The sequence below is a fragment of the Zeaxanthinibacter enoshimensis genome, from assembly GCF_004362865.1.
Classification (GTDB): domain Bacteria; phylum Bacteroidota; class Bacteroidia; order Flavobacteriales; family Flavobacteriaceae; genus Zeaxanthinibacter; species Zeaxanthinibacter enoshimensis.
In genome coordinates this window covers 461,372-692,057 of sequence record NZ_SNYI01000001.1, presented here as the reverse complement: position 1 = coordinate 692,057, position 230,686 = coordinate 461,372, and the positions used below count along the sequence as shown (strand labels likewise).

The window sequence follows — 230,686 nt, the reverse complement described above, 5'->3', positions numbered from 1 at the left end:
AGGCGTTTAGCCCTGCTGTATTTCCCGGTTCCTTTCAGCGAATGAGCATATTTGAAAATATTATCTGTACTCATTTCCTTTTTGTACTTATCGTACAACATATCATACCAATAATAGGCTCGCACCATGTTGGTATTGAAATAATGAGCATCCCCGACCCTTTCGATGGTCTTAAAGGAATAGTTCTCGCTGTCCTCCAGGGCCAGTTCATAAAGTTCGGCCGCTTCTGCGTACCACATTTTATCAAAATACTGGTCGGCTTTCTGAAGAAGTTTAGAGGTACTGTTATCATCATAGGCTGAAGGACTGCTGGCCTTCATAAATGATTCCTTTACGGTGGCCGGTGTATTCAGTTCCCGATCTTTTACCTCGGCTATTTTCTTTGTAAGGGCGGTATTAGGGGCCTGTACTTCTCTTAATTCGCGCTGCAGGGCCATCTGTTCGGTTTCCACGGCCTGCTGTACCATTGCTTCCCGGTCTGGCTGGGGGTTTGCCATCTGCAGGATCCAGGTGGTAGAACCGTACCGGTTGTCCAGGTTGGAATTGCAGGCTTCTATGGCATCCTGCCACCTGGCATAGTGCTGCAGGTAAACATAGTGCATTTTATTAGCAGGGTTGTAGACAAAATCTGCCTTGAATCCTCTTTTGCTGAGGTTCCGAACCGATTTCCGGGCATTTGCTTTTTCGCCAAATACTCCGGCTACTATATAATATCCATTAACATATTCGGGGAGATGATCAAATTTCCTTGTAAGGATCTTATGCTTTTTTGCTTCTCGCAGGAAGGCCTCGCTGTCCTCCTTTTGATCCGTATTGCTGGTATTCTTTTCTGCCGACTGAAAAGACACAGGAGCAATTCCTCCGGTTGCCGCCATGGTATCTGCCGGGGGGGTCTGTGCAAAGGCGGTATGCACCAGCAGGAACGCGGTGAAAACCAGGACAAATGTTATGTTTATCTTCATTGCTGTATAATCGGGGAAATTGCTATTGACATTCGGTTTGTTCTGTGCCCGGGCATAGTTGTAAAAAACATGTACCCGTATCTTAGGTAACGCTGAAATTAGGGATAACCCCATCCCTGGATTATTTTTTGTTGTGAAACAAGGCTTTTTTGTCGTGTATGCCGTATTAATGTAGTTCATCGATGAAATACCCCACCTTGTCTGGGGCAAATTTCAGGTATCCTAGGAATGAAAGCGCAGATGCAAATCCATGTTTAGAAGAACCTGGGAGATTTTAAAATAGTTCCCTTGGATACCAATTGGTATCTCAGAAAAACTTCATGGGAACCCGAATTATAATAATTGAGTTCATTGGTATTATAATCATAGGCATAACCAAAAATGAAGCCCGGGGCGATCTCCATACCCAGTACCCCGCTCAGGGATTCGTCAAATCGATAATTTGCACCAAGGGAAAAGGTGTCGAATAACAAAAAATTTGCGGAAACATCCTTGGATAGTGGGTTACCGCGGACATATTTCAGATAGAAGGAAGGCTTGAATTTAATGTCGGATCCCAGTTCAAATACATGACCTCCGATAAGGTAGTACTGTATGCGCTCTGTTTCTTCTGCTTCTTCGAATTCCTCGTAGCGGACATTGGGAAGCAGGTTTGGAATAGAAAAACCCAGGTAAGATTTATCAGAATAAAAGTACCCTCCCGCCCCAAGGTTGGGCAAAAGTTTGCTGTTGATATTCGTATTAAAAACCGCTTCCGGATCCCTGAAATTTCCCTTGGACCAATCGATGGAGAGGAGCCGGACACCGGCTTTGATACCAAGGCCCAGCCGGGCATTGGTCGAATTCAGCAACAGGGTGTGTGCATAATTCGCATCCATATAGGTTTCCTGTGAAGGCCCCAGCTCATCCTGTATGACGGAAAGACCCAACCCGTCAAATGTTCCCACTGGGGTTTCCACACTAAAAGTCATAGTCCTGGGCGCTCCCTCTATCCCAGACCACTGGCTGCGGTATAATGCCATTAAGGTGAGATCCCCCCGGGACCCCGTATACCCGGCATTGACGGTCATAGGGTTAAATTGATACTGGGTAAACTGCGGGTTTTGCTGGGCATAACCACAGTAAATACCAAGTAGTATAAAAAATGCTTTTATAAGAGCGAGCGGTAATTTCATTCTTTACTTTATCGGTGTTTTCATCATCAGCGACTGATATAAAGCCAGCCAGTCAGGTCCGGTGTATGGCCATCACCGAGACTGAGGATGTAATAATAGGTGCCTGTATTCAGTTCCTTATCCGGGTTTTGGGTTGAACTGGATTTGCTGATGCCTCTCCAGCTGTTGTCATAACCGGGCTGATCATAGACTTTGGATCCCCATCGGTCAAAGACCTGCAAACGGCTATTGGGATACTGTTCAATGCACTCGATGTACAGGACGTCATTGAGGCCGTCTCCATTCGGGGAAAATTCATTGTAAACTACCAGGCAATTTTCTTTAAGGTTGATTATCGCTGTATCCATGTCCTGCCCTCCTGCATCAATCAGCTGGTCGGCATAAATAATCCGGGCGATATTCTCGTAATTACCACCTGCTGTAATTTTAACCTGCATGCTAAGTGTAGCACTTTGACCGGCCTCCAGTACGGGAATTGTCCAGGTGTTATTCTTGAAGGTACCGACGCTGGTACTGACGTTTTCCAGTTCATAGCCGGAAGGCAATTCATCCTGCACCAGGATGTTCGTTGCTTTTTGGTTACCGTGATTAGTAAGTGTAATAATGAATGTGACCAAATCCCCTAGCTGTACCTCCGTGCCGGTAACTTCCTTTGTGAGCAGCAGTTCCGCAGTAGGTACGGTAAGTTCTACCCCATCTTCATCATCCTGGTCCTGGTCCCCGTCATCATTCCCCGGCTGCGAATCCGGGTCTGCCTGGTCCGTGGCTGCTATTTCCGCAATATTCCGGTATTCCCCGATTGCCCCGGTTGCAGGCAGTATTCTGACCTCGTAATTAATGCTGTATATGCCTACAGGTATTTCCGGGATGTGCCACTGGATAAGGTTGTCGTCTATTTCTGCCCCGGGAGCAGAGACCATTTCAAACCCGGGAGGTAACTGGTCTATAAGTAATACGTTGGTGGCAGTATCCGGCCCGTTGTTTTTTATATTCAATGTAAACATGACCGTATCCCCAACATTAGGGTTGGTGTGATTTACCAGTTTTTCCAACTCCAGGTCGGCCAGGGAGGTCACCGATTCTATTCCTGAACTGTCCGACTGGTCTGCCGGAGTAGAATCTGCCTGGTCTATAGCAATAATACTCGCGGTATTGACATAAGGACCGGAAGCGTTGACTGCAGCCTTTATTTCAAGGGTTGCCAATTCGCCTACGGTTAGTTGCGGTATATCCCAACGCGAGGTTCCGGGCACATAACTCCCCGCAGAGGCACTTGCTGACAGCAGGTCATACCCGGCCGGCAATTCTTCTGAAACACCTATACCAGTGGCCGTATATGGCCCATCGTTAAGAATTGTTATGGTAAAGACCACTATCTCACCAACCGCTGCCTCGTTCCTGTCGATCTCCTTGGTGAGTACAAGGTTGGCTGTCGGTGTCGGGATGGTATATTGGGCCTCATCGTCTTCGCTTTGATCGCCGTCGTCATTTTTGGGCTGGGAGTCCGGATCCTGCTGGTCCAAAGCAATGATCTGGGCCATATTACGGTATTCTCCCGGGATGCCTCTGGGCGGATTTACACGGACTTTATATTGCAGCGAGACCTCCCCGACGGCTAGTTCCGCTAATAACCATTCTATTTTATTTCCAGAGATTACTCCTTGCTGTTCTGCAGAAAGAATAGTAAAACCGATTGGTACATTATCTAGAATACGGACGTTGGTGGCTAGATCAGGCCCATGGTTAGTTACGGTAAGCGTGAAAGTAATTTCATCTCCCACATTCGGATCTGGATTATCTGCACTCTTCTGTAATTCCAGGTCAGCAGTGGCCTGCACCTCGATGGTGATACTATCTGTATTTGTACACCCTTCGGTGTCGGTGCCTGTAACCGTAAAGGTTGTAGTTGCGAATAATTGTACCGCTTCTCCATCAACTACCCCCTGGTCCCAGGAATAGCTTTCGGCACCACTACCTGTCAGCGTCACATAATCCCCTGAACTGATAAGCATGGAAGACGCTCCCGCCCGGACATCTGGTCCGGGTAAAAGGCTGAGCCTGGCGGGATCTGAATCCACTTCACAGACATATGAATCTCCTGTGATCAGCGCCCGGTATTCCTTGCCGTCAAGGCTAAAAGGGGCCTGGTGTATTTTCAGGGTGTCAGTTTTTGTGCCGCTATACCTGGAATCATCAGCCAGATCGATCCAGTTATTTCCTTCGCGAATTTGCCACTGGGAAGTTTGTGCACTCACAGCTTCTACTGTGAAGATCACGTCTTCTCCCTTACAGCTCAATTGGTCTTCCGGGTGGGTTACTATGGCCGGGGAGGTTGCTTCTGTAAAATCATAAATACCATTGGCGTCATTGTCGGCAGGCAAGTGGTACGCGGCAAACCTTACGGTACCGTCACTTTTAACCAAGGGAGGGGAACCGGTTCCGTAGAAGGGATTATCTCCCCCGTCTGCATTTGGGTTGGAGTAGGCTTCATCAGCATCACTACAACCATCCGCATCACTGTCCGTTGAAAGATAATCTTTCAGGTTGGCAGAATCCGCATCTCCCATGCTGTAATTCAGAACCCCGGAATCTGCCGTGGTTTCAACAGCATCTGCTAATCCATTGCCGCCAAAGGGTCCGCTCAATATTCCACGGTTGTGCTCCCTCTTATGACCGGCTTCCACAGCATCATATATGCCGTCGTTATCACTATCCAGGTCCAGGTGGTTGGGCACCCCGTCATAGTCTGCATCCATGATATACCGGACAGGATTGATGTAATTGGTAACACAGAGGAATTCTATGTGGTGCAACCTGCGGAGCGACTTGGCCCCGGGAACTCTTGCCATGGCCCCCACCCTTACGGTCATCTCCGATTTGGAAGTATAATGAACACCAAAGTTGGCTTGCGGGTTGGCATTACTCGCCCCGTTATAGGTAACCGTACCGGAGGTTCCCACAACCCATTTCCCATCGCTGTACATACTAAGCTCAGTTGGATCAGAAAGAACGTAGTGTGAGGGTTTATCTGCCCAGGTTTGTTCGGCGTATTGGGCCGTCCCGTCGATATCGTTAAAATTCATGAAAAAGTTATCGATCACGACCGAGTTAAAACTATTGCTTTGTACAAATCGGATCTTGTATTCTATCAATCCCTGGTCGCCTGTGTCAGTAAAGCTGAAGGCCGATTCCGGCCGGAAAGCATGGGCGTCCGTATCATTAAAATCGATGGCAATGATAGTAGCATTATAAATATCAGAAACGGTTATCAGTGCATCGATCCCTGGGCTCACTTCGGAAATCCGGTACACCGCACCCTTCTGTTTGTCAGTACCTGATATCAGTACTGCCTCATTGCTGAAATCGAGCGGCACTTCTCCTCCGCAGGCAGGCTGGTTCCTGTCCATGATAACACTTTGCTCTTCGCTATCAGGGATCCCGTCATTATCATCATCCAGGTCGTCCTTGTCAAAGATCCCGTCGGCATCTGAATCCAGGAAGGGCGGGGGAATGGGATCTATAACGTCCAGCCTTACTACCGCTGTATCGCATAGCCCGGAAGCGTCGCAGATCTGGTATTCAAAGCTGTCAGGTCCTTTATAACCCGAGTCAGGTGTATACGTAATCTCGCCGGTACCGGCAACGGAAAGTGTTCCGTTGGCAGGCTGTGCCAGGCCCGAAGTGGTGACGGAGTTCTGCAGCAGATCGCCATCCAGGTCCAGGTCATTCTCCCATACCTCGAAGACCTGTGGCTCCTCCATTTGTACCAGGTAAGTGTCGTCTTGTGCACAGGGTTCAGCACGGATATTTACGGTATAAGGGGGGTAGGGCTGACTGGTACACACCCCTGGCTGGCTTATGACCAGGCTGTAATTCCCCGGGCTGTTCACCTCTACTTCGCTGAGTCCTATACCCAGCAGCAGTCGCTCCCCGCCGGGAAAACTCACCCCGGGACTCAGGGATTCCCACTGGTAGACAGCATCAGTCTGCTCAACGGCTGCCCGGAGAAACAGGCTTTCCTCGGAAACACAACTTTTAAAGTTTCCGGGAGAGAGAATAGTATTATCGATCGGGGGAGGTACATCGGCTTCCCCCAAGGCATAAGGTCCTGCAAAATCGCGGAGACCGGAACGCATATTGCTGCTGATCCGGCTCTTATACAATACACTGCTGTATTCTGTACTACAAACGCTGGCATCGGGAAAGTTCATGGCAGGATCTAATCCGAGCCTGCTGAGGTTCACACCGAATTCGGTCAGTATTTCGGGGTCATAGGCGTATGCCGGGTTCGATTTGGAATCGAATACCCCCCAGGGCGGCGATTCTGTAAAATCATTATTGATCGATAAGAAACCTGCTGTATTTACATTGATCAGGGCATACCCAAATTGGGATCCCGGGGAAGCGCTGATGAAATCGATATAACCGAAACCTCTGTTAGACAGGTAGTCGGTCAGGGAGACCCAGATCCACACTTCCATATCGACTACTGTTGAGGCAGTAAACTTTAAACCAATGGTCATATCCCCTGTCTGGGTGATCTGGCCCCCGGGGTCAAATTTCCAGGAGGTATGCCCGTCATCCGGACCCGAGGTACGGAATTTATCGCCTTTTAATTCAATCTCACTGACATAGAATTCCACATCTATGTAGTGGGTGCCCCCATTGGCAATGGTGCTGACTGCACCTGCGATCCACAGTGAATCATTTGCAGTTGTGCCATCTCGCCTGATGTGGATATAGGTATCCTGCAGGTCGGTTTTTGCAGGAAGGCCATTACTGTCCACTTCCCAGTTTTCAGGGTTGTGTCCCGTGCTGTCATCAAATATACTGTCATCATCCCAGCCCCCGGAAGCAACCTGGTCGTGGCCATAACGAGCCTCGAGGAAGATCCTTCCCTGCTGTACACTGCCCTTGGCAAAACGCATGGGAGCTTCAAAATCTTTGTTTTTCCCTTTGCTGATATTGGACTGGAAGGAGAATAGCTGGTCCAGGCTGATCACTCCCAGCCCGGATTCTCCCGGGAACCAGTCGTCTTTCCCGATACTTTGAGTACCGGATAGGATTTCAGCGTCCACCTCGAACCCGGCAGCTTCATCTTCCTGGGCGGTCAGTGAGTTTGTTGCAAGGGTAAGCAGGAAAGCGAGAATAAAACCTAATAATAAGTTTATTTTTATATGGGGGAACAATGTATGATGCCTTTGTTAGTTCGAATTTGTTTAATGAATCCTGATTTAAGTGCAAGCAATCTTAAACAAAACAAAAGGCAACTCGGAATAATTGTTGTGAATTGACAGCGAACTGATGTGAAGAAGCATTTTTTATCGATGACCGGGGATCAGCTTTCTGCTTTAAGTTCCGGCAGGTGGTAATTAAGGAGGCAGATAGGGTGTTTAACCTCTTGAAACGGGGCATACTGATCAGGGGGCAAAAAAAAACATCCCGATCAGGGATGTTCTTAAAACTTTATTAGAATCGTGGACTAAGATTCCTTCTTTTCCTCCACTTTCTCGTCTTCCTTGGAAGCGTCTTTAAATTCTTTAATACCGCTGCCCAGACCCCTCATCAGTTCAGGGATCTTTTTACCGCCAAACAATAAAAGAACCAGCACTACGATGACTGCAATCTGCCAGGGCCCGATAGCCAGAAATGGAATAAGTGATACCATGTAATTATCTTTAAATGGATTACAAAGGTACTAAAAAACCATTTACCTACACGTTAATTATAGGAGGAGGTTTTTGCAATTGTTTCAAATAAATTATCTGATGAGACTTGCGCGATTGAGGCAGTACGCTCTTAAATTTCATAAATTTAAGTAGCAGAGCGCACGATATTCAGAGTGAACCTTATATTTGTGCTTCATGGCCAAAAAAGGAAAGAAACGGAAGGAGATCAGGAGAAAGCTGCTGCATAAGTATCGCCTGGTCATCCTGAACGAAAGCACCTTCGAGGAGAAGATCTCCTTTAAACTGAGTCGTCTCAATGTGTTTGTGACAGGCTCCCTGGCCATTATTGGGTTAATTGCTTTGACTACCTTGCTCATCGCTTTTACCCCGTTAAGAGAATACATCCCGGGCTATTCTTCCACCCGGCTGAAACGGCAGGCAACCGAACTTACCTACAAGACCGACTCCCTGGTTACCGCCCTTAATTATACCAACAGGTATCTGGAAAGGATTCGGATGGTGTTACGAGGGGAAGTGGCCAGCAGTGAGGTACGCCCAGACTCCATTTACGAGTCGTTCAAAATAGATCCAAGCACGGTAGATCTCCGCCCGATACCCCAGGACTCGGTGCTCAGGGCCGAAGTTGCATTGGAGGATAAGTACAATGTATTCCAGCGCGAAGAAACCAGTGAAGGAATAACCTTTTTCTCGCCGGTCAGCGGTACGGTTTCGGATCCCTATAATGCCAAGATCAAACATTACGGCATTGATGTGGTGGCTGCCAAGGATACCCCGGTAAAAGCAGTAGCCAATGGTACGGTTATCTTTGCAGAATGGACGGCAGATACCGGGTATGTGGTCATCCTGGAACACAAAGATGGATACCTTTCGGTATATAAGCATAATGGCTCCCTTTACAAAACCCAGGGCGACATCGTCCGGGTAGGGGAAGTCATCGCTTCTGTTGGCAATACCGGCGCCCTTACCACAGGAGAGCATTTGCACTTTGAATTATGGCATGAGGGTACTGCCGTGAACCCTGCCAATTATATCGAATTTTAAAACCACTTTATGTCCCTCAAATCTGTTGCTGCCCGAATTTTTGCCTGGCATGTGGCCCGTAAGACCGCGAAATGGGTCAGGGAACCCCATCGCACCCAGGGTAAGGTTTTCCGGGATCTTATCAGCACTGCAGCAGCTACGCAATTCGGAAGGGACCACAAATTTTCGGAAATAAAAAATCATGTTGATTTCGTGGCCAGGGTTCCTATCCGGGATTACGAAGATCTGAAGCCTTACGTGGAGCGTTCGGTCGCTGGGGAGCCCGATATCCTCTGGCCGGGGAAGCCATTATATTTTGCCAAAACCTCCGGTACCACGTCCGGGGCAAAATACATCCCCATAACCGCTCCTTCCATCAAATACCAGGTAGAAGCATCGCGCGATGCCATCCTTCATTACATCCACGAGACTGGGAATTCGGCTTTCGTGGACCGCAAGATGATCTTTTTACAAGGCAGCCCTGAACTGGCCGAAAAGAATGGGATCAAACTGGGACGCCTGTCAGGAATTTCCGCTCATTACGTTCCCGATTATTTGCAGAAGAACAGGCTTCCAAGCTGGGAGACCAACTGTATCGAAGATTGGGAGACCAAAGTAAATGCCATTGTAGAGGAGACACAGAACGAAGATATGGCTGTGATAGCCGGGATACCTTCCTGGGTACAGATGTATTTTGAGAGACTGCAGCAAAAGACCGGGAAAAAGGTGGGAGAGCTTTTTAAAAATTTCCAGCTTTTTATTTACGGGGGAGTGAATTACGAACCGTACCGGGCGAAGTTTGAAGACCTGATAGGTCGCCGTGTGGATAGCATAGAATTATTTCCTGCCAGTGAAGGATTTTTTGCCTACCAGGATTCACAGCAGGAGAAAGGATTATTGTTATTACTGAATTCCGGGATTTTTTACGAGTTTGTCAGGGCAGATGAATTTTTTGATGAGAACCCCGGCAGACTCTTACTGAAAGATGTGGAATTGGGGGTTAATTACGTGATGATCATATCCACCAACGCAGGCCTCTGGGCCTACAACCTGGGAGATACCGTTCAGTTTATTTCTTTAGCTCCGTACAGGGTAGTGGTCTCCGGCCGGATCGCGCATTTTATATCGGCCTTTGGAGAACACGTGATCGCGAAGGAAGTGGAGCAAGCCATGCAGGATGCTGTGGCCGCCACCGACGCCCAGGTGAACGAATTTACGGTGGCCCCGCAGATCACCCCCGAAACTGGGGAACTTCCCTATCACGAGTGGCTGATCGAATTCTCCAGGGGACCGTCAGATATGGAAAAGTTCCAGGAAGTGCTCGACCAGTCCTTGCAGCGGCAGAACAGTTATTATTTTGACCTGATAGAAGGCAAGGTGCTGCAGCAGCTCAGGATAAGCAGTATCCGTGAGGGCGGGTTCCGGGATTATATGAAATCCATTGGGAAACTCGGGGGTCAGAACAAGGTACAACGCCTGTATAACGATCGTTCTGCTGCAGATGATATCCTGAGGTTCCGGGCCGAAGCTTGATCCTTATTGGCAGGCACTTAATCCCCTGAAAGCTGCCTCTTATCCCCCATATATTTATTAAAAACTGTACTTTAGCGGCATCTTACCGATTGTACTCTATGGAAAAAGTTAAAGATACTACCCGGGCACAGGAATCCACCAATGCCATCGAGCGGCTGTATATAACCATGCGACACCTTTTTAACAGGGGTTTTTACAAGCCTATGGGGGTGTCAGGAGAAACCCTTAAAAATGCGCTGTTGCAACTGCGACCGGAAATATATGGTTCCGTAGCAGAGGAAAAGGCTGAATTTAACGGGCTCATCTATGTATTAGAGCGACTGCCGGCGGGGATAGAGCAGTGCCGGTTTATTAACCTCACCTCGGACGAAGGGTATTCCGACACCCATTTTGAACCGATCGTCCCCCCGAAACGGAGGAGGAACTGTTACCGGATCGATGATGAGCAGATGAATATCGAGATCACCAGGGGGCGCTCGGATATCTATGATATCCTGACCCACCTGACCTTCCTGTTCATAGAATCCCAGAAGATCAGCCGCAGGGTATTGATCGAGGATACGGACAAGACCATCCGCGACTGGCAGAAACTGGAGGAACTGGTACAAAAGGATGAACTGAGCCAGGCTGAACGTGAACGTGCCCTGGTACATACTGCCAGTATCCTGGGAAGGCCTTTCACGGAAACCATGGCTATGCATAAGAAACTTGCCACGGAAGAAAGTCCTGAGAGATTCCTCGAGATCATTTACTGGCTGGGGAAACACGCCATAGAAGAAGAGATAGGCGGGGAAAAGAGGGCTATTACCTTCAGCACCCTGTTACGGGAGAGACTGGGTCACCATATCCACGGGGAGCGATGGGCGAACACCATAAAAAGGACACTGCATGAACAGGGACTGATAAAGAGACCTATCCACATCATCAGTGCGAATATGCATTCGGTGATGAATTCCATTTTTGCCAAGAAAGTACTGGAAAAGGAATTTCCCGATAAAAACAGCCTGGAGATCTTCGAGGCCCTGAGTACCGATGTCAACCAGGAGCTGAGGCAGAAGGTGACCAACGTGGCCAAAAAGAACGGCATGACCTTTATCAATGACGAATCGGGAACCAATATCGATGTACAGATCTTCGATCTTGCGAAGATGGACAGGGATCACTGCAGTTACAAACTTTCCGATGACCTGCCCGAGGAGCAGATCCCGGTGATCTTTGTCATGGATTACGCTTTTGGCGAGCAGGCATACGAGACCATTGATGAATTGCTGAAGCCGTACAAGGTAAAGCACGAAGCACCTGTTTTTATGAACATAGCTTCGATCTCCATCATGGGAAAAGCCGGTATCCTGGAAGGAGGAAAAGGTGACCTGATGATCCCGTCGGCTCATATTTTTGAAGGTACGGCAGACAATTACCCCTTTGAGAACCAGTTATCCGCCGAGGATTTCAGGGGCCACGGACTCAAAGTGCTGGAGGGGACCATGGTTACGGTGCTGGGAACCTCGTTGCAGAACAAGGATATCCTGAAATTCTTCCACAATTCCACCTGGGGTGTAATCGGCCTGGAGATGGAAGGGGTCCATTACCAGAAGGCCATACAGTCGGCATCGAAAATTCGAAAGAGCATACGAGATGACGTAAAAGTACGTTACGCTTATTACGCCTCGGATAATCCTCTGGAAACAGGAAGTACTTTGGCTTCCGGCGGCCTTGGCACCACCGGGGTAAAACCCACATATTTGATCACGGACAAGATTTTAGAACAGATATTTAATTCGCACTGATGGAAGAGCACAAATCAACCAACCGACCACAAAACTCAGATGAGATAGATCTGGGGCAGGTATTCCAATTGATTAATAAGGGAATAAACAGTGTTTTTCGTTCGATTTTGCGATTGTTCGTGTATTTTAAAAACAACATACTGATATTCAGCGGACTAATCCTGGTGGGATTGTTAATTGGTTATGGGTTAAACCAGATCGTTAGTAAGAAATTAAAGACGGAAGTTATTGTAAAACCCTATATAGAGAGTAAAAGCTATCTGTATGACGTAGTGAACGAGATCCAGGCGAATTTGATAGCCGACGATGCCTCTTTCTTTAAGCCGATGGGCATTGAAATTGCGGATCTTGCAGATTTTGAAGTCACTATAGAGCCTATGGCAGAACCAGAGGTCAGTGAAAATCTGGAATCTGAGATCATGTACCTGGAAGTACTTGAGAAATTCCAGAACACGGATTTTGTGAGTGATGTGTTAATTTCTGAAATTTATAATAAGAGCAGTCTGAATCATAAGATCACTTTCCTATATAAAGACAGGGCGAGTGGCCATGAAGCGGCAAAGAAGCTTATGTCATATATCAACTCTAACAGCTATTTTAAAGAGGTGGTAGAAATTGGCCGGGAGAATGCTAAAGAACGAATAGAAAACAATAAAACGCTGGTAAAGCAAATAGATAAGTTAATAGAATCTTATTCAGAGAGGATGACCAGCACTGACAGAAATGTGAATACCGGGCGATTCGTAGTAAGCGATGACCAGCCATTCGATGTTACGAGCCTGCTGAATCTGAAAAATGGCCTATTAAAGGATATTGAGAAAAAGCGACTCGAATTACAACAACAAAAAGACCCGATAAACATTCTTCATTTTGGAATGCCGCAGCAGGTACAAAAGGCATTTTTCGGCAAGAATATTGTACTTATACCCATGATCTTGGTATTGGGGTATCTTCTTTTTTCAATCCTTATCTATCTGAATAATAAAGCTGAGAAGATGTTGTAATTTGATATAACAAGGACTACACTAATGGTGCAATAGCTATAGATATGAATATTTTGATTACCGGAGGAGCAGGCTTTATAGGGTCTCACGTGGTTAGAAGGTTTGTAGATCAATATCCAGATTATCATATATTCAATATCGATGCACTGACATACGCAGGGAATCCGGATAATATTGCAGATCTGGAGGGACGAGCCAACTATACTTTTATCCATGGGGATATTAGGGACAAACAATTACTTTCTAGTTTATTCTCTGTACACAATTTTGATGGTGTAATACACCTGGCCGCAGAATCCCACGTTGATCGATCCATATCGGATCCTATGGCATTCCTGGATACAAATCTTATGGGGACTGTTAACCTGCTGGAAGCTGCCCGACATAGTTGGCCAACCCAGGCAAAGGACAAGTTATTCTATCACATCAGCACCGATGAGGTATACGGTTCCCTAGGTGAGGAGGGATACTTTAAAGAAACTACTCCCTACTCCCCCAATTCACCTTATGCAGCCTCCAAGGCCGGGTCAGATCATTTTGTAAGGGCCTATGGCGCTACTTATGGTTTGCCTTATGTCATCAGTAATTGTTCTAATAATTACGGACCAAATCAGTACCCCGAAAAGCTAATCCCGCTTATATTAAATCGCATAATGGAGGAAAAATCACTTCCGATATATGGGGATGGAAGCAACAAACGGGATTGGTTATATGTAGAGGATCATGCATTAGCTATAGACTTGGTATATCATAAGGGACAACCTGGTCAATCCTATAATATCGGGAGTAATTGCGAATGGAAGAACCTGGACCTGGTTAAACTGTTATGCCGGCTAATGGATGAGAAATTTGGAAGGGAAGAAGGCAGCTCCGCAAATTTGATAACTTTTGTTGAGGACAGACCGGGGCACGACCATAGATATGCTATAGATGCTACAAAAATCAGGTCAGAACTGGGTTGGAAGCCTTTGTATACCTTCGAGGAAGGTCTTAAAAAAACCATAGATTGGTACGTAGAAAATACTACCTGGGTTCGTCGTATCCTGACTGGTGAATACAGGGAGAAACCCGGGAAAGATTGAAAACAGGATATATTTAAAACCGGAGTATGAAAGGAATTATTTTAGCCGGGGGTACAGGTTCACGACTTTTCCCGATCACCTTAGCCGTGAGCAAACAGCTAATGCCGGTATACGACAAACCGATGATCTATTACCCGTTAGCAACCTTACTTTCTGCCGGTATCCGGGAAATATTATTAATAACCACGCCGGAGGATAGGGTGGTTTTCGAGAAATTACTGGGCGACGGATCACAACTGGGGTGCACATTTGAATACGCGGTGCAACAGGAGCCCAGAGGACTCGCTGATGCATTTATTATTGGGGAGGCCTTTATTGGCCAGGACAAAGTGGCCTTGATATTGGGGGATAATATATTTTATGGATCCGGATTGGCAGAATTGCTTAAATCTAATATTGATCCTGACGGTGGAATCATCTATGGGTACCACGTACAGGATCCTGAAAGGTACGGGGTGGTCGAATTCAACGAACAAGGGAAAGCGATCAGCATAGAAGAAAAACCAAGGAAACCGAAATCCAATTATGCCGTTCCCGGGATATATTTCTATGATAACGAGGTAGTAAAAATTGCTAAGGGCATACAACCCAGTAAGCGGGGTGAACTGGAGATTACGGATGTTAACCGGGCTTACCTTAAGAAGGGTAAACTTAAAGTGAGTATTTTGGATAGAGGGACGGCCTGGCTGGATACGGGCACTTTTAACTCCTTAATGCAGGCAGGGCAATTTGTCGAAGTAATCGAGGAACGTCAAGGCCTCAAGATAGGCGCTATAGAAGAGATCGCTTATATAAACGGATTTATAGATAAGAAACAACTTCACAAACTTGCTGCACCTTTATTGAAAAGCGGGTATGGGGAATATTTAATGAATCTTAAATAAGTATACTACGTGCAAATAGAAGAAATACCACTGAAAGGTTGTTACCTGATTACTCCTGAGATTCATAAGGACCATAGAGGACTTTTCTTTGAGGCATTTAACCAACGAGAATTAGAAGAAAAGCTGGGAATACCCCTGGAATTTGTACAGGATAATCATTCTGTTTCAGCCAAAGGCGTGCTGCGGGGACTTCATTACCAGGCCTCTCCTTATGGGCAATCAAAACTGGTCCGTGTAGCAAAAGGAGAAGTGCTGGATGTGATGGTAGATCTTCGCCCGGATAGTCTCACCTTTGGGAAACATTTTAAGATCAGACTGTCCGGTATCAATGGTAAGATGATCTACATGCCAAAAGGGATCGCCCACGGTTTTATAGCACTACAAGACGATACTCATTTTCTTTATAAATGTGGCGAATATTATAATAAAGGCGCAGAACGAGGTGTCATATTTAGTGATCCGTCATTGAACATCGACTGGGAGTATCCCCGGGAAGAAATACTGTTATCAGAAAAAGACCTCGAATTACCAACCCTGAAAGAATTAGGGAAATGAAACAAGTGCTTGTTACCGGAGCAGGAGGGCAATTGGCAAGATGTCTCCAAAAAATGCCTCAGGATTCGGAAGTCCGATTTACTTTTGTGAATAAGGCTACCATGGATATTACCGATCCAATTTCCATTCGAAGAATTTTGGACAATACGGAGTTTGATTATTGTATTAACTGTGCCGCGTATACTGACGTGGAAACCGCTGAAAAATCACCTAAGAAAGCCTTTGAAGTTAATGCAGAAGGAGTCAGGAACCTTGCAGGTTCATGTGAATCCAGGGCGATTACCTTAATTCACATATCAACAGACTACGTCTTTGACGGTGAAAAGGAAGGGCCATACCTGGCTACGGATATCCCAAATCCAATCAACGAATACGGCAAGTCTAAACTGCTTGGGGAAGAATATATTAAAAGACTAATGACCCGGTATTTTATCATTCGGACTTCCTGGCTTTATTCCGAGTTTGGATCTAATTTTTATACCAAGATCAGGGATAAAGCAGAAAAAGGAGAAACACTCTATATAACGGATGAGCAGATCGGGTGTCCAACTGACGCAAACAATCTCGCGCAGTATTTGCGTAAAATAATAAGTGGGGGTTCAGAGGATTACGGGATATATCATTTTACCGACGGAGTTCCGATGTCTTGGTATCAATGGGCAATAAATATTGTGAATGACATGGCCTTAGACGCCTCTTCACTGGTTGTAAGGCATAGTAATTATCGTACTTTTGCCGCCAGACCACGAAATAGTGTATTAAAAACCCAGGATCAAGGATGAAAGAAAAATCATATTTCGCACACGAAACCGCCGTCATAGATGCAGGTGCTATTATTGGGGAGGGTACCAAGATTTGGCATTTCTCACATATTATGAAAGATTGTGTTATAGGGGAGAAATGCAATATTGGTCAGAATGTGGTGGTCTCTCCTCGGGTGGTTCTGGGAAAAAATGTTAAGGTGCAGAACAACGTTTCCATATACACCGGAGTAATATGCGAGGATGATGTCTTCCTTGGGCCCTCAATGGTGTTTACAAACGTCATTAACCCGCGTAGCGCGGTAATCCGCAGGGATGAATATAAAGAGACTGTAGTCAGTAAAGGCGCATCTATTGGTGCGAATGCCACCATTGTATGTGGCAACCCCATAGGTTCGTATTCCCTGATAGGAGCGGGTGCGGTCATTACAAAATCAGTTCCCCCTTATGCCTTGGTAGTGGGAAATCCTGGAAGACAGATTGGGTGGGTAAGTGAATATGGTCATCGACTGGATTTTAATGCAGAAGGATCTGCTGTATGCCCGGAAAGCGGCCAATTATATCGATTAGAAAATAATCAGGTTAAACGCGTTAGTTAATATATATGAAGATAGATTTTGCAAAATTACCGGAGGCGTATAGTGAACATGAGAATGAGATCAAGGAGGCCGCCCTGGAAGTTATGTCTTCAGCCAGGTATATTCTTGGTAAAGAGACCGTTGATTTTGAAAATAACCTCGCTGGATTCGTAGGATGTAAGTATGCTCTGGGATGTTCCTCGGGGACTGACGCCTTGTTATTGGCAATGATGGCTCTTGGAATCAAGGCGGGGGATGAAATTATAACCAGTCCGTTTACTTTTATAGCGACAGCAGAAACAATAGCCTGTCTTGGAGCTATACCCGTTTTTGTAGACATTGAGGAGGGAACTTATAACATAGACCCCGGCAATATTGAGACTGCAATTACGGAGCGAACCAAGGCGATAATGCCGGTTTCCCTATATGGGCAGCCTTCCGGAATGGATGAGATCAACGCTATTGCAGCAAAGCATGGTCTTGCTGTCATTGAGGATGGAGCCCAGAGCTTTGGAGCATTATATAAAGGCAAACGCAGTGGAAATTTAAGTACTGTGGGATGTACCAGTTTTTTCCCTGCGAAACCACTGGGATGTTTCGGTGATGGCGGGGCTGTCTTTACAGATGATGAAGTGTTGTATGAGAAGATGAAGGCGATGAGGGTTCACGGGCAGGTCGCACGGTATACTCATAAGTACATCGGAATGGGAGGGCGATTAGATAATTTACAGGCAGCAATTTTGGACGTTAAGCTTAAGTACTATGAGAATGATATTCAAAGACGTCAACAGGTAGCATCCGCTTACAATGAGAATTTAAAGAACAGCGACCTTATACTCCCGGTGGTTGCAGATGATCGCAGCTCGGTTTGGGCGCAGTACACGGTCAGGATCAAGAAGAGGGAAATGGTACAGGAAATACTAAGTCAGGCCGGAATTCCAACCGCAGTACATTACCCAATTCCTCTGCATTTGCAGGAATGTTTTGAATATCTTGGATATAGTGCTGGTGATTTCCCGATTACGGAGGCTTTTTCGAAAGAGGTGATGAGCTTGCCTATGAATCCGTACCTTGACCAGAATGAAATAAAATACATAACCGACCAATTAATTAAAATCACCAAGGAATGAAGCACTTCGCATTGATAGGAGCGGCAGGATATATTGCTCCAAGACATATGAAAGCAATTAAGGATACCGGGAATAATTTACTTGCCGCTTATGATAAGGGAGATAGTGTAGGAGTAATAGATTCATATTTTCCGAAAGCAGATTTCTTCGTCGAATTTGAGCGCTTTGACCGGCACATAGAAAAATTAAAGTACGAGAAGGAAACTTACCTTGATTTCGTAAGTATCTGTTCCCCAAATTATCTTCACGATGCCCATATTAGATTTGCCCTCCGAAGTGGAGCTGATGCCATTTGTGAAAAACCCTTGGTCCTTAACCCGTGGAATGTTGATAAGCTAAAACACGTAGAGGAAAAGACAGGAAAAAAGATTTATAATATCCTGCAATTGCGAGTGCATCCCAGTATTATTGCACTCAGGGAAAAGGTGCAACAGGCACCTAAGGACACGAAATTTGACGTTGATCTTACCTACCTTACATCCAGAGGCCACTGGTATTTTACCTCTTGGAAAGGTGATATGAGCAAATCAGGAGGCATTGCAACCAATATCGGGGTTCATTTCTATGATATGCTGTCCTGGATTTTTGGGGATGTACAGGAAAATATTGTTCACGTTCACGAGGAAGATCGTGCAGCTGGGTATTTGGAATTTGAAAACGCAAGGGTCCGCTGGTTTCTCAGTATTAATGCTGATTATCTACCTGGGGAGATAAAGGAGAAAGGACAGACAACTTTCAGATCTATCACCATAAACGGAGAGGAGCTTGAGTTCAGTGGTGGGTTTACGGACCTGCATACCATGGTTTACCGGGATATCCTGGAAGGAAAAGGATATGGGCTGGAAGCAGCCCGAACCGCTATCGAGATAGTGCATGATATCAGACAGGCAGAACCGGTGGGAAAAAAAGGATCTTACCATCCTTTCATCTAATACAGTGATATCACTAAATTAACTGCAAGCGACCACACAATTGGCTAAAATTTGGGACCGTTTAATAAAATCCGAATTTACGAGGAATGTCTCCTCCCAAATGTTGGGAACGGGTATCGCTCAGATTTTACCCTTCCTAGCCACTCCCCTTCTCACCCGGCTCTATACTGAGGAGGATTTTGCGAATTATACCTCATTTTTCGCATTGGCCACTATTTTTGCTGTAGGTGTTGGAGGGAAATACCATATGGCCATTGTTTTGCCTAAGTCTGAAGCCCGGGCTTTAAGACTATTCACCTTAAGCATCTACCTCACAGTTGCTTATACATTTCTATTGGGCATAGGTTTTTTTATCCTATCTCAATTTTCTGTTCCAGACCTTGGCCCACTGGTATATTTTGTTCCGCTTTATGTCCTGTTCTTTGGCATATGGAATTCTTTCACCCTTCTTTCTATTCGGAAAAAAACTTTCAGATATAATGCATACTCCAAAATAATGCAGTCTGTGGGTTATATCCTGACGGCAGTTGTGCTTGGGTTAGCGAAGATATCTCTTTATGGTCTAGTACTTGCAAAGATCCTTGGAACCATGGGTTCATGGGGATACCTCTTTGGTAAATCGGGAATCCGGACTTCTCTAATTCCTATTAAAAAGCTGAAACAAGTAGCGCAGGAATATATTGATTATCCCAAATACGGTATAGCCCCGGCTCTGCTCAACACAATTTCCACACAAGCCATCATCTTGGTCCTGACGGCGTATTACACTGTAGATGATCTTGGTTATTATGGACTTACATATATGGTGCTGAGTGCTCCGCTAGGGCTTATAGGAACATCTTACAGGGATGTCTTTTATCAGAAGATCGCAGACCTTGTTAACCAACGAAGGTTCTCGGAAGGAATTGTATTCTTTAAGAAATCGGCATGGGTTCTCTTTGCAATGGGAATTAGTATTGCCATTATATTATATTTTTTTGGACCAGGGCTATTTAGCCTGGTATTTGGCAGTAAATGGGTTAGGTCTGGTGAATTTGCAAGTATACTAGCCATGAGTTTTGTATTTAAAATTGTGGCTAGTCCGCTGTCTTCCATTTTTAATGCAGCTAATGAATTAAAGACGGCATCTGTCTGGCAGGTAGGATATTTTGTAACTACCTTTTTAACTCTCGGCATAAGCGTTTATGTATTAGATTTAAATGTTATCACTCTATTATACGTATACGTTGCGCATGAGGTCATATTATATACATTGTATTTTTTATTACAATTCAGGACACTTTCAAAGTTTAAACAATCTCGTAGTTAAACAGATATGAAGGGAATGGATTGGGTTATAAAAAATAAGTTCAATAAGCAACACCTGTACTTTTACGGAGCACTAGGTTATCTGTTTTTAATCCCTTTTGAGCAAAAGCTTGCTACCCTTGCGATGATTGTATGGGCCATTCTTGCACTCCTAAGTTTACGAAAAAGAAGGGTAAACTCTAATTGGAGGATGTTCATGTTGCCAGCCCTTTATTTGATTTATACAGCAGGCTTGTTTTTGGCATACCGGGGTGAACTTAAATATTTAGAACATAGACTTTCATTTTTATTATTTCCCGCGCTTTTTATTCTTTTCCAGTATACGCCACAAGAGCGAAAAAAGATGATGAAAGCATTTTTGTGGGGACTAGTAGGTGCAGGGTTTTATTGTCTGTTTTTTGCTATTTACCGATCAATGGAATTTGAGATGGGAAGTATTCATTTCCAGCCAGCAGTCTTGGATGGCAAAAAGTTCATGGAGTCGATCATGTATGGAGGCAATTATTTTTTTGGTAATCACTTTTCGATATTCCACCAAACGGTATATTTTGCGATGTACTTTTCGGTAGGACTTTGTATTGTCTTGTTTAAAGGAAAGATTTTATCTCTTTGGGAAAGGTGGTTTTTACTCATATTTTACCTTTTCATCCTATTCCTGATTTCAAATAAGGCATCCTTCATTGTACTTACTATATTATTTTTTTATTGGCTTCATACCCTTCAAATGAAATTCCGATATAAGTTGATAGCCTTAGGTTGCATATTAACCGGAATAATCGCCCTGACCATTTTAAACCCGAGAGTGTCAGAAAGCTTGAATAAAATATCAGAAATGCAGTTTTCGATTGATAAAAGTGCCAGGTATGGTTATTCAACTAGGTTACTCACTTGGGATGCATCGATAGAATTGATAAAGGCAAGGCCTATAGCCGGATATGGAGTCGGGAATGCACAGGATGCTTTAAATAATGTTTATGCAAAGATGGATTATCAATATCCTTTACGTGAAAAGTTGAATGCTCATAACCAATTTTTACAGATCTGGATTGAAAACGGTGTAGTGGGTATTTTGCTGTTAATACTAATATTCGTTCTCCTTATCCAGAGAGCATACCGATTTGCCAGCCCTGATAAAAGTTTTCTCATCGCAATAGTTTTCATTTTGTTAATCAATGCTCTTTTTGAGAGTATATTAAACAGGTTTTCGGGAATCTCTTTTTTTGCCTTCCTGACTTCTTTTATCTTTTCACTGACTAAAGTACGGAGCAATTGAAGATTAGACCCTCATTAACATTATATTTTGTGATTTACTTTTTCTTGTTAATGGGATTGTACCACTACAAGATCAAATACTACTTTTATTGGGAAAACATTGCTGAACTGAAAAATGGAATATTTGATTTTTCTATTGGACGCTTCTTGGCGTCATGCATTCTTTTCTCATTTAATCTTTGGATACTTAAAAGGATTAACACCAGAAAATTAGGGTTTATCATACTCTCCCTATTTTTCATTCTAGTGACTATACCATCACTAATTGCCTTTGTATCAGAAGGTATGTACCCTCTGCAACTATTGGTATTTCACCAATTGTTCTTTCTTATCCTCTGGGCCTTACTCAAATTGAAATTCAATCTTTCCTTTATTCCAGTATTAAATAAAAGGCAAGGCCTCCTTATTCTTCTGTTAATAACCGTAGTAGGGACATTGCCCTATTTAATCGTTTATGGCCCCCATATTAATCTGAAAAATCTACTTCTTCTTGATGTATACAAGACCAGAAGCGATATGGCAGGACTTTCCAATTTTTATTTCGGTTATACGTATTCCCTGTTTACCAAGATTATCATTCCGCTAATCATTGTATTTTCACTTGAATTGAAGAATAAGTTGCTTGTCCTAGTTGGAATCTTTTATCTCGTACTTTTTTATTTATTCGGAGCGCACAAAACGGTATATCTTGGCCTTATAGCAGTCTTGATATTCTACAAATGGACGTATTTAAAGTCAGTCAGCAGGATTCTTCTGTACTCCTCCATTTTTATTATTCTTTGTTTAATTTTTTCAGCAGTAGGTTATGATTATCCTTGGATTCTAACTTTCAGAAGGGTGCATTTCCTCCCAACCTTACTGGATATTGCATATTTAGATTTCTTTAGGGATAATTACATGTATTGGTCAGAATCTGTTTTGGGGGCCTTCGTGAATTACCCTTATATTATTCGACATGAATATTTGATTGGGGAGGCTTACTTTAACCGACCGGATATGGCGGCTAATAATGGGTTAATTTCAGATGGGTATATGAATATGGGCACGGTGGGTGTGTGGTTAAACATATGCATTGTCGCTATTTATTTCATGATTTTGAACAACCTAAAAATACCGTCTAAGTATTTTGGATTGTTCTTACTGGTAATCTTTTCTTTTATAAGTTCCTCTATCTTTACAGTCTTATTAACCCATGGAGCCCTTGCATTATTAATAATTTCAATATTTCTACTTCGTGAAGAAAAAAATTAAAGTTTGTCACTTGACATCTGTACATCATAGGTATGATACTAGGATACTTTATAAAGAGTGTATTAGTCTAAAAAATCATGGTCTGGACGTACATCTTATTGTAGCTGACGAAAAAGAAGATGAAGTTTTTGAGGGGATCAGCATTCATAGCGTAGGGAAAACCGAAGGTAAAATATCCCGATTTATAAAGGCTACAAAGCGAGTATTCAATAAAGCACTCGACTTAGATGCAGATATTTACCATTTTCATGACCCCGAGCTATTACCTTATGGTAAAAAACTGAAGAAAAAGGGAAAGGTTGTAATCTATGACACTCATGAAGATCTGCCAAGGCAGTTAATGAGTAAAGAATATGTCCCGATATTGGCCAGACGACCATTGGCCTTAGGCATGGAATGGTATGAGGATAATATTGTGAAAAACTTTGACGCTGTTATCACGGCTACACCACATATCAGTAAAAGATTCTCCAGACTCAATGATACAGTGGTCGATATTAATAATTTTCCGCTACTCTCAGATCTCGATTTACAAGTGACGAAATGGGAAACAAAACGAAATGAAATATGTTATATTGGGAGTATAACGGAAATACGAGGATTAAGTCAGATTATCTTAGCAACTAGCCTCCTTCCCAATATAGTCCTTAATCTTGCTGGAAGCGTTGCTCCTAAGTCGTACCTACAAACTTTAAGCTCTTTAGATGGATGGACTAAGACTAATTATATGGGTCAAATTAATCGCAATGAGGTTAAAAGCGTAATGAAGCAATCCAAAGTGGGTCTGGTGACCTTCCTTCCATATGGGAATCACATTCACTCTCAACCTAATAAATTATTTGAATACATGGCCCAAGGAATACCCTTAGTGGCCTCAAATTTTGATCTTTGGAAAGAAATTGTGGAAAGATATGACTGCGGAATTTGCGTTAATCCGAGAGATCCTGAAGCTATTGCTGGGGCCATTAAGTTTTTATTGGAACATGACGAGCTCTCTGAAAAAAAAGGTCAAAATGGGCGAAATGCCATATTGGAAAAATTTAATTGGGATTCTGAGCAGAAGAAGTTAACCGGTCTTTATGATATGCTCTTAAAACATTGATGATAACTAATCATAAATTATATCGGAATAAGATGAGTAAAAAGATTGTTACGGTTATTGGTGCAAGACCTCAGTTTGTAAAGGCTGCTGTGGTAAGCAGAGCAATAAATCTGCATAATAAGTCCTTAACGAAAAGAGATAATTGGATTGAAGAAAAAATCATTCATACAGGTCAACATTTCGACAATAACATGAGTGAAATATTCTTCAAACAAATGGAAATTCCTAAGCCTGATTTCAATTTAGAAATTAACAGCATGTCTCATGGTGCAATGACCGGCAATATGCTGATGGAAATTGAAAAGGTCTTGCTGCTGGAAAAACCTGATTGGGTACTAGTTTACGGGGACACTAATTCTACTATCGCAGGTGCACTAGCGGCTAAGAAACTACATATTAAAGTAGCACATGTAGAAGCTGGCTTGAGATCGTTTAATATGCAAATGCCCGAGGAAGTTAATAGGATTTTAACAGATAGGATTAGTGACCTTTTGTTCTGCCCTACGGAAAGTGCTGTTCAGAATCTTATGGATGAAGGTTATGCGTCACTTTCACCTAAGATTGTTCAATGCGGAGATGTAATGAATGATGCAGCAATATATTATAAAAATTTGGCTGTGAAACCCCACGGCATTGACCTGGATGCCAATTTGGTATTATCGACGATCCACCGACAAGAGAATACGGATAACCCGAAAAAATTAAAAAATATTTTTGATGGCTTAGCAGAAATCAGCAAGATAAATCAGGTTGTTCTACCTCTACATCCTCGGACCTCAAAAATGTTAAAAGAGTATGGTATTACCCCAAGTAAGAATATAAGAATAATAGAACCAGTGGGATATTTCGAAATGATATGGCTATTGATGAATTCTATTTGTGTAATTACTGATAGTGGCGGACTTCAGAAGGAGGCTTTCTTTTTTGATAAGCCTTGTATTACGGTGCGAGAAGAAACGGAATGGACAGAACTTATAGAGCATGGGGTTAATTTTCTGGTGGGCTCAAATAAAGATTTAATGATAAAAACCTTTAACCAAATTCTTAATGGACACATCGATTTTAATTTAAATCTATACGGTGATGGCCATACCGGGAAACAGATTGTACAAGAACTTATTTCCTTTGAATAAAAACTGACATAGCGTGCTGAAGATGAGAATGAATTTACTTGTTCTCTAAATTCGAAAGCACAGGTATTTTTTAATTTAAAAAAGTGGGATGCCTAAACATATAATATTAGACTTAGATAATAGCATATATTCTTATGATGCACCTCACCAGGCTTCCATGGAGGCAGTATTCTCAGAATTCCAGTCTCTTTTCGGGATCAATAGGGAAATTTTAAAGAAGTCTTTTGCTCATGCCCGGATGCAAACACAATTAGAGTTACCGGCCAGAGCAGCTTCTCATAACAGACTTCTGTATTTCCAGAAGATGATAGAGGCCTTAGGGCTGAATAGTTTAAAATACGGATTGCATTTTTATAATACCTATTGGGAAACTTTTTTAGATCGGATGGAGCTTGATAAAGATGTTAAACCGATGCTGGAGAGTTTTCATGAAAAGGGTATGCGAATATGCCTGCTTACGGACTTAACTGCACATATTCAATTTCGAAAAGTAGAGAAGTTCCATTTAACAGAATTGATATATAGAATGGTAAGTAGTGAAGAAGTTGGTGTGGAAAAACCCCACCCTTACATGTTCACAAAGGCACTTCAGAAATTAGAATGTACTGCTGGCGAAGCTATCATGATTGGTGATAGCTGGGAAAAGGATATTGTAGGAGCACAGGCTATGGGAATAAGGAGTATATGGATAAACAGGAAAAATGAGATTAAAGATCTCCCTGATTCTGTTCAGGAAGTCGCTCACTTTAACGAAATAATATTATGAATCGGGAAACAGCAGTGAACAAATTGGTTACTATGTCGGCAGGGGTCGGGGAGCGATTTGACCTTGTACAGGCAGGGGGAGGGAATACTTCTGTAAAATTTGGTGAGTCTATGCTTATCAAGGCCTCGGGATACCTGCTTTCTGAGCTACATGCAAATAAGGGTTTCACGGAAGTTAATACTCAAGACGTTTTATCGATCATGGAAAACCAGGAGGTTCTGAATTCAGGAGATAAGAGAAGTAAAGACCAGAGCGCTTCAGAACTCCTGAAGAAGACTATAGTGAAGGGTAAGGACAGGCCCTCGATTGAAACTTACCTCCATGCTTTATTATACACCTATACCTGTCATGTCCACGCCATCGCAGTGAATGTATTTACGAGTCATAAATTGTGGGAGACAATTACCCCTGAACTTTATCCTAATGCACTTCTTGTCCCCTATGAAACCCCGGGGATTGAGCTGGCTTTATTACTAAAGAAAAAGCTGGAAGAATATAAAGAAAGTTATGGTCAGATCCCTAAGGTTATTTTTCTTCAGAATCATGGCTTAATTGTAAGCTCTGATACATATGAAGAAATTGCAGGCATTACAAATGAAATCGTTACCAGGGCAGAGCAATTATCGGGTTTAGATCTATCCCGGTACCACATGGTTAACCGGATTTCTGAACTCTACCGCAACGCCTTTAAGACTCATCAAATAGCATATTTATCCGAGGATGCAATTATCCAGGACATTATAACCGGTAAATCAGAGACCCCCGGGGTGCGCCCGTTTTCCCCGGATGGATTTGTATTTTGTGGATACAAGGTGTTGGAGTTAGAAAATCTGGACGAGAAAGATCTTATACGATACAAGAAGGAGTATCAAGGGCCGCCAACTCTGATTCGATTTAATGGTCATCTTTTTATTATGGCAGCAGATCTGAAAAAAGCTAAAATGATAGAAGATGTATTGAAAAACAATCTACTTATAGCAAACCATTTAAAGAATGACCTTTTTTACCTCCCCGAGGAGGAAATTAATTTTTTAGGAAATTGGGAAGCTGAGAAATACAGGCAGAATCTTCCCTGAATTCCAAGAAAAAATTCCTAGTCCACTAAAAATATAATCACTTGTATCAAAAACGTCATTCGATTCCTCGTGAGATAAATATTTATTTAAGCTTCCTGTGTTTTATAGGCTTCCTGTCTTTTTTTCAAAATCCCACCGCCTATACATGGGCTGAACAGGATATGATGCCCTTTCTTATGAAAATCTTCAACGAGAACCTTTTGGTTGAAGATTTCTTCACTCAAGCTTCCATGATAAAGAATCCCCGGTGGGTGTATGGATACCTTATTGTCGGAATTTCCACAGTTACAAGTTTGCATTGGTATACAGTATTATATTTTCTAAAATTAATAATGTTGATACTATATCCTGCGATAATATTCTTGGTGCTGTGTGGACTTTCGCTCAAAGGAGTTTCCAGGAATAAGATGATTCGTATAATGCCCTTTATTGCGCTGATAGTTGCCATATTCGTTCTTTCAAAAGATTTAAACCAATTTTTTGCAATAGGGTCATGGCGGCCTTTCAATGCTTCCTTATATCCTGCCAATCTTTCTATGTTCTTTTGTTTTACCGGGATTATTATTAAGGAATTTAGAATATCAGGACAATGGGCTTTTCTAGGGCTATTCATTATTGGAGCTTTGATACATCCGGTGATGGCTCTGTTTGTTGCAGGGTTTTATTTGCCCTTTTTATTGCCAGGATGGAAAAAAGAGCTGAAAACAATATTTAAAATTATTGCTGCTATTCTGATACCGGGTTTGTTGATCAGTCTCTTCCTCAAGGATGCCTCCAACATGGACACCTCACAATTCATTCAGTATTATATTTTCGAGAGACATCCCTGGCATTATCATGTGCCGGACTATAAGCAGTATAATCCGATGTGGCTTTGGACGTTTACAGGTATCTCAGTGATGTACCTTATTCCAATCTTCTATGGTATTAAAAAGCGAAGTAAATATCTTGTAATTTCTACTGCTACAGCGATGATTTTTTTTATTACTGCAGTTACACTGCAATTTATCTTTATTGATATTATCCCCCTGAAATTTATAGCCTACCTTGGGCCATCTCGGTATACTACGTTTGGACTTTGGTCTGTTCTGGTCTGCTGGATCTTAATGTTAGGATTATTAATAAAAGAAAAACCGGTATCCCCGCTTCCTGTTATGCCTTATAAGGCCCTGCTTTTATTAATTTTTAGTCTTATCATATCAGGAGCATCTCTAATGGATGATCCTTGGCAGCCCCCGTCTTTGACCAAAAGGAATTTATTTAGCTTTGTTCATAATACTCCGCGAGAATCTGTATTTCTTACATATTCGCAAGCATTAAATACAGATATGAGAATAATTGGGAAAAGGAATGTGCTGATCTCAAAAGAATTCCCGTTCGCAGAATCCAGAATAAAGGAACATGCTGAGCGATATACGGCAGTATACGGCTCACGTCTTAATAGAATTTCCGAAATACAATATTTTCGAAGCCTGAAACCTGAGGATTGGAAAAATATCGCAGAACAATATGGACTTGATTTCTTATTAATCGAAAAAGACTATTCAGATTCCTTTAATTCTCTGACTCCTGTTTGGGAAGAGGGGGATTGGCAAATATTTGCATTAAAAGATTTTAAACTATAAAATGAAAATAATAATTCCAATGTCCGGAATGGGCAATCGATTTGTTGCTGCAGGATATAAGACGCCGAAACCTTTGATCGAGATTGACGGAATGCCCATAATAGAGCATGTGGTAAAGATGTTCCCCGGAGAGAAGGATTTCATTTTCATATGTAATAGCAAGCATTTAAAAGAAACTCCCATGCGATCGATATTACAGAGAATAGCCCCGGGAGGAAGCATTGTGGAGATACCTCCGCACAAAAAAGGACCTGTATTTGCTGTACATGCAGTGAGCGGGATGATCGGTGAGGAGGAAGAGGTCATTGTAAACTATTGCGATTTCTCATGTCATTGGGATTATCAGGATTTTTTAAACCATACCCGCAATCGCGACGCTGATGGGGCAGTTCCGGCATACAAGGGATTTCATCCACATATGCTGGGCTCCACCAATTATGCATTTATGAGGGAAGATCAGCAGTGGATGCTCGAGATTAAGGAAAAAGAGCCTTTTACGGATAACCGAATGCAGGAGTACGCCTCTATGGGCACTTATTACTTTAAAAAAGGGGCATATGTAAAGAAGTATTTTCAAGAATTGATGGATCAGGGTATTGATCTGAAAGGAGAATACTATGTCAGTTTGGTATATAACCTTTTAGTGGCTGCTGGTCTAAAGGTTTCTATTTATGATGTCCAGCACATGCTGCAATGGGGAACCCCGGAAGATGTAGAAGAATATCAGGGTTTTTCAGAATATTTCAAAGCAATTGCTAATTATAAAGTTCCTGGAAAACCACTCGAGAAAAGAAGTATTAACCTAATTCCCCTGGCCGGCAGGGGTAGCCGGTTCACCAATGAGGGGTATATACTCCCCAAACCACTCATAGAGGTGGGTGGTAAACCAATGATAATTCAGGCCGCGAATTACCTGCCAAGAGCAGAAGAAAATATTTTTGTGTGCCTGGAAGAGCATATACAGGAGTATGGTGTTGGGAAGGCCATAAAGCGGGAATATCCTGATGCCAGGATTATATCAATCGATCACACAACTGAGGGCCAGGCCTGCACCTGCGCAATTGGTTTGGAAGGTCAGGATCCGGGCGCTCCCTTATTGATCGCCGCGTGTGATAATGGGATGATCTGGGATGATGACAGCTATAAAAAATTAATAGACGATCCTGAAGTTGACGCCATAGTCTGGTCGTTCCGAAATCACCCCAGCAGTGTGCGAAATCCGGAAATGTATGGCTGGATAAAAACCGACGGGAAAGATAACGTAACCGGAGTCAGTGTAAAGAAAGCAATTAGCGATAACCCTGGAAAGGATCACGCCATCGTAGGAACCTTTTATTTCAGGAAAGCCGGTTATTTCCAAGATGCATTAAAACGATTGATAGAAAATGATCAAAGAATCAACGGTGAGTTCTATGTGGACAGCTGTATAGGCGAGCTAATTAGCATGGGATTGAAGGTGAAGGTCTTCGAGATAGATCACTATATTGGTTGGGGCACTCCCAATGATTATAAGACGTATCGTTATTGGCAGAGCTTTTTTCACAAGACTGACTGGCACCCCTATACCTTGCAAAAAGACTTAACGGTGGAGCAGGATTCAGTGAGGTTACTTGAAGCGCAAGCCTATGATTTTGAACAGGAATGGCGATAGATTCAACTACCCGGAAACAGCTCCGCAGGTTTGTGGTGACAGGAATTATCGCTGTAGCAGTCGATTTTGGATTGTATTATGCATTAAATACGGTCATCGATCATAACCTGGCTAAGGGAATTTCATTTTTATCGGGAACCATTGTTGCCTACATATTTAATAAATACTGGACTTTTGAAACGAAGGAATTTTCTTCGTCTCAACTACTGAAATTCTTTATTTTGTATGGTCTTACCCTGGGGGTCAATATTATCACGAATGACGTGGCGCTGTTAATGTTCCGGAACTTGACCTTTGCATTCCTGTGTGCAACCGGGGCCAGTACAATTTTGAATTTTTTAGGACAGAAATTCTGGGTTTTTAAAAAAATAAATGACTAATGAAATTATCGATCATTATCCCCTGTTATAACGAAAGTAAGAACATACCCCTTGTATTGTCTAAATTTGGGGAGGTTATCCAAAGAGAGGATATAGAACTGATCGTGGTAGACAATGGTTCTACCGATAATACGGCTGAGGTCACTGCAGAACTCCTTCCAAAGTACTCGTTTGCGAAGTATGTACATGTTCCGGTAAACCAGGGTTATGGATATGGCATTCTTTCTGGTCTCCAACAAGCTCAAGGAACTTATATAGGTTGGACCCATGCAGATCTCCAGACAGACCCTTCAGACGTCATCAAAGCTCTTGATATCATCGAAAGTCAGGAGGAGCCGATGATCTACGTAAAAGGGGAGCGAAAAGGCAGGCCGTTTTTTGACCAGTTCTTTACTTCAGGCATGAGTTTGTTTGAGTCCCTGTATCTTGGAGAAAAATTACACGATATTAATGCCCAGCCTAATATTTTTCACAGGGATTTCTTTAAACAATGGGAGAATCCTCCCCATGATTTTTCCCTTGATCTGTATGCGCTCTACCTGGCGAAGAAGTTAAAAATAAAGCTGGTTCGTTTTGATGTTATTTTTCCCGAACGGGTGCATGGCACTTCCAGTTGGAACACGGGATTTGCGGCCAAAAAGAAATTTATAAAGAGAACTCTTGAGTTCAGTAAGAAATTGAAAAAGTCCCTGAACTAATGGAATTTATTGCGCACAGGATCAATACCCTGGCTGAACTACAGCAATTGCCACGAGAGTTAGGGGTCGAGTTAGACTTAAGAGACGGCAGTAATGGAAGGATTCACATTGCTCATGACCCATTTGTACAGGGGGAAGATTTTGAAGCCTATTTAAAGGAGTATAAGCACGGGACACTTATTCTGAATATTAAAAGTGAAAGGATAGAGACTGAAATACTCAGGTTGATTAAGTTATACAAGATTCCGAATTATTTTTTTCTCGATTCTTCTTTTCCAATGATCTATTCCCTGACCCGGTTAGAAGAAAATAACATTGCTCTGAGATTTTCCGAATGGGAAGGGCTGGATACCCTTGAGCGAATGGCGGGAAAAGTAAAATGGGTATGGATTGATTGCTTCACCAAGTTGCCATTAGATAGGCAAGTGTTCCGGCAATTGAAAGAATGGGGTTATCGCTTATGCCTGGTTTCTCCTGAATTACAAGGACGGGAGAAAGACATAGAGTCTTATAAGGCTTTTCTTAAAGATCAGAATATACAGTTAGATGCCATATGCACAAAATCATATAATATCCCACGATGGCGATGAACAAATTTTTGGGCGGATATCTCCGGGACAAACAAGGAATCTTTAAACTGGCAGTCTTGCGGCACCGTCTATTCTGGGGCGGGCTGCTGTTGAAGATAATATTGTCCTTGTTCTTCGCGGGCAGGTTGCTGGCAGACTCTTTTATTCCCTTCGTGGAATATTTTATAGCCTCAGGTTTCAAAGATCCTTATGAACATTTTTGGCAATTGGGAGTTGTCGATGCATTTCCATATCCCCCCCTGATGCTCTATATTCTGAGTTCTCTAGGAGGATTTCTGGCCCATCTTTCCCCATTCTTTATCCGTATACCCTTGCTCCTGGCAGACACCCTAATCCTGGTCCTTCTTAGCCGGTTACTCAGAGGGAAAGATTATAAGATCCTGGTCTATTACTGGTTATCTCCGGTATTGATATATATCTCTTATATCCATGGACAGTTAGATGTTATTCCAATTGCATTCCTGATTGCATCACTATACCTGCTTGTCAAAAATCGATCCCTTGAAGCGGCAGTTGTATTAGGACTTGGCATAGCTGCCAAGACCAATTTGATCCTGGCCATCCCATTTTTTCTGTTATATCTATGGAAAAATAATAATCAAAACAAAATAGGGAGAATTGCTTCTCACTTGGGGTTGGTAGCTCTGGTATTTTTGATCGTGTCCAGTTTTTATCTGGGCAGTAAGTCTTTTCTTCAAATGGTCTTTTCTAACCAGGAACAATCTAAGGTGTGGGCAGCGGGCTTGCCTACGATCAATAACCTGAATTTCTACTTAATACCCGCTGTATATTTATTGCTGATTGCAGCTGCCACCCGATTTAAAAAGATCAGCAAGGATCTCTTTATCATGTTCGTTGGGTTTTCATTTGCTTCCCTGTTGATATTTATTCCCCCACAACCGGGATGGTACTTCTGGATACTCCCATTCCTGATATACTTTAATCTTAAAGAGCGTAAACTTACTTTTATTCCCGTTATAGCCCTGCAAGCTGCATTCCTCATATATTTTGCCTGGATACCCAATTCAGATTATACCTATGTTTTTCTATATACCGAGAGGGGGGGCACGCTCTATGAGTTATGGAATTCTTTGGGGTGGGTGCCAGCAGAATTCATGGTAAGCCTGGCATTTACACTCCTTCAGACCTGCCTGATATTGAATGTATACTGGTTATTTAAAGCCGGAGTCAGGAAAAACTTGAACAGGAAGCTTAAGAATAAACCTTTTTTGATTGGTTTCGGGGGAGATTCGGGTGTGGGAAAATCAACTTTAACCCATTTGATGATCCAAATGTTTGGGGAGGCCAATGTCACTATCATACGCGGAGATGATATGCACAGGTGGGAAAGAGGTCATGATAAATGGAATGAGTTAACTCATTTATCCCCTAAGGCGAATCACCTGCATGAAGATATTAGACATTTAAAATTGCTCAGAACAGGCAAGACAATCCAGCGTCGAATCTATGATCATACTACAGGGAGGTTTACTCAGCCTTTAAAGATCTACCCCAGTAGAGTTGTAATTTTTGAAGGGTTACACCCTTTTTATATAGCCGCCAAAAGAAACCTGTTCGACCTGAAGGTTTTCGTAGAGCCAAAAGAAGATCTCCGTTTATATTGGAAGATCCAAAGGGATACGGCCAAGAGAGGATACACCAAAGAAAAAGTCCTTGAGCAACTGAGGATCCGTGAAGAGGACTCAGCAAAATTTATTCGCTCTCAGGCTCCGTTCTCTGATGTAAAGATTTGTTTTTATCCTTTACAATCACTACCGGACGATAACATTTCAGAGCAGGTGGAGCTGGGTCTTAGGATCGAACTGGAAACCAATCTTGATATAAATCGGTTGGTGGACGGTGTTAACGCATTAAAAACACTAAGGGTTACCCATGAATACGAAATTGACTGCCAGATTTTAGATGTTCAGGGAACCGTAAGTAGTGATGAAATTGAGAACCTGACATACGTTATTTTGGATGAATCGGATGATCTGCTGAATGACGCCAGGTTCGATGATGATCTCAACGGGTTTTTACAATTATTTTTCATTTTTTGTATTCTTAACAAAGCCAGTAATATTCAGTAAATGACGAGAAGCCAGATTATTCATTTTTTCGAAAAGTATAGACTATTGATCGCTGCAATACTGTTGTTGTTTCTGACTATAGTGATCCTGCAGGTGAATTACAATAAGAATCATATGGATAATTTCACCGTCGATGAATATTTCACTATCTCCACCGTACATCCAAAATTTGATCCTGAAAATACAGTACATCGAGCCTTGAACGGCCCACGGGTATTCACATATTTATTTTATCCTGGAGCTTTAGTCGGAATGATCGGTCATATGGGAGCAAATATATATGCAGAAAGCTGGGATTATCCGGGCCATAACTATTTCATTGAGAATTATCAAACAACCGGGGCCGGATTAGCTAAGAACATGGAAGACCCTAACCTGAGGTATTTTCATTATTACCTGAAATTGCAGTCTATTTTATTGATGTTCCTCACCTTTATCCCGTTGATCTTTTATCTCTGGAATAAGCAGAAGTTTATATCGATGTTTATGATAGCCACTCTGATTGGCATCAATATGCTTCTTTTAGAACAACGAAGTGTTTTCTATATCGAACCCCTGATTCTGTCCCTGGTCAACCTCTTATTATGGTTGTACTTGTATATATATGATAGCACCAAGATTAGTAAGTTTATTATTGTTTTGGCGGCTTTTCTGTTTGCGCTGACTATTTCCCTGAAATTTTCTTCCCTTTTCATAATTGTAATGATTGGAGCCCTTATACTGACCAAGGCAAACGGCTTTGAGGCTCGTTTAAAATTATTCAGCCTTATAGTTTTATCTTCCATATTCTTTTTTGCTCTAATAAACTGGAATATTTTTTACAGTAAGGAGGTTTTTAATGCAGTTATACACGACTACTTCTCAAATTTCTGGCACTATGCTACAGGGAATAAGGGGCTTGTTGTAGAGAGCTATAAACTCTATAACTTCAAAGGAATTATTCGTGAACTCCTGCCTTCTTTGGGAGGCTTAATATTCATCTTCCCTGTATTGGCCTATTATGGTTTTAAATATCTGCATACCTCAGAGCGAATCCGGTGGGGGGTGTTATTGACTGTAATAATTGCATCTGTCTGGTTTATTATCAAACAACGTGTTTATTTTGACCGGAATATTCTGCCCTTCTTGCCGGCATTAGTATTGATAACCGGAATTTTACTGGATAGTGTTATCAACCACCTTAAGCGTGCACATTACCTGGAGAATAGGAGAAATCGTGCTATAATATATTTGGTCCTGTTAGTGACCATATTTCTGCCGGTCCTATTGCACGCTAATTATCTGAAAACAATATTTCCAGATGCAAAAAGAAATGTTATAAAATTTGTCACAGATATCCCCGACAGCTCCCAGAGATCATTGGTTACGATCGACTTTCCTCTAAAGGAAGCCCAGTTTGGTTATCAGGATGTAAAGACACTTCCGTCATTTCCGGAAACCGATGGTAATAATCTTATCGGAATGTTTCAGAAGAACATAAATGAGCTGGAGGCTTCAGACGTTATAATAATTAAGGAAATTGGAAATAATAAGCAACTCACTACTTACTTACTCCCAACATTCTATAATTCCAATAAACAATTCGCCAGCTATTTTGTTTTTTATAATGACCCCGGAAAAATAAAAGGTTTAGAGGATATACTAGCTCCCCTGAAAGGTAAAAATTCAACACTGCACTGGAAAGGTTCGAGACCTATACGGGACGATCTGGTACTTCGTGAAATTCATACCGTGAAGAACAATAAATCGGTACGCCTGTATTTCCGGCTGACGGCCACTGGGTACCAGCCAGAGTCATTGCATGGCTGCAGGATTTACTTCCATGCGAAACCAAAGACTGATGATGTGTCTTCACTTCCTGAAGAACGTATTAAATATGGATTTGACGGATGGGATTTTACTGTATCACCAGACAATATGATTAAGTATGGGAAAGACATTTATATATTTCATGATTTTAACCCCACTTTATCATCTTATGAGAAATTTTCCTTTGGAATTTTTCGGGGCTGCACTGTGAGTAAGGACTTTTCCGTAGATAATATTAAATTATAAGGGTTGTATCTTTGCTGCCGTAAGCGGTGCATGTACAGGTAAAATTCAGTAAGCTACAGCTCAAAAATTTCAAATCGACAATAACTAATATTCTAATCTTTGGTTTCAGTAATTACACCGGTTCATAATTCAGAGAAGTTTATACGGCAGTGCGTCGAATCGGTACAAAACCAATTCTATAAAGAATGGGAACATATTTTAGTGGATGATTGTTCTGAAGATAGAAGTGTTGAAATAATTCAGGAATATGCCCGCAAAGACCAGCGGATCAGACTGATACAATTAGATCAGAATAGTGGTGCAGGTGTAGCTCGGAATAAGGGTATTGCTGAGGCTAAAGGGTCATATATAGCTTTTCTGGATAGCGATGATCAATGGTACCCCGAGAAATTAGAAAAGCAGATCACCTTTATGCAAAACAATAAATATCACTTTTCCTTCACCTCTTACGATACCATCGATGAAAAGGGTAACAAACTCGGACAATTATTTAAGGCTAGGCAGAGAGTAACCTATAACACTGCACTTTTTAAGAACCCTATCGGCTGTCTGACTGCAATGTATGATGTGAATTTTTTCGGAAAACAATATATGCCGGAAATTCGGAAACGCCAGGATTATGCTCTTTGGTTAAAATTGTTAAAGAAGGCGGATGGATATGGCCTGCAGGAAGTGCTTTCTTCATATAGACATACGTCTAATTCAATTTCTTCCGGCAAAATTGGGTTACTTAAGTATGAATGGAAGATATACCGGGAAATTGAAGGATTGTCTTTTCTCCAGTCGTCCTTTTACCTGCTTTCCGCAGTTTTTATGAAATTAAGAACCTACATTAAATAAATCTCTTTAAAGAATGGCAAGGCCTGCAATCCTGAATTCAATTGAAAGAAAGTCAATGCTCCTTATAGGAGACTTTCTTATCATCCTTGCGTCTTTGAATGTCTTTATCAACCATGCAATCGATAAAGAATTTATTTCGTTCGAGCTGAAAACCTATATGTTCTCCCTGGGGATCATCAGTTATTTTACCTTGGCCTATATCCTGGATTTTTATAACCTTGAGAAGGTTGCCAAGCGCAGACATATTCTTTCGCAATCCCTCTACATCACGGCTTTATATGTATTCGTGGTCTTCCTGGCTGCTGTGATTTTTTTTGATGTCAGTTTCTGGAGGATACCTCTACTGATTTTCTTATTGCTGACACCACTCGAAATCGGGTTATGGAGATTGTTTTTCGGGAATATATTTAAGATCATTCCCACCACTAAAAATGTGCTTTATATCTATGATGACCAGACGGAAAAGAATCTTAAGGAGGATCTGGCGATTATTAACGGAGAAGAAATGGAAACGTTTTACACAGTAAAACTGACATTTTCTGTGGATCATCATTCGTTGAAAAATAAGCATATGTTTCTCGCTGCTACAGAGAAAATAGACACTTGGATCATCAATACTAAGAGTTATAGCAGTTTGCCCCCCGACCTTGAAAGAATTTTACTGCGGTCCATAATTAAAGGCAGAGAGGTGCTTTCATTTACTTCGTTTTATGAGAACACCTATGAAGCTTTGCCTATAAGATCTCATAACGACAGTTTTTATGAAATCCTCCAGTTGAGGAACAAGAAAATCAGGTACCTGCAAAAGGTTTTCAGTTTTATGGTGAATTTCTTCTTGGCGCTTTTCGTAGGTCTCATATTTCTTCTTAGTGTTCCATTTGTATATCTGCTCAATGTGTTCTTCAATAAAGGCCCGCTGTTCTATACCCAAAAAAGAGTGGGCCGCTATGGCAAGGAGTTCAAAATTTATAAATTCAGGTCTATGGTGGTTGATGCCGAGAAGTCAGGAGCAATGATGGCCACTGCAAATGACCATAGAATTACCCCGGTAGGCAGGATGTTAAGGGCTTTTAGGATAGATGAATTGCCACAGATTATTTCCGTAATCAGGGGAGATATGCAGTTCATTGGACCGCGACCGGAACGGAAAGTTTTTGTTACCCAACTAAATAGTATTATCCCATTTTATAATACCCGACATTTGATTAAACCGGGTATTACGGGCTGGGCTCAGGTCAAATATAAGTACGGCGAGAACCTTGAGGATTCTGTGCGTAAACTGGAGTACGATCTTTATTATATTAAGAACAGGTCTATTACCTTAGATCTAAGGATCATATTCAAAACCATAACCACTGTCATTTTTTCACGGGGGATCTGATATTCTCCGATTCTTGTTATTATCAGGGGAGATGACTTGAAAATGCGCCGATATGAGTTTGATTTTATCCCAGAAAGGGGTTTTTGAACAGATTAAATTGTCCGCCAATTTAAACCCACTTATTTTTGCGGGTGCGTTAATAGACTAAATAACTAAATAGAAATCATTTAAAAGATGGCAGTAAAACATATATGTTGTATCGGAGCAGGTTATGTCGGGGGACCAACAATGGCAGTGATTGCCCAGAAGTGTCCTGATATCAAGGTTACCGTAGTAGATATCAACGAGAAGCGGATCGCCGCCTGGAACCACGAGGACCTGAGCAAATTGCCTGTATACGAGCCCGGGCTGGATGAGGTTGTAAAAGAAGCGAGGGGAAGAAACCTGTTCTTCTCTACAGAAGTAGATAAGGCAATTGAAGAAGCAGAGATGATCTTTATCTCTGTAAATACCCCCACCAAGACCTATGGGAAAGGTAAAGGTATGGCTGCCGACCTCAAGTATATAGAACTTTGTGCAAGGCAGATCGCCCGGGTGGCTAAGAGCGATAAGATCGTAGTTGAAAAATCCACCCTGCCCGTAAGAACCGCCTCCGCTATTAAAAGCATACTCGAGAATACCGGGAATAACGTGAACTTCCAGATCCTCTCTAACCCGGAATTCCTGGCAGAAGGAACTGCAATACAGGATCTTCACGCCCCTGATCGTGTCCTTATCGGCGGAGAAACCTCCGCAGAGGGAGAGAGAGCTATACAAGAGCTGGTAGACGTTTATTCCCAGTGGGTTCCCAAAGAGAATATCCTTACCACCAATGTATGGTCGTCAGAACTGTCTAAACTCACCGCCAATGCCTTCCTGGCACAGCGGGTTTCATCGATCAATGCCCTGTCCGAACTTTGCGAAAAAACCGGGGCTGACGTGAACGAGGTCGCCAAAGCCATCGGGATGGACAGCCGGATCGGACCTAAATTCCTGAAATCTTCTGTTGGTTTCGGAGGTTCCTGTTTTCAGAAAGATATCCTGAACCTGGTATATATCGCGAAGACCTACGGCCTGAACGAGGTGGCCGATTACTGGGAGCAAGTCATCATTATGAACGATCACCAGAAGCGACGCTTTGCTAACAATATTGTCAGCACGCTGTACAATACCGTATCCGGTAAAAAAATTGCTTTCCTGGGCTGGGCCTTTAAAAAAGATACCAATGACACCAGGGAGTCGGCAGCTATATACGTGGCAGATGACCTGCTGAACGAACAGGCACAGATCGCGGCATACGATCCCAAGGTAGAGGAAGAGCAAATGTATGCAGACCTGGATTACCTGAACACCCGTTCTGCTGATGAGAACAGGCAGGGACTGTCCGTTTACAGGGATCCATACGAAGCGTGTAAGGACGCCCACGCCGTGGCGGTCCTGACCGAATGGGAGGAGTTTAAGGAATATGACTGGAAAAGGATCTATGACAATATGCAGAAACCTGCATTTGTATTTGACGGTCGGGGTATCCTGGACAAAAAGCTTCTCAATAACCTCGGGTTCGTGTACTACCGGATCGGGGAGGGAGCCCAGGAAGCTATGGAAGTGCAGGCATCACACTGAGTGAATAATCTAAGTTGACGGACTATAAGGTCTATGGTCAGCAAGGGAGTTTAAGCAAAAAATATGAAAAGAGTGTTAATCACCGGTGCAGCCGGTTTCCTGGGATCACACCTGTGTGATCGGTTTATCGATGAAGGGTTTCATGTGATCGGGATGGACAACCTGATCACGGGGGACCTTAAGAATATTGAGCATCTTTTTAAACTGCCTCAATTCGAATTCTATCACCACGATGTGACCAAATTTGTGCATGTGGCCGGCGAACTGGATTATATCCTTCACTTTGCCTCCCCTGCCAGCCCGATTGATTACCTGAAGATCCCGATACAGACCCTGAAAGTAGGTGCCCTGGGAACTCATAACCTGTTGGGACTTGCAAAGGAAAAGGGCGCGCGTATCCTGATCGCATCTACCTCGGAGATCTACGGGGATCCTTTAGTCCATCCGCAGACTGAGGAATACTACGGGAATGTGAATACCATAGGACCCAGGGGTGTTTACGATGAGGCCAAACGTTTCCAGGAGTCCATCACCATGGCCTACCACCGTTTCCACGGCCTGGATACCCGGATCGTCAGGATTTTTAATACGTATGGACCCAGGATGAGGCTGAACGACGGAAGGGTGATTCCTGCTTTCATGGGGCAGGCTCTCCGAGGCGAAGATCTCACGGTTTTTGGCGACGGATCCCAGACCCGCTCCTTCTGTTATGTCGATGACGAGATTGAAGGAATCTACCGCCTGCTGATGAGCGATTACACCATGCCTGTCAATATCGGGAACCCGCACGAGATCACTATCAGGGATTTTGCAGAGGAGATCATAAAGCTTACGGGTACCGACCAGAAGATCGTCTACAAGCCATTACCTAAAGACGATCCTATGCAGCGCCAGCCGGACATCACCAAGGCTAAGGAAATCCTTGGTTGGGAGCCTAAAGTTGGCAGGGAAGAAGGGATGCGTAAGACCTTTGATTACTTTAAAACCCTTTCCAAAGAGGAACTGGAGAAAACCGAACATCGCGATTTCACCAGTCGTAACAGGAAATAATACTTTTATTAATATAGTCAAGCGGTCTAAAATTCGGGCAGATGCACCCATTTTTTAGGCCGCTTACTGTATTTTTGCCCAAACGTTAAGAACATGAATATTCTCATCCTGGGTTCCGGGGGGCGAGAGCATACGCTGGCCTGGAAACTGAAACAAAGTCCTAAATGCGGTCAACTCTTTATAGCTCCGGGAAATGCAGGCACGGCTGAAATCGGGGCTAACCTCGATATTGCCGTTGAAGATTTTGACGGGATCAAACAAGCCGCCCTGCAACACAATATAGAGATGGTCATCGTAGGTCCCGAGGTACCCCTGGTGCAAGGCATACATGATTTCATCCTAGAGGACAAGGAGCTGCAACATATTCCTGTTATAGGTCCCCGTAAATATGCCGCCACGCTGGAAGGGAGTAAGCAGTTCGCAAAGGAATTCATGTACCGCCACGGCATACCCACTGCAGCCTACCAGAGTTTTAAAGCAGGTGAACTGGAGGCAGGCCAGGCTTTCCTGGAAACCCTGAACCCGCCTTATGTCCTTAAAGCTGACGGCCTGGCCGCAGGGAAGGGAGTATTGATCCTTGACGATCTACAACAAGCCAAGGATGAATTGCAGGCTATGCTGATCGATTCCAAATTCGGGGAGGCCAGCAGGACGGTGGTGATCGAAGAATTTTTATCCGGGATAGAATTGAGCTGTTTTGTACTGACCGATGGTAATGACTATAAAGTATTTCCCATGGCAAAGGACTACAAACGCATCGGGAAAGGGGATACCGGGCTCAATACAGGCGGAATGGGCGCTGTTTCCCCGGTTCCATTCGCCGATAAGGAGTTCGAGGCAAGGATACACGACCGCATCGTAAAACCGACAGTAGAAGGCCTTAAAAAGGACGGGATACCCTATATGGGCTTTATCTTTATCGGCCTGATCAAAGTGGGAGACGATCCCAAGGTAATCGAATACAATGTGCGGCTGGGAGACCCGGAAACCGAAGTGGTGTTACCGAGGGTTAAGAATGACCTGGTCGACTTATTCCAGGCTTTGGCTGAAAACCGCCTGGGTGAGATTGAGCTCGACATCGATCCACGGGCTGCAACCACGGTAATGATGGTCTCCGGAGGCTACCCTGGCAGCTATGAAAAGAAAAAAGAGATTTCCGGGCTAAATGATATTAAAGATGCTATTCCGTTCCACGCGGGAACTACGGTAGAACAGGGAGCAGTGGTGACTAACGGGGGACGTGTCCTCGCATTGACCGCTTATGGGGAGAACTTTTTGGATGCCCTGAAGGTTTCCTACCGGGAAGCTGCAAAAATTTCATTTGATGGAGCCTATTTCCGGGATGACATCGGATTTGATCTTAACTAAAAAAACCCCGATGAAGATCGGGGTTTTTTTTATCAGTACTGATCGGGATTACAGGTAACTGTGAGAAGTCACACTCTTGTCTTCTTCCTCCCGGTCATTGAATATCTTCAATTGCTTTAACCAGTAGACCATTGCCACCATACCGATTATTACGAATATCCAGTTCAGGGTATTAGCAAGCCACCAGCTGTCCATGAACCTCAAAAAATCTAAAGGCGCAAAAAGTACGTTTACGAATAAATCTTCAATGCCTTCAAAAAATGCTTTCATCTTGGTTATATTTACAGCACAAAAATATAAAAACCGGGGATGATTTCAAGTGTTTTTGGAAAAACTAAGCCGATAAACTATATCATCCTGATGGGCTTCCTCTTTTTCTTCTACTGGATCACCCATTTTTTCATTTTTAACGCCTCTTACGAACCGGAACAAATCCTCGGCCAAACGCTGGTCCTGTCTTTACTGCTCTTTAGTGTTTTCGTGGTGGATTTTATTGTAAAGCGCAACCAGATCATGGGCGGCAATTCCTATGCGATGCTCTATTATACCATGCTTTTCGTGATCTTCCCGCAAGTGCTGATGGACAATAACGCCATTTTTTGTGGATTCTTCCTGTTACTGGCTACGAGGAGAGCCATCAGCCTGAAAACTGCCAAAGATGTTAAACTGAAGATCTACGATGCTTCCCTCTGGATCGCCCTTTCCAGCCTCTTCTACCAATGGGCCCTCCTGTATATGGTAGTGCTTTATGTAGCAATATACTTTTATGACCCTAAGAATATAAGGAACTGGCTGCTTCCGCTGGCAGGAACCGTCACCGTGGCCCTGATCAGCTGGAGTTTCCTTATTCTTCTTGGCAGGGAGGCGTTCTTTGGAGAGCATTTCCGCTTTGTTTGGAATTTTGACCTGCAATTCTATGCTTCATGGCAGAACAGTACCAAGCTTATTGCCTATATCGTCCTGGTAGTATTTACAGGATTCCTTGCATTCCTGAAACTAGGGCAGCTGGGTATGGGACGGATCATTACCCTGAGGTTGATCGTGATCTCGGTGGCGGTTGGGCTGGTGATTACCTTGCTCGAAACTGGTCCCGGGCGCTATCCCGTATTGATCACTTTTTTCCCGGCTGCCACCCTGCTTGCGAAATACGTGGAAATTATCAGGAGACATAAGATCAAAGAGGTTACCCTGGTACTGTCCGTTCTCATCCCCTTCGCGGTCCTGCTGCTTGAAACAGTTCTGAAATAAAAAGTATCTTTGCGGCTAAATAACAAACAGATGCAGTTCAGTCAGATCGCAAATCGCATATTCGAGGAAAGTATATCTAATTACCACCACCTGGACAGGGTAGACCAGGAATTAAAGAACCCTTATCCGGCGGGAGATATCGCGCATCTGCTCTACCGCAAAAACTGGATCGATACGGTTCAGTGGCATTTTGAAGACCTGATCCGCGACCCGGAAATTGACCCGGTAGCAGCCTTGGAACTAAAACGTAAGATTGACGCGAGTAACCAGGAAAGAACGGACCTGGTAGAATACATCGACTCTTATTTCCTTCAAAAATACCAATCGGTAGAAATTAAGGAGGATGCCACTATAAATACTGAAAGCCCGGCCTGGGCCATTGACCGACTCTCCATCCTGGCCCTGAAGATTTACCATATGAAAGAGGAGGCAGAGCGAACTGACGCCTCTGATGATCATCGTAAAGCCTGCCAGGATAAACTCAACGTGCTTCTGGAGCAGCGCAAAGATCTCTCCACCGCCATTGATCAGCTGCTGGCTGATATCGAGCAGGGAAATAAGTACATGAAAGTTTATAAACAGATGAAGATGTATAACGACGAGGAGCTTAACCCGGTACTTCGTGGTCAAAAATAAGAAGCGCCCCCTTATCGTCATCCGTTTATCCGCCATGGGAGATGTCGCAATGACTGTCCCCGTGCTCCTGGCTTTCAGGAAAAAATACCCGGGTACCCCTATTACTTTTATTACCCGCCCGTTTTTCGGGAAGATCATCCGGCAGGTTCCGGGCGTGGATGTCTATAACACGGACCTGCAGGGGCGTCATAAAGGTATTACCGGTTTATGGAGACTGGCCCGGGATATTCGCGGGATGGCTCCCATAGGTATCGCAGACCTGCACGGGGTTTTACGCACACACCTGCTGAGAGTTTTCACTTTATTTATGGCATTTCCTTTCCGGCAGATCAATAAAGGCCGGGCAGAAAAAAAAGCACTGACGGCCCGAGTTAAAAAGAATTTTAAACCTCTGAAAACCACTTTTGAACGGTATGCTGAGGTCTTTTCAAAATTGGGTTTCCCCATTGAGCTCAGCGATACTGATGTCCTGGAAAAACAGGCTTTGCCCCAGGCATGGATCCGGCAACTGGGCCAGGATAAGAAGAAATGGATAGGGATTGCTCCTTTTGCTGCCTTTCCCGGGAAGCAATACCCCATTGGGAAAATGGAAGAAGTGGTCCGGCAACTTGCATCGAGGGGAGAGCATTCTCTCTTCCTGTTTGGCGGAGGTGACAAGGAGCGGCAGGTGATGACCGAATGGGAAAAGAAATATCCTTCTTGTATAAACCTGGCAGGCAAAAGCAGTTTTGAGGAAGAACTGGCCTTAATATCTCGTTTGGATCTTATGCTGGCCATGGATAGTGGTAATGCACATCTTGCAGCGATGTACGGGGTCCCGACACTCACCCTGTGGGGCGTGACCCATCCTTATGCAGGCTTCTACCCGTTTATGCAGGATCCCGGTTTCAGTTTATTAGCTGACCGCAACCAGTACCCGGAGATTCCGACTTCAGTATACGGGAAGAGATTGCCCGAAGGTTATGAGAATGCGATGAGTACAATAAGTGTCAATGCTGTCCTGAAGAAGATCACCGAGATAACAGGTTGATAGCGATCAGGCCATCTCTGTCTGGGCCAGGGTTTTGAAATACTGGCGCATTTGCTGTATATACTGGTATCTCAATGAACTGGCATTTCCTTCCACCATCATCGTTCTGATACCGGTATAAGAAGCTATCACGTAGGTCGCGACTCCTTCACTGTCTACATGCCTGGCGATGAACCCGTCCGATTTTCCTTTTTGCAGCAAGGAAACAAGGTTTACTTCCCAGATCTGGAAGATGTCTTTCAGGTACTTCATCACTTCCGGATTTTTTCCATTGAATTCCGCGATGAAATTGGTCAGCATAAAGCCTTGGTCAAACTGGTTGTGTTCTGCTGTTTCCAGGGAATCCTCCAGGGTTTTCAGGATAATATTCAATGGATCCTGCTGTCCCTCTATCGGTTCTATCATGTGGCTGTAGAACTTCTGTACCACCAGGTTCTGGATGATGCTTATAAAGAAATCTTCTTTGGATTCGAAGTGGTAATAAAAAGCGCCTTTGGAAAGGTTGAGCGCTTTCAGGATGTCATCAATACTGGTGTTAAAATACCCGTTCCGGTAGAATAGATCCAGTCCTGTGACTTGCATACGATGCATGGTAGCCATGCGTTTAAGTGTCTTGTCCATTTGATTTGGGATTTGGGTTCAAAACAGACCGTTAAGTCTATAACAAAGAACCCACGATCTGGTCGCAGCGAGAAGATTTTAGGATGTAGAGAAGCAAATATTCGTTCAATGGGAGGAAATCCGACCAAATGCAGGGAGGAGGCCTGAAGAGACCGACCACTTGGTCGGAAATATTATCCGACCAAGTGCATTTTGTCAGGCTACGCTTCCCTGGCAACTGCTCCCGGCACCGGCAGTACAGCCGTAACAATGCTGGGAAATGATGATATTCCGGTTGTTCAGGAGGTCTTCGTTATATTCAGAAATATGTTTCACTTTACTGTCAACCTTCAGCCCCAGCATCTGGTTAAAGTCGCAGTCATATAACCAGCCATCCCAACTGACAGAGATGGTGTTTGTACACATGACATTCTCAACGGCTGCCGGGTTATATGCTTCTACCAGTGAATACATATAGTCCTCGTAATTTTCCGAAGCCAGGAGATAATCCAGGAACCTGGCGATAGGCAGGTTCGTGATCGCGAACAGATTATGGAACTGTATCCCGAAATCTTCATCGAGGGCTTTTTTAAAATCTTTTTCCATCGCTTCCTGGTCACCGGGAAGGAATGCGCCCGAAGGATTGTAAACCAGGTCTAAACGCAAATCGCTGCCGGGCATACCATAACCAACTGCGTTGAGGTCTTTTAATGCCTGGATGGATTTGTCAAAAACTCCATCCCCCCGCTGTTTGTCCGTTTTGCCCCGGGTATAGTGAGGCATGGAGGAAACTACGTGTACATTGTGTTTTCTAAAGAATTCAGGGAGATCGTGATATTTCTTATTTGCCCGGATAATAGTAAGGTTAGATCTTACGATAAAATCCTTGATTCCTGCCTTAGAGGCCTCTTCCACGAACCAACGAAAATCCGGGTTCATCTCCGGGGCACCCCCGGTAAGATCAAGGGTATGAGCCCCCGTATTCCTGATCACTTCCAGGCATTGTTCCATGGTTTCCCGGGTCATGATCTCCTTCCGGTCCGGTCCTGCATCTACATGACAATGCTGGCAGACCTGGTTACACATGTATCCCACGTTGATCTGCAGTATCTCCAGTTTTTTTGGACGGAGCGGGAAATGGCCTGTTTTTGCAAGCTTATCTTTAAAATAAGGTAATCTTCCCTCTTTAAAAATACCCCCGTTAAGGATGTCCAGTTGCCGGTCTGTGGCAGCCAGTTCGTTGTGCCTGGCTTTCAGTGACTTGGTGGCCATAATCTTGATTTTTGTCCCGGCTGAAATTCCGGGCTCTTATTTACATTGATAATTTGTTGTATTTGTTCATCATCTGCACCCCGTGGACCAGGGTAGCCCCACTCTCTATGGCGGCTCCTGCATGAACCGCTTCCATCATCTCCTCCTTGGTAATTCCACGCTGCAGGCCATCCTTGGTATATGCGTCTATACAGTAAGGGCACTTTACCACGTGGGCAACAGCCAGTGCAATCAATGATTTCTCACGGGCAGATAACGCACCTTCTTCAAACACCTTGCTGTAATAATCAAAGAACTTTGTTCCCAGTTCTTCACTCCATTCGGTGATTTTTCCAAATTTTCTGAGATCCGCCGGATCGTAATATGAATTCGCCATAATATATCAGGTTTTGTAACTGTGGTTGCTCAATACCTACTCTGGTGGTAAGCCTGTAAACTTACGATAAAAACCATCAATAGGTTTGGTCGCAGACCGGACAAATTAATTACCAGTCATGCTTATTTTAACACCCTGCTGGTATATATACTATGATTTATCCCAATCCTGTAACGCGAGATTTGGACAGGTATACTACACTTTTCGGTACACTATTTGTTATTGACTTGCCCCTGAAATCATATTTTGCTATGAAGAAGATATTTTATGTTATCGCTGCCTGTTGTCTGCTGTACAGCGGTTACCTTTTCTATACCCTGGTCTCCCTGCTGGGATGAACCGTTGGTTGCCCGTAGCCCGGAATGATTTAAATCATGTAATACCCCATCGTAAACAGCGCTAATTTTTGTAATTTCAAGCGTAGATACCCTGTAGCGAGATAGTCACGACATAAGGGGAGAAGCTTTATAAAATGCGATAAAACATCCGTCAATTAAGGCAATATATATGGGATAAAGACCTGAAATTAGAGGGTGCTAACTGATACATCCATGGCGCACAAAGATTATTATCAAGAGCTGGGAGTAAGCAGGTCGGCCTCTGAGAAAGAGATAAAAAAGGCCTACCGCAAACTTGCAACGGAATATCATCCGGATAAGACCAAAGGAGATAAGGCAAAAGAAGAACGTTTTAAAGCCATATCTGAAGCTTACGGGGTGCTTGGAAACGCCGAGAAACGAAAGCAATACGATACCCTTGGATCAGACTGGGAACAATTCCAGCAATCAGGGAGTTCTTATGACGAATTCATGAAGATGCGTGAACAGCGCAGGCAATATCAGCAACAGTACAGCGGGCAGCACGCCCAGGGAGATCCTTTTGGCGGAGCTTATTCAGGAGGTGATTTCTCTGATATCTTCGAAAGTTTTTTCGGCGGTGGTGGCCGGCAAAGGGGAAGAACCTATGCGCGTCCCGGAGCAGATGTATCCGGGACAGTCAGTATCAGTTTAAACGAAGCCTATCACGGTACCCAGAGAATGCTCGATGTAGAGGGGAAATCCATAAAGTTAAAGATCAAACCCGGGGCCTATTCGGGGCTGCAGCTGAGAGCCAAAGGAAAGGGTCAGAAAGGTTCCCAGGGCCAGGCGGGTGATCTTTATGTAAACATCGATGTACAGGAGCACCCGGTTTATGAAAGACGTGGAGATGATCTCTATATGAATGTTGAGGTCGATCTTTTCAAGGCGCTGCTGGGAGGAAAACAGGAGATCCCAACCATCAGTGGTAAAGTGCAGATGAATCTTAAAGCCGGAACCCAGAATGGACAAACCCTGCGACTCAGAGGAAAAGGGATGCCGAAATATGGAAAAGCCGGTCAATACGGAGATCTTTTCGCCACCTTATCGGTTAAATTGCCCCAAAACCTGACCGAAGAACAAAGATCGATCCTCGAAAAACTGAGAAATACGTTCGACTAAAACTGATGAATAATGAAAGGGAATTTTAACACCTTGGTAAATTCGGAACAACCGGTGCTGGTTGATTTCTATGCTGACTGGTGCGGACCTTGTAAAATGCTGGCTCCAATATTACAGGACGTTGCGAAAGAAATGGCCGGAAAGGCAAGGATCCTTAAGATCGATGTGGATAAAAACCAGGAGCTGGCTTCGCGGTTCCAGGTCAGGGGAGTCCCTACCATGATCCTCTTCAGGAGAGGAGAAATATTGTGGAGAACATCGGGTGTCCTGGATAAGAAAGCGATAGTGGATAAAATTAATAACGCTATGTAACTATGAAGATCATCACTCAATACGATCTTAGGAAAATGGCTATACTCGATGCTTTCGAGGAGGCGCTGGATTACAGTGGGCTCACCTACAGTACCAACCAGCTCAGGCGCTATGGTTTTGAGGATGAAGAGGAGATCAACCTCGCGCTCAGGAGAGCCCTTACGGTTTGTAAGAGCCTGGGAATTGACAGCAAGAAACACTTCCGGTATTACTACAAAGTAGACCTGCTGGAACACCAGACTACACGGGAATGGAGGGTTTCTAAGCTAGGGTTTTACCTGATCCTTTCCAATGGTTCCCCGGACAACCCATTTGTCGGGGCATTCCAGATGGAAATGTTACGCGATATTATAGAGCGGATGGAATAATGAGGAAGGAACAAAATGCATTGACACTGGAGAATTTGAAATGTAAAAAGGTGGGGCTGGTGCTTTCCGGCGGGGGAGTGCGCGGGCTTGCCCACGTGGGCCTTCTAAAAGCGCTGGACGAGTACGGCATATCCGTAGATATGATATCAGGAACCAGTGCAGGAGCCCTGGTTGGGGCCTTATATGCCGCTGGCAAAGACAATGATACCATTCGGAATTTTTTTAAGAGTACTTCCCTGTTCAGTTACCATTACCTGACCATTCAGAAACCTGGATTATTAGATACCGATAGGTATTATAAAGTGTTCAGAACTTTTTTCCCCCAGGATACATTTGAATCCCTGGAGAAAGAACTTTTCGTCACCACTACCAACCTGCAAAAGGGAACTGCCGAGGTTTTCTCAAGCGGACCGCTGATCCAGGCCCTACTGGCTTCTGCAGCACTTCCACCGGTATTCAGCCCGGTCCAGATCGGGGAGTACTTATATGCCGACGGAGGCATCATGAATAATTTCCCATTAGAACCTTTATCATCCTGCGACTACCTCATCGGGAGTAATGTGACTAAAATCCGGGAGCTGGATAAAAAAGAGATCAGCTCTTCCCTCCAGTTGGCGAACAGGACAACTGCTTTAATGATCTACGCCATCAACCATAAGAAAATGAAGCGTTGTGACCTGCTGTTTGAACCTGAAAGCCTGGATAAGATAGGAGTTCTTGACCGGAAAGGCCTTGAGCTTGCTTTCAGCATAGGCTACGAACATGCGATCTCTGTACTTGAAGAAAGTCTGTCGATATCCTCAGGGAATCATCGTATTCAGTAAAAAACTACCCACCAGCCAGAGTAAGAGCGATATAATTCCACCGAGGATCAAGAAGTGCCTGAAGTTATAATGCCCCATACTATAGATCAGCGCGTTGGTCTGGTACCCCACAGGGGTGAAGAAGCTGAAATTGGAAGCGAACATGACCGCCAGCACGTAGGGCTTAATAGGGAGGTCCATCCCGGAGGCCAGGGATATTGCTATCGGGGTCATTATGATAGCTGTGGCATTGTTAGAAACCACCCCACTGATGAGCATGGTGACCAGGAATAGCAACCCGATGGAAACGAGGGAATCCTGCCCATGCATAAGCCCGAGAAGTTTTCCCGTGATCCAGTCATCGGCACCGGTGTTGTGCATCGCAACCCCCAGCGGAATCATTCCGGCGAGGAGAATAATAACTGACCAGTTGATCTTTTTATATACATTCTCCAGGGTGATACAATTAGTCAACAAGAGGGCCAGGCAGCCCGTAATTGCGCTGCTCAGGATATGGAGGACCCCACTGGCCGCAAGAAGTACCACCCCTCCCAGGATAGCCAGGCTCAACCAGCGCTTGTAGCCGGAGTGCAGGGGTGGCTCATACTGCTGCAGGATGGCGATATTGTCAAATACTTCAAGATCATTAATCTTTTCCTTTTCGATCTCCACCAGGATGCGATCCCCCACACGTAAGTAGGTCGGGTTAACATTATAGCGTAACAACCTGTCTGTACGGAATACCCTGCGCTGTCTTCGTTTTATAGCAATTGGCGTGGCAATATTGGCGAGGATGGTTCGCACCTCTTTCAGGGTTTTCTCGAGGAACCGTGCCCCGGGAAGCATCATGATCTCTACCAGGAGGATCTCCCCCGGTTCCACGGAGGTTTTATCCTTATCGGCCTTCCCCACCTGTTTGATCTTTGTCGTGCTTCCTTCCATGACCACCTCTTCCTCCGGGGCTATCAGGAAATCCTTACTGTTCTTTAACCGCATAAGGTGCGCAAGGTCACAGGATAGTTTTATGCGGTCCCCTGGTTGCAATCTGATATTCCCTGCCAGTATATTCTTATCACGGCCTTTCCGGCTGAGCTTTAGCAGGGTAAGGTGATCTTCATCTTTAAAAGGGGTATCCCGTATTGCCTGGCCAACAAGGGCCGAATCTGGAGCGATCTCCAGGGTGAGGATGTAATTATCAAGGTCGTACTGGTCCTCCAGGTTCTTATCCGTCGATGCAGGAAGTACCTTATGGAGTACGGTGATCACCACGATGGCAATGACGAGGAAGATGATGCCCATCCAGGAAAATTCGAAGAAGCCGATCCGCTCCTCGGTACGGGTGATATAGAGAGAGTTCACGATGAGGTTGGTCGAGGTTCCCATCAGGGTACAGCTCCCGCCCAGGATGCTGGAAAAGGAAATTGGCAATAATAACCTGCTTTCTGAAATCTGGTACTTTTCCGAAAGTTCGGTGATGATCTTGATAAAAACGATCACCACTGCAGTAGAACTGATAAATGCAGAAATACTCCCGGTAATCAGCATAAACAGGGGGATTATAAAGTAGATCGGCCAGTTCTTTACCCGCTTTAAGCCGTTAGCCATCCAGGTGATGACCCCGTTTTGCTCCAGGGCTACAGCTATGATCATCAGGCATAGTATAGTGATGGTGGCCCTGTTGGAAAAGCCGCTTATCGCTTCATCCGGTGTGACTAGTCCCAGTAGCAGCAAAGTTCCGATAAGACAAAAGGAAATTTTGTCTACTGGAAACACCTCAAAGGCGAAGAGGATAATGATCCCTAGGATGATTATGAAGATCAGTGCTATTTCAAGGCTCATGTGACGGCCAATAAGAGTTTCCTATAAATTTAAGAGGAAAAATGAATCCACGAACTATAATAACTAACCCATGCGTGTAAACCGACTTATTGGTCTGTTCCAGTAACTCCGGTGTAAATATACAATCAGTAATTTTCGGCCCAGCTGCCCCAATCCCGGGTAAAGAGCAAAAAAAAGGCCGGTTTCCCTGTTTTTTCCAGGAGAACCGACCAGCTGGTCTGTAATAAAAGCTATAGTAGTTTACTGTTATACGTCGTCGTAATCTATTTTAAGCACCTGGCTTGTCGGGTGTGCCTGGCAGGTCAGGATATAACCATCAGCGATCTCCCCGTCGGTAAGGATCTGGTTCTTTACCATCTCTGCAGAGCCTTCGGTTACCTTGGCAATACACGTACTGCAAACTCCACCCTGGCAGGAATAAGGAGCATCGATGTTCTCTTTGAGAACCGCATCCAGAACCTTGGTATTCTTATCCATTTCCAACTCAAATTCCTCGTCATCCAATACGACAGACAGCTTGGTTTTACCATCTACTTTTTCTGGCATTTCATCACTGATCTCGGTAGTCGTGAAGAGCTCAAAATGGATCTTGTGTTCCTCGATCTCCTTTTCGGTAAGGATCTCTGTGACCAGGTTGATCATCGGTTCCGGGCCGCAGATGTAATAGTCGTCAAAATCCGTATCCTTGTGCTTGTTATTTAAGACGTAGTTCACATTGGCGGTGTCTATCCGGCCGAAAAGGGAATCTTCTTCCCTGGTTTCGGTCAGGGTGAAATACAGGAAGAAACGATCCGGGTACTCGAGTTGAAGTTTTACCAGGTCTGTATAGAACATGGTATCCTTGTACGATTTATTCCCAAAAAGTAATACCATCGTATTCCTGGGGTTGCTTTCAAGGACAGAGCGGGCAATACTCATAATGGGAGTGATACCGCTGCCCGCAGCAAAGGCCATAATATTTTTTGGTTCTGCACCTGGTTTAAAAATGAACCTACCCTGGGGAGGTAGTACCTCCAGGACATCTCCTGCTTTGATCTTTTGATTCGCATAAGCAGAAAAACCTCCTTTATCCACTTGCTTTACTCCAATGGTAAGCGTGTCCTTCTTGGGGGAAGAACTAATAGAATAAGGTCTTCTCAGCTCTTTCCCACGTATTTCTTTCTTGATGGTAATATATTGCCCGGCGGTAAAATTGAAGGTCTGCACCAGTTCCTTGGGCACACCAAAGGTTATCGCGACAGAATCTGGAGTCAGGCTTTTTACCTGCGTCACTTCTAAAGGATGAAAATCAACCATTTTCTCAAATTTCTTGCAAAACTAAGAAAAGCTGGAACTATTATTAATGACTAAAGACTAAAAAATAGCTTAAAATGCAGGCATATGTATAACCTTAAGAATACTCAGTGTCAAAAAGTTCACGTCACCACTCCTCATTAAGGTTTCATGGTATTTTAAGTATCGATATGACCTGGGCCCACATTGCATCCGCTTTTTTAGCTGTACTAAAGCAAGAATTACAGTAGTACTGGTATAATAAAGAGACGTATTTTAAGTTAAGATTACGAACAGATACCTTACGATTTGAAGCTTCGTTACCAGTTTATATTTTACATCGCATTAGGGGCAATACTTTTCCATGCCTGTTCTACGAAGAAAGATGCCTTTGTCAACCGCAACTGGCACGCCCTGAATACCAAGTACAATACCTTGTATAACGGAGGTATTGCCTTTGAGAAAGGAAGGGAAACCCTAAATGAGGCTTACCGGGATAATTACTGGGAGATACTCCCGGTAGAACGGATGGAGGTCACTGAAGAGATCAAGCTCGACTCCGAGGACAATAATCCAAATTTCGTAATCGCTGAGGAAAAGGCTACAAAAGCGATCCAGAAACACAGTATGGAGATCGGGGGAATCGAAAGAAACCCGCAGACCGATGAAGCATTTTTATTGCTGGGAAAAGCCAGGTATTTTGACCAGCGGTATATCCCCGCTCTGGAAGCATTCAATTATATCCTGAGAAAGTATACCGAAAGCGATAAGCTGAACGAGGCCACGATATGGAGGGAGAAAACAAATATCAGGCTCGAGAACGAGGAACTGGCTCTCAGGAACCTTAAGCGGTTATTGAAATACGAATCTCTCAGGGACCAGGAATATGCTGACGCCAGGGCAATGATGGCCCAGGCCTACATCAACCTGAATATCCCGGACACAGCCATCCAACAGCTGAAGATCGCAGCTGCGTATACCGGGAAAAAGCCGGAGAAAGGCAGATACTATTATATTATTGGTCAATTGTATGATCAACTCGGTTACAGGGATAGTGCCAATTACGCCTTTAACAAAGTTATTGACCTTAAGCGCAGTTCCCCCAGGATCTATTATGTCAATGCCCAGTTGCAACAGATAGAGAATACGGAAACCAGTCCGGGGAACCGTGAAGAATTGCTGGAGCAGTTAACCCGGATGGAGGAGAACCGGGAAAACAGGCCATATTTGGGGAAGATATTTCACCGGCTTGGGGAATACCACATGGCTTACGGACAAGACAGCCTGGCCATTGCTTATTACAACAGGTCGCTCAGGGATATCAATGGGAGTTCACAATTAAATGCCCTGAATTATGAGCGCCTGGCTGAATATCATTTTGATAAGAGTCAATACCCCCTCGCAGGGGCTTATTATGACAGTGTGCTGACAAACCTTCCGGAAAACACCAAGAAATTCAGGGCCTTCAGGAAAAAAAGAGAAAACCTTCAAGAGGTGGTCAGTTACGAGGCCCAGGTGGCCTATGCAGACAGCGTGATAGGGTTGTACAATATGAGCCTCGATGACCGGCTGGCATATTTCGGCACCCATATTGCCGGGTTAAAAGCAGCAGCAGAAGCCCGGGAAAAAGAAGAAAGCCAGAAACAGGCAGCAGGTTTTGCGCAATTCGGGAGTACCAAAGGAGGTAAGGAAAACCAGGGAAAATTTTATTTCTATAATATCACTTCTTTAGGCTACGGCAAAAACGAGTTCAGGAATAAGTGGGGAGATAGGGAACTGGAAGATAACTGGAGGTGGAGTAATAAGAACAAAGTATTGGGCAGTGATGATGCCGCAGATATAAGCCAGGCAGACCAACCGGGTGCAGGGGAGATCATTCCTGAAGAACAGCTCTATTCGCTGGATTATTATATGGACAGGGTGCCAAGGGATCCGGCAGTCATAGACAGTCTTGAAAGAGAACGCAATTTCGCCAATTACCAGTTAGGTCTGATCTACAAGGAGAAGTTCGGTGAATTTATGCTGGCTGCAGCAAAATTGGAAAAAGTTCTCAATAGTTCGCCGGAGGATAGGCTCGTATTGCCTTCTAAGTACAACCTGTATAAGATCTACGAACAGACTTCCCCGGCACTCGCCGAGGCGATGAAACAACGGATCATTTCAGAGCATCCGGCCTCCCGCTATGCAGAATTGCTCCTGAACCCCCGTGCTATTCTTGTAGGAGACAAGGACAGCCCCGAAGCGAGATATACAGCTTTGTACGAGCTTTTTGAGCAACAGGAATACCTGAGGACTATCACCGGCGCAGAGGAAAATATAAACCAATACACCGGAGAACCCATCGTAGCTAAATTTGAGTTACTAAAGGCAAACGCTATTGGGCGTTTACAGGGATTTGAACAATTCAAGGAAGCCCTGAACTATGTTGCACTGAATTACCCTAATTTACCGGAGGGCAGGAAAGCCCAGGAAATAGTGGCGGAGCAATTGCCAAAACTGGAACCGCGCGAATTTACCAGCGAGGATATTCCCGGGGGACAGGGGAACTGGAAGGTGGTATTCCCGTTCAGGAGAAGCAAACACGCTACAGCGCTCGAATTAAAAGGGCGACTGGAGAATTCTATAAAAGAACTAAACTATAGTAATAAGGTCTCCATGGATATCTACGACCTGGAGAAAGAATTTGTGGTGGTTCATGGGTTTAAATCGCGCGATTTTGCCCTGGGTTATGTTGAACTTTTAAAAATCAACAGGGATTACCGTATTGATTTTGAGAATTTTGTAATTTTGTCCGATAATTATAAAACCATCCAAGTACATAAGAATCTGGCTGACTACCAGCAATTTATTTCAACCCCAAAACCTTAATCCATGTTTTCAGACAACAAAAAACCCAGAGCTATGAACGAAACAGGCGCACAACCCAACCGAATAGGGAGGAATACCAAGATAAAAGGAGACATCATCTCCGAGGCCGATTTCCGTATTGACGGGAAACTGGATGGGAATGTAAAAACTTCCGGGAAAGTAGTTATCGGGAAAGATGGATATATCCATGGGAAAGTAGAATGTGTTAACGCAGATATTGAAGGCAACTTCAATGGAGAATTATTGGTTTCAGAACTGCTTACCCTGAAATCCTCTGCGGTAATAGAGGGCACTGTTTCCGTGGCTAAACTTGCAGTGGAACCCGGCGCTACCTTCAATGCCAATTGTAATATGAAAGGAAAAGGTGAAGGGAACCTGAAGTCCGGGTCGGATCAGAACCCCGCAAAATCTACCACCTCATTTAAAGCTCCGCTAAGGGGCAACAGCAATGAAGCAGCCAAAACAACCTGAAAAGAAAAATAGTACCCTCAAAAACGTTGCCCTGTTATCGGGGATCGCTGCTGAGATGGGTATTCTCATCTACCTCGGTGCCAAAGGAGGTAAATGGCTGGACACCCACTATGAGAATGAAAAAAAGATATTCACACTGATCGGCACCTTGCTGGGCCTCGCTATGGCGCTCTGGGTTGTCCTCAGGCAGATCAAAAGAATCAAGTACTGATATGGGCAATAAACATGTCCTGGCAATTTTCCTGTCAGGCGCTATCCTCGTAATGGGGCTGGCCTTTGCTATTCACCTTTTTATTTTATCCCGAATTGGGCTTCCGCTTTTTGATAATATGATCTCGCTATGCTATGTGGTCAACCTGGCACTGGCATTCATCATATTCTTTGCTTTATACAGGCTGAGGTATAAGCTGAGTTCCCAGATAGGTTTCCTTTTTATGGGAGGAAGCCTGTTAAAATTCCTCGTATTCTTCCTGCTATTTTACCCGGCATACCTGGCAGACGGTGACATGTCCCGGCCCGAATTTGCTGCGTTTTTCATCCCTTACGTGATCAGCCTGGTATGGGAAACAGTATGGGTTGCCAGGATACTTCGCAATATGGAAAACGAGAAGAGCTAAGCCCACTGTCATTCACCTGCTTAAAATAAAGCTAAAATGCTTTTCCCTTTTTGAGAGAATAGCTTACATTTGCACGGATTTTTAGGGACCTATACGTAAGGGCATTATGCGAAATACATTACTGAGTAAATTTCTTATTGTTTCCGCACTTTTGATGAGCTTCACGAGCTTTGCGAAAGATGCAAAAGAAGCTGGGGAAGCACCTGAAAAAGACAAGAAGACAGAGATCAAAGAGTACATTGAGCATCACTTGAAGGATTCTCACTCTTTCTCTTTATTTTCTTACACAAAGGATAACGGGGAGCATGTTTATGTTGATATCCCGTTACCTGTAATAATCTGGGATGAGGGTCTGAAGGTATTTTCTTCTTCCAAATTCCACCACGGGGAAACAGTGGCCGAGGTAGACGGCTCTTACTACAAGCTGTACCATAATAAGATCTACGAGACCAATGCCGATGGGGAGATCCGCTACGGCGATGATCACAAGGTGATGAACGACAAGCCTCTTGATCTCTCTATTACCAAGAACGTAGTGATGATCTTTATCACGGGTCTGCTGATCCTTTGGATGTTCAGCAGTCTTGCGAGGTCTTATGCGAAAAATAATAACATGCCGAAGGGGATATGGCGCTTTATGGAGCCTATCGTACTATATATCAGGGATGAGATCGCCAGGCCAAACATTGGGGAGAAGCGTTACCGCAAATACATGCCCTTCCTGCTGACCATTTTCTTTTTCATCTGGTTCCTTAATATATTCGGGTTGACTCCGCTGGGAGTAAATGTCACCGGGAACATTGCTATAACATTCGCTCTTGCACTGATGACCTTCCTGATCACCTCTTTTACAGGTACTAAAACATATTGGAAGCACCTTTTTGATCCATTAGGGGACACTATGCCCTGGATCGCAAAGATTCCGTTGTACATAATTCTTGTTCCTATCGAATTACTGGGAACCATAGTAAAACCTTTTTCACTGCTGATCCGTCTATATGCAAACATGACTGCAGGACACATCGTACTGATGAGCCTGATCGGACTTATGTTTATATTCAAAAGCTGGATCGGAAGCCCGTTATCCTTTGCACTGGCATTTGCCATATCCCTGATAGAGGTATTGGTGGCCCTGCTGCAGGCATATATCTTTACGATGCTGTCTGCCCTATATTTCGGGTTTGCCTCGGAAGAACATCACGAGGAGCACGAAGGAGAAATCGCTCATTTATAATGGGTGTCTGCTGCCCGCCGGCAGTAGTAGTAAGTTGAATTTTTTTAATTTTTAAACTATATACATTATGGAAATTCCAATTATGGTAGGTGCAGGTTTAGTAGTTATCGGAGCCGGTTTCGGTATCGGTAAGATCGGTAGCTCTGCAATGGAGGCGATCGCTCGCCAGCCTGAGGCTTACGGAAAAATTCAAACAGCGATGCTGATTGCAGCGGCGCTTATTGAAGGAATCGGTTTCGCTGCCCTGTTTGCAGTATAAGCCAAAAAAATGAGGCAATTGGCCATAACGGTTGGTTGTGGCCTTGCCTTTTTAAAAATTAAAAGCATAAAATAAAGACATATGGAAAAGCTATTATCCGATTTTTCGTTAGGCCTGTTCGTCTGGATGACCGTATTGTTCCTCATCTTACTGGGGTTACTCAGAAAGTTTGCCTGGGGACCTATACTCAACGCGGTGAATGATCGCGAGGAAGGTATAAGGAGTGCACTGGCTGCAGCAGAGGATGCCAAGAGAGAAATGCAGAATGTTACTGCAGACAGCGAGAGGTTACTTAAAGAGGCAAGAGCAGAGCGCGAATCTATGTTGAAAGAGGCCCGTGAGATCAAGGAAAAAATAGTTTCCGATGCCCGTGACCTGGCTAAGGTAGAAGGCGATAAAATGATCAAACAGGCGCAACTTACTATTGAAAGTGAGAAAAAGGCGGCCGTGGCAGATATCAAGAACCAGGTTGCTGAGCTTTCTGTTGCTATTGCTGAAAAAGTGCTTAAAGAAAAATTATCTGAAAACAAGAAGCAACTGGAACTGGTTGACTCTTTGTTGGGGGATATAAAAATGAACGCCTAAGCTCATGAACGATTCCAGAGCCGCAATAAGATATGCCAGGGCGATCCTGGACCTTGCCCTTGAGAAAAAGGTTGCCGATGCTGTTGAGCAGGATATGCAACAGATCGTACAAACCGTTTCTTCGAATAAAGAGGTGGAGGATATGCTGGGGAACCCGGTAATAAAAGGATCGGATAAGAAAGAAGCCCTGACCGCGCTTTTCAAAGGTATCAACCCGATGACCGAAGGTGTGCTTAGCATGCTGGTCGATAACAAGAGGATTGGAATGCTGAGAGAAGTGGCATTTAAATACCTGGTACTGTACAGGGAGAAAAAGGGAGAAGAGGAAGCTGTGATCACTACGGCCGTTCCTATGACCCCGGAAATCGAAAAGAAGGCCCTGAAGCAGATCGCTTCCATGACAGAGAACAAAGTTACCCTGACCAATAAAGTAGATGAGGAGATCCTTGGTGGATTTGTCCTCAGGATCGGGGATATGCAGTACGATGCCAGCATCGCGACGCAATTGAATAATATTAAAAGAGAATTTACGAATAGTCTATAACCTATAGTATACCGGCCTGTGCCGGCTTACTGTATTTATCTAATAGAAAATGGCAGGAGTAAAAGCCGCTGAAGTATCAGCAATTTTAAAGAAGCAATTATCAGGATTCGAAGCTAGCGCTTCCCTGGATGAAGTAGGAACTGTATTGCAGGTTGGTGATGGTATCGCCAGGGTTTACGGTCTTTCAAATGCCCAGTACGGCGAGCTTGTTGAGTTCGAAGGGGGTCTTGAAGGAATTGTACTTAACCTGGAAGAGGACAACGTTGGTGTGGTACTCTTAGGACCATCTAAGGAAGTCGGAGAAGGGGCCACTGTAAAACGTACCCAACGAATCGCTTCTATCAAGGTAGGAGAAGGTATCGTAGGCCGTGTTGTGGATACCTTGGGTAACCCCATCGACGGAAAAGGTCCTATCTCAGGTGATACTTATGAAATGCCCCTGGAGCGTAAAGCCCCCGGAGTTATTTTCAGGCAGCCGGTTAACGAGCCACTGCAGACCGGAATCAAGGCGATCGATGCCATGATCCCGATCGGTAGGGGACAGCGTGAGCTGGTGATCGGTGACCGCCAGACCGGTAAGACTACGGTTTGTATCGATACCATCCTGAACCAGAAAGAATTTTACGATGCCGGTGAGCCTGTATACTGTATCTATGTTGCCATAGGTCAGAAGGCCTCTACGGTTGCGGCTATTGCGAAGACTTTAGAAGATAAAGGAGCTTTGGCCTATACGACTATCGTAGCAGCTAATGCATCAGACCCTGCACCTATGCAGGTATATGCTCCTTTTGCCGGAGCAGCTATCGGGGAATATTTCCGCGATACCGGTCGTCCTGCACTGATCATCTATGATGACCTGTCTAAGCAGGCGGTTGCTTACCGTGAGGTATCCCTGCTACTCAGACGTCCACCGGGACGTGAGGCATACCCCGGTGACGTATTCTTCCTGCACTCGCGTTTGCTCGAGCGTGCAGCGAAGGTGATCAATGATGACGCCATTGCGAAGAATATGAACGATCTTCCGGATGTATTGAAGCCCATGGTAAAAGGTGGCGGTTCGCTTACAGCGCTTCCGATCATCGAGACCCAGGCAGGTGACGTTTCTGCTTATATCCCAACTAACGTGATCTCTATTACTGACGGACAGATCTTCCTGGAGCAGGATCTCTTTAACCAAGGGGTTCGTCCGGCGATCAACGTGGGAATCTCAGTATCCCGTGTAGGTGGATCGGCACAGATCAAATCGATGAAGAAGGTAGCTGGTACCCTGAAGCTTGACCAGGCGCAGTTCCGTGAACTGGAGGCTTTTGCCAAGTTTGGTTCTGATCTTGATGCAGCGACCCTGAACGTTATCGAAAAAGGACGTAGGAACGTTGAGATCCTGAAGCAGGCACAGAATGATCCTTTCACTGTAGAAGACCAGGTGGCTATTATCTATGCCGGGTCTAAGAACCTGCTGCGCGATGTGCCGGTAGAGAAAGTGAAGGAATTTGAAAGAGACTTCCTGCAGTTCCTGAATGCCAAGCACAGGGATACCCTGGATCAGCTGAAGGCCGGGAAACTGACGGATGAGATTACCGACACCCTCAGAGAGGTCGCAAAAGAACTTTCTGCTAAATATAGAAACTAGTAAGAGCCGGGAGAACCTTCCGGTGTGGTGGTAACTACACCGGCCAGCCTCCCACAGAACCATAGTGTATGGCGAATTTAAAGGAAATACGTAACAGGATCACATCGGTTAATTCGACCATGCAGATCACCAGTGCCATGAAAATGGTATCTGCTGCAAAGTTGAAAAAGGCGCAGGATGCCATTACGGCCATGCGACCTTATGCGGATAAACTGAACGAGCTGCTGCAAAACCTGAGTGCCAGCCTGGATGAGAATTCCGGCGGACAGTATTCTGAGCAGCGGGAGGTCAACAAGGTACTGATCGTAGCGATCACTTCTAACCGGGGATTGTGTGGAGCATTCAATACCAATGTGCTGAAGCAGAGTGTAGCTTTGGCCCAGGACAGGTATGCCGGCAAAAAAGTGGATTTTGTCACTATAGGTAAAAAGGCCAAAGACCTGCTGTCTAAGCGTCATGCCGTGATCAACGATCACAGCAAGGTCTACGACGAACTCACCTTTGACCAGGTAGCGGCAATTGCTGAGGAGCTGATGGATAAATTCAGTTCCGGGGCCTACGATAAGATAGAGATAGTTTATAACCACTTTAAGAACGCTGCTACCCAGGTTGTACTGACAGAGCAGTTCTTACCGATCAAACCACTTGAGCAGGATGTTCAGCTCAGCACGGATTACATCTTTGAACCTTCTAAGGAGGAGATCGTAGAAGAACTGATCCCGAAGACTTTAAAGACACAGCTCTACAAAGCGGTTCGTGATTCCTTTGCCAGTGAACACGGGGCAAGGATGACCGCTATGCACAAGGCGACAGATAATGCCAAGGAATTAAGAGATCAGCTTAAACTTACCTATAACAAGGCAAGACAGGCTGCAATTACCAACGAGATCCTGGAGATCGTCGGTGGTGCCGAAGCCCTGAACGGGTAATCTCGTTTATCCTTTTTAATATATAAACCCTGCTTTTGCAGGGTTTTTTTATGGACAGAAGCCTCTCCGGGCCTGCACAATAATTTTCTCAGCCCCCGTTTATGATTCATAACTGCCGCTTTGCTGGCAGGTATTAAATACCTACTTTTAATGACTACCTAACAGAGGCGGACTTGAGCTTATTTCAGAAACTTTTTAAGCAAACCTTTATTTATGGTTTGGCCACGGTGTTACCACGAATGCTCTCATTCATCCTGGTCCCGCTGTACACCAGGGTAATGCCCCCGGGCGCATACGGAGAAGTCACCCTTATCTTCGCCTGGTTTGCTATTTTCAACGTCATCCTGTCTTACGGGATGGAGACTGCTTTCTTCCGTTTTTACAATAAGGAAGAGCAAAAGAAAGAAGTGGTCTCAACAGCCCTGATAAGCCTGCTGACCTCCACGGCGCTCTTTGTTCTGCTCGGTTTCCTGCTAAGTGACCAATTGGTAAGCATTCTGAATATAGACCCGGAATACTTCAATTATTTTATTTTTATCCTTGGGCTGGACGCCCTTTCCATAGTCCCGTTTGCCTGGCTTAGGGCAAATGAAAAACCAATGAAATACGCCGTAGTCAAGATCATCAACGTGATGATCAACCTGGGGCTTAACGTGTTTTTCCTATTGCTGTTACCAAAACTTGCCAGGGGTGAAACTTCCGTTTTCGACAGTCTGTACGTGCCGGATTATGAAATCTCGTACATCTTTATTTCCAACCTGGTGGCCAGCGCCGTTACCCTGCTGATCATGTCCCGGCTGTATTTCCGGAGGCCGTACATATTTAATAAGCGGATGTTTAATTCGATGATGCGGTATGGTCTTCCAGTGATGATCGCGGGGATAGCCTTTACGATAAATGAAGTCTTTGACCGCATTCTGTTGTCGGAACTACTGCCAGAGGATATTGCCAAAAGCGAGATAGGTAAATACTCCGCCTGCTATAAGCTTGCGCTGTTCATGACGCTTTTTGCCACAGCTTTCCGGCTGGGGATAGAACCCTTCTTCTTCAGTCACGCTAATTCTGAGAACCCCCAAAAGGCTTACGCACAGATCACCAATTATTTCGTGGTCCTGGGCAGCGTAATCCTGCTGGCGGTGGTCGTTTATGCCGATATCCTGAAGGTGATCATCATCGATAAAGCTTACTGGGAAGCCATGCCGGTGGTCCCGATAATTGTACTTGCAGGATTTTGCCTGGGTATCTACCACAACCTCTCGGTTTGGTACAAGGTGACGGACCGGACCCGATTCGGGGCCATTATCTCTATTGTAGGCGCAGTGATCACCATCCTGATCAATGTCCTTTTCATTCCCACTATCGGCTATTACGCTTCGGCCATTGCCACACTGGCTGCCTACGCCACTATGCTGGGTCTTTCGTTTTATTTCGGACAACGGTATTACCCTGTGCCCTATAACTTCAGAAAAATTATTTTTTACGGTTCAATTTCCGTTCTCTTTTCCGTACTTTCTTTTTACGTCTTTGACCGTAACCTGATCGTGGGAACCATCTTGTTCCTGGTATTCCTGTTTCTGGTATACCGACTGGAAAAAGAACGCTTACAACAAATATTCTTAAAACAATTCCGATGAAGATCAAGATCGTAAATCGTTCGTCCCATGCCCTGCCCGCTTATGAGACCATGGCCTCTGCCGGCATGGATCTGAGAGCTAACCTTCAGCAACCGGTCACACTTAAATCACTGGAACGCGCTGTCATCCCCACCGGCCTCTATATGGAACTACCGGTCGGATTCGAAGCCCAGGTCCGTCCCAGGTCCGGTCTGGCCGCAAAAAAAGGAGTTACCGTACTGAATACACCTGGCACGATTGATGCTGATTACAGGGGGGAGATCGGGATCATCCTCGTTAACTTGTCCAACGAGCCCTTCACGGTGGAAGACGGCGACCGGGTGGCACAAATGGTTATTGCACGGCACGAAAGGGCCGAGTGGGAAGTTACCGAAGCACTGTCCGAAACAAGCCGTGGAAGCGGTGCATTTGGCAGTACCGGAAAGAAGTGAGATAATAAAGAGATCCCCCGGGATTTTTTAAAGAGAAGAAATGCATAGGGCGAACAGAGGTATTGTACTGATGGTGCTGGGAATGTTCCTTTTCCCCTGGAATAATTATGGCCAGGAACCAGAACAGGAGAGTGCTGCTTTGTCCCTCGAATTATATACTGATGCTTTCCAGGAATCTTTTTTTGAAGGGTTAAAACAAAAAGGGATAGGGAACTACGATAAAGCTGTAAAAGCGTTTCTTGAATGTCAGGAAATGCAGCCCGGCATGGCAGTGGTAGACCATGAACTGGCCAGGCTATACCTGGAACAGAACGCCTTTGTTCAGGCGAAGGAAGCAGCCCTGGCAGCCGTAAGCGGCGAACCTGGTAATCCCTGGTACATACAGACCCTGGTGCGGGTACAAGCGCAGCAAGGCCTGTCTGTGGCCCTGCTGAAGGATCGTCTACCCTGGTCTGATCCGGACTTTAAGGAAAAGCTCGCACTCGCCCTTTACAGGGAAGGACAATTCAGGGAGTCCCTGGAGATCCTGCAGGGGCTGAGGAATAGTGAATTCAGAGCCCTGCTGCAAAGGCAGCTGGAAGATTCGCTTTCCCTGGGGGTTCCAGGAGAAATCGAAGAGGAAGCAGTTGAGGACAACCCCCAGCAGCAGTCGATCAACGAGCTGAACAAGCTGATAGAGACTTCGGGGTTTATTCAATTGGAATCCGCAGCTGCCGAACATCTGGAAAGCTACCCGGCCAATCCTTTTTTCTATTATGCCTACGGGTTAGCCCTGCAGCGTAATGGGAAAAACAAGGAGGCAATCGGTGTATTGGAAGAAGGCCTGGATTACCTGCTGGATGATCCAAAACTGGAAGTAAAATTCTTCAGGGAACTGGCTTCGGCTTACCAGGCTGTAGGAGATTCTGTGAAGGCAAATATGTATCTTAGTAAAACTAAAAAAGGTTCTTAATGCTATGAAAGGACTAACGCTATACACAACTCGTTTTTTAATGGCGATCTTGTGCCTGGGAGTATTCTATTCCTGTTCTTCATCCCGGGTTGCCCTGGACGGGACGGTGAATTCCAAACTCTCCGCAAAAGCCGTTATTAAAAACCATTATAAGAACCAGCCGGACTTTAAAACTTTGAGCGGGCGGATGCGTATTACATACCAGGACGGTGATGCCACTCAAAGCGTAAACGTCAGCCTGAGAATGGAAAAGGACAAAGTGATCTGGATAAGCGCTCCCCTGGGCGTGGTAAAAGCTTATATTACGCCTAACAAGGTATCTTTCTACAATAAGTTAGAGAACGAATATTTTGACGGGGATTATAGCTATTTCAGTGACCTGTTGGGAACCACGCTCGACTTTGAAAAGATTCAGAATCTTTTACTGGGGCAGGCGCTCTATGACCTTACGGAAGACAAATACGAGTTATCTCCTACACCTGGCAGCTACCTGCTGCGACCGGGTACAGATAGGGGGACGCTGAAGACGGAATACAGTATGGAGCCAAAGTTCTTTATGCTGGCTTTCCAGCAGATCGCCCAGCCTATGGAAGGACGTTTGCTGCAGGTAAGTTACAAGAACTACCAGGAAGTATCCAAGAGGATGTTGCCCGAAGAAGTTGGGATTACCGTCATCGAGAAAGACCGGCAGAACAACATCCAGTTAGAGTATAAAAGCCTTGAGGTCAACCGCAGCCTGAATTTTCCATTTAAAATACCGAATGGTTTTAACGAGATCGTGCTAAAATAATATGAAGATTAAGGTTTCATATATTTTCAAAATACTGATCGTTATATTTTCGCTGATCAGCTTAAATACCTATGCACAGTCCAGCGAACAGAAGGCCCTGGAAGCCCGGAGGGAAAGGCTCCAAAAGGAGATCGCAGAAATGAACCGCCTGCTGTTTGCCCAAAAGAAAAAGAAGGGAAATATTGTGGACCAGCTGGAGTCCCTGGACAGGAAGATCATGGTGAGCCAGCAGCTGATCAGGGTAACCAACCAGGAATCGAACCTTCTCAGCCGGCAGGTGAATGCGAATATCAGGAAGATAAGTGCATTAAGGGAAGACCTTGAGATCTTAAAGAAGGATTACGCCCAGATGATCCGTCGTTCCTACCAGAGCAGGGCTAAGCAGAACCGCCTGATGTTCCTTTTATCTGCTGAAAGTTTCTTCCAGGCTTTTAAACGGCTGCAGTATATGAAACAATATACCCAGTTTCGCAAAGAACAGGGAGAGGCTATTGTGGCCAAGACCGAGGAGTTGGCCCAGCTGAATAAATCCCTGGCCGAACAACGGAAGGCCAAAGATGCCTTAGTGGCCGAAAACCAGAAGGTGAAGAACCAGTTGATGAAAGAGATCGGGGACCAGAAAGCCCTGCTCCAGACCATCCGGCAGAATGAAAGTAAATATGCATCCGCCATCGATGCAAAACAGAAAGAAGCACGGAAGATAGACCAGCAGATAGAAAGGCTGATCCGGTCGGCAATTGTTGCCGCCAATAAAGAGGCCGGTAAAAGCAGTGGTGATAACTCTAAATTTGTACTTACCCCCGAGGCCGAATTGGTGGCGAACAATTTTTCAGCAAATAAGGGAAGGCTGATATGGCCGGTTGAAAAAGGGATAAAGCGACAAGGGTTCGGGATCTATAAAGATGCGGTTTACCCCGGCATCAAACACCAGAGTAACGGGGTTATCATCGCCACGGACGAAGGCGCCAAGGCCAGGGCCGTTTTCGAAGGCGAGGTCATAGCTATCCTGGCTGTACCCGGTGGTAATAAAGGGGTGCAGATCAAGCATGGAAACTATATCAGTACGTATTACAACCTCTCTAACCTGTATGTCAAGAAAGGGGACAAGGTTGCAGCCAAGGAAGAATTAGGCGAGATATATACCAACAGGGCCAGTGGCCTTACACAACTGAAATTCTATCTCTACCGGGACGCGACCAGGCTCAACCCCGAGGAATGGATTTACAGGCTTTAAAAGATAAATATGCAACAGCACATTACAGATCTACAAGGGACATTTAAACTGCACAATGGCGTGGCCATGCCTTACTTTGGTTTGGGCGTTTACCTGGCTGAAGACGGGCAGGAGGTGGTTAATGCTGTAAAATGGGCCCTGGACGCGGGTTACCGCCATATTGATACTGCCGCCGTCTACAATAATGAAGAAGGCGTGGGCAGGGGAATCGCAGAAAGCGGTTTGAAACGGGAAGAGGTATTCCTGGTCAGCAAGGTGTGGAACAGCGACCAGGGCTACGAGAGTACCTTAAAGGCATTTGAGGCCAGCCTGCAGCGGCTGGGTACCGATTACCTCGACCTTTACCTGGTACACTGGCCGGTAGACGGGAAATATAAGGATACCTGGAGGGCATTGGAAAAACTGTACGCGGAAAAGAAGGTGAGAGCTATAGGGGTAAGCAATTTTCTGCAGCATCACCTGGAAGACCTGATGGAAACAGCAGAAACAGTCCCCATGGTGAACCAAATGGAGTTTCACCCCTACCTGGTGCAACCAGAGCTGATCGATTTCTGTCGTAAGCATAAGATCCAGTACGAAGCCTGGTCTCCTATGATGCAGGGAAATATATTTAAGCAAAAGGAATTTGAGGCACTTGCGGATAAATACGGACGCAGTATTGCCCAGGTAGTACTCAGGTGGGACCTGCAGAAAGGAGTGGTCACCATCCCGAAATCGACCAAAAAAGAGCGGATCATTGCTAATTCACAGGTCTTCGACTTTGAACTTTCGCAGGAAGATATGGACAGGCTCGATGCTATGGATAAAGGAAAGCGCTTTGGTCCGGACCCGGATAACTTTGATTTCTAAAATAAAATGTCCCGTATAGAACGGGACATTTTTTATTTATGAACTAACAAATAACGCTTTAAGTTCTGTCGCTTCCTCAGGTTTCATTTTCCCTGCGAGCACCAGGCTGAGCTGTTTTCGTCTCAGTGCGGCGGCATAGCGTTCTTTTTCTTGTTTAGTCTCCGGGATCAATGGCGGTACTTCTGTAGGTTTCCCGGTATCATCCACAGCGACGAAAGTGTAGATAGCCTCGTTCGCTTTGGTTCGCTGACCGCTGAAACGATCCTCTATCCAGACATCGATAAAAACTTCCATAGAAGTCCTGAAATTACGGGAGATAGCAGCTTCTACAGTCACCACGCTTCCCAGGGGTACGGAGCGGTTAAAGGCCACGTGGTTCACAGAGGCAGTAACAACGATCCTGCGGCTGTGTCGCCTGGCAGCAATGCTGGCCGCGCGGTCCATCCTGGCCAGCAATTCTCCTCCAAAAAGATTATTGAGGGGATTGGTCTCACTGGGCAGGACCAGGTCTGTCATGATAGTTCGTGAATCGCTTGGCGTTTTAGGCTCCATGGGTCAAAATTTTTTGCAAAGATAAGTGCTAATGTTGGCACAAGTGACGCCATACCATAGAAATTAGGAAGCGATACGTAAAAGTGGGAAAGTGTTCCGGAAACTCAGATTATTTCTTAGAAAGCAGCCAGGCATCCCTGGAGACATTCTCTTTAACCGTTTTCAGGTAGTCCAGCGCCTCCTGAGAATCCACGAAACTGGCGTATACCACCTGGTGAAGACCAAAAGAATTGGTGCCGAGGTAAGCAGCGGAATCAAAACCTTTCCGCTTTAATTGCCTTACTTTCTTATCGGCATTTGTCTTGTAGCGGAAAGCACCCGCGATGACATGGTGTCTCGGGGCCTCTTCTTTCCTGGTAACATTCAGGCTGATTGCTGGCAATTCTAACGGGGCAGCACTGAAGAAAGTGGCCTCCTGTATATTTTTCTGAACCAGTTCGTGAGCCTGTTGCCTTGCGATCTGTTGGTTTTCAACAGAAGTTTGATACATCCTGAATCCTGTTACCCCTGTAGAAAAGGCGAGCAACAGGATGGCTGCATATTTTAAATAAGGGCGGAAGTTGCTTTTCTTTCGCTCTTCGGGAGTAATGATAAAAGGGATACGTTCTTCCAGTTCCTGTACTTCTTCTTTAAGGACTTCCCGAGTGACTTGGGGTGAAACTACCGAGCTAAGGCCAAAGGAGGCAGTCAGGAAGTTGACCTGGTTCGCGGGGCGGAATAGTAACCTGCCTTCGCGATTCAGTCGGAATTCACCAAGGTTCCCAAATTTCAGTGTCTTTTGTGTTTCCAGCTCCTCTTTCCATTTTTTTACCGTTTTGGAGAGCTCTTCCAACATTGCGTCATAGGTAGTATTCTCCGCATGGGCAATGTAGGAAACCAGCAGGCCGTCATTACTGTCCAGCTGTTGGTTAAAGGAGATCACTTTTGAAGGCGGATCAAAAGTGTTGGTTGTTTTGTGCAGTACAGCAGATTTCATTTGTGTCAGGAAAGCACCAAAGCCCGGTACAATGACACAATTATAACGGTAAAGGAGTTCTTCTATATAAAATGCTGCACTCATATCTACAAAGATGGAAAATTTTTGCAGTGGGTAAAAGCAGAAACGATAACTTTTTATTAACAGACATGGATCGGCAGGATGTGAAGAATGGAGGTGATGGTCCGGAATTACCCGAAAATGAGCTGTTCGCAGCTCTTCGGTTACAGCATATTCCCAACCTGGGGGATATCAGCGCAAAAAAATTAATTGCTCATTGTGGCAGTCCTGCTGCGGTTTTCACCGATAAAATGCAGGTGTTGCTTAAAATAGACCGAATTGGCTCTGCGATGTTATCAGGTCTTCACGACCCTGTTCATGCCCGGGCAGCAGAACGCGAATTGAATTTTATCAGGAAGCACAGGATCGGGTACTACTATTACAGGCAACATAGCTATCCCTATAACCTGCAGCATTGCCCGGACGGGCCCGTACTGTTGTTTTACAAAGGGAATATTGAGCTAGAGGGAAAGAAGATCATCAGTGTTGTAGGTACCCGGAACATGACCGGCAGGGGCAGGGATTTCTGCCATAAATTCATCGAAGACCTGGCGGTATATGAGCCGGTGATCATCAGTGGTTTTGCTTATGGAGTTGATATCTGTGTTCAGCGTGCTGCCATGGCTCACGGCTTGCAGACCATAGGCTGCCTGGCCCATGGCCTCAACAGGATCTACCCTCCTGAACATAGGATCTACGCAGACATGATCATGAAGAACGGGGGTTTCTTTACGGAACAGTGGAGCAAAAGCCTGCCGGTCAGGGAAAATTTCCTGAGGCGAAACCGTATCATTGCCGGCCTCAGCCAGGCCACGGTGGTCATTGAATCGGGTGAAAAAGGGGGCAGCCTGGTTACGGCCAACCTTGCGGCAGAGTACAACCGGGAAGTTTTCGCTGTACCCGGGAGAACCACAGATGTTTTCAGCCGTGGCTGTAATGCCCTGATCAGGTCGCAGAAAGCGCATTTGCTCACTGCTGCGGAAGATCTGGTATATATGCTGAACTGGGAGGCTACAGCCAGCGGCGGAAGGGGAGTGCAGAAGCAGCTGTTCGTGGATTTGAACCCTGTGGAGCAGCGGGTGGTGCAGTTTCTGGAAGATAAGGGCAAGCAACATCTCGATGAAATATCCATACACTGCGATCTCCCTGTCTCGGCATGTTCGGCCTTGCTTTTTGAACTGGAAATGAAGGGTGTGATCTGCCCCTTACCCGGAAAATTATTTGAATTGGCTTAATGAAGCTACAGACCGGGTGGTCTGCCAGGTTAGGTAAAACAGCTATTGGTGTGTTGAATCCCTGCTTTTATCGACAGAACAGCTGTTTACATCGGTTTACGAGTAATATTATGTTAGTGCCGGCCCTTCCGGAACCGACCGGGCAGTCAGTTTGTTAATTTCCGGGAACAAGGCAAGGAGATTGTTAATACCCCAGCTTTTCCCTAACCCTTTTAAGCACTTCCGAGGCGACTCCCGCTGCTTTTTCTGCTCCTAAGGCAAGCGCGTCCTCGACTTCCTGGGGATGTGTTTTGTAATACTCGAATTTCTCCCTGGGTTCTTTAAAACGTTCACAGATCAGCTCAAACAAGGCTTGTTTTGCGTGCCCGTATCCATAATTTCCGCCGGTATAGTTGTCGCGCATGGCAGCAACCTGTTCCGGATTGCCGAGAATTTTATAAAGGGCAAACACGTTATCAGTGTCAGGATCCTTCGGGTCTTCCAGGGGGGTGCTGTCGGTCTTTATGCCCATGATTTGCTTGCGCAGTTTTTTGTCGGGCTGGAAGATATCGATTAGGTTCCCTTTACTTTTACTCATCTTTTCGCCGTCGGTGCCGGGAACATACATGGTCTCTTCCTGGACCTGGGCCTCTGGTAAAACAAAGGTTTCCCCCAGCTGGGCGTGGAACCTGGATGCTACATCCCGGGTCATTTCCAGGTGTTGCAACTGGTCTTTTCCGACCGGAACAATGTTGGCGTCGTAAAGCAGGATGTCTGCAGCCATTAGCATAGGGTAGGTGAACAGCCCGGCATTAACGTCTTCCAGTCTGTCGGCTTTATCTTTAAAGGAGTGGGCCAGGGTCAGTCTCTGGTAGGGAAAGAAACAACTCAGGTACCAGGATAGTTCAGTCACCTGCGGGACATCACTCTGTCTGTAGAAAACAGTTTTATTAACATCGAGACCAAAGGATAACCAGGTAGCGGCAGTCGCAAAGGTATTCTGCCGCAGGGTCTCCCCGTTCTTTATCTGGGTAAGCGAATGCATATCTGCGATAAAAAGAAAGGATTCATTTGCGGGATCCTTTGCCATCCTGATCGCGGGAATGATTGCTCCCAGGATGTTTCCGAGGTGCGGAGTTCCGGTGCTCTGTATGCCTGTGAGGATTCTTGCCATCTGCGTTTTTTTGGAAAAGACAAAAGTAACGGTTTATCTAAAACCTTGCTAAAATTGTTACTTTTGATTCCATGCGCAAAGCCCTTTTCAATTTCTGGGGAATCCTGTATCACATTTGGTTTTATATCCTGGTCGCTGTCCCAATCCTCATCGCCCTGCCCTTCCTTATCCTTACCACCCTTTCTGAGCGCACCTACAGGCAGTTTTTCTGGTTGGCCCGCAATATATGGGCTCCTTTCATTTTATACGGGATGGGTTGCCCGCCCCGGATAAGCTACGAAGAGAAACTGTTGAAGCACGAAAGCTACATGCTGGTGGCCAACCATACCAGTATGCTCGATATTATGCTGATGCTGCGGGTGAGTAAAAACCCCTTTGTTTTTGTGGGGAAAAAGGAATTGGTGAACATTCCCTTATTCGGTTTCTTTTACAAACGGGTCTGCATCATGGTAGACCGGGAAGACAGTCGCAGCCGGATGGCGGTATACCGAAGGGCCCAGAAAAGACTGAACCAGGGACTTAGTATCTGTATTTTCCCTGAAGGGGGTGTTCCGGATGAATCAGTTGTGTTAGATAGTTTTAAAGAAGGAGCTTTCAGGATGTCTATTGCACATCAGATCCGGCTTGTTCCAATAACCTTCCTGGATAATAAGAAAAGACTGCCTTTTACATGGACAAAAGGCCGGCCCGGACCGCTCCGGGTGAAGGTTCACTCATTTATAGATACCTCCGTGCTCGAAGAATCAGACAAGAGGATATTGAGTCAGCAGGTCAGGCAAATATTCCTGCAAGACCTTGAAGAACCCGGGCACGCACAAATCCCCCAACATATCAGAACCTGATATTAAGTCCGCTGTAAACCCCCAAAGAATAAGGATTAAAGGAACCCGCTGTATCTGAAAAGGTGTTGAGCTGGTATTTGAATACCGGGTCAATATTAAGCTGTATACTGGGGGTGATCCTGTAATAGAAGCCCAGCCCGATATTCGTGCTGAAATTCAGGCTGTTGATATTGTTGGCATCCCCTACCAGGGTCTGGTTGCCTTCGGCCTCCAGGACCAGAGAGTTATCGGTCAGGAACAGGGTGCTTATGCCCCCGATAAGATCCACACCCAGTTTCTGGTCACTGAGTACGTAATTCAATTCCAGGGGAACTTCCAGGTAACCGAACTGCTGGTTCATACGCCCGGATTTCCCCGGACTCTGAGCGCTGACATCGGCAAAACCGTTGGTGGGTTCACTTTTAGGTGAAGCTTCACTTCTGACCACCAGGTTCCGGGAAGTAATATTGTAATCTATATGATCCAGTTTAGCCTGTTCCCCGGCTATAGGGGAAGCAGAGAAGGACACATCATTAGTGTCGTAACCGTAATCCACTTTGTGCAGGCCGGAACGTAACCTGAGTTTAGGGCTGAGGTCATAAGAAACTGTGATCCCATAACTCATATTTACATTGCCGCTTTTGGAATTGGCCGTAAAACTGGAATGGATAGGGGAGCCCTGGCCGAAAGAACTAAAATAGACAGGAGCAATACGAGGCCCGACAGACCATTTCGGGTTGGATTCCTGCTGGGCCAGCTCTTCCTCTTCTGCGTCTACAACCTCGAAGATCGAACGTTTATCTTCCTGCTCAGCATCCTGTTCCTTGCTAGTGTTTACAGCAACTTCAGAAGATTGTACCGACTGGTTTATTAAATTATTCTCAGTATCCTTGTCTTTTTCTCCCGCGGCAAGCTGAGTTGTATTTTGCTGTCGGGTACCGCTATTTTCTTCCGAACTACCCGTTACGCTTTCTGCGGAATAGTCAGTGGTCTTTAACTCTCCGTGATCATCCTGGGTTTTATTTTTCACCCCTGCGAGATCAGCGTGCCGTATATTTTCCCCCGGTGCCTTTTCCTTTTGAATGGTATTATAGTCCCCTTTGCTGTTGCCTGTTTTCTTCGGGAAAGAAGGTATGGATGATGGTCGTGTTTCCTCCGCGGAGCCCGCCACGGCATCTTCAGGGTCCTGTTTCAGCGGCGTAGAGGGGGTGGTCTCCCGACCGTCCTGTTCTATAGGTTGTTCCGTGGTGTCTGTTAAGATCACATTGGTCTCCTTCCCAGTGGGGATTACCCCCAGGAAAAGTAAAAAGGCCAGTATTGCAGCCGCACCGCCCAGCTGCCACCACAGGGCAACCAGTCTTTTTTTCTTCTTTCTTCGGTCCAGGGTGCCGGAGATCCTTTCCCACATCCCGTCAGGAGGTGATTGCTGGAAGTCTTTCAGCCTGTCCTTGAACAAATTATCCAGATTATTCTTTTTCATGGCTTATGCGGTTTAAGCGATATTCATCTTCGCTTTCTTGATCTTTTCTTTTAGAATAGCCCTCGCCCTGGCCAGGTTAGATTTGGATGTCCCGGCCGAGGTTCCCAGTTTTTCACTGATCTGCTGGTGGGTAAAACCATCCAGCACATACATATTGAAGGTCAGCCTGTACTTATGGGGCAGATCCTGTATATAGCCAAGCAAGGTCTGCAGGCTGATCTCGTCGTAAAAAGGTAATTCCTCCTCTTCGCTTTCCGAATTTTCGTTCACCACGTTCATATACACTTCTTTCCTGTATTTCTGTAATACAGTATTTACCGTGATGCGTTTCATCCAGCCCTCGAAAGAACCTTTAAAGCGGAACTGCCCTATCTTATCGAAGATGACGATAAAACTGTCGTGCAAATTATCCTCGGCCTCCGTTTTATTGCGCGAATACTTAAGGCAGATGCCAAACAACACCGGGGAATACTTCTTATATAAAGATTCCTGTGCCTGTCTGCTACCCTTTTTGCATTGGTTTATCAGTTCTTCCAGATCCAAGTTGACCGCCTTAGTTCATATCTACCTATTATCTGCCTGTTGATTTACCGGTACTTCGTATTCTATAAAAATGGGAGTCCCATCTTCCTCTTCCCCGGCATAAAACCTAAAGGTGTATGTCTCGTCGTACAGGCAGATGAAATTAAAGAAAGTCTGTACCTCCTCCGTAGCCTGGGTGCAGCCCTGGTCTTCAAATTCTGAGCCCACCGCAACCACCGTCCTGGTGGTCAGGTCATCTTTCCGGATATCAAACCCCTCGAAAATAGAGCATCCATTGGGACGTAGGTAGGTCACCTTTATCTCGTAGGTCTCATTGAGGTTAAACGATTCCGGCAGTTCTGCCTCTATAATGTTGAGGGTTATAAAATGGAAGTTAGCCCTGTCATCGCTAATATCGCACGAACTCACCATGAACAGGGAGATCAGCAACCCACAAAACCAAGTTTTTCTCAGTTTCATATTATTAATGTTTGTTTAACCTTAGATGCGATCCTCGGCTAAAGGTTGCTTAGAAAAAAAAGGGGCTCAGTTACCTGGCCCCTTGGAAGTTAATGTTATAATGCGCTGATGGCGTCTTTTATCTTGCCTTCCAGTTCGTCCAGCAATTCTGGATTATCGATCAGCAGGTTTTTCACAGCATCTCGACCTTGTCCCAGTTTGGTATCGCCATAACTGAACCATGAGCCACTCTTCTTAATAATTTCGTATTGTACCCCGAGATCTATGATCTCCCCGATCTTCGAGATCCCCTCGCCATACATAATATCAAATTCTGCAGTTTTAAAAGGCGGAGCAACTTTGTTCTTCACCACTTTCACACGGGTCTTATTTCCCTGGACACCACCATCGGTATCCTTGATCTGGGTAGACCTGCGTATATCCAGGCGAACAGAGGCATAGAATTTAAGAGCGTTCCCCCCGGTTGTTGTTTCCGGGTTCCCGAACATTACTCCAATCTTTTCACGCAGCTGGTTGATGAAAATAACAGTACAATGGGTTTTACTGATAGAGCTGGTAAGCTTTCTCAGGGCTTGCGACATCAGCCGCGCATGGAGTCCCATTTTTGAATCTCCCATTTCGCCTTCGATCTCGCTCTTCGGGGTCAGGGCCGCGACCGAGTCGATGATCACGATATCAATAGCGCCGGAACGGATAAGGTTATCTGCAATTTCCAGGGCCTGCTCCCCGTGGTCAGGTTGTGAAATGATCAGGTTGTCTATATCCACACCGAGTTTCTGGGCATAGAAACGATCAAACGCATGTTCTGCATCGATAAAAGCAGCAATACCTCCTTTTTTCTGTGCTTCTGCTATGGCATGTAGCGTTAGCGTGGTCTTACCCGAGGATTCCGGTCCGTAGATCTCGATGACCCTTCCTCTTGGGTATCCTCCAACACCTAAGGCGATATCCAGACCCAGCGATCCCGAAGAGATCACCTCCACATCCTGCACCTTTTCATCTCCCATCTTCATGACCGCCCCCTTGCCATAGGTTTTATCCAGTTTGTCCAGGGTCAGTTTCAGGGCTTTTAATTTCGCTTCTTTTTCGCTGTTCTTCGTTTCCATTCTTTTGTAAAATTCAGAAAGCTAAATTACCATTTCTTTTTGCATATAACAACCAGCGGCGCAACCTTTTTGCCAAGCCTGTATCTAACCAATGAGTGTTAGTTGGTCACTTGTTTTATAACCGCCCGGCTATGGGTGGTTCACTAAGATGCAGCCATGGACCGGCATAAGAATTCTGTGAAAAAGAAGACCTGACCGCTATGAAAAAGGATGCTGAAAAATGGCAGCAGGAAAGCCCCGTGAAATCGGGGCTTTTTTTGTTTTAAAATCCCTATTTTTGCACAAAATTTAACGACAACTTAATTATTGGTATAGCATGCAACTGTACAATACTTTAAGTGCGAAGGAACGCGAAGAGCTGATAGAGCAGGCCAACCAGGAACGGCTGACCATCTCGTTCTACAAATACGCACACATCGGGAATCCCCAGATCTTCAGGAACCACCTCTTTATCCATTGGAACGAATTGGATGTGCTTGGGCGGATTTATGTTGCCCATGAAGGCATCAATGCCCAGCTTTCGGTCCCCGCTCCTAATTTCGAAGCTTTTAAAAAGCACCTGGATAGTATCAGCTTCCTGGAGAATGTCCGTCTGAATATTGCGATAGAGCAGGACAACAAATCTTTTCTGAAACTCAAGGTTAAAGTTCGGAAAAAGATCGTGGCCGATGGTCTTAACGATCGCTCTTTTGATGTTACCAATAAAGGGGTGCATGTCAATGCGGAAGAGTTCAATAAGCTCATAGATGATCCGGATACCATCCTGGTCGATATGCGTAACCATTACGAGAGTGAGATCGGGCACTTTCAGAATGCCATCACTCCGGATGTGGATACCTTCAGGGATTCCCTGGACATCATTGAAAAGGACCTGGCGGAACACAAGGAGGATAAGAAGCTCGTAATGTATTGTACCGGGGGCATTCGCTGTGAAAAGGCCAGTGCATATTACAAGCACAAGGGTTTTAAGCAGGTGTACCAGTTAGAAGGCGGGATCATAGAGTACGCCCGGCAGGTACAACAGCTTAAGCTGGAAAATAAGTTCAAAGGGAAGAACTTTGTCTTTGATCACCGCCGGAGTGAACGTATCTCCGAGGATGTGATCTCTCACTGCCACCAGTGTGGTGAGCCTTGTGACACGCACGTGAACTGTGCTAACGAAGCCTGCCACCTGCTGTTCATCCAGTGCGAATCCTGTGCGGAAAAAATGGATCAATGCTGTTCCGATAACTGTAAAGAGATCAATGCCCTTCCTTATGAAGAGCAGAAAAAATTGCGGAAAGGAAAAGAAGCGAGTAATAAGATCTTTAAAAAAGGTCGCTCAGAGGTTCTGAAGTTCAAACGATAACAGGGCCGCTGCCAGGATCGACTTCTGCTCTTTTTTCATCTCCGGCGCCGGGTAATATCAGGCCATGCGTATCCATGTCGTAATATGCCACAGTACTTTTTAGATGCGAAGCATTTTATCGTATCTTTACGAGTGAATTATTTATGAACCTACGTCGGGAAAGGCCGCTTGGCTTTACCTGATTCAAGATATACTATATGGGTTGTAGCAGTTGTACGACCGCCACAGGAGGACAGCCCCGTGGCTGCAAGAACAATGGTACTTGCGGATCAGATGGCTGTAATAAATTAACGGTATTTGATTGGCTTTCAAATATGTCGCTCCCGGCAGGGGAGCAGCCTTTTGATTGTGTCGAGGTACGTTTCAAGAACAGCCGGAAGGAGTTTTTCCGCAATTCGGAAAACCTCTCATTGTCTATTGGAGATATGGTGGCGACCCAGGCCAAAGCCGGCCATGATATTGGTATGGTTACCCTTACCGGGCCCCTGGTAAAGGTGCAGATGAAAAAGAAGAAAGAGGATCATACAGATCCCAACCTCCCAAAAATTTATCGTAAGGCTACCCAGAAAGATATCGACAAGTGGCAGCGATGTAGGGATAAGGAAGAGGAGATCAAAAAACGTTCCCGCGAGATCGCCATTATTCTTAACCTGCAGATGAAGATCTCTGATGTCGAATTCCAGGGCGATGGCTCTAAAGCAACTTTTTATTACACCGCAGAAGAACGGGTAGATTTCCGGCAACTGATCAAGGATATGGCCAAGGCTTTTGGCATCCGTATAGAAATGCGGCAGATCGGGTACCGCCAGGAGGCGCAACGCCTCGGTGGAATCGGATCCTGCGGCAGGGAACTGTGCTGTTCTACCTGGCTGACCGACTTCCGTTCGGTGAGTACAGCAGCTGCACGGTACCAACAGTTGTCCCTGAATCCTTTAAAACTCGCAGGGCAGTGTGGGAAGTTAAAATGCTGCCTGAACTACGAGTTGGATGTATACATGGATGCGCTTAAAGATTTCCCGGCCCAGGATACCAAACTGTTTACTGAGAAAGGATTGGCATTCTGCCAGAAGACCGACATTTTTAAAGGTACTCTCTGGTTCTCCTATAAGGATGAACCGGCCAACTGGCATGCGCTGACCAAAGAGCAGGTCCGCGAGATCGCTGAAAAGAACAAGAAGAAGGAAAAGGTGGCAAGCCTGGAAGAATATGCTTCAGAAAATGAAAGCCCGGCCGAAACCGCGTTTGAAAATGTGGTGGGCCAGGACAGCCTTACCCGCTTTGATCGTCCTAAACGAAAGAGTAAGAGGCGGAACAACAAGAAAAAAGGAAGAAATAACAGAAATAAGGCTTCTAAAAATGCGTAATCTCCTGTTGGGCCTGGTATGTGCTTTAGCCCTGCTCTCATGTAATGATAACCTGGTATATACCCGGAGTGAATCTACCACCGGGGGCAGCTGGGACCGGGACGAAGTGATGACTTTCACCTTTAAAGCCCCGGATACCATACAATCTCATAACCTGTATTTTAATATCCGTAACGATGATCGCTTCCCTTACAGCAATTTGTTCGTAATTGCTGCGTTCAATACTCCGGGAGGGGAGACTTCCATAGATACCCTTGAATATGAAATGGCCCGCCCTGACGGGACTTGGATGGGAAAAGGGCAGGGGAGTATCAAAGAGAATAAGCTGTGGTTTAAGGAGGCCATGGTATTCCCGGATACCGGGGAATATACGGTTACCTTACAACATGCGATGAGGAAGAACGGGGATGTGGAAGGCGTTGTGGAACTGCCCGGGATCACGGATGTTGGATTAGAAATTGAAAAGCAAGAGTAAATCGATGGCTAAAGCAAAGAAAAAAAAGCCGAAAAGGTCTTTCAGAACTTTTGTAAAATGGTTCTGGATCCTGTTTGCCGCAGGAATTTTCTCCATAGTACTGATATTCCTGCTCGCCTCCTGGGGAGCCTTCGGAGAAATGCCAACTTTTGAACGACTTGAAAATCCACAGACCAACCTGGCCACCGAGATCATCTCTGCTGATGGGCAGACCCTTGGGAAATTCTACTTGGACGATAACCGTACTCCTGTAGGGTATGACGATCTTCCCCAAAACCTCGTAGATGCATTGATCGCTACGGAAGATGTACGTTATTACAGTCATTCGGGTATTGATGCCTGGGGAACATTACGCGCTATAGTCTTCCTGGGACAAAGAGGAGGAGCCAGTACCATCTCGCAGCAGTTGTCTAAACTGCTCTTCACCAAGAGAGCTTCAGGGGATGTTTTAAGCCGGGCCATACAGAAAGTAAAGGAATGGGTGATCGCTACCCGGCTGGAGAGACAATATACCAAGTCGGAGATCATCGCGATGTATATGAACATCTACGACTTTAATTACAATGCAGACGGGATACGTTCCGCAGCGAGGATCTACTTCGGGAAGGAACCTAAAGACCTGAAAACAGAGGAATCTGCCGTGCTTGTAGGAATGCTTAAAAACTCATCCCTGTACAACCCTATAAGAAGGGAAGAATTAGTATTGAACCGCAGGAATACGGTGCTTTCCCAGATGGCCAAGTACGACTACATCACCGAGGAGGCCAAAGACTCCTTGCAGGCCCTGGAAATGAATATCAATTTCAGCCCGGAATCTCACCGGGAAGGACTTGCTACCTACTTCAGGATGTACCTCCAGGGCTTTATGAACCGTTGGATCGCCGACAACCCAAAACCCGCCCTAGAAGGAGAAAGAGATAAATGGAACTTGTACCTGGACGGATTAAAGATCTATACCACTATCGATTCGCGCATGCAGACCCATGCAGAAGAAAGCGTCTCTGAACACATGAAAAGACTGCAGGCCGAATTCTTTGTACAGAATACACCGGCCCGTAACCCTACTACTCCGTTCCTCGACCTGGAAGACTCGGAAATTGATGACATAATGGAACGCGCCATGAAGAACTCGAGCAGGTGGCGCGGAATGAAAGCAGCGGGGAAATCCGAAAAGGAGATCCGGGAGTCCTTTCAGAAAGAAACCGAGATGACTGTTTTTGACTGGAATGCCGAGACCAAGGAAAAGGATACGGTGATGACGCCACTGGATTCCATAAGGTACTACAAGTCGTTCCTGCGAACTTCCATGATGTCTATGGAGCCTCAGACCGGCCATGTAAAAGCATGGGTGGGGGGAGTCAATTATAAGCATTTCCAGTACGATAACGTGATCCAGGGGGCAAGGCAGGCAGGTTCTACCTTTAAACCTTTTATATACGCAGCAGCCATAGACCAGTTGAGGTTATCACCCTGCGATTCGCTCCCGGACAGCCAGTACTGTATAGAAGCCGGGAAGCATGGAAACATAGAGGCCTGGTGTCCTAAAAATTCTGACGGGAAATACTCGGGTAAGATGTACACCCTGAAGAAAGCCCTGGCCAATTCCGTGAATACCGTTACGGCACAACTGATAGACAGGGTAGGGCCAAAGCCCGTAGTGTCCATTGTCAAAAACCTTGGTTTAAGCAGGGAAATACTCCCCGTGCCTTCGATCGCACTGGGAACGACCGATTTTAATGTATACGAAATGGTGGGAGCTTACGGGACCTTTGCCAACCAGGGGGTATACGTAAAACCGGTTATGGTAACCCGTATTGAGGATAAGAACGGTACAGTACTCTACGAATACGTTCCCGAAACCAAGGATGTACTCAGTAAAGATGTGGCCTATGCCATGGTCAAACTCATGGAAGGTGTGACCGAAGGCGGGTCTGGAACCAGGCTTCGTACCTCTTCCAGTAAGGATGTTACCGTTTATAAAGAGATCATTACTGGTTACCCCTATGGATTTACCAACCCTATAGCCGGGAAGACCGGGACCACACAGAACAATAGTGATGGCTGGTTTATCGGCATGGTACCCAACCTGGTTACAGGGGTGTGGGTTGGTGGAGAGGAACGCTCGGTTCACTTTAAAAGCATTACCTATGGCCAGGGAGCTTCTATGGCCCTGCCTATCTGGGCATTGTATATGAAGAAGAATTACAATGAACCGGAATTGGGAATCTCCAAGGAAGAGTTCGCAGAACCGGAGGACCTGTCCATTATAGTAGACTGTAATAAGTTACCGGAGGAGACCGAAAAAGAGGCCGATCTTGAAGATGATATGGACGACCTGGATTTTTAGATCACCACTTACCTAACGCTTATTCCCGGAACAGTATCCATGTATTTAGGTGAAACTGATCCAAGGCTATTACACCATAAAACCTTATTTTAGTAACCTAAGAACGCCCGGTTTAACATGGGTGCATTCAGACTAGATTAACAGATATGATTAAAAAAACAGTAGCTGACGTAGACACGGCCCTTGAAGGGGTAAAGGATGGTATGACCATCATGCTCGGGGGGTTTGGCCTGTGCGGTATCCCGGAAAATGCGATCTCCGAACTGGTCAGGCTGGGAGTAAAAGACCTGACGTGCATCAGCAATAATGCCGGGGTGGATGATTTTGGCCTGGGATTGCTCTTGCAGAAGCGGCAGATCAGGAAGATGATCTCGTCTTATGTGGGAGAAAACGAAGAATTCGAAAGGCAGATGCTCAGCGGGGAACTTGAGGTAGAACTTACGCCCCAGGGGACGCTGGCCGAGAAATGCCGGGCTGCACAGGCAGGATTTCCCGCATTCTATACTCCTGCAGGATACGGGACAGAGGTTTCTTTGGGAAAGGAAACCCGGGAATTCAACGGGAAGATGTACGTGTTGGAAGAAGCTTTCAAAGCCGACTTCTCCTTGGTCAAGGCCTGGAAAGGAGATGAAGCCGGGAACCTGATCTTTAAAGGGACGGCCCGGAATTTTAACCCCTGTATGTGCGGGGCAGCAAAGATCACGGTGGCCGAGGTGGAGGAATTAGTACCTGCCGGGGAACTGGACCCGAACGAAATCCATATTCCCGGGATCTTTGTCACCCGGATATTCCAGGGCAAGAATTATGAAAAGAGAATAGAACAACGCACAGTAAGAAAAAGGAACTAATGCTGGATAAGAACGGAATAGCAAAGAGAATTGCCAGGGAAGTCAAAGATGGCTATTATGTCAATTTGGGGATCGGGATACCAACCCTTGTCGCCAATTTTGTCCGAGACGATATCAGTGTTGAATTCCAGAGTGAGAACGGTGTCCTGGGAATGGGCCCTTTTCCATTTGAAGGAGAGGAAGATGCAGATATTATCAATGCGGGCAAGCAAACCATAACCACGCTCCCGGGAGCTTCCTTCTTTGACTCCGCCACAAGTTTCGGGATGATCAGGGGCCAACATGTGGACCTTACCATCCTCGGTGCCATGGAGGTTGCAGAAAACGGGGATATTGCCAACTGGAAGATTCCCGGAAAAATGGTAAAAGGAATGGGCGGCGCCATGGACTTGGTGGCCTCGGCAGAGAATATCATCGTGGCCATGATGCATACCAACAGGGCTGGAGAATCCAAATTACTCAAGCGTTGTACATTACCCCTGACAGGTGTGCAGTGCGTTAAGAAGATAGTGACTAACCTGGCGGTGCTCGAAGTGACATCGGAAGGATTCAGGCTTCTGGAAAGAGCACCAGGGGTAAGTGTGGAAACTATCCGGGAAGCTACCGAAGGGGCGTTGATTGTTGAAGGAGATATTCCGGAAATGCAGTTCTGAGATACAGTTCATCGAAATTATTGCCAAAATCTATAATTTTAACATCAGCGGGCAGCCTACGTCCACAATAATTAGAAGACCTTATAGTTTAATTTAATACCTGAAAACCCCAGATCTTAACCCAAACCTATTGCCTATGGAACAACAAAACCATCATGCCGAAGAAGAAATTCAAGTGTATCGCAGCAACTTTCTGAGTGGACTGCTGATGCTGGCAAAGAAATTATTCATGTTCTGAACAGGAAAATGAATGATTAAAAAAAGGAGTAATACCACGCGTATTGCTCCTTTTTTTATTTTAGAGCTCCGGTAATGGCAAAAGATCTTATTTTCAAGGAGTGCAAAAAAGGCGAACTGGAATTGCTCACCCGCATCTCCAGGGAGACCTTTGCGGTAGCTTTTGAAGATCAGAACAACCCCGATGATTTTAAAACTTACCTCGATACTGCTTTCTCTCCTGAGACTTTAGCCCGGGAATTACAGCGTCCCGGAAGTCGTTTTTACTTTGTTTACCGTGATACAGTATTAGTAGCTTATATTAAACTTAACACGGGCAATGCACAAACAGATCTGTTGGAAGACAGCGGGATGGAACTGGAGCGGATCTATGTCTTAAAAGAGTTCCAGGGCCTGGGGATCGGGGCAGAAATCCTGTCCCGGGTCAAAAAGATGGCCATCGCGGAGGATAAACAATACCTGTGGTTAGGGGTCTGGGAAGAGAACAGGGATGCCATCCGCTTTTACGAAAAGCAAGGGTTTGTAAAAAGTGGAATGCACCCCTATTACATTGGCAACGATAAACAGATGGACTGGGTGATGAAGGCAGATTTAAGTAATATAAAATTCCGATGAACCATATGAAAACAATTCAGCGATCAGTACTCATGTTATGCCTGGGACTTACGGGCATATTAAGTGCCCAGAATTATTTTCCCGGGAGGGGAGACTGGGAGCAGAAAGATGTAAAGGAAGCGGGCATGAAACCTGCTGCCCTGGAAGACGCCGTTTCTTTTGCAACAGCAAATGAATACGGTGGATCCAGGGACCTGCGGATAGCGATATTAAAAGGATTTGAAAGGGAACCTTTCCACGAAATTCTGGGTCCAACCAAGAAAAGAGGAGGTCCTGCGGGCATGATACTTAAAAACGGCTACTTGGTAAAGCAATGGGGAGATACAGAACGTGTGGATATGACCTTCAGTGTAACCAAAAGTTTTTTATCGACAATAGCTGGCCTGGCCGTTGACCAGGGACTCATCGCTAAAACCTCGGACAAGGTATCCAGGTACATCTGGGATGGCACTTTTGAAGGGGAGCATAATAGTAAGATACAGTGGAATCAGCTGTTACAACAAAATTCGGACTGGTCCGGCCAGTTATGGGGTTTGTATGACTGGGCTGACAGGCCTCCCATGGAGGGAGGTATAGATGAATGGAAGAACAGGTCACTGAATGAACCCGGCACCGTAATGGAATACAATGATGTACGCGTTAATGTGCTGGCATATGCCCTTACCCATGTCTGGCGGCAACCGCTCCCTGCAGTTCTTAAAGAAGAAATAATGGATCCCATAGGCGCATCCTCCTCCTGGAGGTGGTTTGGTTATGACCATGCCTGGACAGAGATAGACGGTTACAAGATGAAATCCGTTACCGGAGGGGGGCACTCAGGAGCGGGAATATTTATCAGCACTAAGGATATGGCCCGTTTCGGACTATTGTTCATGAATAACGGGGAATGGAACGGGGAACGCCTTATCAGCGAGGAATGGATACAGGAAGCGGTAACTCCTTCTGCTCCTGAACCAAATTACGGTCATATGTGGTGGCTCAACAAACCCGGTGACAGGCAATGGGAGGGTATCCCGGAGCATATATTTTATGCTGCAGGCTTCGGGGGGAACTTCATTGTTATCGACCAGGAACAGAAACTGGTGGTGATCACGCGTTGGCTGGAACCATCAAAGATCGGCGAATTCATGAAGCGGGTCTATGCTTCCCTGGATTAGATCTTCTTAAGGATGTCTGCAGCACGTGACAAGGTCTCTTCTTTTTTTGCAAAGCAAAACCGGAGTTGCTGGTGATCTTCCTGCTGTTCGTTAAAGACAGAAATAGGAATACTTGCGATACCGAATTCAGTAATCAGTCTCCTTGCAAAGTCTGTATCTTTTTCTTCGGAGATAGCGCTGTAATCCAACAACTGGAAATAGGTGCCATTGCAGGGAGTAAAACGGAACCGGGACCCCGCTATTGAATCGAGGAAAAAATCCCTTTTTTCCTGGAATAAGGGCCCCAGGCCGAGGTAAGTTTCCGGGTCCTGCAGGTAGGTGGCCAATGCATGCTGGATGGGGTGATTGACACAGTACACATTAAATTCGTGCACCTTGCGGAACTCTGACATCAGGTTTGCAGGGGCGGCACAGTATCCCATTTTCCACCCGGTGGTATGGAATGTTTTTCCAAAGGAAGCACAGATAAGGCTTCGCGATACCAAGCCGGGATACCGGGCCACACTTTCGTGCTGGTTCCCGTCAAAGACCAGGTGTTCATACACCTCATCACTGAGTAGAAGTATATCTGTTTGATCTAAAGCTTTCTCCAGGGCCTGCATATCGCTTTGTGAAAAGATGGTGCCACTGGGGTTATGAGGGGTGTTGATGACGACCATACGGGTGCGTGAGCTTATCGCGGCACGGAATTCATCCCAATCAATAGTATGGTCTTTGCCTTTCATCTGTACAGAAACTACTCTGCCCCCGTTCAGGACAATAGCGGGCTCGTAGCAATCATAAGCCGGCCTGATCAGAATCACCTCGTCACCGGGGTTGATGAAGGCTGTTATCGCAGTAAAAATAGCTTGTGTAGCCCCGCTGGTTACGGTGATCTCCGTATCGGGATCAAAAGAGTGACCATACAGGTTTTTTATTTTACCGGAAATACCCTCGCGAAGCGGGAAGATCCCGGCCATCGGCGCATACTGGTTGTAACCGGAGCGCATGGCGTTTTCGACCAGTGACAGCAGCTGTGGATCCGGTTCAAAATCAGGGAAACCCTGTGAGAGATTTACCGCATTATGCTTACGTGCCATTTGGCCCATTACCGTAAAAATTGAAGGCTCCAGTCCGGGTAATTTGGAAGATATATTGTAGGTCATGATGCATATTTTTGAGCTTAGCTAAATGTAGGGAATTGCATATAAAAAAACCCGCTGCGGGGCAACGGGTTATATTACTTATAGTGCCTGAAATTAGGCGTGTTGTTCTTCGTGCTTACCTTCTTTGATCTCTTCGACCAATTTGGCATTAAATGCCGGAAGGTCGTCCGGGTTCCTGCTGGTGACGAATCCCTGGTCTACAACCACTTCTTCATCTACCCAGTTAGCACCGGCGTTGATCAGGTCATCTTTAATAGAATGGAAAGACGTCATTTTACGGCCTTCTACTACCCCTGCACTGATCAGTACCTGTGGGGCGTGGCAAATGGCAGCAACCGGCTTCTCCTGCTTAAAGAAGTCCCTGACAAACGTAAGGGCATCCTCGTTTCTCCTTAACTTATCCGGGTTGATGACTCCGCCCGGTAACATCAGGGCATTGTAATCAGAAGCTTTTACCTGGTCCAAGGTCTTATCGACTGAATAGGAATTCGACCAATCTCCATCATTCCATCCTTTTATTCGGCCAGACTCCTCACTTACGATATCTACCTCGAAGCCTTCGTTCTTCATGGCTTGTAAGGGAGAGGTAAGCTCAATTTCTTCGAATCCGTTAGTTGCTAGTATCGCTATCTTTTTCATGTTATTTATGTCTATTATGATTAGTGAATTATTTCATACTTAATATACATAGCAGCAGGCGAAGACACCGTTAAACCCCTTTTAAAAAATGAACCCATTGGGTTAAATCTTTAATAAGATCTGTCCCAAGTGTTAAATCCCTTAGCAAAAAAGTTCAATAGGTCTTTAAAGAACTTTTTGGTTGTTAAGGGGTGTAGAAAAAAAGGAAGCCATCTGCTCCCTTTAAGGACTGCAGATGGCTTGAATTATTTCTGGAAAATTTTTAGGATCAGCCTTTCGCCTGGGCTTTAAGATATTCCCGGTTCATCCTCGCGATATTCTCCAAAGAGATACCTTTAGGACATTCTACTTCACAGGCCCCGGTGTTGGTACAGTTACCAAATCCTTCAAGATCCATTTGTCGTACCATGTTCTTGACTCGTTCCGTTGCTTCAACCTGTCCTTGGGGAAGCAGGGCAAACTGGGAAACTTTGGCCGAAGTAAACAGCATAGCACTGGCGTTCTTACAAGCTGCCACACAAGCACCACATCCAATACAGGTGGCAGAATCCATTGCCTCGTCGGCAGCTTCCTTCTGTACGGGGATGGCATTAGCATCAACCGTATTTCCGGAAGTATTGACGGAGATATAGCCTCCTGCCTGCTGAATGCGGTCAAAGGCAGTACGATCTACCACTAGGTCTTTTATAACTGGGAAGGCTGTGGCGCGGAAAGGTTCAATGACGATGGTGTCCCCGTCCTTGAATTTCCGCATATGAAGCTGGCATGTTGTTATAAACCTGTCGGGCCCATGGGGTTCCCCGTTGATCTGCAGGGAGCAGCTACCGCAGATCCCTTCCCGGCAGTCGTGATCAAACTCGACCGGCTCCTTTCCTTCGTTGATGAGGTTCTCATTCAGGATGTCCAGCATTTCAAGGAAAGACATATCTCCTTCAATACCGCTGATAGAGTAATCTACCATCTTCCCTTTTGCGTGGGCATCGTTCTGACGCCAAACTTTTAATTTGAGATTCATACTATTTTCTTTAGTACTGCTATTATTACGATCCCGAGAATTTGTTGCGGGACCGGGTATCTTTTATTTATAACTTCTGGTCTTAAGCTCTATGTTCTCATAGATAAGCTCTTCCTTGTGCAGCTCTGCATCCTTGGGTTCTCCTTTGTATTCCCAGGCAGCAACATATTTGAAGTTCTCGTCATCCCGCAGGGCTTCACCCTCAGGGGTCTGGTATTCTTCGCGGAAGTGACCGCCACAGGATTCGTTCCTGTGAAGGGCGTCTTTTGCAAAGAGTTCTCCAAGTTCAAGGAAATCTGCTACCCGCCCGGCTTTCTCAAGCTCCTGGTTCATGGTATTCATATCCCCTGGTACCTTTACATTCTCCCAGAAATCTTTTCTCAGCTCGGAAATTTCATTGATCGCTTCCTGGAGCCCCTGGGCGTTCCTGGCCATTCCACACTTATTCCACATGATCTTGCCAAGTTTCTTGTGGTAGTAATCAACGGAGTGTTTCCCACTGCCCGACATCAGTTTTTCTATGCGTTCCCTGACTTCCTTTTCGGCATGATCAAATTCTGGACTGTCTGTAGGGATAGGTCCTGTGCGGATATCATCAGAAAGATAATCCCCAATGGTATATGGTAAAACGAAATATCCATCCGCCAGTCCCTGCATCAGGGCAGAAGCTCCAAGCCTGTTCGCTCCGTGGTCACTAAAATTGGCTTCCCCTGCGGCGTAACAGCCGGGGATAGTGGTTTGCAGGTTGTAATCAACCCACAGACCTCCCATGGTATAGTGTACTGCCGGGTAGATCATCATAGGTGTTTTATATGGGTTCTCGTCCACGATCTTCTCGTACATCTGGAAAAGGTTCCCGTACTTGGCCTCGACCACTTCTTCTCCGAGCTTCCTGACGGTCTCATCTGATGGGTCTTTTATACCGGAAGTAAGCGCCTTTTCTTTTCCATACCTCATGATGGCGGCAGAAAAATCAAGGTAGACCGCTTCACCGGTCTTATTGACACCGAACCCGGCATCACATCGTTCTTTGGCTGCCCTCGAGGCAACATCCCTTGGCACCAGGTTACCGAAAGCCGGGTAACGGCGTTCCAGGTAATAATCCCTGTCTTCTTCTGCGATCTGGGTAGGTTTTAACTTCCCTTCGCGGATAGCCTTTGCATCCTCCAGTTTAGCCGGCACCCAAATACGACCATCGTTCCTTAATGATTCTGACATCAGGGTAAGCTTGGACTGGTGTTCCCCGGAAACCGGGATACAGGTTGGGTGGATCTGTGTAAAACATGGGTTGGCAAAGAAGGCACCCCTGCGGTGCGCCCGCCATGCAGCCATTACATTACTTCCCATGGCGTTAGTGGAGAGAAAGAAGACGTTTCCGTATCCTCCGCTGGCTAATACTACGGCATGAGCCGAATGTCTTTCAATTTCACCGGTTACCAGGTCACGGGCAATAATTCCCCTTGCTTTCCCGTCAACAAGGACGAGGTCCAGCATTTCATGCCTGTTATAAGCCTTGATTTTCCCGCGGTTGATCTGGCGGTTCATCGCGGAGTAGGCGCCAAGTAATAATTGCTGGCCGGTCTGACCTTTGGCGTAGAAAGTACGGGATACTAGAACCCCTCCAAAGGAACGGTTGTCCAGTAGTCCACCGTACTCCCGGGCAAAAGGAACACCTTGTGCCACGCACTGGTCGATGATATTAGAGGAAACTTCCGCCAGGCGGTATACGTTTCCTTCGCGGGAGCGGTAATCCCCCCCTTTTATTGTATCGTAGAATAACCTGTAATTAGAGTCACCATCTCCCTGGTAGTTCTTTGCTGCATTGATTCCCCCCTGGGCGGCAATCGAGTGTGCTCGCCTTGGTGAATCCTGGTAGCAGAAGGTCTTTACATTGTAACCCAGTTCTGCAAGGGTAGCTGCGGCTGATCCGCCGGCCAGACCGGTACCTACCACGATGATGTCAATATTACGTTTGTTGGCAGGGTTTACCAGGTTGATTTCGTTCTTATGTTTGGTCCATTTGTCGGCCAGTGGCCCTGATGGAACTTTAGAATCCAGGATGCCCATACTTAGTGAGTTATAGGGTTAAAATGATGATAGAGTGCAATGAAAATGAACCCGGCTGGGATCGCTATTGCGTATATCTTAGTAAATGTCTGAAGACCGGCACTGTACTTATTGTTCCATCCCATAGACTGGAAGGAAGAAGAAAAGCCATGCCAGAGGTGCATTGCCAGCAGGATGAAGGCGATTACATAGATCACAGTTCTCCAGATCGGTTCAAACTTCTCTACGGTCTCTGCATAGTAACGGGTGGGGTCTTCCGGGCTGGCTTCTACATATTTATAGGCCATTTCATGCACCCAGAAATCATACATATGAAGTCCCAGGAAGGCAAGTACCACCAAACCGGTGATGATCATGTTCCTTGACGTCCATGGTGCATTGGCACTGCCGTTATATTTTACATAGCCGATCTTCCGGGCCCGGTTATTCTGGATCTCCAGGGCTATACCCATTACAAAATGCACAATGATCCCCGCGATGAGGATGGGTTGCAGCAGGTACTGTACCAATGGATTATACCCCATAAAATGCGACCATTCATTAAATGTGTCGGGTGCAATTACAGAAGTCAGGTTAATGGTAAAGTGCTGTGCTAAGAAGAGGACTAAAAAAAGACCGGAAAGTGCCATTACCACTTTTCTGGCAATGGAAGAGGAGATTAATGCACTCATTCGTTTAGATAGTTTTTACAAAAATACGTCACTGGCCTATTATTAACAAACTTTGGGGGTTCTTGCCCCGTATTTAGAACCAGTATAATATAGCGGGACAAAGATATAATGTTTAAGGAAAATTATCAAAAACTAAACACGGCGCTTATTTAATAGCTCGCAGAATACGGAAATGCCTGGCTATATACGGTTTACCTAATTTTTTATCGGATATTAGGGAGACAAACCCAGACGGGATTTCTTATGGATATAGGGCTATTATCGGTCAGTCTCAACGTGTATTCCACCCATCGCATCGCAGAAGAAGCGCAGCGCCGGGATCATTACATAGAGTTGATAGATCATATGCGGTGCTCGGTACAGCTTGGCGGTACTGCACCCGCGATCTACCTGGATAATGAAGAGATAACCCATTCCTTTGATGCCATCATCCCCAGGATCGGAACAAGAGTGACCGCTCATGGTGCCATGGTGGTGAGGCAGTTCGAATTAAACGGGGTCTTTTCTTCTGCCAGCTCCCGCGGGATTACCCGGGCCAGGAACAAGGTAAAAACCCTGCAGTTGTTGTCCCGGAAAAAGATCCCGGTCGTGCCCACTCTTATTACCGTTAATCCTGCAACCCTGGAAAAGCAAATAGAACTGCTCGGTGGCCCCCCGGTCATCATCAAACTGCAGGAAGGCACACAGGGGCTTGGGGTTATGCTTGCTGAGAGCACCCGTTCTGCCAGGTCTGTGGTCGATACGCTTCTCCATCTTGACAGCGATATCTTGGTGCAGAAATACATCGAGGAGTCAGGAGGAGAGGACTTACGGTTGTTCGTGGTCGGGCAACAGGTCGTGGGCAGTATGAAACGCAGCAGTGCAACAGGAGACTTCCGCTCTAACATGCACAGGGGAGGCTCTGCAGAAGCTCTTGTCCCGACAGCACAGGAAATCCACATGGCCGTTAAGGCTGTGAAGCATCTTGGCCTGGGAATCGCCGGGGTAGACCTGGTCCGTTCCCATAATGGTCCTTTACTTTTAGAAGTGAATGCTTCTCCTGGCCTGGAGGCATTAGAGGCGGCTACAGGAAAGAATATTGCAGGGGAAATCGTGTCTTACATGGAGAGGAATGTAAAGATCAAAAGGTCTTTTTAGGGACCAGTCCTGCTTTCAGTCAATTCATTGTTTTGGTTTTGCGGACTTAGTCCGAATGGCTATTTTTGGCAAAATCCACTTAAGTACATGAGATACGCACAGATACCCAATTCCCTATTTATCAAGAATAGGAAAAAATTCATGGACCGTATGCGGCCCAAGAGCCTTGCTGTCTTTAACTCCAATGACATTTATCCCATAGGGGCAGACAGCACTATGCCTTTCCAGCAACAACGAGATATCTTTTACCTCAGCGGGGCAGATCAGGAAGAGACCAAGCTTTTGTTATTCCCGGATGCCATAGAAGAGAAGCACCGCGAGATCTTGTTTGTAAGGGAGACCAATGATCACATTGCCGTGTGGGAAGGAGAAAAACTCACCAAGGAAAAAGCGACCGAAGTGTCCGGTATTGAGACAATATATTGGTTAAAGGAATTTGATAAGGTCTTCTTTGACCTGATGACAGAGGCAGAACTGATCTATTTCAATACCAACGAACACTACCGGCAGTCTGTCGAGACCCAGACCAGGGAAGACCGTTTTATTGCAAAAGTGAAAGAAGATTTCCCCGCTCATTCCTGGGCGAGAAGTAACCCTATTCTCCAGGAGATCCGCGGAACGAAGGAGCCCGAAGAACTGGAGATCATGCAGCAGGCGTGTAATATTACCGAAAAAGGTATACGGCGGGTGCTGAATTTCCTTAAGCCGGGAGTATGGGAGTACGAGATTGAGGCAGAACTTATGCACGAATTCCTGTCTAACAGGTCCCGTGGGTTTGCCTATACCCCTATCATCGCTTCAGGAAATAACGCCAATGTTCTTCATTACGTTGAGAATAAGAACCAGTGCCAGGACGGCGACCTGATCCTTATGGATGTCGGGGCTTCTTATGCAAATTATGCCAGCGATCTGTCCAGGACCTTCCCAGTCAATGGAAGGTTCACCAAAAGGCAGCGCGAGGTGTACGACGCGGTTCTGAGGGTAAAGAATGATGCCACCAAATTACTGGTCCCCGGCACCCTGTGGGCAGAATACCACAAGGAAGTAGGAAAACTGATGACATCGGAGCTATTGGGGCTTAAGCTGCTCGATAAGGCAGATGTACAAAATGAAGACAAGAACTGGCCTGCCTATAAAAAGTATTTCATGCATGGTACCAGCCATCATATCGGGTTAGACACCCATGACTATGGTCCCCTTAAAACTCCTATGAATGCCAATATGGTGTTTACTGTTGAACCTGGAATCTACATCCCCGAGGAAGGATTCGGGATACGTCTTGAAGATGATGTTGTAGTACAGGAAAAAGGTGAGCCCTTTAACCTGATGAGGGATATTCCGATAGAGGCAGAAGAGATTGAAGAGATCATGAATAAGAACTAGTGTTTTCCTGATCTTGAAGAATCATTTTTATAAAGGAGCAGGACCGGCGATGACGGACCTGCTCTTTCTTCTTTTTAAAAATGAGCCGTATAGAGTTGGCCGGGAATGGTTACAAGCTGCTTTCTGCATGATTTCTGCAGTACATGCAGGTGTCTTGTAACCAAGGGGAGGGGGGTATTTATCCCCCACTCTGATTACGACCCTTGCGGGAATAAATCATGTTAGTTCCCATAAAAACCACGAGCGCGGGTATGACCCACCCGAGGCTGTAGTCACTCAGGGGGATCCAGCTCGCAGACCTTTCAGAAATTTCACTAATTCCCAGGCTGTTGATAAAGTCGGGGATGCTGAAAAGGATGGTAGTAATGATAACCGTCCTGAAGACCAGGGTCGAACTGTACCGTTCGGGTGCAACATTGAGCAGGATGAGTACTATGGTTACCGGGTAGATAAACATGAGTGCCGGCAATGCCAGGTCTATGATGATACCAACATTCAGTTGCCCAACAATAATTCCAAGTAAACTTCCGGCGATCGCGGTATAGAGGTAAGACCTGGGGTGCCCCGGAAATCGGGACCGCACAAAATCAGAAGCCCCGGTAACTATCCCTACCGCGGTTGTAAAACAGGCCAGGCTTACCAGTAAGCTCAGGAATACATTTGCAGTCTTCCCTAAAGTTAACCGGCTGATGCCTGTCAGTAGTTCTGTTCTGCTGATATCGGCCGGGAAGGATTCGTGCAAAAGCGCCCCGCTGAGTATAAGCCCGGTATAGATACTGAGCAGGGCAAGGCCGGCGAGAAACCCGGAACTTCCGATCAGCTGTTTTTTAAGCTCGTAGGTCCTTTCTTTTTTCTGCAGGTTGATCGATACGATGATCACACCTCCCACCACTACTGCCCCTATCGCATCAAAGGTCTGGTAGCCCTCCAGCACCCCGTGAGAAAAAGGACTTTGGAAGCCGTTGCCCCCAAAATGAAATGGGAAATCATACAGACTTATCCCGATGACCATGACCAGGATGACCAGGATCGCCGGTGTTAACCACTTTCCGATCAGGTCTAATAATTTGGAACGATTGATCACGAAAATAAAAACCAGGGAAAAATAGACGAGGCTGGTAAGCAAAGGGGGGCTGTTGAACAACGGCTCTATTGCCATTTCATGGGTTACCGCTGCAGTTCTCGGGGAGGGCAATGCCACAGAAATAGCGTAAATAAGGATGCAGTAGACCAGGCTGAAAAGGGGTGATACCTTGCTTGCAAATTCAAATAATCCACCCTGTATACGAGCGTGGGCAAGAATTCCCAGGACAGGGATGCATACTGCTGAAAGCGCGAACCCGAGGGCAACAAGCCACCAATCAGGGCCGGATAAGAATCCTAACTGGGGAGGAAGGATAAGGTTTCCCGCACCAAAGAACAAAGAGAAAAGTGCAAATGCAGTGACAAAGGTTTCCTTTGTGAATCTCATGAGAATAAATAAGGGGGGAAGTTAGTAAAAAAGAAGTATTAGAATGGGTAGCCTGGTCCCACGGATGGTCAAATTTCTTTCCTTTGAAATGCGGTTCATCGAAAAAATCTAAAAATCAGCCTACTGACTCAATAATCCTGCAATTCTCTTCGTTAAAATATAAGAAGACTAAAACTTAATTTTATTCGACAAAATTTTTATGTACAACTATTGTAATCGGCAGTCCCCAAATCTTCCATTGCATACCTAAAAACCTTCCTTATGAAAAAAGTATTCTGCAACATCTTCGGGCACCACTACACGGTATCCAAGAAGGTAACTTCCCACATTAAAGAGTACAAATGCGTTCATTGTAACAAAGAGGTAACCACGGATGTCAGTGGCAACCTGTCCATACTGACACCAGAATTACAGGATATCAACAGAACTTTAGAGAACCTGTACCAGAAAAGACACCGGATCGCTTAACAGCGGTCCTGCTTATGTTTTGGCAAACGAGTTCCATCCCTGAGCGGTGATTGGAATCTGAGCATCATTCCTGGAGATCAAGTAAGCAGCTTCCTTATCGGCCGTCATATGCCCCACGACAGTCAGGTTAGGATTGCCCTTGATTTTCGGGAATTCTTTTTGATCTATAGTGAATAACAATTCATAGTCCTCTCCCCCACTCATCGCGACCAGCGTACTGTCTAAACCAAATTCCTCGCAGGTAGAAATCACCATGGGATCCAGTGGAATTTTATCTTCGTATAGATGACAACCAACTCCGCTTTCTTTACAGAGATGAAGGATCTCCGAGGAGAGACCATCACTGACATCGATCATCGACGTAGGCTTTACCTCCAGTTCTTTTAAAAGAGCAATAATATCTTTCCGTGCTTCAGGTTTTAATTGCCTTTCCACGATATAGCTATAGGGTTCAAGATCGGGCTGGTGGTTGGGGTTTACTTTAAAGACTTCATTCTCCCGTTCCAGCACCTGTAGCCCGAGGTAGGCACCCCCAAGATCCCCGGTGACCACAAGAAGATCGTGCTCCTTGGCACCGCTGCGATATACTACATCTTCCTCCCTGGCCTTGCCGATAGCGGTTACGCTGATCAGCATACCTTTGGTAGAAGAGGTGGTATCACCGCCTACAACGTCTACCCCGTAAATTTTGGCTGCCATTGCAACTCCCTCGTAAAATTCTTCCAGCGCTTCCAGCGGGAAACGGTTAGAGACCGCGATAGAAACTGTTACCTGTGTAGCCTCGGCATTCATGGCGTAGATATCCGAAAGATTGACCATGATGCTCTTATACCCGAGGTGTTTTAGCGGCATGTATGCGAGGTTAAAATGTACACCTTCAACCAGCAGGTCCGTGCTTACAACCGTTTTGTGATCCTTGAAATCCAGTACTGCCGCGTCGTCGCCGATTCCTTTTACGGTGGATTCCTGTACTGGCTTAAATCCTTTCGTCAGGTGATCGATAAGGCCAAATTCGCCCATTGATTCCAGTGGCGTTCTTTCTTTGTTCTTGTCTTCTAGCATGCCGCAAAAATAAGGAGGATATCATATATATCTTATCTTTATTGTGATAATCCCTGTTCCAATTGGGATTCCTGCTATGAAATATACTACCGGGTTACTACTTCTATTTTTATTTATACTGGCATGTTCCAAATCGGACCCATTGGTTGATCCTGTGCCCGATCCGGGTGAGGATGGAAATGGGGTGACAGAAGATCCCATTACTTTTACTCCGTGTGAAGACGGTTTCGCTGGAACCTATCCCTGCAATGGGTACGATCTTATCGGGAGGATTACGCTGCAGGATATGGGGGCTATCGCAGGGAACGATATCTGGGGATGGACAGACCCCCTGACCGCACGGGAATACGCTCTGGTGGGTGTGGATAACGGAACTGCCTTCGTTGATATCACGGACGAAGAGCAGCTGGTCTACCTGGGGAAATTGCCGACAGCTACGGAGGCAAGTACCTGGAGGGATCTCAAGGTCTATGAGAATTATGTATTTATCGTATCCGAGGCAGAAAACCACGGAATCCAGGTGTTTGATCTCAACAGGTTAAGGAATGTGGATAACCCTCCTGTAAATTTCACGGCAGATGCCCGATACACGGGATTCGGGAACGCGCATAATATTGCGATCATCCCGGGCAATGCCATGGTATATGCAGTTGGAACTGCCAGGAATGATCTATATAACGGCGGGGTTCATTTTGTCAATATTTCTGACCCACTTAACCCGGTATCAGCCGGCGGTTACGGGGAGCAGGGGTATATGCACGATGTGCAGGTGGTCAACTACACCGGGCCAGACCCCGATTACCAGGGACGGGAGATATTGATCGGTGCTAACGAGGACCGGTTAGTGATCGCGGATGTTACCGATAAAGACAGCCCTGTAACCATTTCCACTCTGGGCTATCCCAGTATCGCTTATACTCACCAGGGGTGGTTTTCCGAGGATCAGAAGTTCTTTATATTGGGCGATGAACTGGACGAAATTAATTTCGGGTTCAACTCCCGGACCCTGGTATTTGATTTTTCAGACCTCGATCAACCTTCATTACATATGACCTATACCGGGCCAAGCACTGCAATAGATCATAACGGTTACGTACTGGGGGATCTGTATTTTCTAGCCAATTATACGGCGGGTCTCCGTGTACTGGATATTTCCGGGATAGAAAATACGGAGGTATCTGAAGTGGGTTTCTTTGACACCTATCCTGCCAATAACACTACGGTTTTCAACGGTTTGTGGAGTGTATACCCTTATTTTGAGAGTGGAAAGTTGGTTTTGGGCGATATTGATTCCGGTTTATTCGTTGTGCAAAAATCCCCCTGAGTTATGTATTCCCTTTCTTTTCCTGTTCCAGTGAATAAAATTTGGTATTCTGTCTTAATGTCTATCATTTTATATAGCTGCAGTACGGATCCCTTGCCGGAATTTTCTGACGGACCGGATAGGGAAATATCGGTGTTCAGCGGTGATACCGAGTGGATGCGATCCTACGGCGGCACTGCAGAAGATGGGTTCCACGCTATTATTACCACCGCAGATGGGGGGGTTGCAGCCCTTGGTTATTCCAGGAGTACGGACGGGGAATTAACAGGTAAAGCAACAGCAGCAACAGATTACTGGCTTATGAAGGCGGATGCTGATGGGGAAGTAAGCTGGAGCCGCTCTTACGGAGGTAGTGGGGAAGACCTGGGGCAATCGCTTATTCAAACAGCCGACGGCGGGTATGCCATTATAGGGTATGCAATGAGTGCTGATGGGGATGCAAGTCAGAACCAGGGTTTTCACGATAACTGGATCCTTAAATTGGACGAGACAGGAAACATCGAGTGGGAAAGTAGTTTTGGTTTTTCGGGCCACGATCATGCCTACGACCTGGTTCAGACAGATGACGGCGGATTTTTCTTCGTGGGATTCCTGGATGTAACTGCTGCCAACGGGCAGGGTAATGATGGCAAAGGAGCATATCTTACCCGTCACGGGGTGGGAGAGTTCTGGGCTACGAAAATAGGAAGGGACGGGCAGTTGGAATGGCGCAGATATTATGGTGGTACTAACAATGATCGGGCCCATGCGGTAGCGAGGGCTCGGGACGGGGGCTTTGTGATCTCGGGTTTTTCAGAAAGTGATGATTTCGATATTTCGGGCAGTAAAGGCAGCTATGACTTCTGGGTTATAAAGGTCAGTGAGCTGGGCGAACTGATCTGGGAGCGGTCTTATGGCGGTAGCGGGATAGAAATATCCTATGATATTGCAGCCACTGATGACGGTGGATTTGTGATCGTCGGTAATTCTATTAATGGCGATGGCGATGTGGCTGAAGTTTACGGAGAATCCGATGCATGGATACTAAAAATAGATGGGAACGGCAATATGCTGTGGCAGAAGAGCATAGGCGGGTCGGGCTTTGATACGGCACGGAGTATAACTGTCGGAAAGAGTGGGGACCTGATCATCAGCGGGTATTCTAACAGCGATGACGGTTACCTGGATAATAACCAGGGCGAGAACGATGCCTGGGTAATGAAAACCGACGCTTCCGGTAACCTGATCTGGAAAGATTCATTTGGGGGCTCCGGGATGGACCTTGGGTTCAGTGCCGTGGAGGCTGCCAATAAAGATATTCTCCTCGCCGGGGAAACGGCCAGCCCGGACTGGGAGGGAGCCGATTTTAAAGGTGCGACAGATGCCTTTGTAATGCGCTTGGGTTACGGGGCGCGATCCAGGGACTAGTTTGGCTAAGCGCCTGAATATTCGTATATTACTTTCTTCAACTATAAACAAAACAAAATGAAAAAATTAATACTTACCCTGGCCCTGGGCGTTTTTATGCTGGGCACAATCAGTTCTTGCCGGGAGACGAAAGAAAAAGAAATTGAGGTAGAAAGCAAGATAGAAGATGACGATGCATTCGAGGATATGGGCGAGGAAATCGATGAGGCCCGGGAAGCCGGAGAAGAAGCAAGGGAGGAGATGAAGGAAGCTAAAGAAGAGATCGAGGATAACATAGAAGACATGACCGACGATTAATCAGGCTTATTCTATATAGTAAAATCGACAGCACACTGCTTTCCGCAACGGCTGTCGATTTTTTTTTACTTCCCATTACAGGTCCGTTTTTATTGACAAATTCTGAATTATTCACCTCCGGAACCTAAGCTTTCTTACATAAGTAAACTTTATCCCTTTATACGTTATATTAATGTTAGTGCGTATGGTTAAACCCTGTATTTACACTATCTTTGTGGCCTATTTAGAATTAATCCATTTAATTATGATCAAAGTTTCTGATACAGCCAAAAACAAAGTGATGGCACTTATGAGCGAAGAGGGCTTTGATGCCTCCAAGGACTATGTCCGTGTTGGTGTAAAGAGTGGGGGCTGCAGCGGCCTCTCTTACGAATTGAAATTTGACAATACAGTTGCTGAAACCGATAAGTTATTTGAAGATAACGCGGTAAAGATTTTAGTGGATAAAAAAAGTTTCCTGTACCTGGTAGGAACGGTACTGGAATATTCAGGGGGTCTCAATGGTAAGGGGTTTGTATTTAACAACCCGAACGCCCAGCGAACCTGCGGATGTGGTGAAAGTTTCTCCCTGTAATTAATGACCCTCGTTGCAGCGGATCTTTAGCATCCGGCTGCCGTGAGAGTAAACGAAAAGCAAATGGCATACACTGAAGAAGAATTAAAGAAGGAATTAGAGACCAAAGAGTACGAATACGGTTTCTATACGGAGATCGAATCGGAGACCTTTCCCAAAGGGCTTAACGAGGAGATCGTCGTGGCCATTTCCAAAAAGAAAGAAGAGCCGGACTGGATGACGGAATGGCGATTGGAATCTTTCCGTTACTGGAAGCAAATGGTAGAGCCGGAATGGGCAAACGTACATTATACGAAACCTGATTTCCAGGCGATATCCTATTATTCGGCTCCTAATAAGAAACCTAAATACAACAGCCTAGACGAGGTAGACCCGGAATTGCTATCCACTTTTGAGCGCCTCGGGATTTCCCTGGACGAACAAAAGAAGCTGGCGGGAGTTGCGATGGACATCGTGATGGACTCCGTTTCGGTTGCCACTACTTTTAAAAAGACACTGGCAGAGAAAGGGATCATTTTCTGTTCCATTTCCGAAGCCATAAAAGAGCACCCGGAACTGGTAAAAAAATATATCGGGACTGTAGTGCCGCAGAAAGACAACTTTTATGCCGCACTAAATTCGGCCGTATTTTCTGATGGTTCGTTCTGCTATATTCCAAAAGGGGTTCATTGCCCCATGGAGCTCTCCACATACTTCCGGATCAACCAGGCCGGTACAGGTCAGTTTGAGCGTACCCTGGTAATTGCAGATGAAGGTAGTTACGTGAGTTACCTGGAAGGGTGTACTGCCCCCTCGAGAGATGAGAACCAGCTGCATGCTGCGGTGGTGGAACTTATCGCACTGGATGATGCGGAAATAAAATATTCGACCGTACAGAACTGGTTCCCCGGTGATAAAAGCGGGAAAGGCGGAGTTTACAATTTTGTGACCAAAAGAGGTATTTGCGAGAAGAACGCGAAGATCAGCTGGACCCAGGTAGAAACCGGGTCTGCGGTTACGTGGAAATATCCTTCCTGTATCCTTAAAGGGGATAACTCAATTGGAGAATTCTATTCTATTGCGGTTACCAACAATCACCAGCAGGCCGATACGGGAACCAAGATGATCCACCTCGGGAAGAACACCAAGAGTACCATTATTTCCAAAGGAATCTCTGCGGGGAAATCGCAGAACAGCTACCGCGGATTGGTGCAGGTGAACAGCCGTGCTGAAAATGCCAGAAATTTTTCCCAGTGTGATTCGCTGCTGATGGGCAACGAATGCGGAGCCCATACCTTCCCCTACATCGAGGCGAAGAATAAAACCGCCCAGATAGAGCACGAAGCGACTACCAGTAAGATTGGTGAGGACCAGATATTTTACTGTAACCAGCGTGGGATAGATACAGAAAAAGCCATTGCCCTTATCGTGAACGGTTTCAGTAAGGAAGTGCTGAATAAGCTTCCGATGGAATTTGCAGTAGAGGCACAGAAATTATTAGAAATCAGCCTTGAGGGATCAGTAGGCTAAACACAAATAAACAGAACAGAGTAATGCTGAAAATTAAAGACTTACACGCCAAGGTAGAGGATAAGGAAATCCTGAAAGGGATCAACCTGGAATTGAAAGCAGGAGAAGTACATGCTATCATGGGACCAAATGGTTCCGGGAAGAGTACCCTCGCCTCCGTTATTGCGGGTAAAGAAGAATTTGAGATCACCAAAGGCGGGGTCTTCTTCGAGAATGAAGACCTTGAAGATACCGCGCCGGAAGAACGCGCGCATAAAGGCATCTTTTTATCATTCCAGTACCCGGTAGAGATCCCGGGGGTATCCGTAACCAATTTCATGAAGACGGCGATCAACGAATCACGGAAAGCCAGGGGAATGGAGGAAATGCCAGCCAATGAAATGCTGAAACTGATTCGCGAAAAATCCGAAATGCTGGATATTGACCGGAAGTTCCTTTCTCGCTCCCTGAATGAAGGATTCTCCGGGGGAGAGAAGAAGAGAAACGAGATCTTCCAGATGGCCATGCTGGAGCCTAAACTGGCGATCCTCGATGAAACAGATTCCGGTCTCGATATCGATGCGCTGAGAATCGTGGCGAACGGGGTGAATAAACTAAGTAGCAAGGATAACGCGGTCCTGGTGATCACGCACTACCAGCGCCTTCTGGAATATATTGTTCCGGATTTTGTACACGTACTGCACGACGGTAAGATCGTAAAATCCGGGGATAAAGCCCTGGCCCTTGAATTGGAAGAAAAAGGGTACGATTGGCTAAAGCAGGAATCAGCAGTATAAATGAATTGCAGGTACCGGCCCTTAGCTAAGGAGCTGCATTTTATACCTGCGGTGGAAGACAAAGATTGATTATGGATTTGAAAGATAAATTGGTTTCATCTTTTATGGCCTTTGAGAATACGATAGACGTGGAACACCCGATTCACGATATCCGCTCAGAAGCCATTAAGAACTTTGAAAGTAAAGGTTTCCCGAGTAAGAAGGACGAAGCCTGGAAATATACTTCGCTCAACAGTTTGCTAAAGGTAGATTTCAGCATCTTCCCGAAAGAGGAGAATACACTGGAATACAGCCAGGTGAAGAAATATTTCCTGCACGAGATAGATACTTATAAGATCGTCTTTATAGACGGGATCTACAGCTCATACCTCTCTGAGACCACCCATGACGGGGTTGATATCTGCTTAATGAGTTCTGCCCTTACGAAGCCTATGTACCAGGAGGTGATGGATACCTATTTTAATAAGGTAGCCTCTAAAGAAGAATCGCTCACTACGTTAAATACGGCCTTCAGCAGGGAAGGGGCTTATATATACATCCCGAAGAGTAAGATGCCTAAAAAACCTGTAGAGATCATTCATTTTGCCACAGGGAACGAGGCTTCATTATTACTGCAGCCCAGGAACCTGATCGTGGTGGAAGAAAACGCCGAATTACAGGTCATTGAGCGGCACCAGAGCCTTACCCAGAACGAGGTTTTTACCAATTCGGTCACCGAGATCTTTGCGGATAAGAATGCCATCGTAGATTATTATAAGGTGCAGAACAACAATGCTGCTGCATCCATGATAGACAATACGTATATCTCTCAGAAAGACACCAGTAATGTAAGCGTGCATACCTTTTCTTTTGGTGGAAAACTGACCCGTAACAACCTGAATTTCTACCAGAACGGGGAGCATATCAACTCTACCATGAAAGGAGTTACCATTCTCGGGGATAAACAGCATGTAGATCACCACACCCTGGTTCATCATAAGCAGCCAAATTGCGAGAGCCACCAGGATTACAAAGGAATCTACGGGGAAAACTCCACCGGGGTCTTCAACGGGAAGATCATCGTGGATAAGATAGCCCAGAAGACCAATGCTTTCCAACAGAATAACAATGTGCTGATAAGCGATAAGGCGACTATCAATACCAAACCACAATTAGAGATCTTCGCAGACGATGTGAAATGCTCTCACGGTTGTACGATTGGTCAGCTGGACGAAGATGCCCTGTTCTACCTTCAGACAAGGGGTATTCCCAAGAAGGAGGCCCGCGCTTTGCTGATGTATGCTTTTGCCAATAATGTACTTCAGAGTGTGCGTATCCCGGAACTTAAAAAACGGATCAATAAACTTATCGCTATGAAACTGGGGGTCCGCCTAGGTTTTGAATTGTAATCGTGTAAAATATTTCGCATGCAAGCTACTACCCTGGATGTAACAGCCATCAGAAAAGATTTCCCTATCCTGCAAAGGAAAGTGAATGGTTACCCCTTGGTGTATCTTGATAACGCAGCTACGTCGCAGACCCCCAGGCAGGTGATCGATGTGATCGTAGATTATTACAGCAGGTATAACGCGAATATCCACCGGGGGGTACATGCCCTCTCCCAGGAGGCTACGGATGCGTATGAACAGGCCCGGGAAAAAATACGCAGCCACTTCAACGCGGCACATTCCCACGAGATTATCTTTACCTCGGGCACAACAGAAGCGATCAACCTGGTGGCTAACGGGTTTTCCTCCTTGCTTGCAGAAGGTGATGAAATACTGGTCTCTGCCATGGAGCATCATTCCAATATAGTGCCCTGGCAGATGTTATGCGAGCGAAATGGGGCAAAATTGAGGGTGATCCCTATGAATCAACAGGGAGAACTGGAAATGGACACCTACCGGGAAATGCTTTCCGGGAAGACAAAGCTTGTTTTCTGTAACCACATATCCAATGCGCTTGGTACCATAAACCCGGTAGAGGAGATCATCCGTCTGGCACACGATTCTGGAGCTGCAGTTCTGATCGATGGGGCACAGGCAGCGCCTCACCTCAAGGCGGACATGCAGCAGCTGGATGTGGATTTTTACACCGTATCGGCACACAAACTCTGCGGGCCAACAGGTGTTGGGATGTTGTATGGCAAAGAGGAATGGCTAAGAAAACTTCCACCATACAAAGGCGGAGGTGAAATGATTGCCGAAGTGACTTTTGAAAAAACTACTTACGCAGACCTGCCCCATAAGTTTGAAGCAGGTACCCCTAATATTGCTGGGGGTATAGCTTTTGGTGCTGCCCTGGATTACCTGAACGCCATCGGGATGGAAGCTATCGCCCGGTATGAGCAGGAACTGCTCGCTTACGCGACCCAAAAACTTCAGGAGATAGAAGGCCTCAGGATCTACGGGACCGCTGCCGATAAGACTTCTGTGATCTCTTTCAACATTGACGGAATTCACCCCTATGATATAGGTACATTGCTGGATAAAATGGGAATAGCTGTCCGCACGGGACATCACTGCGCACAACCCATTATGGATTTCTACCAAATCCCGGGCACTGTACGTGCCAGCTTCTGCTTTTATAACTCCATAGAAGAAATAGACCGCCTGGTCGAGGGAGTAAAGAAGGCAAAAGATATGCTGCTCTAACTTATTTCAATCTCTGCTAGTTTTAATTTTCATTTTATACTGTCTTGCAGTATATATAGGCTATCCCCGGTATATTTCTGCGCCACAGGGACAATCCTCATTTTTGCATTTAAACGATTTATTTAACAGTTTTTTATGAAATTGTGATTTTAATTATATATTCAGGCCTGAATTAATAAAATAAATCTAAAAATATGAGAAGATGCTTATTGGCTGTTTTAGCAATGGCCGTATTGGTAGTTTCCTGTCAGAAGGAGACTAATAAGGAATTAGAACAGGCCGCTCAGCAGGTTGAGGTTGATATGAGCGACTTTTATTTATATACCGATGAGGTAGATCCGTTTGCCTCTAAGGACGCGAGTAAATACTGTGCCTCTATGAAGGTGTTGAATGAGAAACTTCGGAAGAACCCGGGACTCGAAAAACGCATGTACGACATAGAGAAGAATTCACGGAAGTGGATGGCCGCCAAAAAGCCTGAGAAACCAGGAAATGGTAACGGAGGAGGAGGTGGAACACCGCCACCACCACCAGAAGATGATGGACTGGGAGTGATCAATATCCCGGTGGTTGTCCATGTGATCTATAACGTAAACAAGCCCCAGGAAAATATATCGGATGCCCAGATCGCTTCGCAGATCCGAATCCTGAATGACGACTTTAACGCGCAGAACAATGACGTTAGTGGAGTACCTGCAGAATTTGCAGATCTGGTAGCAGATTCAGATTTCAGCTTCAGCCTGGTGCAGACTATCAGGAAGTCTTCCACGAAAACGTCCTGGGGAACAAATGATGCTATGAAGCGCTCTTCCAGCGGTGGCTCAGATCCGGTGGACCCAGAAAATAAATTAAATATCTGGGTGTGTAATATCGGGGGAGGAATCCTCGGCTATGCACAATTCCCGGGCGGTAGTCCGGATACGGACGGAGTGGTCGTAGGGCCTCAGTTCTTTGGGGATGAAGGTTATGTACAAGCTCCTTTTGACAAGGGAAGAACCACTACTCATGAAGTAGGTCACTGGGTAAACCTTAGGCATATCTGGGGAGACGGTCGATGCAAACAGGACGACTTTGTAGCCGATACTCCCAGCTCTGACGGGCCTAACTACGGATGTCCCAGTTACCCGACTGTAAACTGCCGATCCAATGATATGACCATGAACTATATGGATTATACGGATGATGGCTGTATGTATATGTTCTCTGAAGGACAAAAGAGCAGGATGCGATCCATCTTTGCTTCCGGAGGTCCCCGGAATGGATTTATATCCTTATAAAATAATAGTAAAGGGCGCTCCTGTAGTGCCCTTTGTATTCGATCCAGTCTGAAAATCGCAATAATGTACATTAAGAAGTAAATTTTTGATGAAATTCTTAATTTTTTGTTAAGAATTTTATATCTTACTTTTCGATAGTTCAGTGAATCAATACATTACAGGATCTGAATCTCCGTATAAAAGCCGTTTTTTACATCCTGTAAACAAATCATATTTAATTGCTCTACAGGTTTTGGATTATCCGTTGAGCTTAAGGCGTCCGTTGGGCGCCTTTTTTTCGTATTTTAAGAAACAACAGTATCCCCATGAAATATCTGATCATTTTTACGCTCTTTTTTGGATTCAGTAAAGAGTTCCACGCATCGGCCCAGGAGCAGGACACCCCGCTTCGGGTCTATTACACGGCTAGTTCCAGGGGATATTATTATGAAATTGCCCTGCAGGAACCTGTGATCAAGGTATTTCACAGCAGGGACAGGCAGGTGGCAGCAGAGGGCACCCTGCCGCAAGACACCTGGATGGAAATACGAAATATACTATCCGGTATAGAATTAAAGGACCTGCCTGATATCAATACCTACATCGATGATTCTGCTAGGGATAAATCAGCGATCGCGCAGCTGCGTGTCTGTCATGGAGGCAAATCCTATCAGACCCCGGAATTTGATCAGAACAAGGTCCCGAAAGATCTTAAGTCGCTGATTAATAAAATGCAGTCCCTTGCAGTTATAGTTGAATCCGAGGAATAGATGTCGTACTTTTGCATGTAATGAGCATACAAGAGATACAAGAGGAGATCGTAGACGAATTTTCCATGTTCGATGACTGGATGCAGCGCTACGAATACATGATAGAACTGGGTAAATCCCTTCCCCTGATAGACGAGGCCTACAAGACCGATGACAACCTTATAAAAGGCTGCCAGAGCAAGGTGTGGGTACACGCAGAACTGGATGGGGATAAGCTGGTTTTTACTGCAGATAGTGATGCTATCATTACCAAGGGAATAATAGCGATCCTGATCCGTGCTTTCAGCCACCAGAAGCCAAAGGATATCATAGAAGCCGATACTGCGTACATTGATGAGATCGGGTTGAAAGAACACCTGTCGCCAACCCGGGCAAATGGTTTGGTCAGTATGATCAAACAATTAAAATTATACGCGGTTGCTTACCAGACACAATTAAATTAAGAAATCATGAGTGAGACCACCATAGACACCCAGGAGCTGGGTGAAAAAATAGTAAAAGTTCTGAAGACCATTTACGACCCCGAGATCCCGGTGGATATCTACGAGTTAGGTCTGATTTACGACGTTTTTGTCAACGAGGACAGGGAAGTGAAGATACTGATGACCCTGACCTCGCCTAACTGCCCCGTGGCAGAGACACTCCCGGTAGAAGTCGAGGAAAAGGTAAAATCCCTGGATGCAGTTTCCGATGCTGAAGTGGAAATAACCTTTGATCCGCCCTGGACACAGGAACTGATGAGTGAAGAGGCTAAATTAGAACTGGGCCTGTTATAATCCAGAACACAACTACAATAGATATGGCTGAAGAGATCATCAACAGGGTTTCCCAGAGTAAGCTGGTCACATTTGACCTGGAGGATCATTACCTCCCGGGCAGGAGGGTTGCGCTGGATATTGCCGACTGGCTTTACGAGGGGATCATCCTGAAGGAGAAAGATTTCCGGACACAGGTTGAGGCCCATCACTGGCCGGATTACCAGGATGCATACGTAGCATTGTATTGTTCTTCAGATGCCATCATCCCCGGTTGGGCTTATATGCTGGTCAGTACTCGTCTGCAACCTTTTGCCAGGAAAATAGTAGTCGGGAGTTTAGAGGACCTGGAAACCAGCCTGTACCAGGGAGTAATAGAATCCCTGGATGTGAGCCACCTGGAAGGTAAGCCGGTTATCATCAAGGGATGTAGTAATAAGCCGGTGCCGCCCAATGCCTATATCTGGGCAACAAATAAAATCCAGCAGGTCGCCAAGAGTGTGATGTACGGTGAAGCCTGCTCTTCTGTCCCCCTGGTTAAGAGAAAATAGGAATACAGCTCAAAGCTGTCCCCGCATATTCCTTATCTTTAAGCAACACACAACTCTTAACACTGATCATTATGAAAAATTTTATGCTCGTATTGGCTTTTATAGCCGGTACCGTAATCGCTATGGGCCAGACTGCAGAAGAGCTACGAACGGCGAAGGCAGCTAAGAAAGATTCAATTGCAGCTATACAAGGCAGGGTAAATGCCATACAGGCCAAGCTGGATGCCATGCCGGGCTGGCGTAAGGGCGCCTTTGGAACTATTGGCGTTAATATTGCAAACTTTAATAACTGGTATGCCCAGGGGGTGCCTAATAACTCTTCCGGGAATATCGGGGTTTCCGTCAATGCCTACGCCAACCTGAAACAGGACAACTATTTCTGGCGTAATTCTGCAAATATAAACCTGCAATGGGTCAAACTTGATAACGAAGACGATCCGACAGATTCTGACGAATTCCGGCAGGCCACGGATGTTTTTAATATCTCGTCCCTTTATGGTCGGAATCTCAGTAAGACCTTCGCCGCATCGGCATTAGGGGAGTACCGGACTACAATCCTGAGCAATTTCAATGACCCGGGCTACCTTGATTTGGGTGTCGGGGGTACCTGGACGCCTTTGGATAACCTGGTGGTGGTGATCCACCCACTGAACTACAACTTCGTATTCAGCAGTGGTGATAATATCTTTAATTCTTCCCTGGGAGCTAAAATTGTGGCAGATTATACCCGGCAGCTCGGCGCCATTAATTTTAAAAGTAACCTCTCTCTTTTCCAAAGCTACGAAAGCGGCGATCTGTCTAACTGGACCTGGACTAACTCTTTCGCCTATACCCTGTGGAAAATGATAGGGGTTGGTTTTGATTTCGGGTTGAGGAACAGTAAGCAGGAAGCGCTGAATTATACCGTTAATACGCTCGGTGAAACCGACGCTACCTTTGATACAGTAGATAATGAACTACAGTCTTACTGGAGGCTGGGACTCAGTTATGCGTTCTGAACTTATTACCCATCATAAAAAAACCCGCTCACTGAGCGGGTTTTTTAATAGTAGGTTGTTTGCCTTTGGATTGGCTTTGTACTTGTACGCTAATATCGATTTGGGGTCCTAGCGTGTTAATTTAAGTTTCAGAGTCTGATTTGGGGATAAACACTATCACTTAATCACTGGAGTAAATATACGATCCCTTTCCCGTTTTTGTTCAAATTATGTTGTGAACCTGCGGCTGGTTGTTGTGAAAAATATGAAAGGTAAATTTTCTCGATGAATGACGTTAATTGGAGTCTTCCGAATAGGCATCAAGGTTTTCCGGGTAGAGGAAATTATTGTAAGGAAACCTGCTTACATGTATGTCTCTCACTTCGTTATAGACCCTCTTCCTGAACTCTTCCATATTCTCCCTGTTCAAGGCGGAAATAAATATTGCGTTGTCTCCAAGCCTTTCCATCCAGGTACGCTTCCAGTCAGCTATTGTAAAATGTTTACCGGTTTTAATGGTAACCAGATCATCTTCCTCGATCAGTTCATGCTCGTACTGGTCAATCTTGTTAAATACCATTATGGTACGTTTTTGAACACTGTCGATATCCTTGAGGGTTTCATTGACTGAAGCGATATGCTCTTCAAAATTGGGATGGGAGATATCTACTACATGCAGCAGCAGGTCTGCTTCCCGAACCTCGTCCAACGTACTTTTAAAGCTTTCTACAAGCTGGGTGGGCAGTTTCCTGATAAATCCTACAGTATCACTCAATAAGAAGGGGAGATTCCCGATCACTACTTTACGCACCGTGGTATCGAGGGTAGCAAACAGTTTGTTCTCCGCAAAAACTTCACTCTTACTGATCACATTCATAAGGGTCGACTTCCCTACGTTGGTATACCCGACCAGGGCGACACGAACCAGGGCTCCCCGGTTGCCCCTTTGGGTCTCCATTTGACGGTCTATTTTCTTTAATTTTTTCTTCAGTAAAGAAATCCGATCCCTGACGATCCTACGGTCAGTTTCTATCTCCGTTTCACCGGGTCCGCGCATCCCGATACCTCCTCGCTGGCGCTCAAGGTGAGTCCACATCCCGGTCAGGCGTGGCAGCAAGTATTCGTATTGGGCAAGTTCTACTTGTGTGCGGGCATAACTGGTCTGGGCCCGCTGTGCAAAAATATCCAGGATCAGGCCGGTACGGTCCAGCACCTTTATCTTGAGAAGTTTTTCAATATTGTTCTGCTGTGCCGGGCTCAGTTCATCATCAAAAATTATGGCCCCTACTTCGTGTTCCTTTACATAGGCGGCAATCTCTTCCATTTTCCCACTCCCTATATACGTTTTTGGGTTTGGCAGGTCTATTCGCTGTACGAACCGATTCTTTACCTCTCCCCCGGCAGTATAAGTGAGAAATTCTAATTCATCCAGGTATTCCTGGACTTTATCCTCCTTCTGTTGCTGCGTAATAACGCCAACCAGGACGGCACTCTCTAAATCTGTGGTTTTCTTTTCTAACATAGTCCTCGGTAAAGTACAAATCTAAGCATTCTTGGAGTATCGTTTTTTGTTATTTTAGGAACTCAATCGTGTTCTGATCGTCCCCTGGGACTGGAATCAGTAGGTTAAATTATCCTATAAAAGTTGGCTACCAGTGAACTTAAACCCGCCTGATCTCCTCATCATCCAGGAGCTCATCATTACGTAACCTGAGGAAAACCTGGGCAAGGGTGACTACATCCAGTTCACAGTAGGTGATAATCCGTTCCAGGTCCCCATCCTCGTAGAATACATCGCGCACCATACTGCCGTCAATATCTTCTTTGGGAGAAGGAATACCAAAAATATTTGCCAGGAGTTTTAGCGAAGTATAGTGCTTGTAATCCCCAAACTTCCAGAGCTCCATTGTATCGAGGTGAGGAACTTCCCAGGGCTTCTTACCAAAGAGATCCAGTTTGTAGGGGAGCGGAATATTATGGATGATCATCCGGCGTGCTATATACGGGAAATCAAATTCCTTCCCGTTATGTGCACAGAGAAGATGCTGAGGTCCGCTGAAATGCTGTGCGAGCAATTGCTTGAATTTTTTGAGGATCTTAACCTCTGTTCCGTGAAAAGTGGTTACCCGGAAATTCCTCGTATCTCCCTTGAGGACGAAATAACCCACAGAGATACAGATGATACGTCCGAATTCGGCCCAGATCCCTGCACTTTCATAAAATTCTTCGGGGCTCAGATCGTCCTTTCTTTGGTAGCGGGACTTGTGTGCCCAAAGTTCCTTTTTCTCTTCGTCCATTTCCTCGTAATCCCTGAATTCCGGCACGGTTTCAATATCCAGGAACAGAATTTTGTCCAGTAATATTTTCTTTAACATGGTTTTTAGTTGTCTTAAGAGGGGGTGTTTTAATCTTGATCGATACTAAATGTACAATGATTTAATGTAAAGAACCTGCAGGCCCGGGAAGCATTTAATTTCCTGTAAATGTGCAGTACATATATTGGTTATCTTTAATAAAAAAAGCTATGAAACTCTCATATCTTGCTCTTTTACTGGTTCTAATACTGGTTGGGTGCAACTCTGATGACCTAGAACAATCCGGCAGAACTGAGCCCCAATTAACTGACCTGACCGTGATTGGGGAAGATCTCGGGAATGTGTATCGCTATAATTACCGGGCTGAAACAGGGACCGGCGTTCTGCTCAATTTAAGCGAGGAATACCAGCTCCCTCCTAATTTTTTAACCTTGAGACAGGATGGAGAATTGCTGACCTTCTTCAGTGTTGGCAACGGTTATTTTTCAGCGCTGCAGCTGGAGGTAGGAGGTAATTCGCCCAGGTACCTGCAGAATTTTTACCCAATTACCGGGGAACGTTCGGTAACCTGGGGGACTGCATCGGCCAGCCAGGTATTCATGGCCTACTATAGTCCCCGGGGTAGTAAGAACCTCTTCGTGCAGATACTGGACCTTGCTGCGGAGGTACAAGCTGATCTCAGTATTGCTTTTAATATCCGGGAGGCATATGATCCTATATACCGGGAGAACCGATTACTGGTGCCATACCTGGGCACAGACGGGATATATAAGTTGGCTGTTATAGATACCCGGCAGGGGATACTGCTGCAGCAGTTAGATCTTGGAACAGGAGTTCCCAGCATATTCCTGGAAGAATCTGGAAATATAGCGTTGGTCCGCAGGACGCTGGAAAATGATTACAACCTGGAGGTTTATGATTTTAATAGTATACAGCTGCTGGAGGAATACAGTTTTAATGTGAACCGGTTCTTTGAACCGGGGCCACTGCAGGCTTCCATGGTCGCAGGGCGAATGTTCTATACTCATTTTTATGCCCAGCCCGCCGCAGTTCCATTTGCCCCGGCCATCTATGATTTTACCGGGGGTGGTAATACCATCCTTGATATGCCATCTATTGAGAACGCCGTATCCGCTGAACTTATGCAGGATCTCAGGCTGACTTTCGTCAATTATTTACCGGGGAGCAAGATGTTTGCCGTGGGGTATTACGAAGACCGGCAGGAGCCGGAGGTAAGGGGAGGGATCTTACTTATCAGTGAAGCAGGAGAGCTGCTGGAGCGGATCACCTTTCCTTTTGCACCTTCATTTATTATGGAGCGAAACTGAACTATTCGATAATGCCGCTGCGCTTTGCGCGGTCTTCCCAGTTTTTACGTGCCAGGAGTTGAAGATCTGCTACATTGTCGCTCTCGTCCATGATCTCCAGGCCTAACAGGGTCTCTATCACATCTTCCATGGTTACCAATCCGCTAACCGATCCGTACTCGTCCACTACCAGGGCAATGTGTTCCCGTTGATTGATCAGGGTATCAAATAACTGCGGGATGGGGGTATTTCTTTTAGTGACCAGGAGTTCCCTGCGTATGTCAGCCAACGGGGTGTCACCATTCCCATTGATCATCTCTTCCAGTATGTTATCCTTTAGGACAAACCCGGTGATCACATCTACCCGTTCACCGTACACAGGGATACGTGAAAACCTCATCTTAGGATTCTTTTCGTAGAATTCCCGGATCGTCATGGATTCCTTGGCAATTTTCATCACAGCCCTGGGAGTCATGATATCCTTTACCCATACTTCGTTAAAACGAAGCAGGTTCTGAATTACAGCACTTTCGTTCTTTTCAAATACGCCTTCCTCCTCGGCAATTTCTGTCATAGCAGAAAAATCCTCGCGACTGAGTACGCTGCCATGTGCGCTCTTATCCCCGATGAGTCGGGTAAATAGCTGGAGAACCCATAAAATACCGGTCCATTTCAGGATCCATACCATAATGTTCAGGGTGCGGGCTGCAAAATTGGCCAGTTGTTTCCAGAATGTAGCACCGATGGTTTTCGGAATGATCTCAGAGGCGATAAGGATCAGTAGTGTCATGATGGTGGAGACCACACCCACCATTAATTCCTCGGAAAACGTAATACCCCATATCTCTGTTGTACTGCTTCCGAAGCGATCGGCATAAACCGCCTTGGCCTGAACCCCTACCAGGATGGCTCCCACGGTGTGAGCAATAGTATTCAGCGTTAGTATAGCTATCAGAGGCTTGTCGACGTCTTTTTTTAAGGTCTCCAACACCACTGCGTAGGATTTTCCTTCTTTCTTTTTCACATTTATGAAGGTGGGCGTAATACTCAGCAGTACCGCTTCAAGGATAGAGCAGAGAAAGGAAAAGAAGATCGAGATAAAAGCATAAAAGATCAATAACCCCATTGGATAGTATTTAAGGGGCAAGATAGTAATAATATGAGCAGACTTTTTCTGCTAATACGATGAAAGTTGACTCTCATAGAAGAGTTGGTGAAGTGCAGTCCTGATATTGAGTTCATAGAGCATACGGTGGCTTCTGTCCGGGTAGACCCGGTTGGATAAGAAAATAAAGACCAATTCCTTCTCAGGATCGGCCCATACAAAAGTCCCTGTAAATCCGCTATGCCCGAAGCTAGCCTTACTGGCGGCCGGAGCCGGGTAGGCTTCTTCTAATGGCAATTCGGAATTATTCAGCAGCGGTTTGTCAAAGCCCAGTCCCCTCCGGTTATCATTATCGGGGTATTGAACCCGGATAAATTCTTTTACTGTTTCTTTCTGCAGAATTTGCTCGTTACCCAGCCAGCCAAAGTTTTGGTAGAACTGCATCATCCTTCCCAGGTCCATCGCTGTACCAAACAGCCCGGCATTTCCTGAAACCCCTCCCATAAGAGAGGCGTTTTCATCGTGTACCCAACCCCTGGTCAGGTCGTGACGGAATAGGGTGTCAAATTCTGTGGGTACGATGGCATTCGGAAAGCCTATACGCTCAGGCGTATATACGAGGGAAGGGCATCCCAGCGGCAAATAGAAATGTTTCTTCAGGTAGTATTCATAGGAATCACCTGTCAGGTCTTCAATGAGTTGGGGGTAGATAAGTGAGGCGAGCCCGGAATAGAGGTATTCCTTTTCCGCCTTCACCGGGGAACGGTTGATCTTCCGGAACATTTTACGGGAAAAACTGTTCTTTATAAAGATTGAGTCATATGCCTGGGCCGAAAAACGGTCAGAGGGGACAGAGCGGACAAAGCGCCGCTTCGGTTTCCCGTCATCAAGCACCTCGTTGAGGAACACAATATAAGGTTGCATACCAGCCTGGTGCGCGAGGAGTTCTCTCAGGGTAATATCGCGTTTATCCTTTCGTCGTTTCCAGGGTTTCCAATACTGGGAAAAGGGAGCATCAAGATCCAGTTTTCCTTCTTCCACCAGTTTCATCAGGGCCGGTAAAGGCCCCATTATTTTGGTTACAGAAGCCAGGTCGTAGAGATCCGTTTTATCCACCTTCTGAATACTGTCATAGGTATGGTATCCGTAGACTTCGTGAAAAATGATCTTCCCGCTTTTAGCCACCAGTACCTGGGCCCCTGGAAAGGCTTCTTTTTTTATACCATTTGTTATAATACTGTCGGCTTTGGCATGTAACAGCTCCCTGTCCAAGCCCTCCTTTTGGGGCGTTGAATATGCTAATCCTTCTTGAGCGGAACCTTTAAAAAATAAGAGGAATATGAGTATACTGGAAAGTATATAATTCCAAAAAATACTGTTTGGTTTTGTCATTATTGAAGAAATTGGGCTGCTTCTTTGGCGAAATAACTGGCTATGATGTCCGCACCTGCTCTTTTGATGGAGACCAATTGTTCCAGCATAACCGGGTCATGGTCCAGCCACCCTTTTTCCACTGCAGCCTTCAACATCGCGTATTCGCCTGAGACCTGGTATACGGCAAGGGGTACGTTTACAGTATCTCTTATTTCCCGGACGATGTCCAGGTAACAAAGCCCGGGTTTCACCATTACGATATCGGCACCTTCATCTATATCCATGGTAACTTCCCGGAGGGCTTCCAGCCTGTTTGCCGGGTCCATCTGGTATGATTTCTTGTGCTTTGGGACATCTCCCTTATCCACCGGGGCTGAATCCAGTGCATCCCGGAACGGTCCGTAGAAGGCGCTGGCATATTTGGCGCTGTAACTCATGATGCCCGTGTTATAGAATCCCTCTTCTTCCAGGGCTTCCCTGATGGTAAGGACACGGCCATCCATCATATCACTGGGTGCTACAAAATCAGCACCGGCTTCCGCATGGGTTATGCTCATCTCTGCCAGGACATTCACGGTTTCGTCGTTAAGGATGCGACCTTTTTCCACGATCCCGTCATGCCCGTTGATCGAATAAGGATCCAGGGCTACATCGGTCATCACCACCATGTCCGGGCAGGTATCTTTAACGGTCTTTACTGCCATTTGCATCAGGCCGTTGGGATTGATCGCTTCCTTCCCCATATTATCCTTCAGGTCGTCAGGAACTTTTACAAACAAAAGCACGGACGAAAGACCGAGACTCCAGAGTTCCCGGACCTCTTTGGCCAGTTGATCCAGGCTGAGCCGGTAATACCCCGGCATAGAAGGGATAGCCTCCCGCACACTTTTTCCTTCAACAATGAAGAGGGGTACGAGGAAGTCGCTTGGACTTAGCCGGGTTTCCCGTACCAGGCTCCGAACTGATTCGCTTTTTCTTAATCTCCTGTTTCTTCGTAATGGATACATATCCGTTGCTTTAATAAAGGCGTCTTAAAGTAATGAATTCACTGATACGCCGCTATAATTCCTTCTCAGTTTTTAAGAACTTAGGTCATGAGAAACCTGAAAAATATGATAACTACCCTGGTCTCAGGGCAATTCAATTTCGCCGGTGAGATAGAGGACAGCCTGCCCGGAAATATAGACCCTGTTCCCGGCTATTTCGCATTTAAGGTATCCTCCTCTTTCCGAGAGCTGCCTTGCAGTCATTCTAGTTTTTATTAATTGTTCTGCCCAGTACGGGGCGAGGGTAGTATGCGCCGAACCGGTTACCGGGTCCTCATTGATTCCGGCCTGGGGAGCAAAAAAACGTGAGACAAAATCGGTTTCCCTGCCCGGGGCGGAGACAATGACTCCTCGGCCATCCAGCTTGCTCATCCGAAAGAAATCCGGGTCCAGTTCCTCAATATCCTCCTGCTCTTCATAAATGTAGAGGTAGTCTGTCTTCCCTTTATAACAACCGAATGGTCTTTTCCCGAGGGCCTGTATAATCTCGTCGGAAGGATAGTCCGGCTGAATAGTGTCTTTTGGGAAGTCGAGCGTCAACCACCCGTCTTCTGATCGTTTTACGGAGAGGTCGCCACTCCGGGGAGAGCTGAACCTGATAATATCCCCTTCTGCCCCGTAGTGGTTAAAAAGGACATAGGCCGTAGCCAAGGTCGCATGACCGCACAGGTCGACCTCTAGTTTGGGGGTGAACCACCTCAGTTCGTAGGCCTTATCACCGGGAACCGCGAAGGCGGTTTCTGCGAGGTTGTTCTCAGCGGCAATTTGTTGCATGAGTTCGTCGGGAATCCAGTTCTCCAGGATACATACTGCGGCCGGGTTCCCTTTAAATAAAGTGTCCGTAAAAGCATCTACCTGGTATATTTTCTGTTTCATGATCTACATCTTATACCCAGTCTTTAGGGTGTTCCAGAATTTTCACTAATCTATCTTCTTCACTCCCCGGTTCAGGATGATGGTCATATTTCCACTGCACGGCCGGGGGGAGACTCATTAATATACTTTCTATGCGCCCATTGGTCTTCAGGCCAAATAATGTGCCCTTGTCGTGAACGAGGTTAAATTCAACATATCGCCCACGCCTGATCTCCTGCCAATTGCGTTCTGCCTGGGAGTAAGGCAGGTCTTTTCGTCTTTCAAGGATCGGGATATATGCATCGAGGAAACTATTTCCTACTGCTGTCACGAAATTATACCAATCCCGCATGCTTCGTCCTTCGTCCTTTTTTAAATGGTCAAAGAACAATCCGCCTATACCCCGGGCTTCATCCCTGTGACTGTTCCAGAAATACTTATCGCAGGCCTCTTTATATTTCGCATACAATTCGGGACCATGTGCATCGCAGGCGTCTTTACAAACCTGGTGAAAATGCTTAGCGTCTTCCTCAAATAGATAATAGGGGGTCAGGTCCTGCCCTCCACCAAACCATTGATCGACGATCTGTCCTTCTTTATCATACATTTCAAAATAACGCCAGTTTGCGTGTACAGTAGGAGCCATGGGATTCCCGGGATGAATGACCAGGCTTAGTCCGCATGCGAAAAAATCCACATCGCCTACACCAAAGTAAGCCTGCATGCTGGCAGGTAAGGGTCCGTGAACCCCGGATATATTAACACCCGCTTTTTCAAGTACCGCCCCATTTTCCATCACCCGGGTTCTGCCACCGCCTCCTTCAGGTCTCTCCCAGGGATCTTCACGGAATTTTGCCTTCCCGTCTACTTGTTCCAGTCTTTCGCAGATGCGGTCCTGTAATTCCTGTATGTATTGGAAGAAGGTTTCTTTCATTTTTGCCTGTATTCTTTTACCGCTTCTACAAACGCACCGGCATTCTCAATAGGGATATTGGGAAGTATACCGTGGCCGAGGTTGGCAATATACCTGTCTTTACCAAAAGCGTCGATCATTTCAGTGACCATTCTTTTGATCTCTTTTGGTGGGGAAAGCAGTCTCGCCGGGTCAAAGTTCCCCTGCAGGGTAATCTGTCCGCCACTGAGGTACCGTGCATTCCTGGCAGAGCAGGTCCAGTCTACTCCTAAGGCAGAGGCGCCGGATTTGGCCATATCCCCTAAAGCAAACCAGCAACCTTTTCCAAAGACGATGACCGGGGCCTCATCCTTCAGGGCATCTATGATCTGCTGGATATATTTCCAGGAGAATTCGGTGTAATCTTCCGGGGACAACATACCTCCCCAGGAATCGAATACCTGAACGGCATCGACACCTGCCCGCACCTTGGCTTTAAGATAGTCGATCGTGGTATCGGTGATCTTTTGGAGTAACTGGTGAGCGGCAACAGGCTGGGTAAAGCAAAAGGCTTTAGCTTTGTCAAAGTTCTTACTGCCCTGTCCCTGTACACAATAGCAAAGGATGGTCCAGGGGGAGCCGGCAAAACCGATCAGGGGAATCTCGTTATCCAGTTTCTCCTTGGTCAATTTAATGGCTTCCATTACGTAGCCAAGACTTTCCTCGGTATCCGGTATAATGACTTGCTCCACATCTTTAGCTGTCCGGATAGGGTTAGGAAGATAGGGTCCAAAATTGGGTTTCATCTCTACTTCGATATTCATCGCCTGCGGAATGACAAGGATATCACTGAAAAGTATCGCGGCATCCATCCCATACCTTCGGATAGGCTGAACGGTGATCTCCGAAGCGAGATCCGGGGTCTGGCAACGGGTAAAGAAATCATATTCTTTTTTGATGGCCATGAATTCGGGCAAGTACCTTCCTGCCTGTCGCATCATCCATACAGGGGGGCGTTCTACTGTTTCCCCTTTTAAAGCGCGTAAAAATAGATCGTTCTTAATCATAGTTTCTTGTTTCCTGCCTTATTCTGTAAAGGCCGGTGGATTATCGAGTACTGCCTGTACCGTTGATTCTACGGTAGGTTCTTCGGCAATACAAATATGGTTCGTATAAAGGCGTGCTGCACGGGCAGTGGTGGGCCCTATGCAATACGCGAAGGTATTGTGCAGATCGTTCTCCCTGCTAAAACTCTCCACTCCTGAAGGACTGAAGAATAATACAGCCCCAAACGACTGAGGGAATGATTTGCTTTGGAGGACAGTATCGTACACCTCAACTTCCCTGAGATCCATCCTGTTCTCATCAAAAATTTGTCGTAGGGTTGGCATGCGCCTCATCCCGCAAAAAAACAGAAAGGAGTCGTTTTTATGGTTTTTTACAAGGAATTTCGCCAGTTCTGACGCATTTTCTGCAGATTTCTGCACCTTAAACCCATGCTGTTCAAGCAGAATCCTAGTTTTATCGCCGACACAGAACGTACTTATTCCCGATACTTCCCTTGGTGCAGTTCTTCCTTTCAAGAAATGTTCAACACCGTTCTGGCTCGTAAAAATATAATGATCTGCCTTGCCGTCAGTTTCAAAGGCAACAGCTATGGTCGTGATGGCGTCGTAATCCTCCACCCTGTAACCCGCTGCCAAGAGCGGAGTTTTCTTTGGGGTACTTAATTTCTTCGTTGAGAGGATGCTGCTTTTTTTACCCTGGGAGTCGGCTGCGGAAAGTGGTTTCTGTAAGGGGTCACCCCCTGCAGTGGTTTCCTGCCTTGACAATTCTGTTTCAGATCCTGTCTTTGCGGTCATGGCCTTAGGAAGTTTTGGGTAGATCATTCCGTTCTCCTGTTTCATTTCCTTCCGGGGAGGGTTGGGTGGAATTCATTTCCTGCCTGATCTGCCGCATCAATTCTGTGCCTCCTCGCATAAGTAGCTGTTGCGCACAACGGTTCCCGAAACCTTGAAGCTGGTCCAGGGGACATTCTTCTTTTACTGTAAGGCGCTGCTCCCCGTCCAGTGACAGTAGGACACCTTCAAAAAAGAGTTTATTCTGTTCAATGGTAGCGAGAGCTCCGATAGGAGCCGTACATCCACCTTCCAGTTCACGAAGGAAATCGCGCTCTACCCGGGTACAAATTTCGGTGTCTTGGTCGTTCAATTGAGCGAGTATCTCGCGGCACTCCCGGTCATTTTCCATGGCGACCACCATCATGGCTCCCTGGGCAGGTGCGGGAATCATCCATTGTAGCTCGGTGTAGTTCTCTGGTAATTTGTCTATTCGTTCCAGTCCGGCTGCTGCAAAGATGGCGGCATTCCAGTCGTTGTCCTGTAATTTCTGTAGACGGGTATTCACGTTTCCGCGCAGGGGCATCATTTCATGCAGGGGATACCTGTGCAGCCATTGTGCCTTTCGCCTGAGGCTGCCGGTAGCCACCTTTCCCTCGCTGTTCAGGAAATCTGTTCCTTTATGAACAAGGATGTCACGTGGATTAGCTCTTGGGAGTACAGCCGCCTGTACGATCCCTTTGGGGAGGGCAGTGGGTACATCTTTCATGGAATGTACCGCGATATCGATCGTTCCTCTGATCATGGCGACATCAAGTGTTTTAGTAAAGATGCCGGTGATTCCCAGTTCGTATAATGGTTGGTCCAGTTGCAGGTCGCCGGTAGATTTTACCGGCACTAATTCGCACTGGTACCCCAGCGCTTCAAGCCTGTCTTTTACGGTATTTGCCTGCCACAGCGCAAGTTCGCTGTCGCGTGTGCCCATCCGGATCACTTTCTTCATTGCAATCCCTCTTCTAATTGGAAAACTTCTTTGATCAGCTGGAGGCTCTCGTCAGAATCTATATCTGCATGTTTCAGGTGGTTGGCGAAGTGACGGGTGATCTTATGAATAATACGGTTAGATACCAGGTCTACCTGTTCCGCGTTAAAATCCCCTAATTTTTTAGACTGGAAGTCGAGTTCTTCGTCCTTCATCGTCTTTAATTTCTTTTTCAGTGCTTTGATGACAGGTGCAAATTTTCGTGTCTCCAGCCAGTTTGTGAAATCGCGTTGTACTTCGGCAATGATCTCTTCTGCCTTTGGGACATGCTTTCTGCGTTTCTCCAGGGTCTCATCAGTCATTTGGGAAAGGGCATCCAGGTGTAATACCTTCACGCCTTCCAATTCGGCCACATCATTTGCAACATTCTTAGGAATAGAAAGATCCAGGATGAGCAGGGGTTTACGGCAGTATAACAAAGATTTATTGATGGTAGGAGACTGCGCACCGGTTGCGACTACCAGGACATCAGTTTTACGGATCTCTGTCTGCAACTCCCCGTAATCTTTTACTACCAGGTTGAATTTCCCGGCGATCTTTTCCGCTTTATCACGGGTGCGGTTGATCAGGGTGATGTGTTTATTATCGGTATGTTTAACCAGGTTTTCACAAGTATTGCGACCTATCTTCCCCGTGCCGAACAGTAAAATGTTCTTTTCAGAGATATCCGGAACATTCTTCAAAATGTATTGTACGGACGCAAAAGCGACAGAAGTAGCGCCACTGCTGATGTCAGTTTCATTCTTGATCCGTTTGCTTGCCTGTATCACCGCGTTGCAAAGGCGTTCCAGGAAATGGTTGGTCAAGCCGTATTGTTTTGAATGGTAAAATCCCTGTTTGATCTGGCTGATGATCTCAAAATCGCCCAGGATCTGGCTGTCCAGGCCGGTGCCCACCCTGAAGAGGTGAGTGATAGCTTCGTTGTTTTTGTAGATATAGGCGACCTTCTGGAATGCTTCAACATTTCCATTGGTATGATCACACAACAGTTTGATCAGCTGGTACGGATGCTGTGCAAAACCGTGTAATTCTGTACGGTTACAGGTAGAAATAAGCAGCAGCCCCTCGATACCATCGCTCTGTGCCTGTTGTAGCAAGGCGTCTTTGGCAGCGGCGTCCAGGCTGAACATCCCCCTTACCTCGGCATCGGCCTTCAGGTAACTGAGGCCTACAGTATAAAAAGAGCTGTGTTTAGAAATGTTGTAATTAGTCATACGTCACCAATCGGTCGGGCACAAAATTATAATCGCATGGGGTGCAAAAATAACGCTGGAAGAACTTTTTATATCGAAAGCCGCTAAGTCGTAGAGAATTAGCTACTTTTACAGTAAATATTAGGGCTCTCAGCTCTTCTATTTAGAATAATTCTAAATAAAAAAGGACAGATGGAATCGATGGATACCACAAAAAATGTCGCTTCAGGGTCAGCCGATGAAGTTATCGTAGATGACGGTTTTTTCGTGCTTAAATTGCAGAACGAAAGCGATACGCAGCAGAAGGTAAAAAGGCAGATAGACAGCTCCCACATACAATTTCACTTTTGTTTAAAAGGTCACGCCAAGTTTATTTTTAACGACGGACGTTATGCCCTGGATATCTCTGATGAGAACTCACTTTTGTTATATAACACCCAGTTAGACCTGCCCATGAACGTGGATCTCAGCCCCAAAAGCTGGATGATCTCCGTGGTGATGACACTCCGTAAATTCCACTCGCTATTCTCCAAGGAGGCCGATTACATTCACTTCCTGACATCAGAGAACAAGGATAAGAAGTATTATGCCCAGGAGGTTGTGAGCCCGGCCATAGCCGTTGTGCTGAGCCAGATCATGAATTACCACCTGCACCCTTCTATCAAGGATCTTTACCTAAAGGCAAAGGTGTACGAATTAATGGCGCTTTACTTTAATAAGAATGAAGATTTTGACCGGGAGCAATGTCCGTTCCTGGTAGATGAAGACAATGTGAAGCGTATCCGGAGAGCCAAGGAAATTGTCATTTCCCGCATGGCTGAACCACCGGGTTTGCAGGAATTATCAGATGAGATTGGGCTCAGCCTGAAGAAACTCAAAGAGGGGTTCAAGCAGATATACGGGGATACGGTGTACAGTTTCCTGTTCGATTACAAAATGGAATACGCAAGGAAAATGCTGGAAACCGGACAATACAATGTCAATGAAGTCGGACTCAAAGTGGGGTACAGCACTTCCAGCCATTTTATAGCTTCCTTTAAGAAAAAGTACGGTACTACCCCGAAGAAGTATATCATGTCCCTGGGGGGATAATTAAATGAAAAATACCCGGGGATTGTCTGCTAATAAGATCGTGCTCTCCAGAAAAGCACTTCCCTGGAATGCGGTAAAAACACTTTAAAATATAGTGGGATATCACAGGAATGTCTTTTTAACATATCACCCTAACCGGCAAGCCAGATCAATTTAACAACCTTCTGCCTGGGAGTAGTCAGGAGTGCCAATAAATAATGCTATTGATACATTTTCCGCGCACTAAATTTTACGGATAGGCTCAACTTTAGTGTCCTGAGTGTCGGAAATTTATGTGCGATTGCACCTACGCAATCAGCCTCAAATCTTTTGCATTATGAAAACTACATATTTACATCTGTTTATCACCATCCTGTTCACGTTAGGCCTGGCCGGATGTGTTGAAGAGCCTAATACAGTCCTGGGAGATACCGGGATGAATGATACTATCCCCGATGTTGAAGAAACTGACAGCACTACAGCAGCTGCAAAAATCCTTGTATTCACCAAGACTGCAGGATACCGACACAGTTCTATTGAAAAAGGAGTGGAAACCCTGAAAGCCCTGGGAACCGCTAATGATTTTACAATCACACAAACGGAAGATTCGGGAATGTTTACGTCGACAGAGTTGACCAAATACGCGATGGTAATCTTCCTGAGTACCACCCAGGATGTTCTTAACTCGGCCCAACAGGAAGAATTCCAGGATTACATCAAGAATGGAGGGAATTTTATGGGAATCCACGCCGCCACGGATACCGAATACGACTGGGGCTGGTATGGTAAACTGGTCGGGGGCTATTTTAAGAGTCACCCGGAGGTACAGGAGGCTACCCTGATCGTAGCCGACAAGAACCATCCTGCGACAGCCCACTTAGGTGATAGCTGGACTCACATAGATGAATGGTACAATTTTAAGGACCTGAACCCCCAGATCAACGTGCTGTTGAGGTTGGATGAGAGTACCTATAGTGGTGGTGAAAACGGGGGAGAACACCCGATTGCGTGGTACCACCAGTTTGACGGGGGGCGCTCTTTCTACACCGGTTTAGGGCATACGGAGGAAGCTTATGACGACCCGGTATTTCAACAGCACCTGCTGGGCGGAATACAATATTGTCTCGGAAGAACGTCAGGTAAGAATTAGTTGCTCATGCGGAAGGTTAGGTACAAAGGTACAAAGAGGTGACAAAGGGCACAGAGGGGACAAGGGGACAGGAAGCTTTACTTGAATGATGAACCTTGAAACTTTAATTATTCTTAACCGTAAACCGTAAACCGTAAACCGTAAACCGTGAACCGTGAACCGCGAACACGAGAACATAGGTACAAAGAGGTGACAAAGGTGACAGAAGGGACAAGGGGGATAGGAAGCTCTACTAGTATGACGAACCTCGGAACTAATTAGTCATCCATAACCGTACTGCAAACTGACCACTGCCCACTGCCTACTGCTAACTGGAAACTGCCAACTGAAAACCGGGGTTCTTAGCCCCGCCCCGGTCATAAGTTAAGACGTTATGCTGCAAAAAACTTGCAGGGGAAGCGACTATTGTCACGCCGTCAAACCGGATAATCGTAAAATCAGTGATGCGGCCCGCCCGTACCGAACGGCACGTTCGGGCGGGTGATACGGTGATACGGTGATGCGGAAAAAAGTTTACCCAGAAAACCACCAACAGTGAACTGCAAACCTCGAACCTCAAACCTCAAACTAACAAACCGGGGTTCTTAACCCCGCCCCGGTCATAAGTTAAGACGTTATGCTGCAAAAAACTTGCAGGGGAAGCGACTATTGTCACGCCGTCAAACCGGATAATCGTAAAATCAGTGATGCGGCCCGCCCGTACCGAACGGCACGTTCGGGCGGGTGATACGGTGATACGGTGATGCGGAAAAAAGTTTACCCAGAAAACCACCAACAGTGAACTGCAAACCTCGAACCTCAAACCTCGAACCTCAAACTAACAAACCGGGGTTCTTAACCCCGCCCCGATTTCAAGTTAACAGATTTCAATGCATAAATCTTGCAGTGTTTAGGGTGATTTCTTGAACATCGAACATCGAACATCGAACATCGAACCTCAAACCTCAAACTTCAAACCACACATTTACTTGCCCGCCCGCCCGCCAGCATATACGCAGTACGGGCAGGTGCCGGTCGGACGGGCCTCTGGCAGGCTGCAAACTGGGAGCTATATTTCACAGTAGTGTGCTTACGGTTTGATTAGGAGACCTGTAAGATCTAATGCTGAACAGAGACTATTCCGGCTTCTGAGGCAAGGGCCTTACGACTATAATGCCGGTATTCTTACTGATCTGCTTCAGGTAATCTGCCAGCGGTAGTTCGGATACTTCGACCTGCATGGAGCCAGTAGAGGCATGCAGCAGGTGGATGCGGCCATCGGCCTCCCGGGTGGCGATCCCGGTATGGGTAACGTCTAGACCTTCAATAGAGGTTGCCAGGGCAATAATATCCCCTGACTGGATTCTGTTTTCATGGGCAGCGATGTCCTCCCGTGGCAGAACACAGAGTTCTTTACTGTTGAGACGGTTTTCGGCCGACTTCACCTGCTCGTAATTAGCGTCATCTGCCAGGAAAGGATAGAGTTCGCGATGGGAACTCATAAAATTAATGGGTTTGTTAACTATACTCCCCCCGATCTCGGCGGTAATATCTTTTACCAATCCCTTTTTCTCATTATCAGCGATCCAGTCCGTGAAATAATGAAGTCGCGAGCCGTACCCATCCAGCTGACCATTGCGATACCTTATTTGCTCAAGGGCATCGGTATAACTGTCAAAATCATATCTATCTTGTTCCAGGAGCCGGGCAAAGGCCAGTACATTCTCAACAAATGTAGTACAGTCCAGGCCATGCAGGTTGACTACCAATGACTCTTTATCTCCGACTTCCAGGGTTTGAGCAACGTAAGGGACACCGATAAAGGTTTTGCCGATGGCGACTAGTGTCTCTCCGAAGTCTTTAATATCCATGTCATCCAGCTGCCTGACCTTATCTTGGAATTTTTGACGATCCGCATCAGAACATACAATAGCCTGTGCACTGGTACTGCTATACCCGAGGAGAAATATAAAGAATACAAAGAGTTTTTTCATGGGCCTGATTTGACCCTAAAAATACATTTTAATATCCGAATTGTGCATACCCCTGGTAGGCATCAGGATCAAAAACCACAGCCCTTGGACGATCCCTTATCAGGAAGGCTTCAGTCACCCGCTCCATCACTTCAGCATCGGTCTCGATATCGGCGATCCGCAGCCCGTCATTGGCATAGGCCGGGGTGGTAGAGGGCAGTTCACCGGCCTTATAGATTACCACATGCATCTTGTAGTCTTTATAGTAATCCAGTTTGTTCTTCTTTTTGAAGTAAAAAGCAGTGTACTCCCGCCCCTCATTTTCCAGAGTTCTCGAATCAATATACTCAACGGTATCAAAATCAGGCTGGAAAGTTGAATCCTCGAATAATGCAGCTTCGGCGAGGGCTTCGGGCCGGCGGAATTCCTCCGGGATCAACCCCAGGTGCCCTGCTACACTCAATACATCAAATAGTAAGATTCGACTGTTTTTATCCCTTGCCAGGTCTGCGATAATACCATTAGGTATATGGCTGTCAGCCTTTGCCTTCAGGGCAATGAGGCGTACCTGTATCCTAGCGTCCTGAACCCAGTCCAGCTTGTGAAAAAAAGCAGCTACATTCTTATCCGAACGGAATGGGAAGAGCACTACCGCGTAATCATGCAATAATTTCCTGTACTGTTTCTGCTTTCGGCTCACCTTCTGTCCGGGTTCTGCCTCCAGGGCCAGTTGACGCTTTAACTGCATCCTGGCGTCATTGAGCAGGGCCATTTTATATTTTTTGAAATGTTTTGGGCGTATCAGATTTTCGGAGAGGAGGCCCGATAATAATTCCAGTACCGGCTCCTTGTATTCCTCAATAGGATGGTACGCCAGGAGTTCGGGGAATAATTCCCTGGCCATGGGTAAACTGTCCCTGAACGGCTCAAAGATCTTGTTGATCTCGTAGACGTTAGATGCCAGGGGCAAGTCTTTGGATAATAAGTTCAGCAACTGCCTGGCGGCACTATTGTTATTCTTCTGGGTGATAGCCTGCAGTATTTTGGATTGGGCCATAGCATCCGTATAAGCCTCTTCGTAATACTGTAACAGGAACTTCTCAACTTCCGGTAGCTCCATTCTTCCCAATTGTCTCAGTAAATGGGTCCGGATATGCCCTTTGTCTTCCGGGAAATCAAATGTTCCTACTAACTGCATCAGGCTGTCTGCATGTTTCTCTGTGAACCGCAGGTAGCGATAGCCATCCAGCACAATGCTGTCATTGGCCCTGAGCGCCGCGAAAAAGTCATTGGTCTTATCCTCCGTCAGTTCCCGGCCTATAAGGGTATCCATCGGTCTGAAGTTTTCAAAGAACTCTTTGACGAATGGGCTAAGAGGTTGCAGGGTGTCTCCCCCGGCCTTAAGTTCATATAAAAGGCTTCCTTTGATCACATTCTTGACCAAAATAAAACGACTGCTGGCCGTATCGGTGAGGGTCATCTGTAATTCATGAAAGCCGTCAGGAGAGGACCTGGTAATAGCTTCACTGATCTTAAAGGTCTTTTTTGTATAACGCCTTTTCCTGCCTGCCCATGCCGAATCCACAGAAGCCAGGGTCATGTATTCGTGACTCTTGTTTACCAATACTGTGATAGCTTCGTTATTCTTATACTGGTAAACCGTTTTCTTGGAATAAGGCATATAATCTTTCTGTTTCTTTCGATCATAACCCTGCCCGCTAATCTCCACGAATTTCTTCGGAGCCACCGGGGAGACCGTGGTAAAAAGCATAGCCGTATCCCTGATCATTTCAAAATTTTCAACATATCGGGGAGCACCAAATTTGAAAGAATCAAAGTACTGTTGTGAAGACGCCTGGTCTTTGCCAAGACATCCAAGCAGGTAATAATCATTCCCACGCTTTATGGTTTTGAGCCGCAATTCTAGCCCTTTTAATTTATCGAAGATAGCCGAGGAAACCAGGCTGTTGGGTTGTTCATCCTGGTATGTCCCTTCCAAACCATACGCCTGGTAGAGCCTTAACTGGATCTGCTTTAATTCAAATTCGTCTGATTCGATGTAATCAAAATCATTCAGGGTAACCTTATGCAGGAAATAATAATTTCCATTCCCGGGATCATATCCTTCCAACTGTCGGTTCCCGTGACGGTAACGGTTCGTGAAGCGGTACAAGGCGGGCATCGTCACCTGAAAACTATTGAAACCGGAACTCAACTCTATTTCCTTTTGTCCTGGGATGTGAAACTGCAGGCTCTTAAAAAGGGCTGGACCAAAACGGGCGGAATAATCGCTTTCTCCGGCCAGCTTAAAAACCAGGATCTCCAGCGGCGTCTGGTAGATCTGGTAATGCTGGTAGTCACCGTTCTTTAAACGGTTCTTCAGATCCAGCCCTTTAAAGCCTTGTTTTTCGATAATTGATTTTTCAAGGATGGTTCCTGGTATATTCTCAAACAGCATATCCTCCAGGTCATGTAATTCTATATCGCTTTCCGGGTTAAGGAAGCGATATGTCGGAATTCGATGTACCATCAGGTAGGCGCCATTGGGAAGATCCGGTGAGATATAAGTAGTGTGTGATTTTTCTACTACCGGGTATAACGGGGCCGGCAGGTCAAGACTGAAGAATTTGTCGTCAGTGGTCTGTGTACTTCCCAGGGGTTCCCGGAAAGTCTGTACAAATTTGTGTTTCAGTTCCTGTCCCTTTACACTGCTTTCTGAGACTAATGGTTTCACGGTATATCCTCTTTCGCGCAGAAGTGCGAGAACTCCTTCTTTACCCGGGAGATGAGCAGCCCCGATTCCGGCAAATACCTTCTGGTGACGGATGGCCGAATCCAGTTTATGCACCATATTTCGGTTACGGATATACAGCATATTCTCCAGGTAATGATCGGTATACATGGCTTTGTCGATCGAATCGAGCAGGGCGATGTTCCTTTCCCGGTAGGCGTCTTGCATCAGGGACATCAGGTTGCCCTGTTGGATGCGCTCCTGTAACCAGGCATCTGGTTTCTTTTTCATCGCATTCATGCTTGCCAGGGCCACCAGGGTACTGGATTCCTCCAGGTCTTCCAGGGCCAATACAGGTTTATGAAATTTGCTTCCTGCCCGGTAAATAAACATGTCCAGGTAAGTGTCTTCTTCAAAATCCTGTGCATACTGGTCTGTACGATATAGAATGCTGTTCACCAGCCCGTCTTCAGAGGCAATAAAATTTGCAATATCCTTTTTGTCCGGCGCCCTCATGGCGAAAGCATCGGTATAAAATCCTTTGGGGTTAAAGCCCACTTTCCCAGCCCTGCTCAGGGTGCCTGTTTCGGTGTCGTTCTCCAGCCAGGTAGCCGGATCAGATTCCAGTGCAATGACCTCGCTCTGGTCAAGGGCATCGTAAAAAACATCATCGAGGTGAAAGGCAATTTTCTTACTCACGTGCATGGTGCCGTAGAGGTATGATGTCTTTTCCAGACCATTGCCTGATATTTCCCAAAGCAAGCTGTTGTCATCTTGCGACCAGGAGGGAATAATAAAGCAGGTCCACAATAGGGGGAGTAGCCAGCGCATAGTAAATAGGTTTACATATTAATATTAACGTCTATTTCTCTTGCGTATTTCCCTGTCCTTCAGGATTTTTCAGGAAAACACGGGTTTTGGCGAGGCTGTCTGGATAATTAGATTGTAGAAAGGTTATAAGTTGTTCGCGTACGTGGACCCTGAGGTCCCATGCGGTAGGAGAGTCCTTGGCGCTCATCAGGGCCCGGACCTCCACGTGGTGTGGCTTGGAATCGGTCACTTGGATGTTATTCACCTTTTTATCCCATAGTCCTGTATTTTCCAGGATGCGTGTAAGCTCATCACGCAGCTGGTCAAATGGGACAGTGTAGTCCAGGTAAAGGTATACGGTTCCCAGGATATCGGCCGAAGTTTTGGTCCAGTTCTGGAAGGGTGTATCGATAAAATAAGTGGTAGGGACCACCAGTCTTCTTTTGTCCCAGATGGCGATCACCACATAGGTGAGCCGAATCTCCTCTATGCGTCCCCACTCTCCTTCTACGATGACCACATCATCAATTTTTATAGGTTGGGTGATGGCGATCTGTATTCCGGCAAGGATAGTGCCTATCATTTTCTGTGCAGAGAACCCGATGATAATTCCTGCTACCCCTGCAGAAGCAAAAATACTGACCCCGATCTCCCGGATACTTTCAAAACTCATCAGGGCGATGCCGAGGGCGAGGATCACCAGGAGAAAGATAACAATGCGTTCCAAAATATTGAACTGGGTATATACTTTCCGAGCCCTTAGATTGTTCTCGGTATTCATGTCATACTGCTGAACCACCAGGTCTTTCGCCAGCGTGATCACCTGTATGATCAACCAGGTAACGGCAAAGATCAGTAGTATGGTGCTTCCCTTCCGGAAGTAATATGCGTAATCCTCAAGGCCCAGGAGTTCCCGGAGTGCTTCCATGCGGAGCAGGAACGAAAGAAAGATCAGGAATATGGGTTTTGCTGTTTTTCTTACGGTATCCGTGGGGATTAGATTTTCAGGATTCTTCCCCAGTTTTCTCAGAATACCGATCACTACGAAATACAGGATTACTAACCCTATAAAGGTCCCCAGTAAATACATCAGCGCATCCCGTTGCATAAAATCTTCTAGCATAGCACTATAAATTAACAATAGGAACGGTCTAACCGTGCTGTATCCGTAAAATTAGTTTTCTCGATAACTGCATTTAAAGTATTTAGAGGGGTCTGCGGGATAGTTGCCTCTTAATTGGTATTTTTGATGTTCAAAAAAGAAAAGTTGTGAAAGGAGTATTACTCGTGAACCTAGGGTCACCGGAAAGTCCCACCCCTAAAGATGTAAAACCTTACCTGGACGAATTTTTGATGGATGAACGTGTGATAGATGTTCCCAAGGTGCTTCGAAACATAATTGTAAGGGGGATCATTCTGCAGTCCAGGCCTAAAAAATCTGCCAAGGCTTACAGTAAGATATGGTGGGATGAAGGTTCTCCCCTGATCGTGATCTCCGAGCGATTTAAAGATAAGGTGCAGAAGAAGACCAAGATGCCTGTGGCCCTGGGCATGCGCTATGGGAAAATGAGTATTAAAAAAGGATTCGAAGAATTGCGATCTAAGGGCGTGGATGAGGTTCTGCTGGTGCCGTTATACCCGCATTATGCCATGTCTTCTTATGAGACCGTAGTGGTAAAGGCTATGGAGGACAGGGAAAAGTACTTCCCGGACATGAAAATAACCACCTTACCTCCTTTTTATAAGAATGTCAATTACCTGAAGGTATTATCTAAAAGTATTGCAGAGGGACTAGCCGGCTTTGATTACGACCACGTGCTGTTCTCTTACCACGGGATTCCTGAAAGACATATCAGGAAGTCTGACCCCACCAAGTACCATTGTAAAATTGATGGCAGCTGCTGCAGTATCAATTCCATCGCACATCATACCTGCTATCGCCACCAGTGTTATTTCACGACAGAAGCGGTCAGGAATATCCTCGGGCTTTCCGAAGACCAGGTGAGTACCTCGTTCCAGAGCAGGTTGGCTGGTGATCCCTGGCTTAAACCCTATACCGATTACGAATTTGAAAGATTCCCTAAAATGGGGAAGACCAAACTTGCGGTGATCACCCCGGCTTTTGTTTCAGACTGCCTGGAAACCCTGGAAGAGATTGCCATGGAAGGGAAAGAAGAATTCCTGGAAGCAGGCGGAAAATCATATAAACATATTGCCTGCCTTAACGACCGGGACGACTGGGTGCAGGTGATGTCGCAATGGATAGAGGACTGGGAAGTTCATAATATGCTTCCTGCCTGATGGCAAGGGTGTCTGCTGAACAGCTGGGCACAGAACCCATCAGCAAATTGTTGGTGAGACAGGCCGTCCCGGCCTCTATCGGGATCCTGGTGATGAGCCTCAATGTACTGGTTGACAGTATCTTTGTGGGAAACTGGATCGGCTCAATTGCCATTGCCGCCATCAACGTGGTATTACCGGTTTCATTTTTTATCGCTGCCCTCGGGATGTCTATCGGGATAGGGGGGAGCAGTATTCTCTCCCGTGCCCTGGGAGCCGACCGAAGGGAAAAAGCGCTAAAGACCTTTGGAAACCAGATCACCCTGACTCTTTTGGTAACCATTGTTATGGTGATCCTGGGGTTATATTTTATTGACACCCTGATCCCTGCTTTTGGTGGGAAAGGTGAAATATTTGCCCCGGCCAAGATCTACTATACTATCGTGCTATACGGGGTGCCCTTCCTTGCTCTCTGTATGATGGGTAATACGGTGATCCGGGCCGAAGGGAAGCCAAAATTTGCCATGGTTGCCATGATCATACCCTCCGTAGGTAATCTTTTTATGGATTACCTTTTTATTTATGTATTTGACTGGGGAATGCACGGGGCAGCCTGGGCCAGTACGGGCAGCTATTTTTTGTGTTTTTCCTACGTTTTATGGTTCTTTTTGTCCCAGAACTCTGAATTAAAGCTCCGTTTCAGGGATTTTGGACTCAATTTGCCCATTTTACGCGAGATATCTTCCCTGGGATTTGTGACCCTTGCACGACAGGCAGTCACCAGCGTGGTTTACCTCCTGATGAACAACATCCTCTTTGGCCTGGGCGGGGAAGCCATGGTGGCGGTCTATGCAATTATTGGGCGAATGCTGATGTTTGCCCTTTTTCCCGTCTTCGGGGTAACCCAGGGTTTCCTGCCTATAGCAAGTTTTAATTACGGGGCTGAGAAATGGGGGAGGGTTCGATTAAGTATCAGTACAGCTATCAAATATGCATCAGCCCTGGCAACAGTGGTCTTTATTTTACTGATGGTGTTCCCGGCAGAGATCGCCGGATTATTCCTGGGAGATCAGCCGGGGATGAGTGCCGCAGACCTGGCGACCAATGCTTTTGTTTTAGAACATATCCCCGCTGCCATGCGATGGGTATTCGCCGCAACGCCCGTGATCGCGATTCAGCTGATTGGGGCCGCATATTTCCAGGCCATCGGGAAAGCCCGGCCTGCCTTATTACTGACGCTTACGAGACAGGGTTTTTTCTTTATCCCGCTTATCCTGGTTCTTCCCCTGTATTTTGGTGAATTAGGGGTGTGGATCTCCTTCCCGATCGCGGATTTCCTGTCCACTTTGGTTACGGGTTACTTCCTGAGACGAGAGGTGAAGCGCGAGCTGGCAGTGTAGTAGTACATCCCCCGTCCCGCACAGCGGGACACCCCCTTCAAAGGGGGAATTAATTTACGCAGGATTCATAAAATTTATCGGCAAGTTTGCTTCTTTACAAAGGTGAATAATTGGCATGGGTATAATAGTTTCAGACAGCCGGATCGTTTCCGGGGATGATCTTGGAACTTGTATTCGCTCTTCTAAATCAATTATAACGCTAAATAATTCCTGCTTTACCTGATGGTCAGTAAATCGAATAAACGATAATCCCAATTTTTCAAGGTTTCCTTGTCTTCGAACATCGTATTCGTATTTATGAAGGTGGGAATCACCGTCAATTTCGACGACCAGTTGCAACTCATGACAGTAAAAGTCAACGATAAAATGCAATAAAGGTACTTGTCTGTGAAACTCTACTCCTAAAGCTTTCTTCTTTATATGATCCCATAAAAGGACTTCAGAAAGTGTACTATTCTTGCGTAATTCCTGTGCATATCTTCTTAGTTCAGGGTTGTAAGGAATGATCTTATTCTTCATCAGAATATGTATGGATTTGTAGATTCAGAATAACCAGCCTCCCTGCAATTAACTTGCAGATATAAATTATTCTTACCTATCTTTTAATAAGTTAATTTATACCGGATAGGGAAATCAATATTCCGATGCTCGGGGATTCCCCCTTTGAAGGGGGCAGAGCAACTAAGAACAAGGTGAGTAGTTGCGAGGGGGATGTTGTGGATTCACTTTTTAAGCAATAGAGGATCCATGATTAAAAAACGGCAACCCTGCGGATCACCGTTCTTATTTTAAGTGCTCCAGGAACTCTTGATGTTAAACAAAGCGGATATCGAAGCGACCACAGATCTCGGAGACCTTTTCAAAATCCGGCGGCCCGGGAGGCAGGGATCCGAGCTCACGGAACATCTCCTCGATCCCTGATGGAAAGACGCTCAGGATCACCCGTGCTTTTTGCGTTCCTACTACTTTCCAGCTATGAGGTAATCCCTTGGGACCATAGGCCAGGTCGCCTGCTTTCAGTACGGCGGTCTTACCTCCTACAGTGAGTTCCAGTTCGCCCTCCAGTACCTTGAAAACTTCATCCTCCTTTTCGTGGACATGCATCGGGATAGCTGTGCCTGGTTCATTCAGTTCTTCTATGAGCGTAAAGGCACCATTGGTATCAGCCCCGGTTAATTTAAAGATCATGTTGTCTCCCAATACATTATAGCGTTCTCCTTCCCCAGAACGAATGATCTTAGGTTCCAGGATATTGATCGCCTTGCGCATCCCGGCAGTAGCTAAATGGGGCAAACTCATAATTCCTGCGGTTACCGCGAGAGAAGTTTTGAAAAACTCGTTTCGTTTCATAATCGATTGATTTTTAATTAGGTCTTCTAAAATTAAATAGTGTGATCAGGGAGTGATAATACCCCTGTTGCAGCGACTATCAGATTTGATGCATGGGCTGATGAATGCAACAAGGGTGTTAGGATCTGCATTATTCCTGCCAGCTGCCTGAGCTCATTTATATCAATTTTGTAAGGAACATTAAATGAAAGCCTTATGAGAACTACACATTACATTGGCCTTGCGTTTTGCCTGCTGGCATTACAGGGCTGCGAGTATTACGGGCATGGTTCCGGGGAAGATGCCGGGGATCATCACAAAACGAGCTATACCGGGGAGCAAATTGCCATCGGGGACGGCCATGCATGGACCATTGTTAAGACCGATATCTGGGGAAATCCTAAAGCGATTGGTATACAGTTCACCGAAGAGGCGCTTGAAAACCTGCCTACCGGTCATGCACATGGGCATGAGACCGTTTTAGAACTTCCTGTGGACAAACCTGTTGCACCTTACGATCATGTTACCCTGGATTGGAACGAGATGGGTCACGAGCCCCCGGGAGTATATGACCTGCCTCATTTTGATATACACTTTTATATGATAGGCATGACTGAAAGGGACGCTATCGGACCAACAGATGATGAGCAATTCAACAAGCCAATGCCTGATGGTTTCCTGCCTCCTATGTACCTGGAAACGCCTGGAGGTGTTCCAAGTATGGGCGCTCATATGATAGACCTGCTCTCCCCTGAGATAGCCGGCACAGGCATCTTTACCTATACTTTTATTTATGGTAAGTACGATGGAATGATGAATTTCCTGGAACCTATGGTAACCCGTGATTTTTTACTCAGTAAGACTCGTGTTGCTTCCGAGATCCGTCGACCGGACGCTTACCAGACCCCGGGCCATTACCCGGATGAACTTACTATCTGCTTTGACGAGGACAGCGGGGTCTACACCATCCTGATGGAGGGTCTGGAAGAATTTTAGTACCTTTTTTAAAATGTTCGCGGCTCTCTCCCCACAGGGATCCGTGAACTGTTTAACAATGACCGGCAAAAGATCATACCGCAAATCATTAAGCATCACCTTTGGGTTGATGCTTTTCTGCGTGGGCTTCCGACTGGCAGGACAGGAAGTATATACAGTAAACCCGGACTACCCGGTACAACCGTTAATGGAAAAGCTGTTAATACTACCTGATCCAGATGGCCGTATGGACTGGAAAGAGGTGTACAACAGACCTTCATATGAATTTGCGAAGAGGGAGAAATTCGGGAAAAATCTCCAGGTTTCAGTGGTATACTGGGGCAAGATCATTTTACGTAGTGACAGGGGAATCCGGGGATGGGAATTACACCTGGAAGACCCTTTGATCAATACTATTTTCTGGGATAGAAGTAACGGGAAGGTCGACGTATTTAAAGTCGTGGAGGGTACTCTGGAGAAGCACAGTAAAGCAGGAGTGGATTATCCTGCGTCTGAACGGGAGATTCCTGAGCCATGGGCGCTCAACCGTGTAGGGTTAGACCTTGACCCGGGTGAAGCTACCACACTCCTGGTCCGCGTTACTTCGAACAGTTTTGGGTATTGGCCCTATTTTAATCTTTCACTCAGGCATCCGTCTTATTCTGACTACCATCCCGTAAATCCCTCCAATATCGTCTTTCTCTGGTTTGTACTTGGCATAAGTTTTATCACGCTGTTATATCACTTTCTAATGTGGGTATATACACGCGAGAAGATATTCTTATGGTTTTCCCTCTGGCTGCTGTTCTGCACCCTTACACAGGTGATGACCGTAGGACTGGAAACTAAATTCTTATTGGGCGAATACCCCCAGTGGCGGTTTACAATATGGTTGCTTATCCCTAATAGTATGCTGTATACCTTCTGGTTCTTCGGAAGAGCGTTTATTAAATCGAAAGAAAAATTTCCTTTATTGGACAAGTTCCTCCTGGCCCTGCCTCTTCTGATGATCGTTAAGCTCGCGATAACCATTTTGTATGTTCATTTCTGGGATCCCCTGATCCTTAATACAGACACAGGGTATCACTATCATTTTATTATTTTCTTTTCGGTGCTGGGCTTGATCCTTGCAGTAGCAATCGCAATGCAGAAAGATCCCTTTGCCCGATATTTCGGGATAGGGGCAATCCTGGCCACCAGTTGTACCCTGATGGGGGGATTATGGTCTTTAAAATTGATCGACCCGGGTTTTGAACCCTATACTTTTGGTATCCTTATACAGATTGTGGCCTATTCCTTTGGAATTGCTTTCAGGCAGCAACAATTGCGGAAACAGGCAGCTGAGAATCAATTGACCTATGAACGTTCCCAGGCAGAAATGCAGCGCATTCGTGATCTCGACGAAGTGAAGAGTCGATTTTTTGCCAATATCAGCCACGAGTTTCGGACACCACTATCTCTCATATTAGGCCCTTTGCAACAGCACGGTCCGGTTGGGACAGGAAAATCTGTAGCCCTGCCTGCCCGGTCCTATGAACTTATCCATAAGAATGCAATTCGCCTACAGGCTCTCGTAGACCAATTGCTGGATCTTTCCAGGTTAGAAAACGGCGCAGTGCAGCTGAAGTTGCAGCAGGGGGGTGTCATAAAGTATTTAAGAAGGTTGGTGTATTCTTTTGAGAGTATGGCAGAACGGCAGAATATTGGGCTCAACACAACTTTCCCGGAGGAGATTGATAATGCATGGTTTGACAGGGACAAAATGGAGAAGATCATCAGTAACCTCCTGTCGAACGCTTTTAAATATACCCCATCAGGGGGAACTGTGACCGTCAGTGTTGAAAGTGAAAAGGAATTCGTGGTGATCATGATATCGGATACGGGGAAAGGGATCGATCCGCAATCGCTAAACCGGATCTTCGAGCGGTTTTACCGGGTCGAAGGAACTGAGGAAAAAGGTTCCGGTATTGGGCTGGCCCTGGTTAAGGAACTGGTAGATCTTCACGGCGGGCAAATAAGTGTTAACAGCAGCAAAGGCCGGGGTACCACTTTCAAGATAAGATTGCCGGTAAGCCGTCAACTCCTGCAAGCAGGAGATTTTCAGGAAGAAAGTCCTATTACGGATACAACGATATTGCCTGAAACGGTTCAGCAGGCAGTAGTGTCCGGACCCTCTCCTGTGCTGAAAAAAGAAGGGCAACCGCTGACACTGGTTGTAGAAGACAATGAAGACCTGCGCACCTATATAGCCGGTATATTGGAACAAGAGTACAGGGTGTTATTAGCTAAGGACGGGCAGCAGGGGGAACGCATGGCCCTGGAGCATATCCCGGATGTCATTATCAGCGATGTGATGATGCCGAAAAAAGACGGGTACGCTTTGTGTCACAGTTTAAAAAACAACCAAAAGACCAGTCATATCCCTGTTATTATGCTGACCGCTAAGGCAGGGCAGGCTAATAAAATGGAGGGGCTTACCCAGGGCGCAGATGCTTATCTCACAAAACCTTTTAATTCTGATGAACTTAAACTTCGAATTAGGAATCTCATTGAAGCCCGTAAGAAAATATGGGAGCAGTTCCGGCAGCTGGAAACGGTTCTGGTGGAGGATCTGGAGCTGACCTCCCTGGATGACAGGTTCCTGCAGCAGGTTTTTCAGGTGATCCGGGCCAGGTTGGATGACGAGCTTTTAACTGTGGAAGACGTGGCCCGCGAAGTAGGATTCAGCAGGTCCCAGTTACACAGGAAATTAAAAGCACTGACCGATAAATCCACTAACCAACTGATCGTAGAGATCCGCCTGAATGAAGCGAGAAAAATGCTGGAGAAGAAAGTGGGTTCGGTTTCTGAAATCGCCTATTCTGTCGGCTATTCCAATATGAGTTATTTCACCAAGAGTTTTAAGGAGAAGTTCGGGTTGTTGCCCAGCAGGGTAGGACTTGAGTAAAGGGGTGATTTTTTGACGTCTACCATTTTAATAGCGAATAATGGTATTACAAGAAGATCATGATATTGAACAACATGATAATGTGCGCAGCGTGCCTGAGCAGTTTAAATTAATTACCCCCTGGCTTTGAGTTTAAAAAGATCGGGCCTCCCACTAGGGGAGGCCCGAAATCTTCAATTGTTTAATGTGGTAATTTTTCCCGGAGCAAACCATAGAGGTATGTTCCAATTAAAGCGGCAAAGATCACCACGAGTATCGGCAGGTATCCCGCGCCAACCAGGGTGTACATCGGTCCGGGACAAGCACCGGCCAGGCCCCACCCGAGCCCGAAGATGATACCGCCGTACATATAACGGCTAAAACTCCGGTTCTTATCCTGGAAGCGAATCTCCTCACCGTGGAATGATTTAATGTTGTACCGCTTGATCAGCTGTACACTTAAAACTCCCAAAACCAGGGCAGACCCTATGATGCCATACATATGGAAAGCGTCAAAATGGAACATTTCGTAAATCCGAAACCAGGATGCAGCTTCAGATTTGAACATAGTAATCCCGAAAAGGATCCCGATAAGTAAATATGATAGTGTTCTCATGTCTTAAAATATTAAAGGGAATAACAGGTGAACCATTACGAGACCACCAATAAAAAATCCGATCACTGCAATGAGTGAAGGAATTTGCAGGTTACTGAGCCCGGAGATAGCATGACCGGAAGTACAGCCCCCGGCGTAGCGGGCACCAAATCCAACCAGGAGACCACCGATAAAGAGCACCGCCAGGCTTTTAAAACTGGTCATAGCTTCCAGGCTGAACAGTTCGGTGGGGAGATAAGCCTCTCCGGCGCTATCAAACCCCAGGACTTCCAATTTAGATATGGTTTCCGGGTTAATGGCAACTGCGGAATCCGGGGATAGCAAATGCGCGCCTATAAAGCCGCCGATTATAGCCCCCAGGACCACAACCAGGTTCCATCGCTGGGATTTCCAGTCGAACCTGAAGAAAGATGATTGCTGTCCTGCTCCGCAAATGGTACACATGGTACGTAGATTAGAAGACATTCCAAAGTTCTTACCTACCATCAGTAATAAGAACATGACCAGGGCGATCATCGGCCCGGAGATATACCAGGGCCAGGGTTCAAAGATCCAATTCATAGTTTTAATTTAATGAGTTGGCCGGCATACCGGCCATGATTAATATATTAAAGCAGGGGTTAATCCTTGTCTTTGAATTCGTTTACGGCTTCACTGAGGTCATATACCTCCGCGTCCAGTTCTTTACTCAGGATACTGCTGCCTGCTGCAGAGCGGTATCCACCCGCGCAATGTACGATCACTGGTTTATCTGTCGGAATCTTTTCGATAGAATTTCTAAGCTCGTGAAGGGGAATGGGCAGGGCGTGGTCAAAGATCTTCCCTTCGTTCACTTCGCTTTTGTTGCGCACATCAACCACCGTAAAATATTCAGGGTGGCTGATGAAGGAATCCAGGGCCAATTCACGTTCACAATTAAGTTCTCCCTTTCCGAGAGTAACCAAAGCCTTCACCTGTGATTCGTACCCGATCTTGGCTACTCTAGAAAGAAGTTCTTCCCGATCCTTGATACTATTGGCTACCAGGTAGAAAGGCTCCCCCGGTTTTACAATAGACCCTAACCAGGTTTCGAACTTGTCGTTTTCGTTCCTTGCCATGATATTGATACTATTGGGCAGGTGGCGGCTCTTATAAGCTTCTTCATCCCGGGTGTCGACCACCAAGGTATCATCCTCCAGGGCAGTAACGTTGAGTTTCGAGGCTACCTTTGCCTTACCGGCCTCATAGTGCCCGGCTCCATCTTTATTCAGGTCTACATCGTGTGAAAAGTAGGCAGGGATAAATGGCTGGTCTTCCAGGATCTGTTTTACAAACTCTTCCTCGCTCTGCTCCTTAAAAGCCCAGTTCCCCATGCGTTCGTTCCCGAGGGTGCTCATACTTGCACTGCTTAGGTTCTTACCACATAAAGAGCCCGCTCCGTGTGCCGGGTAAATCAGGGTATCGTCGGGTAGGTCTGTGAATTTATTTTTGATACTGTCATACATCATAGATGCTAGTTCTTCGCGTTTGGCCTTCATATTCCCGGCCTTTTCACGGAGATCAGGGCGCCCTACATCACCGATAAAGAGGGTGTCCCCCGTAAATGCGGCAGTTTTATACGCCTCGTCTTTGGCTATGATTGTGATACTATCCGGGGAATGACCGGGAGTATTCCGTGCAGAGAAGGTTACCTTCCCCATACTTACCGTATCGCCATCATCAAAGGCCTGGTGGGGATAATCGGCCCCTATCTTCTTGCTGGCGTAAATGGTGGCACCGGTCTCCTGGTGCACTTGTAAATGACTGCTCACAAAATCGGCATGGGGATGAGTCTCAAAGACAGCGACTATACTGGCATTGTTTTCTTCAGCATATTCATAATAAGGTCTTGGATCCCTAGCCGGGTCTACCAAGGCAATTTTATCCTCACTCAGTATGGCATAGGAAAAATGTGCTAACGGTTTATCTTCAAATTGTTTTATTTCCATGATCTATGTAATTAATATTATTAAAACAAGGCGTTCTTTAATTCTTAACCCAGGATGACCACAACGGCGATCATTCCTGTTTTCCCAGCATCGCCCTTAAGGTCTGGGTGGATATTCTTTCTTCTATAGGGCTTTTGCAACTGGCGTCCAGGCAGTGCTCGTAGGCCTCGTAGGTGCGAACAAATAGGTTTTCACGACCTATATCGTCAATCAGGCCACTGGTGTACAGGATGTCCCGGGCCGGGCCTATGGCCCCTGCGATCATCAGTGTAAGCCCCTTTGCTTTAAGTTCCTTGATGGTCTGTCTTAACATGTAAACAGCGCTGCTGTCGATATAACTGATGGCCTCGGCATTGAGGATCACAAACCGCAGGTCTTCTCCTTTCTTCCGGATCTCCTTTTCCAGTTGTTCTTTGAAATATTCTACGTTTCCAAAATACAACTGAGCATCGAAGCGGAGAATAAGGAATTCCCGGAATACCTCAATATCTTCCGCAAAACGGTTTACATTCTTAAAGTAATTTGTTCCCTCTATCCTTCCCAAAACGGCAATATGTGGCTTGGATGTGCGGTACACCAGGAGTAGCAGGGAAACCAGCACTCCAAGTAATATTCCTTCCTTGATCCCTACCGTAAGAGTGATCAGGAAGGTAAGGATCAACAGTACAAATTCATCCTTCCTGTTCTTATATAACTCGACCGGGTACCTCAGATCGATAAGTCCGAATACGGCTACCATCACGATTGCCGCCAGGATGGCATTGGGCAGGTGGTATATCAGCGGGGTGAGAAACAACAGTGTCAATCCCACGATCACAGCACTGATCACCGGGGCCACCCCGGTGCGCGCCCCCGCCTGGTCATTTACCGCAGTCCGTGAAAATCCACCCGTAGTGGGATAGGACTGGAAAAATGAACCTACAATATTAGAAGTTCCCAAGGCTATGAGTTCCTGGTTTGGATCTATCTTGTAATCATGATGACGCTCTTCTACGGCCTTGGCTACGGAAATGGCCTCCATAAAAGCGATCAGCGCCAGGGTCATAGCAATAGGCAGTAGTTCGGCCACCCGGCTGAGATCGAATTCAGGCAATTTGAAGCCCGGTAAGCCGCTCGGCACCTCACCCACCACGCTAACTCCCATCGCTTCCAAATTAAATGCATAGCCGGAGAGAATACCCAGGACCACAATCACCAGTGCGGCAGGAATGCTTTTATGCACTTGTTTGATACCTGCCATAGATATTATGGCCAGTAACCCGATCAGCAGGGTCAAAAGATGAGTACTACCGAGAGAATTAACCGCGTTTCCCAACAGTATATGAACCTGGTTGCTGCCCTCGATCCGGGCACCCAGTAAGTGCTTTAACTGGCTAAGACCGATAATAATCGCGGCGGCAGAGGTAAACCCGCTGATGACGGGGCGTGAAAGGAAATTTACAAGGAATCCCATACGGAACAGCCCCAGTACTAATTGTATAGCTCCCATGAAAAGTGAGAGAAAAATGGCCATGGCAATATATTCCTCTATCCCCGAAAGAGCCAGGGCTCCCAGTCCGGAAGCTACCAGCAGCGAATCCATGGCTACCGGTCCTACCGCCAGCTGCCGGGAAGTACCCAACAGCGCGTATACCACCTGGGGCACCAGCGCGGCGTAAAGTCCGAAAACCGGGGGCAGTCCTGCAATCATCGCATAGGCCATACCCTGGGGGATAAGCATGATGCCCACCGTGATACCGGCCGACAAGTCTCCGGCGAGAAACGCCTTTTTATACTTGGGCAGCCATTGCAGTACAGGGATGTATTTATTGACCATATACTCTTATTTGCTCGCAAAGGTACGTGTAAGAACCGGCTCCGAAAGTAACTATAGTTACATGGCAAGACCGTGAATATAAAAGGCCTTCCAGGCTATTTCAGCTGTTCGAAAATACAGAGAAAGATGTAAAATAAAGTGTTTTATTCAGGGGATTGTTGATTGGAACGGAGGAGCCTAATCTATTAAACCCGAGCATGATCATGCAGACCTCGCTGCCGTAAAGTTGCTTTTGAAATGAAGGGAGTTTAATGGAGTAGGTATAAAAAAAGACACCCGTAATTCGGGTGCCGGGGGAATTGATCAAGTGATTGTCTTTATGACGTTAGCTTAGGGGTCTTCAGATCCAGGTCTAATAAGTTAACGTCTTCGTCTGAAACGAAGTTATAATAGCCAAAGAACTCGAATCCATGTTTCTTGACCACTTTCATGATATCGCGGATCAGCATCTCGCGTTCATGGTGTTCAATAGGTTTGTCATTCTTTTTGTAATAAAAGCCATTGATCTTAAGATTTTTCTCCATCTGAGATTCGGGGGTTCAGTAGGTTAATTTCAAGCCCTTTCTACAGGCCTTAATGGTTCGGTTACAGTCTGACGGGCACCCGGCCCGGATCATTTCAGCACTGTTGCAATTTAAAACGGCAACAGCCGGTTCATATTGCCGGACTTTAACATTTCTCGATGAATTACCAGGAGAGTGTATTTCGTCGATATAAAGGGGTGTAGCTATAAGTTACTGATAACCAGTTTGTGCCAAAGCCTGGGATGTTTTTAAGGCCCTGGTAAGGATCAAATTGTTGCTTTCAGACCTTCCAGGTGCGTGGGCATTAACTCGCTCACAGTGGGATGAATTTGCCCCCCTTCGCTAAAGCTGTGGAAGACTACTCCCAAAACTATTCAAGGCCCTCCAATAATGTTGGTAACAGTTCACTAACTGTAGGGTGGATCTGCACTGAATCCCGCAGAACCTTGTAGGAAGATCCGGCGTACATCAGGTTGGTAATACCCTGGATGATTTCGTCCCCTCCGGTGCCAAGGATGCTGGCACCGAGTATCTTTTCGGAATCAGCGTCCACCACCACGCGCATCAGCCCGCGGGTTTCGCCTTTTTCCCTGGCACGTGCCACCTTACTCATCGGCCGGGTACTTGTTAATATCTTCTTCCCTTTTTCTTTGGCTTCGGCCAGGGTCATTCCCACCCTGCCGAGAGGCGGGTCAACAAAAAGTCCATAGGTTGTGATCCGGTCTGATAGGGTGCGGCTGCCGTCCCCGAAAAGCTGGTTGTCCACGATCTGGAAATCATTGTAGGAGGTATGGGTAAATGCCCCTTGCCCATTGCAGTCGCCCATGGCAAAAATACCTTTTACATTAGTTTCTAAGGTTTCTGACACCTTGATAAACCCTTTTTTGTCGGTCTCCACGCCCGTTTTTTCCAAGTCTAACAGATCTGCATTGGGGTCCCGGCCTATGGCCAGCAGAACATGGGTGCCGACAACAGTAGGTTCACCGGAATCACAATCCACTGTAACCTCCACTTTGCCATTATCGAGTCTCCTGGCGGCCATACAATTAGCCTTTAATCGGAAATCGACACCATCCGCCTCAAGGGCTTCCTGAATAGCCTGGGAAACATCTTCATCTTCTTTGCTGATGATACGGTTTCCCCGTTCCACGATGGTCACTTTACTACCAAAACGTGCAAACATCTGTCCGAATTCCAGCCCGATGTAGCCACCTCCGACTACTACCAGGTGCTCGGGGAGCTCGGTCAATTCCAGTATGCTTTTATTAGTCAGCGGCCCGGCACTCCTGTATTCCTCCGGGATGCGCGGACGTCCTCCCACATTAATAAAAATACGTTCGGCCGTAAGAGTCTTTCCGTTCACAAATACTTCCTTATTACCTGTAAACCGCGCTTCCCCGTGAAAGGCAGTGATCTTATCGTTTTTTTTAATGCTGTCTGCAATACCGTCTACTGATCCCTTGATAAGGGCATCTTTTCGTTTCTTAATATTGTGGAGGTTGGCTGAAGCCCCCTCGGGAATATAAATGCCCAGTGCATCCCCGTGACGGGCCTCCCAAATACGCCTGGCGGAGGCAACATAGGCCTTGGTAGGGGTGCAGCCAGTATTTAAACAAGTCCCGCCATAATGCTCTTTTTCAATAAAAGCAACGGTCTGACCTTTGGATGATAACTTAAATGCAAGCGGGGTACCGGCTTGTCCTGATCCTATAATAATATTTTCGAAGTTTTCCATGTCGTGCTGTTTTGGGAGGAGGCTTTTAAAGATACGGAATGTATCATGGCGATTGGATGGTATTAATGAGAATGCTGATCTTATCAAGGCTGCAGGCTAATGCTAATGAAACTCAGTGATATGATCTGGTCTGGAGTTCTACCACTCTCTGGTAATTACTAAAAATGAATACCTTTAATACTGTACTCCCCCCGGTTAAAATTTATGTGATGAAAAAACTAATTCTGTTGTTATTTATAGTAACAGTCGCCTGTAAGCAGGATGGGAAAAAGAAACAGCTACTGGCACAAGAACGGCTGGCGGAGCTTGAGATAAAACTGGACTCAATTTTTGAACAAGTGGTCAAGCCCGGCGACCCGGGGGCAGCCCTGATGGTTGCCTACGAAGGCGAAATACTCATCGGTAAGGGCTATGGTCTCAAAAACCTGAAGACTAAGGACCCGATCACAGTGAACACCAATATGCGTATGGGCTCGGTCAGTAAGCAGTTTACCGCCCTGGCGGTACTGGCCCTGGTGGATCAGGGAAAACTTTCCCTGTCAGATACGGTGTATAACATCTATCCCTATGATGTTTTCAGGAATGTGACCATTGAGCAATTGTTACATCATACTTCAGGCCTGGCGGACGCCGAGGAAGCATTCTTTACCGAATGGGACAGTACCAGGATCGCGCAGAATAAAGATGTGGTCGACTTTTATGAGAAGAACCCACCCTCGCAATCGGATCCCGGGACCCAATGGCAATACAATAACGGGACCTACGAATTGCTGGCAGCCATCGTTGAGGAGGTAAGCGGGCAGGACTTTGCGGATTTCTCCCGGGAGCATGTATTTAAAAAAGCGGGAATGAATCGCACTCATTTCTTTAACCTTGCGAAACCCACAGAGATAAAGAAGCGTGCTTATTGCTATGAAAAAGACAGCCTTGGGCAATGGCAGGAGGTAGACGGTCACTACCTGAACGGTTTGCTGGGGGCAGGAGGGATGTATACAAGCATCAGTGATTATTTTTCCTACACCCAGGCCCTGAGGAGTAAATCGATCGTCTCCCCGGAAACCCATGAATACATTTTTACAACCACTGATATTCCCATCCCTGTAGGAGAGGGAGAAGCATTAGCCTTCCTTGAAGGAAAGAAATCATTTTATGCCAAAGGCTGGGAGGTCAGTGAGGATCTGGCCACCCACGGCGGCGGTTGGTTTGGCACCAATACTTTCGTCATCCACCACCTGCAGCGTCCTTTGGACATCGCAATTTTTATGAATAACGATCGCCTGTTCAGCAGCAGCCTGATCGAGGATACCTACCAAGCGGTAATGACGTATTTGCAAGAGCAGAATGATCGTGAACACAATTAGGATTAAAATCCAATACAGGCTTAAACTTTATTTTTGTCATTGCTGAATATTGCAACATACTATGCATATTGTTCTTTTAATCCACTTCCTGGCAACCTCATTCATGACCGGGGTGATCTGGTTCTGCCAGGTGGTCCATTACCCGCTTTTCAGACATATACCCCAGGACGCATTTTGTAACTATGAACAAAAAAATATGGTTACGGGCTATGTGGTGGTGCCGGCCATGGTGATAGAACTGGGCAGTTGTTTGTGGTTATTATGGCACGATTTCTCTGTATTGTATATTCTTAACACCGCTTTATTAGGTGTCATCTGGATAAGCACCGCTGTTTACCAGGGCCCCCTGCACATTGGGTAAGAACTGCGGCCTGGACCCTCAGGTCATTTCTGGTCATGTATATATTGTATTTGACCATCAAATAACTACCTCTATTCCCCCTATGGTTCTGACCTTTTTCTGGCTTTGTTATAACTGTCAACAAGAATAATATGAGCATTCCTGGTGAACTACCCCTCTATAAGGTGGGGCTGATGCTCGCGCACGAGTCAAGACTCTACATTAAGAACTCACCTCACAAGGCGTCAATAGTTATCTTTGCAAAAACATATATCATGAAAAAGCCATCAGCATACCCACGTTCGTTCTCTCATATTGGATTAACCGTACCGGATATACAGAAAGCAGTAGATTTCTATACCGGGATCATGGGGTGGTACGTGATCATGGAACCCTCGACCGTGGAAGAAGAATCGGAAACTGCGATAGGAAAAATGTGCATCGATGTATTCGGAGAAGGCTGGGAGTCTTTCCAGATTGCCCACCTGGCTACTTCTGATGGGATAGGAATAGAGCTTTTTTCCTTTAAAGAAAGCCTGGGGAAGAAAGAGGCCCCGGATTTTCAACCCTTCAATACCGGCCTGTTCCATTTTTGTGTACAAGACCCGGACATTGAAGGATTGGTGGAAAAGATCAAAGCCGCCGGGGGGAAGCAGCGGATGCCGATCAGGGAATATTACCCGGACGAAAAGCCATTCCGAATGTGTTACGTGGAAGACCCGTTTGGTATTGTGTTCGAGGTGTATTCGCACAGTTACGAACTGACCTATTCTTCGGGAGCTTATACCGGTTAAGTAGCAGGCTCACTAACCAGTCCATAGTTTTATTTCAGTGCACTCGGCACTTTAAAAGCGATATTGTAACATACGTTACAAACCATCTTTAAATGAATTCCTAGCTTCGTGGCTTATGCAGGGTACCAAATACATAGCGATAATCTTCCTGCTGGCCCTAACTGCCAATTTCGCAGCGATGCAGTTTAAAGCCATTGTTCCCCTGGTTAGTAATGGAGCCGTGCAGGTTGAAAACCCATTTTGTAAAAAAAGATTCAGTACCGACTCCGCAGGAGATGGTAGGGACGAAGTCTCCGAAACTGCCACTTCCACTGTAGCTGCGATACAGCTGACAATACCCTGTACGGCGCCCTGGCAAATGCCCGAGGCACCGGTACTGTCTGTTACCCCATCCCCGGGGAACCGCCAGATTACCTCTTTTTTCCAGGCTCGTTATGCTTTTTTCAACGAGGTCAATTCTCCACCGCCCCGGTTAATCTAAATCTTTTCTGAAGTTTGCGCATCATGGCGTTTATGCCGCCTGCGCACGTTTTTCAATTATTACGGACTTAATCTTCTTAAAGATGCAAGCACACATTAAAGCAAGTCGGCTGTCAGTCCACCTGTTCCGGGCAATGCTGAGTGGCATTTTTCTTGTGGCAGGAGGTAATCACCTGTTACAACCAGGGAAAACTGCGGCGCGGATCGAACAAGTCAATTTTAAAGGGATCGCCTATTTTTTCGGTGAACCACCAACCCTGGTTTTTATATCTGGTGTAGTAATGTTGTCAGCGGCCGGACTGTTCTTACTGAACATAAAACCCCGCTATATGGCTGCTGTACTAATAGCAGTACTGATCCCGATTACCTTGACTGTCCAGGTGGGACAGATCACCACCCTGGGACCATTATTTAAAAACATCGCTATTCTCGGGGGGCTTTTATTTTTCCTCCTGAATGATACAAAAAACACTATTAACTCTTAAATCTGAATATCATGAAAACCTTATATATAAGTCTTATACTAGCTCTTACTACTTTGTTATCAAGCCCTGTAAAGGCACAGGATAATACTGTTCATAATTATGTGGTACTGACCAAGAAAATACCGCAGTTAAAACCGATTTTACTTACCGCCCAGGCATTGCGTGAAGAGGAGGGAACCCGTTTCGGAGATTTCCAGGTGATCGTGTGTGGTCAGCATATCGGAGATCTTACTGATAAAGAGCAGATGACACCTTTTTTGCAGGAAGCAGAAGCACAAGGTGTGACCATTGTTGCCTGTGGATTCTCCCTGAAAAAGTTCAAGGTAGATGCAGGCAGCCTGCCACGGGAGGTGAAAGTAGTAGATAACGGGATTCTTCATAACTTCCAATTACAGAACAAGGGTTATAAAAGCCTGTCCCTTTAATTGGATTAAATCTGAAATGATATGAGTAATAAAGCAAAAGATTGGATCTTTTACGGACTGTTGGCACTGGTAGCCCTGGGGTTATATGCTAGCGGCAAGCATACCGAGGTGATCGGTTTTGCACAGCGGGGGTTATTGGCAACAGGGGTGTTGAACCCTTCGGTGGAAACCCGTAAGAATGAAGGAAAAGAAGAACTGGCAGCATATACCAAAGCAGATGGAAATCTCTTATTGCGGGATACCTCCGGAAAACTGCTTGCCCTGGAAGAGCTGCAGGGTAAAACAGTGTTTTTAAATCTCTGGGCGACCTGGTGTCCCCCCTGTATCGCGGAAATGCCGAGCATTGCCGGTCTGTACGAGGAAATGGGAGATGAGGTCGTTTTTATCCTGCTCTCCCAGGACCGGAACTTCCGGACAGCCATCGATTTCATGGATCGCAAGGGCTACGAGATGCCCATTTACGAACTGGCAGCACCTCTGCCGGAGCAGTACCAGACCGGTAGTATCCCCTCTACCTTTGTCATTGATAAGCACGGCAACCTGGTCATGCAGCACAGAGGCATGGCAGATTATAATACCGAGGATTTTAAGAATTTTTTGAAGTCCCTGGAATAATATTCTCCTATTTATCAGAGTAATGATAGCCCCCTTTCGGACATGATTAAAGGGGGTAATCCTTTTTATAATACGGTCTCGAAACCAGACCTCGCCTGAGCATAATCCACTGGCTGTTTTACTTTTAAAACGATTTTTTTCTATATTTAAATAACTGTAGTTCCCCGGATTGTTAACTTAAGCAGAACTGCTATGAGACAGCTTAATTCCCGAACTACCTTTGTACTAATTATATTCTCCCTTTTCCTTTTGCTCGCTGGATGCAATGACAGCAGCAAATCTTTGCCGGAATCAGAAAATGATATCAGTAAGCTGGCCGATACTTACCTGCAATCCTATTTTGAACACTACCCGGAACGTGCCACTATCGAAGGTCACACGGATACCAATCATACAGACCTTTCGGATAATAGCTCGCAGGGCATAGCCCGGTTTGAAAAAATACAGGATTCGATCTGGGAACTTTTGCTGCAGATGGATACTACCGCTATTACCGATTACCCGCTATATGTGAAACTCAAGGACGAACTGGAGGCGGGCCGCAGCACGCGGATATGTAATACCCACTTGTGGAATATGAACACCCAGAATGCCTTTTTTCACACCATTTTTACGAAGTTGGGACAACGGCAGCCCGTGGGGGATGAAGCAAGTCGACAGGCGACCCTGGTGCGTTGGAAGAAGATACCGCAATACATCCGCAACGATATGGCTAATAACCGTCTTGGGTTGGAATTGGGATATGCCCAACACCGGGAAGCCATTGAAGGAGTCCTGGAACAATTAGATTTCCTGATCACCGGTCCTATTGAGAAGAATAATTTTTACCTCCCTGCACTACGGGATACATCCCGGGTATTCCAGGAAGAGATCAGCAGGATAATAATAGAGAAAATCAGGCCGGAACTGGAGAATTACCGGCAGTTCCTGAAGAATGACTACCTCCCTAATGCCCGGAAATCTATCGGCATTACAGCTATCCCGGAAGGGGCAGCCTGCTACAAGGCGTATATCCAAAGCATACTGGGTTCTGATATCACGGCTGATTCACTGCACAAAAAAGGTTTGCAACTGGTGGCGGAACGACATAAAAAATTAATTGAGCTCGGAGAGAAGGTCTACGGGGTAAAGAGCCTGAGGGAACTGCAGCTGACCTATCAGTCTGATCCCCAAATATATTTTAACAGCAGGGAAGAAATCATTAAACATGCCCGTGAAAAAATGGAGCAAGCTGAAAAGATCCTGCCCCAGATTTTAACCTATCTTCCAAAATCTAAAGTAGAGGTTGAACCTTTACCTGAAGTAGAAGAATTTGCCGGGGGGCCACATTACCAGGAAGCTTCAATCGATGGTTCTCAGCCCGCCATTTTTTATATGTCGACCACTCCGCCGGGAAAGATATCCAAGGGATACACAGAGCAGAATACCTTTCACGAGGCCTATCCTGGGCACCATGTTGAAGCAAGTTATGGCCGGGAACTTAGCAAGCATCCATTTTCCCAGTTTTATGTACGGAGCGGTTATGCTGAAGCCTGGGCTATTTACGCAGAAAGGTTGTCAAAAGAACTTGGCTTGTATTCCTCTGAAAAAACGGAACTGGAATCTCTTTTCTTTCCTCAGTTGACCGCCCTGGTCTTTGAAACAGGTATTCATTCCAAAGGGTGGACCCGGGAGGAAGCGGTGGATTACATTCTCTCCGTAGACGTTGCTTTTGATCGCCCGGTCGCTGAGTACCTCGTAGATCGAAGTGCTGCTATTCCCGTGAACCTGATGACCTATGGATTTGGGTGGATGCAAATCAGTAAGCTGAAGACCATGGTCCAGGACTGCCTGCAGGATAAGTTTGACTTGAAAAAATTTCACAGTATCTACTTGGACCAGGGCACCATGCCCTGGAGTTACCTGGAACAACAAGTGACGGACTGGTGCAATGTGGAAAAGAATGTTGAACAAACCGAGATAGTCAGAAAACATACTCAACAATAACTTGATCCAGATGAAAAGATCCATCTTTATCCCCGTATTTGCGTGCTTTTTACTTATCCATTGTAAAGAGGCGGGGGACAAGCCCCTGCTTGAAATTCCAGAAAATAAAGTGGGACTGGTCGGCTACGGTTCCCTGATGAAACAGGAGAGCATGGAACATTCGCTTGGGCATGCTTATGCGGACAGTTCTTACAGGTTGCACCTGCAGGGTTACCAGCGTGACTGGAATTACCTTCATTCCTTTGAGCATCCTGAATTCCTGGAGAATAACCCGGAAGCCCGTGATTACCATCATTATTACATTAACCAAGGCGATACCCTGCCACTCATCAAAACTCTTGGCCTGAACCTGTCCAAATCTCCTGGGGCAATAATGAATGCAGTGCTCTTTTTTCTGACACCACAGGAACTGGAAAAGATAGATCGCAGGGAAACAGGTTACGAGCGCATCGAGGTACAGGACAGTATAGCGGAATTCCGTTTTTCGGCAGGTAAAGTATATGCCTATATGGCCCGCCCTGAATTCACCTATACCGGGAAGGGTGATGAACCAGTGGTAATAGCGGGGTATGCCAACATGGTAGAAGAGGCGGTCGAAAGCTTGGGAGAAGAATTCCAAAAGGAATACAAACAGTCAACCCGTCCCATACCGGCCGAAGTGGAGGTGGTGGATTCTATTTTCAGGGTAAAGAAGGAGGATTAGTGATATCTCTTATATCCCACAATAATCTCGAGAGATAAGAATAATAGATCACGATTCAGATATTCTTATAATTGTAAGGGCATGATGGCAGGTGCCGAGTTAGAATAAGCGAATTTTTAAGTCGAATTCTCATAGCGATCGGGAACCTCAAACCTCGAATTTACCTGCCCACCCTTGCCTGTCGTACGGGTTATAGGCAGGCCTCGAACCTCAAACTTCAAACCTCGAACCTCAAACCTCCAACTAACCACTTTTCTCCCGCCAAATAGAATATATCCTCCCCAGCTTCGTTTTTATGTTTATGATTTGTAATGTTTTGTGGGCTGCAGGACTCCTCCTATGGAGTTTTCATATACAGGCCCAATCCTTTTCGGAACAGGAAATAGCTCAACTGGCACAGGAGGTGACCCGCACCCTTGCCGGGCGTACCAATAGCGAGACGGGGGTGGCCCTGACCCGCTGTGTTTCTGAGGGCCGGACAGTGATCTACCAGTACAGGGTACCCGATAACTGGACGATGCCCGGGAACCTGAAGGCAGCTATCATCCGCCAGTTTAAGAAGGAGTCCATCGGCCAGTTTTACCACCGGAACCAGATCAATTCAGCTTTCACCTATACCGACTCCGAAGGGACATTACGAGGGCAGGTCGAGGTCCCCTGGCGGGATTTTTCGTCCGATCCGGTGGTGCCAAATAAACTGGGAACCTATGTTGACTTTGAGGGTCACGAAAAAGCAATGGGCGTTAACATAAAACTGAAACAACCCCTGGGCTGGACCTATGAAGAAGGTGTAAGGCCCCATATTCCCGGTAAATTTATTGGCAAGGGCGCAAGCTATAATCTTATCATTCGGGACACCGGCCAGTTCTTTAGCCGGAATGATTCCAGGGCATTATTCGAGGACCAGGAGTGGCGAAATGTTATAGCGGAAGAATGGATTGAGGATGAAGGAGGGGAGCTGCTAAAGGCAGAGGTTGTGGAAATTGACCGGTACCCGGCACTGCAGATCACTTATACCGGCAGCCGTAAGAACCTGGATACCTCTTTTAATTACAAGGCGATCTGCTGGGGGATCTATTTTGAGGACAGGCTTATATTATTACAGGGCATCGCCAGCAGTACATCGTACAGAACCAACCTCCCCGTTTTTAAAGCTATAACCCGATCCGTGGTCTTCCCTGACCAATACAAATAACAATTTTTTGTCAGCCTATGAATAGCCGCCAATTTCTCGTAATGATATGCCTGATGCTCCTGAGTGTCAGCTGTTATATATTTTTTATACGTGGAATAGTAGTACCTGAAGAGGAAGATTTTTCGGAGGTGATTTCAACAGCCAGCGTAACAGAAGAAGAGCAAACGGAAATTGACATGTACCTGGATAAATTTTACCGGGACTGCAACAATGCAGGACTATTCCCTGTAAGACCTCCCAAGATCGTGATCGCTTTTGCCAATTTTGACAATTACAAGGGAACCACGCATATGCATGGATTTTCCCTTGGGTTCCAGCAAGATGATTTTATCGAGATCTATATCAACCGTACCAGCTGGGCTAAATTCAATAAACAACAACGCTATTACCTGATGTACCACGAACTTGCCCATGACGTACTCAACCTGGATGATCTGGAAGAAGACCCACAGTATTATAAACACCTGATGTACCCGGTGATCTCAGCATACGACCAGCTATCCATGGACGATTTCATTGAAAATTCAAGAGCCTCCTTCGAGGAGCTGGCAGCAGAACAGACTTTTTACCAGTAAATAATTGAACCAAAAACCAGTACTTATGTTCAAAAATCCATTTTCATTTAAAGGCCGTATCCGCAGATCGGAATTCGGAATTTCTTACATCATTTTTATGTTCGTCTACTATCTCCTGATTATGCTGATGGCATTCAGCGGAGATGCCGGGGGGATATTGTTTTTCCTATTTATCGTGCCAGCTATCTGGTTCATGTGGGCCCAGGCTGCTAAAAGATGTCACGATCTTGGCAACAGTGGCTGGTTTCAACTGATCCCGTTTTACGGTTTCTGGCTGCTGTTTGCAGACGGGCAGCGACATGAAAACGAATATGGTGAAGATCCGAAGGCGATCAAATTTGCACAGCCGGCCACAGTAATAGCCCAGGAACAAGGTCCCATACAAAGGACACAGGTAGAAGGTTTCAGCAGGAATCCAACAGAAGAGGCTCCAAATAGTGACCATTCCAGGTTCTTACCACCTACCAACCAATCCTCAGGTTATCCGGGAGGATACAAGGAAGGAGATCTCAAGTAAAACCTCAGTATTTGCTTTTATTACAGGATAGCGGGAAAAGAAAAATCCCCCGTAGCTCTGACAGGAGCGTAGGGGGATTAAGATAACCCCCGTCAGACCCATGTTACTTCGGGGGGTTAGTCAGGTCACCCACATTTGGACCGTCCGGGTGACTATATTATGCGCTTGCGACTTCGTGCGCCGTGTAAGCCGGGTAATCGGTATAACCCTTTTCACCGGGAGTATAAAAGGTTTCCGGATCCGGGTCGTTCAGCGGGAGGTTGTACGAGAACCGGTAAGGCAAGTCGGGATTTGCTATAAAGGATCGACCAAAGGAAATCAGATCGGCCTCTTCGCGGATCAAGGCCTCTTCTCCGCTGCGTCTTCCGTAACCACCGTTCATGATCAGGTTGCCGCTGTAATTTTTTCGTATCTGTTTAAAAATATCTTCGTTGACATCAGGAGAACCGAGAGCAGCATTGTTCACAAGGTGGATATATGCCAGGTCGTATTGTTCGAGTTCATCAACCAGGTAGAGAAACTGCTTTTCCATTCCATCAAAGACCTCAGTGCCATTAAATGTACTGTAAGGAGACAGCCGGATCCCTACCTTTTGCGCCCCGATAGCTTTTACGATCTGCCCGGTGATCTCCCGGGTAAAGCGGGTACGGTTTTCGATAGATCCTCCATAGGCATCATGTCTTTTATTCGTGGCCGTGTTCAGGAACTGGTCGGCCAGGTAACCATTGGCCGAATGAATTTCTACGCCGTCAAATCCCGCTTTAATAGCATTTATTGCCGATTGCAGGAACTCGTCCTGGGCCTGGGAGATATCGGCCAGGGTCATTTCCTTGGGCTCAGGGTAGGCCAGGGGCCCTTTGGTGTCTGTATACATCTGCCCATCGAGCCGAACGGCAGAGGGCGCCAGCACTTGTGCGCCTTTTTCCATATTCTCCGGGTGGGAAACCCGCCCGGTATGCATCAGCTGCATAAATATCTTTCCGTCCCTGTCGTGAACGGCATTAGTAATCATTTTCCAGCCTTCAATTTGCTCTGCAGTAAAGATTCCCGGGATGCGGGCGTATCCCATACCGTTGGGTGAAGGAGCCGTTCCCTCGGTAATGATGAGCCCGGCAGAGGCCCGCTCTGCATAATACTCCACCATCAGTTGGTTGGGCACGTTGTCCAGTGCCCTGGCCCGGGTAAGTGGTGCCATGACCATGCTGTTTTTTAAGAGTAAACCTCTCAGGTTAAAGGGTTGTAATAGTTTCATATATATACTTTTTATTAGGAGGCAGCGCTATTGCCGTTTATTTTGTTTAATGTATTTACAACAAAGTTAAACAAGATAATTCTCATAACCTTGGGAGTTAACAATACTTTAGGGACCGGGACTGGTAGTTCGAAGTTCGAAGTTCGAAGTTTGAGGTTTGAAGGCAGCTAGGGCTAGGTTGGATGCTTTTGTACCAGAAAATAATTTGTCCCCCTTGTCACCTCTGTCCCCATTTGTCACTCTGTACCTCATAAATAGCAAGAACCGGGTTGTTGGAATCAGGCGGAATACTGAATTTTGCCATAAGTAAAGAAATATGCGAGTAGAGAATTCGACCTTATCAGATCTAGAAGAGATATTCCGTCTTTATGCTGCTGCCTCAAGGTATCAGCGGGAAAAGAAAACCGTAGTGGTATGGCCGGATTTTGAGCGCGAATTGGTGCTCAAGGAGATTGCGGAACAGCGCCAGTGGAAACTAGTTATCGATGGAGAGATCGCGTGTGTCTGGGCCACCACATTCTCAGATGAACAGATCTGGGAAGATCGCAATGCAGACCCGGCGGTATACATACATCGTATTGCCACCAACCCGGAATTCCGGGGGAATAATTTTGTGCAAAAAATTGTTATGTGGGCTAAAGAATACGGGAGGGAACATGGCAAGCGCTATGTCCGACTTGATACCCTGGGAGACAACACCAGGTTGATACGGCACTACCAGGAATGTGGTTTTATTTTCCTGGGAATGTTCAATATGAAGGATACTTCCGGTCTTCCTGATCATTATCACGGCGAGAGGGTAGCATTGTTTGAAATAGATCTGGAATAGATTAGCGGCCAGGACCAACTATTATTTCGGAAATTCAGGAAGAATATCAAAAAAAATCCCGAACCGCATGGCCCGGGATTTCTGATAATCCAGTTTAGCTAATTAACTCGGATTATTGTACGGTAATTTCAGTGACAATTACATTTGCGTTATCCACTGCAAATCCGAATACTTCCGGAATATCTGCTCCCGGGAAGTTGTATTCATCCGGGTTTTCACCTTCTATGTGTAACATAGCGAACAGTTTCTGTCCTGAAGTGATGTTCACAGATTCGTCCAGTTCAATTTCTACGTCCGTATTGACTCCGGCTGTAACTTTCGCTTTCCCGATAATACCGGGCAGGGTGATATTCCCCATACCATCCTCGTTGTGGATAACGATCCATCCATCAACAGCGGCTACTACTTCGTCTATCACTACAGTACCTTCAGTAACGGCCTGGTCGGCAGCAGTAACAGAAGCTGCACTGATCACAACAGCGGAGGTTACTACGTTACCTTCAGCATCAAGGATCGGGGTGTCCATCCCATTATTGCCGTCAAATTCATATACGGCCTCGGCACCTGTATCGGTATGCAACATAACCCAAAGGGTCTCTCCATCGGTGAAGCTGTAATCCGCATCCAGTTGTACTTCAACATCGGTTGCAGTACCTGCTTCTACGTAAGTAGGTTCAGATACGATTTCAGGAACTACAGGTCCGCCATTCCCATTGTCTTTATGAATTACGATCCATCCGTCCTGGTTAAAGGAAGCAGAGCTCACGACAACAGTATTCTGGGAGATGACCTGGTCAGCTGCTTCAAAGGAAGCAACGGCCTCCACGGTAAGGGCAGTTATGGAAGAGGTAACGATATTACCTTCGGCATCCTCGATAGGGAGATCTAAGCCATTCTCACCGTCAAATTCGTATTCTGCACTGGCACCGGTGTCAGCATGCAGCATGATCCACAGCTTGTCATTTTCTTTAATGTTAGCCGAGTTATTCAGGGTAACTTCCACGTCATTATGGGTTCCGGCTTCAAGGAATACCGGTTCTGAGATGATCTCAGGAACCACTGGTCCGTCTTCACCATTATCGGCATGTACCACTACCCAGCTATTCTGGTCAACAGTCACAGAGCTGACGATCAGGGTATTGTCTTCAATATCCTGGTCTTCCGCGGTAAATGAACCACTGGCTTCTGCATCTACATTTACGATAAATGAAGCAGTCAGTAATTGGTTGTCGTCATTCATGTAAGGCATATCAAGCCCACTCTGACCATCGTACTCAAAGGTACCCAGGGTGCCGTCATCCTTATATAGAACTACCCATAGCTTTTGTTCGTCCTCTATAGTGACGTCGTCTTTTAAGGTTACTTCGATATCCGTGGCGATGGCTTCGGAAACAAGTAATGGCTCGTTCAGATTGGTGGATTGGTCAGGAGCATCGCTTCCGTTATCAGGGTGGATTACGATCCATCCGTCTTCCGGGAATGTTGCCTGGGCAATAGTTAATTTGTTATCTGCAGACAGGGTTTGATCGGAGACGGTAAAGGATGCAAAATCCTCTACCCGTGTATCGGTATTATCATCGTTCTCAGAACAAGATTGGAATGCCAGTCCCATGACTACGCATCCGGCCAAAGCCAGTGATCTAAATGATTGTAGGTGTTTCATTTTTAAATATTTATGTTATTAATAAGAAAGGGTATTAAAAGGGAAGGGGGCACGGAGTACTTTTAGGTGTACGATGAACTACCCGGTTGGAGTTGTGAAAATGGAACCGACGGGTATTCATAAACCGGTCCGGAGAGGCTCCGGCACCTATAATTCAGATCTATTTGAATGAACACTGTGCGGGGTCATTCAAACAAAGTGTATATAAAAAGGCACTGCGTGCCTGGTCTTCCCTTTAATACTATGATCAGTATGCTACGAAAAGGCAGGGTCTGTCTATGTCAAAAACCTTCATTTGCCCTGCCTTTTATTCATCGTAGGCACTATAAACTAATATAATCTTTCTGGACACAAAATTAGGAAGCAGGCGACGGGGCGGTTTGTGGTTTCGCTAGAGAAATTGACGTAAAAAAGGGGAATTTTCCTTCAAACAATGTAAGTATCTGAATTTCAGTTGATTCATTGATTTTCTATTGTTGCATTTTTGGGGACATAGTTACAAAGTAACAGAGGTGACAGAGGTTACACAGGTGACAGAGATATTATGCAAACTGCAAACCGCAAACGGCAAACCTCAAACTGCGAACTTTAAACTGCGGTAATCAGGCTCCGAACCTTTTTGTTGACAAATTCATAATTATAAAGTGACAGAGGGGACAGAGGTTACACAGGTGACGGAGATATTTTGCAAACCTCAAACCTCAAACCTCAAACCTCAAACCTCAAACCTCAAACCTCAAACCTCAAACCTCAAACCTCAAACATCAAACCGCCCACTGCCCACTGACCACTGCCAACTGAACTCTGGGGATCTCACAATCCCTCCCCGGTTTCAAGTTATAAGTCCACACGGTAAAAATCCTGCACCCTACCAGGTTACATTTTTCAGATACCACATATTTTCTGGACCTTTATGCTTTTCAAAGACCACTCATGAAAAAGATCAGCTTTACCAATCCCCATCGCAAAAAACACTTTGAATTTTTCAATGGGATGAATCATCCACATTTCAGTATTACTACAAACGTGGAGGTCACCGATATTTTACCGCATTTTAAAAATTCAGGCATACCGGTGCATAGCGGGCTGGTTTTCCTGATATCCAGGGCAGCCAATGAAGTAACCGAATTCCGGCAAAGGATCCGGGGAGAAGAAGTAGTGGAACACAAATATGTTCACCCTTCTTTCACGGTACCTACCACCGGGACTGATGTCTTCAGTTTTTGCACGGTTACCTATCACCCGGAAGCAGGAATTTTTCTCAAAGAGGCTGCCGCCCGGATAGATGAGATGAAAACCGATCCTGTGATGGAAGACGAGCCGGGACGAGATGATTACCTCTTCCTTTCGGCTATCCCATGGATCCGTTTTACGGCTATCCAGCATGCGATGCACTACCATCCACATGACAGCGTACCACGTATAAGCTGGGGGAAGATCTTTGATGAAGGCGATAAAAAGATGATGCCGTTATCCGTGCAAGTCCACCATGCTCTGATGGATGCCAGGCATGTAGGAGCCTTTTATGAAAATTTTGAAAAGCTGGGCGCTCAGGTAGGAGAGATTTTTAGGTGACTTGGGTGATAAAGGGGACATTGGTGAAAGGGTGCGGTCTTACAGTTGTATAGCCCAACCTGTACTACCCATCTGTAAATTGCGAACCGCAAACTGTAAACTGCAAACTGCGAACAGTGAACTGCCATAGGCAAACTCCGAACTTTTTAGTTATATAGTTACATAGGTACACAGGTACATAGTTACATAGGTACAGAGTGACAAAGGGTGACAAAAGGGACACAAGTGACAAAGTTTTTTACTCAAGAGCATCCCAACCTGTACCAGCTGTCTTCAAACCTCGAATCTCGAATTTACCTACCGAAGGTAGGCTTCAAACCTCGAACTTCAAACCTCAAACCTCGAATTTACCTACCGAAGGTAGGCCTCAAATCTCGAACTTCAAACCTCAAACCTCAAACTATAACGCCTCCTGTTTCCCGTACTCTTTCTTGTAGATCCGGACGATTACCAGGAAGAGGCTGATCAGGAGCGGACCAAAGATCAGCCCGATAAATCCGAAAAGGGGTACCCCGACCAGCACCCCGATCAGGGTAATGAGGGGGTGCACATTATCTAAGCGGCGCAGCACATAAAGCCTGATAAAATTATCTGTAGATCCTACGATGACCAGGCCGTAGATCAGTATACCAAAAGCCGCAAAATCATCACCTGCAGACAAGGTGAGAATGAAGGCGGGGATGGTACCTAGCAATGCCCCAACGAATGGGATCATAGAACCAATAGCAACCATCCCGGCCCAGAAAAAAGGACTCTCAATTTTAAAGATGAGAAAACCGATCAGTGCCACGATTCCCTGGGCAATGGCCACGAGTGGAATTCCCAGGGCATTGGCTCTTACCATTTCTTTGACATCTTTCCCTATCATTTGGAGATTTTCTTGTCCTATCGGGATATACTCGAATAAGGATTCCCGGAGTTTACTGCGGTTGGTGAGCATATAGTACAACAGGAAATACATGATCACCAACGAGATCAGGATCTCAAAGGTGCTGTTGGCAACACTCTGTAAATTGGTCGATACCCAACCGCTGAAAGCCTCACTGTCTAATTGGGCAGTAAGATCATAATTGATCTTATCTTCCACGTATTTTAATTGATCCCTCAGCGCATTCACAAACTTTTCTGAATTCTGAACAGCCTTGCTCACCTTGTTACCCAGCATCATCAGGATTCCCCCAACGGGGATCAGGATACAGATAAAGGATGCCAGCATCAACAGGCCCGAAGCAAGGTCCGGGTGCCAGCCTTTCTTCACCAGCCTGGCCATGGGTTTCCGCAACAGAACGTAGATGGTTATAGCTCCTAATACCCCGGACAGGTAGGGCATCATATTCTTCATAATCAGTAACCCAATGAAAACGATCAGGGCAAGAATGAATAGCTGGCGGATAATTTTAGGATCAATGGTTTTCATAGTTATAAAGGTCTGTATTATACAGGGATAAGTTGAACACTATTGTAAAAGAAGTTGATGCGTTATTAAATAAATCTGGCAGAATGTTTAGCCAGTTGAAGTAGTAGGGACGGGAATGAATCTGAAAAGGTATCAATTCTTAATCCGGGGTTGCCTAACCCCGCCCCGGTCATAAATTAAGGTGTTTTACTGCAGAAAGCTTGCAGGGGGGAACCATTATGCAGTGATACGGTGATACGGTGAAACGGTGAAACGGTGAACGGGGATGCAGGGATGCGGGTATGTGGGTATTCGTGTTATGCAGTCACACCGTCACTCCGCTTGCCCGAATACCTCGAAGAGGTGGGCGGGTCACGCCGTCAAACGGTTCTGCAGATTAAACGATGCTACGAACCGCAAACCGCGAATTTACCTGCCCGCCCGCCTTAATGACGTATTCGGGTAGGTACAGGTCGGACGGGCTGTAGGCAGGCCACGAACTGTACACTACGGCACCAGGTTGCGAACCTTTTAGATTCACAGTTACATAGTGAAATGGGAGACAGGGGCGACCTATAAATTATGCAAACTACCGACTGCCCTCCGCTTACTGCGAACTGGAAATTGCCTACTGTCAACTGACCCCCGGGGTTGCTTAACCCCGCCCCGGTTACAAGTTAACGGTATACCCCGCATAAAACCTGCAGTCCGCGTTTATTTTTGAGTAATGAGCATGTCCAATTTGTGTATATTATTCTTTCTACCGGGCGTGGATGTTTCAGACAGAGTCAAGTCAACTCACCTTCCCGAGAATTCCAAAAAAAACATACCTTTAGATTAGAACTATGGATTACCCGATCATCTTACATTACAACCCCGATGAAACTCCCGAACAGGGGACTCAGCGGCTTGGGCTTTTGTTGCTGGATCACGCCGAGCATTTCCTGCAACATGCAGAAAGCCTCGATATTGGTTTACACGAGACGCGCAAAGACTTTAAGAAGTTAAGGGCACTACTCCGGCTGGTGCGGTCCGGGATGAATGAAGAAACGTATAAAAATGCCAACCGCGCACTGCGGGATGCTGCCAGGCTGTTGTCCGATGCACGGGACAGTGCTGTTTTGGTTGAGTCGATCAGCCTGCTTGGGGAAAGGCATCCTGATATTTTCCATGATGAAGGTTTCCAGGAAATAAAACAACAATTACAGAAACGACACCAGCAGCAACTCAAAATCCTCAGAACTCACAGGACTACTGACCAGGTGCTGATGGTTATTAAGGCGTTGAAGGATACGGTACACCGGTGGACCCTTGACAAGGAAGACTTCAGTGCTTTTTCTGCCGGAATTCTTAAAGCCTATGGCAGGGGAATAACCAACAGAGGGATAGCACGGGAGGATACTACTGCAGATCATTTGCACGAATGGCGCAAGCGGGTAAAAGACCTGTATTACCAATTAGGGTACCTGCAAATGATATGGCCACCGGTAATGCTGGCCTGGGAGACCGCCCTGGGGGAGCTGGCCGATTTGCTGGGCCTGGATCACGACCTTGCCGTATTGCAGCAGACCCTTAAATCCGAGGAAAGTACAGCTACCAACCTGGCAGGGCACCGGCTGTTAGCCGGACTCGTTCACGAAGAACGCAGCCAGCTTCAATCTAATGCATGGTCGCTTGGGCGCAGGCTTTATGCAGAGGATCCGGAATCTTTCGTCTCGCGGCTGAATTCTTACTGGGAAGCCATGAAAGATCCGGGATCCGAGATCCGATCTTCAGTACCGGGGCAATCAGCGGGTAATCCCGGGTAAAAAGGTTTCACGGCACTTTTTCAGATTATTTCCGAGCAGTGGATGAAAAAATCCGGAAACTTTAATTCTGTCTTTTTCCTTATTTTTAAAGCTTACAATTCACGAAATAACACTCTATGAAAACTACCGCATTCAGGTTCAGCGCTTTACTGCTGCTCCTTATGCTGTTGCCGTTTTCTCTCTCGGCACAGAAAAGAAAAAAACATCAATCACAAACAGAGCAGTACCCGCAGGAATTATATTCCAGCATGGAATACCGCCTGGTCGGACCCTTCAGAGGTGGCCGCTCAGCTGCCGTAACCGGTGTGCCGGGACAACCAGACCTGTTCTATTTTGGGGCAGCCGGGGGAGGTGTATGGAAAACCACGGACGGGGGAAATACCTGGACAAATATCTCCGACGGCTATTTTGGAGGCAGTATCGGTTCAGTCTCAGTCGCTGATTCTGATCATAACGTGATCTATGTCGGAGGTGGGGAAAAGACCGTCCGGGGGAATGTTTCTTCCGGCTATGGAGTCTGGAAGTCAGTAGATGCCGGGAAGACCTGGAAAAGCATGGGGCTGGAAAAGAGCAGGCATATCTCGCGAATGCGTATTCACCCGGACAATCCCGATATCGTTTATGCTGCGGTAATGGGGAATATTTATAAACCCAGTGATGAACGAGGAGTATTTAAGACCACGGATGGAGGAAAGACCTGGAATAAGGTCCTTTTTGCCAACGACATGGCCGGAGCGGTAGACCTGATCATCGACCCAACCAACCCGCGTATATTATACGCCAGCACATGGCGGGTGCAACGTACTCCTTACAGTCTGAGCAGCGGTGGAGAAGGCTCGGCACTTTGGAAAAGTACAGACAGCGGTGAAAACTGGGAACGAATCTCTGATAACAAAGGATTTCCCCAGGACACCCTCGGTATCATAGGAGTTACTGTTTCTCCCAAGAACGGGGACAGGGTATGGGCCATTGTGGAAAATAAAGAGAAGGGTGGACTTTACCGTTCCGATGATGGCGGGAAGACCTGGACCCAGGTGAACGACGAACGTAAATTAAGGCAACGAGCCTGGTACTATACCCGTGTTTATGCGGATAGTGAAGATGAAGACAAGGTCTATGTCCTGAATGTGCGATATCATCGATCCACCGACGGCGGCAAAACTTTCGAGACTTTTAATGCACCACATGGGGACCACCACGATCTCTGGATCGCACCTGAAGATTCCCAGCGTATGATCATAGGTGACGACGGGGGAGCCCAGGTTTCCTATGACGGGGGTGAGAACTGGAGCACCTACCATAATCAACCGACAGCCCAGTTCTACCGGGTTACCACAGATAACGCATTTCCGTACCGCATCTATGCCGCCCAACAGGATAACAGTACCATCCGGATCAAGCATCGCAGTGACGGTCGTACGATCTCGGAAGAGGATTGGGAGGAGACAGCAGGAGGAGAATCGGCCCATATAGCGGTCGACCCTGAGAATAATGATATTGTATACGGCGGTAGTTACGGAGGCTTCCTGACCCGGGTGAACCATGAGAACAACACCACCCGCGCTATCAATGTATGGCCGGATAATCCCATGGGTTATGGGGCGGAAGGAATGAAATACAGGTTCCAGTGGAACTTCCCTATTATCTTCAGTAAACACGATCCTGATAAGTTGTACACCTTCTCTAACCACGTACACCTGTCGACCAACGAAGGGAAAAGCTGGGAGCTCCTCAGTGATGACCTGACCAGGAACGACCCCGAGAAACTGAAATCAAGCGGGGGTCCTATCACCCAGGACAATACCGGGGTTGAATATTATGCCACCATTTTTGCAGCCGATGAAAGTCCACTGAAAGAAGGATTATTATGGGTGGGGAGTGATGACGGATTGATCCATATTTCCAGGAATGGAGGAGAAACCTGGGAGAATATAACTCCGTCTAACATGCCCGAATGGAGCATGGTGAACAGCGTTCATGCTTCCGCATTTGAGGAGGGTACCGCTTATGTAGCAGCGACTCGCTACAAACTAGGGGATTTTACTCCATACCTGTATAAGACTAATGATTATGGGAAAAGCTGGTCCCTGATCACTGATGGGATTCCCTCAGAGCATTTTACACGTGTGGTAAGGGAAGATCCGGAACAAAAAGGATTACTCTATGCCGGTACAGAGACCGGGATGTATATTTCCTTTAATGACGGAGCGCATTGGGAGCCGTTCCAGCTGAACCTCCCTATCGTGCCGATCACAGATCTCGCCATTAAGGATAATAACCTGATCGTAGCTACACAAGGACGAAGTTTATGGATCCTTGATGACCTCTCTGTTTTACACCAGCTGGACGCCGGTATGAAATCTAAAGAGGTAATACTTTACCAGCCTAAACCGGCATACAGGACCAAAGGAAGGTCATTGAGCCAACCCTCAAAAACCGAAGGGCAGAACCATCCGGCTGGGGTGGTGACCCATTTTTATCTTAAAGACTTATCTGAAAAGGACAGCATCTCATTGGCCTATACTAATATGGCAGGGGATACCCTTGCAACATTTTCGAATACGGCTAAGGAGAAGGATAAAAAGCTTGAAGTAAAGAAAGGCGGGAACACCCACGTATGGGATACACGTGGAAAAGGCGCCGAAGAGCTGGAGGGGATGATCCTCTGGTGGGCAAACCTTGATGGACCGCAGGCTGCTCCCGGAGATTACCAGGTGCATCTTACCGTTAACGGGCAGAGCAGTACCCAGCCCTTTAAGATTATCCCGGATCCAAGGGCAGAAGTTTCTGTGGCTGATATGAAGGCACAACACCAATTTATCACCGAGGTGAACAAAACTGTGGATGAAGCACATCAGAGGATTAAGAAGATCAGGAAGATCAATGAACAGTTAAAAGCCTTTAAAAAGCAGTATAAGGGTAAAGAAGCCACTAAAGAATTGGTAGAAAAAGCTGATAAGATGATCTCAGATTTTGAAGAGATAGAGAAGGCATTGTACCAAACACAGAACAGGAGCGGACAGGACCCTTTAAATTTCCCAATCCGGTTGACCAATAAACTGGCACACCTGAACAGTCTTGTGGGGATGGACGACTTTCCGCCGACGGAGCAGGATCTTGCAGTAAAAGCAGAGCTTACCAACGCGATCGAAAAAGAACTAAAAACTTTTAATGAATTGGTCGATAAGGAAGTCGCCGAATTCAATAAGGCGTTTAATGCCCTGGAACTTAATTACCTCTACTTACAGGAGTAACGGTCAACTGGTATCAATTATAAACCCAACGAGTTCCTTCAGTGGAAAGCGTTGGGTTTTTTTGTGGCAGGATATTCTAAGTTACTTGGGAAAACAGGCCCGGGGTCATCGCCTACTGGGGTAGGAGAGCAGGCTGCTTTTCGAAATAGGTGAATAGTTACATAGGTACAAAGGGACAGAGGGACAAAGGTGACATTGGTGACAAAAGGGACAAAGAAGATTAGTGGACGTCATATGGTCACGCCGTCAAACTGAGCACTGCACAGCTACTTACAAACCAAAACCTGCCAGGCTGAAAAAACGCCCGGACAGGTTGTCTTAAATTATCGGATCGAGGTCATCGTCGGATCCGAAGTATTGATATCCACCACGTTTTTCCAGCTGCCATCGGGTTGCTTTTTCCAGATGGTCACCGCGTTCATGTAGTTTTTTTGTAGCTGACCGGTAGAGTCGTTCCAGGTAAACAAGGTTCTTTCAAGCAGGTATCCCATATCTCCTGATTCCGAGATATGTGCCTCGTAAGGTTCCCAATCAACGGACCAGCCCGGGATACTGTCCGTTTCCTTTAGCATAGCCATGATCTCGTCATGACCCCTGAGTGCAGGTCGCCCCTGCGGCAGCAGGATAGCATCTTCATGCCAGTAACTTAGGTATTCTTCGTTGGTAGTCGAATTAGCCCAGTCGCGGCTGGCTTCCATCAGTGCTTCCTTTTCGGCTTCAAGATCTACTGCTTGTTCCGTTTCCTTTTCTTCTGCACAACTGGATAATACTAAACAGCATAGCAGTAAAAACCATAATTGCTTCATAGTGAGTACGTTTAATTAAATGATCCTGTAAGGTTAGGGGGAAAGAACACTAAGTTAGGATATTTTTTGAATACATCCGACCGACATTTTCTTTAGCTTGGAAGTGAGGAAAGAGTATACAAAACCAGGAAGGGAATTGGAATAAAAGTCACAGGCGTTTGTTCGTTATCAATGGCGACAGCAGTACAGAGGTTGTCCGGACAGGTTAAGTTATTCTTTGGGGGAATGCCCCCCTCCCCACTGACAAGTTAAATCCACTTTCTGCAAAAAACAAGCAGTGAAAATGCTCTTTTCATTACAAGAACCAGCAACGAGGTAAGGCTTTGCTCAGAGATTTTCTAAGTTCCAAAACACCCTTAGATTATCTCTTATAAAACCCTAACTTTATCCTCCAAAATGGGCGACTACTACAACTATATCAAATCGCTGCACCTGATCTTCGTGATCACTTGGTTCGCCGGGCTGTTCTATATGCCGCGATTATTTATTTACCATATAGAAGCGGTGGAAAAAGGGGGCGCGGAAAAAGAGATCCTTTCCCGGCAGTTAAAACTGATGAGCAAAAGGCTATGGAATATCATTACCTGGCCCTCGGCTATCCTGGCTGTGTTTTTTGCCCTCTGGTTGCTGCACCTCATGCCCTCCTGGGTAAGTCAGCCCTGGATGCAGGTGAAACTGGGATTCGTGGTACTCCTCATTGCTTACCACCTTAAAACCCATACGATCTATAAAAAATTACAGCGCGATGAAGTGGTGTATACATCCCGTTTTATGCGGATCTGGAATGAAGGGGCCACACTGTTGTTGTTCGCGATCGTATTCCTTGCCATCCTTAAAAATGCCTTTAACTGGATCTACGGGGTAGTGGGTATTTTTGTGCTGGCCATCTTGCTGATGCTGGGCATACGGCTCTACAACCGGATTCGTAAGGATTAAATGTTATTCCTGAACACCTCAAAAGAAATTTCTCGCGTTAATTCTAATTTTATTTAACAGAGCCGAAGGGCAAACCAACCTGGTTTGATATTTGCTATCTTTAAACCCAAAGCCTGCAACCTTGCTCCAGAAGATTTCGCTCAGATCACGCATTTTCGTAACCATGATATTATTGGTGGTCATGGCCTCCGTACTGATTGCCGGGGTTACTCTTTACCAGTACCGGGAACAGTCCAAGGATTATCACCGTGGCCGGCTGGAGCGAAAAGAACAACAGATACAGCAAAGCATAGCCTACACGTTTCAGGAGACTACCTACCCCGTGACCGAAGAAAACTTGCAGTATATTTTTAAAGATGAGATATACCGGATCGCTGATGTACAAAATGTCAATTTCAATATATATAACCTCGAAGGAGAACTTATCCGCAGCTCCAGGCCGCAACTGACGGTAGATTCCCTTTCCATGTGCCTGGAGGCAGAAGTTCTCAATCGGCTAAAAGAAAGTGTTGATAAGCGTTTTGTCGAGGATAATATGGCAGCAGGAGATAAATACCTCGCTTCTTATACCTACATCCTGGATCCCAAATTTAAGCCTGTAGGGATTTTGAACCTACCTTACTTCGAGGATAACTCTTTTAACGATATGGAGCTGAGGGAATTCCTGATGCGGCTGGGAGGTGTATACCTGGTGATGTTGTTAATGGCAATTTTACTGGCTTATATCGTTTCTACCTACATCACAAGGTCGCTGCAGACCATTTCGGATAAAATGGGCAAAACCGATTTTACTAAGCGTAACGAAAAGATATTTGTTGAAAAGCCTTCCCAGGAAATAGGAAAACTGATCGATGCTTATAATGCAATGATCGATGAGCTGGAGCAGAGTGCCGCCAAACTGGCTCGAAGCGAAAGGGAACAGGCATGGCGGGAAATGGCCAAACAGGTAGCCCATGAGATCAAAAACCCCTTAACCCCGATGCGCCTGAGTGTTCAGAGTTTTGAACGCAGTTTTAACCCGGATGACCCGGAGATAGACAGGAAGATCAGGGAGTTCTCAAAAACCCTGATCCAACAGATCGATACCATGAGCAGTATTGCTTCGGCATTTTCTAATTTTGCGGAAATGCCGGCTCAACAGAACGAGACCCTGGATGTGGTTAAGATCGTAAAACTGGCATTAGATATTTTCAATGAAAATTACATTCACTTCATCGCCGATGAAGAAACGATCATTGCCAAATTAGACCGGACACAGCTGATCCGGGTAGTGACCAACCTGGTGAAGAACGCTATCCAGGCAGTCCCGGAAATTTCCGATCCGCGCATCCTGGTCACCGTATCTTCAGAAGGTAAATTTGTAAAGATATCCGTTGCTGATAACGGGGTGGGAATTTCAGACGATGTCAAGGATAAGGTCTTTGAGCCTAAATTTACCACAAAAAGCAGTGGGATGGGCCTGGGGCTTGGAATGGTCAAAAATATTGTGGAAACCTATAAAGGGAGTATTACCTTTACATCCCAGCAAGGAAAAGGCACTGTATTTACGGTCTTATTCCCTAAAGAAGTGTAACCAAAAAAAAGACAGAAATGAATTTCGGAAATATCCTTATTGAAGCCACCGCACCTATAGCAACCATAACCATAAACCGGCCCGATAAGCTGAATGCCCTGAATAAAGCAACAATCGGAGACCTGCATGATGCTTTTACAGCTTTAGAATCTGATCCCGAAATTCGTGTAATCATAGTAACCGGTTCCGGTGAGAAAGCCTTTGTAGCCGGGGCCGATATCGCGGAGTTCTCGTCATTTTCAGAAAAAGAAGGAAAGAAATTAGCACAGAAAGGACAGGAAGATCTCTTTGACCTTGTAGAGAATCTTAAAACCCCTGTTATAGCTGCGGTCAACGGATATGCCCTCGGCGGTGGCTTAGAACTTGCGATGGCCTGTCATTTCAGGATCGCCAGTGCTAATGCACGCATGGGCCTGCCCGAGGTTTCCCTGGGCCTGATCCCGGGTTATGGCGGAACCCAACGCCTGCCACAGCTGGTCGGGAAAGGCAGAGCTATGGAAATGATCATGACAGCCGGAATGATCGATGCTGAGACTGCGCTGGATTACGGTCTGGTGAACCACGTTTGTGCGATCGAAGAATTACAGGACTATTGCCAGAAACTCGGGGCGAAGATCGCGAAGAACTCTCCCGTGGCTATCAGCTATGCAATAAAAGCTGTAAATACTGGTTTTAAGTATGATACGGATGGTTACCAGGCCGAGATCAAAGCATTTGGTAAATGCTTCGGGACTAAGGATTTCAAGGAGGGTACAACCGCTTTCCTGGAAAAACGAAAGCCCGATTTCCCTGGGGCCTGAGAATTCCGTCGCCCAAACCAAACCTGTATGAGAAACCTGCTAGCCCAACTTCTATTGGTGTTGGGCATTGCCTGTGGTACTGCCCAGCAAATGCCCGTCAACTACACCTTCGGGGAAAAATTCAATGATAAATACCGGTATTCCAACCTGCTTTCCTCTGCCGAAGATGGATCCGGGGGATATGTACTGGTCCGGGCTTATTATACCGGACTCATACTGACCCCCAAAGGTTATTTCATAGAACAGTATGACAGTGACCTGAATTTGGTGTCCGAGGTGAATTACAAACTGAAAGGCAAGGATTTTGTAGAGGGATATGTCAGTAACGGGCAGGTATACCTGCTCTTCCTGCAATATAACCCGGAAGCCCTGGCCTATGAATACGTGGTGCACAGGAGTCCTGTAGGGCAAAACCAGTTCACCGTTGAAAAACTCCTTACAATTCCCTCAGAATTTGTAAATAACCCCTTAGATCGAAATTATTACAACCGGAATTTCAGTTCCGGGTTTACAACGACCGTACTTTTCGATGATGCGCGATCCGCCTTTGTGATTAGCACCCATTATAAAAAGAATAAGGTCAATAAACACGCTATCCATGTTTTTGATACCTCGCTCAGGAAACTGATGGAGCACGACTTCTCTGCTGAGGTCGAGGATAAGAATTACGCTTTTGAGAACCTGGCCGTTTCTCCCGATCTGGGCCAGGTGTTTATTGTAGGAAAAGCCTATTATAAGAAAAAGCGGTTCTCAGCACTGGAACGTAAGTTCCAGTACGAGCTTATTAAACTGGATGGGACAGGCCACCAGGTACAGACCTTTGATATCGAGGATAAATATTCAGAATCCCTGAAACCCCTGTGGCACGAGGGAGAGATCATTTGTGTCGGTTTCTATGCCGATCGCAAAGACAACAGGTATAACGGATTGTCGTACTTCAGGGTAGACCCCCGTAACCTGGAGATCACAACCAGGAAATATAACGCCTTCTCGCCACAATTCATGTTTGATAAATTTGGAAAGGAGAACGCAAAATTTGTCAAAGACCTCGTATTTAAGAATGTGAGTTTTGGGCCGGATAACGATATTCTGTTTAATGCCGAGGAGTATTTCGTGACGACCAGCACCCAGGCTAACAGCAGTGGGGGCCGCCTGAGAGTAGAAAGGTTTCATTATAACGATATTGTGAGCGCCAGGCTGGACGCAGAGGGAAATATGGCCTGGGCGCGGAATATCAATAAAACAGAAGTGACCCAGGGAGATGGGGCATACGCTTCTTATAGTTCGTACACCCTGGGCGGTAACACTTATTTCTTTATCAGCACCGCATCAGAAAATCCTCAATTGCTGAACCGGGAGCGATTAATCTTTAAACAGGGGTTTAGCCGTAACCGGAATGTATTTGTCATCCGCCTTGATGAACAGGGGAAAATGGATTACGAAAAGATCATCGATAACGAAGAGGCAAGGCTTCCGCTGATGGTCTCCAAACCTCTTATAGACCATGATGACGAAGAGCTGCTTTTCTATGCCAAGAGAGGCTCTAAGAAACAATTGGTGCGCGTGGAGATGCGTTAATTCACAGCAATTCATATTTAACATCAATAAGGGCTTTAAATAATGGAAAATTTCCATAATTTTGGAATAAATCCATTAAATGAACCCAGATACTTTCCATAAGGGCCGTGGGGCACAACAAAATCCCGACAATAAATTCCTGGAGCATCGCTACGAGACCAGGGATGACTTCCTGGAATATATGCAGGCAGAAGGGGAGGATCTGGGCCCGGGTAAGACACAGTACCTGCCTATCTTCCCTAAGACAATTGTAAATAAGGTCACGAGCCCTGATGTTGGCATGAACTGGTCGCTCAACCCTTACCAGGGTTGTGAACACGGTTGCATCTATTGCTATGCGAGGAATTCTCATGAATACTGGGGATATAGTGCCGGGCTGGATTTTGAAACGCGCATCCTGGTCAAGGAAAATGCGCCGAAACTGTTAGAGGAAAAACTGCGAAGTAAGAATTGGAAAGCAGAGACAATTGTGCTCTCGGGAAATACAGACTGTTACCAGCCTGCTGAAGAGAAGTTCAGGCTTACCCGTGCCTGCCTCGAAATATTCTTAAAGTACCGGCACCCGGTGGGGATCATTACCAAGAATTCGCGCATACTACAAGACCTGGACCTTCTTAAGGAATTAGCAGCTCATAACCTGGTAGGGGTAAACATCTCGGTAACCTCCCTCTCGGAAAAGACCAGGCGTATCCTGGAACCCAGGACTGCCACCATTGCACGACGGTTACAGGCCATTCAGGAACTTTCTGCAAATAATATCCCAGTCAATGCCATGCTGGCTCCTATTATACCCGGTATCAACAGCCATGAAGTATTACCGATGGCCAAGGCGGTTGCGGATCACGGGGCAAGGTCTTTTTCTTTCACCGTGGTACGATTGAACGGCGCCATAGGGCAGATCTTTTCAGAATGGATCAGGAAGGCAATGCCGGATCGCGCAGATAAGGTTTTACACCAGATAGCGGAATGCCATGGAGGTAGTCTTAACGACAGCAGGTTTGGAATCCGTAATAAGGGAGACGGTATCCTTGCCACGCAGATCCATGATATGGTGAAACTGGCCAAAAGACAATATTTCAGAGATCGTGTCTTTCCCCCTCTGGACAACAGTTTACATCAGCAATATAAAAAAGGACAGCTCAGTCTGTTCTGAGCTGTCCTTTATAAGTTATATGAGGTTTGCTTTAGGTAAGTTCCCATCCTTTACGGTACTCGCCACGAACCCAGTCATTAGCTTTCTCGTAATTGGTCACCCGCATATTCTCTCCGTCCCATTTCAGTTTCATTCTGCCTGGGTAATTAAATGGATCCCAGTCGCCTAATTTCTTCCCGGGCTTCAGTTCTTTGTGCTGAAAAGCCTTAATGGCCAGGTTCCCCATCAGTACTGCTTCGGTAAGAGGCCCGGATTTTTTGAAATCGGAAGAAGTAGAAGTCCCGTTCAGGCATCCTTCAACCCAGTTTTTCTGGTGTCCTTCCGTATCCCCTTCAATCCTTTCCAGGTAGGGTTTCGGTTTATTCAGCAGGTCCATCATACTGGAAGGGAGGATTCGCGCATTCCTGGAGTAAACATCGGTTACCAGGATTCCTTTAGAGCCATAAAAAACAGTACCTCCACCGGTATCCCCTATGGTCTCTCCATCTTTCAGTTCATCCGGAAGATCGGGCATGATCCCGCCATCGTACCAGTTGAGGCCAATAGGTCCGTGGTTAGGAGTATCGAATTTTAAACGTACGATAGAAGATGAAGGACAAGATTCGTTGTAATCTGCCTCTACAAAATCACCCACCCAGTTCGTGGTACAACTGGCCTCTGCTTCGGTTGGATATCCCAGGTCCAGGACACTGAACGGAGTTTCCATGATATGACATCCCATGTCGCCCAGTGCACCTGTACCGAAATCCCACCAACCTCTCCATTTAAAGGGGAGATAGGCATTATTATAATCCCTCATGGCAGCAGGTCCCAGCCACTGGTTCCAGTCCAACCCTTTCGGGATAGGATGCTTCTCTGTGGGAACGGGGACTCCCTGCGGCCAGACCGGCCTGTTGGTCCAGCAGTCGACCCGTTCTATCTTCCCGATAACCCCGCTGTCTATCCATTCCCTGGCTTCCCGGCTACCGTCACTGGATGCTCCCTGGTTCCCCATTTGGGTCACGATCCCATTTTCACGGGCGGCTTCCGTCATCAGCCGGGCTTCGCGAATCGTATGGGTAAGGGGTTTCTCCACGTATGCATGTTTCTTAGCGCGCATAAAAGGTAATGCTATGGTAGCGTGGTTGTGGTCCGGGGTGGCCACCATGATGGCGTCGATATCTTTCAGCTGGTTGTCGTAAACTTTTCGAAAGTCAGTATAGCGTTTTACGTCAGGGTATTTCTTATAGGTGTCTGCAGCCCGGCGCTCATCTACATCGCAGAATGCGACGTATTTCACTTTGCCGGTACGGTCAAGGCCATTCATCACCCCTGCGCCTCTTCCGCCAACGCCAAAAGCGGCTACATAAAGTGTATCAGACGGAGGGACATGTCCTTTTCCCAAGACAAAACTGGGCACAATGGAAAAAGCCGCAGAGGTTGCTGCCGCATTTTTAATAAATTTTCTTCGCTGCATGGGTAGTCATTCATTTTTAGGTGAATGCTGAAGATACATAAAAATTCTATTGGCAAATTGGGAGCCGGGACGAGTAGTAAATTAAGATAGGATTTTGAAAAAATATTAGAGGCGACCGTTCCATTCGTCATAAAACTGCTGCAGGTAATTTAGCATAAACTGGTGCCTGCCTTCGGCCAGTTTCCTGCCCGTATCCGTTTTCATCCCATCTTTAAGTAACAGCAGCTTTTCGTAAAAATGGTTGATGGTCGGGCCCTCTGATTTCTTGTATTCCTCCTTGGTCATATTCAGCTTAGGCTGAATTTCAGGATCGTACAAGCTACGGTTCTTAAAACCACCGTAATTGAAAGCCCTGGCAATCCCTATGGCACCTATCGCATCAAGTCGGTCGGCATCCTGAACCACCTGCAATTCGCGCGAGTTGAACTGCTTTTTATTCCTGGAGAGGGAGTTCTTAAATGAGATATGCTTGATGATCTTTACTACGTGGGTGATAGTCTTCTTGGGAACTTCCAGGGAGTTGAGAAATTCCCGGGCCATTTTTGGGCCTATTTTTTCATCACCGTCATGAAATTTTGCATCGGCGATATCGTGGAGTAAGGCAGCAAGGCTGACCACCAGGACATCTACCTTTTCATCCTTGGCGATCAGCAGGGTGTTGTTAAATACGCGTCGGATATGGAACCAGTCGTGCCCCCCTTCTGCGCCCCGCAAGGTTTCCTTGACAAAGGCAATGGTTTGTTCTACGATCTCTGCGTCGGTCATCAGCTGTTCTTTATACTTTCCTTTATTTTCTTTTCTACTTTTTCCAGCAGGGCTTCGGGGTCACTGTTCTGTTCCATCGGGGCATGTACCTGCATCTTCAGGTGGCTGCCGATACCATGGGGGAATTTACCGTAGCGCAACATTTTCCAGGAATTATTGATAGTAATTGGCACCACTAGCGCCGAGGGAGCTGTTTTCATCAGTATCCTCAGGCCCATCAGCTGGAAGTTCTTGGGATGGCCATCCCGACTCCGCGTACCTTCAGGGAATATTACAGCTGCCCGCTTAGTTTCCTCAATATATTTGCCCAGTTTAGAGATTTCGGTAAGTGCCTGTCGTGAATCTTTCCTGTTGATCAGAACTGACCCTCCATGGCGTAAATTATAAGAGACACTGGGAATTCCTTTGCCTAACTCCATCTTACTGACAAATTTCGGATGGCAGGCTCGCAGGAACCAGATGATCATCGGGATATCATACATGCTCTGGTGATTGGCGACCAGGATCAAGGGACGGTCCCGTGGCAATTCGGATTCCTTGACGAAAGAATAGCGCGTACCCAGTAAATGGGTCAGGCGGAGTATGCCGAGGTTCATTATGCTCACGCTTTTCTTATGTGCCTCGTATCCGAAGACATTCAGGCAGATCCACTGAATGGGATGAAAGATCAGCAGCAGCAAGCCGAAAAAGATAAAATAAACCACCGTTAACGGGTAGGCGAGTATTTTTCTCATGACTCAAAAATAAAAAACCGCCCGGATACGAACGGTTTTTAACCAATATTATACTTCTCTGTAACGGGGTATTACACCCGGATCTTAACAGTAATCGTTGTAAGCTTCCTTCAGGTTCTCCGCGATTAGCTCTGCAGGTCTTCCTTCAATATGGTGACGTTCTATCATGTGCACCAGTTCTCCATCTTTGAATAAGGCCATGCTCGGAGAAGAGGGAGGAAAAGGAACCATCAGGTCGCGGGCGGCGTTCACTGCCTCTGTATCTACCCCGGCAAATACGGTAACCAGGTGATCCGGAGTTTTGCAGTTATCGAGGCTCATTTTGGCTCCCGGACGGGCATTGGCAGCAGCACATCCGCAAACTGAGTTAACCACAACCAGGGTGGTACCCTTTTGATTAATGGCTTTTTCAACGGCTTCAGCGGTATATAATTCTTCAAAACCGGCAGATGCCAGGTCTTCTCTCATAGGTTTTACTAATTCTGCAGGGTACATATGCTTTTTGTTTTGAATTTCAGGCTACAAAGATAACCAATTCAAAGCACTTTACACAGTTGTGGCTTAGGGAGAAAACCGGGCTGCTAATCCTGTGCAATGTCCTATATTTGCGTAAATTTTCAATAAAGCATGATCAAATGGATAGCGGCAATCCTGGGCTATTTTTTCTTCAGACTACCCGGGGCATTGATTGGATTTTTCCTGGGCAGCCTGTTGGATTCACAAGGCAGGGGAGGAGGAAGGACAGTCTTCAGTGATTTTACAAGGCAACAGGTTTCACCATCCGATTTTGAACTGCACCTGCTGTCTCTCTGTTCCATAGTGATCAAAGCAGACGGGCAGGTAAGTCAGCGGGAGCTCGACTATGTCCGGCAATATTTCCTCAGTACTTATGGGAAGGATAAGGCCAACGCTATCTTCCGCACCTTTAACGAGGTTGTTAAAAAACGAGAGATATCCGCCCAGAATATTTGTTCCTTCCTCAACCAGCGTACCCGGTATGAAGTGCGACTTCAATTGCTGCACTTTCTCTTTGGGATCGCCCAGGCTGATGGTTCGGCAAGTCCGGCAGAAATTGCGAAACTTTCGGAGATTGCCGGCTACTTGAGAATAGGTTCACATGATTTTGAGAGTATAAAGGCGATGTTCGTGAAATCTGCCGATAACGCGTACAAGATCCTGGAAATTGAACGCAGTGCTACGGATGAAGAAGTAAAAAGGGCCTACAGGACGATGGCTAAGAAATATCACCCGGACCGGGTGATCACCAAGGACGAAGCAATTAAAAAAGGGGCTGAGGAGAAATTCAAGGAAGTCCAGAAAGCATACGAGCATATTCAGCGCGAACGTGGACTATAGACAATAATACCGGTATTTAAATAAAAATCACATCATGGGAGAATTCGGGTTTTATGTAGAACTGGGCTATAAGCACGTAATGGATCCCGGGGCTTATGATCACATCCTTTATCTCGCAGCCCTGGCTCTGCCCTTTACCTTCAGGGGATGGAAAAAAGTACTTTTCCTTGCTACCGTATTCACGATATTTCACTGTACATCTCTGGCCCTCTCTGTCTACGAACTCTTTCGCGTCCCGGCAGAGTGTATTGAATTCCTCATCCCGATCACCATTGTGATCACAGCAGTTCTCAGCCTGATGTTCACCAGGAGAGATGCCGATAAGACAGATCTGTATATGCACTGTCTTTCTGCTGCCTTCTTTGGTCTCATCCATGGCTTCGGTTTTTCTAACTACTTTAATATGCTCATGGCGGGGGAAGAATCCAAAGCAGGACCCCTTCTTGGATTCGCTACCGGGATAGAATTATCACAACTGGTGATCCTACTGGTGATGCTTGGGCTTACATACCTCTTCAGAACCCTGTTAAAAGTGCGATCATACTGGTATATTACTGTAGGAGCGATAATTATAGGGTTGGCCACAATACCTATGCTGATCGATACGTTCCCTAATTGGGTAGCCTGTTTTAATTAAAAATTAACCGTTTGGGGTTTGTGAAGCGTTCCTAAAGCAGGTATCTTAGTAGCAGCTAGAATCCCGCAACCCGAATTACCTTTATGAACGAGGGAAAACGATCAAAGTACGATAAGGCTTATTTACGGATGGCACATGAATGGGGTAAGCTATCCTATTGCGTCCGCCGGCAGGTGGGGGCGATCATCGTAAAAGACCGGATGATCATCTCTGATGGTTATAACGGGACTCCGACGGGTTTTGAGAATTTTTGCGAGGACGAGGAGGGTTATACCAAATGGTATGTTTTACATGCCGAGGCCAATGCCATCTTAAAAGTTGCTTCTTCTACCCAGAGCTGCCAGGGGGCTACATTATATATTACCATGTCTCCTTGTAAAGAATGCAGTAAGCTCATTCACCAGTCCGGCATAAAACGTGTGGTATACCAGACAGCGTATAAAGACGACTCCGGGCTCAGGTTCCTGCAAAAAGCAGGAGTGGAACTCCAGCATCTCCCGGTGATCGAGGAGAAAGTGATCTAAAAACTGATCGATGAAAAAACAGTATTACTTATGGCCTACGATTGTCGCCCTTGCCCTGGCATGCGGTATCTTTTTGGGCGGTAAACTGAATTTCAACGATACGCCGGAAAAACTCTTTACAACCAATTCGAAAAAAGATAAACTGAACCGTCTTATCGATTATATCGATTATGAATATGTAGACGATATCAATACAGACAGTATTGTAGACGTGACGGTGAACAATATCCTGGATAAACTGGATCCCCATTCTGTTTATATCCCTAAAGAAGATATGGCACAGGTCTCAGAGAACATGAAGGGTGACTTCGTGGGGATAGGGGTGAATTTCTATATGTATAAGGATACCATTGCCGTTATCCGTGCTGTGCAGAACGGCCCCAGTGAAGAGAAAGGGATAAAGCCGGGGGACAGGATCCTTATGGCCAATACCGATACTCTTTATGGAAAAAGATTGCCTAGTGCAGATATCGTGAGTAAGCTTAAAGGGAAAGAAGGTACCTCTGTAAAGCTTAAAATTTACAGGAAAACAGCGGATAAAACTTTTGACGTCAATATCCGGCGGGACCGGATTCCCCTGGCCAGCGTTGAGGCACAATATATGTTGCGAGAGGATATCGGGTATATCAAGGTGAATCGCTTTGCAGAATCTACTTATAAAGAATTTTCCAGGGCCCTGAAGAATCTTCAAAAGAAAGGGGCGGAAAAACTGGTGCTCGATCTCAGGGATAACCCAGGGGGCTATTTGGGAATTGCCCAGAAAATGGCCGATGAATTCCTGCAGGATGGCAAACTGATTCTCTATACTAAGAACAAAAAAGGCAAGGTCGATAAGACCTATGCTACTAAAAAAGGGAATTTTGAGAACAAACCGGTGTACGTACTGATCAATGAGCGTTCTGCATCTGCCAGCGAGATCGTTGCCGGGGCATTACAGGATAACGATATCGGCACCATCGTGGGGCGGAGATCCTTCGGGAAGGGCCTGGTTCAGCGCGAGATGGAACTCGGGGATGGATCAGCCGTAAGACTTACGGTATCCAGGTATTATACACCTACAGGGCGTTCTATTCAGAAGAGTTACGAGAATGGAACCGAGGATTACTATGAACGTTTTATGAACCGCTATGAAAATGGTGAGCTGATGGAAGCTGACAGTATCAAAGTAGCGGATTCTCTCCGGTTCGAGACTCCCAAAGGAAAGATAGTCTACGGGGGTGGAGGAATAATCCCTGATGTGTTCGTACCTATCGGCTCTCACGAAGAAGAAGCCGTGGAGAGCCTGGACAGTTCTTTTGGACTATTTTCAAGATTTATTTTTGACCACCTGGAAGAAGACAGGAACAGGTATGCCCAGATGAGCGAGCACCACTTTATGAATAAGTTCAACGTTGATGACATCCTTTTTGAGAACTTCATCAATTACGCTGAACGCTGGCCCTTGGTGCAGAAGCTCAACCTCCGCTATTACGATATGGAAGAGCGTATTAAGGGATACCTGAAAGCTGCCCTTGCTGCCCAGTTATTCGGACCTGACCAGCAGGCCAGGATAAAAGCCGAGAACGACCCTATGTTACAGAAGGTGCTTCAGCTGGACCGGCCTTCGGATACCCCGATGATCAGGCAGGATTAATCTTCCTCTATCTTTTTCTGGATCTTTTTGGAAGTGTTAAAGATCAGGATGAGTACGATGGCGCAAAGTGCCGCGACTATCCCGATGATGGCGATAGTGCTGTCTCCCTGTAACGGATCGTTGAAATCGATAACGGTTACATTATAGGCGATAAGCGCCAGTGCCAGTACGACAAGAATTATACTTAGATATTTGTTCATAACTACTTAAGGGTTGCCAGGGTTTCCTGTATCGCGAACAATTGGTGTACATTGGCTGCAAATAATTTTACAGCAATAGCCATCAGGATAACACCAAATACCTTCCGGATCACACTTAATCCACTCTTACCCAGGAAGCGACCAATACGTCCGGACGACTTCAGTACCAGGTAAACGAAAATGGTATTCAGAATAATGGCGATAATGATATTCTCCACGTGATACTCTGCCCGCAAAGATAATAAAGAAGTAAGGGTTCCCGCACCTGCGATCAGTGGAAATGCTATGGGTACGATAGATGCACTCTCAGGTTCGTCGTCTTTATAAAGGGAAATCCCGAGTATCATTTCAATTGCAAGGAAAAATATGATGAAGGCACCGGCCACTGCGAATGAATTCACGTCTATCCCGATCAGGTTCAGGATCTCTTCCCCGACAAAGAGGAAAGCGACCATGATACAGGCGGCAACGATAGTTGCCTTTCCTGACTGGATGTGCCCTACCTTGTTTCGCAGGCTAACGATCACAGGAATCCCTCCCAGGATATCGATGACAGCAAAAAGAACCATTGTCGTGGTTGCAATTTCGCGAAAGTCTAAACTCATAGCATTTATTTTTAAAAGTCGACAAAGGTACGTCTTAGAAGCATCCTTGGATTACGAAACCATTAAATTATTACTGTCTTAACAATAACAAAGCGGTATCTTTGGCCGACTTAAATGAGTGGGTATGTTTCAACTGGGAAAGACCATTGTTTCCGAAGAAATTATTGAGAACGATTTTGTATGCAATTTAAGTGCCTGCAAAGGGGCTTGCTGCGTGGAAGGGGAGGCTGGTGCCCCCCTCGAGGCTGCAGAGACAGAGATTCTCAGAGAAATTTATCCCAAGGTGAGACCTTATCTGAGACCGGAGGGAATTACTGCCATCGAACAGCAGGGCACTTACGTGAAAGGTAGTGATGGCGACTGGGAAACCCCCCTGGTCAATAACAAGGAATGCGCCTACGTGACTTTCAGTGATAACGGGACAGCGCTCTGCGGCCTGGAGCAGGCGGCGAAGGATGGGGTCACCAATTGGGTAAAACCGGTTTCCTGCCACCTGTACCCTGTTCGCGTCAGGGAGTATACGGAACTTACGGCAGTGAACTACCACAAATGGCAGATCTGTGATCCGGCTTGTGGCCTTGGTGCTGAATTACAGGTTCCTGTCTACAAATTCGTAAAAGAAGCCCTGGTTCGGAAATTCGGCCAAGAGTGGTATGAAGAACTTGAAAAAGTAGCCAAAGAACACCTCAGGCCGTAGGGATATGAAGGACGATTTGGGTGCCGGTCGGTTGCCGCATCCGGTCGAAAAGGTCAATGATATCAATTTCGAACGAATTCCGGTAAGCCTTTGAGAAATTCTGAAGTCGTTCCTTGGTGATGTCTATTCCCAGGGATTTTCGCTTTAAAACCCTGCTTTTTTTCAAGGCCTCTGAAGCATCGCGTCCCACCCCGTTATCTGTAATGGCGATCTGCATGAACCTTTCATTCTCGCGGGAGATGTGCAACTCGATATTCTTTTCACCTTCCTTGGATGAAAGTCCGTGCCACAGGGCGTTCTCCAGGAAAGGTTGCAGTATGAGCGATGGAACTTTTACCTGGTGCGGGTCTATCTGCTGGTCGATCCGGACGGTGAAATTGATCTCGTTATTAAACCGGATGTTCTCAATATTCATATATAGTTTTACTGTTTCCAGTTCTTCGGCCAGGGATATCTCTTTTACGGAGGAGGCATCCAGGATCTTCCTAACTAACTTGGAGAACTTGTTGAGGTAGTGTACGGCATTCTTCTTCTCGTTATTGATAATGTACAGTTTGATGGAGTTCAGGGAGTTAAACAGGAAATGCGGATTCATCTGGCTGCGGAGCATGGTCTGTTCCAGGGTCAGCAGCTTTTTATCGCTCCTGAGCTGGTACTGCCGGTAAAAAATGTAAAGTATGAGGATGAAAAGTGCCAGGACCAGGGTGCTTATGATCAGCGTGTTCTGGTTTCTTTTTAATCTCAATTTGACCAGTTCGTTCTCCTGTGCCAGGGATTCTATCCGGTTGTTTCGTTCTTCGGATTCTGCCAGCGAGATCACATCGTATACGTAGCGGGTATTTCGCTCGTTCGAGATCTTTCGTCGCATGGTTTGCGCCTGTTCGTAGTATTCGAGTGCATTTTCAAAATCCCCTTCCTTCTCATAAAGATCGTGAAAGAAAGTCTTGGCGGTGTAAATGTTGCCGTAGATGTTGTATTCCTCCGCCATTCGTAATCCTTTGCCCAGGTATTGTTTAGCATCTTCATGTTGATCCATGTGTATATACGTCCAGCCGATATTGATGTAGATCGCAGAGATCATTTCCATGTCCCCGGTTTCTTCGGCCAGGGGAAGGATAGAATTAAAGATTCCGAGGGCTTCTTCCAATTTGTCCTGGTGTACATAGACATGTGCAATGCCAAAATTGCCCATCACCTGCACCTGGTCAGAACTGACCAATTCATTGAGTTCAAGTGCCTCGTTATAATTCACCAGTGCTTCCTCCAAATTTCCCATGGCCTCCAGCGATTCACCAATCCGGGCGTAGTTGATAGCGGCCTGGGGAATATTCCCAAGTTCCAGTTCAAGTTCCACCGCCTCACGGAACAGGTCTATAGCCAGGTCATACTGCTCCAGGGTGCGGTAAATATTCCCAATCCCGTTCAGGGAGGCATTCATGGTGCTTTTGATCAGGGGAGATGGGTCCTTAACGGAACGTGCCAGGTATAGTGCCTCCTTACTGTAATCCAGGGCAGATTTGATCGCGTTGCTCTGTAAATAGTCCAGCCCCAGCATATTCAGGCTATGTATCCTGAGTTCCATGTTGTTGGCGACAATGGCAGCCTCTAGTCCCTGCTGGTGATATCGTATGGCCTGGGAATTATTTGCAAGATCTCTTGAGCGTATTCCCAGCTGGTTATAGGCGTATGCCAGTCCATCGAAATACTGGATAGAATCTGACCTCCTGACCAGGTATGTAAGTAGAACACTGTCTTTCCGGTAGGGAGAAAAAACTCGGTCCAACTCCTTGTAAGTATTTGGTTTTACTTTCAGAACGCTGTCAGTTTTTCTCAGGAATTCGGCCGTATCGTGCTGGGCATTTGAAAAAATACCAGAGATCATTAGCAACGGGCATATTATATTCCGGGGAAAAGCGCGTTTCATTTGGTCGATTTATAACATATCCAGGAAATCTGACTTTTTCTGCCTGGAAACCGGGATCTTGTGTCCTGAAACCAATACAACGTATCCGTCAGTCTTAATAAATTCCTTGATCTTAGAGAGGTTGATGATATACGAGTTATGGATGCGATAAAATACGTCTGCAGGTAATAATAAGTTTACTTCTTTCAGTTTTTTCGTCAGTACGATCCTTTGCCCGTCTTTCAGGTAAAGCGTACTATAGTTGCCGTCAGATTCTGCATACAGGATTTCATCAGCTGTAAGAAAGATGAGTTTACCATCCGTGTTTACCGTGATCTTTTTATGGACCGGGTTATTATTGAAATTCAGTAATAATTTCTCAAGTTTATCGGTATTCAGGTTCCGTGCCTGGTATTTCTTGATCTTACTGATCGTCTCTTTCAGGTCATCACCGTCTATGGGCTTCAGCAGGTAGTCCAGCGCCTCGTTCTTCAGGGCCTGGATGGCGTATTGATTGTAGGCAGTGGTGATGACTACGGGAAAATCTCGTTTGGTGATCTTCTGGATGAACTGGAATCCGTCCATTTTTGGCATTTCAATATCGAGAAACAGGCAGTCCGGGCTATGTTTCTCGAGGTACTCCAGGGCTTCAAAGGGATCGGTAAAAGAGGCTTTCACATGGATCTCGTTGCTGAAGTTTGTCAGTTCCCAGGACAAGCTTTGCAATGCTTTCTTCTCATCGTCTACAAGTACGGCTTCAAGCATGAGAATTATTTCTTTAAAGGAAAGATAATCAAATATAAGAAGGAGATTATTCAGTACCTATAAAAGTTGTACATAAAGATCTGAAAGCCGTACAGATAACCCGGCGGCGGTGAGATGTATTCTATTTTTGGGGTAAATCCTTTTCTCTAAATACAGGAGAGGCTACGATTATTATCTGCGCCAAAAGGGATAAAGGGGCCTTATTGAGTGTTGCTGCTAAATTTAGCACATTTTTTAACCGCCATCCATACATAATTTATTGCAGGTTATACATATAGCCCCTAAAACAGTAGAGATTCAATTACATTTGATATTGCGAAAATTCCCCAGGATACATTATGTATCTGAAGAAATTATCAACGAATCCTGGGAATTATGAAAAAGTGTGTAATCCTGTTCTGCGTTCTGATTCTCACCCTGATCCTAGCGTCGATCACCGAGAGGAGATTAGAGGAACAACAAGAGTCGAAATTGGTGATCGCCACCAATCCGGCAGAACTGATTGCCACAACGAATAGCAGGCCTTAGATCTGTACAAGGAATTATCCATTTTCAACTCAACGCTCAAGGTGGGTTTGCACTTTAGAGCGATTCGGTAACCTTAGGGGAGCCGAGTAATACATAACTATCAGACCAAAAGTACGATCCTGACGGGAGTGCTTATCCTAGGGTGGCACAGCTGTTAAAAACAGCACCCGTGGTTGCAATTGCACGAACAGGATAACCAGACCAATTTTTGGCCATGGTATTTGCGGGATATAGGTTTCGGGGGAACTACCTAGTTCAGCAGATCCATTTGTCGTGATAACAAATTTTTATCGCAGCCAGAAGGATCGTACGGGTTTGATAGATTTTTTTTTACTTCCTTTTACTTTCTCCTTCCATTTAAGAATAATCATCTCTATCCGGTCACTCTTTCGTGTTACCGGGACCTGACTCTAACTCTTTTCAAATAAACCGTAAAGTATATAAATACCGACTCTTTGGTTTATTCTGTAAATGTTTTTTTATGTCGAATTCTATTAAGAGTGTGCGGCATCCCGGAGGCCTAACAAACTTCCTTGCCGAGGTGGGATTTCAACAAATTCTGTTAAAAACTTTAAGACCAATTCGCGGAAATAGGGTTTCGTTATTGAACCCTTTTTTAAATCTTTGTTATTCCCAACACGAACAACTTTCGCACTTCATACTAACACTAAAACGCATTGATTATGTCATCATCTTCAGTAGAACCTATTTTAAAAGAAAACGAAGGTCGCTTTGTGATCTTCCCTATCCAACATCACGATCTCTGGGAATGGTATAAGAAATGCGAAGCCTGTTTCTGGACCGCTGAAGAAATAGACCTGCACCAGGACCTGGCCGACTGGAACAATAAGCTGAATGATGACGAAAAGTACTTTATAAAACATATCCTGGCGTTTTTTGCAGCCTCGGACGGGATCGTTAATGAGAACCTTGCGGAAAATTTCGTGAACGAAGTGCAATACCCGGAAGCTAAGTTCTTCTATGGCTTCCAGATCATGATGGAGAATATCCATTCCGAGACCTACTCCCTCCTGATCGATACCTACGTGAAGGACGAAAAAGAAAAGAACATTCTCTTCAAGGCTATCGAGAACTTTCCTGCTATAAAGAAAAAAGCCGACTGGGCTCTTAAATGGATCGAGTCTCCCAGCTTCGCAGAAAGACTGATCGCTTTTGCGGCGGTCGAAGGGATCTTCTTCTCAGGGGCCTTCTGCTCTATCTTCTGGCTTAAGAAAAGAGGCCTGATGCCAGGCCTGACCTTCTCTAACGAGTTGATCTCCCGTGATGAAGGAATGCACTGTGATTATGCCGTCCACCTACACAACAAACACCTGGTGAATAAGGTGCCAAAATCGCGTATTACCGATATCATTGTCGATGCGCTGAATATAGAACGTGAATTCATTACCGAATCGCTTCCGGTAAGCCTTATCGGGATGAATGCCAAGCTGATGACCCAGTACCTGGAGTTTGTCGCTGATCGCCTGCTGGTTGAACTGGAGTGCGAGAAAGTTTATAACTCGACCAATCCATTCGATTTCATGGATATGATCTCCCTGCAGGGGAAAACCAATTTCTTTGAGAAGCGTGTTTCTGAATACCAGAAGGCCGGTGTACTTAACAAAGACCAGGATTCCGATGCGCAGAAGATCAGCTTCGACGCAGATTTCTAAACAGTAAACAATCCATCCGCATGCGTCCCCCAAGGGGCGAAATGTGCTCAATATATATCCAGGTTGTACTTCCTGCCGAAGTACGACACAAGCAACGTATCACCTTAAATCAACTAAACACATGTTTGTAGTAAAAAGAGACGGAAGAAAAGAGCCGATTATGTTCGATAAGATCACGGCCCGTGTTCGTAAGTTATGTTATGGCTTAAACGAACTCGTAGACCCAGTTAAAGTGGCCATGCGGGTCATTGAAGGACTTTATGACGGGGTTACTACCTCTGAATTGGATAACCTGGCGGCCGAGATCGCGGCAACCATGACAACGACACACCCGGATTATGCCAAGCTGGCTGCACGTATTTCCGTTTCTAACCTGCACAAGAATACCAAGAAATCTTTTTCCGAGACCATGCAGGATCTCTATGAGTACGTCAATCCACGTACCGGGAAGAAAGCACCCCTGGTGTCTGATGAAGTGTTTAAGGTGATCTCTGATAATGCAGCTGAACTGGATAGTACCATCATTTATAATCGGGATTTCGGCTACGACTATTTTGGATTTAAGACATTAGAACGTTCATACCTGCTTAAGATCAACGGTAAGATCGCCGAGCGTCCGCAGCATATGCTGATGCGTGTCGCCGTGGGAATTCACCTGAACGACCTGGAAGCCGCCAAGGAGACCTACGAACTGATGTCTAAAAAGTATTTTACACATGCTACCCCGACCCTGTTCAATGCGGGGACACCTAAACCACAGATGTCTTCATGTTTCCTGCTAGCCATGAAAGACGATAGTATCGACGGGATCTATGATACCTTGAAAAATACGGCCAAGATATCCCAGTCAGCTGGTGGTATCGGTTTATCTATCCACAATATCCGCGCTACAGGGTCTTACATTGCAGGAACCAACGGTACTTCTAATGGGATAGTGCCAATGCTTAAGGTCTTTAACGACACAGCCAGATATGTTGACCAGGGTGGTGGGAAAAGAAAAGGTAGTTTCGCTATCTACGTTGAGCCATGGCATGCCGATATTTTTGATTTCCTGGATCTTAAGAAAAACCACGGAAAAGAAGAGATGCGTGCCAGGGACCTGTTCTACGCCATGTGGGTGCCGGACCTATTCATGAAAAGGGTAGAGGCTAACGAGGAGTGGACCCTGATGTGCCCCAATGAGTGCCCGGGTTTATATAACCACCACAGCGAAGAATTCGAGGAGCGATACCTGAAATATGAAGCTGAAGGAAAAGGCCGTAAGACCATCAAGGCCAGGGACCTCTGGGAAAAAATACTGGAGTCGCAGATAGAAACCGGAACGCCATATATGCTGTATAAGGATGCAGCTAACCGCAAGAGTAACCAGAAGAACCTGGGAACTATCCGTTCTTCTAACCTTTGTACGGAGATCATGGAGTATACCTCCCCGGACGAAGTGGCCGTATGTAACCTGGCTTCGATCGCACTTCCGATGTTCATCAAGAACGGACAGTTTGATCACAAAGAATTATTCCGTGTCACCAAACGGGTGACCAAGAACCTGAACAGGGTAATAGACCGTAATTACTACCCTATCAAGGAGGCAGAGAATTCTAACATGCGCCACCGCCCAATCGGGCTGGGGGTCCAGGGATTGGCAGACGCCTTCATCATGCTGCGCCTTCCCTTTACCAGTGACGAGGCAAAGCAGCTGAACCAGGATATCTTTGAGACCTTGTATTTTGCTGCGGTTACCGCCTCTATGGAAATGGCACAGGAAGAAGGTCCTTACCAGACCTATGAAGGATCTCCGATCTCCCAGGGAGAGTTCCAGCATAATTTATGGGGCATCAAGGACGAAGAACTATCCGGTCGCTGGGATTGGGGCAAACTTCGTAAAAGTGTTAAGAAGCACGGGGTTAGAAACTCTTTATTGGTTGCGCCTATGCCAACCGCTTCAACCTCGCAGATCCTCGGGAATAACGAGTGCTTTGAGCCTTACACTTCTAATATCTACACAAGGAGGGTATTGTCCGGTGAATTTATCGTGGTGAACAAACACCTCTTGGAGGACCTTGTAGGACTCGGTCTATGGAACGAGGACCTGAAGCAGGAACTGATGCGTGCCAATGGTTCTGTGCAACACATTGAAGGTATCCCGGAAGACATTAAGGAACTGTACAAAACAGTCTGGGAGTTGAGCATGAAGGATATCATTGATATGAGCCGCCAGCGGGGTTACTTTATAGACCAGAGCCAGTCGCTTAACCTGTTCATGGAGAACGCCAATTATTCCAAGCTTACCTCTATGCATTTCTATGCCTGGAAAAGCGGTTTAAAAACGGGTATGTATTACCTGAGAACAAAAGCAGCGGTAGATGCTATCAAGTTTACGCTGGACAACAGCAAGAAAAAAGAAGCACCTGAAGAAACTAAAGTACCGGAACTGTCAGTAACAGCAGCCCCGGCTAAGGAAGTCACCGCGGCTATGGATGTAAAACCTACTCCGGTAGTTGCCGAAGACACAGATACATCCCCGATGAGCGCGGAAGAGATGAAGATGCTGATCGCACGTGCCAAGGAAGGCCAGGCAGATGATGATTGCCTGATGTGTGGCTCTTAAGTTTTAGTGTTTATTCTTGATCGGGATACCCCGGGTATTTCAATGTGGCAGCACAACGAAATCGCCTGGGGTATTTTTTTATACTACCCAGGGCTGTAAATTAAACCGCCGGTTCTACTGGTTATTTGGAAATATAACCTCGGAATACCTGGTAAGAAGCCGCCAGAAGAAAAATGTAGATCAAAAGCAAGAGTACCGAAACGTCCATGACAAGGGGATTATGTTCATCTTAAGGTACTTACGCAAAAACGAGGGTACGCGGATGTGGCGATAACGTTAAAATTTAGTCGAAATGGGCACTTCTCCAGGCTGCACTCATTTCTTTAATGCATGGTACATTAATCTTCCCAGGAGAAGAAGTATCCCATACACCACCAGAAATATTATATAGGTTTCCATAGCTCTTTTTTAGACGAAAAGAGTGGTGTTATTCTTTCTAAAGAAGCCGTTAAATAGTGTGAAATTCCTGCCAATTATTCCTTCTGCCCCTCAGAGTTACTTTCTGATGTCAACCTCTTTGTAGGCATTAATGACCGCTAGTTCTCCTTCCTTACCGGGTTTGGAATTGCCGTGTTCCATCCCCAGGATACCACTGTAGCCTTTCTGATGGAGGAACCTGAAGATATTCCTGTAGTTGATCTCCCCGGTGGTAGGCTCGTTCCTGCCCGGGTTATCCCCTATCTGGATATAAGCGATCTCGTCCCAGCACCGCTCCATATTAGGGATCAGGTTGCCCTCTTGTATCTGCTGGTGGTAGATGTCAAAGAGGATCTTGCAGGATGGAGAATTTACCGCTTTACAGATCTCGTAAGCCTGTGGAGAACCTGTCAGGAACAGACCGGGATGGTTATAGAAATTCAGAGGTTCCAGGACCATGACCAGTCCATGGGGCTCCAGGATGGCACTTGCCTTTCTCAGGCTTTCTATGACATTGGCGGTCTGGTAACCCATGGTGAGCCTGGGATCCGTATGCCCGGGTACAACCGTCATCCATTTGGCTCCCACCCGTTTTGCTACGGCTATTGCCGCTTTGATCTCCTGTAGAAAATCTTCCTGCCTGGCCGGGTCCCCGGATGCCAGGTTGGGTTCTTCCCAATATATGGTGTGTGCGACAAAGACGCCCATACTCATATTCAGATCGGACATGGCCTTGGCTATCCGTTCCTGTTCTGCAACACTTCTCCCGGCCATTCCATTGTCCTCGAATGCACGGAATCCTTGATCGGCCATAAACGTGAGTTGGGCAACCGGGTCCTCGCCTGCATGTTCTTTAAACATGCCTAAATGGGGTGCGTACCTCAGGCCGAATTCATGGGTGGGTCTTGCAGCAGGAGTTGCACCAAATGCAAGTGCCCCGCCCAGGGAGATCGCTCCGCCGGAAAGGGCACTTTTTTGTATAAAGTTTCGTCTATTCATAATTGGAGATGCCGATAGACCATGCTTTGCCCCCGGTAAGAGTCTCCACATCGTCACAGGCTACGTACTGCCCGGGAACCGGGAGATATGCCAGTACTTCTTCTCCTATGTATTCTGATGTACTGTAACCCCAGATGGTTAAACCACGCAGGTTATTCGCAAAAGAAAAACGGGCAATGTTATCGTCAAGGGTGACGGCTTTCCCCTGGGAAACTGCCTCCTGGTAATTGGTGATACTCTCAAACATCTGCACTTCTTCTTCCTTGGTATTTCTCAAGGCTTCTGCCAGTACAGGTTCCAGGTCCTCGGTTTTAAGGTCCTCGATCTTATCTTTTCCGGAAACTCGCACGGCCTCCTCCATGAATCTGCTCATACCAAGTTTAAAGAGGTCCTGTTTTTCAGGTTCCATCACCTCGTTGGCCAGGCGATCAATAAAGAGGTGGACCTGGACTTCAGAAGCAGCAGGAGTGTCGGTTTTAGGCAGGATGATATCCACCAGCTTGGTGATCGCGGCTCCTTCCCCCACAGAGAAGAAATCCGGGGTCCATACCATGGCTTTCTCTTCCTGGCAACTTTGCATCAGGCTTATCAGCGTCGGGGTTGCAACAGCATATCCCAGGGATAAACCCATATTCTTGAGTGCTTTTCTTCTGTCCATTAGATATTTCCTTTTTTCAGTTCGTTAACAGCGTGGTTGGCCGCCCTGGCAGTAAACGCCATGTAGGTCAATGAAGGGTTTACACAGGAGGCAGAGGTCATAAAGGCCCCATCCGTTACGTATACATTAGGTACGGCATGTACCTGGTTGTAACCATTCACCACTGATGTCTTTGGATTTCTACCCATCCGGGCTGTCCCCATCTCGTGGATCCCAAGCCCAAGGGCCCCGGGATTGTCAAATCCCTGGACATCTCTTGCTCCGGCCTTCTCTAGCATTTCAATGGCCTGCTCCTGCATATCCTTACGCATGTTCCATTCGTTCTCTTTAAATTCGGCATCAAAGGTCACCGTTGGCAGACCCCATCCGTCCAGTTTATCGTAATCAAGGGTCATACGGTTATCCTCGTAGGGCAATACTTCCCCGAAACCTCCGATTCCCATGGTCCAGCCGCCGGGTTTTAAAATGGCATCTTTTAAAGCTTTACCATGAGACATTTCTGCAATGGCATCTGTCCAGTTGCCCCTGCCGGCACCTCCCTGGTAACCGTAGCCCCGGATATAATCGTTCCGGTTAGAACTGCCTCCAAGGTTGCGGAACCGTGGGATATAAACCCCGTTTGGTTTCCTTCCCTTGTAATATTTATCGTCAAATCCTTCTATCTTTCCGCTGGCTCCCACACCCAGGTGGTGGTCCATGATGTTACGGCCTAATTGGTCAGAATCGTTCCCCATCCCGTTCGGGAAGCGGTCAGATCTGGATTGCATCAGGATCGATGTTGAAGCAATGGCTGATGCGCATAAGAAGATCACTTTTGCTTTGAATTCAAATTCTTCCTTGGTCACCCTGTCTATCACTTTGACCCCGGTGGCGCGTTTTGTGTCCGGGTCATAGATCACTTCATGGACAATGGAATCCGGTCTCAGCGTCATATTCCCAGTCCGCTCAGCAGCGGGCAGGGTAGAGGAATTACTGCTGAAATAAGATCCAAAAGGACAGCCGCGGATACAGCGGTTCCTGTATTGGCAGCGTATACGCCCATCATATTGTTTGTCGCTGTTTATATGAGCCACACGGCCGGCTGTTACCACCCGTCCGTCAAAATTTTCTCCCACGCTCTCCCGGAATTTTTGTTCCACGCAGTTCAGCTCCATCATCGGTTCAAAGACTCCGTCAGGTAATTGTGGTAATCCAAGCTTTTCACCGGTTACCCCGATAAAGGATTCCACTTTATCATACCAGGGCGCAATATCTTTATATCTCACCGGCCAATCTACGGCTATCCCGTCCCGGCGGTTGGCTTCAAAATCAAGGTCGCTCCAGCGGTAGCTGTGTCTTCCCCACATAATAGAACGTCCCCCAACATGGTAACCCCGCATCCAGTCAAATCGTTTGGTTTCATTATAAGGATGCTCCAGGTCATTTACGAACCAGAAATTATGAGGAGCTTTAACCGTATACCCGGTTCTCGCTTGTTTTTGCTGTTTGGCCTTTTCTTCCCTTGGCAGTTCACCACGGTTCGGAAAATCCCAGTCATCCATGTTGGCTGTGGGGTAATCTTCAATATGTTTTACCATGCGGCCACGATCCAAAACGAGGGTTTTTAAACCGTTTTCGCACAATTCTTTAGCAGCCCAGCCTCCACTGATACCGGTTCCAACAACAATCGCATCATACGATTCCTGCTCTTCATTGTAATAGAATTTACTCATGTTTGGGATTGTTTATTTGCTAAAAGTATTAAATATTAAATAAAATTTCTACATTTAAAATTCATTATTTCCCCTAAGTTCGCAGTGTTATCAAGGGTATTATAGGAATAGTGAAATCCCCATATCACGGACTTAACAGGCTGGGCCACTATTCAGGGGAAAGGGCAGGATAATCCTATCCCGGAATCAAAACCTTATATTTAAAGATTAAGCAAAACCGACATGAACAAGAACAATTTAGTACTGAGAGCGAGTTTGACATTATTTTCAATTGCCTTGCTCTCTTTTAATTCCTGTAAAGAAAAAAAGAAGAATGAAGATAAGAGTGCAGAAGAAACTTTGGCCGTAGAGACGGTCGATCCTTTTTTTGAACTTTCCCTTGCCCAGTGGTCTATTCACCGCATGATCAATGACGATGGCGTAGATCCGTATTCATTTGCCGAGAAGGCAAAATCCTGGGGTTTCAGCGGGCTGGAATATGTAAGCCAGTTATATGATAAGGAGCTGAAAGCTGCCAATTATTCGGCCGAAGCCATGGCTGCTTTTGTTGAAAAATCAAATGCTGCGGCTGATAAACACGGGCTGAAGAATGTGCTCATCATGGTAGACGGACAGGGAGACCTTGCCACCTCCGATAAGTCCGCCAGGAAGAAAGCTGTGGAAAACCACTATAAATGGGTCGATGCTGCTGCCGCGATGGGTTGTCATTCTATTCGTGTAAACCTTTCGGGCAGTGATAACCCGGAAGAATGGGTAGCCAACTCTGTAGACGGGCTTACCGGCCTGGCTACCTATGCAAAAGATAAGAACATCAATATCCTGGTGGAAAATCATGGAGGCCTCTCTTCGAACGCCGCGAAATTGGCGGAGGTCATGGAAAAGGTCAATATGGAGAACTGTGGAACCCTGCCGGATTTTGGGAATTTCTGTATCAAACGGAATTATGCCGACGACGGTTCCTGGAACTGTGAAGATCAATACGATATTTATAAAGGAGTAAAAGAGCTCATGCCTTATGCCAAGGCCGTCAGTGCTAAATCACATGATTTTGACGAGGAAGGAAACGAGACCGAGATAGACTACAGCAGGGTACTGCAGATTGTCAAAGATGCAGGCTATACCGGATTTATAGGGGTCGAATACGAAGGTGACGGCATGGGCGAAGAAGCCGGGATCATGGCAACCAAAGAGCTACTGTTAAAAGCGGCAAAAGACCTTAATTAATAAGCAGCATGGGGTATGAAGGTTTTTTTAAATCAATTGTTCGATTATAATTTCTATTGTAATAAAAGGCTGATAGAAGAGTGTCAGAAAATGGGAGGCATCCCGGATAAAAGTCAGACCCTTTTCAGCCATATTCTCAATGCCCACCATTTATGGAATGCCCGTATGATGCAAAAAACCCCTGCCTACAAGGTGTGGCAGGAACATCCTGTGGAAGACTGGGGGGATATCCATTACGAGAACCAGCGCAACTCTTTCGAGATCATTACCAATACGGACAATTTGGATCAGCGGGTGGATTATATCAACACGGAAGGCAGATCCTATGCGAATACCCTCCAGGATATTTTATTCCATATCATCAACCACTCTACCCATCACCGTGCCCAGATCGCTGCCGATTTCAGGCATAACGAGCTGGAACCTTTACCCCTGGATTACATTTTTTACAAACGATAGATAGTACAACAACCCAATATACATAACCAACTAAACTTTAAATTATGACCCTCCGGCTAAAATTTCAATTATCCTTCATGATGTTCCTGGAATTCTTCATCTGGGGAGGATGGTTCGTGACCTTAGGCACCTATATGGGCGATAACCTCCGCGCCTCCGGTGGGGAGATCGCGATGGCTTTCTCCACTCAATCCTGGGGAGCTATCATAGCACCGCTCATTATAGGGATCGTGGCAGACCGGTATTTTAACGCGGAAAGAATACTAGGGGTCTTGCACCTGGTAGGGGCAGCCCTGATGTACCAGATGTACCAATCCGAGGCATTCTCTGATTTCTATCCTTACGTCCTAGGATACATGATACTCTATATGCCTACCCTGGCATTGGTGAATTCCATTTCGTTCCGGCAAATGAAAGATCCGGCCAAGGAATTTTCATATGTACGGGTGTTCGGAACCATCGGCTGGATCACCGCGGGGCTGATCATTTCTTATGTATTCCTTTGGGATTCCGTGGAAGCGAGAGCCGAAGGGATGCTCCGGAATACATTCCTGATGGTGGCTATCGCCTCTGGTGTCCTTGGGTTGTTCAGTTTTACCCTTCCCAAAACTCCGCCGAAAGTAGACAAGGATGAAAAGATCAGTATTTCCAGTATGCTGGGTCTCGATGCCCTGGCATTATTGAAAGACCGGAATTTCCTAATCTTCTTTATTTCTTCTATCCTGATATGTATTCCCCTTGCTTTCTATTACCAGAATGCAAACCCTTTCCTGGCGGAGATAGGTATGGAAAACCCTACGGGAAAGATGACCATAGGGCAGGCTTCCGAGGTTGTTTTCATGTTATTACTGCCGTTCTTCTTTAAGAAGTTCGGGTTTAAGATGACCCTGATTTTTGGTATGCTGGCATGGACCGTGCGTTACCTCCTGTTCGCCTATGGCGATGCCGGGGAACTGGCTTTCATGCTGCTGATCGGGATCGCCCTGCACGGTATCTGTTACGATTTCTTCTTTGTCTCCGGGCAGATCTATACAGACAGTAAAGCGGGCGAGAAGTTTAAAAGTTCAGCCCAGGGCCTGATCACCCTAGCCACTTACGGGGTAGGGATGTTGATTGGCTTCTGGGTAGCGGGCCAGATCGCGGATGAATTCCTGAGACCGGACGGAACCCATACATGGGAACAGATCTGGATGTACCCGGCAGGCTTTGCGCTCGTGGTGATGATCTTGTTCGCGATCTTCTTTAAAAACGAACAGATCGAATATAAATCCTGAGATATTTTTATCTTGAGGCCCCACTAAAAAGAGAAACATGGCAAAGAAAATAAGATTAGGTATCCTGGGCGGGGGAGGTGACTCCCTTATCGGGGTATTACACAGGGTGGCCGCCCATATCAATGACAATTATGAAATAGTTGGCGCGGTTTTTAATCCTGATCACGAAAAGAGCATTGATTTTGCTAAAGAGATCGATATTCCGACAAACAGGATCTACAAGGATTTTGATACCCTGGTAGAGGAGGAGATGAAACTTCCGGCAGAAGAAAGGATACAGGTATGTTCGATACTGACCCCCAATTTCTTGCATTTCCCAATGGCCAAAAAATTACTGGACCATGGTTTTCACGTGATCTGCGAGAAGCCGATGACCACGACTTACGAAGAAGCAAAGATCCTGGAAGAAGCGCATAAGAAGGCCGGGGTAGTATTTGCGCTGACCCATACCTATACCGGATATCCAATGGTACGGCAGATGCGCGAGATGATCAAAGCAGGGGAATTAGGAAAGATCCATAAAGTGGATGCCCGCTATTACCAAGGATGGATCAACCCCGTGATACACGACCCGGCAAAAAGAGCTTCGGTATGGCGACTAGACCCTAAGAAAGCGGGAATCAGTTCCTGTATGGGTGATATCGGGGTGCATGCCTTTAATATGATCGAATATACCACCGGGATAAAGATAAAATCCCTGCTGGCCGATTTTAATTATCTCTACGATGATAACCAGATGGATGTGGACGGGACAGTGCTCATCCGCGCCGGGAAACACGTTAAAGGGGTGATCCGGAGCAGCCAGGTGGCCACAGGAGAAGAAAACGGGCTGGCCATCAGGATTTACGGGGAAAAAGCAGCTCTTGTCTGGGAACAGGAGAAGCCTAATTATCTCTACCGTCTAAGTGATGATGAACCTATACAGATATATAAACCCGGGAACGCCTATAACTCTAAGCTTTCGCTGGATGGGACCAAACTGCCCGCCGGTCACCCGGAAGGTATCTTTGACGCCATGGCCAATATCTACCTTGGTGTCGCAAGGGCGATCAGGAAGCAGGATTACAACAGCGGGGAATTCCCTACGATGACCGATGGAGTACGCGGGCTTAATTTTATAGAAGCCACAGTGGAATCCAATAAGAAAGGGAATGTCTGGGTAGACCTGGACGAATAAGAGGTTAATTATAAAATTAACTAGCCCGGAACCTGAGTTCCGGGCTTTTTTTATCTATCGTTCAAATACCTTGTCATATATTTCACAGACGACCACCATACTGTGAACAGGTTTCCTGCCGTAAGGCTGAAGTTCCCTTTCAAAGTATTCCCAGTGCAGGCTCTTCCAGTGATCCAGGGAACTGATCCCGGATAATTGCGCATAGGATTCCCGGATACTGAAAAATGGTACAAGCCTTACCGCTACGGTACGGAGTACGCATTTTGCATTCCCGTTACTATCTGTAAGTATGGTGAAATCCCCGATCTTCGGAAGGGGTTCTTTTCTTAACTGTAGCCCCAGAAGGGAATGGGAAATAGCTTTCTTATTTCCTGTCAGAACTTCTTTTAAAAGAGTGTCGGCTACTTCTGCTTCGTCACTCAGGGCAATCACCTTGGGTTCTTTGGCAAATGCGTATTGTAAGTGGGTATCCAAAAAATCACCCCACAGGCTTCTGGCTGATGCGTTATCCATGTATCGCTGTTACTAATAACAAAAACAGTTTAGTTCTTACTATCGTTTTTAATTATGCTCTAAGTCCGGATTTAAGGTGGATGATTAGAGTTGTAATTCTTACGTATTTCCTATATTTATGACTTGCCGGATTCTACGGCATCCTATTGAATAAATATAGGGTTAAATTCTAAATAACGTTTCTCAAAAACCAATCGGAATACATCAATAGATATATACTATGAAAACGATAAAAGGACCGGCTGTGTTCCTGGCGCAGTTCGTAGATGATAAACCACCATTTAATTCGCTGGATGGGATGTGCCAATGGGCTGCAGGCCTGGGTTATAAGGGGATTCAGATCCCGACCTGGGAACATTTCCTGATAGACCTGGACAAGGCAGCCGAAAGTCAGACTTATTGCGATGAGCTCAAGGGTAAGATCAATTCTTACGGCCTGGAGATAACCGAGCTTTCCACCCACCTGCAGGGGCAACTGGTCGCCGTGAACCCTGCCTATGACCTGATGTTCGATAATTTTGCCCCTGACAAGGTGAAAAATAACCCGAAGGCCCGGACCGAATGGGCAGTTGATACCGTGAAAAAAGCGGCAACTGCCAGCAGGAGGCTGGGATTAAAGGCGCATGCCACTTTCTCAGGAGCCCTCTTGTGGCATACCTGGCACCCCTGGCCACAACGGCCGCCGGGTTTGGTTGAACTTGGATTTGAAGAACTCGCAAAGCGGTGGATGCCCATCCTCAACCATTTTGATAAAGAGGGGGTAGACGTCTGTTACGAGATACACCCGGGGGAAGACCTGCATGACGGGGATACCTTTGAACGATTCCTGGAGGCCACCGGCAACCATAAACGGGTCAATATACTTTACGATCCCAGCCATTTTGTATTGCAGCAATTAGACTATATCACCTATATAGACCACTACCACGAATTCATTAAATCTTTCCACGTGAAGGATTCTGAGTTTAACCCCACCGGTAAAAAAGGAGCTTTCGGGGGGTATAATGACTGGGGAGACAGGGCCGGAAGGTATCGCTCACTGGGTGACGGGCAGATCGACTTTAAGACGATCTTCTCCAAACTCACCCAATACGGATGTGATGTCTGGGCCGTGATGGAATGGGAATGTTGTATAAAAAGCCCTGAACAAGGGGCCCGAGAGGGCGCCAAGTTCATCGCGGACCATATTATTGAAGCCACCGAAAAAACCTTTGACGATTTTGCAGGGGGAGATATTGATCATGAAATGCTTAAAAAAATACTGGGAACAAAATGAAAAAACTACTGCTTTGCCTGATTACGGGCACCGTCCTCTTCGCTTGTAAGGAAGAGAAGAAACAACCATCAGAAACTGTAGAAAAAGAGGTAATGATGAACACGGGGGAAACAACTTATGAATCCGGGGAATGGGTCGTTTTGTTCGACGGGAGCTCGTTTGATGGCTGGAAAGGCTATATGGCGGACGAGGTACCCGGGACATGGACATTACAGGACAGCGCCATGGTATTTAACCCGCCTAAAGACAGGCCCAAAGGAGAAAGTTATAACCTGGTGACAGAGAATGACTATACCAGTTTTGTTCTGTCCTTGGAATGGAAGATCGCAGAAGGCGGTAACAGCGGGGTATTCTGGGGCGTGAAGGAAGACCCGCAATTTTCCCAGCCTTACGAAACCGGGCCGGAGATACAGGTACTGGACAACCAGCGCCATCCCGATGCTAAAAACGGACTGACACACCAGGCAGGTGCACTTTATGATATGGTGGCACCGGAGAAGGACGTTACCAAACCTGCAGGTGAATGGAATACTATGGTGATCACGGTAGACCGGAAAGCCGAGCGAGGCAGTGTGGAACTGAACGGGGAGCTGGTTACCGAATTCCCTGTCGCTAACGAATTATGGAACGTGATGGTCTCTAAATCCAAATTTGCCGACTGGGAAGGCTTCGGAAAGCAGGCCACCGGGAAGATCGGGCTGCAGGATCACGGAGACAAGGTGGCTTACAGGAATATTAAGATCAAAGAGCTTAAATAAGGTTTATGAGATATTTAGTGCTGTTACTGATGTTTCTCGGTATAACCTCCTGCCGGGAGAAGGTTAAAGTAGAACCCCTGGAAAAAAAAGAGACAACAGGGCAGGTAATTACCCACGAGGAGTACAGTGGCGAAGAACCCACGATCCCGGAAGAAACAGAAGTTTATGAACCGGTCCCACCCACAGTAGACCCTACAGGGCAGAATGGTGCCCCCAGTGATGCCATTGTGCTCTTTGACGGTTCGGGCTTTGATGCCTGGGAAATGGTACAAGACAGTTCTGAGGTGAAATGGATTCTGAACGATGACGGGAGTATGACCGTGAAGGATAAGACCGGGGATATACAGACCAAGCAGGAGTTCGGGGACATACAGTTGCATGTGGAGTGGCGGTCTCCGGCCGATGTAGAACGCGATGGGCAAAACCGGGCGAACAGCGGGGTATTCCTCTCCGGTTTGTACGAAGTGCAGGTACTGGACAACAATGATAATGATACATATACCAACGGGCAGGTGGGTGCTATCTATAAGCAGCATGTACCATTGGCAAAAGCTTCTGTTCCCAGTGGTGAGTGGAACACCTACGATATCATTTACCACGCTCCTGAATTCAATGAGGATGGCAAGAAGATTAAATCCGGGACTATGACGGTATTGCACAATGGTATCCTCATCCAGGATCACGTAGAGATAAAAGGAACCACACCATATATTGGCTGGCCAAAGAATCCGCCTCATGGGAAAGGTCCTATCCGGCTACAGGACCATGGGGACAATAGCAGGGTGAGTTACCGCAATATCTGGGTACGCGAACTGTAGGAGATTTTCCTTTTTCCATGGCAAGCCGTGCATTTTGTATATTTTTGCGATTCTAAAAGCTAGGTATGATTCAATCCATGACAGGTTTCGGGAAGCATGTAATTCAGCTGCCCTCTAAAAAGATCACAGTTGAACTAAAATCACTGAACAGTAAGAACCTGGATGTCATCGCCCGTATCCCTTCTGCTTACCGTGAAAAAGAGCTGGAACTGCGTAAGCTGATCGCAGACGCCCTGGAAAGGGGGAAGGTAGATTTCAGCCTTTATATAGAGATGACCGGAGAGGAGACCACCTCGGAGGTCAATGAGCAGGCCGTGCGGAAATACATGAAACAGTTAGGGAATATCGTTCCCGGGGACGAGTTACGATTAATGGAGATCGCCATGCGGATGCCAGATGTTCTCAAGACCGACCGGGAGGATATAGACGAGACCGAATACCAGAAGATCAGGGAAGCCCTGGTACAGGCCCTTCAGGAAATTAACCAGTTCAGGTCTGAAGAAGGAAAAATGCTGGAAGCCGATTTTAAAGCAAGGATTGCAAACCTGCAGTCACTACTGGCAAAAGTAAAACAAATGGATCCTGACCGGCTGGCAACCATCCGTGAGCGGCTGGAAAAGGCCGTGGCTGACCTGAAAGCCGAAGTGGACGAAAACAGGTTTGAGCAGGAACTGATCTATTACCTTGAAAAATACGATATCACCGAGGAGAAGGTCCGGTTGGCCAATCACCTGGATTATTTTACCGAAACCCTCAATTCAGATGATTCTAACGGGAAAAAGCTGGGCTTTATTTCCCAGGAGATCGGGCGGGAGATCAATACTATTGGGTCTAAAGCCAATTACGCCCCTATGCAGCAACTGGTGGTACAAATGAAGGATGAATTGGAGAAAATTAAGGAACAAATGCTGAACGTACTGTAATGGAAGGAGGAAAACTCATCGTATTCTCTGCCCCTTCGGGCAGTGGTAAGACCACTATCGTAAGACATCTTTTAGAACAACCTGAACTCAACCTGGCTTTCTCTGTATCTGCCACCTCCAGGCCACGCCGTATCCGCGAAAAGCACGGGGAGCACTATTACTTTATGTCTATAAGCGAGTTTAAACAGCACATCAAGAACGAGGATTTCCTGGAATGGGAAGAGGTATACCGTGATAATTTCTACGGCACATTGAAAACCGAGGTGGAACGACTTTGGGCAGAAGGCAAGAACGTGATCTTTGATATAGATGTGGCAGGCGGACTGCGTATCAAGAAGAAGTTCCCAGAAGTCACCCTGGCGGTTTTCGTAAAACCACCCAGTGTGGACGAGCTGAAGATACGTTTAAAGAAGCGGAGTACGGAGAGTGATGAGAAGATCAATATGCGGATCGCCAAAGCTTCTGTCGAACTTGCCACCGCCCCCCAGTTTGACCGTATAATCAAGAACTACGACCTGGACATTGCTTTGAAGGAAGCCCACCAGTTGGTGGCCGATTTTGTGGGAGCAAAAAAGCCGAATTCTAAATAATACAATTTTCAAAGAGTTTTAATTAAGGAACTCCCCTCTTCAGTTGGAGAGGGGAATGAATTGCGCTGCAAGCGCAAGAAAGGGGAGTTCTCCATCACAGAGGTACACTTCCACTTTACGTCATAAGTGAGGCAGGAAATTCAACCACACGCAGCTCCCCTCTTCAGTTGAAGAGGGGAATGAATTGCGCTGCAAGCGCAAGAAAGGGAAGTTTGCCTTAAATGTTTACTCATGTTGATCAAAATGCTCCCTAATCTCTTCCAGTACCTGGTCTATGCGTTCAAACACCACAACATTCTCAAATCGTACCACACGGAATCCTTTTCCTTCAAGAAATTTTGTCCGATTATAATCATAATCCTGTATCAAGGAATCATTGTGCCACTGCCCATCTAATTCGATGACCAATCTTTCAGATGCACAGTAAAAATCAACAATGTAGGGACCAATACTATGTTGCTTGGTAAACCTTCTTCCTGCGAGCTGCCGACTTTTTATCCGTTTCCATAAAAAGGCTTCCGCACGAGTCAGGTTTTTTCTTAATTTTCTTCTCAAACGCTGCAATTCTTTACGACTATGTAGTTTTCTACGCTTCATTTACATAATATGAATGCCCAGCCTGCATAAATAAAGCATCGAGAGGTTGGTTAACAAACCCTCCGCTCCTCACCATGTTCGGACCACCTCCCTTTAGCTAAAGGGAGGAGTAGATATTTACATATCTTTGGGATCATCTACAGAATATAGACAACCCCCAAATATGAAAAAAACCGGCCTCTATTTCGGAACCTTTAACCCCATCCACATCGGCCACCTGGTCATTGCACATTATATGGCCGAATTTACGGACCTTGATGAGGTTTGGTTCGTGGTGACTCCAAAAAGTCCGTTTAAACAGAAGAAGAGTCTGCTGGACAACAATCACAGGTACCAGATGGTGACAGAAGCCATACAGGAATACCCCAAACTGAAGGCCAGTACCATAGAATTTGATCTGCCTCAACCCAACTATACCATAGATACCCTTGTGCACCTCGGCGAGAAGTACGGCCAGGATCACGAATTTTCACTACTGATGGGAGAGGATAACCTGAAGAGTTTTCATAAATGGAAAAATTACGAGGCTATCCTGGAGCAATGCGAGCTCTTTGTTTACCCCAGGGTTTCTGAAGGAGATATACCTGAAAGGTTTAAAGATAATCCCAGGATACACCGGGTGGATGCCCCTATCATGGAGATCTCCTCTACGTTTATCCGAAAACAGCATCAGGCCGGGAAGGATATTCGCCCTATGTTACCTGTTGCGGTCTACAAGTACATAGATGAAATGAATTTTTATCGCTGATCCAGCAATAAAAACGACCCCCAACATCAGTGAAGGTCGCTTTTGAAAATCTGTCAGGGGAATGGAATATTAAAGGAATTCTCCGTCTTCAGTCATTTTAACTCTCATGGTCTTGTCACCATTCTCCAATTTGATTTTGTAACTCTTCTTTACCCCTTTGGATTCGTGATAATTTACCTTGTAGGTGTCGTTAGATACCTGCCAGTTAGGAAATCTTTTCAGTAAGGATTCCTGTATAGCTCTTGGAAGAGCCACGTCATTGAAACGCTCAATCGTCCTGGTTACTTGTCCCTGGGGATTATAAACGGCAACGATCTTCCCCTCCGGGATATAGAAAGACACCGTGTAGAAATCAAAATCATCTTCGTAGAAGTTCTGCTTAGTCACATCATAAGCTGCCACTTTACGCTCCAGCATCTGTACCGGGATCGCAGCTTCGGAATTATCCAGCTGGTTGAGGTATTTGTAATTGACTGCCTCAACCACCACTTCTTTCAACTGTTCTGTTTTAATGATCTGGGCATACGAATGGCTGGCCAGGCCAAGTGCAAATAAGCCAAGGAGTAATCTTTTCATGATCTGTAATTTAAAGGATTGAATATTATTTATTGCGTTTAAGGATTCTCAAATTAGGTGGAGAAAGGCTGTAAACAAATGATATTCATCACCTTAGGGGTAGGGTCCAAGCTGATGGTGATCATTGCCTGGTGAGATCATAAAAAAAGGGTAATAGTTTGTTACAACTATTACCCTTAAGGCTCTTAATACTTATATGTATTAATTGTTCTTATCCTCTATATAAGCAGGTGTTACCGTTTCATCGTACTCCTTATAGTAAAGATCTAACAGATTCATGGTTGCATTCATGAGATCCCTTGTCTCCAGTAATAAAGAGAAATAGAGGGTGGTGTTCTTCGGACTTGATTCCTCCGTACGGGTACGGGCAACCTGGGTCTCGATCTTTTGAGAAACCATTTCAAAAAGTTCGTGTTTCCCGGCCAGGATCTTCCCGATGCGATCAAACGATCGGTCGTCAAAAGCGGCTTTAGTAGCCGATAGCACCTCGTCCAGTTTCTGGTCAATTTCCTTAAGCTCCTTGATCTGGTTGTACTTGAGCTTTTTATGGTTATTATGGACGTGTTTATGACTAACCTTGGCAATGTACTCCAGGGATTGGGTCATATCCGTCAGGTATCCAAGGATATTGATATAGAAGTTACTTGCTCCGACACTACCTTCGTCCAGGTTCTTGATGAAATAGAATATGCTGTCTCTTAGGTCTTCAACTTCCGCTGAAAGCTTGGCTACCTGTTTCTTGTTTTTCTTCAGGTGGTCCAGATCCTGCTTAGCTAAGCCGTTGATCGAGTTGGTGTAGATCTTATTACTACGCTTAACCACGTTAGAGATGTTCTTGGCGCTCTCTTCGATCACACCCTGTATAGAACTGCTTTCGGCGCGCTGTATACTATCCTCGGCTCTTCCTTCGGAAGATTTTTTCTTATAGGAAATATAATTTCTTGCTAATAAGAGAACAGCTGCGAATAATAGAACTGCAATAGCCGCCCCTTTCCCGAAGCTGATGATAGTTAAGATCGTTCCGGCAGCAAGGAAGGCGATAATCGCGGTCATAAACCATCCCCCGATCACGTTAAGAACTCCCGCTACCCTGTAAACTGCACTTTCGCTACCCCATGCGCGATCTGCCAGAGACGTACCCATGGCCACCATGAAAGTCACATAAGTGGTGGAAAGAGGAAGTTTGTAAGAGGTTGCTATAGAGATCAGGATTCCTGCTACCATCAGGTTTACTGCAGCCCGGACCATGTCAAATGCCGGTAATTCGTGCTTCTTCCCTTTAGTTAGCTTGATGACTGGTTTGGTAAACCTATTCTCAATTCTCTTCTGAACCGGCTGTGGAAGCACAGCTGCAGTATACTGCCCGCTCAACATAGCAAACCGGACAAGTGACCTGGAAAGGAAATTGGGATTAAACCTTTCCTTGGCTTCTCCTTCACGAGCCAGGTTGATCTCAGTATCAGCTACATACCGCGCTTTCTTGGACAACCATAGGGTAACCACCATGACCAGTCCTGAAAGAAACAGGAGTATAGTTGGAGTGGGAACTTTGGTCGCCAGCACATTCATGCTGAATTCCGTAGCCTCTACCCCGGAGGCAGCCCAGGCTACGTAAGACTGGTATGCCGCGATCGGTACCCCGATAAAGTTTACAAGGTCATTACCGGCAAAGGCAAGTGCAAGCGCAAAAGTACCTACCCCGATTACTACTTTGTAGATATTGATTTTGAATATTTTTATTAGCGCCAGGGAAAACAGGAACCAGAATATTAGGCTTACACTAACAATAAGCAATACCTGGCTTTCAAGGAAGTTGATGATCTTCATTCCCCCGATGATATCAAAAGACTGATCTGCAAAAGGGGTTCCTTTGATCCCCTTCATAAAGATGAAGTAATTGATCGCGGTCAGGGCCATACCTCCGAAGAGAGCACCAACCCATTTGGCCTTTCTTTCGAAATCGAAAGTAAGCAGGAGCCGTGATACCCATTGCACCAGTGCCCCGATAGTGAAGGCCACGACCACCGAGAGCAATATACCCGATATGATTTCGGCTGCTTTTGCAGTGTTAATGTAATCTACTACCTGCCCCAGGGTGCCTCCATCTGCAAATATCTTGATCATGGACATGGCCACAGCTGCTCCTAGAAGTTCGAATACGATAGAAACAGTCGTAGAAGTTGGTAACCCAAGGGTGTTGAAAAAGTCGAGCAGCAATATATCAGTGATCATGACAGCCATAAAAATGAACATGATCTCGTTAAAGTAGAATTCCCCGGGGTTAAAGATCCCTTTCCGGGCAACCTCCATCATTCCACTGGAAAAGATAGCACCACATGCAATTCCCACACTGGCGACGATCATAATGGTCCTGAAAGAAATGGCTTTAGAACCAATAGCAGAATTCAGGAAGTTTACGGCGTCATTACTCACACCTACAACAAGGTCTGCAATAGCGAGGGCTGCAAGGGCGATAACGATAAGTAAATAAATATTGTCCATAGTATCAAAAAAATCAGTTTGCAAATATCTTAAGTGAAACGACTGCCTATGTTACCTAAAGGTTATTTTAGAAATGAACGTCTAATTGAAGGCGATACATCAGTTCGTCGTTATTGCCCTCCGTAGAAAGATAGCTTAAATCTGTCTGTACCTTCAACTTGTGTCCTACAATATAGCGAGAAAGTCCCAATGTATACTGAGAAACAGGTTGTGTCCCGGTGATCTGTTCGTCTAAATTAATATTCGTATATCGGCCGGTGACTTCCCAGTCAGAAGGGAACAGGTAGCCCGCCTGCAGATTAATTCCATCTCCAACGGCAACTACTTCCCCGGTAGGAGTGCCGTCAGTGTTGACAGCAACCGGGTTATCCGCCGTACGGTCTGCATATTCTCCCATGAAGCTGAATCCATTGTACTTAAACATAGCATCTATGAAGAGCGTATTGATATCGGTACTGTATAGGCCTGTATCATTTTCCATGTAGGAGCCCAGGTTGCTGCGGGTTCGTACCGCATCCTGGTTGCTGTCATAAGTAGCGGCAAGCATCAACTTCGGGCTTTCTTCACGAACGAGGTCACTGCCACTGTAATCTCCTTTCCCTTTAAATTCGCCAAAGGGTAATAATTCGAGGCGTGCTGTGAATTGGTGTCCTCCCTGGTTCCCGGTGGTTACATTCCGGCCTTCCCCTTGTGACAGGGCAAGCTTTTCGCGGATCAGGAATTTGTCGGACAAGTAAGTGTGATGCCGAAGTTGGAGGCCCAGGTCACGGTCTATATTAAAACGGCTGTTGACCAAAGAACGGTCTACCAGGGAAAGGTTCCCGGAGGATATAACGCGTTCTATGTTTCCCGGAAGCTTGGTCTGCCCGGCCCAGAGTTCAAAGTTCTCGTAGAAATTCCACATGACCACCGCATCCAGAATGTACCGGGGGGCATAACTGGTGTACTGCGAAGCTCCGGAAATATCCCTGTTAGACAAGCCCAGCTCGATCTTGTACTTCAGTTTCGGGCTGTAGGCGTAACCGTCGAACTTAAGTCGTGCCCGGCGGATCAGGAAGTTGGATTCTGCGTCGGCGAGGTTTCCGCCATCGTTCTGATCCCAGTTAGTGATCGAAAGTATTTGCATCCGGGTTCCTATCTTCATGGTCCAGCTGCTGTCTTTTCCAACGAGGTTGAACAAGCCTTTTCCGAATGCCGGTGAATTGGTCTCCTGTGCATGAATGCCTGTTACAAGCAAAAGCAGACACAGGGTTAATGTGTTGATTTTCATTATCCTATCAGTTTTTGTCGCTGCAAATAACAGGTTTTAATGTTAAGTAAACGTGTCCTAAAGATTAATAAAGGGCAATTAAAAAGACCGCCTGGCCGGGGCGGTCTTTTGCATTTCTAGTATTAATGTTGACAAAAACTAATGGATAAGAAATGACTTTGATGTTGTATTTAAATACATCGTAAAGATGGAGTTAAAGCATGTCTTTAGTGTAATTGAATCATTAAGTAAATATTAAAATTGAGAGAGAGAATAGTGTTAAATGACTGAAAAACAATGGCTAGCTGTTTGTATGTAAATTTAACGTTAAGAAAACGCATAATAAAGGTTAATTTCCGTTATCTTTACAGTAGTAACTCAATAAATGTTCGTGTAATGAAAAAGTTGATTGCCTTCTGTACGCTATGTTTAGTGATCAATTTTGGGTTCTCCCAGGAGAAAAAAGAATTGAAGGTCAATAAGGATAAGTCCTTGGTGGAGGCAGTGTATTATCACGATAACGGATCCATAAGTCAAATGGGTACTTATAACCTGGAAGGGGAATTACATGGCAAATGGATGAGTTTTGACGAACAGGGGAATAAAAAATCAATCGGTTTCTTCGAGAATGGTGTAAAAACCGGCAAATGGTTCTTCTGGAGCCAGGATAAACTGAGAGAAGTAGATTTTGACAATAATACCATCGCCAGTGTACAGGAGTGGAACAATGCTTCTCAGTTGGTTATCAGGGATTAATCTGGAAAATATATATATGAAAAAGCCCCTTGAACAGGGGGCTTTTTTTATGATTTAATTTCTGGAAGATATTTATTCTATAACCCAGGCGAATGTCTCGGCTGATACTTGGGTGCCGTTAGAATAATCCCCATCGGCCACTGCGTCCTGTCCATCTATCTTAACATTCGAAAGTGGTCCGCCATCCCTCATATCCACGATGGTAGTATATCCCTCAAGATACAGGTTAGTGATTGTTGCGCCGGATTCTTTCTTGAACTGTAAAGCCGTGCCGTTTTCTGCGGAGATAGCGGTGAAATTGATCAGACTCGGATTGCCGTTAATTCCGTCTGCCTCAACAGCGGTAGAAAAGCCCTGTATGGTATGCACCACCCGGGTATTTGTCAAGGAGCCATTCCAGCCTTCAGTCCAGTCAACGGCATCATCCTCGTTATTCTTCAGGTAAAAGTTTGTAGCATTAACGGTACCCCCGAAAAATTCTACGCCGTCGTCCGTGCCATTCAGAATTGCAACATTATCTATGGTAGTGCCTGAGCCTACTGCGTATAGGGTTAAACCATTATACTGGGATTCTGCATTGATCTGTGCCCCGGCATAATTGATCACCAGGTAACTGATAGAGCCGGAATTGTCCGAGTTATTGGTTCCCCCGTAAGTGAAACCTCCTACTTCAGCAACAGCATCTACCCCTTCAGTGGTTTCCGCATCACCGAGGATCACCAGGCCACCCCAGTCTCCGGGAGTACGATTGGTGGAACTCATTACCACGGGTTTTTCTTCCGTTCCCTGTATATCTATCTGCGCACCTTTCTTAATAACGATATAGGTGTCTGTGGAGACCCCGCTATCGGCGTCAGCAATGATATTTGTCCCGGCAGGAATAGTAAGCTTCGCCGGGGCCTCAACACTCATGCTCCCACTCAGCCGGTAGATCTTGCTGGCATCCAGGACCAGATCGGCAGTTACCGAAGATGGCAGCGTCTCGGTCTGAATGTCCAGGTCTGTACCCACCCAGGCGAAGGAAGATATGTTTACCGTTGCATCAACGAGGTATGTTTTAGAAGGGTCAGCATTCTCCCCATCGATCAGGACATTGGCCAGGGGCCCGTTATCCCTCATGTCTATGGTCCTGGTGTAGCCTGTTAATGAAAGCCCGGTGATAGTAGCGCCGGATTCCTTTTTGAACTGTAATGCTGTTCCTTCTTCAGTTGAAACGGCAGTAAGATTGACTATCCTCGGGTTATTGTTCACCCCATCGGCCTCAACTACGGTCGAGAAACCCGCTATGGTATGTACAACATAGGCATTAGTCAGGGTGCCGTTCCATCCTTCGGTCCAGTCGATGGCATCGTCTTCGTTATTTTCAAGATAGAGGTTAGTTACGTTTACCGCACCTCCGAAAAATTCGACCCCGTCATCTGTGCCGTTCAGGATAGCTACGTTACTGATACTGGTGCCGGAACCCACAGCATAGAGCGTAAGCCCGTTATACTGGGATTCAGCATTGATCTGTGCTCCTGCATATTCAATGACCAGGTAGCTGATACTCCCGGAGCTGGCAGCATTGTCGGAGCCCCCGTAAACGATTCCGCCTACTTCTGCCACCGCATCAACACCTTCAGTGGTCACCCCGTTCCCTGCGATGACAAGTCCGCCCCAATCCCCGGGCTGACCATTCTCAGAGGTCATGATAACCGGGTTACTGGCAGTTCCCTCAATATTAATAAGCCCTCCTTTTTGTACCACGATATAATTTTCGGTCCCTTTTTGTGAAACGATTGTGGTACCGGCCGGAATTGTAAGTGTAGCACCTGATGCAATACTGTACGTGCCGGTCAGCATATATGTTTGGGATGCATCTAATGTCCGGTCTTCCTCCTGGCTTCCGGAAAGATTTGTGCTTTCCTGGTCCGTACAACTATTGGTGCATGTGCCTCCACAATCTATACCTGTTTCGCTTCCATTCTGAATCCCGTCGGAACAAGTAGCCTGGGCTACAGGATCAACAGTAGTGTCATCACTGCTACACCCGGTCAACATCATTGTACCCACAATTGCTGCAGTAATACCGATATTTAAAATATGTTTTTTCATAATTGTCTTAATTGAAATGTTAGTAGTTGGGTTAAAAGTTGTTTCAGAACTTATAATTAACTCCTAACCGGACCTGTGAGCCTGCCGTATAGGAACGAACAACCTGCTCGGTTTCGATTCCTGTGGTACTCGGTCTGACCAGCTGGGTTCTTTTGATCTCCGGGTTCAATAAATTGCGCCCGGTAAGGGAAATGCTCCAATGCTTATCCAGGTCTTTGCTCAGGACCGCATCGAGTACAACAAATCCATTCTCAACGATGGCATCGTTGTAGAAGGTTTCGCTCTGGGTCTGGATCTCGGGTGCACCCAATGCAAAGATCTTGTCAGAGGCGTAATTCGCGGTGAGGGAGGCATCCCAGGGATGTATCCTGCCGCTGGTGAAATTAAGACTGGAATTCACGATCCAGTCCGATGCTCCCTGCAGGCCTGTTTCATCAAGTCCTTTATATTGAAAGGTCCTGATGAAAGTCCCATCAGCATCGCGTACCTCCTTCAGGTCCTGTTGATGCCACATACGGGTAGCGTTTAAAGTAAGGTCCAATCCGTAGCCATCAGAGGCTCCGGTATCCCCATTGTACTCAGGGGTAACAAGGGCGATTTTAGTCTCTGCCTCAAACCCGTACACTTCAGCTTGTTCACCGGAATTGAAATATGAGAACACCCCGGCAGAACCCCTGTCCTGTACTTTGTTGATGGGGTCTGAGATTTGTTTATAAAATGCGGCGACAGATATCAACTGGCCATTGCTTGGGAAAAATTCCCATTTAAGATCGTAGTTCAAACTCCTGGAGGCTTCAAGGGAAGGATTACCACGGGTAACCTGCCCAGTCTGAGATACATATTCAAATGGAGCAATCTCCTTGAATTCCGGTAAAGTGATAGTCCTGCTCAAAGCGAGACGAAGAGCGTGTTCTTCGCTGAGGTTATATTTTACATTCAGGCTGGGATATAGATTGCTGTAATCCTTGTTGGCACTCCCGATCCGACCTGGGATATTCCCGACATCATAAGTGACTTTGATATCATCCTTTTGAAACCGAAGACCGGCATTAACATTCCACTGGCCCAGGCCGACGTTAAAATCAGCAAATGCGGCTTTGGATTCCAATGAACCTTCGTACCGGTCTGGTTGCAGAATGTTATACTGAAGCAGACCATTATCAAAATTAGCTTGAGTGAAAATTGCTTCCAGGTTATCTATGGAGGGCGGATTGATCGTATTTACCGATGCTTCTTCAACTCCAATGAATTGGGAAACGAAGTCACGGGACTTATTCCTGTAGTTACCTCCAAATTCTACTGTAAATGACTTGTCCTCTTCATTGATAAATTTATGGGCATCTTTAACGAACCCATTGAATTCCACATCCTCGATATTTTGTTTCGACTTACGTTGTTGAAACCCACCTGTTCTACCTAACTGGACAAAATCACCCTCCGGGTCAAAGTTTACCTCGTTGCGGATCCTGTTTGGTTCGGAAGCGTTTATAAAGTTGTATCCCCCTGCCCATTCCAGGGTGTTATTATCAGACAGGTAATGAGTTCCTAATAATTGTGAGACGAGTAAGCGTGTCTGTTTTGTATTCTGGTCCCGGATAAACTGGAACAATCCTTCTGCAGGATCGGTTTCTTCAAATATTGTTCCCTCACCATTACGGCCACCTTCGAAAACAGATTCGTCCAGGGTGTTGATCAGGAAAGTACTGCTCTTCAGCTTATTTTTGTCATCAAGGAAATAAGTCACATCCAGTAAGCCAGAATTGACGATTCTTTTATTGTAGGTGGTAGCATCTGTAATGGTGTCATCAACGAAATTAGACCTGAACTGCCTGAAGGCTCCTTGCCCGTAATTGTAGCGGGTACTGTGCGACGCGGTCGCCAGGACTGCCACCCGGTCTTTGAATTTCTTCCCGGCCACAATATTAAATCCGTAATCAACAGGGTTTTCCTGTTTTACGGTATTCCATCCCTGCTGTGTGATCAATTGCAAAGTATTCTGGTTCTGATCATAAAATCCGAAATCTGTAGCAGCAGCATTAGGAGATAACTTGTAATTGTTATAAACCCCCGTTTGAGCAACATTCGAATTAATCCCGGTGTTTACACCAATACTGAATTCATTGGAACCGGATAACTCTCTTGAGCTGATGTTCACAGTTCCGGAGGCCTGGTCTGCCGTGGATTCTACTCCATAAGTTTTACTAACACTAACATTCTGGATCACCCGGGTAGGAAACAGGCCCAGGTCTATATTTTTGCGCTCCACATCGTCCGAAGGTACCGGCAGGCCATTCAGGGTAGTAGAGAGGTACCTGTCTCCCAGGCCGCGCACAAATACATCACCGGAAGCCTCACTGGTGGTAACCCCGGATATCTTGGTAGTAGCTGTGGCTGCATCGGATACCCCGATCTTACCCAACTGCTGGGCCCCGATACTTTCTTTTATCTCAACTGCTTTTTTCTGCTCCAGGAGAAGTGCGGTTTCGGTGTCCTTACGTGCTACGGTAGTTAACACTACTTCATCAAGTGCAACTCCTTCCGTGGCAGCCATTGGTATCTCCAGTGATGTCGGTTTACCGGCCTCTACTGTCACATTTTCCATCTCTACGGTTTCATATCCCAGGTAACTGAATACTACGCTATAGGTCCCGGGTTCCAGGTTGTTAATTTCAAAAAGGCCATCAAAATCAGAAGTGGTTCCTTTTGTAGTTCCTTTCAGTAAGACGTTGGCAAATGCCAGGGGTTCGTCATTTACTTCCTTGTCGATTAATTTACCTGTAATACTGCCTGTAGACTGGGCACTCACCTGCACGGCTGTTAATAACAGCATCAACACAAAAAATCTTTTCATCAACATATACATTTTCGAGTTGCAAAGAACTATCATCATTGTAACTGCGGGGTTAGCAGAATTTTAAATCGGCTTAACGATTATGTTACCTAAAGGTTATGCAGTTAACTTAACGTTACGAGAGTATTACCTGGCCCTTATCCTGCCGTCTATTTAATGTATATTGCGGCCTTAATTAACACCTATGGATTGGGAACAGCTTCTCTCCCTCAGGAGGCAGGGAGATACCGGAAAACGCTTACGTACAGAACAGGATGAGGCCCGGCTGGGCTTCGAAGTGGATTATGACCGGGTGATCTTTTCTTCGGCTTTCAGGAGCTTGCAGGACAAGACACAGGTGATCCCGCTTTCTAAAACGGATTTTGTACATACCCGGCTTACCCACAGCCTTGAAGTTTCTGTAGTAGGGAGGAGCCTTGGCCGGATGGTGGGGCAGGCCCTGCTTAAAAAACACCCACAATTACGGGATACCCATGGATACCGTTTCAATGACCTGGGGGCTATCGTCGCCGCAGCCGCACTGGCCCATGACATAGGTAACCCACCCTTTGGGCACAGCGGGGAAAAAGCCATAGGCGAATTCTTCCGGAACGGGAAGGGAAAAGAATTCCGGGAACACCTGACAGATAAGGAATACCAGGACCTGCTCAGTTTTGAGGGGAATGCCAATGGTTTCCGTCTGCTTACGGCATCGCGGGAAGGCGTTACGGGTGGCTTGCGTTTAAGCTACGCCACGCTGGGGGCCTTCATGAAATATCCCAAGGAATCGCTCCCTAAAAAACCATCCAAGCACATCGCAGACAAAAAATTCGGTTTCTTCCAGTCAGACGCCTCTTTCTTTCAGGAGGTTGCAGAGGAACTTGGATTAAGATCCACAGGGAAAGGGGACAATATTTCTTATTCCCGGCATCCGCTGACCTTCCTGGTAGAAGCTGCTGACGATATATGTTATACCATTATCGATTTTGAAGACGGAATCAACCTGGGGCTTATCCCTGAAGATTACGCCCTGGAATACCTGATCAAACTGGTAAAAGACACCATCAATACCAAGAAATACCAGAGCATGCCTTTTATGGAGGACAGGATCAGCTACCTTCGTGCCCTGGCCATCAACACCCTTATCCAGGATGCTGCACGTATCTTTATGGAAAACGAGGAAGAGATCCTTAGCGGAGATTTCAGTGTTTCCCTCTTGGATAAAAGCAAATACAAGGCACAGATAACCGATATCATAGACCTGAGTGTTGAAAGGATCTACCAGTCTAAGGAAGTGGTCGAAAAAGAGATCGCGGGTTTCAAGATCCTGTCAGATCTCCTGGAAGTCTATACCGGGGCATTGGTGCGGACCAAGGAAGACAGGGCCAGTAATTATGATAAACTGGTGTTGAGAACACTGCCGTCTGCGATCAGGTCTACCTCTGGCTCCTATTACCAGTTATTGCTGAATGCCAGCACATACGTGGCTAGCCTATCCGACAGCGGGGCTGTGGATATCCACAATAAGATCAGCGGGAAACAACTCTGATCAGAAGATATAGACTGCCCCCACCGTAAGCACTTGCTTGAATTGCAGTTTGGGCTGACCGGGATCTATGATGTTCCCGTCGCTGTCCTGTACCACGTCGAACAGGATATCATCGTCATAAATGATATGGGTGCCAATAGAGGTCTTGATATATTCATTCACGATCAGCTCCCATCGCATTTCCCAGTCCACGTCTATATTTCCGAAGTCCTGCAGGTAATCGGTGTAAAAACTGATCCTGTGATCCAGGTTCACATTTTTGAACACCGGCGTCTTCCAGGAATTGGTCACCAGGAATCCAAATTCTGTCAGCGCTCTCTGACCTGGCTCCACCACGTTTCCTTCCGAATCCAACACGGCTTTCTGTACCCCGAAAGCTCCTTTATTGGCTAATTCCCGATCCAGAACAAAAGTGCTTTTATGGGTCAGGGGAGAAATGTAGAGGTTAAAATTATCGCTTTCCGAAATGTAAGACGCCCCACCTCCCAGGAAGAGGTAACCCGGGGCCATAAAACGGGATATGGGTGTGCTGCGGTCGGGATATTTGAAACCATCTGCAAACTGGGTGTTGAAATTGGTACGAACGGTGATATACCAGTTGGTTAGCGTATCTCTCCGATAGCCGAAAGTTGAGCTGAAACGGATCGCATCCTCTGTCTTACGCCATTTCCTTCCTTCCTGTGCATTCCACCCAAAGCGCATTTCCAGCTCGTTTTTCCAGGAGACATACCGGAATTTATAATTCCGAACAAATCTCATCCTGCCCAACGCCGTGATGGCATTGTCACCCCCTGCATTCCAGTTTACAAAAGCCACTTCACTGAGTCCCAGGCTCATCTCGTTCTTCTTTTCCCAGAAAGACGGTATCCTGAACCTCTTCTTGGTCTTCATCAGGGGCTTGGTCTTTTTATAACTGATCACAGGGTTACTTAACTGTACCCCCCTGGGGACAATACGTACTTTGTCCTGGAACGAACGGATTACGATTGTTCCGCGGATGGTTGTATCTGGTTCTGATTCTGTCGGGATGGTATCCTGTGCGGTCACAGTGATACATAACAAACCGAATAGGAGGCTAAGAATGGTTCTCATTAAACTAGCGGGTTATTTCTAGTAGTTGCTCAACATAATTTTTAATAGTGGCAGGATCCAGGCCTGCCTCGGCCTGCAATTCTGCTACAGTACCTTGTTCAATAAATCGATCTTCCACTCCAAAGATCTTTACCGGGTTTTTATAACCGTTTTCATTAGCGAATTCCAGCACTGCGCTTCCAAAACCGCCTGCCTTGCAGCCATCTTCTACGGTTATGATATAGGGATATTCGCTGAAAATGCGGTGCAGCAAATTCTCATCCAGGGGTTTGACAAACCGCATGTTATAATGACCGGGCGAGGAATCCTCGCTGTACCCGGAAAGCATTTCGCCTACTGTATTCCCGACGGTGCCTATACTAAGAATTGCAATGTGCTTCCCTTGCTTCAGCCTTTGTCCCTTCCCGATCGTGATTTCTTCAAAAGGTTGCTGCCAGTCCGTCATCACACCTCTTCCACGGGGATACCGGATGGCAATGGGATGTCCCAGGCCAAGCTGTGCGGTATACATGATATTGCGCAACTCCGCTTCGTTCATGGGGGCAAAGATATAAAGGTTGGGAATACAGCGGAGGTAAGCTATATCGTAAAGACCGTGATGCGTGGCCCCGTCCTGGCCCACCAGTCCGGCGCGGTCCAGGCAGAAGATCACCGGCAGGTCTTGCAGGGCGACATCGTGGATCACCTGGTCATAGGCCCGTTGCAGGAAGGTAGAGTACACGTTGCAGAAAGGGATGAGTCCGTCTGCAGCCATTCCGGCTGCCAAGGTGACCGCGTGTTGTTCCGCGATCCCGACGTCCCATGCCCGGTCCGGGATAGCTTCTATCATGTATTTCATGGAGCTGCCCGTAGGCATGGCAGGGGTGATTCCAACGATACGTTGGTTTTCCTTCGCCAATTCCAGCAGGGTAAGCCCAAAGACCTCCTGGAATTTCGGTGGCCCTGTTGTTTTACTGCCCTGGATCAGGTCACCGGTATGCTTGTCGAATTTCCCGGGGGCGTGGTAGGTCACCTGTTCTTCCTCGGCTTTTTTCAGGCCCTTACCCTTGGTGGTGATCAGGTGAAGTAATTTTGGACCTTGGACCTGCTTAAGATCTTTAAGGGTATTGATAAGCAAGGGAAGGTTATGCCCGTCAACGGGGCCCGTATATTCAAAATTCAGGCACTCAAAAATATTCTCATCCTTGGCGGTGCCCTGTTTTACATTGGTCAGGTATTTTTTGAGGGCACCCACACTTGGGTCTATCCCTATGGCGTTATCGTTCAGGATGATCAACACATCAGCCGGCGATTCCCCCGCATGGTTAAGTCCCTCGAAAGCCATCCCGCTGGCGATGGATGCATCCCCTATAACGGCGATATGTTTGCGATCCTTTTTCCCGCTGAGGCGCGATGCGATCGCCATCCCCAGAATAGCCGAAATGGAAGTGGAGCTATGCCCTGTCCCGAAAGCGTCGTACGGGCTCTCGCTTCTTTTGGGAAAGCCGCTCAAACCACCATACTGACGATTGGTGATAAATGATTCCTGCCTCCCGGTAAGTATCTTATGACCATAGGCCTGGTGGCCGACATCCCAGATGAGACGATCGTCAGGGGTATTGTAGACATAATGAAGGGCGATGGTTAGTTCCACAACCCCGAGGCTTGCTCCCAGGTGTCCTTCCTTTGCAGCCACGACGTCGATGATGAAATCCCTCATTTCTGCTGCCAGGGCAGGGAGGGATTCAGGGCTCAGACGCCTGAGATCTTCCGGAGAATGTATGTGAGGAAGTAGTTCCATGTTAAGACGTAAAGGTACATTAAAATCATTTTTTCAGGACAGGAGAAAGTAGGCCTATTTATGTATTTTTGCCAACATGGAAGGAATCCTGGACGACTCTTATTTTATGAAAAAGGCCCTGCAGGAGGCAGAGGTGGCCTACGGTCTCGGCGAGATCCCGGTGGGAGCAGTGATCGTGGTACAGGGTAGAATTATTGCCAGGGCGCATAACCTCACGGAACGATTGCACGATGTCACTGCGCATGCGGAGATGCAGGCCATTACCGCCGCTGCAAATTTCCTGGGCGGAAAATACCTTCATCGCTGCACCTTGTATGTTACCCTGGAACCTTGCCAGATGTGTGCCGGGGCCCTCTACTGGAGCCAGATCCCCAGGATCGTTTACGGGGCGCATGATCCGCAGCGGGGCTTTGCTGCCATGGGGGCACAAATGCATCCGAAGACGGAAATAATAGGCGGGGTCCTGGAACACGAAGCTGCGACCCTGATGAAGCAGTTCTTTATCGAAAAACGAAACCTGAACTGATCCCAATAAAAAACCCCGGCAGCAGCCGGGGTCCTGATCTTCTCAAAATAAAATAAGCTTATCCTATTACCTGCACTTGTGCGGCTACGATTCCTTTTCTTCCTTCTTCTTCCTGGTATTCTACTTTGTCTCCTTCGTTCAGTTCTACCCCGTTGAGGGCGGTTGCATGAACAAAGATGTCCTTTCCGGTGTCGTCGTTTGTAATGAACCCATATCCCTTAGATTCATTGAAAAATTTTACTGTTCCAGTCATGGTAAAAAAATAATTAATTAAAAAATGTACTATACGAATGTATGATTTTTTGGCTTTAAAAGCGCAGGGGCGGGAATAAATTCGAGGAAATTACTGATCCTCAGACTGTTTGTTCTTTTTTCCCTGCATTTTCCGGATATTTTCTTCGGTCAGCATGTAGTCTTTCATCTTCTTCCCCCTGCTTTCGGTAATCAGGAAGAGCGGCATCGCCACGAGGAAGATGCCTACGGTTCCGAAACCAATGCATTTATTGGCATTGAGGGGGTCTTCCTCTATAATGGTGAAACCATAGATGATCAGTCCCAGGCTAAAGAGGAGGATAGCGGCAATGATATATCGGGAATAGGTTTTCATATCAGCGTGTAAAATTAATCAACTTTCTCCGGTAAGCAGTGAGCAATTTGGATTTGGACACAAAACCGAGGTATTTGCCTTCCCGGATCACCGGCAGGTTCCACGCACCACTGTCCTGGAATTTCTGCATGACCTGCTGCATGGAATCCTTCTCATAATAGATATAAGCCGGCGCCTGGTGCATCAGTGTAGAGACGGTGATCTTATCGTACATACTGGTGTCAAACATGAATTCCCGTATATCGTCCAGGAACACTATCCCGGTCATTACTCCTTTATCACTTACCACTGGATATAAATTACGGGTAGACTTAGCCACCGTATCGTGCAGCATCTGTCCCAGGGTCATTTCCTGGTGGACACTTTTAAAATCCCGCTCGATCACATCGTCCAGCTGCATCAGCGTAAGCACGGTCTGGTCCTTGTTGTGGGTGAGAAGTGCGCCCTGTTCAGCAAGTTCCCTGGTATAGATAGAGTAATCTATGGCGTTCTTGGTAATCAGGTAGGAAATGGCAGCTGTGATCATCAGCGGGACAAATAGTTCGTACCCCCCGGTGATCTCTGCGATAAGGAAGATAGAGGTAAGTGGAGCATGCAATACACCGGCGATTAGTCCGGCCATCCCGATCAGGGTGAAATTGCTTTCACTGACCTCGAAACCCAGCCCGATATTATTGATCACTTTCGCTACGGCATTGCCAAGTGCACTCCCCATGACCATTGTAGGAATGAAGATTCCCCCGGCTCCTCCGGCAGCAAAAGTTGTGGTCATCGCTACGGCTTTGAAAATGGTAATACCAAAGAGCAGGGCGATTACCACCCAGATGTTGTCCATGAAAGCTTCAAAAGGGTTGTCGCCCAGGGCAGAGATATGATCTCCCATCAGCAGGTCGTTGATGAATCCAAATCCTTCCCCGTAAAGCGGGGGGATAAAATACAACATGATCCCTATGGCCAGTCCCCCGGCCAGCAGCCGGTATTTCGGACTTTTCAGGGGTTTGAATAATTTTAGTATCCCGAAATACATCTTGGTGAAATAGATAGAGGAGATCGCGGTTCCCACTCCCAGCAGGATATAAAAGAAGGTATCCTGGATGGCGAATTTTTCGGTGATGATATAGCTGAAAAGGTTCTCATCCCCCAGGAAGAAATAGGAGGTAAGCACCCCCGAGATCGACGCCAGCAGCATTGGCAGCAGGGAGACCATGGTGAGATCCAGGCTAAAGACCTCGACCGCAAATATGATGGCCGCTACAGGGGCCTGGAAAATAGAGGCGATCGCCCCTGCCGAAGCACAGGCAATAAGCAGGGACCTCGTTTTGGTATTAATATGTAACAACCGCCCCAGGTTAGAACTGATGGCAGCCCCCGAGGCAACTGCCGGTCCCAGCAATCCCACGGATCCACCAAACCCTACGGTAAGGGGGGCCGTGATAAGGGGGGTATAAACCTTCTTCAGGTCCATGATTCCTTTTTTACGGGACAGCGCAAAGAGAATGGAGGATATGGCGTGCTCCAGCTTTTCCCGGTGGATATACTTCACATAGAGGTATACCAGGGTAAGCCCTATCACCGGCAGAACAAAATAGAGCTGGTTGCTGGAAAAAACGATTCCGCGTTCCAGCAGCGACTCTATAAAATAGGTGATATTCTTGAGGGTAACCGCGGCCAGCCCGGCCAGGAAGCCCACCACTACGCTCATCACGTGGGTGAAGGTCTTGTCAGAGATTTTCTTATACCTCCATTTCAGAAATTGTGTGAGCCTTTTATTGGTCGGGTTCGGCATTCTTGGGCTATACGATTAAAGGTATTAAAATTGCCGCATCCGATAAAGGTTTTCCGGAATTAGGTATCCAATTTCAGGTGGAGCTCCGCCAGCTGGGCATCATCGAGCTTCGCAGGGGCGTCGATCATGACATCCCTTCCACTGTTATTCTTTGGAAAGGCAATGAAATCCCTGATGGTTTCCTGCCCGCCCAGGATGGCAACCAGGCGGTCTAATCCAAATGCGATCCCGCCGTGAGGTGGTGCCCCGTATTGAAAGGCATCCATCAGGAAACCAAACTGGGCCTTTGCCTCTTCAGGGCTGAAACCAAGGTGACGGAACATGATCTCTTGTGTCGCTTTATCGTGGATACGGATAGATCCCCCACCAATTTCGTTCCCGTTAAGTACCAGGTCATAGGCATTCGCTTTAACCGCCCCGGGATCACTGTCCAGTAATTCGAGCTGGCCCGGTTTAGGCGAGGTGAACGGGTGGTGCATAGCGTGATATTTTCCGCTTTCCTCGTCCCATTCCAGCAGCGGAAAATCGACCACCCAAAGAGGCGCAAACTCATCGGCTTTCCGAAGTCCAAGCCTGCCGGCAAGTTCCATTCTTAAAGCGCTCAGCTGGGTGCGAGTGGTATGTGCATCCCCGGACAGCACACAAATAAGGTCTCCCGGTTTTGCCCCGGTGACTTCTGCCCATTTGGCCAGGTCTTCCTGGTCGTAGAATTTATCCACGGATGATTTATAACTTCCGTCTTCGTTACATTTTACGTACACCATTCCCTTTGCCCCTACCTGGGGTCTCTTCACCCAGTCGATAAGTGCATCGATCTCTTTACGGGTGTAAGAGGCGGCTCCCGGGACTGCGATTCCGACCACGAGTTCGGCCGAGTTGAATACGTTAAAATCTTTGTGCTGGGCTACCTCATTCAGTTCCCCGAATTCCATTCCGAAACGGATATCGGGCTTATCATTCCCATACTTTCGCATTGCATCATCGTAGGTTATGCGTGGGAAGGATGGAACTTCTACATTTTTAATGGTTTTAAGCAGGTGACGGGTCAGTCCTTCAAAGGCCTGCAGAATATCCTCCTGGGTTACAAAAGCCATTTCACAGTCGATCTGGGTGAACTCAGGTTGCCTGTCAGCCCTTAGATCCTCATCCCTGAAACATTTTACGATCTGGAAGTAACGGTCCATTCCGCCTACCATCAGCAACTGTTTAAAGGTCTGCGGAGATTGCGGAAGGGCGTAGAACTGTCCCTCGTTCATACGGCTGGGAACTACGAAATCCCTGGCTCCCTCCGGTGTGGATTTTATGAGGTATGGAGTTTCAACTTCGATAAACCCATGTTCAGAGAGGTAGTTGCGTACCTCCATGGTGACCTTATGCCTGAAGATCAGGTTGTTCTTGACCGGGTTTCTACGGATATCCAGGTAGCGGTACTTCATCCGAAGGTCTTCCCCGCCGTCTGTCTGGTCCTCAATAGTGAAAGGAGGTACCAGTGCTTTGTTCAGGATCTCCATTTCTGATACCAGCACTTCTATATCCCCGGTAGGAAGGTTGGGGTTCTTGGAAGTCCTTTCTATCACCTTACCGTGGACCTTCAGGACAAATTCGCGCCCCAGGTGCCTCGCTTTTTCCAGTAATTCGGCCGGTGTGCGTTCCTCGTCAAATACCAATTGAACGATCCCATAGCGGTCACGGAGGTCTACCCAGACTACGAATCCTTTGTCTCTCAGCTTCTGTACCCACCCTGAAAGGGTCACTTCTTTTCCGATATCAGACGCTCTCAGCGCTCCGCATGTATGGTTTCTGAACATAATGGCTTCCTTGTTTTTACCGGCGCAAATGTAAGAAGAACTGCTGGTAACCCCTAGGACTACGGACTAATTTTCAACTACTTTTTCGGCCTGAATCCCCCTGTGCGCAAACGTTGTAATTAACAAAGGAAATTTTTGGATTGACGAAAACTTCGCTACATTGGTAGGCGAATAACTATAACAAATCAATGATTATGAACAAAAATCAACTTTTGCAATGGTGCCTTGGGCTGCTGTTTTTTCTGCCGGTCCTTGCCCTTGCGCAGGGGACGGTCAGCGGAACGGTGACCGATGCCGTAAACGGACAGCCCTTACCCGGGGCCAATGTGATTATTAAGGGGACCACCACGGGTACCACCACTGATTTTGATGGAAAATACGACCTGGTAGTACAGAACTTCCCGGCAACTCTTGTGTTTTCATCCTTAGGGTATGAAACAGCCGAGTTCCAGGTAAGTGGGGCGACCATGCTTAACGTGGAACTGGGAGAATCAGCTACAGGACTGGATGAAGTTGTTGTTACCGGTCTGGGTACTTCTATTAAAAGAAGGAACCTTGCCAATGCAGTAGCCACAGTCTCCTCTGAAGAACTGGTAGGAACCACAGGACAGTCTACCCTGGACGGTGCCCTATACGGGAAAGTAACCGGGGTTAACATCACTTCTACTTCAGGAGCTCCCGGGGGAGGAATGGCACTTCGTTTAAGAGGTATTTCCTCAATTAACGGAAATAACCAGCCCTTGTATATTATTGATGGTGTATTTGTCAATAACAGGGAGATCCCGTCAGGTCTGAGATTTGCTTCAGGGGCCAACAGGGGGAACGAAGAGAACTCGGCCAACCGTATTGCCGATCTTGATCCTAACGATATTGAGAATATCGAGATCCTTAAAGGAGCATCTGCCGCGGCCATTTATGGTTCCGGATCAAATGCGGGGGTTGTGATCATTACCACCAAGCGTGGTAAACTGGGAAAGACCGATATCAGCTTCAGCCAGGATACAGGATTTAACACCATAATCAATAAGATCGGGATGCGTCCATGGACGGCAGCCAACGTGGAATCTACCTTCGGTGCAGCCGAAGTGGCTCTTTACAACCAGGCAATCGCCAATGGGGGACTGATCGATTACGAAGATGAGATCTACGGGGAAACCGGTCTGATCACGGACACGCAGATCAGTGCTAAAGGAGGTAGTGAGAAAACACGTTTCTACGTAGGAGCTTCTTACCGGGATGAAGAAGGTATCATCAAGAATACCGGATTTGACCGATTTAACGTACGTGCAAACATTGACCACGATATCTCAAAGACCTTTAACTTCTCAATTTCATCCAACTATGTGAGAAGTGGATCCAGTCGTAGTTTTACTGGAAATGAGAACGAAGGGGGACTTAGCTACGGTTATACCCTGGCATTCACCCGTCCGTGGATCAACCTTTTCCCGGATGAGTTAGGAAATTACCCTGACAACCCGAACTATTCAGGTAACCCAATCCTGGTAAGAGATCTTGCCCTGAACGAGGATAAGAACAACCGTTTTATCCAGGGGCTTCGTTTTACGACGAACTTCTTACAGACAGACAGGGATAACGTGAGGTTCATATTTAACGGGGGATTAGATTACCTGGCAAACGAAACCTATGTTTACGTGCCGGAGATCCACCAGGCCCAGCGAGGAAACCAGAACGGGTTTATCGGCGAAGGAAGGAATAACTTCACCAACTTTAACTACCAGGGTATCGCTGTTTGGAACAGGGAAGCCATGGATGGAGACCTGTCCCTGACTTCTCAGGCCGGTATATCTTACGTGGAACAACAGGCCGACCTGATCTTTAACCAGGCGACCCAGTTGATCCCAAACCAGACTAACCTGTCCCAGGGAGCTGCCCAGCAGATCAACCAGACAACTTCTCTGGTTAAGGAGTTCGGTTATTTTGCGCAGGTTGAAGGAAATTACCGTGACCAGTTAATCGGAACTTTAGGATACCGCCTTGATAAATCGACCCTTAACGGGGATCCGAATGAATTTTTTGGTTTTCCAAAAGCTTCCCTCGCCGTTAACCTGCACAATTTCGAATTCTGGAATCCAGGGTTCGTAGATCGATTAAAATTCAGAACAGCTTACGGTGAAACAGGAACTCCTGCGACCTTCGGATCTGCCTTTACCGGTCTGAACCAGGTTTCCATTGGCGGAAACGGAGGATCTTCTATAGGTGCCCTTAAAGGGGACCCAGACGTGCAACCGGAAACTTCTGCAGAGTTTGAAGTAGGTCTTGACGCCGGATTCGGTGATCGCGTCAGTGTGGAACTGTCTTATTACAACCGTAATGTACGCGACCTGCTGTTAAGCCGTGCGCTGCCAACCTCAACCGGATTCAACACAGAAACCACCAACCTCGCAGATCTTACGAACTACGGGATAGAGCTGGGAATCAATACTTATCCTTTTACCAATGAGAACTTTACCTGGAACTCTAACATTAATTTCTGGTTTAACCGGTCAGAAGTGACCAGGCTGGAGGTGCCGGCATTCCCGCAACCGGGTGCAGGTTTTGGTTTAGGACTTGGAACCTATTACATTCAGGAAGGGAGACCAGTTACCCAGTTAGTTGGTAACGTGGACGGTGTTCCAACACAGTTGGGAGATGCCGAGCCGGATTTCCAGATGGGTTTTGCAAACCAGATGACTATTTATAAGCAGTGGGATGTATCCTTCCTGTTACACTGGAAAAAAGGAGGAGAGAACATTAACCTCTCCAAGCTGTTGACCGATCTTGGTGGAACCACTCCGGATCTGGATACCCCAGCCGGGATTGAAAGATCAGGATTAGGATTTGTCGCTTCCAGGTTTATTGAGCCTGCAGGTTACCTGAGGTTAAGGGAGGCTGCGATCAGTTATCGTCTTCCGCAGAGTGCTCTCGATTTCTTCGGGGATACTGTAGAGGGAGTGAAAATAGGAATTTCCGGAAGGAACATCTTTACGATCACGGATTACAGCAGCTACGACCCGGAGGTATCTACCAACGGTGGGGCAGGACTTTCTTCAGGAATCGAGGTAACTCCTTTCCCAAGTACCAAGCAGTTCTACCTGAACCTGAATGTTAACTTTTAAAAAATCGCGATGAAGAAACTAAATTTATATATAACCAAGACCACCCTGTTAGTTATGGGGGTGGTGGCGACCCTGACCGTCTCCTGCTCATTTGATGACCAGGTAGACCCGAACAGACCCAGTCTTTCAGGGATCCTGACCAATGCGTCAGAAAACCAATTGAATAACCTCGTAGTAGGAATAGAGGCCAGTATGCGGAATGCATTGGCGATCCAGACCACCGGATCAGGAACTATGGCCCGGGAGCTCTACCTGTTTGATGCGGATCCCCGTAACACGGGAGACCTGCTGGGTAAAAACGGTAGTGGCCTCGATAACAACTCCTTCTATACCACGGCACCATGGGATGGTCGTTACACCTGTTATAAGAATGCGAACATCCTCCTGGAAGCGTTGGAAAACACGGAGTCAGTCACTGAAGCCCAGAAAGCCGGGTACAGGGGTTTTGCTAAAACCGTACAGGCTTATGAGCTGATCCAGATACTTAAGTCCTACGGCAGAGCAAGGGTAGATGTTTCCGATCCTGATAACCTGGGGCCTATACTTGATTTTGGCCCTGCTATGGACCAGATCCGGGCCTTGTTAGACGAAGCCCAGGGCGACCTTAACAGTGCCGGGGCAGAGTTCAATTTTCCGTTAGCCGGATTTGACGGGTTTAATACCCCTGCCACTTTCGCGGAATTCAACAGGGCTGTAGCTGCCTTAGCTGCAGTATATGACGATGATGACAGTGCGGCATTAACAGCTTTGTCTAATTCTTACCTGGATCTGAACGGGGACCTGAACGTAGGGCCTAAGCACGTGTTCAGCCTTGCCAGTGGGGATGCTACGAACGGACTGTTCAAGATACAGGATAACAACGGGGACCAGATCATCGTACATCCTTCCTGGATTGCCGATGCTGAGCCCGGGGATACCCGTGTGGATGAGAAGACTTCGCTGCGTGCGAATCCTACTACCCAGGACGGACTTGGAGGAGATTACCAGACCGCTTTATACGAGTCGAACACTTCTCCTATAGATATTATCCGGAACGAGGAGCTGATCCTTTTATACGCGGAAGCCAGCATTGGTGCCGGGAACCTTGGAGATGCAGAGACTGCATTGAATATAATCCGGGCGTCTGCCGGCCTGGGAGTATATGCAGGTCCGTTGACTGCTGATGGTCTGACTGCTGAAATGCTGCAGCAAAGACGGTACTCCCTATGGGCGGAGAACCACAGGATGTTTGACCTGAGGAGGTACAACCTATCTAACACCTTACCTGTTGACAGGACAGGTGACCTGGTGTTCAATGTTTTCCCGATCCCGCTATCGGAAAACGAATAATAACTAACTGACCAATTACCAGAAAGCCCCGTGAATTTCACGGGGCTTTTATTATTATAAGATGCTGGAATTATGCAGCATCCTGCAGGCTTTCCGATTTACTGCTTTTAATATTATTCACCTTCTTCCTCATACCGATCTTCATGCGGTAGCTGATATTGAACAGTACAGGGACGATGATCAGGGTCAGGAACGTAGCGACCAGTAGGCCGAAAATCACCGTCCATGCCAGGGGTCCCCAGAAGATGACGTTATCACCCCCCACATAGATATTCGGGTCAAAATTGGTGAATAGGGAGAAGAAGTCGATGTTCAGTCCTATGGCCAGTGGGATCAGCCCCAAAACGGTGGTTATAGCCGTCAGCACTACAGGTCGAAGACGCGCTTTCCCGCTCTGGACGATAACTTGCCTCACTTGGTCACGGCTCAGAAGGTCTGAATCTTCCATTCCCAGTGCCAGTTTCTTGCGATCGATCAGGATCTGGGTATAATCAAGCAGTACTACCCCGTTGTTCACCACGATCCCTGCCAGGGAAATAATTCCCATCATAGTCATCATGATCACGAAAGACCAGCCCGTCAGCATCAGTCCGCCAAATACCCCGATAAAACTCAGGAAAATGGCGATCATAATGATCAGGGGTTTGGAGATGCCACCAAACTGGAAGATCAGGATCAGCAGTATGAGTCCCAGACCCCCAAAGAAGGCACCAACCAGGAAGTTCATCTGCTTGTTCTGTTCCTCTATCTGGCCGGTATAGTCAATGGAAACTCCATCCGGAACCGCATTAAAACTTTCCATCTCTTTTTTGATCTCTTCCACGATCGCTGCTGCGTCGGTAAATCCGGGTTTTAAACCGGAGTAGATCGTAACCACCCTTTCATTATCCCGGTGTTTGATCGCGCTGAACGCAGAAGTATTGCGCTGGGAGGCTACTGCAGAGATGGGGATCTCTTTGATCTGCCCATTGGCCGGGTCCCGGAAGATGATATTCTGGTTAAAGAGGGCATTCTTGTTGTAGCGAAGGTCTTCATTGAAGCGGACGTTGATGTCGTAATCTTCCCCTGCTTCCTTATAAACGCCGGCTTTCTCTCCGAAAATTGAGCGCCTTAGCTGGGAGCCTACCTGGCCGACAGCCACCCCGAGTTCTCCTGCTTTTTCACGGTCTACCACTACTTCCATAGCAGGCTTCCCCTTGTTTACATCGATCTTCAGCTCTTCTATCCCGGCAATGTTCTCTGCATTGATAAAATTCCGGATATCTTCCGCAGTGCTGATGAGCTGGTTGTAATCCTTTCCTTGGAGCTCAATGTTGATGGGGTAACCCGCCGGCGGTCCGGCTGCATCCTTTTCAACGGATAATGCAACTCCCGGGTATATCCCCTGCAGTTCCTGCTGGATCTCTGCCCGGAGGTTTTCTGTATCCAGGCCGTTCCTGTATTTAAATTCGCGCATGGACAAGGTCACCTTTCCCCTGTGGGGCATCTCTGCAGAAGATCCGCCATCGGTGAACGGGTTACCTGCTCCTTCACCTACCTGCGAAACTGCTGAAGCAACCAAATAGTTTTCCTCGCCATCGGTATACTTATCCCGGTTCGCGATCGCGTACACCCGTCTTTCAATATCCTTGGTGATCTCGTTGGTCTTCTCAATAGATGTGCCCTGTGGATATTCTATATAGACATAGATCTCGTTTGGAATATTATCCGGGAAGAATTCGATCTTTGTACGCCCACTGCCAACAGACATGCCGAATAACATGAATACCGCGATCAGTAAGGAAAAAGTCACCCCGAAATACCAGTAGACATTCTTGCCGCGAAGTGCATGCTTCAGGCGTTTCTCATACCAATCCTCGAACCGGCTCATTGTATTGTTCTGGAAGTTGCTGGCCCATCGTTTAATAAAGTATTTGTAAACCCAGAACATTATGGCAGTCAGGATCATTACCGTACCAAAGCCACGAACCGGGCCTCCCAGTATCATGATAAAAATTCCTAACCCACCCAGGATGATACTCACGCGGATCAGTTGTTTTCGGGTAAGCTCTTTCTCCCCGGTATCCATGAACTGGGATACCAGCATGGAGTTCATAAAAATGGCAACGAACAGGGAGGATCCAAGAACCACTGATAAAGTAATTGGGAAATAGATCATAAACTGTCCGAAGATTCCTGGCCAGAGGCCCAGGGGAACAAATGCTGCTACAGTGGTTAGGGTAGATATGATGATGGGGAAGGCGATCTCTCCAATCCCTTTTTTGGCGGCTTCTATCCTGGACATCCCTTCGTCTTCCATAAGCCGGTATACGTTCTCTACCACCACGATCCCGTTGTCTACAAGCATCCCCAGTCCCATGATCATACCAAAGAGGATCATAGTGTTAAGGGTATACCCCAGTGCAGAGAGAATCATGAAAGACATGAACATGGACATAGGGATCGCAAACCCGACAAAGAGTGCATTCCGGAATCCAAGGAAGAACATAAGTACGGTGACCACTAGCAATATCCCGAAAATGATATTATTCACCAGGTCATCAACCTGGTTCAGGGTCCGGGTAGAGGAGTCGTTTGCTATTGAAATATGCAGGTCTGCAGGGTAA

205 protein-coding genes (2 of these 205 cut by a window edge) are annotated in these 230,686 nt (G+C 46.2%); 130 read left to right on the top strand and 75 right to left on the bottom strand.

Annotation, left to right across the window (positions count from 1 at the left end; genetic code table 11):
- The 4 genes from CLV82_RS03095 to tatA all read right to left on the bottom strand — a co-directional run.
- A protein-coding gene (locus CLV82_RS03095; RefSeq protein ID WP_243744129.1) for an OmpA family protein crosses the window boundary here: on the bottom strand, positions 1 to 962 show its 5' portion. It extends 1,618 nt beyond the left edge of the window; the window shows 962 of its 2,580 coding nt (coding positions 1-962); it begins with the start codon at positions 960 to 962; its stop codon lies off the left edge, out of view.
- Between the two features lie 254 nt (positions 963 to 1,216).
- A complete protein-coding gene (locus CLV82_RS03090) occupies positions 1,217 to 2,137 on the bottom strand; it encodes a PorP/SprF family type IX secretion system membrane protein (RefSeq protein ID WP_133642829.1) in 921 nt (306 codons plus the stop codon).
- A 26-nt stretch (positions 2,138 to 2,163) separates the two neighbouring features.
- On the bottom strand, positions 2,164 to 7,326 hold the full coding sequence (locus CLV82_RS03085) for a T9SS type B sorting domain-containing protein (RefSeq protein WP_133642828.1): 5,163 nt from the start codon (positions 7,324 to 7,326) through the stop codon (positions 2,164 to 2,166).
- 293 nt (positions 7,327 to 7,619) lie between these two features.
- Positions 7,620 to 7,805 carry a twin-arginine translocase TatA/TatE family subunit gene (gene tatA / locus CLV82_RS03080; protein ID WP_133642827.1) on the bottom strand — a complete coding sequence of 62 codons (186 nt, stop codon included), beginning with the start codon at positions 7,803 to 7,805 and terminating at the stop codon, positions 7,620 to 7,622.
- Positions 7,806 to 8,001: 196 nt separating this feature from the next.
- Between tatA and CLV82_RS03075 the strand changes: the two genes are divergently transcribed.
- From CLV82_RS03075 to purD, 29 genes are all read left to right on the top strand, one after another.
- Complete coding sequence (locus tag CLV82_RS03075) at positions 8,002 to 8,868, top strand: M23 family metallopeptidase (protein ID WP_133642826.1); 867 nt, start codon at positions 8,002 to 8,004, stop codon at positions 8,866 to 8,868.
- A 9-nt stretch (positions 8,869 to 8,877) separates the two neighbouring features.
- Positions 8,878 to 10,380: a GH3 auxin-responsive promoter family protein gene (locus CLV82_RS03070; RefSeq protein WP_133642825.1), complete on the top strand. Its 1,503-nt coding sequence runs from the start codon at positions 8,878 to 8,880 to the stop codon at positions 10,378 to 10,380.
- A gap of 98 nt (positions 10,381 to 10,478) precedes the next feature.
- Positions 10,479 to 12,167 (top strand): DUF6909 family protein, encoded by a 1,689-nt coding sequence (locus CLV82_RS03065; RefSeq protein WP_133642824.1) that lies wholly within the window; start codon positions 10,479 to 10,481, stop codon positions 12,165 to 12,167.
- Positions 12,167 to 13,171 carry a hypothetical protein gene (locus CLV82_RS03060; protein ID WP_133642823.1) on the top strand — a complete coding sequence of 335 codons (1,005 nt, stop codon included), beginning with the start codon at positions 12,167 to 12,169 and terminating at the stop codon, positions 13,169 to 13,171. The genes CLV82_RS03065 and CLV82_RS03060 overlap by 1 nt, the downstream gene beginning before the upstream one ends.
- A gap of 44 nt (positions 13,172 to 13,215) precedes the next feature.
- Positions 13,216 to 14,253 (top strand): dTDP-glucose 4,6-dehydratase, encoded by a 1,038-nt coding sequence (rfbB, locus tag CLV82_RS03055; RefSeq protein WP_133642822.1) that lies wholly within the window; start codon positions 13,216 to 13,218, stop codon positions 14,251 to 14,253.
- Positions 14,254 to 14,279: 26 nt separating this feature from the next.
- Complete coding sequence (gene rfbA, locus CLV82_RS03050) at positions 14,280 to 15,137, top strand: glucose-1-phosphate thymidylyltransferase RfbA (RefSeq protein ID WP_133642821.1); 858 nt, start codon at positions 14,280 to 14,282, stop codon at positions 15,135 to 15,137.
- A 9-nt stretch (positions 15,138 to 15,146) separates the two neighbouring features.
- Positions 15,147 to 15,692 (top strand): dTDP-4-dehydrorhamnose 3,5-epimerase, encoded by a 546-nt coding sequence (rfbC, locus tag CLV82_RS03045; RefSeq protein WP_133642820.1) that lies wholly within the window; start codon positions 15,147 to 15,149, stop codon positions 15,690 to 15,692.
- On the top strand, positions 15,689 to 16,474 hold the full coding sequence (gene rfbD / locus CLV82_RS03040; RefSeq protein ID WP_133642819.1) for a dTDP-4-dehydrorhamnose reductase: 786 nt from the start codon (positions 15,689 to 15,691) through the stop codon (positions 16,472 to 16,474). The genes rfbC and rfbD overlap by 4 nt, the downstream gene beginning before the upstream one ends.
- A complete protein-coding gene (locus CLV82_RS03035; protein WP_133642818.1) occupies positions 16,471 to 17,052 on the top strand; it encodes an acyltransferase in 582 nt (193 codons plus the stop codon). The genes rfbD and CLV82_RS03035 overlap by 4 nt, the downstream gene beginning before the upstream one ends.
- Before the next feature lie 5 nt (positions 17,053 to 17,057).
- Positions 17,058 to 18,161, top strand: coding sequence for a DegT/DnrJ/EryC1/StrS family aminotransferase (locus CLV82_RS03030; protein ID WP_133642817.1), 1,104 nt, complete (start codon positions 17,058 to 17,060; stop codon positions 18,159 to 18,161).
- Entirely contained in the window at positions 18,158 to 19,093 is a 936-nt protein-coding gene (locus CLV82_RS03025; protein ID WP_133642816.1) for a Gfo/Idh/MocA family protein, read from the top strand. Before CLV82_RS03030 ends, CLV82_RS03025 begins: the two co-directional genes overlap by 4 nt.
- Before the next feature lie 40 nt (positions 19,094 to 19,133).
- On the top strand, positions 19,134 to 20,402 hold the full coding sequence (locus CLV82_RS03020) for a lipopolysaccharide biosynthesis protein (RefSeq protein ID WP_133642815.1): 1,269 nt from the start codon (positions 19,134 to 19,136) through the stop codon (positions 20,400 to 20,402).
- A 6-nt stretch (positions 20,403 to 20,408) separates the two neighbouring features.
- The gene (locus CLV82_RS03015) at positions 20,409 to 21,674 is read left to right on the top strand and encodes an O-antigen ligase family protein (RefSeq protein WP_133642814.1); all 1,266 of its coding nucleotides are present in this window, start codon (positions 20,409 to 20,411) and stop codon (positions 21,672 to 21,674) included.
- A gap of 1,233 nt (positions 21,675 to 22,907) precedes the next feature.
- Complete coding sequence (locus tag CLV82_RS03010; RefSeq protein ID WP_208107962.1) at positions 22,908 to 24,026, top strand: glycosyltransferase family 4 protein; 1,119 nt, start codon at positions 22,908 to 22,910, stop codon at positions 24,024 to 24,026.
- A 32-nt stretch (positions 24,027 to 24,058) separates the two neighbouring features.
- Positions 24,059 to 25,159 (top strand): non-hydrolyzing UDP-N-acetylglucosamine 2-epimerase, encoded by a 1,101-nt coding sequence (gene wecB, locus CLV82_RS03005; RefSeq protein ID WP_133642813.1) that lies wholly within the window; start codon positions 24,059 to 24,061, stop codon positions 25,157 to 25,159.
- An 88-nt stretch (positions 25,160 to 25,247) separates the two neighbouring features.
- The gene (locus CLV82_RS03000; protein WP_133642812.1) at positions 25,248 to 25,925 is read left to right on the top strand and encodes an HAD family hydrolase; all 678 of its coding nucleotides are present in this window, start codon (positions 25,248 to 25,250) and stop codon (positions 25,923 to 25,925) included.
- Entirely contained in the window at positions 25,922 to 27,001 is a 1,080-nt protein-coding gene (locus CLV82_RS02995) for a class II aldolase/adducin family protein (protein ID WP_133642811.1), read from the top strand. Before CLV82_RS03000 ends, CLV82_RS02995 begins: the two co-directional genes overlap by 4 nt.
- Positions 27,002 to 27,042: 41 nt before the next feature.
- Positions 27,043 to 28,626, top strand: coding sequence for a hypothetical protein (locus CLV82_RS02990; protein WP_133642810.1), 1,584 nt, complete (start codon positions 27,043 to 27,045; stop codon positions 28,624 to 28,626).
- 1 nt (position 28,627) lies between these two features.
- Positions 28,628 to 30,277, top strand: a complete 1,650-nt coding sequence (locus CLV82_RS02985) for an NTP transferase domain-containing protein (RefSeq protein ID WP_243744128.1) — start codon at positions 28,628 to 28,630, stop codon at positions 30,275 to 30,277.
- Complete coding sequence (locus tag CLV82_RS02980) at positions 30,268 to 30,657, top strand: GtrA family protein (RefSeq protein ID WP_133642809.1); 390 nt, start codon at positions 30,268 to 30,270, stop codon at positions 30,655 to 30,657. The genes CLV82_RS02985 and CLV82_RS02980 overlap by 10 nt, the downstream gene beginning before the upstream one ends.
- Positions 30,657 to 31,355 (top strand): glycosyltransferase family 2 protein, encoded by a 699-nt coding sequence (locus CLV82_RS02975; protein WP_133642808.1) that lies wholly within the window; start codon positions 30,657 to 30,659, stop codon positions 31,353 to 31,355. Before CLV82_RS02980 ends, CLV82_RS02975 begins: the two co-directional genes overlap by 1 nt.
- Positions 31,355 to 31,945 carry a PI-PLC domain-containing protein gene (locus tag CLV82_RS02970; RefSeq protein ID WP_133642807.1) on the top strand — a complete coding sequence of 197 codons (591 nt, stop codon included), beginning with the start codon at positions 31,355 to 31,357 and terminating at the stop codon, positions 31,943 to 31,945. The genes CLV82_RS02975 and CLV82_RS02970 overlap by 1 nt, the downstream gene beginning before the upstream one ends.
- Positions 31,942 to 34,035, top strand: coding sequence for a glycosyltransferase 87 family protein (locus tag CLV82_RS02965; protein ID WP_166636660.1), 2,094 nt, complete (start codon positions 31,942 to 31,944; stop codon positions 34,033 to 34,035). Before CLV82_RS02970 ends, CLV82_RS02965 begins: the two co-directional genes overlap by 4 nt.
- A 114-nt stretch (positions 34,036 to 34,149) precedes the next feature.
- The gene (locus CLV82_RS02960) at positions 34,150 to 36,090 is read left to right on the top strand and encodes a hypothetical protein (RefSeq protein ID WP_133642805.1); all 1,941 of its coding nucleotides are present in this window, start codon (positions 34,150 to 34,152) and stop codon (positions 36,088 to 36,090) included.
- Between the two features lie 99 nt (positions 36,091 to 36,189).
- Complete coding sequence (locus CLV82_RS02955) at positions 36,190 to 36,930, top strand: glycosyltransferase family 2 protein (protein WP_133642804.1); 741 nt, start codon at positions 36,190 to 36,192, stop codon at positions 36,928 to 36,930.
- Between the two features lie 13 nt (positions 36,931 to 36,943).
- The gene (locus CLV82_RS02950; protein WP_133642803.1) at positions 36,944 to 38,311 is read left to right on the top strand and encodes a sugar transferase; all 1,368 of its coding nucleotides are present in this window, start codon (positions 36,944 to 36,946) and stop codon (positions 38,309 to 38,311) included.
- Positions 38,312 to 38,485: 174 nt separating this feature from the next.
- Positions 38,486 to 39,913, top strand: a complete 1,428-nt coding sequence (locus tag CLV82_RS02945; protein ID WP_133642802.1) for a UDP-glucose 6-dehydrogenase — start codon at positions 38,486 to 38,488, stop codon at positions 39,911 to 39,913.
- A gap of 63 nt (positions 39,914 to 39,976) precedes the next feature.
- Complete coding sequence (locus CLV82_RS02940; RefSeq protein ID WP_133642801.1) at positions 39,977 to 40,963, top strand: UDP-glucuronic acid decarboxylase family protein; 987 nt, start codon at positions 39,977 to 39,979, stop codon at positions 40,961 to 40,963.
- Between the two features lie 93 nt (positions 40,964 to 41,056).
- On the top strand, positions 41,057 to 42,331 hold the full coding sequence (purD, locus tag CLV82_RS02935; protein ID WP_133642800.1) for a phosphoribosylamine--glycine ligase: 1,275 nt from the start codon (positions 41,057 to 41,059) through the stop codon (positions 42,329 to 42,331).
- 48 nt (positions 42,332 to 42,379) lie between these two features.
- On the opposite strand, the gene CLV82_RS02930 is transcribed toward purD, so the two are convergent.
- Entirely contained in the window at positions 42,380 to 42,601 is a 222-nt protein-coding gene (locus CLV82_RS02930) for a DUF6341 family protein (RefSeq protein WP_133642799.1), read from the bottom strand.
- 39 nt (positions 42,602 to 42,640) lie between these two features.
- Here CLV82_RS02930 and CLV82_RS02925 point away from each other — a divergent pair, with 39 nt between their 5' ends.
- From CLV82_RS02925 to CLV82_RS02915, 3 genes are read left to right on the top strand one after another with little or no spacing between them, the layout of a single operon-like run.
- The gene (locus tag CLV82_RS02925) at positions 42,641 to 43,579 is read left to right on the top strand and encodes a hypothetical protein (protein WP_133642798.1); all 939 of its coding nucleotides are present in this window, start codon (positions 42,641 to 42,643) and stop codon (positions 43,577 to 43,579) included.
- 30 nt (positions 43,580 to 43,609) lie between these two features.
- On the top strand, positions 43,610 to 44,215 hold the full coding sequence (locus CLV82_RS02920; protein WP_133642797.1) for a DUF4254 domain-containing protein: 606 nt from the start codon (positions 43,610 to 43,612) through the stop codon (positions 44,213 to 44,215).
- Positions 44,202 to 45,245: a glycosyltransferase family 9 protein gene (locus CLV82_RS02915; protein WP_243744127.1), complete on the top strand. Its 1,044-nt coding sequence runs from the start codon at positions 44,202 to 44,204 to the stop codon at positions 45,243 to 45,245. Before CLV82_RS02920 ends, CLV82_RS02915 begins: the two co-directional genes overlap by 14 nt.
- A gap of 6 nt (positions 45,246 to 45,251) precedes the next feature.
- Here the strand turns inward: CLV82_RS02915 and CLV82_RS02910 are convergent, their stop codons facing one another.
- The 3 genes from CLV82_RS02910 to CLV82_RS02900 form a co-directional block, all read right to left on the bottom strand.
- Entirely contained in the window at positions 45,252 to 45,866 is a 615-nt protein-coding gene (locus CLV82_RS02910; RefSeq protein WP_133642796.1) for a TetR/AcrR family transcriptional regulator, read from the bottom strand.
- 195 nt (positions 45,867 to 46,061) lie between these two features.
- Positions 46,062 to 47,117: an arsenosugar biosynthesis radical SAM (seleno)protein ArsS gene (gene arsS, locus CLV82_RS02905; RefSeq protein WP_133642795.1), complete on the bottom strand. Its 1,056-nt coding sequence runs from the start codon at positions 47,115 to 47,117 to the stop codon at positions 46,062 to 46,064.
- 40 nt (positions 47,118 to 47,157) lie between these two features.
- Positions 47,158 to 47,493, bottom strand: a complete 336-nt coding sequence (locus CLV82_RS02900) for an arsenosugar biosynthesis-associated peroxidase-like protein (RefSeq protein ID WP_133642794.1) — start codon at positions 47,491 to 47,493, stop codon at positions 47,158 to 47,160.
- Positions 47,494 to 48,044: 551 nt separating this feature from the next.
- On the opposite strand from CLV82_RS02900, the gene CLV82_RS02895 reads away from it, so the two are divergent.
- From CLV82_RS02895 to CLV82_RS02880, 4 genes are read left to right on the top strand one after another with little or no spacing between them, the layout of a single operon-like run.
- On the top strand, positions 48,045 to 48,971 hold the full coding sequence (locus CLV82_RS02895; RefSeq protein ID WP_133642793.1) for a DnaJ C-terminal domain-containing protein: 927 nt from the start codon (positions 48,045 to 48,047) through the stop codon (positions 48,969 to 48,971).
- Between the two features lie 12 nt (positions 48,972 to 48,983).
- Entirely contained in the window at positions 48,984 to 49,283 is a 300-nt protein-coding gene (gene trxA, locus CLV82_RS02890) for a thioredoxin (protein ID WP_133642792.1), read from the top strand.
- A gap of 2 nt (positions 49,284 to 49,285) precedes the next feature.
- Positions 49,286 to 49,651: a hypothetical protein gene (locus CLV82_RS02885; protein ID WP_133642791.1), complete on the top strand. Its 366-nt coding sequence runs from the start codon at positions 49,286 to 49,288 to the stop codon at positions 49,649 to 49,651.
- Complete coding sequence (locus tag CLV82_RS02880; RefSeq protein WP_133642790.1) at positions 49,651 to 50,475, top strand: patatin-like phospholipase family protein; 825 nt, start codon at positions 49,651 to 49,653, stop codon at positions 50,473 to 50,475. The genes CLV82_RS02885 and CLV82_RS02880 overlap by 1 nt, the downstream gene beginning before the upstream one ends.
- Here the strand turns inward: CLV82_RS02880 and CLV82_RS02875 are convergent.
- Positions 50,452 to 52,293, bottom strand: coding sequence for an SLC13 family permease (locus CLV82_RS02875; RefSeq protein WP_133642789.1), 1,842 nt, complete (start codon positions 52,291 to 52,293; stop codon positions 50,452 to 50,454). The genes CLV82_RS02880 and CLV82_RS02875 overlap by 24 nt on opposite strands.
- Before the next feature lie 246 nt (positions 52,294 to 52,539).
- Positions 52,540 to 53,589: a ferredoxin--NADP reductase gene (locus CLV82_RS02870; protein ID WP_133642788.1), complete on the bottom strand. Its 1,050-nt coding sequence runs from the start codon at positions 53,587 to 53,589 to the stop codon at positions 52,540 to 52,542.
- A 285-nt stretch (positions 53,590 to 53,874) separates the two neighbouring features.
- Between CLV82_RS02870 and porW the strand changes: the two genes are divergently transcribed.
- From porW to CLV82_RS02790, 16 genes are all read left to right on the top strand, one after another.
- Positions 53,875 to 56,433, top strand: a complete 2,559-nt coding sequence (porW, locus tag CLV82_RS02865; protein ID WP_133642787.1) for a type IX secretion system periplasmic lipoprotein PorW/SprE — start codon at positions 53,875 to 53,877, stop codon at positions 56,431 to 56,433.
- Between the two features lie 3 nt (positions 56,434 to 56,436).
- Positions 56,437 to 56,904: a bactofilin family protein gene (locus CLV82_RS02860; RefSeq protein WP_133642786.1), complete on the top strand. Its 468-nt coding sequence runs from the start codon at positions 56,437 to 56,439 to the stop codon at positions 56,902 to 56,904.
- Positions 56,882 to 57,115: an AtpZ/AtpI family protein gene (locus tag CLV82_RS02855; protein WP_133642785.1), complete on the top strand. Its 234-nt coding sequence runs from the start codon at positions 56,882 to 56,884 to the stop codon at positions 57,113 to 57,115. Before CLV82_RS02860 ends, CLV82_RS02855 begins: the two co-directional genes overlap by 23 nt.
- Before the next feature lies 1 nt (position 57,116).
- Complete coding sequence (locus CLV82_RS02850) at positions 57,117 to 57,521, top strand: DUF6168 family protein (RefSeq protein ID WP_133642784.1); 405 nt, start codon at positions 57,117 to 57,119, stop codon at positions 57,519 to 57,521.
- A gap of 106 nt (positions 57,522 to 57,627) precedes the next feature.
- Positions 57,628 to 58,755 carry a F0F1 ATP synthase subunit A gene (gene atpB / locus CLV82_RS02845; protein ID WP_133642783.1) on the top strand — a complete coding sequence of 376 codons (1,128 nt, stop codon included), beginning with the start codon at positions 57,628 to 57,630 and terminating at the stop codon, positions 58,753 to 58,755.
- Between the two features lie 67 nt (positions 58,756 to 58,822).
- On the top strand, positions 58,823 to 59,014 hold the full coding sequence (gene atpE, locus CLV82_RS02840) for an ATP synthase F0 subunit C (RefSeq protein ID WP_133642782.1): 192 nt from the start codon (positions 58,823 to 58,825) through the stop codon (positions 59,012 to 59,014).
- An 81-nt stretch (positions 59,015 to 59,095) separates the two neighbouring features.
- A complete protein-coding gene (locus CLV82_RS02835) occupies positions 59,096 to 59,599 on the top strand; it encodes a F0F1 ATP synthase subunit B (RefSeq protein WP_133642781.1) in 504 nt (167 codons plus the stop codon).
- 4 nt (positions 59,600 to 59,603) lie between these two features.
- Complete coding sequence (gene atpH / locus CLV82_RS02830) at positions 59,604 to 60,143, top strand: ATP synthase F1 subunit delta (RefSeq protein ID WP_133642780.1); 540 nt, start codon at positions 59,604 to 59,606, stop codon at positions 60,141 to 60,143.
- A gap of 49 nt (positions 60,144 to 60,192) precedes the next feature.
- A complete protein-coding gene (gene atpA / locus CLV82_RS02825) occupies positions 60,193 to 61,773 on the top strand; it encodes a F0F1 ATP synthase subunit alpha (RefSeq protein ID WP_133642779.1) in 1,581 nt (526 codons plus the stop codon).
- 68 nt (positions 61,774 to 61,841) lie between these two features.
- Complete coding sequence (gene atpG, locus CLV82_RS02820) at positions 61,842 to 62,702, top strand: ATP synthase F1 subunit gamma (protein WP_133642778.1); 861 nt, start codon at positions 61,842 to 61,844, stop codon at positions 62,700 to 62,702.
- Positions 62,703 to 62,875: 173 nt separating this feature from the next.
- Positions 62,876 to 64,336 carry a lipopolysaccharide biosynthesis protein gene (locus CLV82_RS02815; RefSeq protein ID WP_133642777.1) on the top strand — a complete coding sequence of 487 codons (1,461 nt, stop codon included), beginning with the start codon at positions 62,876 to 62,878 and terminating at the stop codon, positions 64,334 to 64,336.
- On the top strand, positions 64,333 to 64,767 hold the full coding sequence (gene dut, locus CLV82_RS02810; protein ID WP_133642776.1) for a dUTP diphosphatase: 435 nt from the start codon (positions 64,333 to 64,335) through the stop codon (positions 64,765 to 64,767). Before CLV82_RS02815 ends, dut begins: the two co-directional genes overlap by 4 nt.
- 40 nt (positions 64,768 to 64,807) lie before the next feature.
- On the top strand, positions 64,808 to 65,719 hold the full coding sequence (locus CLV82_RS02805; RefSeq protein WP_133642775.1) for a tetratricopeptide repeat protein: 912 nt from the start codon (positions 64,808 to 64,810) through the stop codon (positions 65,717 to 65,719).
- A 4-nt stretch (positions 65,720 to 65,723) separates the two neighbouring features.
- The gene (locus CLV82_RS02800; RefSeq protein WP_133642774.1) at positions 65,724 to 66,509 is read left to right on the top strand and encodes a DUF4292 domain-containing protein; all 786 of its coding nucleotides are present in this window, start codon (positions 65,724 to 65,726) and stop codon (positions 66,507 to 66,509) included.
- Between the two features lies 1 nt (position 66,510).
- The gene (locus CLV82_RS02795) at positions 66,511 to 67,743 is read left to right on the top strand and encodes a murein hydrolase activator EnvC family protein (protein ID WP_133642773.1); all 1,233 of its coding nucleotides are present in this window, start codon (positions 66,511 to 66,513) and stop codon (positions 67,741 to 67,743) included.
- A 9-nt stretch (positions 67,744 to 67,752) separates the two neighbouring features.
- Complete coding sequence (locus CLV82_RS02790) at positions 67,753 to 68,592, top strand: aldo/keto reductase (RefSeq protein ID WP_133642772.1); 840 nt, start codon at positions 67,753 to 67,755, stop codon at positions 68,590 to 68,592.
- A gap of 36 nt (positions 68,593 to 68,628) precedes the next feature.
- On the opposite strand, the gene CLV82_RS02785 is transcribed toward CLV82_RS02790, so the two are convergent.
- The gene (locus tag CLV82_RS02785) at positions 68,629 to 69,144 is read right to left on the bottom strand and encodes an acyl-CoA thioesterase (RefSeq protein ID WP_133642771.1); all 516 of its coding nucleotides are present in this window, start codon (positions 69,142 to 69,144) and stop codon (positions 68,629 to 68,631) included.
- Positions 69,145 to 69,253: 109 nt separating this feature from the next.
- Entirely contained in the window at positions 69,254 to 70,204 is a 951-nt protein-coding gene (locus CLV82_RS02780; RefSeq protein WP_133642770.1) for an HU domain-containing protein, read from the bottom strand.
- 26 nt (positions 70,205 to 70,230) lie between these two features.
- On the opposite strand from CLV82_RS02780, the gene dprA reads away from it, so the two are divergent.
- The gene (dprA, locus tag CLV82_RS02775; RefSeq protein WP_243744126.1) at positions 70,231 to 71,415 is read left to right on the top strand and encodes a DNA-processing protein DprA; all 1,185 of its coding nucleotides are present in this window, start codon (positions 70,231 to 70,233) and stop codon (positions 71,413 to 71,415) included.
- Between the two features lie 184 nt (positions 71,416 to 71,599).
- On the opposite strand, the gene trpS is transcribed toward dprA, so the two are convergent.
- Complete coding sequence (gene trpS, locus CLV82_RS02770; RefSeq protein ID WP_133642769.1) at positions 71,600 to 72,568, bottom strand: tryptophan--tRNA ligase; 969 nt, start codon at positions 72,566 to 72,568, stop codon at positions 71,600 to 71,602.
- A gap of 71 nt (positions 72,569 to 72,639) precedes the next feature.
- On the opposite strand from trpS, the gene CLV82_RS02765 reads away from it, so the two are divergent.
- Positions 72,640 to 73,410, top strand: coding sequence for a lysophospholipid acyltransferase family protein (locus tag CLV82_RS02765; protein WP_133642768.1), 771 nt, complete (start codon positions 72,640 to 72,642; stop codon positions 73,408 to 73,410).
- Here CLV82_RS02765 and CLV82_RS02760 read toward each other — a convergent pair.
- The 4 genes from CLV82_RS02760 to recA all read right to left on the bottom strand — a co-directional run bounded on the left by CLV82_RS02760 (position 73,400) and on the right by recA (position 76,977).
- On the bottom strand, positions 73,400 to 74,869 hold the full coding sequence (locus tag CLV82_RS02760) for an outer membrane beta-barrel protein (RefSeq protein WP_133642767.1): 1,470 nt from the start codon (positions 74,867 to 74,869) through the stop codon (positions 73,400 to 73,402). The genes CLV82_RS02765 and CLV82_RS02760 overlap by 11 nt on opposite strands.
- A 12-nt stretch (positions 74,870 to 74,881) precedes the next feature.
- A complete protein-coding gene (locus CLV82_RS02755; RefSeq protein ID WP_133642766.1) occupies positions 74,882 to 75,412 on the bottom strand; it encodes an RNA polymerase sigma factor in 531 nt (176 codons plus the stop codon).
- 21 nt (positions 75,413 to 75,433) lie between these two features.
- The gene (locus CLV82_RS02750; protein ID WP_133642765.1) at positions 75,434 to 75,871 is read right to left on the bottom strand and encodes a hypothetical protein; all 438 of its coding nucleotides are present in this window, start codon (positions 75,869 to 75,871) and stop codon (positions 75,434 to 75,436) included.
- Between the two features lie 95 nt (positions 75,872 to 75,966).
- The gene (gene recA, locus CLV82_RS02745) at positions 75,967 to 76,977 is read right to left on the bottom strand and encodes a recombinase RecA (RefSeq protein WP_133642764.1); all 1,011 of its coding nucleotides are present in this window, start codon (positions 76,975 to 76,977) and stop codon (positions 75,967 to 75,969) included.
- Between the two features lie 316 nt (positions 76,978 to 77,293).
- Between recA and trhO the strand changes: the two genes are divergently transcribed.
- The 8 genes from trhO (at position 77,294) to CLV82_RS02705 (ending at position 86,021) form a co-directional block, all read left to right on the top strand.
- Positions 77,294 to 78,325 carry an oxygen-dependent tRNA uridine(34) hydroxylase TrhO gene (gene trhO, locus CLV82_RS02740; RefSeq protein WP_133642763.1) on the top strand — a complete coding sequence of 344 codons (1,032 nt, stop codon included), beginning with the start codon at positions 77,294 to 77,296 and terminating at the stop codon, positions 78,323 to 78,325.
- 197 nt (positions 78,326 to 78,522) lie between these two features.
- Positions 78,523 to 79,689, top strand: a complete 1,167-nt coding sequence (locus CLV82_RS02735) for a PSP1 domain-containing protein (protein WP_133642762.1) — start codon at positions 78,523 to 78,525, stop codon at positions 79,687 to 79,689.
- Positions 79,682 to 80,164: a gliding motility lipoprotein GldH gene (locus CLV82_RS02730; protein WP_133642761.1), complete on the top strand. Its 483-nt coding sequence runs from the start codon at positions 79,682 to 79,684 to the stop codon at positions 80,162 to 80,164. The genes CLV82_RS02735 and CLV82_RS02730 overlap by 8 nt, the downstream gene beginning before the upstream one ends.
- Before the next feature lie 4 nt (positions 80,165 to 80,168).
- Positions 80,169 to 82,511: a transglycosylase domain-containing protein gene (locus CLV82_RS02725; protein ID WP_133642760.1), complete on the top strand. Its 2,343-nt coding sequence runs from the start codon at positions 80,169 to 80,171 to the stop codon at positions 82,509 to 82,511.
- 146 nt (positions 82,512 to 82,657) lie between these two features.
- Positions 82,658 to 83,359 (top strand): CoA transferase subunit A, encoded by a 702-nt coding sequence (locus CLV82_RS02720; protein WP_133642759.1) that lies wholly within the window; start codon positions 82,658 to 82,660, stop codon positions 83,357 to 83,359.
- Positions 83,359 to 84,012, top strand: coding sequence for a CoA transferase subunit B (locus CLV82_RS02715; RefSeq protein ID WP_133642758.1), 654 nt, complete (start codon positions 83,359 to 83,361; stop codon positions 84,010 to 84,012). The genes CLV82_RS02720 and CLV82_RS02715 overlap by 1 nt, the downstream gene beginning before the upstream one ends.
- A gap of 312 nt (positions 84,013 to 84,324) precedes the next feature.
- A complete protein-coding gene (locus tag CLV82_RS02710; protein WP_133642757.1) occupies positions 84,325 to 84,864 on the top strand; it encodes a GNAT family N-acetyltransferase in 540 nt (179 codons plus the stop codon).
- 5 nt (positions 84,865 to 84,869) lie between these two features.
- A complete protein-coding gene (locus CLV82_RS02705; protein WP_133642756.1) occupies positions 84,870 to 86,021 on the top strand; it encodes a serine hydrolase domain-containing protein in 1,152 nt (383 codons plus the stop codon).
- On the opposite strand, the gene CLV82_RS02700 is transcribed toward CLV82_RS02705, so the two are convergent.
- From CLV82_RS02700 to CLV82_RS02680, 5 genes are all read right to left on the bottom strand, one after another.
- Positions 86,018 to 87,166: a methionine aminotransferase gene (locus tag CLV82_RS02700; RefSeq protein ID WP_133642755.1), complete on the bottom strand. Its 1,149-nt coding sequence runs from the start codon at positions 87,164 to 87,166 to the stop codon at positions 86,018 to 86,020. The two genes, CLV82_RS02705 and CLV82_RS02700, sit on opposite strands and share 4 nt — an antisense overlap.
- Before the next feature lie 93 nt (positions 87,167 to 87,259).
- On the bottom strand, positions 87,260 to 87,805 hold the full coding sequence (locus CLV82_RS02695) for a type 1 glutamine amidotransferase domain-containing protein (protein ID WP_133642754.1): 546 nt from the start codon (positions 87,803 to 87,805) through the stop codon (positions 87,260 to 87,262).
- 268 nt (positions 87,806 to 88,073) lie between these two features.
- Complete coding sequence (locus CLV82_RS02690) at positions 88,074 to 88,820, bottom strand: succinate dehydrogenase/fumarate reductase iron-sulfur subunit (protein WP_133642753.1); 747 nt, start codon at positions 88,818 to 88,820, stop codon at positions 88,074 to 88,076.
- Positions 88,821 to 88,883: 63 nt separating this feature from the next.
- Positions 88,884 to 90,887: a fumarate reductase/succinate dehydrogenase flavoprotein subunit gene (locus CLV82_RS02685; RefSeq protein WP_133642752.1), complete on the bottom strand. Its 2,004-nt coding sequence runs from the start codon at positions 90,885 to 90,887 to the stop codon at positions 88,884 to 88,886.
- Positions 90,888 to 90,889: 2 nt separating this feature from the next.
- The gene (locus tag CLV82_RS02680; RefSeq protein ID WP_133642751.1) at positions 90,890 to 91,558 is read right to left on the bottom strand and encodes a succinate dehydrogenase cytochrome b subunit; all 669 of its coding nucleotides are present in this window, start codon (positions 91,556 to 91,558) and stop codon (positions 90,890 to 90,892) included.
- Between the two features lie 243 nt (positions 91,559 to 91,801).
- Here CLV82_RS02680 and CLV82_RS02675 point away from each other — a divergent pair, with 243 nt between their 5' ends.
- On the top strand, positions 91,802 to 92,695 hold the full coding sequence (locus tag CLV82_RS02675; RefSeq protein WP_133642750.1) for a RimK family alpha-L-glutamate ligase: 894 nt from the start codon (positions 91,802 to 91,804) through the stop codon (positions 92,693 to 92,695).
- A gap of 87 nt (positions 92,696 to 92,782) precedes the next feature.
- Positions 92,783 to 94,078: an aminopeptidase P family protein gene (locus tag CLV82_RS02670; protein WP_133642749.1), complete on the top strand. Its 1,296-nt coding sequence runs from the start codon at positions 92,783 to 92,785 to the stop codon at positions 94,076 to 94,078.
- Between the two features lie 178 nt (positions 94,079 to 94,256).
- On the opposite strand, the gene brnQ is transcribed toward CLV82_RS02670, so the two are convergent.
- Positions 94,257 to 95,549 carry a branched-chain amino acid transport system II carrier protein gene (brnQ, locus tag CLV82_RS02665; RefSeq protein WP_133642748.1) on the bottom strand — a complete coding sequence of 431 codons (1,293 nt, stop codon included), beginning with the start codon at positions 95,547 to 95,549 and terminating at the stop codon, positions 94,257 to 94,259.
- A gap of 261 nt (positions 95,550 to 95,810) precedes the next feature.
- Between brnQ and CLV82_RS02660 the strand changes: the two genes are divergently transcribed.
- Positions 95,811 to 96,017 (top strand): hypothetical protein, encoded by a 207-nt coding sequence (locus tag CLV82_RS02660; RefSeq protein WP_133642747.1) that lies wholly within the window; start codon positions 95,811 to 95,813, stop codon positions 96,015 to 96,017.
- 12 nt (positions 96,018 to 96,029) lie between these two features.
- Here CLV82_RS02660 and thiL read toward each other — a convergent pair whose 3' ends face one another.
- Positions 96,030 to 97,079 (bottom strand): thiamine-phosphate kinase, encoded by a 1,050-nt coding sequence (thiL, locus tag CLV82_RS02655; protein ID WP_133642746.1) that lies wholly within the window; start codon positions 97,077 to 97,079, stop codon positions 96,030 to 96,032.
- Positions 97,080 to 97,155: 76 nt separating this feature from the next.
- On the opposite strand from thiL, the gene CLV82_RS02650 reads away from it, so the two are divergent.
- The 14 genes from CLV82_RS02650 to CLV82_RS02585 all read left to right on the top strand — a co-directional run bounded on the left by CLV82_RS02650 (position 97,156) and on the right by CLV82_RS02585 (position 109,929).
- Complete coding sequence (locus tag CLV82_RS02650; protein WP_133642745.1) at positions 97,156 to 98,403, top strand: choice-of-anchor B family protein; 1,248 nt, start codon at positions 97,156 to 97,158, stop codon at positions 98,401 to 98,403.
- Between the two features lie 57 nt (positions 98,404 to 98,460).
- Positions 98,461 to 99,810, top strand: a complete 1,350-nt coding sequence (locus CLV82_RS02645; RefSeq protein ID WP_243744125.1) for a hypothetical protein — start codon at positions 98,461 to 98,463, stop codon at positions 99,808 to 99,810.
- Between the two features lie 57 nt (positions 99,811 to 99,867).
- Positions 99,868 to 100,107 (top strand): hypothetical protein, encoded by a 240-nt coding sequence (locus tag CLV82_RS02640; RefSeq protein WP_133642743.1) that lies wholly within the window; start codon positions 99,868 to 99,870, stop codon positions 100,105 to 100,107.
- Positions 100,108 to 100,351: 244 nt separating this feature from the next.
- A complete protein-coding gene (locus CLV82_RS02635) occupies positions 100,352 to 100,681 on the top strand; it encodes a HesB/IscA family protein (protein WP_133642742.1) in 330 nt (109 codons plus the stop codon).
- A 63-nt stretch (positions 100,682 to 100,744) separates the two neighbouring features.
- Positions 100,745 to 102,190, top strand: a complete 1,446-nt coding sequence (sufB, locus tag CLV82_RS02630; protein ID WP_133642741.1) for a Fe-S cluster assembly protein SufB — start codon at positions 100,745 to 100,747, stop codon at positions 102,188 to 102,190.
- Between the two features lie 23 nt (positions 102,191 to 102,213).
- A complete protein-coding gene (sufC, locus tag CLV82_RS02625) occupies positions 102,214 to 102,966 on the top strand; it encodes a Fe-S cluster assembly ATPase SufC (protein WP_133642740.1) in 753 nt (250 codons plus the stop codon).
- Positions 102,967 to 103,037: 71 nt separating this feature from the next.
- Positions 103,038 to 104,354, top strand: coding sequence for a Fe-S cluster assembly protein SufD (gene sufD / locus CLV82_RS02620; RefSeq protein ID WP_133642739.1), 1,317 nt, complete (start codon positions 103,038 to 103,040; stop codon positions 104,352 to 104,354).
- 18 nt (positions 104,355 to 104,372) lie between these two features.
- Positions 104,373 to 105,599: an aminotransferase class V-fold PLP-dependent enzyme gene (locus CLV82_RS02615; protein ID WP_133642738.1), complete on the top strand. Its 1,227-nt coding sequence runs from the start codon at positions 104,373 to 104,375 to the stop codon at positions 105,597 to 105,599.
- Between the two features lie 194 nt (positions 105,600 to 105,793).
- Positions 105,794 to 106,876: a zinc metalloprotease gene (locus CLV82_RS02610; RefSeq protein ID WP_133642737.1), complete on the top strand. Its 1,083-nt coding sequence runs from the start codon at positions 105,794 to 105,796 to the stop codon at positions 106,874 to 106,876.
- A 305-nt stretch (positions 106,877 to 107,181) separates the two neighbouring features.
- Complete coding sequence (locus CLV82_RS02605) at positions 107,182 to 107,625, top strand: hypothetical protein (RefSeq protein WP_133642736.1); 444 nt, start codon at positions 107,182 to 107,184, stop codon at positions 107,623 to 107,625.
- A gap of 20 nt (positions 107,626 to 107,645) precedes the next feature.
- Entirely contained in the window at positions 107,646 to 108,068 is a 423-nt protein-coding gene (locus CLV82_RS02600) for a SufE family protein (RefSeq protein ID WP_133642735.1), read from the top strand.
- Between the two features lie 6 nt (positions 108,069 to 108,074).
- Positions 108,075 to 108,401: an SUF system Fe-S cluster assembly protein gene (locus CLV82_RS02595; protein ID WP_133642734.1), complete on the top strand. Its 327-nt coding sequence runs from the start codon at positions 108,075 to 108,077 to the stop codon at positions 108,399 to 108,401.
- Positions 108,402 to 108,424: 23 nt separating this feature from the next.
- A complete protein-coding gene (locus tag CLV82_RS02590) occupies positions 108,425 to 108,931 on the top strand; it encodes a DUF2480 family protein (RefSeq protein WP_133642733.1) in 507 nt (168 codons plus the stop codon).
- A gap of 71 nt (positions 108,932 to 109,002) precedes the next feature.
- Positions 109,003 to 109,929 carry a DUF3078 domain-containing protein gene (locus CLV82_RS02585; protein ID WP_133642732.1) on the top strand — a complete coding sequence of 309 codons (927 nt, stop codon included), beginning with the start codon at positions 109,003 to 109,005 and terminating at the stop codon, positions 109,927 to 109,929.
- A 274-nt stretch (positions 109,930 to 110,203) separates the two neighbouring features.
- On the opposite strand, the gene hflX is transcribed toward CLV82_RS02585, so the two are convergent.
- Together hflX and CLV82_RS02575 are read right to left on the bottom strand one after the other, a co-directional pair.
- Positions 110,204 to 111,430 carry a GTPase HflX gene (gene hflX, locus CLV82_RS02580; RefSeq protein WP_133642731.1) on the bottom strand — a complete coding sequence of 409 codons (1,227 nt, stop codon included), beginning with the start codon at positions 111,428 to 111,430 and terminating at the stop codon, positions 110,204 to 110,206.
- A 139-nt stretch (positions 111,431 to 111,569) separates the two neighbouring features.
- Positions 111,570 to 112,283 (bottom strand): 3'-5' exonuclease, encoded by a 714-nt coding sequence (locus tag CLV82_RS02575; protein WP_133642730.1) that lies wholly within the window; start codon positions 112,281 to 112,283, stop codon positions 111,570 to 111,572.
- A 149-nt stretch (positions 112,284 to 112,432) separates the two neighbouring features.
- Here CLV82_RS02575 and CLV82_RS02570 point away from each other — a divergent pair, with 149 nt between their 5' ends.
- On the top strand, positions 112,433 to 113,551 hold the full coding sequence (locus CLV82_RS02570; RefSeq protein ID WP_133642729.1) for a hypothetical protein: 1,119 nt from the start codon (positions 112,433 to 112,435) through the stop codon (positions 113,549 to 113,551).
- A gap of 1 nt (position 113,552) precedes the next feature.
- Here CLV82_RS02570 and CLV82_RS02565 read toward each other — a convergent pair whose 3' ends face one another.
- The 9 genes from CLV82_RS02565 to hemA form a co-directional block, all read right to left on the bottom strand.
- A complete protein-coding gene (locus tag CLV82_RS02565) occupies positions 113,553 to 114,656 on the bottom strand; it encodes a CNNM domain-containing protein (RefSeq protein ID WP_133642728.1) in 1,104 nt (367 codons plus the stop codon).
- Positions 114,657 to 114,707: 51 nt separating this feature from the next.
- Positions 114,708 to 115,907 carry a serine hydrolase domain-containing protein gene (locus tag CLV82_RS02560; protein ID WP_243744124.1) on the bottom strand — a complete coding sequence of 400 codons (1,200 nt, stop codon included), beginning with the start codon at positions 115,905 to 115,907 and terminating at the stop codon, positions 114,708 to 114,710.
- Between the two features lie 119 nt (positions 115,908 to 116,026).
- The gene (hemB, locus tag CLV82_RS02555; RefSeq protein WP_133642726.1) at positions 116,027 to 117,016 is read right to left on the bottom strand and encodes a porphobilinogen synthase; all 990 of its coding nucleotides are present in this window, start codon (positions 117,014 to 117,016) and stop codon (positions 116,027 to 116,029) included.
- Between the two features lie 123 nt (positions 117,017 to 117,139).
- A complete protein-coding gene (locus CLV82_RS02550) occupies positions 117,140 to 117,931 on the bottom strand; it encodes a PhzF family phenazine biosynthesis protein (protein WP_133642725.1) in 792 nt (263 codons plus the stop codon).
- 10 nt (positions 117,932 to 117,941) lie between these two features.
- Positions 117,942 to 118,844, bottom strand: a complete 903-nt coding sequence (gene hemF, locus CLV82_RS02545) for an oxygen-dependent coproporphyrinogen oxidase (protein WP_133642724.1) — start codon at positions 118,842 to 118,844, stop codon at positions 117,942 to 117,944.
- Positions 118,841 to 119,869: a uroporphyrinogen decarboxylase gene (gene hemE / locus CLV82_RS02540; protein ID WP_133642723.1), complete on the bottom strand. Its 1,029-nt coding sequence runs from the start codon at positions 119,867 to 119,869 to the stop codon at positions 118,841 to 118,843. The genes hemF and hemE overlap by 4 nt, the downstream gene beginning before the upstream one ends.
- Before the next feature lie 18 nt (positions 119,870 to 119,887).
- Positions 119,888 to 120,709 carry a uroporphyrinogen-III synthase gene (locus tag CLV82_RS02535; RefSeq protein ID WP_133642722.1) on the bottom strand — a complete coding sequence of 274 codons (822 nt, stop codon included), beginning with the start codon at positions 120,707 to 120,709 and terminating at the stop codon, positions 119,888 to 119,890.
- Positions 120,669 to 121,643: a hydroxymethylbilane synthase gene (gene hemC, locus CLV82_RS02530; RefSeq protein WP_133642721.1), complete on the bottom strand. Its 975-nt coding sequence runs from the start codon at positions 121,641 to 121,643 to the stop codon at positions 120,669 to 120,671. Before hemC ends, CLV82_RS02535 begins: the two co-directional genes overlap by 41 nt.
- The gene (gene hemA / locus CLV82_RS02525) at positions 121,640 to 122,896 is read right to left on the bottom strand and encodes a glutamyl-tRNA reductase (RefSeq protein WP_133642720.1); all 1,257 of its coding nucleotides are present in this window, start codon (positions 122,894 to 122,896) and stop codon (positions 121,640 to 121,642) included. Before hemA ends, hemC begins: the two co-directional genes overlap by 4 nt.
- A gap of 180 nt (positions 122,897 to 123,076) precedes the next feature.
- Between hemA and CLV82_RS02520 the strand changes: the two genes are divergently transcribed.
- The gene (locus CLV82_RS02520; protein WP_133643440.1) at positions 123,077 to 123,967 is read left to right on the top strand and encodes an AraC family transcriptional regulator; all 891 of its coding nucleotides are present in this window, start codon (positions 123,077 to 123,079) and stop codon (positions 123,965 to 123,967) included.
- 316 nt (positions 123,968 to 124,283) lie between these two features.
- Positions 124,284 to 125,096, top strand: a complete 813-nt coding sequence (locus CLV82_RS02515) for a ThuA domain-containing protein (protein ID WP_243744123.1) — start codon at positions 124,284 to 124,286, stop codon at positions 125,094 to 125,096.
- 1,115 nt (positions 125,097 to 126,211) lie between these two features.
- Here CLV82_RS02515 and CLV82_RS02510 read toward each other — a convergent pair.
- The 3 genes from CLV82_RS02510 to CLV82_RS02500 are packed head-to-tail and all read right to left on the bottom strand — an operon-like array spanning position 126,212 to position 131,712.
- A complete protein-coding gene (locus tag CLV82_RS02510) occupies positions 126,212 to 127,069 on the bottom strand; it encodes an N-acetylmuramoyl-L-alanine amidase-like domain-containing protein (RefSeq protein ID WP_133642719.1) in 858 nt (285 codons plus the stop codon).
- A gap of 28 nt (positions 127,070 to 127,097) precedes the next feature.
- Entirely contained in the window at positions 127,098 to 130,610 is a 3,513-nt protein-coding gene (locus CLV82_RS02505; protein ID WP_133642718.1) for a TraB/GumN family protein, read from the bottom strand.
- 31 nt (positions 130,611 to 130,641) lie between these two features.
- Positions 130,642 to 131,712 (bottom strand): mechanosensitive ion channel family protein, encoded by a 1,071-nt coding sequence (locus tag CLV82_RS02500; protein ID WP_133642717.1) that lies wholly within the window; start codon positions 131,710 to 131,712, stop codon positions 130,642 to 130,644.
- Between the two features lie 146 nt (positions 131,713 to 131,858).
- Between CLV82_RS02500 and hemH the strand changes: the two genes are divergently transcribed.
- On the top strand, positions 131,859 to 132,890 hold the full coding sequence (hemH, locus tag CLV82_RS02495) for a ferrochelatase (protein ID WP_133642716.1): 1,032 nt from the start codon (positions 131,859 to 131,861) through the stop codon (positions 132,888 to 132,890).
- Positions 132,890 to 134,269: an MATE family efflux transporter gene (locus CLV82_RS02490; protein ID WP_133642715.1), complete on the top strand. Its 1,380-nt coding sequence runs from the start codon at positions 132,890 to 132,892 to the stop codon at positions 134,267 to 134,269. Before hemH ends, CLV82_RS02490 begins: the two co-directional genes overlap by 1 nt.
- 54 nt (positions 134,270 to 134,323) lie before the next feature.
- Here the strand turns inward: CLV82_RS02490 and CLV82_RS02485 are convergent, their stop codons facing one another.
- Both CLV82_RS02485 and CLV82_RS02480 read right to left on the bottom strand, forming a co-directional pair.
- Positions 134,324 to 134,788: an endonuclease domain-containing protein gene (locus CLV82_RS02485; RefSeq protein ID WP_133642714.1), complete on the bottom strand. Its 465-nt coding sequence runs from the start codon at positions 134,786 to 134,788 to the stop codon at positions 134,324 to 134,326.
- A gap of 294 nt (positions 134,789 to 135,082) precedes the next feature.
- The gene (locus tag CLV82_RS02480) at positions 135,083 to 135,619 is read right to left on the bottom strand and encodes a quercetin 2,3-dioxygenase (RefSeq protein ID WP_133642713.1); all 537 of its coding nucleotides are present in this window, start codon (positions 135,617 to 135,619) and stop codon (positions 135,083 to 135,085) included.
- A gap of 195 nt (positions 135,620 to 135,814) precedes the next feature.
- Between CLV82_RS02480 and CLV82_RS02475 the strand changes: the two genes are divergently transcribed.
- The gene (locus CLV82_RS02475; RefSeq protein WP_133642712.1) at positions 135,815 to 136,594 is read left to right on the top strand and encodes a DUF5602 domain-containing protein; all 780 of its coding nucleotides are present in this window, start codon (positions 135,815 to 135,817) and stop codon (positions 136,592 to 136,594) included.
- A 58-nt stretch (positions 136,595 to 136,652) separates the two neighbouring features.
- Positions 136,653 to 139,520 (top strand): ATP-binding protein, encoded by a 2,868-nt coding sequence (locus tag CLV82_RS02470; RefSeq protein ID WP_166636659.1) that lies wholly within the window; start codon positions 136,653 to 136,655, stop codon positions 139,518 to 139,520.
- Positions 139,521 to 139,701: 181 nt separating this feature from the next.
- Here the strand turns inward: CLV82_RS02470 and CLV82_RS02465 are convergent, their stop codons facing one another.
- From CLV82_RS02465 to CLV82_RS02440, 6 genes are all read right to left on the bottom strand, one after another.
- A complete protein-coding gene (locus CLV82_RS02465) occupies positions 139,702 to 140,115 on the bottom strand; it encodes a DUF6691 family protein (protein WP_133642710.1) in 414 nt (137 codons plus the stop codon).
- Positions 140,116 to 140,118: 3 nt separating this feature from the next.
- Positions 140,119 to 140,676 (bottom strand): YeeE/YedE family protein, encoded by a 558-nt coding sequence (locus CLV82_RS02460; protein WP_133642709.1) that lies wholly within the window; start codon positions 140,674 to 140,676, stop codon positions 140,119 to 140,121.
- Between the two features lie 59 nt (positions 140,677 to 140,735).
- Positions 140,736 to 142,082: an MBL fold metallo-hydrolase gene (locus CLV82_RS02455; RefSeq protein WP_133642708.1), complete on the bottom strand. Its 1,347-nt coding sequence runs from the start codon at positions 142,080 to 142,082 to the stop codon at positions 140,736 to 140,738.
- A gap of 70 nt (positions 142,083 to 142,152) precedes the next feature.
- A complete protein-coding gene (locus CLV82_RS02450) occupies positions 142,153 to 143,898 on the bottom strand; it encodes a SulP family inorganic anion transporter (RefSeq protein WP_133642707.1) in 1,746 nt (581 codons plus the stop codon).
- Positions 143,899 to 144,215: 317 nt separating this feature from the next.
- Complete coding sequence (locus tag CLV82_RS02445) at positions 144,216 to 144,422, bottom strand: hypothetical protein (RefSeq protein ID WP_133642706.1); 207 nt, start codon at positions 144,420 to 144,422, stop codon at positions 144,216 to 144,218.
- Positions 144,423 to 144,792: 370 nt separating this feature from the next.
- Positions 144,793 to 146,157, bottom strand: a complete 1,365-nt coding sequence (locus tag CLV82_RS02440) for a mercuric reductase (RefSeq protein ID WP_133642705.1) — start codon at positions 146,155 to 146,157, stop codon at positions 144,793 to 144,795.
- Positions 146,158 to 146,366: 209 nt separating this feature from the next.
- Between CLV82_RS02440 and CLV82_RS02435 the strand changes: the two genes are divergently transcribed.
- The 12 genes from CLV82_RS02435 to CLV82_RS02380 all read left to right on the top strand — a co-directional run bounded on the left by CLV82_RS02435 (position 146,367) and on the right by CLV82_RS02380 (position 155,633).
- Positions 146,367 to 147,518 (top strand): serine hydrolase domain-containing protein, encoded by a 1,152-nt coding sequence (locus CLV82_RS02435; protein WP_166636658.1) that lies wholly within the window; start codon positions 146,367 to 146,369, stop codon positions 147,516 to 147,518.
- A gap of 61 nt (positions 147,519 to 147,579) precedes the next feature.
- A complete protein-coding gene (locus CLV82_RS02430) occupies positions 147,580 to 147,879 on the top strand; it encodes a hypothetical protein (protein ID WP_133642703.1) in 300 nt (99 codons plus the stop codon).
- 254 nt (positions 147,880 to 148,133) lie between these two features.
- On the top strand, positions 148,134 to 148,652 hold the full coding sequence (locus tag CLV82_RS02425) for a lactoylglutathione lyase family protein (RefSeq protein ID WP_133642702.1): 519 nt from the start codon (positions 148,134 to 148,136) through the stop codon (positions 148,650 to 148,652).
- A 115-nt stretch (positions 148,653 to 148,767) separates the two neighbouring features.
- Positions 148,768 to 149,133 (top strand): hypothetical protein, encoded by a 366-nt coding sequence (locus tag CLV82_RS02420; protein ID WP_133642701.1) that lies wholly within the window; start codon positions 148,768 to 148,770, stop codon positions 149,131 to 149,133.
- Between the two features lie 82 nt (positions 149,134 to 149,215).
- Positions 149,216 to 149,617: a DoxX family membrane protein gene (locus CLV82_RS02415; RefSeq protein ID WP_243744122.1), complete on the top strand. Its 402-nt coding sequence runs from the start codon at positions 149,216 to 149,218 to the stop codon at positions 149,615 to 149,617.
- Positions 149,618 to 149,628: 11 nt separating this feature from the next.
- A complete protein-coding gene (locus CLV82_RS02410; RefSeq protein WP_133642700.1) occupies positions 149,629 to 150,042 on the top strand; it encodes a DsrE family protein in 414 nt (137 codons plus the stop codon).
- A gap of 21 nt (positions 150,043 to 150,063) precedes the next feature.
- Positions 150,064 to 150,657, top strand: a complete 594-nt coding sequence (locus tag CLV82_RS02405) for a TlpA family protein disulfide reductase (protein ID WP_133642699.1) — start codon at positions 150,064 to 150,066, stop codon at positions 150,655 to 150,657.
- 192 nt (positions 150,658 to 150,849) lie between these two features.
- Positions 150,850 to 152,643, top strand: coding sequence for a DUF885 domain-containing protein (locus tag CLV82_RS02400; RefSeq protein WP_133642698.1), 1,794 nt, complete (start codon positions 150,850 to 150,852; stop codon positions 152,641 to 152,643).
- 10 nt (positions 152,644 to 152,653) lie between these two features.
- Positions 152,654 to 153,346, top strand: coding sequence for a gamma-glutamylcyclotransferase (locus CLV82_RS02395; protein WP_133642697.1), 693 nt, complete (start codon positions 152,654 to 152,656; stop codon positions 153,344 to 153,346).
- Between the two features lie 301 nt (positions 153,347 to 153,647).
- Entirely contained in the window at positions 153,648 to 154,541 is an 894-nt protein-coding gene (locus CLV82_RS02390; RefSeq protein WP_166636657.1) for a hypothetical protein, read from the top strand.
- A 17-nt stretch (positions 154,542 to 154,558) separates the two neighbouring features.
- Positions 154,559 to 155,116 carry a hypothetical protein gene (locus tag CLV82_RS02385; protein ID WP_133642695.1) on the top strand — a complete coding sequence of 186 codons (558 nt, stop codon included), beginning with the start codon at positions 154,559 to 154,561 and terminating at the stop codon, positions 155,114 to 155,116.
- 25 nt (positions 155,117 to 155,141) lie between these two features.
- A complete protein-coding gene (locus CLV82_RS02380) occupies positions 155,142 to 155,633 on the top strand; it encodes a DUF805 domain-containing protein (protein ID WP_133642694.1) in 492 nt (163 codons plus the stop codon).
- A 157-nt stretch (positions 155,634 to 155,790) separates the two neighbouring features.
- Here CLV82_RS02380 and CLV82_RS02375 read toward each other — a convergent pair whose 3' ends face one another.
- Entirely contained in the window at positions 155,791 to 156,885 is a 1,095-nt protein-coding gene (locus CLV82_RS02375) for an alkene reductase (protein ID WP_133642693.1), read from the bottom strand.
- Between the two features lie 316 nt (positions 156,886 to 157,201).
- Between CLV82_RS02375 and CLV82_RS02370 the strand changes: the two genes are divergently transcribed.
- Complete coding sequence (locus CLV82_RS02370) at positions 157,202 to 157,714, top strand: GNAT family N-acetyltransferase (RefSeq protein ID WP_133642692.1); 513 nt, start codon at positions 157,202 to 157,204, stop codon at positions 157,712 to 157,714.
- 112 nt (positions 157,715 to 157,826) lie between these two features.
- Here the strand turns inward: CLV82_RS02370 and CLV82_RS02365 are convergent, their stop codons facing one another.
- Positions 157,827 to 159,377, bottom strand: coding sequence for a DUF7282 domain-containing protein (locus CLV82_RS02365; protein ID WP_133642691.1), 1,551 nt, complete (start codon positions 159,375 to 159,377; stop codon positions 157,827 to 157,829).
- Positions 159,378 to 160,310: 933 nt separating this feature from the next.
- Here CLV82_RS02365 and CLV82_RS02360 point away from each other — a divergent pair.
- On the top strand, positions 160,311 to 160,952 hold the full coding sequence (locus CLV82_RS02360; protein WP_133642690.1) for a chloramphenicol acetyltransferase: 642 nt from the start codon (positions 160,311 to 160,313) through the stop codon (positions 160,950 to 160,952).
- A 400-nt stretch (positions 160,953 to 161,352) separates the two neighbouring features.
- Here CLV82_RS02360 and CLV82_RS02355 read toward each other — a convergent pair whose 3' ends face one another.
- Complete coding sequence (locus CLV82_RS02355) at positions 161,353 to 162,369, bottom strand: AI-2E family transporter (RefSeq protein ID WP_133642689.1); 1,017 nt, start codon at positions 162,367 to 162,369, stop codon at positions 161,353 to 161,355.
- An 824-nt stretch (positions 162,370 to 163,193) separates the two neighbouring features.
- Here CLV82_RS02355 and CLV82_RS02350 point away from each other — a divergent pair.
- Both CLV82_RS02350 and CLV82_RS02345 read left to right on the top strand, forming a co-directional pair.
- Complete coding sequence (locus tag CLV82_RS02350) at positions 163,194 to 164,156, top strand: CHAD domain-containing protein (RefSeq protein ID WP_133642688.1); 963 nt, start codon at positions 163,194 to 163,196, stop codon at positions 164,154 to 164,156.
- 116 nt (positions 164,157 to 164,272) lie between these two features.
- The gene (locus CLV82_RS02345; RefSeq protein WP_133642687.1) at positions 164,273 to 167,410 is read left to right on the top strand and encodes a WD40/YVTN/BNR-like repeat-containing protein; all 3,138 of its coding nucleotides are present in this window, start codon (positions 164,273 to 164,275) and stop codon (positions 167,408 to 167,410) included.
- A gap of 323 nt (positions 167,411 to 167,733) precedes the next feature.
- On the opposite strand, the gene CLV82_RS02340 is transcribed toward CLV82_RS02345, so the two are convergent.
- Positions 167,734 to 168,216 (bottom strand): YybH family protein, encoded by a 483-nt coding sequence (locus CLV82_RS02340; RefSeq protein WP_133642686.1) that lies wholly within the window; start codon positions 168,214 to 168,216, stop codon positions 167,734 to 167,736.
- A 396-nt stretch (positions 168,217 to 168,612) separates the two neighbouring features.
- Here CLV82_RS02340 and CLV82_RS02335 point away from each other — a divergent pair, with 396 nt between their 5' ends.
- The 5 genes from CLV82_RS02335 to CLV82_RS02315 all read left to right on the top strand — a co-directional run bounded on the left by CLV82_RS02335 (position 168,613) and on the right by CLV82_RS02315 (position 174,256).
- Positions 168,613 to 169,152 (top strand): CopD family protein, encoded by a 540-nt coding sequence (locus tag CLV82_RS02335; RefSeq protein WP_133642685.1) that lies wholly within the window; start codon positions 168,613 to 168,615, stop codon positions 169,150 to 169,152.
- 163 nt (positions 169,153 to 169,315) lie between these two features.
- Positions 169,316 to 170,725 (top strand): sensor histidine kinase, encoded by a 1,410-nt coding sequence (locus CLV82_RS02330; RefSeq protein WP_133643437.1) that lies wholly within the window; start codon positions 169,316 to 169,318, stop codon positions 170,723 to 170,725.
- A gap of 17 nt (positions 170,726 to 170,742) precedes the next feature.
- Positions 170,743 to 171,525, top strand: a complete 783-nt coding sequence (locus tag CLV82_RS02325) for an enoyl-CoA hydratase/isomerase family protein (protein ID WP_133642684.1) — start codon at positions 170,743 to 170,745, stop codon at positions 171,523 to 171,525.
- Between the two features lie 27 nt (positions 171,526 to 171,552).
- The gene (locus tag CLV82_RS02320; RefSeq protein ID WP_133642683.1) at positions 171,553 to 173,103 is read left to right on the top strand and encodes a hypothetical protein; all 1,551 of its coding nucleotides are present in this window, start codon (positions 171,553 to 171,555) and stop codon (positions 173,101 to 173,103) included.
- Between the two features lie 79 nt (positions 173,104 to 173,182).
- Positions 173,183 to 174,256, top strand: a complete 1,074-nt coding sequence (locus tag CLV82_RS02315) for a PA0069 family radical SAM protein (RefSeq protein WP_133642682.1) — start codon at positions 173,183 to 173,185, stop codon at positions 174,254 to 174,256.
- 31 nt (positions 174,257 to 174,287) lie between these two features.
- Here CLV82_RS02315 and CLV82_RS02310 read toward each other — a convergent pair whose 3' ends face one another.
- From CLV82_RS02310 to CLV82_RS02295, 4 genes are all read right to left on the bottom strand, one after another.
- The gene (locus CLV82_RS02310) at positions 174,288 to 175,712 is read right to left on the bottom strand and encodes a Gfo/Idh/MocA family protein (RefSeq protein ID WP_133642681.1); all 1,425 of its coding nucleotides are present in this window, start codon (positions 175,710 to 175,712) and stop codon (positions 174,288 to 174,290) included.
- A gap of 105 nt (positions 175,713 to 175,817) precedes the next feature.
- On the bottom strand, positions 175,818 to 176,477 hold the full coding sequence (locus CLV82_RS02305; RefSeq protein ID WP_133642680.1) for an HD domain-containing protein: 660 nt from the start codon (positions 176,475 to 176,477) through the stop codon (positions 175,818 to 175,820).
- Positions 176,477 to 177,211 (bottom strand): lysophospholipid acyltransferase family protein, encoded by a 735-nt coding sequence (locus tag CLV82_RS02300; RefSeq protein WP_133642679.1) that lies wholly within the window; start codon positions 177,209 to 177,211, stop codon positions 176,477 to 176,479. Before CLV82_RS02300 ends, CLV82_RS02305 begins: the two co-directional genes overlap by 1 nt.
- A gap of 84 nt (positions 177,212 to 177,295) precedes the next feature.
- Positions 177,296 to 177,706: a BrxA/BrxB family bacilliredoxin gene (locus CLV82_RS02295; RefSeq protein ID WP_133642678.1), complete on the bottom strand. Its 411-nt coding sequence runs from the start codon at positions 177,704 to 177,706 to the stop codon at positions 177,296 to 177,298.
- A 132-nt stretch (positions 177,707 to 177,838) separates the two neighbouring features.
- On the opposite strand from CLV82_RS02295, the gene CLV82_RS02290 reads away from it, so the two are divergent.
- From CLV82_RS02290 to CLV82_RS02275, 4 genes are all read left to right on the top strand, one after another.
- A complete protein-coding gene (locus tag CLV82_RS02290; RefSeq protein WP_133642677.1) occupies positions 177,839 to 178,567 on the top strand; it encodes a tellurite resistance TerB family protein in 729 nt (242 codons plus the stop codon).
- A gap of 34 nt (positions 178,568 to 178,601) precedes the next feature.
- On the top strand, positions 178,602 to 179,204 hold the full coding sequence (locus tag CLV82_RS02285; protein ID WP_133642676.1) for a HupE/UreJ family protein: 603 nt from the start codon (positions 178,602 to 178,604) through the stop codon (positions 179,202 to 179,204).
- 83 nt (positions 179,205 to 179,287) lie between these two features.
- Complete coding sequence (locus tag CLV82_RS02280; protein WP_133642675.1) at positions 179,288 to 179,728, top strand: deoxycytidylate deaminase; 441 nt, start codon at positions 179,288 to 179,290, stop codon at positions 179,726 to 179,728.
- Between the two features lie 10 nt (positions 179,729 to 179,738).
- Positions 179,739 to 181,361, top strand: coding sequence for a S41 family peptidase (locus tag CLV82_RS02275; protein ID WP_133642674.1), 1,623 nt, complete (start codon positions 179,739 to 179,741; stop codon positions 181,359 to 181,361).
- Here CLV82_RS02275 and CLV82_RS02270 read toward each other — a convergent pair.
- Together CLV82_RS02270 and CLV82_RS02265 are read right to left on the bottom strand one after the other, a co-directional pair.
- Positions 181,358 to 181,561: a hypothetical protein gene (locus CLV82_RS02270; RefSeq protein WP_133642673.1), complete on the bottom strand. Its 204-nt coding sequence runs from the start codon at positions 181,559 to 181,561 to the stop codon at positions 181,358 to 181,360. The two genes, CLV82_RS02275 and CLV82_RS02270, sit on opposite strands and share 4 nt — an antisense overlap.
- 2 nt (positions 181,562 to 181,563) lie before the next feature.
- Complete coding sequence (locus CLV82_RS02265; protein ID WP_133642672.1) at positions 181,564 to 182,166, bottom strand: MarC family protein; 603 nt, start codon at positions 182,164 to 182,166, stop codon at positions 181,564 to 181,566.
- A gap of 124 nt (positions 182,167 to 182,290) precedes the next feature.
- Here CLV82_RS02265 and CLV82_RS02260 point away from each other — a divergent pair, with 124 nt between their 5' ends.
- On the top strand, positions 182,291 to 182,863 hold the full coding sequence (locus tag CLV82_RS02260; RefSeq protein WP_133642671.1) for a DUF3109 family protein: 573 nt from the start codon (positions 182,291 to 182,293) through the stop codon (positions 182,861 to 182,863).
- Here CLV82_RS02260 and CLV82_RS02255 read toward each other — a convergent pair.
- A complete protein-coding gene (locus CLV82_RS02255) occupies positions 182,853 to 184,787 on the bottom strand; it encodes a tetratricopeptide repeat-containing sensor histidine kinase (RefSeq protein ID WP_133642670.1) in 1,935 nt (644 codons plus the stop codon). The two genes, CLV82_RS02260 and CLV82_RS02255, sit on opposite strands and share 11 nt — an antisense overlap.
- Before the next feature lie 9 nt (positions 184,788 to 184,796).
- Positions 184,797 to 185,531 (bottom strand): LytR/AlgR family response regulator transcription factor, encoded by a 735-nt coding sequence (locus CLV82_RS02250; protein ID WP_133642669.1) that lies wholly within the window; start codon positions 185,529 to 185,531, stop codon positions 184,797 to 184,799.
- 375 nt (positions 185,532 to 185,906) lie between these two features.
- Here CLV82_RS02250 and CLV82_RS14685 point away from each other — a divergent pair, with 375 nt between their 5' ends.
- The 3 genes from CLV82_RS14685 to CLV82_RS02240 all read left to right on the top strand — a co-directional run bounded on the left by CLV82_RS14685 (position 185,907) and on the right by CLV82_RS02240 (position 190,337).
- On the top strand, positions 185,907 to 186,059 hold the full coding sequence (locus CLV82_RS14685; RefSeq protein WP_166636656.1) for a hypothetical protein: 153 nt from the start codon (positions 185,907 to 185,909) through the stop codon (positions 186,057 to 186,059).
- A 683-nt stretch (positions 186,060 to 186,742) separates the two neighbouring features.
- Positions 186,743 to 187,732 (top strand): ribonucleotide-diphosphate reductase subunit beta, encoded by a 990-nt coding sequence (locus tag CLV82_RS02245; RefSeq protein ID WP_133642668.1) that lies wholly within the window; start codon positions 186,743 to 186,745, stop codon positions 187,730 to 187,732.
- Between the two features lie 121 nt (positions 187,733 to 187,853).
- A complete protein-coding gene (locus CLV82_RS02240; RefSeq protein ID WP_133642667.1) occupies positions 187,854 to 190,337 on the top strand; it encodes a ribonucleoside-diphosphate reductase subunit alpha in 2,484 nt (827 codons plus the stop codon).
- 495 nt (positions 190,338 to 190,832) lie between these two features.
- Here CLV82_RS02240 and CLV82_RS02235 read toward each other — a convergent pair whose 3' ends face one another.
- Genes CLV82_RS02235 through CLV82_RS02225 form a run of 3 tightly spaced genes read right to left on the bottom strand, consistent with a single transcriptional unit; the run spans position 190,833 to position 194,123 of the window.
- The gene (locus CLV82_RS02235; protein ID WP_133642666.1) at positions 190,833 to 191,753 is read right to left on the bottom strand and encodes a hydroxypyruvate isomerase family protein; all 921 of its coding nucleotides are present in this window, start codon (positions 191,751 to 191,753) and stop codon (positions 190,833 to 190,835) included.
- The gene (locus CLV82_RS02230; RefSeq protein ID WP_133642665.1) at positions 191,746 to 192,411 is read right to left on the bottom strand and encodes a gluconate 2-dehydrogenase subunit 3 family protein; all 666 of its coding nucleotides are present in this window, start codon (positions 192,409 to 192,411) and stop codon (positions 191,746 to 191,748) included. The genes CLV82_RS02235 and CLV82_RS02230 overlap by 8 nt, the downstream gene beginning before the upstream one ends.
- A complete protein-coding gene (locus CLV82_RS02225; protein ID WP_133642664.1) occupies positions 192,411 to 194,123 on the bottom strand; it encodes a GMC oxidoreductase in 1,713 nt (570 codons plus the stop codon). Before CLV82_RS02225 ends, CLV82_RS02230 begins: the two co-directional genes overlap by 1 nt.
- 222 nt (positions 194,124 to 194,345) lie before the next feature.
- Between CLV82_RS02225 and CLV82_RS02220 the strand changes: the two genes are divergently transcribed.
- From CLV82_RS02220 to CLV82_RS02205, 4 genes are read left to right on the top strand one after another with little or no spacing between them, the layout of a single operon-like run.
- On the top strand, positions 194,346 to 195,347 hold the full coding sequence (locus tag CLV82_RS02220) for a sugar phosphate isomerase/epimerase family protein (protein ID WP_133642663.1): 1,002 nt from the start codon (positions 194,346 to 194,348) through the stop codon (positions 195,345 to 195,347).
- A 15-nt stretch (positions 195,348 to 195,362) separates the two neighbouring features.
- On the top strand, positions 195,363 to 195,806 hold the full coding sequence (locus tag CLV82_RS02215; protein ID WP_133642662.1) for a DinB family protein: 444 nt from the start codon (positions 195,363 to 195,365) through the stop codon (positions 195,804 to 195,806).
- A 44-nt stretch (positions 195,807 to 195,850) separates the two neighbouring features.
- A complete protein-coding gene (locus CLV82_RS02210) occupies positions 195,851 to 197,080 on the top strand; it encodes a nucleoside permease (RefSeq protein WP_133642661.1) in 1,230 nt (409 codons plus the stop codon).
- Positions 197,081 to 197,117: 37 nt separating this feature from the next.
- Positions 197,118 to 198,257 carry a Gfo/Idh/MocA family protein gene (locus tag CLV82_RS02205; protein ID WP_133642660.1) on the top strand — a complete coding sequence of 380 codons (1,140 nt, stop codon included), beginning with the start codon at positions 197,118 to 197,120 and terminating at the stop codon, positions 198,255 to 198,257.
- 54 nt (positions 198,258 to 198,311) lie between these two features.
- On the opposite strand, the gene CLV82_RS02200 is transcribed toward CLV82_RS02205, so the two are convergent.
- Positions 198,312 to 198,770: an ASCH domain-containing protein gene (locus CLV82_RS02200; RefSeq protein WP_133642659.1), complete on the bottom strand. Its 459-nt coding sequence runs from the start codon at positions 198,768 to 198,770 to the stop codon at positions 198,312 to 198,314.
- Between the two features lie 220 nt (positions 198,771 to 198,990).
- On the opposite strand from CLV82_RS02200, the gene CLV82_RS02195 reads away from it, so the two are divergent.
- The 5 genes from CLV82_RS02195 to gmk all read left to right on the top strand — a co-directional run bounded on the left by CLV82_RS02195 (position 198,991) and on the right by gmk (position 203,135).
- The gene (locus CLV82_RS02195) at positions 198,991 to 200,046 is read left to right on the top strand and encodes a sugar phosphate isomerase/epimerase family protein (RefSeq protein ID WP_133642658.1); all 1,056 of its coding nucleotides are present in this window, start codon (positions 198,991 to 198,993) and stop codon (positions 200,044 to 200,046) included.
- Positions 200,043 to 200,804, top strand: coding sequence for a 3-keto-disaccharide hydrolase (locus tag CLV82_RS02190; protein WP_133642657.1), 762 nt, complete (start codon positions 200,043 to 200,045; stop codon positions 200,802 to 200,804). Before CLV82_RS02195 ends, CLV82_RS02190 begins: the two co-directional genes overlap by 4 nt.
- Positions 200,805 to 200,809: 5 nt before the next feature.
- On the top strand, positions 200,810 to 201,622 hold the full coding sequence (locus tag CLV82_RS02185) for a 3-keto-disaccharide hydrolase (RefSeq protein WP_133642656.1): 813 nt from the start codon (positions 200,810 to 200,812) through the stop codon (positions 201,620 to 201,622).
- Positions 201,623 to 201,687: 65 nt separating this feature from the next.
- Positions 201,688 to 202,545 carry a YicC/YloC family endoribonuclease gene (locus CLV82_RS02180; RefSeq protein WP_133642655.1) on the top strand — a complete coding sequence of 286 codons (858 nt, stop codon included), beginning with the start codon at positions 201,688 to 201,690 and terminating at the stop codon, positions 202,543 to 202,545.
- The gene (gmk, locus tag CLV82_RS02175; protein ID WP_133642654.1) at positions 202,545 to 203,135 is read left to right on the top strand and encodes a guanylate kinase; all 591 of its coding nucleotides are present in this window, start codon (positions 202,545 to 202,547) and stop codon (positions 203,133 to 203,135) included. The genes CLV82_RS02180 and gmk overlap by 1 nt, the downstream gene beginning before the upstream one ends.
- 225 nt (positions 203,136 to 203,360) lie before the next feature.
- On the opposite strand, the gene CLV82_RS02170 is transcribed toward gmk, so the two are convergent.
- Positions 203,361 to 203,690 carry an endonuclease domain-containing protein gene (locus CLV82_RS02170; protein ID WP_317128258.1) on the bottom strand — a complete coding sequence of 110 codons (330 nt, stop codon included), beginning with the start codon at positions 203,688 to 203,690 and terminating at the stop codon, positions 203,361 to 203,363.
- 205 nt (positions 203,691 to 203,895) lie between these two features.
- On the opposite strand from CLV82_RS02170, the gene nadD reads away from it, so the two are divergent.
- Positions 203,896 to 204,480, top strand: a complete 585-nt coding sequence (gene nadD / locus CLV82_RS02165) for a nicotinate (nicotinamide) nucleotide adenylyltransferase (protein WP_133642652.1) — start codon at positions 203,896 to 203,898, stop codon at positions 204,478 to 204,480.
- A gap of 69 nt (positions 204,481 to 204,549) precedes the next feature.
- Here nadD and CLV82_RS02160 read toward each other — a convergent pair whose 3' ends face one another.
- The 3 genes from CLV82_RS02160 to CLV82_RS02150 form a co-directional block, all read right to left on the bottom strand.
- Positions 204,550 to 205,056: a nicotinate-nucleotide adenylyltransferase gene (locus CLV82_RS02160; protein WP_133642651.1), complete on the bottom strand. Its 507-nt coding sequence runs from the start codon at positions 205,054 to 205,056 to the stop codon at positions 204,550 to 204,552.
- 201 nt (positions 205,057 to 205,257) lie between these two features.
- A complete protein-coding gene (locus CLV82_RS02155) occupies positions 205,258 to 207,558 on the bottom strand; it encodes an inorganic phosphate transporter (protein ID WP_133642650.1) in 2,301 nt (766 codons plus the stop codon).
- 67 nt (positions 207,559 to 207,625) lie between these two features.
- Positions 207,626 to 208,828, bottom strand: coding sequence for a porin (locus tag CLV82_RS02150; protein WP_133642649.1), 1,203 nt, complete (start codon positions 208,826 to 208,828; stop codon positions 207,626 to 207,628).
- 375 nt (positions 208,829 to 209,203) lie between these two features.
- Between CLV82_RS02150 and CLV82_RS02145 the strand changes: the two genes are divergently transcribed.
- Positions 209,204 to 209,563, top strand: coding sequence for a toxin-antitoxin system YwqK family antitoxin (locus tag CLV82_RS02145; protein WP_133642648.1), 360 nt, complete (start codon positions 209,204 to 209,206; stop codon positions 209,561 to 209,563).
- A gap of 72 nt (positions 209,564 to 209,635) precedes the next feature.
- Here CLV82_RS02145 and CLV82_RS02140 read toward each other — a convergent pair whose 3' ends face one another.
- A complete protein-coding gene (locus CLV82_RS02140; RefSeq protein WP_243744121.1) occupies positions 209,636 to 211,657 on the bottom strand; it encodes a hypothetical protein in 2,022 nt (673 codons plus the stop codon).
- 43 nt (positions 211,658 to 211,700) lie between these two features.
- Positions 211,701 to 214,508: a TonB-dependent receptor gene (locus CLV82_RS02135; RefSeq protein ID WP_208107961.1), complete on the bottom strand. Its 2,808-nt coding sequence runs from the start codon at positions 214,506 to 214,508 to the stop codon at positions 211,701 to 211,703.
- Between the two features lie 184 nt (positions 214,509 to 214,692).
- Between CLV82_RS02135 and CLV82_RS02130 the strand changes: the two genes are divergently transcribed.
- The gene (locus CLV82_RS02130) at positions 214,693 to 216,036 is read left to right on the top strand and encodes a deoxyguanosinetriphosphate triphosphohydrolase (RefSeq protein ID WP_133642647.1); all 1,344 of its coding nucleotides are present in this window, start codon (positions 214,693 to 214,695) and stop codon (positions 216,034 to 216,036) included.
- On the opposite strand, the gene CLV82_RS02125 is transcribed toward CLV82_RS02130, so the two are convergent.
- Positions 216,037 to 217,128, bottom strand: a complete 1,092-nt coding sequence (locus CLV82_RS02125; protein ID WP_133642646.1) for a DUF3078 domain-containing protein — start codon at positions 217,126 to 217,128, stop codon at positions 216,037 to 216,039.
- A gap of 4 nt (positions 217,129 to 217,132) precedes the next feature.
- Positions 217,133 to 218,908, bottom strand: coding sequence for a 1-deoxy-D-xylulose-5-phosphate synthase (locus CLV82_RS02120; RefSeq protein WP_133642645.1), 1,776 nt, complete (start codon positions 218,906 to 218,908; stop codon positions 217,133 to 217,135).
- Between the two features lie 76 nt (positions 218,909 to 218,984).
- Here CLV82_RS02120 and CLV82_RS02115 point away from each other — a divergent pair, with 76 nt between their 5' ends.
- The gene (locus CLV82_RS02115; RefSeq protein WP_133642644.1) at positions 218,985 to 219,434 is read left to right on the top strand and encodes a nucleoside deaminase; all 450 of its coding nucleotides are present in this window, start codon (positions 218,985 to 218,987) and stop codon (positions 219,432 to 219,434) included.
- Positions 219,435 to 219,492: 58 nt separating this feature from the next.
- Here the strand turns inward: CLV82_RS02115 and CLV82_RS02110 are convergent, their stop codons facing one another.
- The 4 genes from CLV82_RS02110 to aspS form a co-directional block, all read right to left on the bottom strand.
- Positions 219,493 to 219,687 carry a cold-shock protein gene (locus CLV82_RS02110; protein ID WP_133642643.1) on the bottom strand — a complete coding sequence of 65 codons (195 nt, stop codon included), beginning with the start codon at positions 219,685 to 219,687 and terminating at the stop codon, positions 219,493 to 219,495.
- A gap of 90 nt (positions 219,688 to 219,777) precedes the next feature.
- A complete protein-coding gene (locus CLV82_RS02105) occupies positions 219,778 to 220,041 on the bottom strand; it encodes a hypothetical protein (protein WP_133642642.1) in 264 nt (87 codons plus the stop codon).
- Position 220,042: 1 nt separating this feature from the next.
- Positions 220,043 to 221,827, bottom strand: a complete 1,785-nt coding sequence (locus CLV82_RS02100; RefSeq protein WP_133642641.1) for a chloride channel protein — start codon at positions 221,825 to 221,827, stop codon at positions 220,043 to 220,045.
- A gap of 59 nt (positions 221,828 to 221,886) precedes the next feature.
- A complete protein-coding gene (aspS, locus tag CLV82_RS02095; protein WP_133642640.1) occupies positions 221,887 to 223,635 on the bottom strand; it encodes an aspartate--tRNA ligase in 1,749 nt (582 codons plus the stop codon).
- A gap of 194 nt (positions 223,636 to 223,829) precedes the next feature.
- Between aspS and CLV82_RS02090 the strand changes: the two genes are divergently transcribed.
- On the top strand, positions 223,830 to 226,751 hold the full coding sequence (locus CLV82_RS02090) for a SusC/RagA family TonB-linked outer membrane protein (RefSeq protein ID WP_133642639.1): 2,922 nt from the start codon (positions 223,830 to 223,832) through the stop codon (positions 226,749 to 226,751).
- A 9-nt stretch (positions 226,752 to 226,760) separates the two neighbouring features.
- A complete protein-coding gene (locus tag CLV82_RS02085; RefSeq protein ID WP_133642638.1) occupies positions 226,761 to 228,080 on the top strand; it encodes a RagB/SusD family nutrient uptake outer membrane protein in 1,320 nt (439 codons plus the stop codon).
- Between the two features lie 70 nt (positions 228,081 to 228,150).
- Here the strand turns inward: CLV82_RS02085 and CLV82_RS02080 are convergent, their stop codons facing one another.
- Positions 228,151 to 230,686 carry the 3' portion of an efflux RND transporter permease subunit gene (locus CLV82_RS02080; RefSeq protein WP_133642637.1) on the bottom strand. The gene runs 974 nt beyond the window's last position, so the window shows 2,536 of its 3,510 coding nt (coding positions 975-3,510); the start codon falls outside the window, past its right edge; it ends in the stop codon at positions 228,151 to 228,153.

Bases quoted from the DNA above. Each gene is read 5' to 3' on its own strand.
- CLV82_RS03090 (WP_133642829.1), bottom strand. From the start codon at position 2,137: ATGAAATTACCGCTCGCTCTTATAAAAGCATTTTTTATACTACTTGGT.
- tatA (WP_133642827.1), bottom strand. From the start codon at position 7,805: ATGGTATCACTTATTCCATTTCTGGCTATCGGGCCCTGGCAGATTGCA.
- CLV82_RS03075 (WP_133642826.1), top strand. From the start codon at position 8,002: ATGGCCAAAAAAGGAAAGAAACGGAAGGAGATCAGGAGAAAGCTGCTG.
- CLV82_RS03070 (WP_133642825.1), top strand. From the start codon at position 8,878: ATGTCCCTCAAATCTGTTGCTGCCCGAATTTTTGCCTGGCATGTGGCC.
- CLV82_RS03065 (WP_133642824.1), top strand. From the start codon at position 10,479: ATGGAAAAAGTTAAAGATACTACCCGGGCACAGGAATCCACCAATGCC.
- CLV82_RS03060 (WP_133642823.1), top strand. From the start codon at position 12,167: ATGGAAGAGCACAAATCAACCAACCGACCACAAAACTCAGATGAGATA.
- rfbB (WP_133642822.1), top strand. From the start codon at position 13,216: ATGAATATTTTGATTACCGGAGGAGCAGGCTTTATAGGGTCTCACGTG.
- rfbA (WP_133642821.1), top strand. From the start codon at position 14,280: ATGAAAGGAATTATTTTAGCCGGGGGTACAGGTTCACGACTTTTCCCG.
- rfbD (WP_133642819.1), top strand. From the start codon at position 15,689: ATGAAACAAGTGCTTGTTACCGGAGCAGGAGGGCAATTGGCAAGATGT.
- CLV82_RS03035 (WP_133642818.1), top strand. From the start codon at position 16,471: ATGAAAGAAAAATCATATTTCGCACACGAAACCGCCGTCATAGATGCA.
- CLV82_RS03030 (WP_133642817.1), top strand. From the start codon at position 17,058: ATGAAGATAGATTTTGCAAAATTACCGGAGGCGTATAGTGAACATGAG.
- CLV82_RS03025 (WP_133642816.1), top strand. From the start codon at position 18,158: ATGAAGCACTTCGCATTGATAGGAGCGGCAGGATATATTGCTCCAAGA.
- CLV82_RS03015 (WP_133642814.1), top strand. From the start codon at position 20,409: ATGAAGGGAATGGATTGGGTTATAAAAAATAAGTTCAATAAGCAACAC.
- wecB (WP_133642813.1), top strand. From the start codon at position 24,059: ATGAGTAAAAAGATTGTTACGGTTATTGGTGCAAGACCTCAGTTTGTA.
- CLV82_RS03000 (WP_133642812.1), top strand. From the start codon at position 25,248: ATGCCTAAACATATAATATTAGACTTAGATAATAGCATATATTCTTAT.
- CLV82_RS02995 (WP_133642811.1), top strand. From the start codon at position 25,922: ATGAATCGGGAAACAGCAGTGAACAAATTGGTTACTATGTCGGCAGGG.
- CLV82_RS02985 (WP_243744128.1), top strand. From the start codon at position 28,628: ATGAAAATAATAATTCCAATGTCCGGAATGGGCAATCGATTTGTTGCT.
- CLV82_RS02980 (WP_133642809.1), top strand. From the start codon at position 30,268: ATGGCGATAGATTCAACTACCCGGAAACAGCTCCGCAGGTTTGTGGTG.
- CLV82_RS02975 (WP_133642808.1), top strand. From the start codon at position 30,657: ATGAAATTATCGATCATTATCCCCTGTTATAACGAAAGTAAGAACATA.
- CLV82_RS02970 (WP_133642807.1), top strand. From the start codon at position 31,355: ATGGAATTTATTGCGCACAGGATCAATACCCTGGCTGAACTACAGCAA.
- CLV82_RS02965 (WP_166636660.1), top strand. From the start codon at position 31,942: ATGAACAAATTTTTGGGCGGATATCTCCGGGACAAACAAGGAATCTTT.
- CLV82_RS02960 (WP_133642805.1), top strand. From the start codon at position 34,150: ATGGATAATTTCACCGTCGATGAATATTTCACTATCTCCACCGTACAT.
- CLV82_RS02950 (WP_133642803.1), top strand. From the start codon at position 36,944: ATGGCAAGGCCTGCAATCCTGAATTCAATTGAAAGAAAGTCAATGCTC.
- CLV82_RS02945 (WP_133642802.1), top strand. From the start codon at position 38,486: ATGGCAGTAAAACATATATGTTGTATCGGAGCAGGTTATGTCGGGGGA.
- CLV82_RS02940 (WP_133642801.1), top strand. From the start codon at position 39,977: ATGAAAAGAGTGTTAATCACCGGTGCAGCCGGTTTCCTGGGATCACAC.
- purD (WP_133642800.1), top strand. From the start codon at position 41,057: ATGAATATTCTCATCCTGGGTTCCGGGGGGCGAGAGCATACGCTGGCC.
- CLV82_RS02930 (WP_133642799.1), bottom strand. From the start codon at position 42,601: ATGAAAGCATTTTTTGAAGGCATTGAAGATTTATTCGTAAACGTACTT.
- CLV82_RS02925 (WP_133642798.1), top strand. From the start codon at position 42,641: ATGATTTCAAGTGTTTTTGGAAAAACTAAGCCGATAAACTATATCATC.
- CLV82_RS02920 (WP_133642797.1), top strand. From the start codon at position 43,610: ATGCAGTTCAGTCAGATCGCAAATCGCATATTCGAGGAAAGTATATCT.
- CLV82_RS02910 (WP_133642796.1), bottom strand. From the start codon at position 45,866: ATGGACAAGACACTTAAACGCATGGCTACCATGCATCGTATGCAAGTC.
- arsS (WP_133642795.1), bottom strand. From the start codon at position 47,117: ATGGCCACCAAGTCACTGAAAGCCAGGCACAACGAACTGGCTGCCACA.
- CLV82_RS02900 (WP_133642794.1), bottom strand. From the start codon at position 47,493: ATGGCGAATTCATATTACGATCCGGCGGATCTCAGAAAATTTGGAAAA.
- CLV82_RS02895 (WP_133642793.1), top strand. From the start codon at position 48,045: ATGGCGCACAAAGATTATTATCAAGAGCTGGGAGTAAGCAGGTCGGCC.
- trxA (WP_133642792.1), top strand. From the start codon at position 48,984: ATGAAAGGGAATTTTAACACCTTGGTAAATTCGGAACAACCGGTGCTG.
- CLV82_RS02885 (WP_133642791.1), top strand. From the start codon at position 49,286: ATGAAGATCATCACTCAATACGATCTTAGGAAAATGGCTATACTCGAT.
- CLV82_RS02880 (WP_133642790.1), top strand. From the start codon at position 49,651: ATGAGGAAGGAACAAAATGCATTGACACTGGAGAATTTGAAATGTAAA.
- CLV82_RS02875 (WP_133642789.1), bottom strand. From the start codon at position 52,293: ATGAGCCTTGAAATAGCACTGATCTTCATAATCATCCTAGGGATCATT.
- CLV82_RS02870 (WP_133642788.1), bottom strand. From the start codon at position 53,589: ATGGTTGATTTTCATCCTTTAGAAGTGACGCAGGTAAAAAGCCTGACT.
- CLV82_RS02860 (WP_133642786.1), top strand. From the start codon at position 56,437: ATGTTTTCAGACAACAAAAAACCCAGAGCTATGAACGAAACAGGCGCA.
- CLV82_RS02855 (WP_133642785.1), top strand. From the start codon at position 56,882: ATGAAGCAGCCAAAACAACCTGAAAAGAAAAATAGTACCCTCAAAAAC.
- CLV82_RS02850 (WP_133642784.1), top strand. From the start codon at position 57,117: ATGGGCAATAAACATGTCCTGGCAATTTTCCTGTCAGGCGCTATCCTC.
- atpB (WP_133642783.1), top strand. From the start codon at position 57,628: ATGCGAAATACATTACTGAGTAAATTTCTTATTGTTTCCGCACTTTTG.
- atpE (WP_133642782.1), top strand. From the start codon at position 58,823: ATGGAAATTCCAATTATGGTAGGTGCAGGTTTAGTAGTTATCGGAGCC.
- CLV82_RS02835 (WP_133642781.1), top strand. From the start codon at position 59,096: ATGGAAAAGCTATTATCCGATTTTTCGTTAGGCCTGTTCGTCTGGATG.
- atpH (WP_133642780.1), top strand. From the start codon at position 59,604: ATGAACGATTCCAGAGCCGCAATAAGATATGCCAGGGCGATCCTGGAC.
- atpA (WP_133642779.1), top strand. From the start codon at position 60,193: ATGGCAGGAGTAAAAGCCGCTGAAGTATCAGCAATTTTAAAGAAGCAA.
- atpG (WP_133642778.1), top strand. From the start codon at position 61,842: ATGGCGAATTTAAAGGAAATACGTAACAGGATCACATCGGTTAATTCG.
- dut (WP_133642776.1), top strand. From the start codon at position 64,333: ATGAAGATCAAGATCGTAAATCGTTCGTCCCATGCCCTGCCCGCTTAT.
- CLV82_RS02805 (WP_133642775.1), top strand. From the start codon at position 64,808: ATGCATAGGGCGAACAGAGGTATTGTACTGATGGTGCTGGGAATGTTC.
- CLV82_RS02800 (WP_133642774.1), top strand. From the start codon at position 65,724: ATGAAAGGACTAACGCTATACACAACTCGTTTTTTAATGGCGATCTTG.
- CLV82_RS02795 (WP_133642773.1), top strand. From the start codon at position 66,511: ATGAAGATTAAGGTTTCATATATTTTCAAAATACTGATCGTTATATTT.
- CLV82_RS02790 (WP_133642772.1), top strand. From the start codon at position 67,753: ATGCAACAGCACATTACAGATCTACAAGGGACATTTAAACTGCACAAT.
- CLV82_RS02785 (WP_133642771.1), bottom strand. From the start codon at position 69,144: ATGGAGCCTAAAACGCCAAGCGATTCACGAACTATCATGACAGACCTG.
- CLV82_RS02780 (WP_133642770.1), bottom strand. From the start codon at position 70,204: ATGAGTGCAGCATTTTATATAGAAGAACTCCTTTACCGTTATAATTGT.
- trpS (WP_133642769.1), bottom strand. From the start codon at position 72,568: ATGGCAAGAATCCTCACAGGCATACAGAGCACCGGAACTCCGCACCTC.
- CLV82_RS02765 (WP_133642768.1), top strand. From the start codon at position 72,640: ATGCGCAAAGCCCTTTTCAATTTCTGGGGAATCCTGTATCACATTTGG.
- CLV82_RS02760 (WP_133642767.1), bottom strand. From the start codon at position 74,869: ATGAAAAAGAATAATCTGGATAATTTGTTCAAGGACAGGCTGAAAGAC.
- CLV82_RS02750 (WP_133642765.1), bottom strand. From the start codon at position 75,871: ATGAAACTGAGAAAAACTTGGTTTTGTGGGTTGCTGATCTCCCTGTTC.
- recA (WP_133642764.1), bottom strand. From the start codon at position 76,977: ATGGAAACGAAGAACAGCGAAAAAGAAGCGAAATTAAAAGCCCTGAAA.
- trhO (WP_133642763.1), top strand. From the start codon at position 77,294: ATGCAACTGTACAATACTTTAAGTGCGAAGGAACGCGAAGAGCTGATA.
- CLV82_RS02735 (WP_133642762.1), top strand. From the start codon at position 78,523: ATGGGTTGTAGCAGTTGTACGACCGCCACAGGAGGACAGCCCCGTGGC.
- CLV82_RS02730 (WP_133642761.1), top strand. From the start codon at position 79,682: ATGCGTAATCTCCTGTTGGGCCTGGTATGTGCTTTAGCCCTGCTCTCA.
- CLV82_RS02725 (WP_133642760.1), top strand. From the start codon at position 80,169: ATGGCTAAAGCAAAGAAAAAAAAGCCGAAAAGGTCTTTCAGAACTTTT.
- CLV82_RS02720 (WP_133642759.1), top strand. From the start codon at position 82,658: ATGATTAAAAAAACAGTAGCTGACGTAGACACGGCCCTTGAAGGGGTA.
- CLV82_RS02715 (WP_133642758.1), top strand. From the start codon at position 83,359: ATGCTGGATAAGAACGGAATAGCAAAGAGAATTGCCAGGGAAGTCAAA.
- CLV82_RS02710 (WP_133642757.1), top strand. From the start codon at position 84,325: ATGGCAAAAGATCTTATTTTCAAGGAGTGCAAAAAAGGCGAACTGGAA.
- CLV82_RS02705 (WP_133642756.1), top strand. From the start codon at position 84,870: ATGAAAACAATTCAGCGATCAGTACTCATGTTATGCCTGGGACTTACG.
- CLV82_RS02700 (WP_133642755.1), bottom strand. From the start codon at position 87,166: ATGACCTACAATATATCTTCCAAATTACCCGGACTGGAGCCTTCAATT.
- CLV82_RS02695 (WP_133642754.1), bottom strand. From the start codon at position 87,805: ATGAAAAAGATAGCGATACTAGCAACTAACGGATTCGAAGAAATTGAG.
- CLV82_RS02690 (WP_133642753.1), bottom strand. From the start codon at position 88,820: ATGAATCTCAAATTAAAAGTTTGGCGTCAGAACGATGCCCACGCAAAA.
- CLV82_RS02685 (WP_133642752.1), bottom strand. From the start codon at position 90,887: ATGGGCATCCTGGATTCTAAAGTTCCATCAGGGCCACTGGCCGACAAA.
- CLV82_RS02680 (WP_133642751.1), bottom strand. From the start codon at position 91,558: ATGAGTGCATTAATCTCCTCTTCCATTGCCAGAAAAGTGGTAATGGCA.
- CLV82_RS02675 (WP_133642750.1), top strand. From the start codon at position 91,802: ATGGATATAGGGCTATTATCGGTCAGTCTCAACGTGTATTCCACCCAT.
- CLV82_RS02670 (WP_133642749.1), top strand. From the start codon at position 92,783: ATGAGATACGCACAGATACCCAATTCCCTATTTATCAAGAATAGGAAA.
- brnQ (WP_133642748.1), bottom strand. From the start codon at position 95,549: ATGAGATTCACAAAGGAAACCTTTGTCACTGCATTTGCACTTTTCTCT.
- CLV82_RS02660 (WP_133642747.1), top strand. From the start codon at position 95,811: ATGAAAAAAGTATTCTGCAACATCTTCGGGCACCACTACACGGTATCC.
- thiL (WP_133642746.1), bottom strand. From the start codon at position 97,079: ATGCTAGAAGACAAGAACAAAGAAAGAACGCCACTGGAATCAATGGGC.
- CLV82_RS02650 (WP_133642745.1), top strand. From the start codon at position 97,156: ATGAAATATACTACCGGGTTACTACTTCTATTTTTATTTATACTGGCA.
- CLV82_RS02645 (WP_243744125.1), top strand. From the start codon at position 98,461: ATGTCTATCATTTTATATAGCTGCAGTACGGATCCCTTGCCGGAATTT.
- CLV82_RS02640 (WP_133642743.1), top strand. From the start codon at position 99,868: ATGAAAAAATTAATACTTACCCTGGCCCTGGGCGTTTTTATGCTGGGC.
- CLV82_RS02635 (WP_133642742.1), top strand. From the start codon at position 100,352: ATGATCAAAGTTTCTGATACAGCCAAAAACAAAGTGATGGCACTTATG.
- sufB (WP_133642741.1), top strand. From the start codon at position 100,745: ATGGCATACACTGAAGAAGAATTAAAGAAGGAATTAGAGACCAAAGAG.
- sufC (WP_133642740.1), top strand. From the start codon at position 102,214: ATGCTGAAAATTAAAGACTTACACGCCAAGGTAGAGGATAAGGAAATC.
- sufD (WP_133642739.1), top strand. From the start codon at position 103,038: ATGGATTTGAAAGATAAATTGGTTTCATCTTTTATGGCCTTTGAGAAT.
- CLV82_RS02615 (WP_133642738.1), top strand. From the start codon at position 104,373: ATGCAAGCTACTACCCTGGATGTAACAGCCATCAGAAAAGATTTCCCT.
- CLV82_RS02610 (WP_133642737.1), top strand. From the start codon at position 105,794: ATGAGAAGATGCTTATTGGCTGTTTTAGCAATGGCCGTATTGGTAGTT.
- CLV82_RS02605 (WP_133642736.1), top strand. From the start codon at position 107,182: ATGAAATATCTGATCATTTTTACGCTCTTTTTTGGATTCAGTAAAGAG.
- CLV82_RS02600 (WP_133642735.1), top strand. From the start codon at position 107,646: ATGAGCATACAAGAGATACAAGAGGAGATCGTAGACGAATTTTCCATG.
- CLV82_RS02595 (WP_133642734.1), top strand. From the start codon at position 108,075: ATGAGTGAGACCACCATAGACACCCAGGAGCTGGGTGAAAAAATAGTA.
- CLV82_RS02590 (WP_133642733.1), top strand. From the start codon at position 108,425: ATGGCTGAAGAGATCATCAACAGGGTTTCCCAGAGTAAGCTGGTCACA.
- CLV82_RS02585 (WP_133642732.1), top strand. From the start codon at position 109,003: ATGAAAAATTTTATGCTCGTATTGGCTTTTATAGCCGGTACCGTAATC.
- hflX (WP_133642731.1), bottom strand. From the start codon at position 111,430: ATGTTAGAAAAGAAAACCACAGATTTAGAGAGTGCCGTCCTGGTTGGC.
- CLV82_RS02575 (WP_133642730.1), bottom strand. From the start codon at position 112,283: ATGTTAAAGAAAATATTACTGGACAAAATTCTGTTCCTGGATATTGAA.
- CLV82_RS02570 (WP_133642729.1), top strand. From the start codon at position 112,433: ATGAAACTCTCATATCTTGCTCTTTTACTGGTTCTAATACTGGTTGGG.
- CLV82_RS02565 (WP_133642728.1), bottom strand. From the start codon at position 114,656: ATGGGGTTATTGATCTTTTATGCTTTTATCTCGATCTTCTTTTCCTTT.
- hemB (WP_133642726.1), bottom strand. From the start codon at position 117,016: ATGTATCCATTACGAAGAAACAGGAGATTAAGAAAAAGCGAATCAGTT.
- CLV82_RS02550 (WP_133642725.1), bottom strand. From the start codon at position 117,931: ATGAAACAGAAAATATACCAGGTAGATGCTTTTACGGACACTTTATTT.
- hemF (WP_133642724.1), bottom strand. From the start codon at position 118,844: ATGAAAGAAACCTTCTTCCAATACATACAGGAATTACAGGACCGCATC.
- hemE (WP_133642723.1), bottom strand. From the start codon at position 119,869: ATGATTAAGAACGATCTATTTTTACGCGCTTTAAAAGGGGAAACAGTA.
- CLV82_RS02535 (WP_133642722.1), bottom strand. From the start codon at position 120,709: ATGAAACAGGAGAACGGAATGATCTACCCAAAACTTCCTAAGGCCATG.
- hemC (WP_133642721.1), bottom strand. From the start codon at position 121,643: ATGAAGAAAGTGATCCGGATGGGCACACGCGACAGCGAACTTGCGCTG.
- hemA (WP_133642720.1), bottom strand. From the start codon at position 122,896: ATGACTAATTACAACATTTCTAAACACAGCTCTTTTTATACTGTAGGC.
- CLV82_RS02520 (WP_133643440.1), top strand. From the start codon at position 123,077: ATGGATACCACAAAAAATGTCGCTTCAGGGTCAGCCGATGAAGTTATC.
- CLV82_RS02515 (WP_243744123.1), top strand. From the start codon at position 124,284: ATGAAAACTACATATTTACATCTGTTTATCACCATCCTGTTCACGTTA.
- CLV82_RS02510 (WP_133642719.1), bottom strand. From the start codon at position 127,069: ATGAAAAAACTCTTTGTATTCTTTATATTTCTCCTCGGGTATAGCAGT.
- CLV82_RS02505 (WP_133642718.1), bottom strand. From the start codon at position 130,610: ATGCGCTGGCTACTCCCCCTATTGTGGACCTGCTTTATTATTCCCTCC.
- CLV82_RS02500 (WP_133642717.1), bottom strand. From the start codon at position 131,712: ATGCTAGAAGATTTTATGCAACGGGATGCGCTGATGTATTTACTGGGG.
- CLV82_RS02490 (WP_133642715.1), top strand. From the start codon at position 132,890: ATGGCAAGGGTGTCTGCTGAACAGCTGGGCACAGAACCCATCAGCAAA.
- CLV82_RS02485 (WP_133642714.1), bottom strand. From the start codon at position 134,788: ATGAAGAATAAGATCATTCCTTACAACCCTGAACTAAGAAGATATGCA.
- CLV82_RS02480 (WP_133642713.1), bottom strand. From the start codon at position 135,619: ATGAAACGAAACGAGTTTTTCAAAACTTCTCTCGCGGTAACCGCAGGA.
- CLV82_RS02475 (WP_133642712.1), top strand. From the start codon at position 135,815: ATGAGAACTACACATTACATTGGCCTTGCGTTTTGCCTGCTGGCATTA.
- CLV82_RS02470 (WP_166636659.1), top strand. From the start codon at position 136,653: ATGACCGGCAAAAGATCATACCGCAAATCATTAAGCATCACCTTTGGG.
- CLV82_RS02465 (WP_133642710.1), bottom strand. From the start codon at position 140,115: ATGAGAACACTATCATATTTACTTATCGGGATCCTTTTCGGGATTACT.
- CLV82_RS02460 (WP_133642709.1), bottom strand. From the start codon at position 140,676: ATGAATTGGATCTTTGAACCCTGGCCCTGGTATATCTCCGGGCCGATG.
- CLV82_RS02455 (WP_133642708.1), bottom strand. From the start codon at position 142,082: ATGGAAATAAAACAATTTGAAGATAAACCGTTAGCACATTTTTCCTAT.
- CLV82_RS02450 (WP_133642707.1), bottom strand. From the start codon at position 143,898: ATGGTCAATAAATACATCCCTGTACTGCAATGGCTGCCCAAGTATAAA.
- CLV82_RS02445 (WP_133642706.1), bottom strand. From the start codon at position 144,422: ATGGAGAAAAATCTTAAGATCAATGGCTTTTATTACAAAAAGAATGAC.
- CLV82_RS02440 (WP_133642705.1), bottom strand. From the start codon at position 146,157: ATGGAAAACTTCGAAAATATTATTATAGGATCAGGACAAGCCGGTACC.
- CLV82_RS02435 (WP_166636658.1), top strand. From the start codon at position 146,367: ATGAAAAAACTAATTCTGTTGTTATTTATAGTAACAGTCGCCTGTAAG.
- CLV82_RS02430 (WP_133642703.1), top strand. From the start codon at position 147,580: ATGCATATTGTTCTTTTAATCCACTTCCTGGCAACCTCATTCATGACC.
- CLV82_RS02425 (WP_133642702.1), top strand. From the start codon at position 148,134: ATGAAAAAGCCATCAGCATACCCACGTTCGTTCTCTCATATTGGATTA.
- CLV82_RS02420 (WP_133642701.1), top strand. From the start codon at position 148,768: ATGCAGGGTACCAAATACATAGCGATAATCTTCCTGCTGGCCCTAACT.
- CLV82_RS02415 (WP_243744122.1), top strand. From the start codon at position 149,216: ATGCAAGCACACATTAAAGCAAGTCGGCTGTCAGTCCACCTGTTCCGG.
- CLV82_RS02410 (WP_133642700.1), top strand. From the start codon at position 149,629: ATGAAAACCTTATATATAAGTCTTATACTAGCTCTTACTACTTTGTTA.
- CLV82_RS02405 (WP_133642699.1), top strand. From the start codon at position 150,064: ATGAGTAATAAAGCAAAAGATTGGATCTTTTACGGACTGTTGGCACTG.
- CLV82_RS02400 (WP_133642698.1), top strand. From the start codon at position 150,850: ATGAGACAGCTTAATTCCCGAACTACCTTTGTACTAATTATATTCTCC.
- CLV82_RS02395 (WP_133642697.1), top strand. From the start codon at position 152,654: ATGAAAAGATCCATCTTTATCCCCGTATTTGCGTGCTTTTTACTTATC.
- CLV82_RS02390 (WP_166636657.1), top strand. From the start codon at position 153,648: ATGATTTGTAATGTTTTGTGGGCTGCAGGACTCCTCCTATGGAGTTTT.
- CLV82_RS02385 (WP_133642695.1), top strand. From the start codon at position 154,559: ATGAATAGCCGCCAATTTCTCGTAATGATATGCCTGATGCTCCTGAGT.
- CLV82_RS02380 (WP_133642694.1), top strand. From the start codon at position 155,142: ATGTTCAAAAATCCATTTTCATTTAAAGGCCGTATCCGCAGATCGGAA.
- CLV82_RS02375 (WP_133642693.1), bottom strand. From the start codon at position 156,885: ATGAAACTATTACAACCCTTTAACCTGAGAGGTTTACTCTTAAAAAAC.
- CLV82_RS02370 (WP_133642692.1), top strand. From the start codon at position 157,202: ATGCGAGTAGAGAATTCGACCTTATCAGATCTAGAAGAGATATTCCGT.
- CLV82_RS02365 (WP_133642691.1), bottom strand. From the start codon at position 159,377: ATGAAACACCTACAATCATTTAGATCACTGGCTTTGGCCGGATGCGTA.
- CLV82_RS02360 (WP_133642690.1), top strand. From the start codon at position 160,311: ATGAAAAAGATCAGCTTTACCAATCCCCATCGCAAAAAACACTTTGAA.
- CLV82_RS02355 (WP_133642689.1), bottom strand. From the start codon at position 162,369: ATGAAAACCATTGATCCTAAAATTATCCGCCAGCTATTCATTCTTGCC.
- CLV82_RS02350 (WP_133642688.1), top strand. From the start codon at position 163,194: ATGGATTACCCGATCATCTTACATTACAACCCCGATGAAACTCCCGAA.
- CLV82_RS02345 (WP_133642687.1), top strand. From the start codon at position 164,273: ATGAAAACTACCGCATTCAGGTTCAGCGCTTTACTGCTGCTCCTTATG.
- CLV82_RS02340 (WP_133642686.1), bottom strand. From the start codon at position 168,216: ATGAAGCAATTATGGTTTTTACTGCTATGCTGTTTAGTATTATCCAGT.
- CLV82_RS02335 (WP_133642685.1), top strand. From the start codon at position 168,613: ATGGGCGACTACTACAACTATATCAAATCGCTGCACCTGATCTTCGTG.
- CLV82_RS02330 (WP_133643437.1), top strand. From the start codon at position 169,316: ATGATATTATTGGTGGTCATGGCCTCCGTACTGATTGCCGGGGTTACT.
- CLV82_RS02325 (WP_133642684.1), top strand. From the start codon at position 170,743: ATGAATTTCGGAAATATCCTTATTGAAGCCACCGCACCTATAGCAACC.
- CLV82_RS02320 (WP_133642683.1), top strand. From the start codon at position 171,553: ATGAGAAACCTGCTAGCCCAACTTCTATTGGTGTTGGGCATTGCCTGT.
- CLV82_RS02315 (WP_133642682.1), top strand. From the start codon at position 173,183: ATGAACCCAGATACTTTCCATAAGGGCCGTGGGGCACAACAAAATCCC.
- CLV82_RS02310 (WP_133642681.1), bottom strand. From the start codon at position 175,712: ATGCAGCGAAGAAAATTTATTAAAAATGCGGCAGCAACCTCTGCGGCT.
- CLV82_RS02305 (WP_133642680.1), bottom strand. From the start codon at position 176,477: ATGACCGACGCAGAGATCGTAGAACAAACCATTGCCTTTGTCAAGGAA.
- CLV82_RS02300 (WP_133642679.1), bottom strand. From the start codon at position 177,211: ATGAGAAAAATACTCGCCTACCCGTTAACGGTGGTTTATTTTATCTTT.
- CLV82_RS02295 (WP_133642678.1), bottom strand. From the start codon at position 177,706: ATGTACCCTGCAGAATTAGTAAAACCTATGAGAGAAGACCTGGCATCT.
- CLV82_RS02290 (WP_133642677.1), top strand. From the start codon at position 177,839: ATGATCAAATGGATAGCGGCAATCCTGGGCTATTTTTTCTTCAGACTA.
- CLV82_RS02285 (WP_133642676.1), top strand. From the start codon at position 178,602: ATGGGAGAATTCGGGTTTTATGTAGAACTGGGCTATAAGCACGTAATG.
- CLV82_RS02280 (WP_133642675.1), top strand. From the start codon at position 179,288: ATGAACGAGGGAAAACGATCAAAGTACGATAAGGCTTATTTACGGATG.
- CLV82_RS02275 (WP_133642674.1), top strand. From the start codon at position 179,739: ATGAAAAAACAGTATTACTTATGGCCTACGATTGTCGCCCTTGCCCTG.
- CLV82_RS02270 (WP_133642673.1), bottom strand. From the start codon at position 181,561: ATGAACAAATATCTAAGTATAATTCTTGTCGTACTGGCACTGGCGCTT.
- CLV82_RS02265 (WP_133642672.1), bottom strand. From the start codon at position 182,166: ATGAGTTTAGACTTTCGCGAAATTGCAACCACGACAATGGTTCTTTTT.
- CLV82_RS02260 (WP_133642671.1), top strand. From the start codon at position 182,291: ATGTTTCAACTGGGAAAGACCATTGTTTCCGAAGAAATTATTGAGAAC.
- CLV82_RS02255 (WP_133642670.1), bottom strand. From the start codon at position 184,787: ATGAAACGCGCTTTTCCCCGGAATATAATATGCCCGTTGCTAATGATC.
- CLV82_RS02250 (WP_133642669.1), bottom strand. From the start codon at position 185,531: ATGCTTGAAGCCGTACTTGTAGACGATGAGAAGAAAGCATTGCAAAGC.
- CLV82_RS14685 (WP_166636656.1), top strand. From the start codon at position 185,907: ATGAAAAAGTGTGTAATCCTGTTCTGCGTTCTGATTCTCACCCTGATC.
- CLV82_RS02245 (WP_133642668.1), top strand. From the start codon at position 186,743: ATGTCATCATCTTCAGTAGAACCTATTTTAAAAGAAAACGAAGGTCGC.
- CLV82_RS02240 (WP_133642667.1), top strand. From the start codon at position 187,854: ATGTTTGTAGTAAAAAGAGACGGAAGAAAAGAGCCGATTATGTTCGAT.
- CLV82_RS02235 (WP_133642666.1), bottom strand. From the start codon at position 191,753: ATGAATAGACGAAACTTTATACAAAAAAGTGCCCTTTCCGGCGGAGCG.
- CLV82_RS02230 (WP_133642665.1), bottom strand. From the start codon at position 192,411: ATGGACAGAAGAAAAGCACTCAAGAATATGGGTTTATCCCTGGGATAT.
- CLV82_RS02225 (WP_133642664.1), bottom strand. From the start codon at position 194,123: ATGAGTAAATTCTATTACAATGAAGAGCAGGAATCGTATGATGCGATT.
- CLV82_RS02220 (WP_133642663.1), top strand. From the start codon at position 194,346: ATGAACAAGAACAATTTAGTACTGAGAGCGAGTTTGACATTATTTTCA.
- CLV82_RS02215 (WP_133642662.1), top strand. From the start codon at position 195,363: ATGAAGGTTTTTTTAAATCAATTGTTCGATTATAATTTCTATTGTAAT.
- CLV82_RS02210 (WP_133642661.1), top strand. From the start codon at position 195,851: ATGACCCTCCGGCTAAAATTTCAATTATCCTTCATGATGTTCCTGGAA.
- CLV82_RS02205 (WP_133642660.1), top strand. From the start codon at position 197,118: ATGGCAAAGAAAATAAGATTAGGTATCCTGGGCGGGGGAGGTGACTCC.
- CLV82_RS02200 (WP_133642659.1), bottom strand. From the start codon at position 198,770: ATGGATAACGCATCAGCCAGAAGCCTGTGGGGTGATTTTTTGGATACC.
- CLV82_RS02195 (WP_133642658.1), top strand. From the start codon at position 198,991: ATGAAAACGATAAAAGGACCGGCTGTGTTCCTGGCGCAGTTCGTAGAT.
- CLV82_RS02190 (WP_133642657.1), top strand. From the start codon at position 200,043: ATGAAAAAACTACTGCTTTGCCTGATTACGGGCACCGTCCTCTTCGCT.
- CLV82_RS02185 (WP_133642656.1), top strand. From the start codon at position 200,810: ATGAGATATTTAGTGCTGTTACTGATGTTTCTCGGTATAACCTCCTGC.
- CLV82_RS02180 (WP_133642655.1), top strand. From the start codon at position 201,688: ATGATTCAATCCATGACAGGTTTCGGGAAGCATGTAATTCAGCTGCCC.
- gmk (WP_133642654.1), top strand. From the start codon at position 202,545: ATGGAAGGAGGAAAACTCATCGTATTCTCTGCCCCTTCGGGCAGTGGT.
- nadD (WP_133642652.1), top strand. From the start codon at position 203,896: ATGAAAAAAACCGGCCTCTATTTCGGAACCTTTAACCCCATCCACATC.
- CLV82_RS02160 (WP_133642651.1), bottom strand. From the start codon at position 205,056: ATGAAAAGATTACTCCTTGGCTTATTTGCACTTGGCCTGGCCAGCCAT.
- CLV82_RS02155 (WP_133642650.1), bottom strand. From the start codon at position 207,558: ATGGACAATATTTATTTACTTATCGTTATCGCCCTTGCAGCCCTCGCT.
- CLV82_RS02150 (WP_133642649.1), bottom strand. From the start codon at position 208,828: ATGAAAATCAACACATTAACCCTGTGTCTGCTTTTGCTTGTAACAGGC.
- CLV82_RS02145 (WP_133642648.1), top strand. From the start codon at position 209,204: ATGAAAAAGTTGATTGCCTTCTGTACGCTATGTTTAGTGATCAATTTT.
- CLV82_RS02140 (WP_243744121.1), bottom strand. From the start codon at position 211,657: ATGAAAAAACATATTTTAAATATCGGTATTACTGCAGCAATTGTGGGT.
- CLV82_RS02135 (WP_208107961.1), bottom strand. From the start codon at position 214,508: ATGAAAAGATTTTTTGTGTTGATGCTGTTATTAACAGCCGTGCAGGTG.
- CLV82_RS02130 (WP_133642647.1), top strand. From the start codon at position 214,693: ATGGATTGGGAACAGCTTCTCTCCCTCAGGAGGCAGGGAGATACCGGA.
- CLV82_RS02125 (WP_133642646.1), bottom strand. From the start codon at position 217,128: ATGAGAACCATTCTTAGCCTCCTATTCGGTTTGTTATGTATCACTGTG.
- CLV82_RS02120 (WP_133642645.1), bottom strand. From the start codon at position 218,908: ATGGAACTACTTCCTCACATACATTCTCCGGAAGATCTCAGGCGTCTG.
- CLV82_RS02115 (WP_133642644.1), top strand. From the start codon at position 218,985: ATGGAAGGAATCCTGGACGACTCTTATTTTATGAAAAAGGCCCTGCAG.
- CLV82_RS02110 (WP_133642643.1), bottom strand. From the start codon at position 219,687: ATGACTGGAACAGTAAAATTTTTCAATGAATCTAAGGGATATGGGTTC.
- CLV82_RS02105 (WP_133642642.1), bottom strand. From the start codon at position 220,041: ATGAAAACCTATTCCCGATATATCATTGCCGCTATCCTCCTCTTTAGC.
- CLV82_RS02100 (WP_133642641.1), bottom strand. From the start codon at position 221,827: ATGCCGAACCCGACCAATAAAAGGCTCACACAATTTCTGAAATGGAGG.
- aspS (WP_133642640.1), bottom strand. From the start codon at position 223,635: ATGTTCAGAAACCATACATGCGGAGCGCTGAGAGCGTCTGATATCGGA.
- CLV82_RS02090 (WP_133642639.1), top strand. From the start codon at position 223,830: ATGAACAAAAATCAACTTTTGCAATGGTGCCTTGGGCTGCTGTTTTTT.
- CLV82_RS02085 (WP_133642638.1), top strand. From the start codon at position 226,761: ATGAAGAAACTAAATTTATATATAACCAAGACCACCCTGTTAGTTATG.